The sequence below is a fragment of the Halocatena marina genome, from assembly GCF_023276375.1.
Taxonomy (GTDB): domain Archaea; phylum Halobacteriota; class Halobacteria; order Halobacteriales; family Haloarculaceae; genus Halocatena; species Halocatena marina.
Genome location: NZ_JALLPK010000001.1, coordinates 1,901,391 through 2,132,076 on the forward strand (window position 1 = coordinate 1,901,391; position 230,686 = coordinate 2,132,076).

The 230,686-nt window shown below is 54.7% G+C and carries 213 protein-coding genes, 1 tRNA gene and 1 pseudogene (1 of these 215 running past the window's edge); 90 read left to right on the top strand and 125 right to left on the bottom strand.

The features are described 5' to 3' along the window. On the top strand, positions 1-82 hold the 3' end of the coding sequence (locus tag MW898_RS08535) for a DUF7972 family membrane protein (protein ID WP_248906260.1). It extends 956 nt beyond the left edge of the window; the window shows 82 of its 1,038 coding nt (coding positions 957-1,038); its start codon lies beyond the left edge, outside the window; it ends in the stop codon at positions 80-82. A gap of 634 nt (positions 83-716) precedes the next feature. Here the strand turns inward: MW898_RS08535 and MW898_RS08540 are convergent. Both MW898_RS08540 and MW898_RS08545 read right to left on the bottom strand, forming a co-directional pair. After that, the gene (locus MW898_RS08540) at positions 717-1,862 is read right to left on the bottom strand and encodes an MFS transporter (RefSeq protein WP_248906263.1); all 1,146 of its coding nucleotides are present in this window, start codon (positions 1,860-1,862) and stop codon (positions 717-719) included. Between the two features lie 104 nt (positions 1,863-1,966). Continuing rightward, the gene (locus tag MW898_RS08545) at positions 1,967-3,034 is read right to left on the bottom strand and encodes a glucose 1-dehydrogenase (protein ID WP_248906266.1); all 1,068 of its coding nucleotides are present in this window, start codon (positions 3,032-3,034) and stop codon (positions 1,967-1,969) included. 260 nt (positions 3,035-3,294) lie between these two features. On the opposite strand from MW898_RS08545, the gene MW898_RS08550 reads away from it, so the two are divergent. The 4 genes from MW898_RS08550 (at position 3,295) to MW898_RS25995 (ending at position 7,645) form a co-directional block, all read left to right on the top strand. Further along, positions 3,295-4,509 (top strand): aminotransferase class V-fold PLP-dependent enzyme, encoded by a 1,215-nt coding sequence (locus MW898_RS08550; protein ID WP_248906267.1) that lies wholly within the window; start codon positions 3,295-3,297, stop codon positions 4,507-4,509. A 312-nt stretch (positions 4,510-4,821) separates the two neighbouring features. Beyond that, positions 4,822-5,589 carry a sugar phosphate isomerase/epimerase family protein gene (locus MW898_RS08555; RefSeq protein ID WP_248906268.1) on the top strand — a complete coding sequence of 256 codons (768 nt, stop codon included), beginning with the start codon at positions 4,822-4,824 and terminating at the stop codon, positions 5,587-5,589. Between the two features lie 113 nt (positions 5,590-5,702). Next, complete coding sequence (locus MW898_RS08560; RefSeq protein ID WP_248906270.1) at positions 5,703-6,662, top strand: Gfo/Idh/MocA family protein; 960 nt, start codon at positions 5,703-5,705, stop codon at positions 6,660-6,662. Continuing rightward, positions 6,659-7,645: a Gfo/Idh/MocA family protein gene (locus MW898_RS25995; RefSeq protein ID WP_248906272.1), complete on the top strand. Its 987-nt coding sequence runs from the start codon at positions 6,659-6,661 to the stop codon at positions 7,643-7,645. Before MW898_RS08560 ends, MW898_RS25995 begins: the two co-directional genes overlap by 4 nt. Before the next feature lie 53 nt (positions 7,646-7,698). Here the strand turns inward: MW898_RS25995 and MW898_RS26000 are convergent, their stop codons facing one another. The 5 genes from MW898_RS26000 to MW898_RS08590 all read right to left on the bottom strand — a co-directional run bounded on the left by MW898_RS26000 (position 7,699) and on the right by MW898_RS08590 (position 12,907). After that, a complete protein-coding gene (locus MW898_RS26000; protein WP_248906274.1) occupies positions 7,699-8,706 on the bottom strand; it encodes a Gfo/Idh/MocA family protein in 1,008 nt (335 codons plus the stop codon). Then, entirely contained in the window at positions 8,703-9,701 is a 999-nt protein-coding gene (locus MW898_RS08575) for a Gfo/Idh/MocA family protein (RefSeq protein ID WP_248906276.1), read from the bottom strand. The genes MW898_RS26000 and MW898_RS08575 overlap by 4 nt, the downstream gene beginning before the upstream one ends. Positions 9,702-9,756: 55 nt before the next feature. Then, complete coding sequence (locus MW898_RS08580; protein ID WP_248906278.1) at positions 9,757-11,034, bottom strand: Cdc6/Cdc18 family protein; 1,278 nt, start codon at positions 11,032-11,034, stop codon at positions 9,757-9,759. A gap of 246 nt (positions 11,035-11,280) precedes the next feature. After that, positions 11,281-11,982, bottom strand: a complete 702-nt coding sequence (locus MW898_RS08585; RefSeq protein ID WP_248906279.1) for a PIG-L deacetylase family protein — start codon at positions 11,980-11,982, stop codon at positions 11,281-11,283. Between the two features lie 100 nt (positions 11,983-12,082). Then, positions 12,083-12,907 carry a sugar phosphate isomerase/epimerase family protein gene (locus MW898_RS08590; RefSeq protein ID WP_248906281.1) on the bottom strand — a complete coding sequence of 275 codons (825 nt, stop codon included), beginning with the start codon at positions 12,905-12,907 and terminating at the stop codon, positions 12,083-12,085. A gap of 84 nt (positions 12,908-12,991) precedes the next feature. Between MW898_RS08590 and MW898_RS26005 the strand changes: the two genes are divergently transcribed. From MW898_RS26005 to MW898_RS08635, 9 genes are all read left to right on the top strand, one after another. Next, positions 12,992-14,002, top strand: a complete 1,011-nt coding sequence (locus MW898_RS26005) for a Gfo/Idh/MocA family protein (RefSeq protein ID WP_248906283.1) — start codon at positions 12,992-12,994, stop codon at positions 14,000-14,002. Between the two features lie 43 nt (positions 14,003-14,045). After that, positions 14,046-15,173: an ABC transporter ATP-binding protein gene (locus MW898_RS08600; protein WP_248906285.1), complete on the top strand. Its 1,128-nt coding sequence runs from the start codon at positions 14,046-14,048 to the stop codon at positions 15,171-15,173. Positions 15,174-15,296: 123 nt separating this feature from the next. After that, positions 15,297-16,589, top strand: a complete 1,293-nt coding sequence (locus MW898_RS08605; RefSeq protein ID WP_248906288.1) for an extracellular solute-binding protein — start codon at positions 15,297-15,299, stop codon at positions 16,587-16,589. A 1-nt stretch (position 16,590) separates the two neighbouring features. After that, the gene (locus MW898_RS08610; RefSeq protein WP_248906290.1) at positions 16,591-17,526 is read left to right on the top strand and encodes a carbohydrate ABC transporter permease; all 936 of its coding nucleotides are present in this window, start codon (positions 16,591-16,593) and stop codon (positions 17,524-17,526) included. Next, positions 17,510-18,439, top strand: coding sequence for a carbohydrate ABC transporter permease (locus MW898_RS08615; RefSeq protein WP_248906292.1), 930 nt, complete (start codon positions 17,510-17,512; stop codon positions 18,437-18,439). The genes MW898_RS08610 and MW898_RS08615 overlap by 17 nt, the downstream gene beginning before the upstream one ends. Further along, positions 18,439-18,663 (top strand): hypothetical protein, encoded by a 225-nt coding sequence (locus tag MW898_RS08620; RefSeq protein ID WP_248906294.1) that lies wholly within the window; start codon positions 18,439-18,441, stop codon positions 18,661-18,663. The genes MW898_RS08615 and MW898_RS08620 overlap by 1 nt, the downstream gene beginning before the upstream one ends. Positions 18,664-19,239: 576 nt before the next feature. Next, positions 19,240-20,127 (top strand): Gfo/Idh/MocA family oxidoreductase, encoded by an 888-nt coding sequence (locus MW898_RS08625; protein WP_248906295.1) that lies wholly within the window; start codon positions 19,240-19,242, stop codon positions 20,125-20,127. Between the two features lie 945 nt (positions 20,128-21,072). Further along, positions 21,073-22,257, top strand: a complete 1,185-nt coding sequence (locus tag MW898_RS08630) for a thiolase family protein (RefSeq protein ID WP_248906297.1) — start codon at positions 21,073-21,075, stop codon at positions 22,255-22,257. Further along, entirely contained in the window at positions 22,250-22,651 is a 402-nt protein-coding gene (locus MW898_RS08635) for a Zn-ribbon domain-containing OB-fold protein (RefSeq protein ID WP_248906299.1), read from the top strand. The genes MW898_RS08630 and MW898_RS08635 overlap by 8 nt, the downstream gene beginning before the upstream one ends. 121 nt (positions 22,652-22,772) lie before the next feature. Here MW898_RS08635 and MW898_RS08640 read toward each other — a convergent pair whose 3' ends face one another. Further along, a complete protein-coding gene (locus MW898_RS08640; RefSeq protein ID WP_248906302.1) occupies positions 22,773-23,708 on the bottom strand; it encodes an ArsA family ATPase in 936 nt (311 codons plus the stop codon). A 266-nt stretch (positions 23,709-23,974) separates the two neighbouring features. Between MW898_RS08640 and MW898_RS08645 the strand changes: the two genes are divergently transcribed. The 4 genes from MW898_RS08645 (at position 23,975) to MW898_RS08660 (ending at position 28,728) form a co-directional block, all read left to right on the top strand. After that, positions 23,975-25,906: an ABC transporter ATP-binding protein gene (locus MW898_RS08645; RefSeq protein WP_248906304.1), complete on the top strand. Its 1,932-nt coding sequence runs from the start codon at positions 23,975-23,977 to the stop codon at positions 25,904-25,906. 193 nt (positions 25,907-26,099) lie between these two features. After that, a complete protein-coding gene (locus MW898_RS08650; RefSeq protein WP_248909729.1) occupies positions 26,100-27,062 on the top strand; it encodes an ABC transporter ATP-binding protein in 963 nt (320 codons plus the stop codon). Continuing rightward, positions 27,059-27,898 carry a DUF2705 family protein gene (locus tag MW898_RS08655; RefSeq protein ID WP_248906305.1) on the top strand — a complete coding sequence of 280 codons (840 nt, stop codon included), beginning with the start codon at positions 27,059-27,061 and terminating at the stop codon, positions 27,896-27,898. Before MW898_RS08650 ends, MW898_RS08655 begins: the two co-directional genes overlap by 4 nt. A 77-nt stretch (positions 27,899-27,975) precedes the next feature. Beyond that, entirely contained in the window at positions 27,976-28,728 is a 753-nt protein-coding gene (locus MW898_RS08660) for a crotonase/enoyl-CoA hydratase family protein (RefSeq protein ID WP_248906307.1), read from the top strand. A gap of 37 nt (positions 28,729-28,765) precedes the next feature. On the opposite strand, the gene MW898_RS08665 is transcribed toward MW898_RS08660, so the two are convergent. Together MW898_RS08665 and MW898_RS08670 are read right to left on the bottom strand one after the other, a co-directional pair. Next, positions 28,766-29,284 carry a winged helix-turn-helix domain-containing protein gene (locus MW898_RS08665; protein WP_248906309.1) on the bottom strand — a complete coding sequence of 173 codons (519 nt, stop codon included), beginning with the start codon at positions 29,282-29,284 and terminating at the stop codon, positions 28,766-28,768. Positions 29,285-29,353: 69 nt separating this feature from the next. Continuing rightward, positions 29,354-30,262 (bottom strand): helix-turn-helix transcriptional regulator, encoded by a 909-nt coding sequence (locus tag MW898_RS08670; RefSeq protein WP_248906311.1) that lies wholly within the window; start codon positions 30,260-30,262, stop codon positions 29,354-29,356. A 234-nt stretch (positions 30,263-30,496) separates the two neighbouring features. On the opposite strand from MW898_RS08670, the gene MW898_RS08675 reads away from it, so the two are divergent. Beyond that, complete coding sequence (locus tag MW898_RS08675; RefSeq protein WP_248906313.1) at positions 30,497-31,183, top strand: HAD family hydrolase; 687 nt, start codon at positions 30,497-30,499, stop codon at positions 31,181-31,183. Between the two features lie 80 nt (positions 31,184-31,263). On the opposite strand, the gene MW898_RS08680 is transcribed toward MW898_RS08675, so the two are convergent. Next, complete coding sequence (locus MW898_RS08680) at positions 31,264-32,325, bottom strand: extracellular catalytic domain type 1 short-chain-length polyhydroxyalkanoate depolymerase (protein WP_248906315.1); 1,062 nt, start codon at positions 32,323-32,325, stop codon at positions 31,264-31,266. 204 nt (positions 32,326-32,529) lie between these two features. Here MW898_RS08680 and MW898_RS08685 point away from each other — a divergent pair, with 204 nt between their 5' ends. The 7 genes from MW898_RS08685 (at position 32,530) to MW898_RS08715 (ending at position 39,909) form a co-directional block, all read left to right on the top strand. Continuing rightward, positions 32,530-33,246, top strand: coding sequence for a helix-turn-helix domain-containing protein (locus MW898_RS08685; RefSeq protein WP_248909730.1), 717 nt, complete (start codon positions 32,530-32,532; stop codon positions 33,244-33,246). Between the two features lie 109 nt (positions 33,247-33,355). Further along, complete coding sequence (locus MW898_RS08690) at positions 33,356-34,696, top strand: ABC transporter substrate-binding protein (protein WP_248906318.1); 1,341 nt, start codon at positions 33,356-33,358, stop codon at positions 34,694-34,696. Between the two features lie 3 nt (positions 34,697-34,699). Further along, on the top strand, positions 34,700-35,500 hold the full coding sequence (locus MW898_RS08695) for an ABC transporter ATP-binding protein (RefSeq protein ID WP_248906319.1): 801 nt from the start codon (positions 34,700-34,702) through the stop codon (positions 35,498-35,500). 65 nt (positions 35,501-35,565) lie between these two features. Continuing rightward, positions 35,566-36,240, top strand: a complete 675-nt coding sequence (locus tag MW898_RS08700) for an ABC transporter ATP-binding protein (protein WP_248909731.1) — start codon at positions 35,566-35,568, stop codon at positions 36,238-36,240. After that, complete coding sequence (locus MW898_RS08705) at positions 36,237-37,277, top strand: branched-chain amino acid ABC transporter permease (protein WP_248906321.1); 1,041 nt, start codon at positions 36,237-36,239, stop codon at positions 37,275-37,277. The genes MW898_RS08700 and MW898_RS08705 overlap by 4 nt, the downstream gene beginning before the upstream one ends. Before the next feature lie 73 nt (positions 37,278-37,350). After that, positions 37,351-38,553 carry a branched-chain amino acid ABC transporter permease gene (locus MW898_RS08710; protein ID WP_248909732.1) on the top strand — a complete coding sequence of 401 codons (1,203 nt, stop codon included), beginning with the start codon at positions 37,351-37,353 and terminating at the stop codon, positions 38,551-38,553. A 123-nt stretch (positions 38,554-38,676) separates the two neighbouring features. Continuing rightward, positions 38,677-39,909 carry an MFS transporter gene (locus MW898_RS08715; protein WP_248906323.1) on the top strand — a complete coding sequence of 411 codons (1,233 nt, stop codon included), beginning with the start codon at positions 38,677-38,679 and terminating at the stop codon, positions 39,907-39,909. Positions 39,910-39,917: 8 nt separating this feature from the next. On the opposite strand, the gene MW898_RS08720 is transcribed toward MW898_RS08715, so the two are convergent. Both MW898_RS08720 and MW898_RS08725 read right to left on the bottom strand, forming a co-directional pair. Continuing rightward, entirely contained in the window at positions 39,918-40,898 is a 981-nt protein-coding gene (locus MW898_RS08720) for a Gfo/Idh/MocA family protein (RefSeq protein ID WP_248906325.1), read from the bottom strand. A 267-nt stretch (positions 40,899-41,165) separates the two neighbouring features. Continuing rightward, positions 41,166-41,582, bottom strand: a complete 417-nt coding sequence (locus MW898_RS08725) for a hypothetical protein (RefSeq protein ID WP_248906327.1) — start codon at positions 41,580-41,582, stop codon at positions 41,166-41,168. Between the two features lie 155 nt (positions 41,583-41,737). Between MW898_RS08725 and MW898_RS08730 the strand changes: the two genes are divergently transcribed. Together MW898_RS08730 and MW898_RS08735 are read left to right on the top strand one after the other, a co-directional pair. After that, the gene (locus MW898_RS08730; protein WP_248906329.1) at positions 41,738-42,499 is read left to right on the top strand and encodes an HpcH/HpaI aldolase family protein; all 762 of its coding nucleotides are present in this window, start codon (positions 41,738-41,740) and stop codon (positions 42,497-42,499) included. A gap of 101 nt (positions 42,500-42,600) precedes the next feature. Then, positions 42,601-43,371, top strand: coding sequence for an enoyl-CoA hydratase/isomerase family protein (locus MW898_RS08735; protein WP_248906331.1), 771 nt, complete (start codon positions 42,601-42,603; stop codon positions 43,369-43,371). Positions 43,372-43,555: 184 nt separating this feature from the next. Here MW898_RS08735 and MW898_RS08740 read toward each other — a convergent pair whose 3' ends face one another. Continuing rightward, the gene (locus tag MW898_RS08740; RefSeq protein ID WP_248906333.1) at positions 43,556-43,834 is read right to left on the bottom strand and encodes an amphi-Trp domain-containing protein; all 279 of its coding nucleotides are present in this window, start codon (positions 43,832-43,834) and stop codon (positions 43,556-43,558) included. A gap of 449 nt (positions 43,835-44,283) precedes the next feature. Here MW898_RS08740 and MW898_RS08745 point away from each other — a divergent pair, with 449 nt between their 5' ends. The 5 genes from MW898_RS08745 to MW898_RS08765 all read left to right on the top strand — a co-directional run bounded on the left by MW898_RS08745 (position 44,284) and on the right by MW898_RS08765 (position 49,736). Next, complete coding sequence (locus MW898_RS08745; protein ID WP_248906335.1) at positions 44,284-45,513, top strand: molybdopterin molybdotransferase MoeA; 1,230 nt, start codon at positions 44,284-44,286, stop codon at positions 45,511-45,513. Beyond that, positions 45,510-46,154 carry a nucleotidyltransferase family protein gene (locus tag MW898_RS08750; protein ID WP_248906337.1) on the top strand — a complete coding sequence of 215 codons (645 nt, stop codon included), beginning with the start codon at positions 45,510-45,512 and terminating at the stop codon, positions 46,152-46,154. The genes MW898_RS08745 and MW898_RS08750 overlap by 4 nt, the downstream gene beginning before the upstream one ends. Before the next feature lie 542 nt (positions 46,155-46,696). Next, positions 46,697-47,815, top strand: coding sequence for a Gfo/Idh/MocA family protein (locus tag MW898_RS08755; protein ID WP_248906339.1), 1,119 nt, complete (start codon positions 46,697-46,699; stop codon positions 47,813-47,815). A 143-nt stretch (positions 47,816-47,958) separates the two neighbouring features. Beyond that, complete coding sequence (locus MW898_RS08760; RefSeq protein ID WP_248906341.1) at positions 47,959-48,219, top strand: DUF1450 domain-containing protein; 261 nt, start codon at positions 47,959-47,961, stop codon at positions 48,217-48,219. Then, positions 48,216-49,736, top strand: coding sequence for a sulfatase family protein (locus MW898_RS08765; protein WP_248906344.1), 1,521 nt, complete (start codon positions 48,216-48,218; stop codon positions 49,734-49,736). The genes MW898_RS08760 and MW898_RS08765 overlap by 4 nt, the downstream gene beginning before the upstream one ends. A gap of 343 nt (positions 49,737-50,079) precedes the next feature. Here the strand turns inward: MW898_RS08765 and MW898_RS08770 are convergent, their stop codons facing one another. After that, entirely contained in the window at positions 50,080-51,135 is a 1,056-nt protein-coding gene (locus tag MW898_RS08770) for an isocitrate/isopropylmalate dehydrogenase family protein (protein WP_248906346.1), read from the bottom strand. A gap of 769 nt (positions 51,136-51,904) precedes the next feature. Here MW898_RS08770 and MW898_RS08775 point away from each other — a divergent pair. Next, positions 51,905-53,089, top strand: coding sequence for an inorganic phosphate transporter (locus MW898_RS08775; protein WP_248906348.1), 1,185 nt, complete (start codon positions 51,905-51,907; stop codon positions 53,087-53,089). A gap of 350 nt (positions 53,090-53,439) precedes the next feature. Here MW898_RS08775 and MW898_RS08780 read toward each other — a convergent pair whose 3' ends face one another. After that, a complete protein-coding gene (locus MW898_RS08780; RefSeq protein WP_248906350.1) occupies positions 53,440-53,814 on the bottom strand; it encodes a DUF7344 domain-containing protein in 375 nt (124 codons plus the stop codon). A gap of 476 nt (positions 53,815-54,290) precedes the next feature. Further along, positions 54,291-54,542 (bottom strand): DdfA family disk-determining factor, encoded by a 252-nt coding sequence (gene ddfA, locus MW898_RS08785; protein ID WP_248906352.1) that lies wholly within the window; start codon positions 54,540-54,542, stop codon positions 54,291-54,293. Positions 54,543-55,123: 581 nt separating this feature from the next. Between ddfA and MW898_RS08790 the strand changes: the two genes are divergently transcribed. After that, entirely contained in the window at positions 55,124-55,519 is a 396-nt protein-coding gene (locus tag MW898_RS08790) for a hypothetical protein (RefSeq protein ID WP_248906354.1), read from the top strand. Positions 55,520-56,333: 814 nt separating this feature from the next. Here the strand turns inward: MW898_RS08790 and MW898_RS08795 are convergent. The 11 genes from MW898_RS08795 to MW898_RS08845 all read right to left on the bottom strand — a co-directional run bounded on the left by MW898_RS08795 (position 56,334) and on the right by MW898_RS08845 (position 69,448). Next, positions 56,334-57,476, bottom strand: a complete 1,143-nt coding sequence (locus MW898_RS08795; protein ID WP_248906356.1) for an ABC transporter permease — start codon at positions 57,474-57,476, stop codon at positions 56,334-56,336. Beyond that, positions 57,476-58,264 carry an ABC transporter ATP-binding protein gene (locus tag MW898_RS08800; protein ID WP_248906358.1) on the bottom strand — a complete coding sequence of 263 codons (789 nt, stop codon included), beginning with the start codon at positions 58,262-58,264 and terminating at the stop codon, positions 57,476-57,478. The genes MW898_RS08795 and MW898_RS08800 overlap by 1 nt, the downstream gene beginning before the upstream one ends. Before the next feature lie 240 nt (positions 58,265-58,504). Further along, the gene (locus MW898_RS08805) at positions 58,505-59,662 is read right to left on the bottom strand and encodes a glutathione-independent formaldehyde dehydrogenase (protein ID WP_248909733.1); all 1,158 of its coding nucleotides are present in this window, start codon (positions 59,660-59,662) and stop codon (positions 58,505-58,507) included. A 157-nt stretch (positions 59,663-59,819) separates the two neighbouring features. Further along, complete coding sequence (locus MW898_RS08810; protein ID WP_248906360.1) at positions 59,820-61,490, bottom strand: molybdopterin oxidoreductase family protein; 1,671 nt, start codon at positions 61,488-61,490, stop codon at positions 59,820-59,822. A gap of 361 nt (positions 61,491-61,851) precedes the next feature. Beyond that, the gene (locus MW898_RS08815) at positions 61,852-62,142 is read right to left on the bottom strand and encodes a MarR family transcriptional regulator (RefSeq protein WP_248906362.1); all 291 of its coding nucleotides are present in this window, start codon (positions 62,140-62,142) and stop codon (positions 61,852-61,854) included. Between the two features lie 424 nt (positions 62,143-62,566). After that, on the bottom strand, positions 62,567-63,259 hold the full coding sequence (locus tag MW898_RS08820) for a thioredoxin domain-containing protein (protein ID WP_248906365.1): 693 nt from the start codon (positions 63,257-63,259) through the stop codon (positions 62,567-62,569). 367 nt (positions 63,260-63,626) lie between these two features. Continuing rightward, the gene (locus tag MW898_RS08825) at positions 63,627-65,069 is read right to left on the bottom strand and encodes an RtcB family protein (protein WP_248906368.1); all 1,443 of its coding nucleotides are present in this window, start codon (positions 65,067-65,069) and stop codon (positions 63,627-63,629) included. A gap of 144 nt (positions 65,070-65,213) precedes the next feature. Further along, positions 65,214-65,720, bottom strand: a complete 507-nt coding sequence (locus MW898_RS08830; RefSeq protein ID WP_248906370.1) for a DUF8162 family protein — start codon at positions 65,718-65,720, stop codon at positions 65,214-65,216. 259 nt (positions 65,721-65,979) lie between these two features. Further along, complete coding sequence (locus tag MW898_RS08835; protein WP_248906372.1) at positions 65,980-66,900, bottom strand: hypothetical protein; 921 nt, start codon at positions 66,898-66,900, stop codon at positions 65,980-65,982. A 156-nt stretch (positions 66,901-67,056) separates the two neighbouring features. Beyond that, positions 67,057-68,244, bottom strand: coding sequence for a hypothetical protein (locus MW898_RS08840; protein ID WP_248906374.1), 1,188 nt, complete (start codon positions 68,242-68,244; stop codon positions 67,057-67,059). Between the two features lie 310 nt (positions 68,245-68,554). Beyond that, positions 68,555-69,448 (bottom strand): bifunctional methylenetetrahydrofolate dehydrogenase/methenyltetrahydrofolate cyclohydrolase, encoded by an 894-nt coding sequence (locus MW898_RS08845; protein ID WP_248906375.1) that lies wholly within the window; start codon positions 69,446-69,448, stop codon positions 68,555-68,557. Between the two features lie 510 nt (positions 69,449-69,958). On the opposite strand from MW898_RS08845, the gene MW898_RS08850 reads away from it, so the two are divergent. After that, positions 69,959-70,108: a hypothetical protein gene (locus MW898_RS08850; RefSeq protein ID WP_248906378.1), complete on the top strand. Its 150-nt coding sequence runs from the start codon at positions 69,959-69,961 to the stop codon at positions 70,106-70,108. 3 nt (positions 70,109-70,111) lie between these two features. Beyond that, on the top strand, positions 70,112-70,966 hold the full coding sequence (locus MW898_RS08855) for a methylenetetrahydrofolate reductase (RefSeq protein WP_248906380.1): 855 nt from the start codon (positions 70,112-70,114) through the stop codon (positions 70,964-70,966). A 45-nt stretch (positions 70,967-71,011) separates the two neighbouring features. Here MW898_RS08855 and MW898_RS26500 read toward each other — a convergent pair whose 3' ends face one another. The 3 genes from MW898_RS26500 to MW898_RS08865 form a co-directional block, all read right to left on the bottom strand. Next, on the bottom strand, positions 71,012-71,158 hold the full coding sequence (locus MW898_RS26500; protein ID WP_438268692.1) for a DUF7577 domain-containing protein: 147 nt from the start codon (positions 71,156-71,158) through the stop codon (positions 71,012-71,014). 168 nt (positions 71,159-71,326) lie between these two features. Further along, complete coding sequence (locus MW898_RS08860; protein ID WP_248906382.1) at positions 71,327-72,670, bottom strand: glycine cleavage T C-terminal barrel domain-containing protein; 1,344 nt, start codon at positions 72,668-72,670, stop codon at positions 71,327-71,329. A gap of 213 nt (positions 72,671-72,883) precedes the next feature. Continuing rightward, complete coding sequence (locus tag MW898_RS08865; protein ID WP_248906384.1) at positions 72,884-73,273, bottom strand: cupin domain-containing protein; 390 nt, start codon at positions 73,271-73,273, stop codon at positions 72,884-72,886. A gap of 276 nt (positions 73,274-73,549) precedes the next feature. On the opposite strand from MW898_RS08865, the gene MW898_RS08870 reads away from it, so the two are divergent. Further along, positions 73,550-74,410, top strand: a complete 861-nt coding sequence (locus tag MW898_RS08870; protein WP_248909734.1) for a bifunctional 5,10-methylenetetrahydrofolate dehydrogenase/5,10-methenyltetrahydrofolate cyclohydrolase — start codon at positions 73,550-73,552, stop codon at positions 74,408-74,410. On the opposite strand, the gene MW898_RS08875 is transcribed toward MW898_RS08870, so the two are convergent. Beyond that, positions 74,361-74,981 carry an anthranilate synthase component II gene (locus MW898_RS08875; RefSeq protein ID WP_248909735.1) on the bottom strand — a complete coding sequence of 207 codons (621 nt, stop codon included), beginning with the start codon at positions 74,979-74,981 and terminating at the stop codon, positions 74,361-74,363. The two genes, MW898_RS08870 and MW898_RS08875, sit on opposite strands and share 50 nt — an antisense overlap. 23 nt (positions 74,982-75,004) lie before the next feature. Further along, positions 75,005-76,537: an aminodeoxychorismate synthase, component I gene (pabB, locus tag MW898_RS08880; RefSeq protein WP_248909736.1), complete on the bottom strand. Its 1,533-nt coding sequence runs from the start codon at positions 76,535-76,537 to the stop codon at positions 75,005-75,007. 216 nt (positions 76,538-76,753) lie between these two features. Between pabB and MW898_RS08885 the strand changes: the two genes are divergently transcribed. Continuing rightward, positions 76,754-77,755 (top strand): DUF8073 domain-containing protein, encoded by a 1,002-nt coding sequence (locus MW898_RS08885; protein ID WP_248906386.1) that lies wholly within the window; start codon positions 76,754-76,756, stop codon positions 77,753-77,755. A 14-nt stretch (positions 77,756-77,769) separates the two neighbouring features. Here the strand turns inward: MW898_RS08885 and MW898_RS08890 are convergent, their stop codons facing one another. Continuing rightward, positions 77,770-78,414 carry a helix-turn-helix domain-containing protein gene (locus MW898_RS08890; protein ID WP_248906388.1) on the bottom strand — a complete coding sequence of 215 codons (645 nt, stop codon included), beginning with the start codon at positions 78,412-78,414 and terminating at the stop codon, positions 77,770-77,772. 292 nt (positions 78,415-78,706) lie between these two features. Here MW898_RS08890 and MW898_RS08895 point away from each other — a divergent pair, with 292 nt between their 5' ends. Then, the gene (locus tag MW898_RS08895; protein ID WP_248906389.1) at positions 78,707-79,171 is read left to right on the top strand and encodes a cupin domain-containing protein; all 465 of its coding nucleotides are present in this window, start codon (positions 78,707-78,709) and stop codon (positions 79,169-79,171) included. A gap of 144 nt (positions 79,172-79,315) precedes the next feature. Here the strand turns inward: MW898_RS08895 and MW898_RS08900 are convergent, their stop codons facing one another. The 7 genes from MW898_RS08900 to MW898_RS08930 all read right to left on the bottom strand — a co-directional run bounded on the left by MW898_RS08900 (position 79,316) and on the right by MW898_RS08930 (position 90,007). Further along, positions 79,316-80,029, bottom strand: coding sequence for a helical membrane plugin domain-containing protein (locus MW898_RS08900; protein WP_248906391.1), 714 nt, complete (start codon positions 80,027-80,029; stop codon positions 79,316-79,318). 2 nt (positions 80,030-80,031) lie between these two features. Then, entirely contained in the window at positions 80,032-82,326 is a 2,295-nt protein-coding gene (gene fdhF, locus MW898_RS08905) for a formate dehydrogenase subunit alpha (RefSeq protein ID WP_248906393.1), read from the bottom strand. Then, entirely contained in the window at positions 82,323-83,264 is a 942-nt protein-coding gene (locus tag MW898_RS08910) for a 2Fe-2S iron-sulfur cluster-binding protein (RefSeq protein WP_248906395.1), read from the bottom strand. The genes fdhF and MW898_RS08910 overlap by 4 nt, the downstream gene beginning before the upstream one ends. Further along, complete coding sequence (locus tag MW898_RS08915; RefSeq protein WP_248906397.1) at positions 83,261-84,733, bottom strand: NADH-ubiquinone oxidoreductase-F iron-sulfur binding region domain-containing protein; 1,473 nt, start codon at positions 84,731-84,733, stop codon at positions 83,261-83,263. The genes MW898_RS08910 and MW898_RS08915 overlap by 4 nt, the downstream gene beginning before the upstream one ends. A 384-nt stretch (positions 84,734-85,117) precedes the next feature. After that, positions 85,118-86,341, bottom strand: a complete 1,224-nt coding sequence (locus tag MW898_RS08920) for an NAD-binding protein (protein WP_248906399.1) — start codon at positions 86,339-86,341, stop codon at positions 85,118-85,120. A gap of 298 nt (positions 86,342-86,639) precedes the next feature. Continuing rightward, positions 86,640-88,358 (bottom strand): formate--tetrahydrofolate ligase, encoded by a 1,719-nt coding sequence (locus tag MW898_RS08925; protein ID WP_248906401.1) that lies wholly within the window; start codon positions 88,356-88,358, stop codon positions 86,640-86,642. 215 nt (positions 88,359-88,573) lie between these two features. Further along, positions 88,574-90,007, bottom strand: a complete 1,434-nt coding sequence (locus MW898_RS08930) for a trimethylamine methyltransferase family protein (RefSeq protein ID WP_248906403.1) — start codon at positions 90,005-90,007, stop codon at positions 88,574-88,576. Positions 90,008-90,207: 200 nt separating this feature from the next. Between MW898_RS08930 and folP the strand changes: the two genes are divergently transcribed. The 6 genes from folP to MW898_RS08960 all read left to right on the top strand — a co-directional run bounded on the left by folP (position 90,208) and on the right by MW898_RS08960 (position 100,784). Then, positions 90,208-92,694: a dihydropteroate synthase gene (gene folP / locus MW898_RS08935; RefSeq protein ID WP_248906405.1), complete on the top strand. Its 2,487-nt coding sequence runs from the start codon at positions 90,208-90,210 to the stop codon at positions 92,692-92,694. A gap of 358 nt (positions 92,695-93,052) precedes the next feature. Continuing rightward, a complete protein-coding gene (locus tag MW898_RS08940; RefSeq protein ID WP_248906407.1) occupies positions 93,053-95,590 on the top strand; it encodes a GcvT family protein in 2,538 nt (845 codons plus the stop codon). Positions 95,591-95,663: 73 nt separating this feature from the next. Next, positions 95,664-96,425 (top strand): electron transfer flavoprotein subunit beta/FixA family protein, encoded by a 762-nt coding sequence (locus MW898_RS08945; protein WP_248906408.1) that lies wholly within the window; start codon positions 95,664-95,666, stop codon positions 96,423-96,425. A gap of 2 nt (positions 96,426-96,427) precedes the next feature. Continuing rightward, a complete protein-coding gene (locus tag MW898_RS08950) occupies positions 96,428-97,393 on the top strand; it encodes an electron transfer flavoprotein subunit alpha/FixB family protein (protein WP_248906410.1) in 966 nt (321 codons plus the stop codon). Positions 97,394-97,668: 275 nt separating this feature from the next. Then, positions 97,669-100,536, top strand: coding sequence for a bacterio-opsin activator domain-containing protein (locus MW898_RS08955; protein ID WP_248906412.1), 2,868 nt, complete (start codon positions 97,669-97,671; stop codon positions 100,534-100,536). 104 nt (positions 100,537-100,640) lie between these two features. Beyond that, positions 100,641-100,784: a rubrerythrin-like domain-containing protein gene (locus MW898_RS08960; protein WP_248906414.1), complete on the top strand. Its 144-nt coding sequence runs from the start codon at positions 100,641-100,643 to the stop codon at positions 100,782-100,784. A 146-nt stretch (positions 100,785-100,930) separates the two neighbouring features. Here MW898_RS08960 and MW898_RS08965 read toward each other — a convergent pair whose 3' ends face one another. The 9 genes from MW898_RS08965 to MW898_RS09005 form a co-directional block, all read right to left on the bottom strand. After that, on the bottom strand, positions 100,931-101,695 hold the full coding sequence (locus MW898_RS08965) for a cation diffusion facilitator family transporter (RefSeq protein ID WP_277999775.1): 765 nt from the start codon (positions 101,693-101,695) through the stop codon (positions 100,931-100,933). 154 nt (positions 101,696-101,849) lie between these two features. After that, on the bottom strand, positions 101,850-104,474 hold the full coding sequence (locus MW898_RS08970; RefSeq protein ID WP_277999776.1) for a heavy metal translocating P-type ATPase: 2,625 nt from the start codon (positions 104,472-104,474) through the stop codon (positions 101,850-101,852). Positions 104,475-104,653: 179 nt separating this feature from the next. After that, the gene (locus tag MW898_RS08975; RefSeq protein WP_248906418.1) at positions 104,654-105,781 is read right to left on the bottom strand and encodes a hypothetical protein; all 1,128 of its coding nucleotides are present in this window, start codon (positions 105,779-105,781) and stop codon (positions 104,654-104,656) included. Between the two features lie 165 nt (positions 105,782-105,946). Next, on the bottom strand, positions 105,947-106,453 hold the full coding sequence (locus MW898_RS08980; RefSeq protein WP_248906419.1) for a hypothetical protein: 507 nt from the start codon (positions 106,451-106,453) through the stop codon (positions 105,947-105,949). Between the two features lie 112 nt (positions 106,454-106,565). Beyond that, on the bottom strand, positions 106,566-107,879 hold the full coding sequence (locus MW898_RS08985; RefSeq protein WP_248906422.1) for a hydroxyacid-oxoacid transhydrogenase: 1,314 nt from the start codon (positions 107,877-107,879) through the stop codon (positions 106,566-106,568). Continuing rightward, the gene (locus MW898_RS08990; protein WP_248906424.1) at positions 107,876-108,679 is read right to left on the bottom strand and encodes an N-acyl homoserine lactonase family protein; all 804 of its coding nucleotides are present in this window, start codon (positions 108,677-108,679) and stop codon (positions 107,876-107,878) included. Before MW898_RS08990 ends, MW898_RS08985 begins: the two co-directional genes overlap by 4 nt. Before the next feature lie 728 nt (positions 108,680-109,407). Continuing rightward, positions 109,408-111,060, bottom strand: coding sequence for a long-chain fatty acid--CoA ligase (locus tag MW898_RS08995; RefSeq protein ID WP_248906426.1), 1,653 nt, complete (start codon positions 111,058-111,060; stop codon positions 109,408-109,410). 103 nt (positions 111,061-111,163) lie between these two features. Then, entirely contained in the window at positions 111,164-112,897 is a 1,734-nt protein-coding gene (locus MW898_RS09000) for a GMC family oxidoreductase N-terminal domain-containing protein (protein ID WP_248906428.1), read from the bottom strand. Beyond that, positions 112,897-114,036, bottom strand: coding sequence for a hypothetical protein (locus tag MW898_RS09005; protein ID WP_248906430.1), 1,140 nt, complete (start codon positions 114,034-114,036; stop codon positions 112,897-112,899). The genes MW898_RS09000 and MW898_RS09005 overlap by 1 nt, the downstream gene beginning before the upstream one ends. A gap of 316 nt (positions 114,037-114,352) precedes the next feature. On the opposite strand from MW898_RS09005, the gene MW898_RS09010 reads away from it, so the two are divergent. Together MW898_RS09010 and MW898_RS09015 are read left to right on the top strand one after the other, a co-directional pair. Beyond that, the gene (locus tag MW898_RS09010; protein WP_248906432.1) at positions 114,353-115,129 is read left to right on the top strand and encodes an IclR family transcriptional regulator; all 777 of its coding nucleotides are present in this window, start codon (positions 114,353-114,355) and stop codon (positions 115,127-115,129) included. Positions 115,130-115,339: 210 nt separating this feature from the next. Beyond that, positions 115,340-116,848, top strand: coding sequence for a class I adenylate-forming enzyme family protein (locus MW898_RS09015; protein ID WP_248906433.1), 1,509 nt, complete (start codon positions 115,340-115,342; stop codon positions 116,846-116,848). A gap of 1,000 nt (positions 116,849-117,848) precedes the next feature. Here the strand turns inward: MW898_RS09015 and MW898_RS09020 are convergent. Next, positions 117,849-118,940, bottom strand: a complete 1,092-nt coding sequence (locus tag MW898_RS09020; RefSeq protein WP_248906435.1) for a Gfo/Idh/MocA family protein — start codon at positions 118,938-118,940, stop codon at positions 117,849-117,851. Between the two features lie 1,121 nt (positions 118,941-120,061). Beyond that, the gene (locus MW898_RS09025; protein ID WP_248906437.1) at positions 120,062-120,856 is read right to left on the bottom strand and encodes a glucosaminidase domain-containing protein; all 795 of its coding nucleotides are present in this window, start codon (positions 120,854-120,856) and stop codon (positions 120,062-120,064) included. Between the two features lie 772 nt (positions 120,857-121,628). Between MW898_RS09025 and MW898_RS09030 the strand changes: the two genes are divergently transcribed. Together MW898_RS09030 and MW898_RS09035 are read left to right on the top strand one after the other, a co-directional pair. Beyond that, positions 121,629-122,390, top strand: coding sequence for an IclR family transcriptional regulator (locus tag MW898_RS09030; RefSeq protein ID WP_248906439.1), 762 nt, complete (start codon positions 121,629-121,631; stop codon positions 122,388-122,390). A 112-nt stretch (positions 122,391-122,502) separates the two neighbouring features. Beyond that, a complete protein-coding gene (locus MW898_RS09035) occupies positions 122,503-123,315 on the top strand; it encodes a creatininase family protein (protein ID WP_248906442.1) in 813 nt (270 codons plus the stop codon). Positions 123,316-123,321: 6 nt separating this feature from the next. On the opposite strand, the gene nagZ is transcribed toward MW898_RS09035, so the two are convergent. From nagZ to MW898_RS09055, 4 genes are all read right to left on the bottom strand, one after another. Further along, positions 123,322-124,983 (bottom strand): beta-N-acetylhexosaminidase, encoded by a 1,662-nt coding sequence (gene nagZ, locus MW898_RS09040; protein ID WP_248906444.1) that lies wholly within the window; start codon positions 124,981-124,983, stop codon positions 123,322-123,324. A 34-nt stretch (positions 124,984-125,017) separates the two neighbouring features. Then, positions 125,018-126,178, bottom strand: a complete 1,161-nt coding sequence (locus MW898_RS09045) for an exo-beta-N-acetylmuramidase NamZ family protein (protein ID WP_248906446.1) — start codon at positions 126,176-126,178, stop codon at positions 125,018-125,020. A gap of 131 nt (positions 126,179-126,309) precedes the next feature. After that, positions 126,310-127,479, bottom strand: a complete 1,170-nt coding sequence (locus tag MW898_RS09050; protein WP_248906448.1) for a hypothetical protein — start codon at positions 127,477-127,479, stop codon at positions 126,310-126,312. A 75-nt stretch (positions 127,480-127,554) separates the two neighbouring features. Next, positions 127,555-128,583: a serine hydrolase domain-containing protein gene (locus MW898_RS09055; protein ID WP_248906450.1), complete on the bottom strand. Its 1,029-nt coding sequence runs from the start codon at positions 128,581-128,583 to the stop codon at positions 127,555-127,557. Between the two features lie 94 nt (positions 128,584-128,677). On the opposite strand from MW898_RS09055, the gene MW898_RS09060 reads away from it, so the two are divergent. Then, the gene (locus tag MW898_RS09060) at positions 128,678-129,358 is read left to right on the top strand and encodes an HAD family hydrolase (RefSeq protein ID WP_248906452.1); all 681 of its coding nucleotides are present in this window, start codon (positions 128,678-128,680) and stop codon (positions 129,356-129,358) included. Between the two features lie 539 nt (positions 129,359-129,897). Here MW898_RS09060 and MW898_RS09065 read toward each other — a convergent pair. Then, positions 129,898-131,058 (bottom strand): anhydro-N-acetylmuramic acid kinase, encoded by a 1,161-nt coding sequence (locus MW898_RS09065; protein WP_248906454.1) that lies wholly within the window; start codon positions 131,056-131,058, stop codon positions 129,898-129,900. Further along, positions 131,055-131,885, bottom strand: coding sequence for an SDR family NAD(P)-dependent oxidoreductase (locus MW898_RS09070; protein ID WP_248906456.1), 831 nt, complete (start codon positions 131,883-131,885; stop codon positions 131,055-131,057). Before MW898_RS09070 ends, MW898_RS09065 begins: the two co-directional genes overlap by 4 nt. Before the next feature lie 95 nt (positions 131,886-131,980). On the opposite strand from MW898_RS09070, the gene MW898_RS09075 reads away from it, so the two are divergent. After that, positions 131,981-133,945, top strand: coding sequence for an ABC transporter substrate-binding protein (locus MW898_RS09075; protein WP_248906458.1), 1,965 nt, complete (start codon positions 131,981-131,983; stop codon positions 133,943-133,945). Positions 133,946-133,957: 12 nt separating this feature from the next. On the opposite strand, the gene MW898_RS09080 is transcribed toward MW898_RS09075, so the two are convergent. Then, positions 133,958-134,182, bottom strand: coding sequence for a hypothetical protein (locus tag MW898_RS09080; protein ID WP_248906460.1), 225 nt, complete (start codon positions 134,180-134,182; stop codon positions 133,958-133,960). A 60-nt stretch (positions 134,183-134,242) separates the two neighbouring features. Continuing rightward, positions 134,243-134,407: a hypothetical protein gene (locus MW898_RS09085; protein ID WP_248906462.1), complete on the bottom strand. Its 165-nt coding sequence runs from the start codon at positions 134,405-134,407 to the stop codon at positions 134,243-134,245. A gap of 146 nt (positions 134,408-134,553) precedes the next feature. Here MW898_RS09085 and MW898_RS09090 point away from each other — a divergent pair, with 146 nt between their 5' ends. The 5 genes from MW898_RS09090 (at position 134,554) to MW898_RS09110 (ending at position 139,315) form a co-directional block, all read left to right on the top strand. Further along, entirely contained in the window at positions 134,554-135,579 is a 1,026-nt protein-coding gene (locus MW898_RS09090; protein ID WP_248906464.1) for an ABC transporter permease, read from the top strand. Between the two features lie 64 nt (positions 135,580-135,643). Next, complete coding sequence (locus MW898_RS26010) at positions 135,644-136,621, top strand: ABC transporter permease (protein ID WP_373689881.1); 978 nt, start codon at positions 135,644-135,646, stop codon at positions 136,619-136,621. Further along, on the top strand, positions 136,618-136,875 hold the full coding sequence (locus tag MW898_RS09100; protein ID WP_248906468.1) for a hypothetical protein: 258 nt from the start codon (positions 136,618-136,620) through the stop codon (positions 136,873-136,875). The genes MW898_RS26010 and MW898_RS09100 overlap by 4 nt, the downstream gene beginning before the upstream one ends. Before the next feature lie 60 nt (positions 136,876-136,935). After that, positions 136,936-138,198, top strand: coding sequence for an ABC transporter ATP-binding protein (locus MW898_RS09105; protein WP_368411597.1), 1,263 nt, complete (start codon positions 136,936-136,938; stop codon positions 138,196-138,198). After that, on the top strand, positions 138,191-139,315 hold the full coding sequence (locus tag MW898_RS09110; protein ID WP_248906470.1) for an ABC transporter ATP-binding protein: 1,125 nt from the start codon (positions 138,191-138,193) through the stop codon (positions 139,313-139,315). Before MW898_RS09105 ends, MW898_RS09110 begins: the two co-directional genes overlap by 8 nt. A 35-nt stretch (positions 139,316-139,350) precedes the next feature. Here the strand turns inward: MW898_RS09110 and MW898_RS09115 are convergent, their stop codons facing one another. Together MW898_RS09115 and MW898_RS09120 are read right to left on the bottom strand one after the other, a co-directional pair. Continuing rightward, positions 139,351-140,472: a mandelate racemase/muconate lactonizing enzyme family protein gene (locus tag MW898_RS09115; RefSeq protein ID WP_248906472.1), complete on the bottom strand. Its 1,122-nt coding sequence runs from the start codon at positions 140,470-140,472 to the stop codon at positions 139,351-139,353. A gap of 280 nt (positions 140,473-140,752) precedes the next feature. Then, complete coding sequence (locus MW898_RS09120) at positions 140,753-140,935, bottom strand: hypothetical protein (RefSeq protein ID WP_248906474.1); 183 nt, start codon at positions 140,933-140,935, stop codon at positions 140,753-140,755. A 115-nt stretch (positions 140,936-141,050) separates the two neighbouring features. On the opposite strand from MW898_RS09120, the gene MW898_RS09125 reads away from it, so the two are divergent. From MW898_RS09125 to MW898_RS09140, 4 genes are all read left to right on the top strand, one after another. After that, on the top strand, positions 141,051-141,875 hold the full coding sequence (locus tag MW898_RS09125) for a helix-turn-helix transcriptional regulator (protein ID WP_248906476.1): 825 nt from the start codon (positions 141,051-141,053) through the stop codon (positions 141,873-141,875). Between the two features lie 290 nt (positions 141,876-142,165). Beyond that, entirely contained in the window at positions 142,166-143,101 is a 936-nt protein-coding gene (gene lipP1, locus MW898_RS09130; RefSeq protein WP_248906478.1) for a LipP1 family hormone-sensitive lipase, read from the top strand. Positions 143,102-144,009: 908 nt separating this feature from the next. Beyond that, a complete protein-coding gene (locus MW898_RS09135) occupies positions 144,010-144,438 on the top strand; it encodes a CopG family ribbon-helix-helix protein (protein ID WP_248906480.1) in 429 nt (142 codons plus the stop codon). Positions 144,439-144,630: 192 nt separating this feature from the next. Next, a complete protein-coding gene (locus MW898_RS09140; RefSeq protein ID WP_248906482.1) occupies positions 144,631-145,251 on the top strand; it encodes a TetR/AcrR family transcriptional regulator in 621 nt (206 codons plus the stop codon). A gap of 57 nt (positions 145,252-145,308) precedes the next feature. Here the strand turns inward: MW898_RS09140 and MW898_RS09145 are convergent, their stop codons facing one another. Further along, complete coding sequence (locus MW898_RS09145; RefSeq protein ID WP_248906483.1) at positions 145,309-145,626, bottom strand: hypothetical protein; 318 nt, start codon at positions 145,624-145,626, stop codon at positions 145,309-145,311. A 258-nt stretch (positions 145,627-145,884) separates the two neighbouring features. Here MW898_RS09145 and MW898_RS09150 point away from each other — a divergent pair, with 258 nt between their 5' ends. From MW898_RS09150 to MW898_RS09190, 9 genes are all read left to right on the top strand, one after another. Continuing rightward, the gene (locus MW898_RS09150; RefSeq protein ID WP_248906485.1) at positions 145,885-146,514 is read left to right on the top strand and encodes a TMEM175 family protein; all 630 of its coding nucleotides are present in this window, start codon (positions 145,885-145,887) and stop codon (positions 146,512-146,514) included. A 152-nt stretch (positions 146,515-146,666) separates the two neighbouring features. Next, positions 146,667-147,896, top strand: coding sequence for a PQQ-binding-like beta-propeller repeat protein (locus MW898_RS09155; protein ID WP_248906488.1), 1,230 nt, complete (start codon positions 146,667-146,669; stop codon positions 147,894-147,896). After that, positions 147,893-148,666 (top strand): hypothetical protein, encoded by a 774-nt coding sequence (locus tag MW898_RS09160; protein ID WP_248906490.1) that lies wholly within the window; start codon positions 147,893-147,895, stop codon positions 148,664-148,666. The genes MW898_RS09155 and MW898_RS09160 overlap by 4 nt, the downstream gene beginning before the upstream one ends. Before the next feature lie 299 nt (positions 148,667-148,965). Further along, positions 148,966-149,670: an SDR family oxidoreductase gene (locus MW898_RS09165; RefSeq protein WP_248906491.1), complete on the top strand. Its 705-nt coding sequence runs from the start codon at positions 148,966-148,968 to the stop codon at positions 149,668-149,670. A gap of 266 nt (positions 149,671-149,936) precedes the next feature. Further along, on the top strand, positions 149,937-151,526 hold the full coding sequence (locus MW898_RS09170) for a formate/nitrite transporter family protein (protein ID WP_248906493.1): 1,590 nt from the start codon (positions 149,937-149,939) through the stop codon (positions 151,524-151,526). Positions 151,527-151,621: 95 nt separating this feature from the next. Next, entirely contained in the window at positions 151,622-152,164 is a 543-nt protein-coding gene (locus MW898_RS09175; protein ID WP_248906495.1) for a redoxin domain-containing protein, read from the top strand. Positions 152,165-152,340: 176 nt separating this feature from the next. Further along, on the top strand, positions 152,341-153,174 hold the full coding sequence (locus MW898_RS09180; protein WP_248906497.1) for a phosphoenolpyruvate hydrolase family protein: 834 nt from the start codon (positions 152,341-152,343) through the stop codon (positions 153,172-153,174). A 1-nt stretch (position 153,175) separates the two neighbouring features. Beyond that, positions 153,176-153,604, top strand: coding sequence for a cupin domain-containing protein (locus MW898_RS09185; protein ID WP_248906499.1), 429 nt, complete (start codon positions 153,176-153,178; stop codon positions 153,602-153,604). Beyond that, positions 153,601-154,818, top strand: a complete 1,218-nt coding sequence (locus MW898_RS09190) for a Tm-1-like ATP-binding domain-containing protein (RefSeq protein ID WP_248906501.1) — start codon at positions 153,601-153,603, stop codon at positions 154,816-154,818. Before MW898_RS09185 ends, MW898_RS09190 begins: the two co-directional genes overlap by 4 nt. Positions 154,819-154,862: 44 nt before the next feature. Here MW898_RS09190 and MW898_RS09195 read toward each other — a convergent pair whose 3' ends face one another. Continuing rightward, positions 154,863-155,627 (bottom strand): superoxide dismutase, encoded by a 765-nt coding sequence (locus MW898_RS09195; RefSeq protein WP_368409070.1) that lies wholly within the window; start codon positions 155,625-155,627, stop codon positions 154,863-154,865. Positions 155,628-157,332: 1,705 nt separating this feature from the next. On the opposite strand from MW898_RS09195, the gene MW898_RS09200 reads away from it, so the two are divergent. Continuing rightward, positions 157,333-158,052 carry a DUF7504 family protein gene (locus tag MW898_RS09200; RefSeq protein ID WP_248906502.1) on the top strand — a complete coding sequence of 240 codons (720 nt, stop codon included), beginning with the start codon at positions 157,333-157,335 and terminating at the stop codon, positions 158,050-158,052. 125 nt (positions 158,053-158,177) lie between these two features. Here MW898_RS09200 and MW898_RS09205 read toward each other — a convergent pair whose 3' ends face one another. Beyond that, positions 158,178-159,137 carry a hypothetical protein gene (locus tag MW898_RS09205; protein WP_248906504.1) on the bottom strand — a complete coding sequence of 320 codons (960 nt, stop codon included), beginning with the start codon at positions 159,135-159,137 and terminating at the stop codon, positions 158,178-158,180. A 66-nt stretch (positions 159,138-159,203) separates the two neighbouring features. Further along, positions 159,204-160,352, bottom strand: a complete 1,149-nt coding sequence (locus MW898_RS09210) for a hypothetical protein (RefSeq protein ID WP_248906507.1) — start codon at positions 160,350-160,352, stop codon at positions 159,204-159,206. Between the two features lie 533 nt (positions 160,353-160,885). Here MW898_RS09210 and MW898_RS09215 point away from each other — a divergent pair. From MW898_RS09215 to MW898_RS09225, 3 genes are all read left to right on the top strand, one after another. Beyond that, on the top strand, positions 160,886-161,356 hold the full coding sequence (locus MW898_RS09215) for a hypothetical protein (RefSeq protein ID WP_248906509.1): 471 nt from the start codon (positions 160,886-160,888) through the stop codon (positions 161,354-161,356). Between the two features lie 509 nt (positions 161,357-161,865). Continuing rightward, positions 161,866-162,984, top strand: coding sequence for a TrbL/VirB6 family protein (locus tag MW898_RS09220; protein WP_248906511.1), 1,119 nt, complete (start codon positions 161,866-161,868; stop codon positions 162,982-162,984). A gap of 138 nt (positions 162,985-163,122) precedes the next feature. Continuing rightward, positions 163,123-166,389, top strand: coding sequence for a VirB4 family type IV secretion system protein (locus MW898_RS09225; protein ID WP_248906513.1), 3,267 nt, complete (start codon positions 163,123-163,125; stop codon positions 166,387-166,389). A 163-nt stretch (positions 166,390-166,552) separates the two neighbouring features. Here the strand turns inward: MW898_RS09225 and MW898_RS09230 are convergent, their stop codons facing one another. The 26 genes and pseudogenes from MW898_RS09230 to MW898_RS09355 all read right to left on the bottom strand — a co-directional run bounded on the left by MW898_RS09230 (position 166,553) and on the right by MW898_RS09355 (position 183,314). Then, the gene (locus tag MW898_RS09230) at positions 166,553-168,130 is read right to left on the bottom strand and encodes an acetolactate synthase large subunit (protein ID WP_248906515.1); all 1,578 of its coding nucleotides are present in this window, start codon (positions 168,128-168,130) and stop codon (positions 166,553-166,555) included. Positions 168,131-168,585: 455 nt separating this feature from the next. Then, entirely contained in the window at positions 168,586-170,040 is a 1,455-nt protein-coding gene (secY, locus tag MW898_RS09235; RefSeq protein ID WP_248906517.1) for a preprotein translocase subunit SecY, read from the bottom strand. A gap of 210 nt (positions 170,041-170,250) precedes the next feature. After that, a complete protein-coding gene (locus tag MW898_RS09240) occupies positions 170,251-170,739 on the bottom strand; it encodes an uL15m family ribosomal protein (protein WP_248906519.1) in 489 nt (162 codons plus the stop codon). Beyond that, the gene (gene rpmD / locus MW898_RS09245; RefSeq protein ID WP_248906522.1) at positions 170,736-171,218 is read right to left on the bottom strand and encodes a 50S ribosomal protein L30; all 483 of its coding nucleotides are present in this window, start codon (positions 171,216-171,218) and stop codon (positions 170,736-170,738) included. The genes MW898_RS09240 and rpmD overlap by 4 nt, the downstream gene beginning before the upstream one ends. Continuing rightward, on the bottom strand, positions 171,218-171,844 hold the full coding sequence (locus tag MW898_RS09250) for a 30S ribosomal protein S5 (protein WP_248906524.1): 627 nt from the start codon (positions 171,842-171,844) through the stop codon (positions 171,218-171,220). The genes rpmD and MW898_RS09250 overlap by 1 nt, the downstream gene beginning before the upstream one ends. After that, positions 171,841-172,395 (bottom strand): 50S ribosomal protein L18, encoded by a 555-nt coding sequence (locus MW898_RS09255; protein WP_248906526.1) that lies wholly within the window; start codon positions 172,393-172,395, stop codon positions 171,841-171,843. The genes MW898_RS09250 and MW898_RS09255 overlap by 4 nt, the downstream gene beginning before the upstream one ends. An 18-nt stretch (positions 172,396-172,413) precedes the next feature. Continuing rightward, positions 172,414-172,857: a 50S ribosomal protein L19e gene (locus MW898_RS09260; RefSeq protein WP_248906528.1), complete on the bottom strand. Its 444-nt coding sequence runs from the start codon at positions 172,855-172,857 to the stop codon at positions 172,414-172,416. Further along, complete coding sequence (locus MW898_RS09265) at positions 172,850-173,593, bottom strand: 50S ribosomal protein L32e (protein ID WP_248906530.1); 744 nt, start codon at positions 173,591-173,593, stop codon at positions 172,850-172,852. Before MW898_RS09265 ends, MW898_RS09260 begins: the two co-directional genes overlap by 8 nt. Beyond that, on the bottom strand, positions 173,593-174,147 hold the full coding sequence (locus MW898_RS09270; protein ID WP_248906533.1) for a 50S ribosomal protein L6: 555 nt from the start codon (positions 174,145-174,147) through the stop codon (positions 173,593-173,595). The genes MW898_RS09265 and MW898_RS09270 overlap by 1 nt, the downstream gene beginning before the upstream one ends. Beyond that, entirely contained in the window at positions 174,147-174,539 is a 393-nt protein-coding gene (locus MW898_RS09275; protein WP_248906534.1) for a 30S ribosomal protein S8, read from the bottom strand. The genes MW898_RS09270 and MW898_RS09275 overlap by 1 nt, the downstream gene beginning before the upstream one ends. 2 nt (positions 174,540-174,541) lie before the next feature. Beyond that, the gene (locus MW898_RS09280; RefSeq protein ID WP_248906536.1) at positions 174,542-174,715 is read right to left on the bottom strand and encodes a 30S ribosomal protein S14; all 174 of its coding nucleotides are present in this window, start codon (positions 174,713-174,715) and stop codon (positions 174,542-174,544) included. A 4-nt stretch (positions 174,716-174,719) separates the two neighbouring features. Next, the gene (locus MW898_RS09285; RefSeq protein ID WP_248906538.1) at positions 174,720-175,253 is read right to left on the bottom strand and encodes a 50S ribosomal protein L5; all 534 of its coding nucleotides are present in this window, start codon (positions 175,251-175,253) and stop codon (positions 174,720-174,722) included. Then, a complete protein-coding gene (locus tag MW898_RS09290; RefSeq protein ID WP_248906540.1) occupies positions 175,250-176,005 on the bottom strand; it encodes a 30S ribosomal protein S4e in 756 nt (251 codons plus the stop codon). Before MW898_RS09290 ends, MW898_RS09285 begins: the two co-directional genes overlap by 4 nt. After that, positions 176,002-176,358, bottom strand: coding sequence for a 50S ribosomal protein L24 (rplX, locus tag MW898_RS09295; protein ID WP_248906542.1), 357 nt, complete (start codon positions 176,356-176,358; stop codon positions 176,002-176,004). Before rplX ends, MW898_RS09290 begins: the two co-directional genes overlap by 4 nt. Positions 176,359-176,416: 58 nt before the next feature. Next, a complete protein-coding gene (locus MW898_RS09300; protein ID WP_248906544.1) occupies positions 176,417-176,815 on the bottom strand; it encodes a 50S ribosomal protein L14 in 399 nt (132 codons plus the stop codon). Between the two features lie 23 nt (positions 176,816-176,838). Next, positions 176,839-177,177, bottom strand: a pseudogene (locus MW898_RS09305) (30S ribosomal protein S17); the annotation flags it as partial. Beyond that, a complete protein-coding gene (locus MW898_RS09310) occupies positions 177,168-177,452 on the bottom strand; it encodes a ribonuclease P protein component 1 (RefSeq protein ID WP_248906549.1) in 285 nt (94 codons plus the stop codon). The pseudogene MW898_RS09305 and the gene MW898_RS09310, both read right to left, overlap by 10 nt. A 6-nt stretch (positions 177,453-177,458) precedes the next feature. Next, positions 177,459-177,671, bottom strand: coding sequence for a 50S ribosomal protein L29 (gene rpmC, locus MW898_RS09315; protein ID WP_248906551.1), 213 nt, complete (start codon positions 177,669-177,671; stop codon positions 177,459-177,461). Further along, complete coding sequence (locus tag MW898_RS09320; protein ID WP_248906553.1) at positions 177,672-178,676, bottom strand: 30S ribosomal protein S3; 1,005 nt, start codon at positions 178,674-178,676, stop codon at positions 177,672-177,674. Further along, on the bottom strand, positions 178,677-179,153 hold the full coding sequence (locus MW898_RS09325) for a 50S ribosomal protein L22 (RefSeq protein WP_248906556.1): 477 nt from the start codon (positions 179,151-179,153) through the stop codon (positions 178,677-178,679). 1 nt (position 179,154) lies between these two features. Further along, a complete protein-coding gene (locus tag MW898_RS09330) occupies positions 179,155-179,589 on the bottom strand; it encodes a 30S ribosomal protein S19 (protein WP_248906558.1) in 435 nt (144 codons plus the stop codon). A gap of 31 nt (positions 179,590-179,620) precedes the next feature. After that, complete coding sequence (locus MW898_RS09335; protein ID WP_248906559.1) at positions 179,621-180,349, bottom strand: 50S ribosomal protein L2; 729 nt, start codon at positions 180,347-180,349, stop codon at positions 179,621-179,623. A 2-nt stretch (positions 180,350-180,351) separates the two neighbouring features. Then, positions 180,352-180,615 (bottom strand): 50S ribosomal protein L23, encoded by a 264-nt coding sequence (locus MW898_RS09340; RefSeq protein ID WP_248906561.1) that lies wholly within the window; start codon positions 180,613-180,615, stop codon positions 180,352-180,354. Beyond that, positions 180,612-181,358, bottom strand: coding sequence for a 50S ribosomal protein L4 (rpl4p, locus tag MW898_RS09345; RefSeq protein ID WP_248906563.1), 747 nt, complete (start codon positions 181,356-181,358; stop codon positions 180,612-180,614). The genes MW898_RS09340 and rpl4p overlap by 4 nt, the downstream gene beginning before the upstream one ends. After that, positions 181,355-182,371, bottom strand: coding sequence for a 50S ribosomal protein L3 (locus tag MW898_RS09350; protein WP_248906565.1), 1,017 nt, complete (start codon positions 182,369-182,371; stop codon positions 181,355-181,357). Before MW898_RS09350 ends, rpl4p begins: the two co-directional genes overlap by 4 nt. A gap of 13 nt (positions 182,372-182,384) precedes the next feature. Next, entirely contained in the window at positions 182,385-183,314 is a 930-nt protein-coding gene (locus tag MW898_RS09355) for a putative RNA uridine N3 methyltransferase (RefSeq protein ID WP_248906567.1), read from the bottom strand. Between the two features lie 196 nt (positions 183,315-183,510). Between MW898_RS09355 and MW898_RS09360 the strand changes: the two genes are divergently transcribed. Continuing rightward, positions 183,511-183,581: transfer RNA gene (locus MW898_RS09360), tRNA-Gly, on the top strand. 768 nt (positions 183,582-184,349) lie between these two features. Here the strand turns inward: MW898_RS09360 and MW898_RS09365 are convergent. After that, positions 184,350-185,219: a DUF4349 domain-containing protein gene (locus MW898_RS09365; RefSeq protein WP_248906569.1), complete on the bottom strand. Its 870-nt coding sequence runs from the start codon at positions 185,217-185,219 to the stop codon at positions 184,350-184,352. Positions 185,220-185,421: 202 nt separating this feature from the next. Between MW898_RS09365 and MW898_RS09370 the strand changes: the two genes are divergently transcribed. Genes MW898_RS09370 through MW898_RS09380 form a run of 3 tightly spaced genes read left to right on the top strand, consistent with a single transcriptional unit; the run spans position 185,422 to position 187,274 of the window. Continuing rightward, a complete protein-coding gene (locus MW898_RS09370) occupies positions 185,422-185,736 on the top strand; it encodes an MTH1187 family thiamine-binding protein (RefSeq protein WP_248906571.1) in 315 nt (104 codons plus the stop codon). Between the two features lie 60 nt (positions 185,737-185,796). Next, positions 185,797-186,789, top strand: coding sequence for a methenyltetrahydromethanopterin cyclohydrolase (gene mch / locus MW898_RS09375; RefSeq protein WP_248906573.1), 993 nt, complete (start codon positions 185,797-185,799; stop codon positions 186,787-186,789). Beyond that, positions 186,786-187,274, top strand: a complete 489-nt coding sequence (locus MW898_RS09380; RefSeq protein ID WP_248906575.1) for a double winged helix-containing putative transcriptional regulator — start codon at positions 186,786-186,788, stop codon at positions 187,272-187,274. The genes mch and MW898_RS09380 overlap by 4 nt, the downstream gene beginning before the upstream one ends. A gap of 136 nt (positions 187,275-187,410) precedes the next feature. On the opposite strand, the gene MW898_RS09385 is transcribed toward MW898_RS09380, so the two are convergent. From MW898_RS09385 to MW898_RS09405, 5 genes are all read right to left on the bottom strand, one after another. Then, positions 187,411-189,426, bottom strand: a complete 2,016-nt coding sequence (locus MW898_RS09385; protein ID WP_248906577.1) for an AMP-dependent synthetase/ligase — start codon at positions 189,424-189,426, stop codon at positions 187,411-187,413. A 146-nt stretch (positions 189,427-189,572) separates the two neighbouring features. Then, on the bottom strand, positions 189,573-190,391 hold the full coding sequence (locus tag MW898_RS09390; RefSeq protein WP_248906579.1) for a helix-turn-helix domain-containing protein: 819 nt from the start codon (positions 190,389-190,391) through the stop codon (positions 189,573-189,575). A 281-nt stretch (positions 190,392-190,672) separates the two neighbouring features. Beyond that, complete coding sequence (locus tag MW898_RS09395) at positions 190,673-192,274, bottom strand: GTPBP1 family GTP-binding protein (RefSeq protein ID WP_248906581.1); 1,602 nt, start codon at positions 192,272-192,274, stop codon at positions 190,673-190,675. 74 nt (positions 192,275-192,348) lie between these two features. Continuing rightward, the gene (locus tag MW898_RS09400; RefSeq protein ID WP_248906583.1) at positions 192,349-193,026 is read right to left on the bottom strand and encodes a phosphoglycolate phosphatase; all 678 of its coding nucleotides are present in this window, start codon (positions 193,024-193,026) and stop codon (positions 192,349-192,351) included. A 55-nt stretch (positions 193,027-193,081) separates the two neighbouring features. Then, complete coding sequence (locus MW898_RS09405) at positions 193,082-193,660, bottom strand: J domain-containing protein (RefSeq protein WP_248906585.1); 579 nt, start codon at positions 193,658-193,660, stop codon at positions 193,082-193,084. 183 nt (positions 193,661-193,843) lie between these two features. Here MW898_RS09405 and MW898_RS09410 point away from each other — a divergent pair, with 183 nt between their 5' ends. Beyond that, positions 193,844-194,047 carry a hypothetical protein gene (locus MW898_RS09410; protein WP_248906587.1) on the top strand — a complete coding sequence of 68 codons (204 nt, stop codon included), beginning with the start codon at positions 193,844-193,846 and terminating at the stop codon, positions 194,045-194,047. 168 nt (positions 194,048-194,215) lie between these two features. Here the strand turns inward: MW898_RS09410 and pyrF are convergent, their stop codons facing one another. From pyrF to MW898_RS09430, 4 genes are all read right to left on the bottom strand, one after another. Continuing rightward, positions 194,216-195,007, bottom strand: a complete 792-nt coding sequence (pyrF, locus tag MW898_RS09415; RefSeq protein WP_248906589.1) for an orotidine-5'-phosphate decarboxylase — start codon at positions 195,005-195,007, stop codon at positions 194,216-194,218. Between the two features lie 23 nt (positions 195,008-195,030). Continuing rightward, positions 195,031-195,309 carry a hypothetical protein gene (locus tag MW898_RS09420; protein WP_248906591.1) on the bottom strand — a complete coding sequence of 93 codons (279 nt, stop codon included), beginning with the start codon at positions 195,307-195,309 and terminating at the stop codon, positions 195,031-195,033. Positions 195,310-195,520: 211 nt separating this feature from the next. Next, on the bottom strand, positions 195,521-195,919 hold the full coding sequence (locus MW898_RS09425) for a DUF7993 family protein (RefSeq protein ID WP_248906593.1): 399 nt from the start codon (positions 195,917-195,919) through the stop codon (positions 195,521-195,523). Positions 195,920-195,965: 46 nt separating this feature from the next. Beyond that, a complete protein-coding gene (locus tag MW898_RS09430) occupies positions 195,966-196,415 on the bottom strand; it encodes a DUF2240 family protein (protein ID WP_248906596.1) in 450 nt (149 codons plus the stop codon). Positions 196,416-196,498: 83 nt separating this feature from the next. Between MW898_RS09430 and MW898_RS09435 the strand changes: the two genes are divergently transcribed. Next, positions 196,499-196,876 carry a 30S ribosomal protein S8e gene (locus MW898_RS09435; protein ID WP_248906598.1) on the top strand — a complete coding sequence of 126 codons (378 nt, stop codon included), beginning with the start codon at positions 196,499-196,501 and terminating at the stop codon, positions 196,874-196,876. Positions 196,877-196,891: 15 nt separating this feature from the next. Here the strand turns inward: MW898_RS09435 and MW898_RS09440 are convergent, their stop codons facing one another. Continuing rightward, positions 196,892-197,887, bottom strand: a complete 996-nt coding sequence (locus MW898_RS09440; RefSeq protein WP_248906600.1) for a phosphate signaling complex PhoU family protein — start codon at positions 197,885-197,887, stop codon at positions 196,892-196,894. A 304-nt stretch (positions 197,888-198,191) separates the two neighbouring features. Here MW898_RS09440 and phoU point away from each other — a divergent pair, with 304 nt between their 5' ends. Next, positions 198,192-198,872, top strand: coding sequence for a phosphate signaling complex protein PhoU (gene phoU / locus MW898_RS09445; protein WP_248906601.1), 681 nt, complete (start codon positions 198,192-198,194; stop codon positions 198,870-198,872). 291 nt (positions 198,873-199,163) lie between these two features. Here phoU and MW898_RS09450 read toward each other — a convergent pair whose 3' ends face one another. Further along, positions 199,164-201,386 (bottom strand): CDC48 family AAA ATPase, encoded by a 2,223-nt coding sequence (locus MW898_RS09450; protein ID WP_248906603.1) that lies wholly within the window; start codon positions 201,384-201,386, stop codon positions 199,164-199,166. A 428-nt stretch (positions 201,387-201,814) separates the two neighbouring features. Here MW898_RS09450 and larC point away from each other — a divergent pair, with 428 nt between their 5' ends. After that, complete coding sequence (larC, locus tag MW898_RS09455; RefSeq protein WP_248906605.1) at positions 201,815-203,152, top strand: nickel pincer cofactor biosynthesis protein LarC; 1,338 nt, start codon at positions 201,815-201,817, stop codon at positions 203,150-203,152. 19 nt (positions 203,153-203,171) lie between these two features. Here the strand turns inward: larC and MW898_RS09460 are convergent, their stop codons facing one another. Beyond that, complete coding sequence (locus MW898_RS09460) at positions 203,172-203,666, bottom strand: VOC family protein (protein WP_248906607.1); 495 nt, start codon at positions 203,664-203,666, stop codon at positions 203,172-203,174. A gap of 137 nt (positions 203,667-203,803) precedes the next feature. Next, the gene (locus tag MW898_RS09465) at positions 203,804-204,532 is read right to left on the bottom strand and encodes a RuvC family protein (protein WP_248906609.1); all 729 of its coding nucleotides are present in this window, start codon (positions 204,530-204,532) and stop codon (positions 203,804-203,806) included. A gap of 215 nt (positions 204,533-204,747) precedes the next feature. On the opposite strand from MW898_RS09465, the gene MW898_RS09470 reads away from it, so the two are divergent. Beyond that, on the top strand, positions 204,748-204,993 hold the full coding sequence (locus MW898_RS09470; RefSeq protein WP_248906611.1) for a hypothetical protein: 246 nt from the start codon (positions 204,748-204,750) through the stop codon (positions 204,991-204,993). Between the two features lie 124 nt (positions 204,994-205,117). On the opposite strand, the gene radB is transcribed toward MW898_RS09470, so the two are convergent. Beyond that, positions 205,118-205,861: a DNA repair and recombination protein RadB gene (radB, locus tag MW898_RS09475; RefSeq protein ID WP_248906613.1), complete on the bottom strand. Its 744-nt coding sequence runs from the start codon at positions 205,859-205,861 to the stop codon at positions 205,118-205,120. A 125-nt stretch (positions 205,862-205,986) separates the two neighbouring features. On the opposite strand from radB, the gene MW898_RS09480 reads away from it, so the two are divergent. Then, positions 205,987-206,691 (top strand): helix-turn-helix domain-containing protein, encoded by a 705-nt coding sequence (locus tag MW898_RS09480; RefSeq protein WP_248906615.1) that lies wholly within the window; start codon positions 205,987-205,989, stop codon positions 206,689-206,691. A gap of 156 nt (positions 206,692-206,847) precedes the next feature. Next, positions 206,848-207,588, top strand: a complete 741-nt coding sequence (locus MW898_RS09485; protein ID WP_248906617.1) for an HFX_2341 family transcriptional regulator domain-containing protein — start codon at positions 206,848-206,850, stop codon at positions 207,586-207,588. A gap of 951 nt (positions 207,589-208,539) precedes the next feature. On the opposite strand, the gene MW898_RS09490 is transcribed toward MW898_RS09485, so the two are convergent. From MW898_RS09490 to MW898_RS09500, 3 genes are read right to left on the bottom strand one after another with little or no spacing between them, the layout of a single operon-like run. Beyond that, the gene (locus MW898_RS09490; RefSeq protein WP_248906619.1) at positions 208,540-209,208 is read right to left on the bottom strand and encodes a cytochrome c biogenesis CcdA family protein; all 669 of its coding nucleotides are present in this window, start codon (positions 209,206-209,208) and stop codon (positions 208,540-208,542) included. Between the two features lie 9 nt (positions 209,209-209,217). Further along, positions 209,218-209,742: a TlpA family protein disulfide reductase gene (locus MW898_RS09495; protein ID WP_248906622.1), complete on the bottom strand. Its 525-nt coding sequence runs from the start codon at positions 209,740-209,742 to the stop codon at positions 209,218-209,220. Beyond that, the gene (locus MW898_RS09500; protein ID WP_248906625.1) at positions 209,739-210,401 is read right to left on the bottom strand and encodes an SCO family protein; all 663 of its coding nucleotides are present in this window, start codon (positions 210,399-210,401) and stop codon (positions 209,739-209,741) included. The genes MW898_RS09495 and MW898_RS09500 overlap by 4 nt, the downstream gene beginning before the upstream one ends. 157 nt (positions 210,402-210,558) lie before the next feature. Here MW898_RS09500 and MW898_RS09505 point away from each other — a divergent pair, with 157 nt between their 5' ends. Then, positions 210,559-211,038 (top strand): hypothetical protein, encoded by a 480-nt coding sequence (locus MW898_RS09505; protein ID WP_248909740.1) that lies wholly within the window; start codon positions 210,559-210,561, stop codon positions 211,036-211,038. Positions 211,039-211,154: 116 nt separating this feature from the next. On the opposite strand, the gene MW898_RS09510 is transcribed toward MW898_RS09505, so the two are convergent. The 7 genes from MW898_RS09510 to MW898_RS09540 all read right to left on the bottom strand — a co-directional run bounded on the left by MW898_RS09510 (position 211,155) and on the right by MW898_RS09540 (position 218,331). Continuing rightward, the gene (locus tag MW898_RS09510) at positions 211,155-211,502 is read right to left on the bottom strand and encodes a helix-turn-helix transcriptional regulator (protein ID WP_248906627.1); all 348 of its coding nucleotides are present in this window, start codon (positions 211,500-211,502) and stop codon (positions 211,155-211,157) included. 24 nt (positions 211,503-211,526) lie between these two features. Further along, a complete protein-coding gene (locus MW898_RS09515) occupies positions 211,527-212,270 on the bottom strand; it encodes an NRDE family protein (protein ID WP_248909741.1) in 744 nt (247 codons plus the stop codon). A 25-nt stretch (positions 212,271-212,295) separates the two neighbouring features. Beyond that, a complete protein-coding gene (locus MW898_RS09520; RefSeq protein WP_248906630.1) occupies positions 212,296-213,813 on the bottom strand; it encodes a class I adenylate-forming enzyme family protein in 1,518 nt (505 codons plus the stop codon). Next, complete coding sequence (locus tag MW898_RS09525) at positions 213,806-214,888, bottom strand: mandelate racemase/muconate lactonizing enzyme family protein (protein WP_373689882.1); 1,083 nt, start codon at positions 214,886-214,888, stop codon at positions 213,806-213,808. The genes MW898_RS09520 and MW898_RS09525 overlap by 8 nt, the downstream gene beginning before the upstream one ends. A gap of 397 nt (positions 214,889-215,285) precedes the next feature. Continuing rightward, positions 215,286-216,302, bottom strand: coding sequence for a CAP domain-containing protein (locus MW898_RS09530; RefSeq protein WP_248906652.1), 1,017 nt, complete (start codon positions 216,300-216,302; stop codon positions 215,286-215,288). Positions 216,303-216,517: 215 nt separating this feature from the next. Then, complete coding sequence (locus tag MW898_RS09535; protein ID WP_248906653.1) at positions 216,518-217,447, bottom strand: 1,4-dihydroxy-2-naphthoate polyprenyltransferase; 930 nt, start codon at positions 217,445-217,447, stop codon at positions 216,518-216,520. A gap of 2 nt (positions 217,448-217,449) precedes the next feature. Beyond that, positions 217,450-218,331, bottom strand: a complete 882-nt coding sequence (locus MW898_RS09540; RefSeq protein ID WP_248906655.1) for a 1,4-dihydroxy-2-naphthoyl-CoA synthase — start codon at positions 218,329-218,331, stop codon at positions 217,450-217,452. Positions 218,332-218,543: 212 nt separating this feature from the next. Between MW898_RS09540 and MW898_RS09545 the strand changes: the two genes are divergently transcribed. Further along, positions 218,544-219,377: a class I SAM-dependent methyltransferase gene (locus MW898_RS09545; protein ID WP_248906657.1), complete on the top strand. Its 834-nt coding sequence runs from the start codon at positions 218,544-218,546 to the stop codon at positions 219,375-219,377. An 82-nt stretch (positions 219,378-219,459) separates the two neighbouring features. Continuing rightward, a complete protein-coding gene (locus MW898_RS09550) occupies positions 219,460-219,648 on the top strand; it encodes a DUF8066 domain-containing protein (RefSeq protein WP_248906658.1) in 189 nt (62 codons plus the stop codon). Positions 219,649-219,654: 6 nt separating this feature from the next. On the opposite strand, the gene MW898_RS09555 is transcribed toward MW898_RS09550, so the two are convergent. The 4 genes from MW898_RS09555 to MW898_RS09570 form a co-directional block, all read right to left on the bottom strand. Further along, positions 219,655-219,912, bottom strand: coding sequence for a hypothetical protein (locus MW898_RS09555; RefSeq protein ID WP_248906660.1), 258 nt, complete (start codon positions 219,910-219,912; stop codon positions 219,655-219,657). A gap of 69 nt (positions 219,913-219,981) precedes the next feature. Then, positions 219,982-221,730: a 2-succinyl-5-enolpyruvyl-6-hydroxy-3-cyclohexene-1-carboxylic-acid synthase gene (menD, locus tag MW898_RS09560; protein ID WP_248906661.1), complete on the bottom strand. Its 1,749-nt coding sequence runs from the start codon at positions 221,728-221,730 to the stop codon at positions 219,982-219,984. A 137-nt stretch (positions 221,731-221,867) separates the two neighbouring features. Then, a complete protein-coding gene (locus MW898_RS09565; RefSeq protein ID WP_248906663.1) occupies positions 221,868-223,220 on the bottom strand; it encodes an isochorismate synthase in 1,353 nt (450 codons plus the stop codon). A gap of 880 nt (positions 223,221-224,100) precedes the next feature. After that, a complete protein-coding gene (locus MW898_RS09570; RefSeq protein ID WP_248906665.1) occupies positions 224,101-224,697 on the bottom strand; it encodes a sulfite oxidase-like oxidoreductase in 597 nt (198 codons plus the stop codon). A 200-nt stretch (positions 224,698-224,897) separates the two neighbouring features. On the opposite strand from MW898_RS09570, the gene MW898_RS09575 reads away from it, so the two are divergent. Together MW898_RS09575 and MW898_RS09580 are read left to right on the top strand one after the other, a co-directional pair. Then, positions 224,898-225,110, top strand: coding sequence for a ribbon-helix-helix domain-containing protein (locus MW898_RS09575; protein WP_248906667.1), 213 nt, complete (start codon positions 224,898-224,900; stop codon positions 225,108-225,110). Positions 225,111-225,155: 45 nt separating this feature from the next. Continuing rightward, entirely contained in the window at positions 225,156-225,434 is a 279-nt protein-coding gene (locus tag MW898_RS09580) for a UPF0058 family protein (protein WP_248906670.1), read from the top strand. 522 nt (positions 225,435-225,956) lie between these two features. Here MW898_RS09580 and MW898_RS09585 read toward each other — a convergent pair. The 4 genes from MW898_RS09585 to MW898_RS09600 form a co-directional block, all read right to left on the bottom strand. Beyond that, a complete protein-coding gene (locus MW898_RS09585; protein WP_248906672.1) occupies positions 225,957-227,825 on the bottom strand; it encodes a hypothetical protein in 1,869 nt (622 codons plus the stop codon). Between the two features lie 230 nt (positions 227,826-228,055). Continuing rightward, a complete protein-coding gene (gene hisD, locus MW898_RS09590) occupies positions 228,056-229,330 on the bottom strand; it encodes a histidinol dehydrogenase (protein ID WP_248906674.1) in 1,275 nt (424 codons plus the stop codon). Between the two features lie 34 nt (positions 229,331-229,364). Then, complete coding sequence (locus tag MW898_RS09595; RefSeq protein WP_248906676.1) at positions 229,365-229,946, bottom strand: ArsR/SmtB family transcription factor; 582 nt, start codon at positions 229,944-229,946, stop codon at positions 229,365-229,367. A 194-nt stretch (positions 229,947-230,140) separates the two neighbouring features. After that, positions 230,141-230,446 (bottom strand): hypothetical protein, encoded by a 306-nt coding sequence (locus MW898_RS09600; protein WP_248906678.1) that lies wholly within the window; start codon positions 230,444-230,446, stop codon positions 230,141-230,143. Positions 230,447-230,686 lie beyond the last annotated feature (240 nt).

The window sequence follows — 230,686 nt, forward strand, 5'->3', positions numbered from 1 at the left end:
CGCCAAGCGGACGCTTTCGATCGGTCCGTTCATTCTCCGAGAAACCGACCGGAGCGAAAGTATCGATTGGGATGAAGAATGAAATCGGTCTATTACTCAAAAATAAATGCCCGATCAATAGATAGATGGCTATCTTCGAGAGTCATCTATCAGAGCAATTCCAACGGGCACGCACAGCGACCGTCAAGTCTGCTATCGCGGTAATGAATTAACCCATCTGCACACCCGCTATATCGATAGTTTGAGTATATCGTCGCAAGTATTTGCCTATCGATCAGGACTCTCCAATATCATTTCTCTCGAAGATCAGCGGCAGAGATGGACGACGGTTTGATTGCCAGAACCGCGGGAGTCTATCTTCGATGATTTACTCGAACGACATAGAGCACTCGATCAGTACCATCCGAATCATCGAAGAAGAGACCGATGGTTATCGAGAGAGCCAGAAGCCACAAAGTCACCATACAATTAGCAAGAGTAAGCCGGTCGGACAGTTGATTACGTTCTAAGAACAAAGTAACGATCAGAATATCAACCACTCACAACACCGTTCCTCATCAAATTCGGGAATGTACTTCTAAAGAGTTTATATAATATGCATTAAATAGATAGATTATTAATATTTTGTGAGGGAGTGTGTGAACCACACTCGCCGTCGACAACCGAAACCGCGAGTAGAGTGAATAGCGATCAGGAGTGGAAGATGTTACAGTCGATCAGCTCTCTGTCGAGATCTGACGATCAGTACCGAGCCAGCCATCGAGTAGACCGCTCACAGCGATGACAACGAGGCCGACTGCGGCAATGTAAGCGTACGTCGATTGGATGCCAACGAGATCGAGTAACCGGCCAGTAACGAGTTCTCCGACACCTGATCCGGTGGCAAAACCGAATCCAGTAAGAAACGTTTGTGCGGTCGAACCGATCGATTCGGGCGCGAGTTCGTGTGCGAGATTCACCGCCGCGAGCATGAACGCAGCGTAGCCAACGCCGAGGAGGAGTTGCATGCTGACGACGATACTCGCCGCCGGTGCTGAGGCGTAGAGTGCGAACGTGATGACGTGACAGGCCGCGCCAGCGATCAGTAAACGACGATACGACGCCGTAAAGCGAGCAGCATAGAGAAAAACGACCGCTTCACCAAGTGTCTTCGCGGCGACCGAGAGTCCGGTGATCGCATCGCTTGCGCCGAGGCTCTTGACGTATACCGAGAGATACGCGCCTCCAGCAGGGAACATCGCACCCATCAAGAATGCGGCGACTAACAGCGCAGCGAAGTTCCGATCTCTGATGAGCGATGCCGCGCGCAGACCGACGCTTTCGGTCGGTGGTTTGCTCTCGACGGGGATTCGAATGAGGATGACCGCGAGCGCGGCCATGCCGGCAGCAAAACAGTAGAAAACGATAACCGATCCAACTTGCGAACTGACGAGACCGATTCCGAGTGCAGCGACGCCGAACGCGATACTGCCGTAGGCGCGGACGCTTCCGTACGGTAACCCCGCCGAGAGCAGCATTGAGTTGGCGACTGGACGGACCGGTGCACGGAACGCAGCGAGCGCGACCGTGACGAACACGAGCAGCGGGAAGGCCGACGCAAACTGTGGATAAGCGAGCACCAGCACGCCCGAAACGACGACGCTCCCAAACAGGATCCGCTTTTGTGCGCCGAAACGATCGCTCAGTACCCCCCACAGCGGAAGTGCGGCGATACCGGCCACCCGGAGCAAAAACCCAATCGTTCCCATCTGGACTCCGGTCATCCCAATGTCAGCGAAGTAGGCGTTTCGATACACAACAAAGCCGCTCAATGCGGCGAAGTACAGAAAATAAAACGACTCAAAGTAGCGACGCTCGTCCATCTGCTCGCAGTTCCCAACCGAGTGGCTTAGTCGCTCGCCTATCGGTGAACATTGTTAGTAACTCGTCACTAATTCGTACAAACGTGGAACGTCAGTTGGAGCTGTCAGCGCGTATCGAACGCGACGACCGTCTTGATACCATCAGTGTTCTTCTCGAATGCGGCGTCTGTCTCTTCAGGCGTGTAGACGCCAGTGATGATATCATCGACGAACCAGTCGGGAAACGCTGCCAATCGCTTCTTGGCCATCTCAAACTGCCTGACGTTGGAGTTGACACTTCCAAAGAGCATCTTATTCTGGAGCACCATCTCGCGGTGGAGTCGCCCGCCATCGATCTCGAACTCCCAGTCGCCCGGTATTCCGAGCAACGCCCCGACGCCGTTGGGCGCAAGCGCGTCAACGGTTTCGAATGCGTGTTTTGCGTAGCCGGTCGCCTCGTAGACGAAGTCGACCGCTTCGTGGGCGTCGGCCATCGCCTCGACAGACGTTTCTCGCGAATCGACGTACGTGCCGCCGAGTCGCTCGATGATGTCGATCGTCGGATCAGGTCGATCGCGTCGGCCGAGGCAGTAGGTTCGCTGGAATGGAGACGACGGCGTCTCTAACATGGCGAGCGTGAGAAGACCCAACGGTCCGTTGCCGAGTACGAGTGCACTCTCAGGCTCCCACTCGAACGCAGACCGAGCGGCGAGCGCGTGTTCCAACGCCTTCTCTGAGTTCGAGATTGGCTCGACGAGGAAGCCGTACTCCGCGAACGAGTCGGGAACTGAGACGAGGAATTCCGGTGAACTAGTGAAGAACTCGGACATGTAGCCGTGTGCTCCGACGATGCCGCGTTCGACGTACTGACCGTCAGGAGCCATATCCGGCTCACCACGCTCGAAGTACTTGTTCGTCTCCGGCGGTCGACGAACCGTCGGTACGACGAGTTCGCCCGCTTTGAGCGCAGTGCCGTTGGCGTCTTCGACGACGGCGACGGCCTCGTGGCCGAGAATCTGGTAGTCATCTCCTGACGGGAATCCACCGTGGTTGTTCTGTATCACTTCGTGGTCGGTTCCGTCGATACCGACACGGAGTGTCCGAAGCAGTGCTTCGCCCGCTTCGGGCGTCGGGCGAGGAACATTGGCGAGGGTTGGGCGCGATTCGCCACGCCTAATGACGACTGCTCTCATTCGACGATTCCTCCGCTCGACACTGGAATGAGTCGTGAATCTACGCGCGCTGAATAGGATTTGGCGGGTACTGACATGAAATGAGCTTCCGCGCAGACAGAGATAAACGCTCCGACGACAGTCGAATGTGAGACGAACTCACCGGCCGAACGCGCCGTCAGGGAGCGACAACCGACCATTACTCGCGTAGTGTCCGTTCGTCGGTTTCAGCAGTGTGTTTCTTATCAGATCAGCGCGGACCCTCTGTTGGAAGCTCCGTCATGGAATACGAAACCACAATCTACGAGGAATGGGATGTCCCGCGCGTCATCAACGCTGCGGGCACAAAAACACGAATTGGTGGGAGTCGCATCCGACCAGAGGCAGTTGAGGCGATGAGCCGGGCTTCGGAGTCGTTCGTCCGCCTTTCGGATCTACAAGTCCGTGCAGGTGAACTCATCTCCGAAGTGACCGGTGCGGAGAGCGGCTACGTTGCTAGCGGCGCGGCGGCCTGCATGACGCTCGCGGCAGCGGCTGCCATCGCTGGGGACGACCTCGGAACGATGGCCCGTCTTCCCGACACAGAGAACGTTCCGAACGAGATCGTAATGGCTCGGACACACCGAAATGGCTACGATCACGCGTTTCGCGCGGCAGGCGCGCGCATCGTCGATGTCGGGAATAACGACGTCTCGCTCGGCACGGGATCGAACAGCACCGAGCCGTGGGAGATCGCTGATGCCATCAACGAAAAAACTGTCGCGGTCGGCTATATGGAGAAAGTGTACAGCACGCCACCGCTAGAGACGGTCGTCGATATCGCTCACGAGCATGATGTTCCGGTCATCGTTGACGCTGCGGCCGAAGTACCCCCACGCGAGAATCTCTCGGCGTTCGTCGATGCGGGCGCGGACATGGTCGTCTTCAGCGGTGGAAAAGCCATCCGTGGACCGCAGACGACCGGCATTCTCGCAGCCAAACGCGAATACGTTCGATCGGCCGCGCTCCAACACCTCGACATGCACGTTGCCGAAGCGGTCTGGGAACCGCCGGAAGAACTGTTCAACAAAGAACAGCTCGCAGGTGTTCCACGACAGGGTATCGGTCGTCCGCTGAAAGTCGGGAAAGAAGAACTCGCTGGCCTCATTGCGGCGCTCGAATCGTTCGTGGCGGAAGATCAGCGCGCGTTGAACGCAGAATGGGAGGAACGCGTCGAGCTTGTTGCTGATGGTCTCTCGGGAGTTACTGGTGTGTCAACGACGAAACGAGCGGGTGGGAAGCTGATGGTCGCACCCGAACTCTTTATCGAAATTGATTCTGACAACGCTGCGCTCGATGCCATCGAGCTCGTTGGTTCGCTCCGAACAGAAACACCCCGCATTTTTGTCGGCTCAGACGATCTCCCAGACGCGTTCACGATCAATCCGATGTGTCTTACCGACGAAGAAGCAGCGTACGTGATCGAACGGCTCCAAAGCCATCTCACAGACAGCTGATAGCTATTGTTATTTGGAGCACTGCTGTATCAGTGCGGTTGATCGACAGGAAAAACAGATGGCTCCTCGGTAGCGTCGGACTGAGGAGAAACACTCGTGCAGTCGTACCAATGCACTGAGCGAGTTGCACAGATATTCGTCGCAGACATCATGAATTGACCATGTCCATCATCACTACCAGATCCGTGAACTTGATCGATGTGGCCCAAAATGTCCGAGAGGTTCACTTTCGGGAAAGAAATCAATGCTTCATAGCACGAGGCAAAGCCAGCTCAAAAACGGATTACAGCAGATCAGGGGCACAACGGCTATATGAGTGGATCGCATCTGCCCGGTGAGATGGTCCGACCGGCAATTCAGCTGCACACGCTTCGCACACTCGATGAACCGCTGACCCAAACGCTCCACCGCGTCGCTGATACGATATACGAAGGAGTAGAGTTCGCTGGACTCGGCGACGAATCGCCCTCGACCATTGCTACCACGCTTGAGAGCACTGGTCTCGACCCCGTCGGTGCGCACGTTGGACTCGACGCGCTGGAGACCGACTACGAGTCGACGATCGCTGCCTACGAGGCACTTGGGTGTGAACGGATTGTCGTCCCGTCGTACGGTGCAGACGAGTTCTCCTCTGACACAATCTCCGAGGCCGCGGATCGACTCTCGGTGCTCACTGACCGCCTCGCTGACGATGGATTCGAGACCTTGTATCACAACCACGCCTACGAGTTCAGTAGATACGACGATACCATCGCTTACGACGCGCTCGTTACTCAGACAGATGACCGACTCGGACTGGAGTTCGATACCGGACTCGCGCGCTACGGCGGTGTCGATCCGAGCACGTATCTCGAACGCTACGCCGACCGTTGTTCGCTCGTTCACCTGACAGACACAATTCCTGAGAGCGATGCCACGCTTCACGTGGATCTCGGCGAGGGAGTCGTCGCCCTCGATGCATGCGTTGATGCAGCAGCCGACGCCGACTGGCTCATACACGAAAACGGACTGACGTCGAATCCATCGGCAACACTCGAATCGAGCGCAACCTGCATCGAGACGTTGCTCAACACCGTCTGAATCATTTTCGAACTCGAACTGCGGTAGAATGATACGTAAGATAATAGATGGCGATGACGTGGGTATAGTGTTCGGAGGCAAATACTTATCAGAGAGGCAGCAAACATAGCCGTATGCGACGCATCGTCATCGTAGGGCGGAAGACGGCGGTGCAAGCCCACGCGGAACGGTACGCCTGTTTCGACGACGCGACCATCACTGGCGTCGTAGAACACGATGATGAAGTCGATATCGACGCGCCGAGCTATGATTCGCTGGCAACTGCGCTTGATGCTCACGAAGTCGATGCGGTAGATATCTGTGGACCGGGAGCTGCCTCCACCGATGCTCTTGACACCGCACTCGCGGCAGGAATACCAGTTCGTTGCGATCCACCGTTCGCACTCGATGAGCAGAGATTCGACCGACTCGTCTCGCGGGCGTCGAATACGAGCGGATGGTTGATGGCCCACTCTCCGCACCGATTCTCTCGGCTCTATGAACGGCTCCGATCGAGCGTCGAGACGGGCGGCATCGGAGCGATTGGTGTTGCACGGATCAAACGAACCGCACCGTTCGACGGTCCTGGGTGGAACGTCTCGTACACCGGGATCGACACCACCCACGAGAACACGCTCTGTGCGATTCTCGCCCACGATTTCGATGTTCTCGACTGGACGTTCGGCACCGTCGATCGCGTTTTCGTCCGGAAGCGTTCTGCCGGGCGATACGATCACGTACACGCACTTCTCTCGTTTCGCAATGGAGGACGGGCAACCGTCGAGACAACGTGGGATAGCGACGTTACGCCATCTCCCCGGGTCGAAGTCGAGTACAGCGGTAACCACGGACGTGTCGATTTCAGCGAGCGTGACGCATCAACTGCCCTCCGCGGTGAGGAGTGCTCGTTGACGGTCGATCCGCTCGAAGACGACTGTCGCGGTCGGCTCCTCCGGACATTTATCGACCGGCTTCGGGGGGTTGAACGTCCACCATCGGATGTGGCACCCGAGAACGCCTCGCAGATCGCCATCGCTGCTCGCCGTTCCATCGATAAGAGCATTCCAGTTTCCCTTACGGAGGGAGAAACGTGACCGTTCGCATCGGTATCTGCTCAACTGCCCACGTTAACGCTGAGGTGTACGCAGCACTCGTATCACAGCTCCCGGGAGCCGATCTCGTCGGACTCTCAGACGATAAGCCAGAACGTGCACGGCGGCAGGCGAACGCAGTCGGCGTGTCGGTGCTGTCACACCGCGAGCTACTACGTCGGGTCGACGGTGTGGTTATCTGTTCACCGACAGCCGTTCACGACGAGTTGATCACCCTCGCTCTTGACCACGACGTCGCTATCCTCTGTGAAAAGCCGCTTGCAACTGCACTCTCGGAGGCGAAAACGATCCGTGAGCGGTGCGTACGCAGTGACCTCGTTACCGGAATGGCGATGCCGATCCGCTGTAGTCGACCGATGCGACGCCTCAAGGAACGCTACGAATCGGGGGATCTCGGCGATCTCGTCGCCGTTTCAGGGATCAATCGGGGCCGAATGCCCGGCGGCTGGTTCGTTGATCCCGATCTGGCAGGTGGAGGAGCCGTAGCCGACCACACCGATCATATTGTTGATGTGGTCCGCTGGCTCACTGGCGAAGAAATCCGTGAAGTGTACGCCGAAACGGCCACCCAGTTTTACGATATCCCGGTCGAGGACGTGAACCTGCTGTCGATGGAACTGACCGGTGGCGCATCCTTCCTCCTCGACGGCTCGTGGAGCACTCCACAAGCAAATCCGTTTTGGGGAGACGCAGCGGTCGAACTCATCGGAACGGAAAAGACGCTATCAGCTGATTGCTTCGGCCATCAGTTCAGACATACTCGAGACACGGGACACGGTAAGCCCGTTGAATCTGTTTACTGGGGTGCTGACCCGAACAACGCGCTGTTGCGCGACTTTGTCGAGTCGATACTGACCGGCCGCGAGCCAGTGACACCAGTCGAAGATGCCGTCCGAACCGTCGCCGTGATAGCAGCTGCGTACGAATCAGTCGAACGAGGCGAACCCGTCGAAGTTACGTACTGACCGCCGATTCGGCTGCCGTCGTGTCCACTCTGTCTTTTTTTGAGGAATCAGCCTCAGCTCGTCCGAGCGGTCGTTCCGTCCAGTTCGACTGGCTCGCCCCGTTTCGCGGATTCGAAGGCCGCTTCGACCACGGCAATGTCGTTGACGGCGTCGGATCCCGTCTTCAGCGGCTGGCGATTTTGTACAACGGCTTCGATGAAATCCTCGATAAGACCTTCATCCGGGTTCGACCCCCAGTACAGCGACCGGATGCCCGGTTCGTTGGTATCTCGCGTCTGCTTTATTTTCTGGTCGAAGCAGTCGATGGAGATCACACCCTCGGTACCAACGAGGCGGAGCGTCGCATCGCCCCAAAAGTCCCACTCCTCAGGCCTGCTCCACGAGCCATCGAGAACGAACTCCGTTCCGTCGGTCAGTTCCATCGACAGCAGGTTCACGTCCTCGACCGGGATGTCGTGGAATCGTGTATCAGTTTCGGCGTACACCTCGCGGATTTCTTCGCCAGTGAGCCAGCGAACCACGTCGACAATGTGTACCGAATGATCCGTGACTGCACCACCGCCCGCGAGGTCGGGGTCGACAAACCAGCCACCGGGCATCTTCCCACGGTTCGTCCCGCTGAGGAAGTGGAGTTCGCCGAGCGCACCATTCTCTACCGCTGTCCTTGCGTTCCGGACCGGTTGGGTGAACCGAAGGGGCATCGCCACACCGAGGTGGATATCTGCTTTACTGGCACTGTCAACCATTTTCTGTGCCTGAGCGACGGTCGGAGCCAGCGGCTTCTCACAGAGGACATCGACACCAGCGGCCGCTGCACGATCGACCCACGCGGCGTGAGCAGCGTTCTCCGAACAGACGATGACTGCATCAACCGCGGCGAGGAGTTCGTCCGGCGCACGAAAGTCGACGCCGTATTCGTCAGCTTTCGCGCGGGCGTCGTCGATCCGGTCGCCGGTCTCCGTGACGCCGACAAACTCGACAGCAGTGAGCTCAGTTAGGCAGGCGGCATACGAGTTCGCGTGGAGATGCGCGGTCGAACAAATACCGATGCGGACCGTCACGCGCCCACCTCCGTCGGAGAGACGGGCTCTCCGCGCTCGCTGGACTCGATGGCCGCGAGCGCGATTCTGACTGCCTGACGGGCATCGTCGGGCGTAATATCGGGGTCATGTCCGGTCTCCGCACACTCGATGAAGTGTTCGAGCTCCGTCGTGTAGGGGCTTTTCACGAGCGGGCTGGTGGGAGCGTTCGTTCCTTCAGCACCACCAGAGACGCGGACAGCAGATTCGTCTCGTGAATCGAACTCCAGCATTCCTTCGTCGCCAGCGAATTCGTAACTGGTCGTGAACGGCGTCCCCTCCGGGTATCCCCACGACGCCTCGACGTGACCGACGGTTCCGTCTGCAAACCGCAGTACGACCGAGGAGTGCTGGTTGAGGTGACCATCGTCCCACTCAGCCGTGCGGGCGAATACGTGGTCAACCTCGCCAACGAGCCAGCGGAGATAATCGAAATCGTGAATTGCCATGTCGAGCAGCACGCCTCCGCTCTGTTCTTTGTCACTGAACCATGAATTGCTGGCATATCGCGGCGGAGCGGAGAACCGTTCGGTGCGAACTGTTCCGAGGGAGCCAATCTCACCAGCATTGATTCGTCGCCTCGCCTCGACGTATTCGGGGAAATATCGCACCACGTGACCGGTCATGAAGGTGATTCCGGCGTCGTTCACCGCATCGACGATGGCGTCGGTTCCCTCGGCAGTCCGTGAGAGTGGTTTCTCACAAAACGCGTCAAGACCACGTTCTGCGGCCGCTACGACGAGCGGTCGGTGTGTCGGTGTCGGCGTACAGATATCGACGGCCGTCACGTCGGCCTCGTCCATCATTGTCTTTGCATCGTCATAGAGATCGGCATGCGGTGCATGCGCTTTGGCAAACGACGATCGGTCGTCCCCGAACGACGCGACCGCCACCACCTCGGCGTCAGCGATCTGCTGGTAGCTGGTAGCATGCGTCGTGGCCATGAAGCCACTCCCCACTAATCCAATTCGTTGCATCACCACCACGTTGTGGAACTGGTACTATTAAACCTTCTGCAGTGATGGGTCGTTCTTAAATATTCGACCACGTGGTGCGAGTGGTTCCAGCAGCGACGCCAACACCAGCAAAGCGGTCGCTTTCGTCGAACACCGAGAGGATAACCGACGGATCTTCGAGTAAACGGTGACGGAGGTGACTCCCGCGAGCGCGCCCGCCACCGGTCCGAGTGATATCGAGTACTTCGAGGAACTCCCACTCGCGCAGGAGATCGTGGACACGACGCTTCGAGAGCGCTTCCAAGCCAGTGTCAGCGCAGACATCTTCGTAGGCAGCGTACACGTCGGGCGTTTTGAACGTCCGCGTCTTCTCGACAAGTGCTAACGAGACGACCGCAAGTAGCGTCGCTTTCTGCTGTATCGTCGCGCCCGCAAATAGCGCCCGGAACCGATCTCGTTCGGCAAGCGTGGTTGCGTCTCGAACGTGCTCAACGGTAAGCGCATCCGATCCGTCACTCGAAGCGAGTTCCCCAGCGTGTCGCAGCAGATTGATCGCCTTTCGTGCGTCGCCGTGTTCCTCTGCTGCGAGTGATGCACACTCAGACACCACGTCCTCAGAGAGCACATCAGCACCGAATGCAGCCGTGCGGTTGTTGAGGATCGCGTGAAGATCCTCACGGTTATACGGCGTAAAGACGATTTCACGCTCTTGAAGGCTGCTCTTGACGCGTTCTCGAAGCTGACTCCTGTATTTGATCTTGTTGCTAATACCGACGAGACCGACAGAACAGCGATCAATTTTCCCAGCCTCCGTTGCGCGTGATAATTGCAATAGGATGTCGTCGTCTTCGAGACAGTCGACCTCATCCAAGACGGTGAGCACAACGTCGAACCGTGTATCGAGAACGTCCCAGAGTTGTTCGTAATACTGAGAACGCCCGACACCAGTTTCAGGCACGACGAGTCCGGTTTTCTCAGAATCATTCAATCTCCGGACCATCGCTCTGATTGCGCGTGTTTCCGTGTTCTCTTGTGAACAGTCGACAACCACACGACCAACCGAGACGCCGTTTTCGGACGCGGTATCGACGATTTGGTTCGTCGCGTATCCTGCACAGAGCGATTTTCCGGATCCTGTTTTCCCGTACAGAAAGACGTTACTCGGCGTCTCTCCTGTCACAGCGGGATTCAGCGCGCTGGCGAGACGGCGAATTTCCTCATTACGGGCGGCGATGTGCTCTGGCTCTGGAACGTGACCGACATCAAGCAAGAGCTTTTCTGAAAAGATGCTGTCCCGTGCGCTGAACACGTCGTCAAGGGCGTTTGCGTTTTCCCGTCCGTCGTCCCGTGTCATTCGATGACACTATAGCGACGATCCTGATAAACTCGTCGGGCGGCCCACCGAACCGAATTGGTCCGTCACACGGGTCGGTAAGTATTCTAATGCACCGCTCTCCACTCCCCCTCCCCTCGTTTCACCTGTATCTCGTTACAAGCCTACGTCTGTAACGATGGGAGACGCTGTTGAACGGACACGTATCAAAAGCTGTTCGATGTGTGGTGATCACAGACGGTAGAATCAGGACGTACTGAAAAATCGTCAGTCGAGATACGCGGTCGTGTGTTTGTGCAGTGGGACGAATCCTTCAGCGAACTCCACACCGCGTGTCCGACCGAGCGTCCGGGCTTGGGCACGAACACCTTCGATGAGATCGTCGAACTCCGCATCGATGCCGCCGTGTTCTTGGAGCCACTCGACTTGCGATTCGTGGTCACGGATTGCATCCTCCTTTTTCGACTGGTACTCACTAATGTCGACGTACACGTCGGGATCGAACGAGGAAGTCGGCTTGCCGACGTAGTAGATGTTCTGTGGTTCCCACGGTTCGTTCACTGTCTCCACCAGCGGAAGCGAAGACATGTAGTACGCGTCAGTCACCAACCGCGACGTGGTTCGGTGGTCAGGATGCATGTCGTCCCGAAAATGCGTGAGAACGATGTCTGGTCGGTGTTCACGGAGCGTATCGACGATCTGGAGTCGGTTTTCCAACGAATACGTTATGCGACCATCCTCGTAATCGAGAAATGCTGTCTCGACGCCGAGTGTTTCAGCGGCGGTGTTGGCTTCTTGTTCTCGTGTGGCGGCGATCTCTGCCTCAGTGGTGTCTGATCCACCCCCGTACTCGCCGCGAGTCATGTAGACGACTGTCACCTTATCGCCACGGTCGGCATGCTTTGCGAGCGTGCCGCCACAGAAGATTTCAGCGTCGTCTGGATGCGCGACTATGGCTGCGAGATGCATATATGTGTGTCATCCGAGGTGATATTAAGCGTTGTGCTGTCGTACCCAGTGGCATCACAGTGGTGGCGTCTCACTCGAATCCAAAGCAGAACGTGCAGTCTCAGCGATCGGTGTACTCGGTCGCCGAGAAGAGGTGCACAAGATCGCCGAGTAAGCGGGGTGGCAGCCGTTCGGGAGCCGTCCGGTACGGCGGCACCTCGGCCGTCACCCACCCATCGTAGCCGATCTCGTCCAGCGTGTCAACAACCGCAGTCCAGTCGATGTCTCCCTCCAACGGATACGTAAAGCCGTCTATTGTGTCGATATCCGTCCGGTAATCTTTCACGTGAACGCGCTCGATGCGCTCTCCGAGGAGGCGAATCCACTGCTCGGGATGGCCGAACCGTCTGACGTTTCCCACATCGAAGTACGCGCCAACTGGTCCAGCATCTCCCGCTCTGTCGATGAATTCGGCGAACTCAAGCGGTGAGAGCAGAAAGTCGTTCCAGACGTTCTCGATACAGATGGTCACTCCGTACTCGTCACCCGTTCGAGCCAACGTCTGAACCGCACTGAGCGCGCGGTCGTAGGCCTCGTCATATGACGTCTCCTGGTCGACGACGGCCGGAACGATGAGCACTGCACCGGCACCGAGCGCATCCGCGACTTCGATCATTCGTTCTGCTGCTTCGATGCCAGCCGAGCGCGTCTCCTTGTCCGCGCTCGACAGCTGACGGTCCCAGTGGAGTGTCGTCGAAACCGCTGGAACCGAGAGATCGAGGTCGTTGGTTTGCTGAGAGAACGCATCGACCGCCTCGTCGTCCCACAGTGGTCCGTCGGCGGTCAGATTCGGTTCAATGCCGTCGTAGCCAACGTCTGCGAGGAGCGTTGCATTCTCCGCAAGTTCAGCTCTCGGAAAGCCCATCTGATTCAGTGCAAACTTCATGCGCTCATCACTCCCGTCTCAACCGAGTTATAGATATGGCCGTTCTCCAGATAGCTTTAACACCTTCGGCGAGAGAGCGAGTGCGTGACAGTTTCAGTCGGATTTATCGGCGCAGGAGGCATCGCTTCGATCCATCTGGAAACATTCGACGCTGTGGTGGATGGATACGACATTGAACTCGCGGCGGTCGCTGACGTGGACGAAGAACGCGCACGGACCGCAGCGGATTCCCGTGACGGTACAGCATACACCGACGGCGAGGAACTGATCGAGTCGGAACCGCTCGACGCGCTCGTGGTCGCGGTCCCCCCGTTCGCCCACGGTAGTTACGAACGGATGGCGGCCGCACGCGACATCGATCTGTTCATCGAGAAACCGGTTGGCCTCTCACTAGACAGGGCACGAGAGACGGCCCAACACGTTGAAGAAGCTGGTATCCTCGCACAAGTTGGCTACGTCTGTCGGTACGGGCGAATAACAGAGCGAGCGCTGGAACTTCTCAACGGCCGTCGCGTCGGTCATATCGATAGCACCTACTGGGTATCACCTCCTGAGACGCCGTGGTGGTGCGAACGGACTCGTTCGGGAGGACAGATCGTCGAACAGTCGACCCACGTGTACGATCTCCACCGGTATCTTGCGGGAGAAGTGACGGCAGCTACCGGGAGTGGAACCGACCGAGTGCTCGTCGACAGCGTCGACTTTCAGGACGCGACATCGGTAACGCTTGAGCACGAATCAGGGGCTGTGTCGCACGTCTCGTCCACCTGCGCGTCTCCAGTCTCTCGCTTTGAGGTGCGCATTACAGCCGAGAACGCGTCTCTCGAACTCGACTACTTCGAACACTCGCTCTCTGGTAGTGTGGATGGTGAACCGGTTCAGTTCGAGGGAGCCGGTGACTGGTACCAAAGAGAGTTCGAGGCGTTTCTCCGCGCGATTTCTTCGGAGAGCACCGACGTGCGCTCTGAGTACGACGACGCCGTTAGAACGCTCGAACTAACACTCACAGCCCGTGCAGCCGCAGAAGCTGGCAATCGAACCGAATCCAGCAGCAACATGTCGAGTGATATCTCGGATCGTGAGATTAACCTATGAATTTATTATGGTTGATTACAACTTCGCCACGTAGTGAGTTCCCATGGGCAAACTAGACATTCGTAGTCTTCGAAAGGAGTTCGCGGACGGAGACCAGTCAATCGTCGCGGTCGACGATCTGAACATCGACATCAATGACGGAGAGTTCCTCATCTTCGTCGGCCCGTCGGGCTGTGGGAAATCGACCACCCTCCGCTGTATCGCTGGACTCGAATCAGTTACCGACGGCGAGATTCTGCTGAACGGAGACCCGATCACGAATCAGCCTCCCACCGAGCGCGATATTGCAATGGTGTTCCAGAACTACGCGCTGTATCCTCACTTATCAGCCGAGGATAACATCGGCTTCGGGCTCAAGATGTCGACAGACATGTCTGCTGGCGAAATTAAGCGACGCGTTGACAGCGTCGCCCAGATGATGGGCATCGAGGAGCTGCTCGATAAGAAGCCTGGTGAACTGTCCGGCGGGCAACAGCAACGGGTAGCGCTCGGTCGGGCGATCGTTCGTGAGCCAGAGGTGTTCCTGATGGACGAGCCGCTTTCGAACCTCGACGCCAAGCTTCGGACAACGATGCGAACGGAGCTACAGAACCTCCAGCAAGATCTCGATATCACGACGATCTACGTCACCCACGACCAGACAGAAGCAATGACGATGGGTGACCGCATCGCTATTCTGAACGATGGAACGCTCCAACAGATCGGGACGCCACTTGAATGTTACTACGAGCCGAACAATCGATTTGTCGCCGGATTCATTGGCTCTCCGTCGATGAACTTCTTCGAAGTCGAGTACACCGACAGCGCGCTCGTCCACGAGGCGTTTCGGTGCGACCTCTCCGAGGCGACGCGCGAGGAACTCCGCGGACACGAAGGAGCACTAACGCTTGGCATCCGTCCCGAGAGCATCGAACTCGCTCCGGGCGAGTCAACTGCGATCTCAGCTCCTGTCTCTGTGACCGAGCCAATGGGAGAGAGCACCTACGTCTACGTCGATATCGGCGATCAGACCTGTACGGTAACGCTTGACGGCGAGCGAGTGGTCGAACCGGGATCAACGCTCGATATCACCATTCCCGAAGCGAAGATGCATCTGTTCGGCCCGACTGGCGAGACGATTAAATCACGAACCGTCTCTTCCGCGACCGACGCAGACGCAGTCCGCGCCTGAACATCACTCGAAGACTGAATTCCATCGTTCACATCCGTTTTACACGACTGTCCAAGAGTTGTACGATAATGGGACAATACCAAATGTTTATTACAAACCGACTATTTGTTCTCCGAAGGTAGTATGAGCAACAGACGTCTCACTCGCCGAGAAGTTATCGCACTGGCCAGTTCGGTTGGTGCAGTGGGTTTCGCCGGATGTACGGGCGGAAACAGTGGTAACAGTGGAACCAACACAGGAAACGGAAACGGATCGGGGAACGGCGGATCGTCGATGACGTTGTGGGCGTGGAACGATCCCGGCCTCTCGCCCATCCGGAAGGAGCAAAAAAAGCAACTCGCCAAACAGAGTGACGCTATCTCCAACATCAGCTGGGAGTATTATCCATTCGAGAACTACTTGGCGAAAGCGACCACGGCCATCCCGGCGGGAAACGCCCCGGATAGTCTCGCTCTGTCCGTGCTCTGGGTCCCGCGGTTTGCGGACAAGGGCGTTGCGCTCGACCTCGAAAAGGAGGGATTTGACCCCAGTAACTACGTTTCGGCGGCGCGCAGCAACGCTAGCTACGATGACACACTCTGGTCGGTCCCGTGGTATGCTGACTGTCGCCTAATCGCCATCAACAAGAAAATGTTCAAGGAGGCAGGGCTGAAGGTCCCGAAGCCGACACACCGTCCAAGCTGGGACGAGTTCGGCTCGTGGGTTGACGCCTTGGGTAAAAAACACGGGACGGCATTCTCCATGTCGGCAGGAGAAGGATTCGACTGCTTCGCGCTCTCGAACGGCAGTGGGTACCTCAACGAGGACGGAACGAAGGCAATAATCAACAACAACGCGGCGCTTGAGGCGGCGAACTTCCTGCAGCCGAAGATCGTCGAAGACAAATCGATCATTGCGCGAAATCCGGGCGGAACGCTCGCCGTCGAGGACTTCCTCGCCGGGGAATCGGCGATGTGTTTCGCCGGATCGTGGAACTACCCTCGACTGCGCGACAGCGATCTCGACTGGCAGTTTAATCCCTATCCAGGTGGTCCGAAGGTCGATAAGAGCCACACATGGAGCGCGGGCGTCTTCTATTCGGTCCCATCGCGTGGCGGCGCAGACAAGAAACTCGGGCTCGAATGGTTAAACTACATCAACTCCATGGAGGTCCAGAAAAACGTGACGAAGGCGATGGGTGGATTCCCCGGTCGGAAGGATGCCTACGAGACAAAGGCGTTCAAACAGTTCATCGAGGATAATCCGAAGCTCAAGCCGGTCGCACAGGAGATGGAAAACACCGTTTCCTTCCCGAGTCATCCGGACGTATCGAAAATGTGGGATGCTGTCCACACGCAGGCACAAGCGATGTGGCAGGGGAAAAAGCCCAAGCAAGCGCTCGATACGGCAGCGCAAGAAATAGACTCACTACTCTAACATGGCGCAGTCACACGGATTAGAGCGCGTTCGCCAGCGTCTCGGTGGCTATCTGCCCAGCGCCAGCGTCGGCAGCGACACAAATCTGTCGTGGTACGCTATCGTCCTGCCGAAAGTGATCCTGTTCGCGGTCATCCTTCTCATCCCGTTCATCGGAGCGTTTTACATCAGCCTCCACAAGTGGGCACCGCTTGCACAGTCGCATCCGTTCGTTGGTCTCGACAACTACGTCCGGCTGTTCAACGATCCTGTGTTCTGGGATGCGATCATCAACACTGCCGGATACAGTATGGCGCTGCTCGTCTTCGATGTCCCCATCGCGCTGGGACTCGCGCTGCTGTTGAACATGAATCTCCGCGGAACGAAGTTCTACTCGGCAGCGATTTTCCTGCCAGTCGTGACATCGTGGGTCGTTGTTTCGCTCATCTGGTCGTGGCTCTACAACCCGGAGTACGGGCTGATAAACGCTGCACTGGGAACTATCGGACTGCCCCAGTTGTCGTGGCTCCAGAGTTCGAGCACGGCGTTGGCGTCAATTGCTCTCATGAGCATCTGGAAGCACGTCGGGTTCAACATGGTCATCTTCCTCGCTGGATTGAAAGGGATCCCAGACGATCTCTACGAGGCAGCCATCGTCGACGGGGCGAGCCGCTGGCAGCGGTTCCGATACGTCACGTTGCCGCTCCTGAAGCCGACATCGTTCTTCGTAATCGTCGTGACGCTTATCTTCTCATTCCGTGTCTACACGCAAGTGTACGTGATGACACAGGGAGGGCCAGTCCGTTCGACGTACACCATCGTCTACTACTTCTGGCAGACCGGCTTCCAGCAGTTCGAGATGGGATACGCAAGCGCCATTGCAGTCGTGTTGTTCCTCATCGTCTTTGGACTGAGCATCTTCCAACAGCGCACGTGGGGTGATGACGTTGGGTACTAACGAAACCGAACCTGAACCTAAACCTGAATCTGAACCTGATCACAAACTCGAGTTCGACGACGGTCGGCCGAACATCGAGCAGGAGCGGTCGTGGTACGATACGCTTGCGAAGGGCGTCGCTCACGTCATCCTGATCGCCGCGAGTGCGATCATGACCATTCCATTCATTTGGGCGTTTCTCACGTCTCTCAAGCCCGAAAACAAGATTTTCACGACAATCAAGCAGATCATTCCGGCGAATCCGACGTTTGCGAACTACGTCAACGTCTGGCTTCAGAACCCGCTTGATCGGTGGGTGCTCAACAGTCTCGTGTTGGCAGTCGGTGTCGTGTTCTTCACGCTGGTGTTAGATACGCTTGCGGGCTATGCGCTCGCAAAAGGCGACTTCAGAGGGAAATCGATCGTCTATACGCTGGTCATCGGGACACTCGTCATCCCGCCACAGGTGGTGCTCGTTCCGCTCTACTTGGAGATGAATGCGGTGAACTGGTCGAACACCTATTGGGCGATTATGGTGTTGTACATCGCCAACCCGTTCGGGACGTTCATGATGCGTCAATTTTTCCTTGGCATTCCTGATTCACTCATTGAGGCGGCACGGATGGACGGCTGTAGCATATTCCAAATTTACACGCGCATCATGCTGCCGTTGGCAAAGCCTGCGCTCGCGTCGTTGGGTGTGTTCACGTTTATCTTCGTCTGGGGAGCGTTCCTCTGGCCGCTGGTCATCCTCAACGATTCGGCAATGTATCCCTTGCAAGTCGGTATCGGCCTGCTCACTGGGCGGTACAGTTCACAATGGGGACAGCTCCTCGCGGCGGTCATCCTCGCTGCGCTGCCCGTCATCTCGGCGTATCTGCTCGCACAACGCACCTTCATGGAAGGAATTGCCCTCACAGGAGGGAAAGGATAATGCTCTCTCTTCCTTCGATTGTGTTGCGACTCGGCTACTCCGGGCAGAATGAGCCGATCGTTGGCGGAGCACTCGTTTTCTTCGTTGCCGCTATTGGCGTCCTCTACATGTCGTTCGTTCGTGACGAGATGGATGCGGGACCGGTGATGAAAATAGGCGGATTCGTGCTACTTGGCTTGGCGCTTCTCGCGTTCTTCTGGCCGATGCGACCGTGGCCGCACTGAATTCTGAACGGTCATCTATTGGACTCAGAAATTATTCTGGCCATCGCACGAGGAGTCACAATCACACAATCAATGATGTAAATTCAAAGATATTATCCAAAACAGTTCGATTATACTAATAATAGTATATTTGATATGGGTGGTGGAATATCTGTGACGACAACTGCAGATAGTCAGTATAGTAACCTATCTGATTATCCTCTGATTTAGCATCACAACACGATGGTTGATTGGGACGAAATGCCGTCTTCTGTATCATATCGCAGAATTCGACGTGAAATTTCGAGCAAACACACCGTTTCCAACCCACACAGCCATATGAATAATTTGATTATTGAATGACGTACTATTGATACTATTTGATATTTGTCGATGGATGTATTCAGTATTTCGAATATGACACCCGATATCCAAAATATAATACTTCTTTTATAATTTCAATCTTGATAGATGATTTGAATGGACACATATCTTTACTATCGAATCGCACGTCGGTTACGTAACTGTGTACGGAGTTGTGCGGTGATCACGACAGATGAGTTATTATCAGTAGCGCTATTAAAGAGGAGTACGCCCATGTTAGACATCGGTATCGTCGGTCTCGACACGAGCCACGCGGAATCATTCGCCAGTGTCATCGACGAGACCAGCGATATGACGGTTGCGGGTGTCTGGGACGGTGCTGTTGTTCGTGATCAGGAGTACAGAACAACGTTCTGCGAGGAACACGATACAGAGCAGTGTAGCCTCTCGACGTTAGTCGATCGAGTCGACGCAGCGATGGTACTGACCGTCAACTGGGAGACCCACCAGCCACTCGCAACGCGCTTTTTGAACGCAGGGATACCGACGTTCATCGACAAACCACTCGCCGGCTGTCAATCCGATATCGACGCTATCGCAGCCGCTACCAAAACGACACCACTGTCTGGTGGTTCAGCGCTTCCGTTTCACCCGGACATCGCCGCGCTTCCATGCGACGACCCCAACCGAACGGTGTTTGCCGCGGGTTACAACGATTTCTTCTATTATCGAGTACATCTCGTCGACACGGTTCGACACCTTGCGGATGCCGACTGGGTATCAGTCCGCCTGTCCGATGGACCCGGTACGACCGTCGATATCAGCTTCGAGAACGGTACACACGCGACAATCCGATTCGACGGTAGTCCCGACAGCGGGACGTTCAGTGTGCTGGATGTCGGAACGAGGACGCGGACCGTCGAGCTCGGGAGCAACAGCCAGACGTTAGCTGAAATGTACCGACCTCTCGTAGAGTCGTTCCGAATGGTCGTTCGAGGCAGCCACGACGACACTGCACAACGACTCGACGCCGGGACGCTTCTGCTCGCGGTTGAGGCGGCTATCGATGAAGATCGAACGATCACGCCCGAAAGCGAATCGATAGACACCGTAGCCGCAGACGGAGAACGGTTCCTTGCCCAGTATGAACCGTACTACTGAGATCACGTAACCAGAAAATGAGCGATGCCGTAGCCGAAGGGTTCACGAACATTCTGTCGCCGCGAACGGCACAACGATAGCGCCGGTCCGTTTTACGACACCGAACGTTCATTTTACGGTTAGCTTACGATCTTACACCTGTAACGCTCGTTTCGCACACGATTCGTCGGTTATGACTGCGAGAGAGTGATATTATTCCTCGATCATTAGTCCAAAAATGTGTAGTAGCGAATACGAATTGGAGTGAACAAGTGCATGTGTCAACTCTGAATGATGTCTCCATCCTCAAATCGAGGACCAACGATCGTGGAACCTTTTCGGAAAAATGTGAGTTTTCCGTGAGAAGGACAGAACGATGCTGTATGCGCTACTGAGGGTGAATTCACTATGGATGAGTGTGCATTCATTAGACGATTGGTGCATCACGAAACGGCCACTCACAAGTCCGAAGATGATGAGTTGCACCCAAGATCTGAATTGCTCGTAAAAATAAAGACACAGATCAAGATTGGAGTTAGAGACGATTGGATGGTTAGGTGCTTCACGGTGACAACAGAGCCGCCAAACTGGCTGAGAGTAGTCTTCGAACAGGGGTCCACATAACGGCACTCATATTCTGCGATCGTAGAGAAATCCTACGATTGTGCGGTAGTATCGAAAGATATCACAGTTGGACCGAGAAGTGTTCACCACAAGAAGAGAAGATGATCGAACCTTCGAGCTCGTTTATATAACGTTAGCTGGCCATCGATTGAAATTCATCACGTAATCGCCCTACAGCAGGTGCGAAGATAATTTTAATTCATTTTCCCTCAGACCACCGATCCGAAATTGCGATGTAATCTGATTCGCAGAGATCCAACGGGTCGTGTCGTTTCAAGATGACAGTGACGGCACACCCACGCCACGTTTCTTTACTATCGATGCCGTCTGTAATAGACACAGATGGGTGCAGTACTGATCGGTTACGGCGAAACGAGTGTCGGAGAGGCAGTCGGCTGCGGATACGAAGCTCTGAATATGTGGGCGACCCGCGAAGCGTTGAGTGATACCGGGCTTGAGCCGGACGATATTGATGGACTCATCGCCAGTGCGCCGTTTCGATCGGAGCGTTTTCCGCTTCCTCGCCTGATCGAACACCTCGGATTGGCTCCGTTACAGTTTGCAGAACTAACTGGCCTTGGTGGTGCATCCCACGTGAACTCGATTAAACGAGCGACAGCGGCAGTCGAAACCGGTCGGGCAGAAACCGTGCTCGTCGTTGCCGCGGATGCGCTCTCCTCAGAGGTAGGACCGTCGACAGTCATCGAATCGTTGGCCGAAAGCGTTGGTACGTTCGAGGATCCCGCAAACATCGTCCCATCGCTCTATGCACATGTTGCAAACTGGCACATCGATACGTTCGGAACGACACGAAAACAGCTCGCCGAGGTAGCGTCTATCGCGTACGAGCACGCATCGATGCAGCGACCGGATCGGGTACACGAGACTGAGACGAAATCGGCAGATGAGATCCTCGACTCACCCATGATCTCAACACCGCTGACAGCGGATCAATGCGCTCTCATCTCCGATGGAGGCGCGGCATTCATCGTGACGACCGAAGCAAACGCAGAGCGCCTCGATAGGGAAAGCCGAGGTAACAGCGAGCGCCCTCCAGTTCGGCTAGTAGGGTTCGGAGCGCAACACACGCACGATCACCTCACACAAATGCCGACGTTCGGTGAAACAGGCGCTGTAAAAGCAGGTCAGCAGGCGATGACCGAAGCGGATGTCACCCACGACGAGATCGACCTCCTCGAAATCTACGACTGTTTTACGATCACCGTTCTTCGGATCGTCGAAGATCTCGGGTTTTGCGAGCTCGGCGACGGCGGTTCCCTCATCGAAAGTGGCGACCTCCGGCTCTCTGGAAAATGGCCGCTCAACACCCACGGTGGGGCGCTCGCACAAGCACATCCCGGAATGCCGAGCGGAATATTCCACATCACTGAAACAATCCGCCAACTCCAAGGACGGGCCGAGGCGACACAGGTAGAAGACGCGTCGACAGCGCTTGTGCACGGAAACGGTGGGGTTTTCTCGACACAGGCGGTTGCGGTACTCGAACGGGGTGATACCCGTGACTAACCGACCGATGCCGTCGGCGACAACCGATCACGAACGGCAGTACTGGCAACGGGTGGCAGACGGAGATGTCTGCATCGTGCGCTGTCACGCTTGTGGCAGTGCGAGTCATCCTCCACGACGATACTGTCCGGTCTGCTACTCCGATGATTGGACGTTCGAATCGATCACGGGAACTGGTACCGTCTACGGCCATACCTGCATTCACCGACCTACACGGACGTTCGAGGCGGATGCACCCCTCGTTTCGGCCATCGTTACGTTAGACGAAGGGCCACGGCTCATGGGACAGGTTGATTGTGATCCAGCGGCGATCGAGGTGGGACGTCGCGTCTGCCTCGACACATCGACGCTTTCGTCGGACGATGTCCGTCTCGTCTTTGAACTGCAAGAGTGAACGGTCTTCTAGCCGTGTGAATCCGATTTAGCACCGTTCACAACGGCATCTGTGCCCAGCGCTCGACGATCGAATCCACTAATCAGAGAAACACTGGTTCAATGGAGCACCTGAACTGTGATTAGATAGCAATTTCGTCGGCGAGTTGTTCGAGCGCGGGCCGACCGTACGCTTCCCCATCGAGTTCGGGCACCACCTGAATCGAGAAGTCCGGAAACTCCGACTCGATGCGATTAATATTCTGTTCGTGTCGTGCTTGCCGTGCTCGACACCGGCCACAGTCCGTAGCGACCTCTTCGACAACGCGATTGACGACGAGCGTTTCGACGGAAATGTCGAACGAACGCAGCCGTTCGACGAGCTGTCTCGTTTCTTCGATCGCAAGCGTTTCGGGGATGAGGACAACCCTGAAATCGGTGCGTTCGGAGTCACGAACGAGCGCAGCGACACGCTCCATCCTGTTTCGGAGTGTCTCGATCTCGTCCGCATCGCGGTCGCTTCGGAAAAAGGCTGCTGGGCCGAACACCATACTCCTCGCAGAGTCGACCATCTGATGGACCTGTCCTTGGAGCTTCGCGGCTGTCGATAGTGATTCGCTCAGCACGTCAGGCAGACCCAACAAACGGAGTGTGTGGCCAGTCGGAGCGGTGTCGAATACGACGCGGTCCCACTCGTCCTCACGCCCGTACTCATCGAAGAACTGCAGTGCAGCCAGTTCATCGCTCCCAGGGACGAATCCAGCGGTGAACAAACGCTCGACATCTTCGTCGGTGAGACGGATACCAGCCTCACGAAGATCGGCCGCAATCGCCTCAACGACAGCCCGATAGATGTCTTGACCCGATGTGGCGTCTGCCTCGACACCCCAAAGCTCCGATTCGATCTCTGTCGGACTGCCGCCGAGATCGACCCCAAGGCTCTCACCGAGTGAGTGTGCGGGATCAGTCGACACGACGAGCGTCCGCTCGCCGCGATTGGCGAGTGCGATTGCCGTCGCAGCGGCACACGTCGTTTTCCCGACACCACCTTTCCCCCCGTAGAGTATGTATTTGGACATGTGATGTGCTTCGTGCTGTGTCCGCAAAATCGTGTGTCCTGATTCGCCAATAGTAACACTCTGAGACAATATATTTCACCTTTAGAGGTGTGGATTTCAATCTCGTCTATCCTATATCTCGTTAGATGAGCTGCATCGTGAACACGACTTTCTCATGATGAAATATAGATAGGTCATATTTCAAATAATTCAGTAGCGGTCAGGCGTGCAGGTATCCGAATGTGTTTATCCATGCCTGAGGAAGCGCTGGGAACGCCAACCACCCAATGAGTTCGGAGAGACAACTCGATTCAAAGGCCATCAAGGAGCACCGCGAAACGATCGAACACCCGTTAATTCGTCTGTTTATGGAATACGGAGAGGGGAACCGGCGATGGTTCATCGTCGGCGTTCTCACGAGCACGGCCGCTCGGTTCCTCTCGCTGTTGCCACCCGTCATTCTTGGCGTGGCGATCGACGCCCTGTTCAATAAGACTAAGCCATTCACACTCCCGTTTGTGCCACAGGCGTGGCTGCCCGAGACCACGTCCGGGCAGTTCTGGTTTTCGGTTGGTGTGATGGCAGTCGCAATGGTTGGGTCTGCGTTTCTCAACTTTGCTCGGCAATCATCGTTGAACTTGTTCTCCCACCGAGTCAAACACGAAGTGCGGACGGCGACCTACCAGCAGATGCAACGGCTCGACATCGACTTTTTCACCGAAATGCAGACGGGCGAACTCATGTCGATTCTTTCTAACGATACCAATCGATTGGAGCAGTTCCTCGATTCGATGATGGGTGAGGCAATTCAACTCGGTGTCCTCATTCTCGGAACAGCCGCATTCCTTTTTTCGATTAACCGACATCTCGCTGTTGTGACGCTGTCGGTCATCCCTGTTGCTGCTGTGTTCACCTACTGGTTCATGCGTATCGCCGAGGAGCGCTACACCGACGTCCGCGAGTCGGTTGGCGATCTCAACAGCCGACTGGAAAACAACCTGAACGGGATTCAGGTGATCAAAGCTAACAACACAGAAGAGTACGAGGACGAGCGGGTTCGCGATCACTCCTACGCATACTTTCGATTGGATTGGCTGGCGCTTCGTCTCAACTTCATCTACCGGCCGGGATTGCAAGCACTGACCTCCATTTCATTTATTCTCACGTTCACGGTCGGCGGTCTCTGGCTCATAGAGGGCAGTGCTCCCGGTCCGCTCGCTGGTGATCTTGCCGTAGGCAACCTCGTCACGTTCCTGATCCTCACCCAGCGGTTGGTCGGCCCACTGGCACAAATGGGAAATATCGTCGATCGCTACGAAGACGCCCGGGCCTCGACGAAACGGATCCTTGGGCTGATGAGTCTCCCCGTGAACATTCAGAACGCACCGGATGCGATCGACCTCCAAGATACCGATGGACGAATCGAATACGACGACGTCTCCTTTGCCTACGACGACGAGTACGTCCTCGAAAACGTGTCATTCGTAGCAGAACCGGGTGAAACGGTCGGACTCGTTGGACCCACCGGGGCGGGGAAGACGACGATTCTCAAGTTACTACTGCGACTCCACGATGTCGATGAAGGAGCTGTTCGACTCGATGACAACGACATTCGAACCCTCACGCTGGAGAGCCTCCGTCAGTCGATGGGGTACGTCGGTCAAGAGAATTTCCTGTTCGACGGAACGATAACTGAAAACATCAAGTACGGTCAGTTCGAGGCGACCGACGAGGAGGTCATCAAGGCCGCAAAGCGCGCGGAGGCCCACGAGTTCATCGCCAATCTTCCGAACGGCTATGACACAGATATCGGTGAGCGGGGGGTCAAGCTGTCGGGCGGACAGCGACAGCGCGTCGCCATCGCTCGAACGATTCTCCAGCACCCGGAAATCCTCATCTTCGACGAGGCGACGAGTGCGGTTGATACGGAGACTGAGATGCTCATCCAGCGATCCATCGACGAACTGGCTGCCGATCGAACGACGTTCGTCATTGCTCACCGCCTCTCGACAGTCAGAGATGCCGATACGATACTCGTCATCGAAGACGGCCAGATTGTCGAACAGGGCCCCCACGACGCCTTGATCGCTGAGGATGGCCTGTACGCTAACCTCTGGCGTGTTCAAGCGGGTGAGATCGATGATCTCCCCGACGAATTCGTCGAACAAGCGAGCGAACGTGTCGCTCAAGAGACCGCAAACAGAACGAACACGGACTGATCCATCGTTATTGGCCTGTTATTTTACAACAGTATATCAAATCATTCAGAGATGACACGCTCATATCACAAGAGAGTGGGATTTGAATCTACCATTTGGACCCACGATGCAGTACATTCGTGTGTTCTACAGTCTCACGATGAGCGACACATCTGTTCCATTTATTATCGATGCGATATATCCCAGCAGTAGAATGGTCGCTATCGAAACGACTGCCCTCACGAAGCGTTTTGGCGAGGTCCTCGCTGTTAACGATTTGAACCTCCGCATCGAAGATGGAGAGATATTCGGATTTTTGGGTCCGAACGGAGCTGGAAAATCCACGACGATCAATATGCTCTTGGATTTCCACCGGCCGACAGCCGGGGCAGCTACTGTCCTCGGCTACGATTCACAGACAGAAACGGACGCAATTCGCAAGCGAGTCGGCGTCCTCCCAGAAGGGTTGGAGCTATACGAGCGCCTCACCGCGCGTGAGCATCTTGAGCTCTGTGTTCAGATGAAAAACGCTGACGACACGCCCGAGTCCGTCTTAGCGCGCGTCGGATTGAGCGATGACGGAGATCGAAAAACAGGAGGTTTCTCGAAAGGAATGCGACAGCGTCTCTCCCTCGGGATGGCGTTGATCGGTGATCCCGAACTCATCATCCTTGATGAACCCACTTCCGGATTGGACCCGAACGGTATCCAGCATTTTCGAGAGCTTCTTCGAGAAGAAGCTGAATCCGGCACAACCGTCTTCTTTTCGAGCCATATCCTCTCGGAAGTTGAGGCAGTCTGTGACCGCGTTGGCATCATGAACAACGGCGAGCTTGTTGCCCTCGACAGCATCGATACTCTCCGCGAGCACACTGGCACAGGTGGTGAGGTCGAAATCACTGTCGAAGCAGTTCCGGACGACCTCCAACTACAATCGTTAGACGGGGTGAGCAACACAACGGTTGAGGGCAACGAGATCCACACCCACTGTTCGTCCACTGATGCGAAGATGAGCGTGATACGCCACATCGACACCAACGCGACGATCACCGGAATCGTCGTCGGAGAAGCGTCGCTCGAAGAGCTGTTCAATGAGTACACAGACAGCAGAGATGGTGATCGTGATGTTGACGACGATGAAACAAAGGAAAAGGACAAACAGGAGGTGATTGCGTGAGCATCGCTGGCGTCGTCCGCAAGGACCTCCTCGACGTTCGTCGATCTAATCTCGTCCGGGGAGTCGGACTGTTGTATCTCGCGTTTACTGTGCTGTTTTTCTGGGGAACCGGCACCACCGGAGCGACGGATATGTACATGTCACTCTGGATGATGATCGCCATCGCCATCCTCATTATCCCGCTCATCGCGCTCGTTGCTGCGTATCTCTCGGTGGCCGGAGAACGGCAGAGCGGAAACCTCAAGTTTCTATTATCGTATCCGAACAACCGCCGCGATGTCGTCATCGGGAAGCTCGTTGCCCGATCGACGGTAGTGGCAGTGGCAATCGCGTTCGCCTACGCGGTCGGTCTCGCAGTGGCGATGTACTATTATCCTGAAGTTTTCATCGGCGATTTCGTCGCGTTCGTCGGACTGACGCTGCTGTATGCGCTCGTCTATGTGAGCATCGCGGTTGCGATTTCGGCTGCGACCAGTACTCGATCGCGGGCAATGGGCGCGTCTATCGCCGTCTGGTTCGTGTTGAACGTGTTCTGGAACTTCCTGCCGATCCAACCGAGGACAGTCGTCTCATTCGTCGCGGACAAGCTCGGGACGACGGTATCGACGAACATCAAGGACCTCGTTTGGGCGCTCAGTCCGACAGGGGCGTACATGAACTCAATGCAGCTCGTGTTCCCAGACTCGTACATCCGCCAGATCGGGCAACGACAGTGGCTTGACCCCAACACACCCTTCTACCTCGACGGCTGGTTCATGCTGGTCATTCTCGCTGTCTGGCTCGTCGTGCCGCTACTGCTTGGATACTGGCGCTTTGAGCGTGCAGATCTCGGCTGAACTGTTGGCCTACCATCTGAGCACGTGAGACGACACTCACGCAACGCTATTTGTTGATCGAGAGTTTGACAGTACGTATGGTCGACTACACGCTGGATGGATCGATCGCTGTCATCACCATTGACCGTCCGGAGGCCAAAAACGCGATCGACAACGAGACTGCATTGGCACTCCGTGATGCATGGCAGCGATTCGACGACGATGACGACGCATTCGTGGGCATTCTGACCGGATCAGGAGGGACATTCTCGGCGGGAGCCGATCTGAAAGCGATGGATCTCGAAGATCGTCCCGAAGGATGGCTTGGTTTTTCACGAATGCACGTGGAAAAGCCCACGATCGCAGCGATCGAAGGACACTGTGTCGCGGGCGGACTAGAGCTGGCTCTCTGGTGTGATCTTCGTGTTGCCGGAGAGAGCGCGACGTTCGGCTGCTTTGAGCGGCGGTTCGGTGTGCCGCTAGTGGATGGCGGTACCCAACGACTCCCGCACATCGTCGGACTCGGACGAGCGCTCGATATGATTCTCACAGGTCGTGCCGTCAACGCTCGTGAGGCCAAAGAATGGGGATTACTCACTCGCATCGCGGACGATGGCGCGGCGCTTGCGGTGGCACAGGAGATGGCTGCCACAATCGCTGAATACCCACAACAGACGGTCCGAACCGACCGTGCGGCGGTCTACGATGGGCTTGGCGAGGAACTGGCACAAGGACTCCGCATCGAAGCGTGGCACGGCCAACGAGCGCTCGAAACCGCACACGAAGGTGCAGAACGCTTCGAGTCGGGGGAAGGACGCCACGGTGAGAATATCGAGCGTCGAGAAGAATAAACACGTACCACCTGTCTTGTTTCAATTTGTTCTGACCCTAAATCATCCAGCCTTTCTGAAATTCTTCCTCGAATCCGTCGTGTCCTCGTCCGTCGGCGTTCTGATGATCCTGTCGGGCAGTCGTATACGATAAACCGGCTTCGCTCATGAGTGCGCGGACCCGTCGGAGGCAATAATCGACACCAAACGTCGACTCAATATACTCCTGTGCGAGCGCTGCTGTCCACACTGGCGCATCATATCCAACCGCAGTTGGAGAATGATGAAGCGTCTGTTCGAACTGCTCGCGTTCGTCATTGGAGAGCTTTGCTGGACGTCCTGGTCGATCGTCGTCGTAGACGACCGCTTCAAACGGCTCATCAGCGAGTCGGTCGAGACGACACAACCAGTTGTAGATTGTTTTTTCTGTGACCCCATACATCTCTGCTAACTTCGCTTGCGAGATTCCCTCTTTGTAGGTAAGACCCACCATGACCCGTTGTGTCGCTTGTTTTCCCTCGACCGCCGCCAGCACGCTTCGGAGATCATCAGCTGTGACACGCTCTAAATGAGCCATAAACAGCCATAGGGCGAGATCACGTAAAGACATTCTGCCAGTAGTATCGTTCGACGACAGCAGGATAGATTAGTGAAGTGAATCGATCTGTTCGACGATCGGTTCAGAATCCGCTCTCACAGACGCATAGACTCGCTCGGCCCATTCTCGTGCGACAGGTGATTCAGTATCGACGAACACCTGCATCTGTCCCGTCGATTCATCGTAGCCGCCGATCCCGACGTGATCATCAAAGAGTGCAAGCCCGTACGGTAACTCATCGCGCGTTCGGAGAGTCAGGTGTCCGCTCTCGATTGCCTCGCTTGCGTGCTCTGGATACGCCTCGAAGAGCTTCTCGGCGACGTGCGGGAGATACACCATTTCGGTTTCGGTCTCATCGAAGATCTGCCGATGAAATTCGCCGAGGACGATCGGCGCCATGTGAGTCGTGTTGAATCCACGGAAGGAGTCTGAGTTTTCCACGAGAGAAATAAACCGTTCGATGGGCCGATATGGCTCCTCAGGCGCTGCAACGGTAACTGTCGCGTCGACGAACGATTCGATAACGAACTCGCGAAGATCCTCACAGATGCAGTCTAGCAGTGGTGACAGTCGGTTGGCTGTTTGTACATTCGTCTCGAAGCGAAGCACCTCTTCGGCGACAGTCTCACCCAACCCAGTCAACTGAAACCTACTGTTGATTTTTGTAATGAAACCAAGTTCGTCGAGTCGTTGCGTAAAGCGGTGGCTTGTCGCCCGTGAGACGCCGAGTCGCTCCTCGATTTCTCGGTGATCGAGCGGCTGCTCAAGTAATGTTTCGAGGAGTGGCCCGTGCCGGACGATGTCGAGGAGTACATCAGTATCGAGCCGCGTATCAACCGCTGCCAACCGCTGACCGAGGTGGCGGCGGTTTCTCGCGTTCTCAAGGATCGACTCCAAAATTGGAGATCCTCGCTTCGGACGCGAGTCGTCATCTCGGTTGTTTTCGGTGGTCCTCATAGTACTCCTCTCAAGAGGACTTGGATCGCACGGATAGTAACTCTGTTCACGAATAGCAGATGTCTGCGCTTTGATTACAGAAACCAGCATTCGTATTCGTTATAAAACAATTCATGAAGATGGAATGTACTTGCTATGTGTTCTACGATGCTGTCGGATAACAATCGTACAATATCTGTTATTATACTTACTGATCAATGAAAGAATTATTACCCGTCAATATAACAATGGGATATGGGAGAAAAGATACGCGATCTCACAGGAGAGATTGATTGCGTGTTCTTTGATTTCGATGGTGTACTCATCGACTTTTGTGACACAGGGATACCAAACTGGCTCATTCAGATGGTACAAAAAGAAGCCAGAGCTATGGGTGTCGATGATATCAGTCCTGGAAACGTCGTTTCATTGTTCGGACGACCAGGAGCCGATCATTTCAGGCAGACGTGTACCGAGCTTGGGATCGATCGACCGTCAGACTTCTGGGATGCTGTTCATCATCGCGGAACCAAAGAAAAGGTTCATCGATTCGAGGCTGGCGAAATAACTGCTTACGATGATATCTCGGTCATTCAAGCACTGTCCGCGTCGTTCAAGATTGCGATCGTTAGCAATCAACCGCAAGCATCTGTTGAACAACTGCTTCACAAACTACCCGTTCACGATCACGTTGATGGGGTCGTCGGACTCGAAGGGCTCGAAACAAACGATCACCGAAAGCCAAACCCGGACTTCATTCTCGACGCAAAGAGGCGTCTCGGTGTCGAATCACCAGCCTACGTCGGGGACAGTGCGGTCGATGTGGAGGCTGCACGGACTGCTGATGCGGTTCCCGTGTATATTAATCGTGACGGCTCATTTCCAAACCATCAGGCGTATAACATTCAGACACTCGGATCGCTTCGAGCGCTTCTAGAGTAATTTCCATGGCTCTCGGCACTGATCGAATCGCCGGTGTCGCACATTCCACAGTCCGGCTTGAGTGTGGCAGACACCCGCCGTCAGTCAGAGGAACGTAAGCTGCTCCCGGTGTTCGTCCACTTTGAAAAGAAGTTCCAGATGATTTGGGAGGCATCCGGTCCTCCGGGGTCCGTGTAGGAACCGTCAGTGGCACCACCGGACCATGCGTGACCCATACCATCAACAATGTACTTTTCGACGATAGCTCGACCGTGTGGGTCGTGGTATTCGTACTCGGTGTAGCTGCGGCTAGATCCCGAGCCGCTGTTCGTCACGTCGGCAGTGTAGTCAACACCGCCGTCGTCGCTTCCATCGAGCGCGAGATCGTTGGTGACGGTCGCCTGTTCTGCGGCTTCGTGGCCATTGCACGGATAGACCGTAGTGTCGTTCGTCCCATGGAAGACGATGGTTGGGACCGGTTGTGTAATTCCGAACTGCTCCATGCGGTCGTACGCGTGTTGCCCCTCTACGACCGGATCTGTCGACGAACCAGCGCTACAGTTGAAGAGAACGGTGTTTCCTTCGATTTGGGACTCAGCAACGTCGTACATTGTTCCCGAATGAACCGCACCGGCCGCGAAGACGTCGGCGTACTCTACGATCGCGTTCGGGACGAAGGCTGCACCGGCTGAGAACCCAGCGATGTACACCCGTTGGGTATCAATGTTCTCGCGGTTTTTCTCCTGATCGACAATCCCGACCATCTCCGTGAGTTCACCCCTGTTGCGTGTGGTGTTCGCGTCGTTGAACCACTGCCAACAGTCGTACAATCCCGTCGTCTGCTCGGGATAGACGACAATGAAGCCATTCTCCTCAGAAATCTGATTCATCTGAGTCGCGTCCTTGAACCCATCGGGACTCTGAGTACAGCCGTGCATCATTAATAGAAGGGGCACTGCCTCACTCCCGTCGTTCGTGCTCGGCACGTATTTCGTGTACCGTCGTCCGTTGTAACTCTCGTCAGTGTAACTGCCAGCAGCCGCGCTAACCGTCGATACGCTTCCCATCGCCACACCAGTGACCACACCGCCAATGCTCTTCAACATTGTTCGCCGATCAATCCGTGTGCCACGAAGGGACGATCGGTCTGAGTCGTATGACATATACGACACAATAGACGATCCAAGATGATGTATTCTTTCATTAATATATGAACAAGATTATATCTTGATTGATTTCCAATCAAATCTCGGCAGACGCGAACCTCGTGACGAAACACGACAGCGCGAAGACTAACCACCGATAATCATTTGCAGCGAAAGAGTTTTATAGAATAATGAAAATTCATGAGTAATAAATCCGAGATCATGATCGAACTCGTTCTTGACGTGGAGCAGTACGATTGTCCGTACATTGCGGCGACCGACGAACACGACGTGGCGTTTTCGACACTCAATTGGGAGTTCGATCGTACAGCCGAGACGCTCGAAACCCGAATGGTGGTCGACGGTAGTGATCGTGCGACTCTCGATGCGGGACTCGGGACGCTCCCCGAACACGACCAGATTCTCGAATACGAACTCGTTGCCAAACGAGAGGGAGTTGCCCGGATCCGGTCAGTTATTCCGATGACGGACGCGATGGACGTTATCCAAACTCACAACGGCTACATTTCGGGACCGTTCCACATCGAATCAGGAAGCGAACGCTGGCAGGTGAGCTTCGATAGCGAGAAGCACGCTGAAGGTGCTCTTTCTGCGCTTGCTGCTGATAACGAGTTCACCGTCGAAGCGCGCGAAGAGTTGCGCCTTGGCGAGATGCAGGGCTACGCCCAGTCCGTTGGCGCAGCGATGACGCTCGTAGACGGCTGCCGTGATCTTTCAAAGACCGAGCGGCGTACGCTCGAAGCCGCAGTTGATGGTGGCTACTTCAACCGTCCGCGCGATACCGACCTCGGTAGACTTGCTTCGGAGTTCGGTGTCTCAAAGCCTGCGGTCTCGAACAATCTGCGACGCGGTCAGGAACGCGTCCTCTCACGAGTGGTCGATGTTCTCGATGATATCGACGATGAAAACCAGAAGTAGTGAAATCATCGTGTGGGGATCTATTTTAGCTGTCTCAAATGTATCCTATAATGTATTAACATATTAACCCAGTGATTGATACTACGATAGGCACACTGTGACGTATGTCATGGAAACGAATGACATCACACGTCGTCGGGTCATTACCGCTCTTGGAGGGATGGGTGCGGCTGGTCTCGCAGGCTGTACCAATGGGACGACCAATAGCGGAGCATCGGAAACCGTGAAAATCGGAGTTCTTCAGCCGCTCACCGGCGACTTGAAATACTACGGACAGCAGTCGCTGTGGGGATTCTACGAGGGACTCAATCACAAGAGCGATGATCGATTCACCGCAGAGGCGAAGACGGGAGAAAAAACAGTCACAATCGGCGGGACTGACTACGTCTTGCTGGTCAGAGACACCCAGCTCGATGCCAATCGTGCTCAATCGCTGGCGACTGACCTCGTTCAGGACGACGACGTCGATCTCCTGTTCGGGTGTGCGTCCTCCTCGTCGGCGACACAGGTCGCCACGACGGTGACCAAACAGGCACAGGTCCCGACAATGGTTGGTCCCGCGGCCTCGGCGTCTCTCACAGCAAACAGCGAGACGTGCAGCCAGTATCTCTTCCGGGCGAGCGAGAACACCGCGATGGACGCTCGTTCGGGAGGAGCGTACATCGCAAAGAACAGCGAAGTCTCGAAAGTGTACTTGTTTGGTGCAGACTACAGCTTTGGGCGGGCCGTCGTCGAAAACTACCGAACCGTTTTGGAGAACAACGGTGTCGAGATCGTCGGCGAGAAGTTCGTCCCACAGGGCTACTCCGAATGGCAGGGCCTGCTCGACAACGCAGAGAAGGCGAGAGCAGACGGTATCGTCGCTGGGTTCACCGTGGCGACGCTACCACAACTGTTCACCACATTTCTCAATGGTGAGTACTCTTACCGAGTGTTCGGAGGCTTTGCCACCAAGATCACGGTCTCGATCATCGGCAAGACCCTGCAGAAGGTACTCGGCAAACCACTCACGGAGAAGAAGTTGAAGGGAACCGGACTTGGCCCGTTCACGACGCGGTATCACTGGAACCAGTACGACAACGAGATCAACAGTTCGTTTGTCGACAGCTATACGACGGCCTACGGCGTTGTTCCCGATCTGTTCTCCTCGGGAACGTTCACTGCCGCTTCAGCGATCGTCCAAGCAGTCGAAGAAAGCGGATCGACGGCGAGCGACGACGTGGTGTCGGCGCTTCGTGAGATGACCGTCACGGCATCGCCCAAGGGCAAGAATGCCTACACCTTCGAGAAACACAATCAGGCTCGCTCTGCGATGACGCTCGCAAACAGCGTTCCGAGTTCACAGAAAAATTGGGAAGCACCGATCAAACCGAGCGAACCGCTCGCTCGTGTTTCGGCGGATCGGACAACCATTCCGACCGACAACTCCGAGATGAACTGCCAACTGTAAGCCATGCTCAGGACTCAGAAACTGACGAAACGATTCGGCGGGCTGACGGCTGTCGACGAGGTCGACTTCGAACTCGAAGACGAACTCTGTTCGCTCATCGGACCGAACGGGGCGGGAAAGACCACGTTCTTCGATCTCCTGACCGGCACATTACGACCGAGTAGCGGAACCATCGAACTCAAGACGGAACGAGGTTGGCGCGATATGACGGAAGCAGGCACGGATGAGACAGCCTCACTCGGACTTCACCGATCGTACCAGATAACGAATATTTTTTCAGGGAGTACAGTAGCGGAGAACGTACGGATCGCGGCGCAAGCACACGGCAACGATTCATTCACGCTGTGGCGAAACACAAAGGCGTTTGATGGGTATATCGAGGAAGCACACTCCATCTTGGAACGTGTTGGTCTTGCAAGCGAGGCCGAGACGACCGCATCGAATTTGAGCCACGGCGAAAAGCGCAAGCTCGAAGTGGCAATCGCGTTGGCGGGTGATCCGGACGTGTTGCTCTTAGACGAACCGAACGCTGGCGTTTCGAGCGAGAGCGTCGAGGAAATCATCGCGCTCATCCACGACGTGGCTGACGACCACGCGGTGCTGTTAGTCGAGCACAACATGGACATTGTGATGAACGTCTCTGATCGGATCGTCGTTCTCCATCAGGGAGCAGTGATCGCAGACGGCGATCCCGAAACAATTCAGAACGATCCGGCTGTACAGGAGGCGTACTTCGGTAGCTACGCGGACGACTGGAAAGATGCGAGCGGTACGAAAAGAGGAACGGAGGGGACAACGGCGTGAGCGCAGACAGGCACACAGCGGAGGAGACGGGCGCTGCCAGCGGCGATCCTCCTGAGTCGAAGCCGCTGCTCGTCGCCGAAGGGCTTCAGACCTACTACGGCGAGAGTCACATTCTCGAAGGCGTTTCGTTCGATATACGTGAGGGGGAGGTGGTCGCGCTCGTTGGCCGCAACGGGGTGGGTAAGACCACAACGCTCCGTTCGATTCTCCAGCTCACACCGCCGCGAGCGGGATCGATTCGCTACCAGGGAGAGGAGCTGATCGGACAGCGACCCCACGAAGTAACCGAACGCGGTATCGGCTGGATCCCGGAAGAACGACGGATCTTTTCGGATCTCACGGTCGAAGAAAACCTCCGTATCGCGTCCGTCGACACCGAGCACGCCCTACATACAGCGTACGAGACGTTTCCGGATCTCGAACGATTCGCCCAGCGTAAGGCTGGTACGCTCTCGGGCGGGCAACAGCAGATGCTCGCTATTGCCCGCGCGCTCGTCGGCGACAATGATCTGTTGCTCGTCGACGAACCGAGCGAGGGACTCGCACCACAAATCGTCGCCGCGGTCGCAGAGAGCATCGCGGCAACCGAGCAGACGGTGCTGCTCGTCGAACAGAACTTGCCGCTCGCGTTCGATCTCGCCGATCGATTCTACGCGCTCGATAATGGACAGATTGTCGAGAGTGGTACAACCGACGACAACAGCGCCGATGACGCGCTCCGGGGGTATCTCTCTTCATGAGTGGTGTGATCGCTTGGCTGTCTCACTGTTCGGTTGCGGGGGTTCCGCTCACAGCCGATGTGCTCGGACAGTTCTTCCAGTTCGAGACGCTCGTATCCGTGTTTCTCAACGGGCTGGCGAAAGCGTCGTTGTACATCATGATTGCGACGGGGCTCACGCTCATTTTTGGATTGATGGGTGTTCTCAACTTTGCGCACGGCTCGTTGACGATGATCGGTGCCTATCTCGGTGGTACGGTGCTCACCGCTCTCGTCGCCAGTACGACGGGCGATCCTGCTCGTTTCGTGCTGTTTTTCGGAGCGGTTGTCGTCGTGTTCGGGACATTAACCGTCTTTGGCGGCCTCCTCGAAGTAACACTCATTCGGCCGTTGTACGACCGACCCCCGATCTACCAGATACTCCTCACCTTCGGGGTGACGCTTGTGCTCGATGAACTCGCGCGCATTGTCGTTACGTTCTACGGACTTCAACCCATCAGCGACTGGCAAGCCGCGCTGGGGACAAAACCCGATATTCTCACGCGCTCGGTTACCGTTGGCTCGGTGAGTGTCCCTGGATTAGCGTTGTTCGAGATCGTCTTCGGTGTCGTGACCGTACTTGCGATTCATGCCTTTCTCACCCGCACCCGATACGGACTCATCGTGCGGGCGGGCAGTGACGATTCAGAGATGGTTTCGGCGCTCGGTATCGACGTTCGACGCGTATTCACGGTGGTGTTCGCACTCGGTGTTGGCGTGGCGGGCGTCGCTGGTACACTCCTGTTGTGGGATCCGAACTGGGGTGCAAGCGTGCCGCTTGCGACGGAAACCCTTCTCCCGGCGTTCGTCGTAGTCATCGTTGGTGGACTGGGAACGTTCCGTGGGACCGTCGCCGCTGGGGTACTTGTCGGACTGGTCGACAGCACGATGACGTGGTGGTTCCAGAACGCGATTCAGTTCACCGGACTCCCCGAGATGATGGTCTTTCTCGTCTTGATTGTGACGCTGATCGTACGTCCACAGGGGCTGTTCGGTCTTGCGGAGGTGGGCGGTCATTAGCACCTCAACGCCGAACGAGCCGACCGAAACGAACGAAGACCACTGGCTCTCTCAGTACATCCACGAGCACACCATTCACCTCGGAGTGATCGCGTTTCTTTCGCTGTATCCCGCGCTCCACGCGGTGCTCACGAGTTCGGTGCTTGGTGCAGAAGCAGTAGCTGTGCTTCCGGATATCGAGACGATGACCGCAGTGCTCTACTTTGGGCTGTTCGCTATGAGCTTTGATTTTATCAGCGGCTACACCGGCTATCTCTCGTTCGGGCACGCCGCGTTCTACGGCACGGGCGCGTACTTCGTCGTGCTCGCGGCAAATGGCACCATTCCATTCGTGCCATCGGGAACACCGTTCATGGTTCTCCTGATACTCGCTGGGATGTGTGCGCTCGTGCTTGCTCTGCTCATCGGCGGCGTGTCGTTTCGGCTCAGCGGTGTCTACTTCGCCATGATCACTCTCGGATTCTCACAGGTGCTGTACGTGTTCGTGCGTGGCTGGCGATACGTCGGCTCGAATCCGCGCGACGGAGTGTTTGTCACAGGTCGCTCCGATGGCTTCGAGATCGGCGTCCCGTTCATCGATCAGCTAACGGTCGCCATCGGACAGCTCACTGGTGATGAAGTCAATGGATTCCTGGGGATCATCTCGCTTTCCGCCACTGAGGTTACCTACTACGCTATTGGATTCGTCGTACTGCTCTGTTATTTCTCGATGCAGCGAATTCTCAACTCGCCGTTCGGCCGGATCATGGTTGCCATTCGTGAAAACGAAGCGCGCACTCGCGCAATCGGATACGACACGTTTCGGTACAAACTGGCAGCGTTTGCGATCAGTGGATTTTTCGCTGGCATTGCCGGTGCGCTCTTCGCTGGGGTCCGGCGGTCGGTTTCGCCCGACAACTCGCTGTTTTTCCTCGTGACCGGCGACGCGCTGCTTGCCTCGATACTGGGCGGCTTCGGAACACTCGCTGGACCGCTCTACGGCCGACTGTTCGATGAGTCTGTCCGGGAGTTCCTCTCGACCGGTGGCACAGGAGGTGGTCTGCTCCCCTATCTCCGTGGGCACCTCCCGACGAGTGTACTCGATGCCGATCTCTTCGGTGTCACGGTTCGGGCAGCGGTCGAAACGTTTCTGAACGGCCACGCGAGCCTCTATCTTGGCCTTCTCTTCGTGCTCTTCGTGCTCTACGTGCCAAACGGGCTGTTGGGAACAATCCAGAAACGTTCCGAGGGAACAGTGACTTCGTGGCTGATGGGATGGGTCGAACGACGCCGATAGTCCCCTCAGTAAAGAACCGAAGAACAGAGAAACCAGCACAGACACCCACTCTGGTAACACTACGATGATGCTATCGCTCTCGAACGATGACTATAATCAGCACGAGGGAGTACACACGGCCGAATGGTTACTGATGCGAATCGACGCGAAGGGATTCCGTTCGGAACGGTGGTTCAACGCGATCGTGCCACCTTGGCGCTCGTGATTTTTGTCGTTCTGTTCGCGCAGGTGTTGTTGTATCCAGGCGTCACCGATTTGGTCACGGCCCTTGGTGCAACAACAGATCTCGACGCCAGCACGTGGTTTCTTGGTGCCGAGTTCGCCGCATTCGTCCTCTTTTCAGGCTTTTGGGGTGCGCTGAGTGATCGCACCAGCCGTCGTATCCCGTTTATTGTCGTTGGTGGACTCGGTGGGGCTGCGGGTTATGCCATCCTCGCGTTCCTTGGGCAGGGATACGGTGTCCGCTTCGAAACAGTCCTCGTATTACGTTTCTTCCAAGGAGCACTCACGATTGCCGCGTTCTCACTGGCGATGACCATGCTCATGGATCTTGAGGGAGGACACGGACAGAACATGGGGGCAGCTGGCATCGCGATCGGCTTAGGAACAGCACTCGGTGCACCGATCGGTGGCCAGCTGTACGAACAAGGCGCATTCGTTCCGCTCTGGATTGCGAGTGTTGCGCTTCTACTCGCTGCAGGGTTGGCCACTCGGGTCACCGACCGCTCTCCATCGGGACAGCGAATGGGACTGCGCGATGTTGGCCGTCGTCTCCGGGGAACCCCTGCATTGGGTTTCCCGTACGCATTCGGGTTCATGGACCGTCTTACAGCCGGATTTTTCGCACTGATCGGCACGATCTACTTTCGGGAGACGTTCGCTCTTGATGCAGGCGGGGCTGGTCTCATGCTAGGACTGTTCTTTGTTCCCTTCGCACTCCTACAGTATCCATTGGGAGTCGTTTCGGATCGCATTGGACGAAAGCTTCCAGTTGCGATCGGCTCACTTCTCTACGGAGGCACTGTTATCGCAGTGTATCTGGCACCGACACTGTGGCTCGCTGGGTGTACGATGGTTCTGTTGGGAGTCTTTGGTGCGCTCGTCTCACCAGCGACGATGGCGTTGGTTTCCGATCTCGCAACAGACACTGATCGAGGCGTCGCAATGGGTGGGTTCAACATTTTCGGCAATCTTGGTTTTCTCGCCGGATTCGTCGTTGGAAGTGTCATTACCGACTCTTTCGATTATGGTGCTGCGTTCCTTGCCGCTGGACTCCTTGAGGCAGGTATCGTCGTCGTTGCGCTTCCATCGTTCCTCCGACTCGATTTGTCACAGACGCCGACATTTAGTGAATAAAACCGACTTCAGTCAATCTGCACGCTCGATCCTGAAACTGCACTTTCTTGTATCGCATCGAGAATCACTGCGTTCTGTGCTGCTTGGGCTGCATTCGTTCGTGGTGAGAGATGGTCCTCGATGCATTCGGCGAAGTGTTCGATTTCGAGCTGATACGGATCGACCGGCGGGAACGTTTCAGTTGTTCGTCGATTCCCGATCTCGTATTGGATCGATGTGTTTACATCTGGAGAAGAGAACGCCGGCTCGGCGGTTAGCCACCCTTCAGTGCCGATTACGTGATAGTACTGTGATTCGGCAGTATCGAACGACGCAGAGACGGTTGCAGTTGCGTTCTGATCGTATTTAAAGAGTGCTGTCATTTGTGTATCGACGCCGCTATCGTGCATATCGAAGGAATACGCGTGGACACGATCCGGTATTCCGAGAAACATTCGGACAGCATCGACAGTATAAACCCCGACATCGAGTGAGCTTCCACCACCGAGCGCCGGATCGAACCGAATCCCGGTTGGCAATCCCCGCAGTTCTGAATGGAACGTTGCTGTCGCAGATCGGATCTCGCCGAGTTCCTCACTGACGAGTTCTATGACACGTTCTGTGCGCGGTACATACCGGTACATGAGTCCTTCCATGAGCGTAACCCCGCGATCTTCACAGTAGGCATCGACCGCACGCGTTTCGTCTGCAGTCACGCCGAGTGGTTTTTCACATAGAATATGGTGGCCGTGATCGGCCGATTTGCGTATCCACTCGGCGTGTTTGCTGTTCGGGAGTGGGATGTACACTGCATCGATCTCCGCGTGTTCGAGGAGGTCGTCGTATGTCTCGTACACGTGAGGGATGTCGTGGGTCGTGGCCACTGCTTGTGCTTTTTCCTCCGTACGAGAAGCGATCGCGCGAATCGTGTGATCAGTTTTTTCGATGGCTGGTATGAACCGTTGTTGTGCGATCGTTGCCGTACCAATCACACCGAAGTGGATCGCCATAAGTGAAAATAGGTAAGAACGGATGAAGATCTTTTGCCAATTTCGATTGAATGTTCACAAATGTGTGGTATCTAGTAGAGTAAGTGACCGATCCGATTCTGACTCACGAAGTACGGGGCACAATCTCGGATCTGGGTGTCAAACACATAGAGTATTGTTCAGCTCTAGTTCATGGTTTGTTGTGACAAAATGTCCGTATACCGTCGGGCGTGAGCGACGGTTGGGGCCGTCGCTGCGACTGTGTCAATCGCCCAAGGATCTCCTCAGTCATCCATCAGAATCCGTGTCACCATCCGATCCATCAGAATCCGTGTCACCATCCGATCCATCAGAATCCGTGTCACCATCCGATCCATCAGAATCCGTGTCACCATCCGATCCATCAGAATCCGTGTCACCGTCGCTCACTGCTCTTTTCGAGTCAGTGTCTACTGTCTGTTCGTTCTCCGTTTGTATTCGGGCACGCTCAGCCTCATCAGTCGTGAGGTAGAGATAGAGCGGAGGGAACACGTACGCGGCAATCGCCAGAAGCACGAACCCCTGATGGAAGTAAGCCAACAAGCCAAACGCGGTTAAAGCTGCAGTGGCCGCCGCATGTACACCGGTTCGCGTGCGAGTGTAGAACCAGTAGTAGTCCCACACACCACGAAGCCACCCGTCGGAAGCAGAGACTGACACGGGCATACGTAAAACTAGCCCGCTCATCACAATCAGCGTTTCTACGAAAGGTGTCTAATTTCGTATTGACCGAGACACGATAAGCTACTGGAGTCTATCAATATCAAATGGCTACATTTGTCAAAACCTCCACTTATATCAGAGTGGCCGAATATACATCCATGTCTCTCGTGAACCAAACCCTCAAAAAGCTCGAATACGGCGGTGTAGTTGCTGGTGCATGGCTCCTGTCGGGGAGTGTACGGGCTGCAGAAGTACTCTCACGGACAGCAATCGATTGGATTGGAATTGATACCGAACACGCTCCTCATTCGCCCGAACGTGTTGAAGCACTAATTCGAGCAGTTGAACCAAACGCTACGCCGCTCGTGCGGCTTGCATCCGTTGAAACAGCCGTTTCAGACGGAGCAAAACACGCGCTCGACGCTGGTGCGCACGGAATTATCGTACCAGGCGTCGAAACCCCTGCGGACGCCGAAAACGTTGTCCGAGCAGCACAGTTTCCGCCAGCAGGCGAGCGTGGCGTCGCAGGCACTACCCGAGCAAATGCATACGGGAGTAATTTCGATGAATACGTCGATACTGCGAACGATGAGGTGCTCATTACCCTCCAAATCGAGACGCCGCCGGCAGTCACTGCTATCGATGAGATTCTCTCGGTCGATGGGGTCGATGTGGCGTTCGTTGGAGAAAACGACCTCTCGTCTGCACTTGGGTATCCCGGCAAAACGGAGCATCCAACGGTACAGAATGCTGTCAAACGAGTGCGAGAGGCAGCGCTGGATAACGATATTCATCCGGGGATTGCTGGCCGAACACCAGGAATCAAAACCGAGCGAGCAAATCGTGGATTTCAATTCTTTCTTCTCGGTGCCGATTTGAGCTTCATGCGCACCGGCATCGAAGCCTTCGTGACAGAGTAGACACAAACAAAAAGCAGATCAGCTCTGTATCACCGGAAACTGTCGGTACGAACGCGAAAGATAAACAACGGGTTTAGGAACATCCTCGAATAGGTTAGTTTGTGACACAGATTGACGTCAGCCACGAAGAAAATGTAGCGACCGTTACGATATCGAACCCTGAGCGAAAGAACGCACTTTCTGGCCCAGCGTGCGAGACGATGGCTGAATCCCTCCGCACGCTTGCACACGATTCGTCAGTTCGCTGTGTAGTCGTCACTGGCGAAGGTGACGCATTCTGTTCAGGGATCGATCTCGCTGGTGAGATCGGTGCGGGTGGTCCAGCGGCAGAGCTCGAAGGCGGGTTGAACGCTATCGCCACCAGCCTCTTACGGATGGAAAAACCCGTTGTTGCATCGGTTTCGGGACCAGCAGTCGGGGCGGGAGCGTCTATTGCTACGGCCTGTGATTTCGTCTATGCCGCCAACTCCGCTGAGTTTGGGTGGGGTTTTACCGACATCGGTCTCGCTCCCGACACTGGCGCAACCTACGTTCTCCCACGACTCGTCGGGATGCGGACAGCGATGGAGTTGCTCACGACTGGACGGCGAGTCAGTGCCGCCGAAGCCGTCGATCTCGGTATTGCGACAGAGGCAATCCCAGACGCTGAGCTGGACGATGTTGTCACCGAGCGTGTCGAGATGCTGTGCTCGCGGCCCACACGAGCGGTCGGCGAAGCAAAGCGCCTTCTCTTACGGAACGCTCACCGCTCGGTAGAAGAAGCCCTCGCTGCTGAGGCACGCGCACAAGAGCGAATTGTCCAAACAGAGGACTTCTCTGAGGGCATTTGTGCGTTCGTCGAAAACCGAGAGCCCGAATTCACCGGTCGATAATCGTCGGATACGAGTACAACGATACAAAAATAATTAGAGAGACAAAGTAATCCAGAACGTGATAGAAGTGACACCTGACATAGCTGTCGGGCATGGATTCTCGATCTCATCGATTAGCTGATGGCCAATCACGCTTGTAACGCTCCTGTTCCTCTCACGGTCCACCACAGTGGGATCGGACCGTCTACTCGATCGTCAGATCGCTGCTCTCTCCGCTCTCTTCGTTCTCCTTCCATTCAAGTTCGAATTCGATACTCAGTTCGGTGTTCGGATCGGTTCCTTCGCGCTCGGCCTTTACTTCGAACGTCGGTTGGGGAGGCACCTCCAAGCTAACCGAGTCGCTGGCTGCACGCAGGGTGATTGTTTCGCCTGCTTCTAGTTTTTTGGCGACTGTTCGGAGGTATTCAGCGATATCTTCACGCGATTGCCGGCGTTCACTCTCGAACAGAACTTCTTCTGGCATACCTCTCTGCAGGTCATCCGTTCGTATAAGCTTGCTCACTACTGAGTATCGAGATCGTTCGTCGAACACATGAGTTGCCCTACGAGCGACCGACCTTACGTACGGTTTGTTCGGCTGCTACTGGTTCATATACGAGCACCAATCGAATCTACGAAACGAATAGTCGATTTTCCTTCACCAATAAGATACAAACACATATATTCATAATTGTCCAATATATAGAGTCAGATAGTTGATAGCATCTCCGAACGTTACAATCAGTTATGTCTCATCTTTCGCGGTACACAGAGAACAAATAATACTCAATGTGTTAGGAATCTCTGGTGCAGTTACAAGAGTACGTCTGTAATCGATCGAGTACCGCATGAGTCGGATACAGGGTCACTCGATAAATCACATCCGGCGCTGGATTCGAAGAACTATCCATCCGAAATGATTTATGCACAGATATGCGACCAGTAGATATGGGAGAAGAGCACGATACCATGCTCTGGCGGACGGAAGCAGTCGGGCGCATGCTCGATGCCCGGCAGAGCGCACTCGCTCGCCAGTCAGTGGAGACGATTGCGCTCGGCGAGGGGATCGGTGGGCGTGTGCTCGCAGAGGAGATCGTTGCCGAGGAAAACGTTCCAGCGTTCGATCATGCGACAATGGATGGGTACGCGTTTGACACGGCTGATGAGTATCCGCTCGAACTCATCGACAGCGAAGTATTTCCGGAAGATGAGCCACCGACACTCGAATCGGGGGAGGCAGTCCGTATCGCTACCGGTGCGCCGCTGCCGGAACGAGCGACAGCCGTACTCAAAGAGGAAGTGGCGACGGTCAGAGATAGGCAACTCAACGGTCCCGATCTCGAATCGGGGACGTACACGTATGGGCGCGCGAGCAACGTCACCGCTGGTGAAACGCTCTTCGAAGCAGGTGAACGCCTCTCGGCGAAAGATGCGATCCTGTTACAAGATCTTGGATACGAGACTGTCGATGTCCGAGAGGTCTTTTCAGTTGCCCTGCTTGCGACTGGATCGGAGATCCACGAGGGCAAAACCTCCGATCTCGATTCGTGGATGCTCGCCGAACTCCTCAGGTCGTGGGGACACAAGGCGACATACGAGGGAACAGTTCCAGACGAATACGAGCGAGTCGAGGATCGTATCGGCGACCTCGCTCAGGAGTACGACGTGGTGCTGACGACCGGTGGGACCAGCGTCGGTAAGAAAGATCACGTCATTCAAGCGCTTGGAGCGTTGGGACAGATCGACTTTCATCGAGTACGTATTCGGCCGGGAAAACCCATTGCACTCGCTGAACTACCAGAGACAACAGTTGTTGCTGTTCCGGGAAAGCCAGTTGGTGCGCATACGATAGTGACTCTCATTGCACGCCCGCTCTTCCTCGGCGGAAATACGGCCCTTCCGACAATAAACGCATCAGTGACTCAGCGTGTCGATATCGGTCCGGACGGCTTCGAGTACGCTGTTCCCGTGCAGTTCGAAGACGGAGCTGCTATCCCGTTTGGCCACGTCTCCTCGTCGCTTCGTGTGTACGAAGAGACGTTTGATCCAAGCGTGCTTTCGTCATCGACGCGAGCGACGCGTGCAGACGGATTCTTTATTACTGACCACGCCGTAAAACAAGATGAAACAGTCGAAGTCGTACCGTATGAGGTGCTCGAATGAGCAATCAGGACCAAATCCCAGTTCTCGACCCGCATGATTTCGATACGGTCGAACGCACTGGAAAGACGGTCGGATGTGTCGTTCTCGCTGCCGGGATGGGAACGCGTTACGCAGATGGAAACAAGCTCTTGAACAACATCGACGGTGAGCCAATTGTCCGTCGGGCGGTTCGAACGTTTCTCGCGTCTCTCGACGATGTCGTTGTCGTAATCGGCCACGACACCGCTGCCGTTCGAAAAGCGCTCGACGGTCTCGATGTATCACTTGTCGTGAACAGAGACTACGATCAGGGACAGAGCACGTCGCTCCACTGCGGCGTTGTCGTCGGGCGTAATCGTGGGTGGGACGCGATCGTATTCGGACTGGGCGACATGCCGTTCGTTCGGTCCGAAACCATCGATTTGTTGGTACGAACCGACGTCGCTACCGATTACACTATCCTCGCGGCCGCCTACGATCGTAAGCGAGGAAACCCAACGCTGTTTGATGCCATCCATTACGACGCTCTCACCGAAATTGAAGGCGATCGCGGTGGACGACAACTCATCGTCCAATCAGACGAGACAGCTCTTGTCGAGACGTCCGATCCTGGGGTTACCCGTGACATCGACACCATTGCGGACTACAATTACTATCGCTGACACCATCGTGCGGACGCAGCAGGAGTTCACAATGGATATAGAGACAATATCACGTTTTCGAGTACATCACGAAATAGATAGAATGAATTGTAGTAGAAGCTTATAAACAAAAGTAATAAGATAGATGGTGCCGCTCTTCACCGATACGTGATGGCAGCGACTTCACGTAGATCGATACCATAACGAGAGGTATACGATCAGCAACCAACGCTCATATCGATACGGTGAACATCATACAATACAGTACTCAATCTGATAACAAGCCGTACCATCGGTTGTGCCTACTTTAGCGATTACGTATCTAAAGCACCACCAATAAAACGTCAAATCATAGCATAAAATACACCTAATTGTGTCTGTCTCAAATTATAATTCGTGAAATTCTATCGAAAATACTGATATCGATATCGACATTGGTCGTGATAGTCGACGATACGGACCATCAACAGGAATGAGATCGTGTCAGGTTGTGACACGCCAATCATGCAATCATAATGCATACATACGAGCAGTGCTTTCCGGTGATATCGGATATGGGAGGTATGATAAAACAAGCACGGGTTGGCATCGTCGGTCTCGGATCGATGGGGCAGCGGCATGCTGACCTGATCAGAAACACTGGGCACGGAGTCGTAATTGCGGGTGCCGACATAGCCCAGACCGCCCGCGAAGAGTTCGAGCAACGGTATGGTATCACAGCGTATTCCTCTCATGACGAACTGTACGAGAAGGAATCTCTCGATGCCGTCATCGTTACGACCCCGAACAAGTCCCACGAGACAGCGGTGGTTGCTGCCTTCGAGCAAAATATCAATGTCTTGGTCGAAAAACCACTCGCACACACGCTTGACAGCGCACGACAGATCGCGAAGGCAGCAGAGGCATCCGATGCATTCGGAACCGTGGGATTTCATAGTCGGTTCATGCCAAGTGCCACAGCCCTGCGAGCGTACGTCGAACGTGGTGACTTAGGTAATATAACTCACACTGAGACGAATTACGTCCGTCGGCGTGGGGTTCCTGGTCGTGGTACGTGGTTTACATCGAAAGAGATGGCCGGCGGCGGTGCGCTCATTGATATCGGCGTTCACGTAATCGACCTAACACTGTATCTTCTCGGCTATCCAGACATAACGCACGTCTCAGGGACAACTCGTCAGGAGTTTGGTAATCGTGAAGAGTACAACTACCTCCACATGTGGGGTGAGGATACGAGCGACGGTTCAGACTTTGATGTCGAAGATTCAGTCACGGCTACGTTGCAGACCGCACAGAATCAGACCATCTCGCTCGATATTGCGTGGGCAAATAACGGAAGGTACAAACGAGATATTTCTCTCCGAGGGACTGATGCGGGTGCCACATTCGATACGAAAAATGGAGATCTGACACTCCACGAATCCAGACACGTTGGTGTCGATCATCACGTTGACCTCGAAATCACTACAGACAGCCCAGACAGTAAACAAGAGCAGACCGATCGATTCTTGTCAGCTGTTCAAACGGGCGAGCCCTTAGAAATCAATACAATCGACGAGGCGCTCACCGTCCAGCGCGTCGTTGAAGCTATCTATCAGTCGAGTGAACACAACGGCCACCCAATTTGCCTCAAAGAAGGCACGGAGATAAACGCCATCGAAGAACCCATCATGCTTGGATGATGTACCCGACAGCAAGAACCAACTGAACCACGCTCGTCGTTTTTGGCTGCTCATTTCGAGGCCACGAACGACTGGTTCGAATCAATCCAATATAGGATCACTCCAGCCCGAGGAATTATGCACTCTTTCGTGGTAGTATGTGTATGACACGCTGTATCGAATACTGCCGAACCAATGTCGACGCTGCCACGCGAGAGTTGTTTGTGACACTCGACGCGACCGTCGTCGAAAAGCCGTGTCTCCGGCGCTGTGGCACCTGTTACTCGAAGCCGTTCGTGCTCCTCGATGGTGAGAGTCTCTGTGCCGAGAGTCACGCTGATCTCGAAGCGAAGGTCCAAATGCGAATGCGAACGGGAACAGGAACGGGAACCAAGCGTGAACGCCCAGAGGGGTCAGACGGATGAACGTTCTGTTCGTTTCGATCGATAGTCTGCGTCGTGATTTTCTTGATACGTATCAGGATGATCCGTGGTGTATTGAGTATGAGGTGGACACGACGAACCTCGATCGTTTCGCAGAGCGGGCTACCGTGTTCAACACACACTACGCAGGAAGTCTCCCTTGCATGCCCGCTCGTCGGGAGTGGTTGACCGGTACGCAAGAGTTCCTCTGGCGTCCGTGGGGACCCATCGAACCATTCGATACGACGTTGCCAGAGGCGCTGCGCCATGCAGACGTGATGACGAAGCTCATCACCGATCACTTCCACTACTTCCAACACGGGAGTGGAGGGTACTTCGAGGATTTCAACGGCTTCGAGTTTATCCGCGGACACGAGAACGATACGTGGAAAACAGCACCGAGATCCCTAGACACATCGAAGCTGGGATTTACGACTCCGGACGATCCTGAAGGCTTCGGCTACAACAATCCTATCCAGTATCCGCGAAACACCGCGGAGTTCGATACAGAATCAGATTTTTTCGCTCCACAGGTGTTCTCGACGGTGGCCGACTGGCTCCGATCGAATCAGGAGTGGGACGAATGGTTCTGTTACGTCGATAGCTTCGATGTACACGAACCGTTCCACATCCCTGAGCCGTACGCATCGATGTATACAGACGAGGACCCAGATGACCCAGATCTCACGTACTGGCCGGCGTATGGTCGAACTGATCGTGGACAGGGCGAACTCTCGGACCGCGAGCTCGATTTCGTCCGCTCGCAGTTCGCAGGGAAGGTAACGATGGTTGATCGCTGGTTCGGGCGTGTCCTAGAAACGATCGATGACGAACAGCTCTGGGACGATACGATGATCATCGTCACATCGGATCACGGCTTTTTCCTCGGTGAACACGGTTGGGTTGGCAAACCGTACAAGGCCCCTCTGTACAACGTACTCGCCCACACACCGCTCATGATATGGCATCCAGAGTATCAGATGGAGGAGCACACTGCGCTGACCGCAGCTGTCGATATCTACTCGACCGTTCTCGATGCATTCGACGTTGCGGACGTTGATCGGCGACACAGCAAGAGTCTCTTGTCACTACTCAGTGGCAGTGATGACAAGATTCGTGAGTGGGTGCTTTACGGCTACTGGGGATCGAGCGTCAACCTCACAGACGGACGGTACACGTATCTTCACCCGTGTGATCCCGAGGTCGATAGCGACTGCTACTCGACGCAGATGGTGAATCCGCACTCGTGGTTTACGCCCCCAGATTCACAACCCGCTGCGGAGTCCGGGCAGTATCTCCCGTACGCTGATTGCCCGGTATGGCGATATTCCGCACCGTCATACGTTCGCAACGATCAGCCAATGCTCTTTGATGTGAAGACTGATCCCGAACAGCTGAACGATCGCTCGGAAGACGATCAATCGATCAAAGAGCGGATGCAACGGCTACTACAAGAGGCGTTGTCTGAAAAAGATGCCCCCGAAAACCAGTACGATCGGTTGGATCTCGATCCAGTTTGAGACTACGTGAACCCGTTGACGCGTTGATGGCGCTCTCGGTACCGACACGAGGATCCCTCATCACGATAGCATATCCTTGTCATTACGGATGTAACTTTGTAACACCAAAGTCGTACAATTCCAGAATGAAGCGATACTTGCCTGATCAGTTTCATTCAGTCAGGGAGAACTATCCACGCTTGGTGTGTCCATTCTTGTTAGATGGGCGACCGAAGTGGTTTCATTGTCGCAGTGATACCCACCAATGACACGAAAGAAAACGTACGGCTGGCGACGATTGCTTCGCTACGGCTCGAGATAGACACAACGAATGTGCAATAAGAGATACGATGCCCTCTCCGCCTCAGAGCCTATCTTCGAGATCGGCGGTGACAGCAGCCGTCGTCGCTGATCCACCGAGATCAGGTGTTCGAGGCGCAGATTCGTCCGCCAACTGGCTTTCGACGGCTGTCGAGAGAGCTGCTGCTGCTTCGTTCTCTCCGAGATGCTCGAACAGCATCGCTCCCGTCAGCACAGCGGCAAGCGGATTTGCGATTCCTTGTCCGGCGATATCAGGGGCACTCCCGTGCACCGGTTCGAACATCGACGGATAGGCACCGCTGGGATTAATGTTACCTGACGGCGCGAGACCGAGACTGCCAGTAACGGTGGCGGCGATGTCAGTCAGAACGTCGCCGAAAAGATTCGAAGCGACCACGACATCAAACGTCTCCGGACGGCGGATGAAGTCCATACTCGCACGATCGACGAGGAGTTCCTCAACAGTCACATCTGGAAACTCCTCGCTCACCTCTTGGACGATATCATCCCAAAAGACCATGCTGTGGGCCTGAGCATTCGATTTGGTCACGCTGGTGAGTCTTCCGTCTCGGTGTGTTGCAGCCTCGAATGCCTGCTGGACAACGCGCTGGGTCCCTTCACGAGTGAACACCGCACTCTGAACGGCGATTTCGTGATCGAATCCACGGTGCTCCCGTCCGCCGATGTTGGCGTACTCACCCTCGGTGTTCTCCCGATAGACTACGAAGTCGATATCGCCGGCCGCGTATCCACGAAGTGGACTCTCGATACCGTCGTACAGGATGGACGGGCGCTTGCAGATGTACTGATCGAATCCTTTTCGTATCGGTAATAGGAGTCCGTTGAGCGTGACGTGGTCCGGGATGTTCGGATGACCGACGGCTCCGAGAAAGATAGCGTCCGAATGTTCGAGGCGTGCAAGTCCATCCTCTGGCATCATTGCTCCGTCCTGAAGGTACCGTTCACTCCCCCACTCGTACCAGGTTGTCTCGAAATCGAAACCGTGGTGTTCGCTTCCCCGTTCAAGCAGTGGAAGCACAGCATCCGTTATTTCAGTACCAATACCGTCGCCCGGAATAACCGCAATATTGTAGGCCATACCGTACTACACAGGGGCGCTGCTTATATTCGGTTTGATTCGAGCTAATAACCACATATTCCGATGTCATCGACTGTTGCCATTGAGACTGTTTCGAGATGCAATCTAAAATAATACTATCTACATCAGGGATACTCCCCCAACGTAGTCCACCACACACATCGAGAGATAACCTCGGTGCATCCCACACATCTATGCTCGGGGGAGCTGCTTTGAAAGCGACTTTTCGATGCTCCGTGACGTTTGTGGTCGTCTCATAGTATGGAACAATCATCGACTATTCAATATCTGGGCAGTGGACGCCTCGTGCCACCGATAGCGGATTTCAGTAGCTCCCGCGATTTTACTCACTAGCAACTAGATTGTATTAATTGTATTCTTAACACACCATCATTATCTCAAATATACTGAAAGACAAGGATACTGAATGTAGCGAACAGCACGCTGTACATACGATCGCCGGGGATTCACTGTTCGACGACCGTAATACACTGAAATCACCGAGCACGAAAAACCGCAGTCCGCTACGTATCATCGCGGCGGGCTCCAGATTGATGTTTCGAACGTTCGGATGACACCCATCCGGGAAAACAACACAGAATTTCTCACAGAGAATCATCTACGATAAGCGGGCGTGTAGCGTGTGCAAACTCACAGATATCCTTTCAAAATTTTAATCTTTCATATCGTGGGGTCTTGTGACCCATAACCATACATTCACGCAGAGAAATAGGATATGTTTAAGTTATCTCACTACTTATTGTTGGATATGATCGATGGTTTGCTTCTTGTCGGAGCTGCGGTCGCCGCCTTCGTTGGTTTCAATATTGGTGGTTCTTCAACCGGTGTCGCGTTCGGTCCCGCAGTCGGAAGTCGGACAATTTCTAAACTCGGTGCAGCTGCGTTGTTTACCGGGTTTGCGTTTCTCGGTGGTTGGACCGTCGGTCGAAACGTCATTCAGACAATGGGAGGGGAGATCGTCCCTGCGAGCTACTTTACGCCGGGAGCGAGTATCGGTGTGCTCTTTTTCGTGGGGTTAGCGCTACTGATTTCGAATCTCTTCGGTGTTCCAGCCTCGACATCGATGACTGCCGTCGGTTCAATAGCCGGTCTGGGAATTGCTTCTGAAAGCCTCAACTGGCCAGTAATGGGACGAATTGTCTCGTGGTGGTTACTCGCACCAATTATCGCCTTTTGGCTCTGTGGCGTCATTGGCCGGTATCTCTATCCGCATCTCGAAGCCTGGTTTGCTGTTGATGCTTCAGTCGGTGCGGTGTTCACGATCGATCAATCCGGTCTGCTACCGCGACCACGTGCGGCTCCCGGGACAAGCCGCCGCGAAGCCGTAGGCGGCGTACTTGTCATCGTTATTGGTTGTTATATGGCGTTCAGCGCGGGCGCGAGCAACGCCGCAAACGCCGTTGCGCCACTCGTCGGCAGCGGCCAGCTCTCGATCAGTATCGGCATCATTCTCGCTGCGGCGGCGATCGGCATCGGTTCGTTCACGATCGCCCGGCGCACACTCGATACTGTTGGAAACGATCTGACAGACCTTCCGCTACTCGCAGCGCTTATTGTTGAAGTCGTGAGTGCGAGTCTCATCACATTCCTCTCATCGATTGGTATCCCGGCGAGTCTCGCGGTGAGTGCCACTATGTGTATCGTTGGCCTTGGTTGGGGACGCGCGAGTCGAACAGTGCGACTGTCGGACATGGCTACGGCGGCTATCGACGGAGAGACCAGCCCGAACACGTCGATGAATGCACTCGCTAGTAACGGTGGTCAATCTGATGGTTCACAGTCGGTCGCCAATATCGGTGAGGAGGAGCCCGGTGAACTCATGGCCAGCGATCTCTTCAATCCGAAAGCCACTGCACGAGTGATCACACTCTGGATCCTTACCCCGACGATCTCTGCAATCGCCTCGTATCTCCTCTTTCGGTTCGTTGTTTAGTCCGGCTTGTTTTGACACCTCTAACCCGACCGCCGCGATGGTCACACCAGACGCTAGATCAAGTCATTGGATATTTCAGATAACACATAGGTTATACTAGTCACATCAAAAAGTATATTCCGTATAAATTATAGAATGGGTGGGATACTGGCACTTATTTATCATATTCTACAGCCTTGGCGAACACACAATGACTACTGTTTAGTTGTACTGTCTGGCAGTTTCAGTTCTTCGTTCGGTTGGAAAATCTCGAAGTGACGGTGTTATCTACACATTGTACACTCGCCAGAGATGCACACCACCGATACAAACAGCTTCGAGGAGTCGTGAGTTATCCCGCACAGATAGATTCACTGAATTTTCTCGTCAACCGTAGCCAGCATCTCGGCGTATTCTTCGAATCGTTCCCCCCGACCGATTGACTCTGAGTCACTGGTATCGAGGATTTCGATGAGTGAAAGACGAGTCAGATCTCGTTGACGTAGTCCCTGTACAGCTCGTCGGAAATCCGACCGAGACAGTGATTGAATTGGCTCGTCCTGTTCGACGGCCGCACATACACGGGCAAGTTCAGTAGTGCTGACAGAATCCGTGGAGGGGAGTTGGGACATATATCGAATGATAGTACGACGACGAAGGGTACTGAGTGGGTCGAGGGTTTCCTCCTCGTCGGATAGTTCACGCAGTTCGTCGACGTGCGATGTTGGATCACGACGTGAGGTCATTGTTTAATTGATAGCAGAGATAGTTTCGAATCCACTACGGGAATCGTTGCATTCGTTTCGTACTTTTCAACGCGCTTTCTGGGCTCAGGATTGAAACAACTACGCGACACACCAGCGCGCGCTCGACTGAGTTCTCGTAATCGAGGCACATACACCGACGCTACCGTATCCTTTCCCACACGGCCAGCAGTTCTGTCGATCAATTCCATACGATCTTTCATAGAATTCGACCATGTGCGCACCAATAAAAAACTTGTGAATGTAATATACATTTCAACAACATCAAAGCTATGTACATGATTACCACCAATTGAATCTTATACACGACCGTATTACTCATCGAGACAAGATTAATCCAATCAAAATGTAGGAGTAACAAGGATATCACTATCATTGAAATAGCATCACGCTAGCGCTCCATGGACCACCGATTGGTTTCACATCGCTCGATCGGACTGCTCGTCAGCTGATGAGAATTACTCCGAACACATGATGCGGATATCTTCAGAGTTGTGAATTACCACGGTACAGCCGGCATATTCGAATGTTACAGTCATGGAGCCGGTACGGTGTACTCCAGTTGGTTTGGGTGCATACAGCGCATCAAGTGCGTCCGGATCGACAGCGTCGTCTAGCGATGGGAGCTCGAGTGTGTCGATCTGCTTCTTCTCCGCGACGCGTTCCAGCACAGTCATACTGAGTGGAAGATCCGGTTCGTCAGGTGTCATGACATGGGTGGGGTACGGTTCAGATTTCACAGCTGAGTGATGACGACAATCTTGGTGTCGAAGCATCCAGCACTAGATAATAAAGACCTGCACGTACAAAACCCCGTTGATGGCGAGAACCCCCGTCTCATCCACAGTGAATCGACATTGACTCATAGCGGCGAGGAAAGTGTCACCCCGGGATGTTGTTTTGATGGTAGGGCAGTACTACCCATTTCTGCAAGATTTCCGTTTCGTTTCACCATCATAAACAACATCATATTTTACATATCTTAGATTTGATCATGGGCAGATAATTAAATTATAATTGAGGTATCCCCTACCTGCCAATATATCAATGAGAGGTCGGTAGACAGACTCACTCACCGAGCGCTGAGTACTGTCTGTATACGAAGCGTAGCATCAACACGTGCTAAGGCCTATACAGATAAAACTCTCTATTCGTCAGCTGAATCAAGACTGAATACCGATCGATAGTCACGTCGTCATCGGTTTGAATTGATATGATCTGTATACGCTGAGCGGATAGACTGTATCCACTGAATAACTATCGTCTACACATTTGAGAGTATTGGTATCTCATGTCATCAATCGATCCCACGCTCAAGCAGATACAGACCGTGGATCTCCGTCAACCATCCTTGGATAACGCTTCTTTCGTCGTGTCGATTACAGATGCTATTCGTGCGACCGGGTTAGGTGCTGGCGCGACGTTCTACTTCGATCCAACGTCGGTCGAAATACTTGGTGTCCTCCTCGCATTCGGAGAGCCAGGCCTTGGGAGACAGAGTCGAGCACGATTCACACGAGCTGTTCGTCGACTCTCAACTGATCCAGAAACGCTCGAACTCGAAATACCGGAAGAAGGTCTGCAAGCACTGGACACCGTTTCTCACGTGTTCGAAAACGAGATGTCTCCGCCTAAACTGACAGTCTGGGCAGGATCACAACTGCTCGGATTCGGAGCCAGTGGGTAACCCAACATTACTCTGAATCGACTCGAACTGATGAATGTTTGCCAAAGCCGCCATTGTGCGCGCTGTTGAACAGCAGTGACAATTTGGAAGTACTGTTTACAATAGCGGCAAGATCAGACGCGTCAATCAGGAATTGCAACAAACCGGCCACCAGTGAGTGTCTCCCCCGACTGATATATTTCGAAGTATCCGATTGGTGTTAGCGGTTCCTTCTGTGTTGATACAGCCTTTCGATGGAGCGTGGTGATAAAAGAGTAGCACTGGCTAAAGAATTACAACGGTACAGCCGTCATGGGTATACGTACAGACTGCACGATGCTCTGAACTCAGTCGCGGTGACTGACAAGAAACACCGAATCTCCACGAAAGGATTGTATTTGAATACACGACAATCTCGCCGATAGCCCAAAATTCGATATACAGAGAAAGCAAAAGTAATATCCCATTATCGAACTATTTATATCGAATGATTATGGCATACGGATGTGGCTAACTGTGTCGTCTCACCCAGTAGAACGGCAATCCCGTATAGAAATGAGGAGATTGTCACATCGCTCGCACACATTTGATTTTTGATGGCCCAATTAACGTTCGAGTACCGGAATGAGGGCATGATTTCGGGCTTTCACTCAGCGACTAGCAGGTATTCGCTCAGTGACCACGCTGTCTCAGCGTTTTTTAACCGTCTCTCTCAGAAAGCCACACGAGATGGTGCCAATTAAGTAGATACTTCTGAAGACAATATCAGTACTACCAGAAGACTGTAGACAGCGAGAATCATAGCAGTTCATCCGTTCGAGAAAATGATGGAGAACTACTGATAACGAAGGGCCTCTATCGGGTCAGTACGAGCAGCGCGCCAAGCGGGATAAACACCAGCAACGATACCGACAGCAATGCCGCTAAGAACAGCAAACACCGCCCACTGTAAACGAAAGACTAGTGGCAAGCTGAGCAGATCAGTTGCAATCACACCACCAAAAATCCCGACAACAGTTCCGATCGCCGCACCAATGACACCAAGTGTGATTGCCTCAACGAGGAAGAGCTGAAGAATGTCCCGGTTCTGGGCCCCCACGGCTTTCATAATCCCGATTGACCGAGTCCGTTCTGTAACACTCATCAACATGATGTTGATAATACCAATCGAGCCGACGAGCCACGAAAGGAGCGCGACACCGATGATGTACGTTGTGATTGTCCCAACAATGTTGTTGATTTCAGTGACCAACTGTTCGTTCGACATGAGCAGGAATTTAGAACTATCCGGCTTGTTGATGTGGGCATCTGATTTGGTTCGGAGATAGCTGTTCACACGCTGGCGGACCGTCGGGAGTTCCCGATAGTTAGTCGCCTTGACAGTGAGACGTGAATAACGATTGTTCGTATTGGCCCCGGATTGTTCGGGACTCACACGAGCGACGACAGTGGTGTTGACTCGTCCATCAACCGACTCCGTACCGACGTGTCCAGAGACCGTCGCCGGGACCGATGCGCCGGGAGAAAGCGAGACCATTACTGGCCGAGGACCAAACGGTGCAGATCGACCGGTTGATAGGGGAACCAGTGGTGCCACATTGGGCGGAGCTTCTCCGGAGTAAACGATCGTTTGTGAGGAGGATCGTTCATTCGAGACCGTTGTTTGTTCGTGCCCATAGACCTCCTCGACTCCGGGCATGCGTCGAAGATGCTTGACATCGTGTTCGGTGAACACGGGAGATCTCCCCTGCGCGGCGGCCAACATTCCCCCATCTTTAGGAACGACTGCCACCGTGAGTTCTGGTTTCTGATCGCCTGCAACTTCCTGAACAATTGCAGCCTGTAGACTGGCACCGAGGGTTACGAACAAGATCACGGCTGCCACACCGATTACGATTCCGAGCGTCGTGAGCACCGATCGAAGGCGATACCCCTGAACCGCACGCCACGCGAGACGGAGGCTTTCGATGAGGTCCATTAGTTAGTCTCCTCTCCGATAGAAGAGCGCCGTGACCGATCGTCCGGAATCCCAATCGTCTGTGGGGGAACCTCGCTTGGCTGTTCTGTTCCAGTAACCATCCCGTCCCGAAGATGAATAACCCGCTCAGCACACTCGGCGACGCGCTGTTTGTGGGTGACTACGAGAATCGTGTTCCCTTCCTCATTGAGCTCTTTGAAGAGCCGTAGGATTCGATTTCCTGTCTCGGTGTCCAAATTCCCAGTCGGTTCATCTGCGAGTAGCAGTGTTGGACTGTTGATGAGCGCGCGGGCAATGGCTACTCGACGTCGCTGGCCACCGGATAACTCTGCAGGATAGTGTTCAGTTCGATCACCGAGACCGACGCGAGCAAGGAGTTCGTCTGCACGCTTGGTACGAGTCTCTCGGTCGACTCCTTGAAATACCAACGGCAATGCGACGTTCTCGAGGGCAGTGAGTCGGGGCAGCAGCTGGAAAATCTGGAAAATGAATCCAATCGTGGTGGCACGCACACGCGTCCGTTCGGGCGACGATAAGGTTGTCACGTCGCGCCCATCGATAGTTATTGTCCCCTCGGTTGGCGTGTCGAGACAACCGATAATGTGCATCAGCGTACTTTTTCCGGCACCGCTTGGTCCCATTATTGCGGTGAATGATCCGTGCGGTAATGTAAACGACAACCCGGCCAATGCCTGCACCGGTGCTCTTTCGCTATGAAATGTTTTTCCAACGCTATCTAAGGTTACCGCTGCGTCGGACGCAGTTGTCGTCTGTTGCTCGGGAGCCATCGATCCTCCTAACGGCTACAGGGTACTCAACGGAGGCCCGGCTAATGCCTGCAACAAATTTAGCTGTGTAAGCCATAACATAGCATACCCCCCGATAATATCACCATAGTAATAATAGAAATATTTTATATCTGAGACGTACGTACCGCACTTTATCTGAAGAATATGAGGTAATCAAATGGTGAGGCCGGATGACTTCCGAGATGGAGCCCTCAAAAAATCGTTCTGTTAGGCCCGTAGCTACGGTTCCAGCAGGACCTTCGTGACGCCTTCCTCACGGTTATCAAACTGTTCGTACATTTCGGGGGCCTCGTCGAGACCAACTCGGTGGGAGACGAGGAAGGTCGGGTCAGCGCGGCCTTCGATAATCATATCGCGTAGCCGGCGGTTGTACTGCTTGACGTTGCACTGTCCCGTTCCGAACCGCTGTCCCTTCTCGAAGAGCTTCCCAAAGTCGATACCCAATCGTCCCTCAGCGGACATGTCGTCTGGTGCACCGGGGTCTTCTGGGACGTAGAGACCAATAACGCCTATTTTACCGGTCGCACGCACCGTTTTGATGAGGTTATTGAGCACGATTGCCGGATTCTCCCTGGCTGGATCGTACTCATCTTCGGCGTCAATCTCCGGATCGACTGCTTGGTAACCAACCGCGTCAACGCCTTTGTCCGTCCCGCCGCCAGTCATTTCGACGATCCGCTCGACTGGGTCTTCCTCCTCGAAATTGATCGTCGTCGCATCGCAGTATTCCTCTGCAAGTTCGAGTCGATCGGGTGCCCGGTCGACGACGTAGATCGATGCTGCGCCTTGTAATTTCGCGCTGTAGGCAGACATCAATCCGACGGGACCGGCTCCGTAGATCACGATTGACTCACCAGGTCGGAGATCTGCAAGCCGCGTACCGTGCCACCCGGTTGGGAAAATGTCCGCGAGCAACGCGAATGCGTCCTCGTGCTCGTTGCCCTTCGGTAATTTTAGCGCGTTGAAATCGGCGTACGGTACGCGTAGTTTCTCTGCCTGACCACCTTGATACGGTCCCATTTGAACGTATCCGTAAGCACCCCCATCGAACCCCGGATTCACGTTCGAACAGAAGCCGGTATAGCCGTTCTCACAGTTCTCACAGAATCCGCAGGCAACGTTGAACGGCAGAACGATCCGGTCACCTTCCGTGAGTGTTCCAACACCGTCACCAACCTCCTCTACGATCCCCATGTTCTCGTGTCCGAACACGATACCAGGATCCGCACCGGTTCGCCCCTCGTACATGTGTAGATCCGACCCACAGATGGCTGCGGTCGTGATATCGATGACAACGTCGCTTGGGTGTTCGATCTCGGGCTCGTCAACCTCTTCGACGGCAACGTCGTGTGCTCCTTGGTATACAACAGCTTTCATGGACATTGTTGACTCCCCTCACTACTATTGAGGCAGCGAACAACATCAGTGCTAGTTAATGATTATTGATGATATTGGTGGAAATTCTATAGGAACTCATGGCTGTAAGATCGAAGAAAAATAGACGGAGCATCCGGAATCTTCGGATTGTGCCGAGCTACGGTGGGGATGGGTCGATCGAGATCGGCTCGAATCGGACGCGCTGTTTACCGTTCATAAAGCGCTCTTCGTGGAGTATTTGTGTCCCTTCGTCTGCAGCCTCTCGAAACGGCCATCGTTGGCCACCGTGTTCGATGCCAGAGTACGACATGCCGGCGTACAGAGGGTTGACTTGGCACATCTCCTCGAAGACGTCTTCCGGTCCGTCGTATGCGAAGGACGAGTCGGTGAGTCGAGCACCAAGTTCACAGAGGATTTCAAGATCCAGCTTGGTTTCCTCAGGAGGTATCGTCAGTTGCCGTACGCGCTGGACGTGACGGTCGAGATTTGTTACGGTCCCTGATTTCTCCGACCACGCACTCGCAGGGAGGATAACATCCGCGTGTGCAGCCGTTTCCGTCAGAAACGGATCTTGGACAACGAGGAAAACTCGATCGAGGTTCTGTGCGATGCGTTGGGTATCCATCTTCGTCATCGCGGGGTTCTCCCCGAAGACAAACGCACCCTCTATCGAGTCACCGAACGAGCGAACGAGATCGAGCTCCGAGCGTCCCGGCGTTGCCGGCGGCTCGATCTCCCATTGTTTGGTTGCGCGTGCTCGTGCTGTCGGATTGGTTACGTCCTGATAGCCGGGGAGTGTGTGCGGACGTGCGCCCATGTCATTCGCACCTTGTTCGTTGTTCATTCCCCGAAAGAGGTTCATTCCCGTGCCCGGGTCCCCGAAATTTCCGGTGAGCAAGAGGAGATCGATTAGGGCATCTGTCGTTTCCGTTCCTCCATACTCACACTCCCCGATGCCGGTCGCAGTAATGATTGTAGCCCGTTCTGCCCGCCCAAACACGTGAGCGATTTTACGGACTTCACTCAGATTAACGCCAGCCGTCGCTGCGCACGCCTCTTGATCGATGTCGTCTACCGCTGCAACGAATTGATCGAACCCTTCGGTTCGTTCGCTGATGAACTGTTCATCACAGAGTTCGGCATTGAGAATATACAGATTGAGCAACGCTATGACGAACACATCGGTATCTGGACGAGGTGAGAGGGAGAGATCCGCGGCTTGCGTTGTTCGGTTCTCGCTTGGATCGACCTGTATTAGGGTCGCGCCGTTCTCGATAGCAGGACGGATGTACGAATCGAACGCGATTGGTTGTCGACCGGCAGGATTCGCTCCGATTACGAGGAATGCATCTGCTTCTCGTAGATCTTCGAGACTGTTCGACATCGCACTCGATCCGAGCCGTTCGTTCATGGCTGCCTCGACCGAATTGTGACAGAGCCGTGCTCTGTTGTCGATATTGTTCGTTCCGAGCGCGCGTGCGAGCTTCTGGAAGAGATAGTTCTCCTCGTTCGTTGCGTGGGGAGAACCAAGAAATGCCAGCGCGTCGGGATCACGGTTCTGAATCCGTGTCAACTCGGATTCGATTCGGTCGTACGCTGTTTCCCACGAGACGGGAATGTATTCTCCGTCGCGTTTAATCAACGGACGATCAATCCGATCATCGGTTTCGAGCGGATCGAACGCACTGATTCCTTCTGGGCAAAGTTGGCCATTACAATTAACGACGGCATCGTTGGGCGCGGTCGCTTGATCGGTTTCAGTATCGTATCGAAGACTACAGCCAACCGCACATGACGGGCAGATACTCGTTTTTCGTTCGTCCTTCATTTGCATAGCGATCCGAGGCGTTCTCTCAGCTCGTGTGGACAACGAATACTGTATCCTTTGCCAGTGGTATCGATATCCGAGCCGATCGGTGAGTCGATGTCGTCCGTCGCTTTGATTATTTGCTCTGTGGTGGTTTTCCGGATCAGATCAGTGCTCATAGCGTGATTACTTAATGGGTTGTTCCGCTCCTCTACAACCGTCGTATCTATGCTGTATGATAGCTCGCCATTCAGTTAAGTCCATGGAACCCAAGAACTGCTTTGGCCACCCAGCCATCTCGTTAGCCAGTCAGCAATCTACAGGACCGGTATCAGCCAGTTATAAAACAGAACCATCCCGCTCGGAATGAGGAAGAAAAAGGCTACTGCGTGTGGTCAATTACAACGGCCTGATACCGGTACTGACGAGGATCATCCGAGCAAACAGTTCGATAGACGAGATCTGTCTCCCGGAGTCGACGAAGCGCATACCGGGTTGTACGCGGCGCAAGTAGTGTTCGCTCGCTCAGAATCTGTGTCGTAAGCGGGGATTCACTCTCGTTGAGCACGCGATAGACCAACTTCGCGCTTGGAGATTGTGCACGGAGACGTTCAAAACGGTGGTGGGCTGTACCCTTCAAAGTGCTACCAGTCGACGTGTCTGGTTGTGACATATCCGACGAAGACACCTATCACGAGTAGAGACATACTCGTTCCCATTTGACAGCCGAAGCTGTCAGACCGAGGGAGGCAAGGAGAAATCTACCAGTGTAGTAATCGAACCAAAATTAATAGTGATCGTAGAAGGATAGTCACAGCCCACGGTATACGTGAGAGTAGTATACAGTAACCACTCTGAAGAAAATTTTACGACAAAAAGCACGAGACAAGTCACTACCCACCCCCTCATAACGGATAGATGGGCATGTAAAGCCCATCAGTGTCCTTCTATGGTCCGGTAGTTGTCGTCGTTCGATCCATTTTACAGCGCCCGATGCGCCACATATAACCAATTGCTACACCAGTAAAAATATTTTTGAAGCTATATTTTATTAATAGTATATAATTATGCCCTCGATATTTATTCGACAGGTACAGTTAGCCTTTTGCATTCGTAATTGCATCTACGAGTTCATTCGCTGAAGGGGCTTCGAGTTTCTGCTCATTCACGAACACAGTCGGTGTGCCCTCGACACCACGGTTTGCACCGCGTTCGCGCTCACGCTTGAGTAGCCGGCAGTAGGGAAGTTGTTCGCCAGCGCGGCGAACAGCCTGTGGATCACCCTTTACCTTCCGAGTGATCTGTTCCAGTACGTCGAATGAATACTCGTTTTGGTTTTGGTAGGCCAGTTTGGCGAACGTCCAGAACGCACGGTCCGATTGTGCTCGTTGGATCTCACGAGCAGCGCTCGCAACCGGGTATGACCACTTGGAGACTGGCAGTAAGAAATCGTGGTAAACGAAGTGCGCTGTCTCTTGTGGTATGCGTTTGCGGACAGCTGGATATACATCGAGGAAAAAATCCCGACAGTGAGGACAGGCAAAATCCGTGTAGATTCCGACCGAAACCGGTGCATTTGCAGGTCCCGAGCGGGGTGCTGAAAGATCGGTGATCTGCTGACCAGAGCACTCTGGTGACGATGGACCAAGAAACGGGACATTACAGCCAGCGAGCGCACCGATCGCCCCGGTTGCTACTGTCAGTAAAGCTCGTCGGGACATCGATTGGCTCGTGCGTGCCTGTGTTGATTCAGATTGACCGACTGCTCGCTCCGACTGGTTTGTTGGCACAGTACGACGCGTCGTCTCCGTATTGCAGCTGATCTTCGAGCGGCTACCAGCAGTAAATTGATTTTTTCTCGTCATGTGTCGGCACGTGAGGCGGAAACTTCGCAGTGCATTCTGGCATTCTGCTCTCGAACTGAGAGAGCTGAGAGAGCTGAGAGAACTGAACGAACAGAAACAGGAACAGAAGAACCAGTGGGAGGACAAGATCTACTACGCCTTCTGACTCTGTCGTAAAGCGGGCGTCCAATCGACATTGATATCAGACGAGTATGTTCCAGATAGTATAGGCCTTCTCACTCTGTCAACGGGTGCACGTATGACAGTAGGACTAAAGCCGCATCATCCCGCATACGATTGATATATTCCCAAGTCACTCTTTGGCCTTGAGATTGTGGACGACATCGAGCCAATCGATGAGCTCTGCGGTTGGTTCGATCGCATCAACGATCGCGTCCGCTGGTTTATACGCCATCGGAGCCTCGTCGAGAACCGATTCGACGACCGATTCCGAATAGATGCCATCCATTGCTTCGGTGAACGCCTCTAGCGATCCAGCCTCTTCTGCCTCTCGTCGGCTCATTGCTCGACCCGCGCCGTGAGGAGCGGTTTGATGATAGGTCTCGTTCCCACGACCACGGGCAAGAACCGATCCGTCTGCCATGTTGAATGGGATGATGAGTCGTTGGTCTGCACGAGCAGGAGTGGCTCCCTTCCGAACGGTCAAATCGTGAAAGTCAATGTAGTTGTGGATGCTCGATATCCGATCGACCGGTTCGATGTCGAGCATAGCACAGATTGCGTCACTCATCAACGTTCGATTCCAGCGAGCGTACTGCTGTGCGAACAACATGTCGACGTAGTATCCGTCGGCTTCGCGTCCTTCGAGCCAGTCGAGTTCTGTATTCCGAGTATCAGAATTTGGGCGAAGTGACGTCAGTTGTTGAAACACCGCGTCGCTGTCCTCGCACTCCGAACGGATACGCTCTGTTCTGAGGTGTGACTCGCCCATTCCACCGGTCACCCACGCGTGGAGATCGCTATTGTCGACCGTTTCTGGATCAAATTTCACGTAGTCGTAGTAGCGCTCTGGAATGGACGCACGGATTGATTCGGCGTTTCGCTGTTCGGTCGCCCGCGATTGCCAGAATTCGGCGACGGCCTTCCCGAGATACCGAGAGCCACTGTGAATGACAAGCCAGTACGTTCCAGAATCGCGTGCACGTGCGAACTCGACGAAGTGATTGCCACCTCCGAGCGTTCCGGCGCTTTTGATGACGTGGCCCATCCCTTGACGCTGGCTGCGCAGCACGCGTCGGCAGAGTGATTTGAAATACGCGCCGTCGTACCCCGTGAAGTCGAACTCGACGGGATCGATTTCCCGCCCGAACTGCTCGCAGTAGGCAGCGTCAAATTGATCGAACACGCTGTTCGCTCGATCGAATGGGAAGCTGTTGATCAAATGAGGAGCGTCGTCGTACGCGTGGACAGACCGTCCCATCGGAACTGCTTCCCGAACGCGACGTTCGCGCTCGGCATCCGCAAGCGGGAGATCGGAACCAAGATTTGTCGCGGTCATACCACAGCCCACGTCAACGCCTACGATGTTCGGAACGATTCGATCCGACAACGGCATAGTAAAACCGATCGGTGCACCGGCTCCGGGATGGCTGTCCGGCTGCATGACGATCGGTTCGGTGAACGCTGGATGATCGGTCAATTCACGAACTTGATCGACAACAGCCTGTTCAAGTAAATTGTCATTGTCGATCATAAATCGGGCGTTGGTGTGTTCCCCAGAGATGTTTACAACCATATCGTTAGTACCCAATTGCTATCAGTTGATGATTTCGGTTCTGTGACAACATCACTCACGAAGGGATGATCCCGGGTTGGAGATCAATTCATCAGTCGCAAAACCGTTGTTCGATGTTATCTTGATTTAGGGTCTCTCGTCGTATTAGAGTAGTGGAGAAGGGATCCAATCGAAGGTATAGGGTGACAGGAAAATCGTTCCGGCGTGATACCAGAGGACAGCACCACAGACGAGGCCGACAGTTCGTGCGTCGTAACCGTTTTTATCCCAGTCGATACCGAGTCGGGGAAAGACGACGAGCGGTAGAAGACTCAATACGAGAATACAACCTAGAAGGAGCGCGACACTCGCTGATAGAATGAGTTGTTCGACAGTCGCTGGATTCGCGTATTCGATTGCGATTAGTTCCACCGTGAGCGCAAAGAGAGCAATTTCTCCGCCACCAACGATTGTCATAACAATAGGATAGTTTCCCATCCAGTGATCAGTTGGTCCAACAGTCGCAAAAAGAGACCGTAGTCGACCATTCAATAGGAACGGTACTAGTACAAGCGACGCTAACAACCCGAGACCGAGACTGATCACACCGATCTGGAGCGCACCACCAATGAACTCCAATGAAACGAATGCAAGCACGTCGGGAACAACCATACAAATCCCGATCAAGCGAACACAATAAAGCTTGATAGGATATCCAGCTCAGCGATGATTAACCACTGGATCGAGAACACTACAACCCAGTTCGATCCAGTTCGAAGCAAACCGATCTGAACACCCCGAATCAGATATCCAACTCTATGCGATAGTTCGCACTCACGATCGTTTTCGGAAATAACACCCTCATCAAAGAAAACGAGATTACAGCCGCCTACGAGTGAAATTGCCGACAGGGGCTACTTGCTACCGTCGGTTACTGAAGAGATGAGGTAGCAGTCGGCGTTGCTGTCGCGGTTGGTGTTGGTGTTGGCGTTGGCGTCGCGGTTGGCGTTGGTGTTGGCGTCGCGGTTGGCGTTGGCGTCGCGGTTGGCGTTGGTGTTGGTGTTGGCGTTGGCGTTGCTGTCGGTGTTGCAGTCGGCGTCGCGGTTGGCGTTGCTGTCGGTGTTGCAGTCGGCGTCGCGGTTGGCGTTGCTGTCGGTGTTGCAGTCGGCGTCGCGGTTGGCGTTGCTGTCGGTGTTGCAGTCGGCGTCGCGGTTGGCGTTGCTGTCGGTGTTGCAGTCGGCGTCGCGGTTGGCGTTGCTGTCGGTGTTGCAGTCGGCGTCGCGGTTGGCGTTGCTGTCGGTGTTGCAGTCGGCGTCGCGGTTGGCGTTGCTGTCGGTGTTGCAGTCGGCGTCGCGGTTGGCGTCGCGGTCGGTGTTGCAGTCGGCGTCGCGGTTGGCGTCGCGGTCGGTGTTGACGTTGCATTTGGCGTCAATGTTGCGGTCGGCGTCGACGTTGGTGTTGCAGTTGGCGTTGACGTTGTGGTTGATGTTGTTGTCGGCGTTGGTGTTACGGTCGACGTTGCAGTTGGCGTCGACGTTGCAGTTGGCGTCGACGTTGCGGTTGGCGTTGATGCAGCCGTTGTCTGCGCTGTTGTTGGAGTGGGTACCGTCGTCGATAGCGAAGTGTCAGTTGGCGTAGCAGCACTTGGATTTGGACCTGAGCTTGGAGAGCTGAGTGCTGCTGTCGTATTTGTCATCCGGGTCGAATTGGAGGAAGAGATCAGCATACCGAACGGATTGAACCCGCTGGTGATCACGATACCAATTACTATGAAGCCGATTCCGATTCCAAAAAGTGCTAACTGCGCGGTATGCACTCCCGTTTCAATGCCGCTCTCCCTCTCCCCACTCATACCAATGATCTATTTCTGCGCAGTAAATACACAACGATCGGCCTTTGCATCTTGGATAATCGTGTCCAGATACATTCCAGTTTAAAATTTGTGGCTCTTTCTCTGACCGACACGACTATCAAATCATTCTACAGTCTACGTCTGTTTCTCGCGAGTTCACACCTCACGCTCTGTCTCAATATCAGTGGGTTCGGTTCCTGCGGCGAGTGTCTCGTCTGGCTCAGTGAGATCATCGATGAGATACCCGAAAACGACACCCAGGAGGACCCCGTGGATGCCGGTGCTCCAAAACGAGTAGCTCTCGAAAAAGATGTTCACACCCAACGCGACGATGAGTGCCAAAAGGAGACGATCGACAGTGTGCTCCCGGAGAGCGCGTGCGATTGGCCCTCCGATGAGGACGAGATACAGAGCGAATGCTGCGATACCAGCCCGAGAAAACACGAGGAGAAATGAGTTGTGAGCACCGACGGCTCGACCGTCCAGTGTATACTGAGAGAAGAATTCGGCAGTTTGGAATCCAGCACCCCATAGCAGATGCGAATCGCGGATTGCGCCAAATGCCCCGCGCCACGCGATGTATCGCATGTGAGCTGTGAGTCCTGGTACGGTTTCGACTGCTGTGGGAATCTCTCTAATGAGTGATAACGGAAGCGCGAGAGCGATAGAGACCAACAGGATAGAGAAGACGAATCCACAGCCCACGATTCCAGAGACGAATCGACGATCCATAACGAGATCAAGAACGTAGACAACAGTACCGACAGCGAGAATCAGAACAACACCGGGACTGGTAATGATAACGGCGAAGATCAGATTACCGATGAGTGGGAGAATCCAAGAGAACGACCGACGCGTCACAACTTCATCAAGCGAACTGATCGCACCGACGACAGCAACAATACCGACGACGTTCGAGACGAACCGATCGATGACACCAAACCCATCGTCAGCGAGCAATGGAATGGTCGTATCATAACCAGTGATAACGGCTCCGAGAAATAGCACACCCAGAACCGCTCCAAAGAGAGCTATCTGCTGGAAGACGGTCCGACGATCAACGAGTCGCGGAACGAGAAAGAGATTAACAAAAGCAACGCCGGTCGTGTATATCGGAAACAGCGCAAGAGAGGGACGGGCGTATTTTCCGAGCGCTACTTGCAACAAGAACAGTACGACGATGCCACCAAAAGCGATACCCGCTGACTGGGGGATCGATATATCGAAACCGTACCGGGACCAGTATGCGAGAGACAACAGTCCGTATACGAGAACAATGAAAACGGTGTCCCATGGATCGGAGACAATGGCTGTATACTGGGCAAATACCGTACCGAGTACCACCCAAACTGCAACTCCCGAAAACAGACGGCCTGCACCACGTGATCCCGCGTATGACCCCAAATTATTGATGGACATCTATCGTATTTTATACCTAATTATGTTCCAGATCATATCGTCTTCGATACGTATTGTGTCGTACCATCGACAGTGATGAGACTAGTATTTATAATCCATTCGAGAATCAGAACGAGACACGCCGTCAGAAGCTCATTTGATGGGTCTTCCATCTATCTTCACCAACAAATATCGTCAATCACACTACAAATATTTGATTCTCCACAGCGGGAGAATCGACAAAGAGTTCACCTGTTCAGGGAAGGTCCACAGCAACGTCCTCTTGGATACTAGCAGCTTTCACCGTGTTGTACAGCAGCATCGTGATGGTCATTGGTCCAACACCACCCGGAACTGGTGTGATGACTCCAGCCTTCTCTTTGGCGCTCTCGAATTCGACATCGCCAACGAGCTCATAACCTTTCTCAGTATCTGCATCGACCCGGTTGACGCCGACATCAATGACGGTCGTGCCTTCCGTTATCATCGAACCATCGATGAGTTCAGGAGAGCCCGCAGCAGCGATGAGGATGTCGGCCTGTCGCGTCTTCTCACTGAGATTTTTCGTCCGTGAGTGACAGACCGTCGTGGTCGCGTTTCCACCTGGCTCCTTCTGGATGAGGAGATTGACCATGGGCTTCCCGACGATGTCAGACCGACCAACGATAACAGCATCAGCCCCTTCAGTCTCTACGCCAGCGTCCGCGAGGAGCATCTGAATACCGTGTGGGGTACAAGGTTTGAATCGCGCATCACCTGCAACCAGTCGACCAACGTTTTCGGGATGAAAGCCATCGACATCCTTGACTGGATCGACACTCCGCAGAACTTCGCGTTTGTCCACGTGATCTGGGACAGGCATCTGTACGAGGATCCCGTGCACTTCCGATGCGTTGTTCAACGTCTCCACAGTGTCGAACAGTTCGTCCGCAGGCGCATCGGCATCCAACTCGTGGTGAATACTCTCGATACCGAGGTTATCACACGCCCGTTGTTTCATCGAGACGTACGTCTCGCTCGCCGGATCATCGCTCATCAGTACGGTGGCAAGCCCCGGCTTCACGCCTGCGCTGTCGAGATCAGCAATACTGTCCCGGAGATCGTCCCGTATCCTCTTGCCGACAGCGTTTCCGTCTAAGACGTGCGTCACGGACCCACATCACCCGTTCTATCGAAAACCGTGTAGTACGTGTGTACCATCATATTCGATCTTTCGTGACCCATCCAGCGTTGGCTTGCACTGCTCACGCAACAGCGACCAGAGACACGCCCGCTAGACGGCATATGTAAACCAGCGTGAGGTAGCGTTATCAATTCATGGGATCGCCAATCCATTAGAAAAATTGACGACTTCGATTTTCGAAACCACAACACGACAAAATAATGTTGATTATCCCGTATAATGACAGTTTATTGATAGTACACACTATCGGAGATTCTAAGTGATGTGGCGGATCGTGCAATTGTTCAGAAGACACAACGTTTCACCCATAATAGCATTTTAGTGAATGGGTCAAATTACCGGTGCAGTGTATACACGACATCAGAGAGTCGATTTCTATCGCTTTAGGACAGCAATGAAACCAGATATATCATATATTTGTTTTTATTTTAATCGTCGGGACAAGACCTAAGTCCGTGGTCCTGTTGGAGTCACGCGATGTTCACATTCGAGACCGAACAGGATATCCACGACGACCGTCGCTCGCTCACATACTCAACACGAGAAACACAGCATTTCCGAGGAACGGTCGAGTGCATCGGTCCATTTGGCGGAGGAGAGTGGGTGATTCACCACGTGGGGGACTGAATCATGACACTCGGAAGCCGATCAAGTACGACAGTTACCGGTGTAACGGACCTGCTCTCTGATCCGCGGTTCGAATTGATGCCGTTCGAGAGCTTCGAGGAGCAGATAGAGCACCTTCCAGAGGGAGCACAAATCGCCATCACAGCCTCTCCCACGAAAGGACTCGAAGCGACGATCGTCTGGGCAGAGAAAGCTGCCAAGCAAGGATACGAGGTCATTCCGCATATCGCAGCACGCTACGTACGCGACAAAGCACATCTCGAAGAGATCGCACAGCGACTCACCGCAGTCGGAATTACCGACATCTTCGTGCCCGGCGGTGATCGCGAAGAACCCGTCGGCGAGTTCGATTCAGCGTACGCGCTCCTCTCGGCACTCGATGAATCGGAGTATTCGTTCGAGGAGGTGGGCATCACTGGTTATCCAGAAGGTCACGCCTTCCTCGACAAACAGACATTGGCGGAAACGATGGAGATGAAAGAACCATACGCCACGTACATCGTCACGCAGCTCTGTTACGATCCAGAAGCCGTTCTCAGGTGGATCGAAACCATTCGGGAGCGTGGAGTCGAACTTCCAGTGGAAGTCGGCATCCCGGGCGTTATGAAGTATCAACGGTTGTTGAACATCTCCCAGAAGGTTGGTGTGGGAGATTCGGTACGCTTTCTCCGGAAAACGACCGGCGTCGTTGGCTTCGTCCGCCAACTCGTCGGATCACGCGGTAAATACGCACCAGACACACTCGTCGATGGACTCGCACCGCAGGCCGCCGACTACGGGATTCGAGGGATACACATCTACACGTTCAATCAGGTGCCAGATATCGAGTCGTGGCGCGACGAACGGCTGCTGGAGTAGCGCTCGTAGCGAAGTCGACCGACAACAATCAGCGTCTTATTCTGCTTACGTCTCAGAGAGCATTTGGACGCAGCTCCGGCAGTACGTGAACAATGGGTCGTTTTCGGTCTCACACCGTGGGCACCGTCCTGTATCAGCGGTTCCCATGGGATGTAAATTAACAGAAAAGATGTGGTTGACGTGGCGAGACATATGTACGGCTCAGAGATGCATCCGTTTGAATTTTTTTTGAGACGTGTTCTCACAGCACCAATTACTCGACTACTTTCGCAAATCGAAAACGGACAAATGTCATCTGTTCTGTCCCTCAACATTCGGCTCGAACAGTCCCTCGCTGTAATGTGAGTAGCGGCTCCCGACTCAGTTGGTTGCGTCCTCTTCGGCGTTCATTTTGGCCTGCTCGCGGGCGCTCGGATTCACCGATTTCTGGAACGGCACCTCGGCTACTTCGGCAGGAACTGGCTCTCCCGGCTCATTGGCGTACTCGTCCGGCAGGTGGACTTCGTACTCTGTGCCGATATCAGTCTTTTCTGCTGGCACGTGGGCAAGCGCGATGTTGGTTTGAAGTTTCGGCGAGTACCACGGAGACGTGACGTAGCCGACCTTCGTGCCACTGTCCGACTCAGAAACGTGCCAGAAGTCGGGCGCGTAGTCCGAGATCGGTTCGCCGCCAAGCTTCAGTCCGACCATCTTCATGTTGAATGGGTAATCACCCGCTTCAATATCCTCGCGCTGACGCTCGAGCGTTTCTTTCCCGATGTAGTCCGCTTCTTTATCATCCGGTACCTGATACGCGAGGTTGACTTGGAATGGGGAGGTTTCGTGATCCATATCCTGTCCCCACGAGAGGATCCCCGCTGCAATCCGGCGGTGATGTGCAGGAGCGACCTGCATTCCGCCGTGGTCCTTAACGGAAGCTAAGACGGGATCCCACACGGCCTCTGCGTTTTTCATCGCATCACGCACGTAGATCTCGAAGCCTTTCTCGCCGGAGAATCCAGTCTGACTCACGAGCACCGAGCAGCCATTGATCTCGGCGTCCATCAGACCGTAGTACGGAATCTCACTCACTTCCTCGCCTACCAGATCGACCAACACGTCCTCAGATAGTGGTCCCTGTATCTGCATCGGTGCAACATCGATTTCGTCGATGTCGACGTCGTAGTCGTGACCGACGTTGACGCCCTGTAGCCATTGCATCAGCGTTGAATCTGAGATCGAGAACCAGAACTCATCCTCGGCTGGGCGCAACAACACAGGATCGTTCAGGATGCCGCCGTTCTCATTGCAGAGAATGACGTACTTTCCGTGCATTGGCTCGATCTCCGTCGCATCACGGGTGATGACGTAGTTGACGAAGTCTTCTGCGTCCGATCCCTTCACGCGGATCTGGCGCTCGACTGCGACGTCCCACAGCGTCACCCGGTTGACGAGCGCATCGTACTCCTTCATCATCCCGCCGTCTTCTGGTTCGACCATACCACGCGGGTGATAAATACGGTTGTAGACCGTTGCTCGCCACGCACCCTCCTCATTGAAGGATTTGTGGAAAAACGGCGACTTGCGCACACGAGTGGATACCAACATCTCTATTCCTGGATCCCCGGACTGGCGCAGGTTTCTCGGAACCATACGGTCCGACTGATCGACGCTTGGAACGTTCGGGTGCGACGGGGTCTCCGTCTTCGGCGAATCGTCTGACATCGTCAGTCACTGACACACTCGATTCGCATAAACGCTCATGTGAGGTATGTGTCCCATTTATACCCGATCAGCTGTCTTGAGCGTGCAGTAATCTTGCACGCTCCCGGAGGTGGCTGTCGGTCTGTGTCGCCGCGACCATGATGACTCGAAGATGATCCGATCCAACCCTGCACACGCAAGCTCGCTTTCTGTACAGCATCCGCTGTCAACGAATTACTCCCGGTCAGGGATAACGTACGCACCGAAGTCTTCGATCGTTCCGACTGGCGGCGCACCGAAAGCGAGCCAGACGTGTGTTGTGTCGTCGGTTTTATTGAGGAAGTTTCTGCTCGCTTCTGGTGCGACTCGGACAATCCCACCTGCGGGAACGTCGTGCACCTCGTCTTCGATAGCGATCTGTCCGTCAGTCAGCGCGACGAATACCTCTTCTTGTCCCTCGTGGGCGTGCGGCGTGGTGATCTCTCCTGGTTCGACAATGACCTGATTGACTCGCATTTCGGTGCAGCCGAGCGTCTCCGTCAACTTGCGATGAGAAACATCGCACGTATTGAACGACTCTGTTGGAACATCATGCGGGTCGACGATGCTGAATTCGGTGTTCATATGCTACTGCTCGGAGGGAACGCCGATAGCTGTTCTGACGTCATCGAAACGAGGACGTGATCAAAATCACTTCGAGGATAGTTGTGGATCTGGCCGGAAGAGTAAATCCGTTGATAACAGCCGCTTCGTACTGGCTCTCGCTATCCATTGATGAAAACCACCGAAAGTGTCGTCACTTCGATATTTGAGCTGTGATACCTCGTGTGCCATCACTCATTTCCTGCGAAGCTACAAGTCGTGTCTGTCCAAGAGTTGGGTGTGACCTCGATCAAACTGATGCGTGGCGAGCCGATTGCAGCCGAAATCCGCGAGGAGATCCGTGAACGGGTACACGAACTCAGAGAGCAAGGGATCGTTCCAACGCTTGGGACTCTCCTGATGAGCAACGATCCGTCGGACGAGCGGTTCATGGATCTAAAACACGCTGCCTGCGAAGATCTTGGCATCGAAGGTCAAGATGTCCGGCTCGATCCCACAGCGTCTGCCGAGGATCTCTATCGAGCAGTAGACGATCTGTGCGCCGATCCAGACGTTCACGCGGTGTTCGTTCAGGCCCCTCTTCCGGAACATGTCGAGTCGATCAACGTGCGACAGCGGCTCGACCCACAGAAAGACGTAGACTGCTTTCACCCAGAAAACCTCGGTCGTCTCGTGAGCGGCGACCCACGATTCGTACCAGCAACGCCTGCCGCAGTGCTTCGTCTGATCGCGGCGTACGACGTTTCGATCGAGGGACGGGATGTCGTACTCGTCGGCCGGTCGAACGTCATCGGCAAGCCGCTTGCGAATCATCTCCTCCAGAAGCGTTCGAATGGCAACGCGACAGTGACGGTTAGTCACTCTCACACCCGAAATCTCGCGGAGAAGACGCGCCGGGCAGATGTCGTCGTAACTGCGTGCGGCGTGCCAGAACTCGTTGACGGGTCGATGCTTTCTACAGATGTTGTCTGCATCGATGTGAGCGCCAACCGGCGATCGACGGACAGCGAACGTCCTGTAGTCGTTGGTGACATCGACGCTGAGAGCGCCCAAGAGAAGGCGAGTGCAATCACACCAGTTCCGGGCGGTGTTGGTCCAGTGACGCTCGCTATGCTTCTCCAAAATGTCGTTCGCGCGGCCGAACGACAACGTCAATGAAATTTTCGATCATCTGTAGTCCGATCCCAGTCAGGATGCTCTCGGGATGGAACTGTACGCCGTAGTGAGGGTGCTCGCGGTGGCGAACTCCCATCACCACCGCACGTTCGTCATCGGTACTCGCCGTCTCGATTAAGCAGTCGGGGAGTTTCCCCCGTTCGACCGCCAGAGAGTGGTATCGTCCGGCCTCAAAAGCGTCGGGGAATTCTTCAAAGATAGCACGGCCATCGTGACGGACTGTCGAGGATTTGCCGTGGACAACATCGGGCGCGTGGACAACAGGCGCACCGTGTGCTGCACAGAGTGCTTGATGGCCGAGACAGACACCGAGCGTCGGATAGCGCAACTCTCGAAACACCGGGACAGAGACGCCAGCTTCGGCTGGTGTGCCAGGCCCTGGAGAGACGATGATACCGTCTGGATCCAGCGAGCGAATGCCATCCACGTCAATCTCGTCGTTTCGCCGGACGATCACCGCCCCGTCATCGGGAGCACCAACGGCCGCACCGACGTACTGGACGAGATTGTACGCAAACGAGTCGTAGTTGTCAACGACGAGGATTTGAGTCATGGATTTGTTCGGGGGTTGGTTACTCACTGTTCCTCCACGGCGAGATCAGCCCGTTCACCCAGCGCCTCATCGAGTGCTCTAACGAGTGCGCGTCCCTTATCGAGAGTTTCCTCGTATTCGTGATCGGGGTTCGAGTCATGAACGATGCCAGCGCCGACGCGTAAAAAGTACTCATCACCACGGCGCACGAGCGTTCGGATGACGATGTTGAGTGTGGCGCGTCCATCGAAACCGAATACGCCGATCGACCCGGTGTAGGGACCTCGACGGGTGGTTTCGACCTCATCGATGATCTCCATTGTCCGAGGCTTTGGGGCCCCAGTGATCGTCCCTCCCGGAAAGACCGCGGCGACAGCGTCACTCAGGGTACGATCCGTTCGCAGAGATCCCTCGACGAGTGAAACAAGATGCATCACCTCCGAATAGCGGTCAACGCGCCGGTACTCGGTCACTTCGACGCTCCCGTACGCGCTGACCTTCCCGAGATCGTTGCGTTCGAGATCCACCAACATCGCGTGCTCTGCGCGTTCTTTCTCGTTTTCTAATAGATCTTGTTCGAATTCGGCGTCAGATTCGGGAGTGTCGCCGCGAGGACGCGTTCCGGCGATCGGTTCGGTAAGAAGACGGTCTCCCTCGACATCGAGCAAGAGTTCGGGCGATGCGCTCACCAGATCGACGCCCGGAAACTCGATGAATGCCGAATACGGCGCAGGATTCACCCGTCGGAGGGCGTCGAACGCCGCCACCGGATGAACAGCCGCTGGTGCACGAAGACGCTGGGAGATATTCGCCTGAAACGTATCCCCGTCTCGGATATACTCTTTCACCCGCTGGACTCTCTCGGCGAACGCATCTGGCGGACAGTCGCTCTCGAAACGAGCGGTTGATCGCCGGACTGGCGGTGGATCTGTCGTTGGGTCGCCGTCGACAGCGGCCCTCGCAAGAGCGAGGGCGCGGTCGCGGCCCTGTTCGTAAGCCGCCACCGGATCTGAACCAACTGACGGACAGGCCGTCACACGCAGAATCGTTTCGTCCCCGGAGCGCGGTTCCTCCCACGCCACAACACGATCGAATACGCCCAACTGCAGCCGAGGAAGTCCCCGGTCGTCCGCCGTTGTGTCCGGAAGCGTCTCAAGCTCACGCGCGACGTCGTATGAGAGCCAGCCGAACACGCCACACGGGTAGGGGACGTCACAGTCTCCACGCATCAACGTCTCATCTTCAAGCAAGCCCGCAAGCTCTGTGAGTGATGGCGACAGAGTGTCGTCGATCGAGACGTGATCGGCCCCTACCTGTAGGCGTGTTATCGGGTCGACAGCGAAATATCCCCATCCGGACTGCCCCCCTGTCGTCTCTAGGTAGACGCCATCGCCTTTGGACGCGACGGCATCCGAGTTCTTCTCAATCACTCCACCACGAACCCGTCGGTAGGCGAGAAATGGATCACTGACCGATACGTGAACTTCAACCGGCACCCGTGCCGCCCGCGGAGCGCATCGAGCGGTCTCAACGAACGAAGCCTCAGTCGTGACGACACGTAGATCTCCTTGTAGCATGGCTCTATCGCGCCCCAGCCAGTAACGACGAACCGACTGGTCGATGGCGAGTCTTGAATCGATGCCGACTAAACGTTTTCGTGGGCCGTCCACGGGCCTCTCTCGGCACCATCAAGCATCAACAATGGGCGCGCGACAACCGACAACATATAAACATAGCCATAATTCGCCACGCCATTTTATGATGAATACGATCCATTCATGGTAACAACCACCATGGACGTTAGTAGCGCCTTTCGAAAATTGGCGCGTTTCCTCGATGAGTGCGAGGAGGAACGAGTGAGTAGTGTCGAACTCATCAAGGATACGCCCGAATCCGATGGAGCACTAACTGCCGAGATCGAAGTATCGATCTCTGCGTGCCCGTCGAAGGAAGCGGAGGGCCGGGCAGCAATCTCTCCTTGTGCCATGAGCGTCGACGGAGACGGGAGACTCCGATTCGAGGTCGAATCCTCGCAGGCCATTGTCCCCACGAACCGCGATGTCTCGGTCGAACCGACTGACGCATCGTTTGGTTCCGACGGCACAATCACGCTGACACTCTCGGCGTCTGTTCCGACTGGAGACGTCGTGACATCGAAAAAAAGCAACGAGAACCCACAGGAGACCCACTCTCACAACGAGAGCAACGAACGCAGCGAATCCGTTGACTCCCATCAGAACAGAGATCTCCCACCGTTCAGAGATCCCGAGCTCCTCGCTGAGGTGTACGAATCGTGTGATACATTCACCGAGATGCCTGACGAACTCGGGATGGACGTGACCGCTGAGACTGTTCGTCGGTATATGATCGACTACGGCATCCACGAACCGAACTCCTACAACACTGCTACCACAGACGATAGCGACGACACTCTCCCTGAACCAGACACTGACGCTGACGTCGACTCCAAACCAGACACTACTACTGAAACTGACCAAGACACACCAGCGCCAGCAACGGCGAGCGATGAGGGTGATCTACAGACGCCCGTTGTCGTCGCTGACGGGATTGGTCTCCCAGATGACGTAACGGTGGAGACGATTATCGAGACGGTACGTGAGTCAAACACCATCTATGAGGTCAAGCGCGACATCGGCATTGAGCGCGAGAACACGCTCGACATGTTACGAGAGCTCAATCTGCTCGATCTCGTCGTTGGACGACTCGCCACAGAAACAGAGCGTGAGATTAGTCGAGAGGAGGTCATCGAACGCCTCCGGCATAGCGCGGTGTAGTACGCTGTCGGACGTCAGTCCCGAATGAGTGCTGTTTCGATGAGTTTGGCCGTACCGCGGCGGATGCGTCCACCAATAGCGGTCGGCGACAGGCCGAGAGATTGTGCAATATCCGAGAGATGGGCTTCGCGGGGCTCCTCGAAGTAGCCGCGTTCGTAGGCCGTTACCAACGCAACTCGCTGTGGTTCGGTGAGTCCCGTCGGTTCCGAACCAGTCCACTCATCCTGTCGAAACATCTGGGTTAGATCGAACGAGATATCTCGGGCTTCACAGTAGTCCGACAATGTAGCGAGCGCCGCTCGATCGGGGAACTGAAGACGGACAGTCCATCCCCGTGCGTTGCTCGTTGCCTCGCGCATCAGCCCACTAAGTTCGCTCGTTTTTGGCGAGATGAGCTTCGTCTCCTCGGGATGTCGGATCCGATAGGCGCGGGTCGTATCGGAATCGGTCACCAACTCCCACTCGGCGACTGTGTGGTCTTCATCGAGAACGGTTTCGAGCGTCTCATCGGCGTTCTCGACAGTGAAGAAAAACATACCAGTCTTGGAATCAGTCGCAGACTGAGGAACGACCTGTATCGTCACATCAGAACACGCGTGAATCGTCGGCGTGAGTGCGAGATCTGGATGGGCGATGTCTACGACAGCGATCAGATTCACGAGCAACAACCCCGTCTCAATCCGAGATGCGGTACGCTTTGGTGTCGGTACGCCAAGGTATTCCGAATGACCGTCTGATACTCCTCCTGCGTCGGGCGATTGTCTATCGTGCTCATGACTTTGAAAGTACGTTGGAAACCTTCATTGTAAAACATTACGAGCAGTCTCACCGGCACATATTTAGACGTTGTGAGGTAATTCACATGTAGTATTGAAAATGTCTCGGGACAATGAAGAACATCGGGGTCTGACCCCAGAGAGGCTGTCTCACGCCCATCTACCCGAACAGAAGATGTACAAAGTCCGTGCCGAGGAGGCAAGCAGTGTAGAGCAGGTCGAAGGGCAGGTGCGGGCCTATCCGTTGTTCACCACGAATGATCTAGTGCTTCTCTATTTTGAGATGGGGCCCTCGGGAATGATCGACTGGCATACTCACGTCCCCAACATGGATGAGGTTTCGATGTGCCTCGAAGGACGGGCCAGATACACCCTCGAACGTGAAGACGGGAGCCATCAGACCATAGAGGTTGGGCCGATGGAGTTCGTCTATCTACCGGGAGGTGCCAGAAACAAGATCGAGACTGTTGGAGAACAGGTTCACAAGGGAATGGTTATTCACAGACCGGTGTCGGTCGCTCGACTCGAAAATCTCGAAGATTTCACACCCTCCGACGGAGACGACTGGCCGATGGCTCTCTGGATCGATCGCAAGCGCGATGAAGTCCTCGAAAAGGACGAAGACGCCGTCTCGACCTAACAGGCTCTGCATCGACGTTTCCAGAACAGACTGACCCGTCGATCATTGACGAATGGAAGTTGCTAGGACGGAATGAGATCGGGCGCGATGAAACAAGGCGGGAGCAACGAGAAGAGTGAGAATTCAGAACCGAAACATCTGCTCTTATCTAACTCTCCTCCCGAGCGCAGCCAAGAACGAAGCGAGGTAGCCGAGACCAGCACGGACATCGCGCTGTTTGAATGATCCAAGAAGTCCTAGAAAACCGGTAGGTTGTGATTCGTTCTGGGCCGCACCGACCGCGCCAAGGATCGTGTTCAGTCCGTCCACAGTTTCCGGTTCGACTTCGAGAGCAGAGAGCGGTTTCACGATATCGATGAGATCTTCGAGGTGACCCCCTCGTTGGAGATCGAGGAGGAGGTCGAGTGTCTCGGCGAGGTCGGTTCCTCCCGCTTCCACTGTGTCCGCAAGTTCCGCGACCTCGGAAGGAGAGAGCGCATCCGTGAACGCCGTTGTGATGGTCACCAGATCGTCGAGATGACCTTCGCGTTCGAGCTGAAGGACCGTCTCGAGTACTGTCGAGAGCTCTGCCGCATTCGCACCGACATTCTCTGCAAGCTCGGCTGTTTCAGCCGTCGTCAGGCCGTCAGCTGCCTCGATGAGTGTTGCGGTCGATTCCGTGATGTGATCGAGGTCCGACTCATCAGCACTCGCAGCGATCAGCACGACCGTCGTGAGGAGGTTGTTCACTTCGTCTGTCGAAAGGATCGATGCGAGATCGTTGTCGTGATCTGCCAGTACCGCGTGGAGCGTGTCTCCCTCTGGCTCCCGTGCCCCGTTGGTGGCCGTCTCCGGATACGATTTCTGTGGCTTCGCCATGATTAATCGTCCCCCGTCAGTTCAATATCACTGGACTGCACTGGCTTCGAATCACCCTCATGCGGATTAATCCGCACGGCTGAGACCTTGTACTCGGGAGTTGCCGCGGCAGGATCGAGGCGTTCCTCGTCGGTCAGTTGGTTGACGGCGCTTTCGGCGAAGTGAATGGGAGCGAAGACGGTGTCGCGTCCAACACGGTCTGTCACCTGCGCTGGTACGGTGATCGCTCCGCGTCGTGATTCGACTTGAACCTGATCTCCATCCTCGATACCGTAGTTCACGGCTACATCGGGATGGATTTCGACGAAGTCACTAGGAGTGTATTCCATAATCCCCTCCTCGCGGTGGGTCATCGTTCCAGTGTGGTACTGATAGAGGACGCGTCCAGTCGTCAGCGTGAACGGATACTCGTCGTCGGGCCGCTCTGCGGGCTCGCTGTAGCCGATTCCTTGGAGATGAGCTAGCCCATCCTCGGTGTTGAATGCATCTTCATAGAGGCGTTTGGTTCCGGGATGGTCCTCGTCCCAGCAGGGCCATTGGAGACCACCGTCGCTCTCAACGCGGTCGTGGGTCACACCACCGTAGAGTGGGGTGAGCGAGTTCACCTCGTCCATGATCTCGGCCGTCGAGTCGTAGTCCCAGTCGCGGCCCATCCGGTGAGCGAGGTCTTGGAGGATCTTCCAGTCCGGTCGGGACGCACCTTTCGGTTCCATCACTTGCTTGACCATCTGGACAGTTCGGTCGGTATTGGTGAACGTTCCCGTCTTTTCGACAAACGAACAGGCTGGCAGTACCACGTCGGCGTACTCGGCCGTTTCGTTGACGAAGAGATCCTGAACGACGAGGAAATCGAGAGACTCCAACACGTTGCCAGCGTGGTTGATACCCGGCTCGGAGAGGGCCGCGTTCTCACCGATGATGTACATTCCCCGAACATCGTCGTCATCAGCCGCGAGGAACATCTGGGTCGTGTAGTAGCCGTACTCTGGTGAAATCTCACACTCCCATGCGTCTTCGAATTTCGCGCGGATCTCGTCGTCAGCGATGTCCTGATAGCCCGGGAAGTTGTCTGGGAGCGGTCCCATGTCACCGCCACCGCCTTGGACGTTGTTTTGGCCTCGGAACGGAGAGACGCCGGTTCCAGGCTTGCCGAGATTACCCGTGATCGCCGCGAGGTTCGCCATCGCGATCACATTCTCAGTCCCGTGTGAGTGCTCGGTGAGACCGAGTGTCCAGCCAAAGACACAGGTATCCGCTTTTGCGATGGTCTCTGCAGCAGTTTTGATCTCTTCATGTGGGACGCCCGTGACCGCCTCAACTCGATCGGGCGTGAACTCCACGACTGCTTCTTTCACATCTTCGAAACCCGTTGTTCGCTCCGCAACGAACGTCTCGTCGTACAGATCGTTTTCGATGAGATACCGAGTAATGCCGTTGATCCAGACCGCATCATAGCCGGGTTGGACCCTGCTGTACTGTGTTGCGTACTCAGCAATTTGTACCTCGCGCGGATCGAACACGAGAAGATCAGCACCGTCACGGACGTTTTGCTTGATTCTGGTCCCGATGACAGGGTGTGCTTCGGTCGTATTCGATCCCGTAATGAGATAACAGTCGGTCGTTTCGAGATCCTCGATGCTCACCGACGCGGCACCGTAACCGTACGTCTGTGCGAGCCCAGCGACCGTTGATGAGTGACAGAGCCGATTGCAGTTATCGACGCTATTGGTGTTGAGTACCTGACGGGCGAACTTCCCCATCAGGTAGTTTTCCTCGTTGGTCGCCTTCGAAGAGGCGATGACCGACAACGCCTGCCCACCGTGTTCGGCTTTGATTTCGCCCAATCCCTCGGCCACACGCGCGAGCGCTTCATCCCACGTGGCTTCTCTGAATTCGCCGTTTTCATCGCGGACCAGCGGAGTCGTTAGGCGGTCGTCGGAGTTTACGAAGTTGTAACCGAACTTCCCTTTCACACACGTAGAGATACCGTTGACCGGAGCGTCCTCCTCAGCTGTTGGGCGGGCAGCGAGGATCTCCTCACCGTCTGAGTAGAGATCGAACCGACATCCAACAGCGCAGTACCCACACGTCGTGTCCGCAACCGTTAGCTCCTCAAGTCGCGCATCGCCGATGGACTGGGCAATCTCGAACAGTTTCCCTTCCGAAAGCGTCTCAGCAGCAACACCCTCGGCGACGTGTTCGACGTTTTGTAGCGCCTGCTGCTTCGCTCGCTGCATGTATCCCGCAACACCACTCGCAGTTTCGGAATCGGAATCGGAATCGGGATTTTCGCTCATGGCCAACTCCCTCCGTCGTCGTTTTCGCCGTCTGTTCTATGGGAGGATGACCTCTCACTGTCGTTGTGCTCGTTTGTTGCTTCCGCTCGTTTTTTCGGTGTCATTGGCCCATCTGTCTGTTCCGACTGCTCGTAGGCCTCACCGATGCTGTTTTTCTGTGTGAAGCCGGGAAGCGGGATCGTCGTCGCGTCTTCGATCCCCTTCTCGACTAGTGCACCTGTCGGGCAGACGGTCACGCAGTGTCCACAGGAGACACACGTCGAGTCCGCCATCGTCTCTGCTTCGCTCTGGAAGCCGATACGGGTGTCCTGTCCCTGTCCTTCCATCCGCAGCACGCCTTCGACTTGCACGTCATTGCACGCCTCGACGCACCGATTACAAAGAATGCATTTGTTGCGGTCGATCTGAATGAACGACGAGGAGTCGTCCATTGGTTCGTAGGCATCACGGTCGTCGAGAACACCGTATCGCGGTTCCTCAACTTCGTTCTCGATCGCGGCATCCTGCAGTTCACAGCGACCGTTCTTCCCGCAGGTCGTACAGCGAAGATTGTGATCCGAGAGAACAAGATCGAGATTGACGTCCCGTGCGAGCGCAGCGTCATCTGCTGCGGTTTCGACTTCGAGACCGTCCGTCGCAGGAAAACTACACGCGGGAACGACGCCGTGCTCGTCTGTTTCGACCATACACGTTCGACACTCGCTCCGTGGCCCGATATCCTGACGGTCGTAGTGACAGAGCGCAGGAACAGTGTCCTCCGTCTCGACGGCCTCGATGGCGTCGATGAGGGTTGCGCTTGCGCTGACTGTCACCGTTGTCCCGTCGACAGTAAGTGTCGACGGTTCGTCGCTCCCGATAGGAGGGTCGGTCGCCGTTCCCGGCGCGATGCTCTCTGTTAGCGGCGGTACATCCGTGTTTTCGTGACGTTGTGAGCTCATGATACTGCGAAATTCCGATCAAAACAGCTTCCAGCGGGACACCGGCCGTCGGCGTGGGCCGCAAACTCCGATTCGAATGCGGCCATTGCCGTCCGTGTCGGTCGGCCCGCCTGTTTTCCGAACGCACAAATGCTCGATAGATCCATGACACGAACCAGCTCCTCGATTCCATCGCTGTCGTAGTCGCCGTCGTATATTGCTCGGAGTTGATTTGCGAGCTGGGTCGTTCCCTCGCGGCACGGAACACATCGACCACAGTTCTCGTCGGCCGCAAACTGCGTCTTGTTCCCGATGAACGCTACGACACACTGATCCTCCGTGATGATCCGAACCGTTCCCTCTGTACCGAGGTCAGCGTTGGCCAGTGTATCGGGGGCGACATCGATATCGAGTTCGGTTGTAATACCCCCAAATCGTCCACCGACACAGGCTGCTTTGAACTCGCCATCGATGTCAACCGCATCGAGTGCCGTTTCGATGGTGTCGCTCTCCGGAACTTCGACTGTCGCGGGCACAGCAACGTCGCCTGTCACCGTCACCAGACGGCTTTCTGCAAATCCATCTCGGACCGCAACCGCGAGCTGTGCGAACGTTCTTGCCGTGTGAACGAGCGTCGGGTCCCCGTGAAGGCCCGACACCTCGGGACCCGGTGGGCGCAGGCGCGCCTCAATTCGGTGATTCCCTTCGATCGCTTCGAGCGCCATCGTCGGCTCGGCTGCTCGGTACTCCGAGGGACCACCGACCACGTCGACCGAAGCGCACGGATTGGGATAGTTTTCGGCCGCCTCGTTAACGGTGAGTGCAGCGTCGTTGTCCGCCGTATAGACGACGATTCGGTCGGCGCCGACGGCACGAGCAGCCGCGTTCGCTCCTTCGAGCACCTCGAACGGTACACTGGAAAGCAAGAGCGTATCGGCGGTGGTCCCGTGAGCGTTCACCACGACTGCTGCGCTGTCTGCCTCCATAGCAGGCCGCCACGCATCGATCAATCGCTGGTCATGGCGCCAGTCGCCCCATCCACGACCGCGGAGTTGCCGAGCGAGCGAGGCCACTGCTTCTGATGCAACTGAGGCGAAGCCGCCAGCGGCTTCGTGATCGTCTGGGTGTGTGGGACGACGCCAGCCACAGCCACCGAGAACCCGGCGTACGCCAGTATCGAGGCCGAACAGTTCCGGTGCTGGGAAGGTCGTCGTTTCTGGGTCGTGCTCAACAACGGCTGCAGTGTCCGCACGAGACGAATCGTCCGCGAGTGCTACGAACTCCTGTATCTCCTCGGGTGAGCACTGGGCGTGAAAGGTGGTCCGTTCACCGCGAGTCACCGAAACGAGCGGTTCGACCGCTGGAAATCCTGTCGAACCGACCTCCACGACCGTACAATCGGCTCCAGCAACCCCATCCAACAACTCTCGGCTCGGATTGCGATCCGATATTCGTACTAATACGTCTTCATCAGATGTTGGAAATATCATCTGCTACTGTATCTACTAGTTCCCGTAATAGACGATGATAAATACACATGATCAAGCATCCGATAATACGATGAACGAACAAGAGAACACAATTGGTAGGAATTCTAAGAGACAACGTTTCAGTGGAATGGTGTGTCGCTCAGAAGACTTGGTGGATTACTCGATACTAAAAACGGTTGGTTGCGATCATTGCTCCAGCTACTCTGTCCGTCGCACAAGGACGCTGTTCGTCAGAGACAGTGCTTGCGCACGGATCCATTCTCGTACGGATCGATGCGTAACGTCCGCCGCCCGTAACGTCCGCCGCTAAATGTGGGACAAGCACTTCTCTGGAAACGGTCATCGACGACACGTTTATCGGTAGGCCGGCGACCATATCCTGTACTATTCGTCTGGCACGTCGTCGAGGTCAACGAGTGGTGTATCACCAAGGACTGATCGTCCGAGCAGACGGCCACCAATTACTGTCGGGCTAATGACTTCATCGGCACCAATCCCTTCGAGCTTATCGACGTGTCGCTGTTCGTTGGCCGCTGTGACGATGCAAACATCCGGATTTACTTGTCGGGCAGCGATGACTGCCAGCGTGTTTTGTCCGTCGTCGCCGGTCGTCGCAACGATACCGCTGGCCACGTCAGCTCTGGCATCTCGAAGCGCTTCGGTGTCTGTCGGATCCGCAGTCAACACGTTGATATCACGATTTTTCAGGGTCGTGGCAGTCTCCGTATCAGAGGTTATCACAACCACGTCGGTCGCTTCCGTGAGTTCGTTGAGGAGCGGTTCCGTCAGGTTACTGTAGCCAAGGATCAGAACGTGGTCTTTGAGTTGTGAGTGTTGCGGAGTAGTCATTTTTCCAACCGCGGTAGTTATCCGTGATTCGAGAGCCGGGACAAGGAATGACCCGAACGCAGCACCGAACGCCGTGGTACCGATAACGAGTACCGAGATCGTAAACAGTTTTGCCTGTCCAGTGGTGGGCCGTATGTCGCCGTATCCGACAGTTGTTCCAGTGACGATCATGTAGTAGAACGCATCAGTCCACGTTTCGACTCCGATGTACTCATCTCTCAGGACGTATACCCCGATCGTGCCGTACACTTGTACTGCTAAGAACGAACCCAGCGCGGCAATCTGAAACGGTGTGAGTTTGATCGGTTGATCAAACTGATCACGGTTTCGGATCAGCAGTGGCAGAATGACGAACGAGAATAACAATAGCAGAAGATCGGTTGCCTGTGCAGTTACAAGCGCTAGTAACGACGCCAGCGGGAGCACGATTACCGCGCCGTACCACATGAGGCGCTTGCGCCGTTGCAATCCAACCGTGGTGGCTGTGAGGAGGAAAGCGAGGAGAAGACTCACGAATCGGATGACGTTGTCCCCGCCCGTGGGAAGGAACGTGGCGAGTGGGCCGTTCAACGCAACTCTCTCCTGTCTGAGGTGTGATAATCCAATAATGAACGCAAGTGCGGCGACGATTCCAACCAGAAGCACTGCTATATTCGGACCCGAGAACGCCCGCCAGTAGGCGAATAGAAGCCGCTTTGCGTGGGAGAACTGTTTACGGAGAGCAGAATCGGTCGGCTTCTCTGACCCATCACTCGCCATCGTGCTGGTGTTTAGCATGGAATGAATAAAAACTCGTGTCCCCAGCGTCGGTGTCGAGAGTAGCAAAAGAGGAAGCTGCGATCGCTTAGTCAGTGCTACTAGTCTTTTTCGTCAATCACTGCGTTCATCGTTACGTCTGTGGATCCGTCACGCTGGGCATCGTTAGTGACCAAGCGCGAACTCGCATCAGTGACAGGCTTCGCTGGACGAAGACACCACGTTCCACGAACTGTCCGATATCCGGGAGGAGGAATGTAAGAGACTGTTGAGGTGATGGACGAAACAGCAGTCGAACGGGTTAGAACAATCCGGAGACGGTTCCGTCGGGATCGATGTCCATCTCCGCGGCAGCGGGCTCTCCGGGGAGACCGGGAAGTGTAAGGACATCGCCAGTGAGAACGACGAGAAAGCCTGCGCCTGCGGAGGGGTAGACCTCCTTGACTTCGAGGGTCCAGTCATCGGGCACTCCTTTCAGACTCGGGTCGTCACTGAGAGAGTGGAACGTCTTTGACATACAGACAGGAACGTCATCGAGACCGAGTTCCGTGAGCTGTTGGATGTCGGCTTCGGCGTCGCCGTGGTACTCGACGCCGTCGGAGCCGTATATCTCGGTTGCGACGGTCTCGATCTTCTCCTTGATCGAAGCATCGACCGAATAGAGTGGTTCGAACTGTGACTCAGATTCGGCAGCGCTCGTCAGCTTCTCTGCGAGATCGATTCCTCCCTCACCGCCGTCGCTGAAGACGTTGGATTCGGCGGCATCGATGCCTAGCTCAGATTCGCAGTGTTCGATGACGGTCTCGACCTCTCTGTCGGTGTCTCCCGGGAAGCGGTTGACGGCAACAACGACTGGGACACCGAACTTCTGGAGGTTTTCGACGTGCTTATCGAGATTTTCGAAGCCTCGTTGGACGGCTCCGATATCCTCGTCTTCGAGCGCATCAAGCTCCGGCGGCCACATGTCCAGACCGTGGTATTTGAGCGCTCGCACAGAGGCGACGAGTGTGACCGCGTCGGGCTCCATATCGCCGAACCGACAGACGATGTCCATGAACTTCTCTGCCCCGAGATCTGAGCCAAAGCCTGCCTCAGTGATGAGATACTCAGAGAGATGTGAAGCGACCTCATCAGCCATCAACGAATTGGTGCCGTGGGCAATGTTGGCGAACGGACCGCCGTGGACGAACGCGGGTGTTCCCTCGATGGTTTGGACGACGTTCGGCTTGAGAGCCTCCTTCAACAGGATAGCAACGGAGCCTGTCGCGTCGATATCGTCGACGGTGACTGGGGCACCGTCCTCGTCATACGCGACGATAATGCGCGAGACACGTTCTTTGATATCCTCGATGCTGTCAGCGAGACACAACACCGCCATCAGTTCCGAGGCAGCCGTCAGAATGAATCCGCCTTCGCGGGGGCGACCACCTGTTTTTCCACCAAGACCGATCACCGTCTCTCGGAGGACCCGGTCGTTCATGTCGATCGCGCGTTTCCAGCGTACCTCGTTGACGTCGATGTTCAGATCGTTCCCTTGTGTGAAGTGGTTATCGAGCATCGTCGAAATGAGGTTGTGCGCCGCGGTCAGTGCGTGGATATCGCCGGTGAAGTGGAGGTTGATATCCTCCATCGGCAGTACCTGTGACCAGCCGCCGCCAGCGGCTCCACCTTTGACACCGAAAACAGGCCCGAGCGACGGCTCTCGGATAGCAATGAGCGCGTCCTTACCGATCTGATTGAACGCTTGTCCGAGCCCGACTGTCGTTACCGTCTTGCCTTCACCCATCGGCGTCGGCGTCATTCCAGTTACGAGAATGAGCTTGCCGTCGGCCGTCCGCTCCGTAAGAATACGCTCGATCGCGTCTAACTTCACCTTCGCCTTGTACTCGCCGTACTGCTCCAGATCATCAGGGGAGAGACCGAAGGATTCGACAATGTCCGTGATCGGCTGTTTCTTGACAGACTGTGCGATTTCGTAATCGGTTGGCATTGATTCCGGACTCTCGTCTGAAGATGACATCTTACGAAGGCGTATCCACGATGCGGACATCAATGTTTGTGTATCTATAGTTCGACGAATACAATGTGTTTGACGGGAGAAATTCGCGCTCATCACGCTGTAACACGTCTGATCGAGGACTCATAGCATCATATATTCGATACCATGTGCTTCGATTTTAAGACACATTGCTTTGGAGCGTACGAGAGCACCGGGCGGGGTTAATGAAGCAGCTATCAGTGCGCAGCTTTTCGGTCCTCAACGTATTCAGTGAGATCCCGCTCGATATCCGCATCGAGGTGTGGTTTCTGGTAGGCTTCGAGTTGTCGTTGAACACGGTCGTGTGCTCGCTCGACAGCCGACGTACTGTCTGTGTCCCAATCGCTGTATGAACGTTTATCGGCGATATCTGGACGGTAGAACACTTTCTCCAATTGATCGTTGGATGGATCGAGGAAATGTCCAGCGGGTTCGACCGCAGACATACGATCGAGCGCACACGTGTCGGGAGAAATGGTAATACCTCGCTTAAATCGATCGATGTATTGGAGTGTTTCGCAGTCGAGTACGAACTTCTCTGGCGAGATAGCCGAGTAGGATTCGAGAATCCCCGCAGAGTGAAGCACGAAATCGATCCCACTGAGCGCCGTAATCGTTTGCAACAGCATCGATTCGAAACCAGCTTGGAAGTCGACAGATTTCGAGTCCGAAAGCCCGCCACCGCCACGCGATGGGATATCATAGTAGCGACCCATCTGCCCACAGAACGAAACGAACAGTGCCGATTCGGGGCTTCCAATCGATAATGAACCGTATCGGGCGTCGATGTTCGAGGCGGGGACTCCGTAGACCACCGGGGTACCGGGATTGAGTAGCTGAGCGAGCGTGATAGCGAGGAGATTTTCTGCGTTGGCCTGCGCCATCGACCCTGCAAGCGTTTCCGGTCCCGATGCACCAGCCATCGTGAACGAGGATATGATCACGGGCTGGCCGTTCTCGGCGTATGTCATCAGACCACCGAGCGTCTTTGTGTCGAGACTCCGGGGCGGTACGGTGTTGATTAGCCCCGCTGTGTAGGGCTTTCGCAGATCGGGATCGTCCATAACGATCCCGAGCATGTCGAGACATTCCTGCGCACGATCCTCGCCGTAAGCCGATCCCATGACTGGTTGATCTGTGTAGATGAGAGACCGCTCGACCATATCGAGGTGTTTGGTTGCCTGATCGGTGTCGTTGGGTTCACAGACGTTGTAGCCCGTGCAGTTGATGACAGATTCCATCTGTGAGAGCTTCACGAAATCAGTGTAATCGGACAACGTCGAGCGGCGCCGTCCATCCTCGACAGTGTGGATGTTCGAGGGGCCATATCCTGGTGCTCGGACACTCTCGTTGCCACCGACTGTGACGTCATTCCCAGTGTTGCGCGCGTACAGTGTGAACTGTGCTGGTGCTTTCTCGACACACGCCGCGACGATGTCCCGAGGGAGCGTCACGACGTTGTTCTCGTGGATCTCACCGCCGTTGCGCTCGAACACCATCCGAGCGCGCTCGTGGTTGATCTGGATGCCGATGTCCTCGATGATGTGCATCGACGCCTCGTGGATGGCTGCCCTGCTCTCTCTGGTTACCCCGAGCGACGCAGCCGTTGTTCCCGCGTCGTACTCCGGCATGTACGTTCGGTTGTCATAGAATTCGTATAAGTGCTTACGCTATCAGTCTCAATCACCCCGGAGAGGCAATCTGTGCTGGATGTAGCTGCTCGTCGCTGATTGAAAAATAAATTATTGACGAGCTGATACGTTGTGCTTCGATAACCGTCTGTCGGGACTCGGAGACATCTTTATTCACAGCGATACGAACAGGTGGGGATATGGAGTACCACGAGACGGTGAATACACTGGAGCGATTGCGGAGGCTTCGGCCAAAGCTTGGGACCAGAACGACCGCTTCGCTGTTAGAGCATCTGGGCAACCCTCACGAAGGGATGGCTGCCATTCAGATCGCTGGCTCGAACGGGAAAGGGAGCACGGCCCGCGTCCTCGATCGCATCCTCCGAGAGGCAGGACTTAGTGTCGGTCTCTACACCTCACCGGATCTGAACGATTTCCGCGAACGAGTCCGCGTTCGTGGTCGGAACATTCCAAAAAGAGAGGTCGTACGGTTCGTCGAGGAGGCGTGGCCGTATATCGTTGATCGGGCTGTCGAGGGAGACGGCCCGACGTTTTTCGAAGTGTGTACTGCGCTTGCACTCTGGCATTTTGACCGCGAAAACGTGGATTGTGCGGTTCTTGAGGTCGGGATCGGTGGCAGGTACGACGCGACGAGCGTCGTTGATCCCGTAGCGGCAGCGGTCACGAGTGTCAGCCTCGAACACACCGACATTCTCGGCTCGACCGTTGAGGAAATCGCCCGAGACAAGGCACAAGTCGCACCCACTGATGCGCCGCTCGTGACCGGTGCAACGGGGCGAGCGCTCGAAACGATTCGGGAGGAGGCCGACGTGCTGACGGTCGGCTCGACGCGTGTGGACAGCTCTGTAGCGGATCGTGAAACGGTCCACGATCCGGAGTCAGGCCCCGACATCGGCGTCACCGAGGGTGAGATGGTGTCGTCGTCGATGGCGGCGGTTTCGGTTGATGGACCTGACTGGAGAGTCGAGAGTCGGACACCGCTGCTCGGTCAATATCAAGCGGTCAACATCGGCATTGCCGGCACGCTCGCCAGACAAGTTGCTGATGTGACCGAGCACGATATCGCGGCGGGCATCCGGAACGTTCACTGGCCGGGACGGTTCGAGGTGATGGACGACACGCCGCTCACGGTGCTCGATGGCGCGCACAACCCCGATGCGTGCGCAAAGCTCTCGACGGTGCTCAAACGCTTCGACTACGACGATCTGTCCCTCGTGTTCGGCGCGATGCGCGATAAGGACCATCAGGCGATGTGTCGCTCGCTCCCGTCTGCCGATCGGGTGTTCCTCGCCGAACCCGCCGTGAATCGCGCGGAGGATACTGCTGTCCTCTCGACAGTCTTTGAAAGAGAGACTGACGGAACGGTTGAACAGTGTGGATCCGTCCTCGGTGCAGTCGATCGGGCACTCCAGCAAGCTAATGTGGCGGATTGCGTCGTGATAGCGGGATCGTTGTACACCGTCGCAGAGGCGCGAGATCGCTGGACTCGGGCACCGATTCCCACACAGACCGACACGACAGCGCGCGCTCGATCCGTCGTGCGAGCTGCCGACGTGCCTGCAGCGGAGCGTCCAGCGCCCGACCAGATGGTTCACCGGACGATCCGGTTTCATGCTCGGCGTGAACAGGCCACGTTGTTGCGGACAACGATGCTCTCGCTGGGCGGTACCTGTTCTGTCTCCGAGATCGCCGCAGACGAGCACATTGACGTCGTCATGACGGGAACGCTGGCGCAGTTCAGAGACCTCATTCGCCAACTGCGCGGCCAGAGCGAATTCAATCACATTGCCTCGCAGTTGAACCACGCGCTCGGGATCGAAACGAACGGAAAGGACGAATCGTCCTGTGACTACCCATGGGAGAACGGCACGGCGGTGATGGGCATTTTGAACGTCACACCAGACAGCTTCCACGACAGCAGCGAGTCAGTTGAAGCCGCCTGTGCCCGCGCTGAAGAGATGGTTGCTGCAGGCGCTGACATACTGGATATCGGTGCTGAATCGACGAGGCCAGGAGCAGATCCAGTCACAGCCGAGGAGGAACGCGAGCGACTGCTTCCGGTCCTTGATCGGCTCACCGACAGCACTGCGATGATTTCCGTCGATACGCGCAAGCCTGCGGTTGCCGAAGCCGCGCTTGAGGCTGGTGTCGAGATGATCAACGACGTCTCCGGCCTTGCTGACGCAGCAATGCGCAGCGTTGTTGCGGAGTGGGACGTACCGGTGGTCGTGATGCACAGTCTCTCGACGCCAGTCGATCCAAAGCAACAGTACTCATACGGCGATGTCGTTGACGACGTGCTTTCGGAACTCACCGAACGCGTCTTACTCGCCGAGCGAGCGGGCATCGACCGTTCTCGTGTCGTCGTGGATCCCGGACTTGGGTTCGGTAAGCGCGCCACAGAGAGCTTCGAGTTGCTCGACCGACTTGACGAATTCAGCGCCCTCGGAACGCCGATCATGGTTGGTCATTCGCACAAATCGATGTTCGAACACGCCGGCTGTGGTCCTGACGAACGACTCGCGCCGACGATTGCTGCGACGACGCTGGCCACAGAACGCGGTGCGGACATCGTCCGCGTCCACGATGTTGCGCCGAACGCTGCTGCTGTTGCTACCGCCGAACGGACCACGCGTACTGATCACTCATCTGACCCCAGTTTGTGATCGACTGCCAAAGAAACACAACATGAATTCTATAATACATTATGTGGGAGAATTCGACGAAGATATACTACTTCAAAGACATGTTTCGAGGAGCACGGCAGTCGATATCCACTGATTCACAAGCAGGTGTATACGGGATTCACGACGTGCTGTTTGGCCAATGTTGCTTGACGCATAGCATTCGATCGATCCGTCCTATCGCTCATTTTCTAACAGAGTTGTCAGTTATGGATCCCTTTATTACTCGGCGCGTTCCTCAACAGTAGACAAGCATGAAATTGACAGACATAGCCGTGAGAGCGAGCGTGAATCGGTCCAAGAGATGGCATCAGTTCAGTACCTGCGTGGGTGATCATTGATGGCATCGGATTCCAGTGACAGCGGTGTCCCATCGCACGCGAAAACGGTCATTCTCGGGGCCGGAATCGTCGGAAACAGCCTCGCCTATCACCTCGCAGAACAGGGCCGGAAGGATATCCTCCTCGTCGATAAGGGACCACTGCCGGACCCGGGTGGCTCGACGGGCCACGCATCGAACTTCCTCATGCCCGTCGAACATTCGAAAGAGATGACCCACCTTACTCAGGAGTCCATCGAGCAGTACAGAGAGATGGACACGTTCAACGAGAGCGGGGGTATCGAGGTCGCACGCACAGAAGAACGGATGGCCGAAAATCGACGTCGTCTGCAGTCGGCTAAGGCGTGGGGCGAACCAGCAGAGTTGTTGTCGCCCGAAGACGTCGAGGAGTTGGTTCCCTACATCAACACCGACCTCATCAAAGGTGGTTTCTACACAGAGGGGGCTGGTGTCTGTGACCCACTCCGTGCCGGTGAGGTGATGCGGGCTCGGGCCAAGGACAAAGATGCACTCACCGTTTCGCCGAACACTACTGTCCTCGACATCCACGTCGAGCACGGCGAGATTCAGTCGGTCGAAACCGATCGTGGGACGGTCACTGCCGACGAGGTCGTCATCGCATCCGGACTCTGGAGTCCGAAGCTCGCGGAGATGGCTGGCGTCGAAATTCCGCTCACGCCAGCAGTACACCAGATGATTAGTGTGGGTCCCATCTCGTTGCTCGAAGAAGACGAGGGCGAGATCAACTATCCAGTCGTTCGTGACATGGACACTCAGATGTACGAACGCCCGAGCGGCAACGATCTCGAGGTCGGTTCCTACCAACACCGACCGATCCTCTGGGATGTCGATGACATTCCATCGATCGAGGAGGCACCGCTGTCGCCAACCCAGCCGCCGCTCACTGATGACGCCTTCGAGAAATCGATGGCGGACGCACTTGAGTTGATGCCAGAGGTCCTCGATGATCCTGAAGCAGGTATTCGCCACGAGATTGACGGCCTATTGTCGGTGACACCGGACGGTATGCCACTCCTCGGACCGATGCAAGCGGTCGATGGCCTGTGGTCCTGTGCGGCGATCTGGATCAAAGAAGCGCCTGCAATCGGCGAAGAGGTGGCAAAGTGGATGACGCGGGGCTATCCCGATATCGACCTCCACAGCTCGAACATCAACCGCTTTTTCGAGTACGGAACGTCGCGGACGTTCGTCAAAGAGCGAGCGCACGAGGGATTCCAGAAGATCTACGGCATCGTTCACCCGGTCGAGCAGTGGCAGTCCTCGCGTCCCCTTCGGACGAGTGCCTTCTACACCAGACAAGACGAACTGGACGCGCGCTTTTTCGAAGCCGCTGGGTGGGAGCGCCCACAGTGGTTCGAGTCCAACGAGGACCTCGTCGATCAGTACGCAGACGAGATAGCAGATCTGCGCCGGTCCAACGAGTGGGATTCTCGTTGGTGGTCTCCGATCATCCTCGGCGAACACCTTCACATGCGCGAGAACGTCGGCATGATCGGCGATATGGGCTTTACCATCTTCGATCTCGTGGGACCGGGTGCGACGGAGTACGCCGAGAAGATGGCAGTCGGCCGCATGGATGTCGATGTCGGAAAGTCGGTGTACACACCCATTCTCGATGAGAACGGTGGCTTCCGCTCGGATCTCTCGGTCGTTCGCGTTGAGGAGGATCGCTACCGTGTCATCACTGGGGGGGGCATGGGTGGAGCGGACAAGCAGTGGTTCAGCCAACACCTTCCGGAGGATGGCTCAGTGCATATCGACGACCAGACCTCTGCACTCTGTACGCTGGGTGTCTGGGGACCAGATGCACGAGACGTCCTCGATTCGGTGGCTGAAGAGGATGTGTCCCACGAAGCATTCCCACCGTACACGGCCCAGGAAATTACTATCGGCGAGGTAGACACGTGGGCGCTGCGGATCTCCTACGTCGGAGAGCGCGGGTGGGAGCTGTACGCACCGATGGAACAGGGCCAGCGTCTCTGGGACATCATCTGGGAGGCTGGTCAGGAGTACGACGTTCGTCCCGTCGGCATGGGCGTCTACGGCACGACCGGACGGATGGAGAAGGGCTATCGCCTCTATGGTCACGAACTCGAACTCGAATACAATCCGGCAGAGGCCGGTCTCACCTTCCACGGCGTCAAAGACGCAGACTTCATCGGCAAGGAAGCCTACGCAACGGCCATCGAATCGGAGAACACTGCTACGCTCTGTACGCTCTCGGTTGATGACCACGCGCCCAACGGGGGTGAGCGGCGCTTCATGCTGGGTGGCGAGCCCATTCTCGCAGACGGCGACGTGATCGTCGACGAAGAGGGGCGACGATCGTACGTCACGAGCGCTGGCACCGGACCGAGCGTCGGCAAACACCTGCTGATGAGCTATCTTCCGCCCGAATACGCAACCGAGGGTCAGCAGCTGTCGGTCGAGTACTTCGGCCAGCAGTACCCGGTTACCGTCGAAGTCGCCGGAAGCCGGCCACTGTTCGACCCGAACAACGAGCGCATCCGCAGCTAAGAGAAGCATCCACAACCACTGGGATCGACTCGAACGTGATCAGATCCTTTACACCAACCTATACGAGAACACCATGGAAGTGCTAGCCTGCATCAAGCGGGTACCGGATACCGGATCGAGAATTGTACTGACAGAAGACAAACAAGATATCGACACCAGCAATCTCGGGTTCACGATGAGCCCGCACGAAGAATGTGCGGTTGAGGCTGCTATCGAGTTGACCCAGAGCCACGGTGGGACGGCAACAGCGTTGACACTCGGCCCAGACGAGGCGACCGAGCAAGTCCGAACCGCATTGGCAATGCAAGCCGACGAGGCAGTGCTGCTGGAAACTGATGGAAGCGAGTGGGGCGCTATCGATACTGCCCAAGCCATCGCCGAGCACGTCCGCAATCGAGACGAAGAACTCGATCTGCTCCTGTTCGGTAATGAGTCCGCAGACGCAGGGAACTACCAGGTCGGTGTCCGCGTTGCTCACGAACTCGATCTCCCTTGCGTGACCGGCATCAAATCCCTCACAGTTGAAGACGGAACGGCCATCGCAAAACGAGAAGTATCCGGGGGCTCAGAGGTGTACGAGGTGGAGCTTCCGGCAGTGATATCCGTGAAAGAAGGATTGAACGAGCCTCGCTATCCGTCGATACGCTCAAAGATGGCGGCACAACGTCACGACGTCGAGCGGAGCGAACCGGAGCGGACTGCTGCTGTCGGTCTCGAAAAGATTCGTCTCGAAACGCCAGAGCAATCAGAAGGCTCCGCCGAGATACTCGGAGAAGGACCCGAGGCAGTGGACAACGTCATGGAAGTACTATCCAACGATTTGGAGGTGCTCTGACCGTGATCCTCAGCTTAATCGAACACGAAGACGGCACGCCGAGCGACGTGTCGCTCCAGATGCTCACGTTGGCTCGTGACATCGCCGAACAAACAGATTCGTCGCTAGCTGCCATCGTGTTTGATGATGGAGACGCTGTGACCGACGCGGTAGCCACACAGGGCGTCGAAGATGTCTACAGCGTCACCCACGACCGCCTCGACGTGTATGCGCCAGAGGCGTGGGCCGAAAGCGTCGACCAGCTCGTCGAAGAACTCGACCCGGAGGCTGTTCTGGCTGCTGGTACCGATCGTGGTCACGAGGTTTTGGCACACGTCGTCGCCAGACGTGATCTACCGATGGCCGCAAACTGCACCGAAGTGGACGCTGGCGATGCCTACGAAGTGACGCGACAACGCTGGGGTGGCAGCCTCATCGAACACGCTCGATTCGATAGCGGGATGCCGGTGCTCACGACCGCAGCACACGAGATAGCCGCAGAACCAGCCACCGAGGCAGCCGACGTGACGACCCACGATTTCACACCGACACTCGATGACGACGACTTCCGTGTCCGCGTCTCACGACGGGAAGAGTCCGATGCAGAGGGCATTCCGTTAGGAGAGGCCCGCATCGTCGTCGGTGGAGGCCGTGGCGTCGGAAGTAGCGAAGACTTTGATCAGTTAGAAGAGCTTGCAGAACTGCTCGGTGGGACGGTTGGCTCCTCGCGTGCCGCTGTCAACGAGGGATGGCGTCCCCACGACGACCAGATCGGCCTGACCGGTGCCAAGATCGCACCGAAGCTCTATGTCGCCTGTGGGATCAGCGGTGCGGTCCAGCATATGGTTGGCTGTAAGGGAGCGGACAACATTCTCGCAATCAACACAGATCCCGAAACGTCCATCATCCAAAAAGGAGAGTACGCCGTCATCGGTGACCTCCACGAGGTCGTCCCAGCACTGAATGAGGCGATTCGGAATGGACAATGAGAGCGAACGCTTGAAAGGACCTGAAGATTCATTCGGTGGACTGTGACATATTTCGAGTAATCTCATCTCCGTCTATCTCAGCGGATGTCATCTCATTCTGATCGTTCGATCTTATTCCGGTTCGTTGCCCTCGATTCGTATTCGTTGTCGATATCGATCTCGCTGTTTCAAGAATGTGAGCCACGGGCCATCATTCCGTCACTCTTCTTCGCGTCGGTGAGAGTGGACCGTTCCATCGCCAAGATTGAACGTTCTGGGATTTGTACAGACAGGTAATGTCGTCTCTATCCAGCGCGTTGGACTCGGCTTGCGTGCTTCTCGTTGGTACGACCGATTGGGTCGGAACACTCGCGCAGACGCTGGAAACTGACACCGGGGCAACTGTTCGGGTGGTTGCAACCGCTGATGAAGCGCTCACCGTCTATCACGAGGAGTCGGTTCACTGCCTCATCAGTGAATATGCCCTTGCTGAATCGACCGGTCTCCAACTACTCCGAACAATTCGTTCGGAAACGACGACGACGCCCGTTATTCTGTGTACTGCAGCAGGAAACGAATCGATCGCTAGTGAAGCCGTTTCTGCGGGAGTCACCGACTACATCGCTCTGACTGGCGACGAAGCGTGGATCGAGGACAGTCTGGAGCGTATCGAACGAGCCATTCGAACCGCTCGACGAACAGAGACCCTGCGAGATCGAGCACGACAGTTCGATGCGATATTTCACGACTCACGGTCCGCGACGTGGGTGCTCGATCCTGATGGTCATCTCGTACGAGTCAACCAGACTGCCCGTGAGATGATCGAACATGATACCGAAAGCGTCGTCGAACAACCATTCTGGACGCTTCCATGGTGGCCAAGATCGAATGGGATTCAATCAGACGTTCGTCAAATAGTCGAGAAAGCCCTCGATGGCACGTTTAGCACCGCGGTGATTACCCGAACAGAAGCAGACGACAGTCCACAGGTGAGCGAGCTGTCTGCTCGTCCTGTTCGGGACGAACGTGGATCCATCGTCTCCATCATCGTCGAAGAAGTCGATATCACCGAACGGGTTGATCTCGAACGTGAACTCCGACAGTCCGAGGAGCTTCACCGCGTCACGCTCAACAACATGACTGATACGGTCCTGATTACCGATGATTCGGGGGCCTACACCTACGTCTGTCCTAACGTTCACTTCATATTCGGATACACCGCAAACGAAATTCGTGAACTCGGTACGATCGATGCCCTTCTCGGCGATGATCTCTTCGATCGGGACGAACTCACGGACAATGGTGTACTGAAGAACATCGAGTGTACGGCGACGGACAAAGCGGGACGTGAGCATACACTGTTAGTAAATGTCAGGGAGGTATCTATTCAGGATGGGACGCTGCTGTATAGCTGTCGAGATATCACAAAGCGAAAGCAGCGCGAAGAAGCGTTGGCTACGCTTCAGGAAACGACGCGTGATTTCCTCTATGCAGAAACCAGAGCGGAGATCGCCCAACGCACCGTCGAAGACGTTTCGAGCGTCCTCGGCCTCGATGCGAGCGCGGTCTATCTCTTCGATGTTGACGGAAATAATCTGCAGCCGACTGCGTATTCAACCTCGATGGAGCGGTTGAACGGCCCTCCCCTGACCACGCATACCGATCCCGACAGTCTCACTGGCTACAGCTTCGTCGAGGACGAATCCTTGTTTTTCGACGATGTCCATAGCTCCGATCGGCTCGAAAATCGAGCGACTGACCTCCGAAGTGCTGCGTACATCCCGTTGGGCGAGCACGGAGTCTTTATCGCTGGTGCAGCTGATGTCGGACTGTTCGATGACGTCACACGAGAGCTCGCCGATCTGCTCGCTGCAACGGCTGAAGCCGCTCTCGATCGTGTCAAGCGTGAGAGCCGCTTGCGCGAACAAGATCGTGAGCTGCAACACCAGAACAGCCAGCTCACCGCACTGAACCGCATCAACGAGATCATTCGTGACATCGATCAAGCGCTCGTACAGGCAGAAACACGCGAGGAAATCGATCGTGCTGTCTGTGATCGCTTGACGGCTGATGATCGATTCGCGTTCGCCTGGATCGGTGTGATCGACCCGGTTGAAGGCTCGTTACAGCCACGAGCGTGGGCTGGTGCGGAACGGGGCTACCTCGATAGCCTCGCTGTTTCTGTGGACGAATCCGAATCGGAGCCATCGAAACAAACTGCGGCCACCCGAGAAGTAACGATGGTCACGAACGTCGCTAATCGCCTTCGACAGGAGTCATGGCGAAAGGAAGCACTCTCTCGCGGATTCCACTCGGTGCTCAGTGTTCTGCTCGCGTATGATGAGTTCACGTACGGCGTTCTGACTGTGTATGCAGAATCCCAAAACGCATTCGACGAGACCTCCCGTGCAGTACTGGCCGAGCTCGGCGAGACGATCGCTTCGGCGACGAGTGCAGTCGAGCGAAAAAACGCACTTGTTACAACTTCGATGACGCGTCTCGAATTCAAGATCGAGGACCCAGCGTTCGTGCTTTCTCGGCTTGCACAGGAGGCAGACTGCACGCTCTCCTATCACGGCGGGGTGCAACAGACCACAGACGGCGTCTACGTCTTCGTGACTGTTGAGGGTGCAGTTGTCGATGCGGCTGAACGGGTCGCGACGGAGTTGGTCGCAGTCGAAGAGGTTCATCGAATCAGCGCCGATGGTACCGAAGGTGTGCTCAGGCTCAAACTCGCTCAGCCGTTTCTCGCACTCGAATTAGCTGACCACGGGGCAGTTCTCCACAGTGCCTCGGTTGATGCGTCATCCGCAAATCTCGTTATCGACGTTCCAGATAGCGTCGATGTGCGCCATATCACGCAGCTCGTGACTGAGCCGTTCGACAATGTCGAATTCCAATCAAAACAGACGCTCGATCGAACGTCCAGCCAGAGTCTTTACTCACAGTTCCTCGATCAGCTAACCGACAGACAGCTCGAAGTGGTTCAGATGGCGTATTACAGCGGGTTTTTCGAATCACCGCGTGAAAACACAGGCGAAGAGATCGCTGACGTACTTGATATCTCGCCGACTGCCTTCTATCGGCACGCCCGGACAGTCCAACGAAAGCTATTCTCGACGTTGTTCGACGACGTTGGTATTCCTACCTCATCCATGGATTAGCCGGCGTGGACGTTGGGGGGTTGAATAACAAACCACCAATCTGAATTATTGTTTGTTATTCAACGATCACTGTCATTCATGAGTGTTTCGTAGTGGGAACAACGATGAGAGATGTCAGCTACGACCCTAATTCGAAGTCGGCATACGAGTGTTTCAACTGCGGTACGATCGTGAGAGCAGAGTCGAATCCGGGAACGTGTGATAATTGTGGGAGCGCGATGCGAAATAGGCTGATACCGCTCGAGTGAGCACATTGTCGAGGGATATCGCTGCGATTCTCGAATGTAGTCGCTGGGGGCAGTAGATACTGTGTCGTTACACTCGAAAATCGAATCTCGCAGTTGCTTCGAATCAATTTATCATTGATCGCTAATCGACTGCGGCGTTCGATCATCTAATCGCTCGTTCGACGATGAGAATCTGTCCGCTGATTTTCGAGGGACGTCGCCGGACCGACGAGATGGACAGTCGCCACAGTGAGTTGGCTACACACTTGCCAAACGTGGATATCATCGACGCGTTCGACATCGCCCAATGCAGTGATGTCAGTTCGAAGATCGTCTTGTGAACTCGGACTTCGTTCGAGGAGGATCGACGAACTCTCCCGAAGAACCGTCCCAGCCGACCAGAGAACCAGGAATCCGATCAGCGTGGCAGCGACCGGGTCGGCGATCGGGAGATCTGCTACGGCGACGGCCACCGTTGCAACGATCACTGCGATCGAGCCGCCCGCATCGCCAAGCAGGTGGTAGAACGCGCTGCGTTCGTTGAGGCTCATTTCACCGCTCTGAAGGACGTATACCGATCCGACGTTGACGAGTAAGCCACCAGTGGCAACGATAAGCGTCAGTTCCGGGTCGATGGTGACGGGATCGAGAAATCTCTGATAGGACTCCCAGAGGATGTAGCCAACCATTGGGATAAACAGGACACCATTCAGGAAGGCAGCGACTGGCTCCAGACGATGAAGGCCGTATGACCACGTTTCACCGCCTTCAAAGCGGTCTACGGTGTAACTCGCACCGAACGCCATCGAGTATGCGAGCATGTCGAACAGCATGTGGAGTGCGTCACTGAGCAGTGCAACCGAACCAAACAGGAGACCGCCAGCCAACTCGACGATGAAACCAACGAGGTTGCTCACAGCAACAAGCGTCAACCGCTCGGTGCTCGTCCGATCTGCTCCTTGCTGACCGACACAGATACCAAAGACGTGGTCGTGACCGTGATCATGATCGTGGTCTGACCGTGACTATGGTCGTGGTCGCTGTCGTCGATATCCATCGTGTGGGATGAATACGGGTTCGACTATCTCAGGGCTTTTCAGTGGGTGAATCATCTGGGCGGATCCGTGAGAGGCGCATCGCGTTGCCGGTAACGCCGACGGTCATTCCGGCATCGCCAATCAGCACCGCGTGTGCAACGCCGACGTATCCGAAGGGGACGCCGACAGCGAGGAGCGCTTTCACAGCGAGACTCGCCCAGATGTTCTGCCGGATAACGCCGTTTGCGTCGTGAGCGAGTTCGTACACGTACGGGAGCCGCGAGAGATCATCGCCCATGAGCGCGATGTCTGCTGTTTCGAGGGCTGTATCCGTGCCTGCTGCACCCATTGCGATTCCCACTGTCGCCGTGGCGAGTGCCGGTGCGTCATTGATTCCGTCGCCAACCATCGCAACACCGTCGTGCTCAGTCATGAGCGCTTCGACGGCTGTGACTTTGTCCTCTGGGAGGAGTTCGGCACGGTAGTCATCGACACCTACCTCGTCAGCGATCGCACGAGCTGTCCCTTCGTTGTCGCCAGTGAGCATCACCACCCGCACGCCTAACTCGTGAAGGCGCTCGACTGTCTCTTGGGCCGCGGGACGAACCGCATCGGCGACAGCGATGATTCCTTCGAGTTCATCCTCTCGACCAACAAGAATGACCGTCTTCCCGTCGGACTGCAAGCGAGGAATGGTGTCCGTGACGAGATTGAGACAGCCTTGTTGATCACAGAGATTGCGCATCTCGGTCGAGAGATCTGTGTTGCCGTCGTTGACGACGTGGGCGTGGCCGAGATCAAAGCCGAGGTCGTCGAACAGCTCGGGCTTACCAGCGTAGTGGCGTGTTCCATCGAGATCCGCGCGAACGCCTCTTCCGGTGAGACTCTCGAAGTCGGATATCTCTCTGGCGACGGTCGTTCCGTCGGTGTGAGCGACAATCGCCTCTCCGATTGGATGTTCGGAGCGTGTTTCGAGTCCACGCGCACACCGGAGAACGTCCTCATCGGTGTGCTCGCCGAGTGGAACGACGTCCGTGACGACGAGCTCTCCTTTTGTGAGGGTGCCAGTCTTATCGACAGCGACTGTCTCTACGGCACCCATCGCTTCGAGGTGGTTGCCTCCCTTGATGAGAACGCCGTTCTTCGCCGCACTGGTGATCCCTGAAACGACCGAGACGGGCGTCGAAATGACGAACGCACAGGGACAAGCGAGGACGAGCATCGTGATACCAGCAACGAGCCACTCAACCCACGATGCACTGAATAGGAGTGGCGGAACAGCCGCAACCAGCACCGCTACACCGACCATAACCGGTGTGTAGTAGTTCGCAAACCGCTCGACAAACTGCTCGCGTTCGGTCTTATTCGACTGTGCGTTCTCGATGAGATCGACGATTCGTGAGATCGTGTTGTCACTGACAGCGGATGTGACTTCGACTTCGAGATATCCTTCTTCGTTGATCGTCCCCGCGTATACAGCATCTCCGAGGGTCTTATCGACCGGGACGGACTCTCCGGTGATTGGCGCTTGGTTGACGGCGCTTTCGCCCTCACGAACCGTTCCGTCCATCGGAATTTTTTCGCCCGGCCGAACCACGACGCGGTCACCGATCTGAACAGCATCAACGGGAATCGTCATCGTCTCACCGTCGCGGCGGACAGTCGCCTCGTCTGGCGAGAGATCCATCAGTTCCCGCAGTGAACTGCGCGTCCGATCCATCGAATGCCGTTCAAGGAGTTCGGAGGTGCTGAAGAGAAATGCGAGCGTCGCAGCCTCGAAATACAAACTTTTAGAAGCGATAAGACTGGCGACGACTGCACTCACGATGGCCGCTGACATCAGGAAGTCGATGTCGAGATTCAGATTGCGCGCAGAGTAGTAGCCGTTCCGAAGGATCGCCTGACCGCCCAGAACGATTCCAGCGAGAAAGAAGACCTCAGCCGTGGTAAATCCGACACTGAGCACTGATACGACCTCGGTATTCAGACCGGTGAGTGCCCATTCAACGAGTAATCCTAGCCCGAGTAAGACGCCACTGAGAGCGGTTTTCGTTGCCCGACGGCTCTGCCAGACGCTCGTCTCATCTGAAGAAGCCGTCTCGAGAGTGCTGTTGTTCTCACTGTCCTCGGTAGAGGCTGCTTCGACAGGGTAGCCCGCGTTCTCGATGGCCTGCTCGATTGCTCCGGGAGTGACAGCCCTGTCATCGTAGGTGACAGTTACCTGCCCGATGGTTGGCCGTGTCTCGTATGATTCTACGCCATCAAGTTTCTGAACGCTGTTTTCTACCTTCCCTGCACAAGACGGACAGTCCATATCCGGAACCGCAAACGTCGCTGTCCGGGACTGATTGTGCGCTTGGACCGAGTATCCGGCCGCCTCAACCCGCTGGACGACGTCGTCTGCAGACACTCGACCACTATCGTACGTCACCGATAACACACCAGTCGTTACCTGCGGTTCGAGATCTTCGATTCCGTCGAGCTTCCGGAGGCTGTTTTCTACCTTTCCCGCGCAGGACGGACAGTCCATATCCGGAACATCGAGAGAGATGGTTGTCTCCGTGCTGTCCGTGGAAGACGAAGCGTTGACATCGTCGTGGGGGTGCTCATGGCAGTGGTCGTGATCCTGACCACAGTGTGGCAAGTCAGCTCCGTCGTCTGCGGACTCTGTCATTGTCTCTGAGTAGCTGCCCAGTTCTTATTAATCCCGCTGTTTAAAAATGGGGGTAAAATAATCAAATCTAGTATTTTCTTCGATCTCAGTTAACAACAAATTTCTTATATATTCAGTCAATACTGTACTATCCCGAGAGACGCGATGCCATCACAGCGCTAGATGCAGGGGTACGTGATTTAATTGGAAGTCGAACCGAGAACAGTCGCGTTCTCTGTGGCTGACCCTGTCGATGTGAGGAAGCTCCCGAGCAACAAGAGTACGCTCCCCGCAAAAAACATGCCGCCAACTGGAGATGAGGGGACCATAAATGACCAGTAGACGGGCGTTACAGCACTCCCAAAGAGAACGCTGAGCACTCCGTAAAATGCCGGGGCACAACAACAGCACGCTGTCGCACCAGAGGCAGCAAGCGACCCGGTGAAGAGCTGTTTTCCCGCGAACGATCCGACAGCTGACCACTGTTGTGTTACGACAGCGACGTTCAATCCGACAAGACCGCCTAGTATACCCATCAACAGGAGCGTCCCGATCGAAATGTATCCACTCAACGGAACCATGGGGACGTAGAATTCGATAGCCGGCCACATGACCAGTGGACTGGCGACAGTGAACGGAGTGATGAATGTTTCCGTCGGTGCGTTGACACCGTAATCAGGATTTATACTCATCGTTCCTGCCGAAAAAGCGAAGAAAACGCTGGTCAATAAACCAGCACTGATGCCAGTGACCTTGGGCATGGTTTGGAGACGGAGGCTCTGGAGAATCGCCCGTCCATCGGTCCAAATAATGAACACAAGCACCAGCGGGAGGCTCAGCGCAATGAGATAGCCCAGCGGATTGTGGTAGCCTTGGTTTTGGAGCGCCGATGGGTATACGATCCATGCGCTGAGTAGAAGACAGAGGATTGCATATTGGGGTTTCTGGGGCCATCTGAGCCGGACAATAAGAAAGCCACCAACGGAAAGCAGTCCCCCGACGATGAATCCGAAGACCGGATACAGTTCGGTGAGCTGTGGCGGGGAATTGGCCACGACTTGAATTTCGACGAGACCGATTCCACCGAAAACCGCTGAGAGCGCCCCACCGACGATAAACGGTGCTGCAAAGGAGAGCCTCACGAGATCACGTCGCGCTGCGGTGACTGTGAGAACAATTACACCGATGCCACCGAGACAGAGGACGAATAGAAGCCAGTGTGGAGTTCCTGCATGAGTCGTCCCGGAGTGTGCTGCAGCGGGGGAAACGACAGCTCTTCCCCCGATGGTAAAGGCGAAAATCCAAGCGAGTAACCGTCGATACGTCATTGATATTGTGGGCGATAGCGATACTGTTTCGACTCATTCGCGTCGAGAACTATTCGAGAAATCATATATCGGGCGTTCGTGACTGTTAGCAAAACGTGTTGTGGTGTTCGGCCTACGAGAGAATTGGGGGCAGACTGACGCATTCAAAGAGAGAGCGTCGTCTTCTCAGGGAAACAGACAAGAGACGACATCAATACCGACCACGTTCAGGAAGACGGGGACAAAGAGAGGAAGCAGGGCTGCACCCAATGAGTAGAGACTGTCACGAGTTTGAAGTTTTCCGTATCTTCGTTTTTTCCTCCGATCGACCACCGGATCTCGGGTAGCAATCACTTCCCCACGCTTATCGAGACCCGTCATTGCCCTGAGGAAGAATTTCAATATGAAATACATTGACATGAGACCCAACCCGAGCGTGACTAGCTGAGCGAGATTGATCCCCTCGGCGCACAGTACTTGTTCTGCTCCAGAGACACCGACCTGTGCCGCAACTGGAGTCGGCCACAGCATGAACATTCCACACGTCAAGAGGACCGAGAGAACCGGATCGTGGCGGCCGGGACGCATCAGCATCCAGTCAATCATCTGCCACCAACGCTTGAGTCGAATCACTGTTTCCCAACACACGCGGACGATGGAGGAGCGGGGCATGCGATTCCGGTCGTTCGACATATGGAAAAATCCATCGTCTTTGTGTTAAAAATGATCGATTGCTGTCGGTCGATTTCGGTTCGAGAATTGGGACTGTGGCCGTGTCTCAGATGTGGTGTGGAGACTTGTGTACCTACCCCCAGTTGTGCAGTGCATCTTCGAAAATCGCGTGCACGTCTTCAGTTGTGACCGGGCGCGGATTACACCGAAGCAGCCGTTGTTGGGTCTTTGTGGTTTGGTTTGCGAGCCACTCAAGATCGTCTTCTGTGATATCCGCGAGTTCAGAGAGACCACTCGGAAGAACGTTTAGATCGCGTTGGAGACGGATATACTCCGATTTCGCCTCGTTTGCTGCGGCACGAGTGCTCATTCCGGTGGTATCGACACCGAGCATTTTGGCGATTCGTGCGAACCGCTCGGGATCGCTCGCAGCGTTGTAGCCGAGCGTGCTCGCCGGTGTGAGAACCGCAATGGTTTCGCCGTGGTAGGTGTGGTATCGATTTCCGACAGGGTAGGCCATCGCGTGACAGAGGCTCGCACCAGCGGTGAGTCCCGCGATGGCACCGAACAACGCGCCTTGGAGCATCGCCGAGCGAGCAGCAATGTCATCACCGTTGTTCACTACACAACGGACATTACCAGCTAAGAGGTCGATAGCCTTCTCGCTGAAAGCTTCGGTCACGGGTGTCCGTCCGGCGTACGTCGGCCGTGATGCTGGATCGCTCGCCCGAAGCAAGGAGTCGTACTCGTGGGTCGTGTACCCCTCGATGGCGTGGCCGAGCGCATCCATCGCTGTCTTTGCGGTCATGGCTGGCGGGAGCGTCGTCGTAAACGTCGGATCGAGCACTGCAGCGTCAGCGCGAACGTGATTGCTCGAAATTCCCTCTTTGATACTTTTTTCCTCAACCGAGAGGATCGTCACCGGAGAGATTTCGGCACCCGTTCCCGCAGTAGTTGGCATGAGGACGAGCGGAATGGCCGATTCGGTGAGTGTCTCACCATTCCCAGTGGGTTCGGCGATGTAATCGATGAGTTCCCCGCCGTTTTCGATCACTGCTCGTGTCGCTTTCGCGGTGTCCATGCAGCTTCCACCACCGAAACCAACGTAGAAGTCGTATCCTTCCGATCCCTGCTCGTCGCGGACGAACGAGAGACACTCTCCAACAGCCGCCAGAGACGGCTCGCGCTCGCAGTCGTCGTACACATCGACTGCAAACCCAGCATCAGTGAGTGCTCGGTCGACGCGATCGACGTGGCCGAGTTCAACCAGTCGTTCGTCGGTGATGATCAGGCCGTGGGCATCCGCTTCGACGCCGAGATCGTGGAGCTGGAATCCGAGTTCCTCGACAGCATTCCGACCGAATCGGATCTCGGGAAGTTGGAGGTGCCAGACTGTCTCGGGGGAAAGCTCGTGCTCCGGTGCGGAGACAGAACGCTCGTAGCTCATCGTCTCCACCCGTCTTTGATTTCCGCGAACTGTTCTGGGTCGTGACCGTAGACGATTTCAGCGTCGTGTCGGCGTTCGAGTTCTTTGAGCAGATTTAGACTCTGGAACCAGTGACGGTGGCTCCAGAGCAGTCCGGCACCCAATGGCGTCTCATCCACGTAATTTTCGGTTTGATAGAGTTCGTCGCCAGCGAAGACCACTGACTCATCCGGAAGGTGCACCATCGTTCCTGTCAGCCCCGGCGTGTGTCCGGGCAAGCGAATGAACTCCACTCCTTCGAAGTGAGTCTCTCGATCACGGTGAAGCACTGTCCAATTGAGATCGTGGTCGAAATCATCGAGAACGTAGGCCGCCGATCCCTCGTCTGATTTCGTACTGTAGTAGGCGAATTTGAGTTCCTCCTCGTGGACGAAGATTGGTGTGTCTGTTCCGTCGAAGAACTCCAAGCCACCGGCGTGATCAAGATGCAGGTGACTCTGGAAAACGTAGTCAATTTCCTCGATGGAATAACCAGCCTCCTCTAAATCGTCGTCAAGACGGTGTTCGTGGGCATCGTACGGATAGAACGCTTGCACGAGTCCCTCAGGCCAGTGGCCGTTGGCAGCGTCGTGATGAGACCCAGTGTCCCAAAGAATGATTCCCTCTGGATGGTTGATCACGAAATTCGGAACGGGAATTTTGACGTACTCCGTGTCGGGGTTTGGAGTGTCGTGGGAGCCAAGCGTGTTTCCCTCGATCAGATAATTCAAATCACACTCTAATCCACCACGATCGATAACATCAATGGTAGCATCTACCATGATAATAAATCGGCTAAATTGTACATCATTTTTTGGGTCCCATCTATCTCACAGGCATGAGGTTATTGTAAATATCAAATGAAGTGCTCTGTACGCCCGATCGTGTTCATATACTGTTAATTCTGTGGATTCTAATACGACAATCAGGGGATTTAATCACTGTGATAAAACAATATACTTCTGTGTTTTATCTACATTCAATATTTGTTTCTCATTCAGTTCGAGATGAGCTACTATCTTCATTGAAGCGCTGTGCTATACCGTCAATCCTACAGTGAGCAGATTAGTATCGAGACTGCACTACATCTTGTGTTTGCGATATCGAATGATGCCCGCACAGTCGATCAAAAATGGATCATCAGTAGCTTCCGTCAGTCCACTCAATTGGAGGATGCCGACGGTTTCGGACGTTGAATTTCGGATACTCATTCATGAACAGCCAATCCTCTCGCCGATAATGAAAACGAAATGAATGTATCCTGCCCGTTCTTCGAGAGTAATATTGAGTGTTTAATTTTGATTCAGTTTTTGCCTATAATTTGGTAGTTCTGCCAGCGATAAATATCAAATATCTGTCTACAGTTCGTGGCTGATCTAAGATCGAAGCATCATGAATGTGATAGACCATTTCTCGGAATTGTCGGGCCGTATCAGACGCGAATGTTTCTCACTTCCGTCGACGGGTCAATCACGCCGGATGACGACGCACTCACTCAGGGCAGAACATCCTATTCGCTTTCACGAGCTGACTCTTCAGGAGCTTTCCCTTCGACGAGAGAGCTGTCGTTGTACTCTTCGCGGAGGTCCTTTTTCGAGAACTTTCCGGTGGCGGTTTTCGGAACCTCATCGATGAAGAGGATCTCATCCGGGAGCCACCACTTCGGATAATCCTCACCGAGTAGTTCTAGCAGTTCTTCGGTGATCGACTCTTCATCAGTGTTGTCCGTTGGAACGACGAACGCAACCGGACGCTCTTGCCAGCGATCGTGGGGAACGCCGATTACCGTAGCCTCGGCAACACCGGTGTGAGCCATCAGTGCGTTCTCAAGTTCGACGCTCGAAATCCACTCGCCGCCCGATTTGATCACGTCTTTCGTCCGATCGACGATTGTGATGTAGCCGTCGGAATCGACCGAGACAACATCACCAGTTTTCAGCCAGCCGTCTTCGAAGTCCTCCTCGTTTGCCTCTGGACGCTCGAAGTACTCGGTCGTGATCCACGGTCCACGAACCCACAGTTCACCGAAGTCGTCGCCGTTCCACGGCACCTCTTCTCCGTTCTCATCGATTACGCGGAATTCGACACCGGGAACCATCAATCCCTGCTTGCCCTGTTTTTCGTGCTGCCGGTCGGGGCTCCAATCCTCCATCTCTGGTTTGAGTCGCGCCACCGATCCGATGGGGGACATCTCGGTCATTCCCCACGCGTGGAGAACGTCGACGCCGAGATCATCAAACTTCTTGATAACCGATTTTGGTGCGGCACTTCCACCGATGACGATCTCTTCGAGTGATGAGAGATCGACCGTATTGTCCTCCATGTATTCGAGCAGTCCAAGCCAGACGGTGGGGACGCCCGCCGTAATCGTGACACGCTCTTCTTCGATGAGCTGAGCGATATCCTCCGGGGTGGGCGACGGTCCTGGGTAGACGTGCTTTGCCCCGGCAGCAGTCGCCGAAAAGGGCATTCCCCACGCGTTGACGTGGAACATCGGCACGACGGGCATCACGACATCACTGTCGTCGATACCGAGACCTTGGGGTGTCAGCGTCGCCATCGTGTGTGTCCAGAGCATTTGCTGGGTGTACTCGACACCTTTTGGCTTTCCGGTCGTTCCAGAGGTGTAACACAATCCCGCAGATTTCTCTTCTGAGAGTGATGGCCAGTCGTATTCGGTCGCATGCCCCTCAATGAATGACTCGTAGTCGACGGCGTTGAGGGTAGTTTCGGGGACAGCATCCCCCATTACGACGAACTGTTCGACTGAGGAAAACGCGTCCGCATCGTGCGAACTCTCGAGTTTCCCGAGAAGGGACGGATCGACGAACAACAGTTCGTCGACTGCGTTCTCGACGATGTACTGAATGTGCTCATCGGGCAACAAGGGGTTGATAGTGTGGAGTTGCCTGCCAGAACTGGGAATACTGAAGTATGTCTCGAAGTGACGCGCATGATTCCAGCAGAACGTCCCGACGCGAGCATCCGATGTGATATCGGCATCTTCGAGCGCGTTCGCTAGTTGTGCGACTCGCTTTCCGTAGTCAGTATAGTCGTAGCGTTTGATACCATCAGCCGTTCGCGAGACGATCTCAGTGTCTGGGTATAATCGTTCTGTGCGCCAGAGAAACGGCCGAAGCGTCTGATCAGTACCTCCCGGCATATTCATTCGGTGTTGCTAATCGGTAATGACTCTTTTCGTTGAATCTGATTGAATTGGAGACATGATTCCATCGATACCCTGTCTCAAAACCGCTGTAGGGAGATTAGAAGTAGAGTTCGCTGATTCGATCTGCTGTCCGGAGTGCAAGCGCCTGCCCGCTGTTCGTGGGGTTCGGCCCACCGAGTCCGTTTGCCAAGGCCGAGTGATCCGCGATGAATAGCCGATCGACGTTGTAGGCTTCGGCGTTCTCGTCGAGAACGCGGCCCATTCCCATCGATGACTGCATGTGTAACAAGAGCGGCGGCCAATCACATCGGTGGACGTACTCCGCGCCCGCTTCCTTGTGAATGCGTGCGGCGATACGCGAGAGTTCATCACGTTTCGCGTCGTCGTCAGGATGCGGTGTCCACTTGACTTTGGGAACTGGACCATGCTCGTCGCTGAACGTGTCGTCGAGTTCGACCCCGTTGTTCTGTCGTGGCAGATCGTCCGTGAGTATCAAGATGGACTTCGTCCGGCGGTAGTCCGCCATTTTCCGTTTGAGCTCTTTTCCGACAACGTAGCCACGGCCGTCCCACGGCTCGTCCGGATCAACCTCGGTATCGAAGCTATAACCGGCCTGACTGAACAGGAAATTACCGAACGAGACCAGCCCGGGTGACATACCAATGTCTTCCATCCCCCCGATACCGGGCTTGTCGAACCGAGCAGCAGAGTTCTGTCCGACGAACGGGTCGATCGTCGACACTCCTGTGATCTCTTCGAGCGTCTCTTCTGGATACACACCGACGATCCAGTCGAACCAGTGTGTTGTGAGTCCTTTACCGACCCACCCGTCGTTAGGCAGATCAGAGTTGAGCCAGAGTCTGGGCGATTCAATACAGCCGGCGGCGAGGACGACGACATCAGCAGAGATGGTTCCGGTCTTTCCGGCCCACGTATCGCGGAACTCGACGCCGGTTGCTTCCATCGCGCCCCACCCTTCGGTCGCGTTGATGTTCGTAACGAATGTGTTCGGTCGGATGGCGACGTTTCCGAGGTTGGGATCGTTGTTGACATCGAGCGCTCGAGGAACCCAACTCACGTTGCTCGATTTGCGTGCCTTCTCGCGGACCGGAGCGTCCTTCGGTGTTGGACCTCCTTGGAAGTGATTACCGACGAGTGAGTCTCCTCGGAATCCGTCGTCGTAGCTGAACGATCCGTCGTAGTCAGCATCGAGATACTCTGGTGGACACGCAATGGCGTTGGGCTGGGGTCGATAGCCCGTCTCGGTGACGTTGAGATTATCGAGCAGATCGTAGCCAGCGCGCTTTGCCCCCTCAAAGAACAACTGCTCTTTGGCTGTCGCAGGAGCCTGTTGGACGTGCGTAACCTGCTCGTTGAGCTTGTAGTACGGAACGAGATCTTCGTAGTCGATGGGCCAGTGGGGCTGTTCATCGACAGCGTACGGATAGGCACGGGGGTGGTTGGCGAAGTAGTGAATCGAGGTACCACCGACGGCCGAGATCTGCCAAAGGAATGCGTTTTGATGGAGGTCACGGAACCACGGTGCCCGTGAGTGATCGGCTGGACCGACACGGAGGTATCCGGCTGTTGGGTCGTTGGCATCTGCCTCGCGTGCTGAGTACTGTTCGTCGAGCAGTTTTCCATCGAGATCATCCGGATCCGAGCTCTCTGAACCTCCTACCTCGACGTGCGGGTTGGGCCACTCTTTGTTGCCGTGCCACGGACCAGCCTCAAGGATGAGGACGTCGAGACCGTGTTTACGAGCGAGTCGTGACGCACAGGCCGGACCATCAGCACCAGCGCCGATAATAACGACATCTGGATCAGTCATCATGCGCCACCACCCCCACTTTCAACGACATCATCACCCATCAGATTGTTCGGGAGATTTAGGTTCCCTACCGTGGGGTCTTTGAATCCGTTCGGAAGTACGTGCTCCCAGTCGGCTGCGTACCCGGACGCTGGACCTGGGTATCCTGTCTGCTTGCGGCTCTGAACCTCACCAGCAGGCGTGATCAATTCTCGCTCGCTTGGTGTCTCCGTCTTCGTCTCACCATATCCCGACCATTCGGTGTAATATCCGAATCCGTGGAGTCCGTTGACTGCCATCACGACGTATTTCAAGATTCCAACCACAGGGAGGAGCGGGGACAAGAGCACGTCAAGCCGATCGATGGTCCCCTGCTGGACGATCGTCCAGAGACACCGTAGCCGATCTTCTCTGGAGAGTCGAACGAATGTTCCGCCGCCAGCGAACTGCTCGTCGATGGGCGAAAGCGGATCGTGATTCTTCCCGAGAGCAATGAACTCGGCTGCCACGATATCGAATGTGAGTGCAAACACCGATGCGTACGGATAGTTTTTAAGGACCTTGTGCGACGTTTCGTTCCCCGTCTCGATAAGGAGGTCGAACGTTGCCGGGCCAGACGCGTTCGAGGGCACGTCGTCAGCAAGCGTAATATCGAGTTTGTCGACGGCACCGAAGTCAAGGAGTTCCTCAATAACTCCGAGATCAGAGAGGGAGTTGAACAAATTAATATCGAGGAGTTGGTTCAACGCATCCAGATCAGACACCGCTCCAACCGTATCAAGGCCAATCTCGAACAGGTCCAAAGACATCGCTTCGTTCGACGATGAGAGCAAACCACCTGTGAGTGGCGTTTTGAGTGTCTCTAACCGAATTTCCTGAAAGTGGTTGAAGTCCCAGATAATGAATTTCTCAAGTTCGATATCGAGACCACCAGGAACATGCTCCGGACCGAGTTCGTCTTCGAGCTCTGGTGTGCGAGGAACTACTGCATCGACAATTGCACGATACGTATCACGGGTATGGGGATCAGTTGGGAGCGGATTCTCTAATACTTCTTCTGCCCGCGCTACCGTCGCGTTCGACATCGATAAGGCAGTAAGGCCACCGATTCCTTTCATGACGCCTCTTCGAGAGACGGGCGAATCTGTTGGGTTTTTCATGATGCTTCAAATAGATCGTACTCCCCCTCCCAGAGATTCGAGAATAAGTCTACTGCAGGGAATACGTAGTAGTTTATATAATAACAAATATAAACAGCCACACATGTTTGATAAAACATAACATATAGTTAGACCACATATATTTCTGATCTGAAGAGGTATTGAGATCAGTTGTCCTATATCGGTTTCTAGATAGTATTGATAGACATACAGCTTTCCGTGCTCAATGTGAGCCATTCCTAGTAACTATTCGATACATCAGTTTGCATCCCACATTATCGAACGACCTAAATGTCTCATCGTGGAACGCGTAGATATGAGTGATCCCGATGTCCCAATAAATTCAGTGAAGCGTTCGTACGACGTTATCGATGAGATTCGTGAACGAGAGCAAGTTGGCGTCACAGAGCTAGCTGAGGCATTGGAGATACCAAAAAGCACGCTCCACAATCATCTCCAGACGCTTGAGCAGTTGGGCTACCTCGTTCAACAAGAGGAGAAGTACCGACTCAGCACCAAATTTCTTCACCTCGGCCGCGAGGCACGCAACAGCCACGAGGTATTTCTCTACGGGCGAGAGAAGGTCAAGCGCCTCGGTGAGCAATCAGATGCCTACTGCCAGTTGGTCTGTGAGGAGAATGGAAGAGGAACGATTCTTTTAGCGACACGGTGGCAGTACGAGGACCTTCCCCCAACTGCAAAGCACGTCTACCCGATGCACGAATATCTCCATACAAATGCTCCAGGGAAGGCAATTCTCGCACAGTTTCCTGAGAAACGAATTGAAGAAATCATCAATCGTCACGGCCTGCCAGAAAACACAGATCAAACGATAACAGGCAAAGACGAGCTTTACAGGGCGCTAAGATCGGTTCGAGAACAGGGGTATGCAATCGACCGAGGGGAAATGATCGATGGGGTGGCTGGTGTCGGAGCCTCCATCGCGACGACAGACACCGTGTATGGAGCAATAGCCGCTTATGGTCCAATCAACGAGATACAACCGAACATCGAGAGCGAAATACTGCCAACTCTCGTTAAAGAGCAGGCACAAGCCGTTCGTGACGACATCGTGTTCGACAGTCTCGGTTGAATACGTTGATCACGAAACAGGCACGCGCTGTGTTCGATACTGTGGGACAAAGCGGTGATTGTGTTCGTATTCAGATCGCTCTCACCGTCGTCTCAGTGCTACCAGAACGAAATAGAATGGAGGGCGACACACCAGAGATAGCTTTTTTTGAGGAACTACATATCACCTAGATTGGGAAAGTAGGATAGTGTGAGGGAAAGACCGTTTCGCATGAACTTTGCAAACTTCGTCGATTTCGCTGCGAGGGAGGTGCCAGTCAGTCCGGCACTAAGCGACGCGACGGAGCTCATTTCCTACTCTAAACTCTCCGAAATGACTGATGCCGCTGCGAACGCACTCTGTTCACTCGGCGTCGGGCCAAACGATCGTGTTGCGATTTGTCTTCAAAACCGTCTCGAATTCCTGAGTATTCATCTGGGGGCGATGAAGCGTGGCGCCGTTCCAGTTCCGATCAACACGCAGTTCAATGATGAACAGATTCGACATGTTCTCACAACTAGTGATATATTGGTAATCGTGACGAATAGACGATTCGAGGCTGTTGCAACATCCGTCGAAACAGCAATTACGACCGATGGAAGCGTCGGTCACGACTATCACACTCTTCTGGCAGAAGCAATGAACGAGTACGAAGTGTATCCTCGTCAAAACGATGATATCGCAGCAGTGATGTACACCAGTGGCACAACCGGCCAACCGAAAGGCGTCCGTCACACTCATGGAAACCTCGTGGCAAACGCGACGGCGCTGATCAAGTGCGTGGGGTTGACGCGGAAGACGGTCGGACTGACGGTCTGTCAGTGTTTCCACGTCGTCGGTCTCAACGTAACGACCACGCCGCTTATCCGAGTGATGGCGGAGAACAGATTGCTCCCCGAATGGGATCCAGAGACAGTTCTCACAACCATCGAAAATCACAGTGTTACGTACACGTTTTTCACACCAAGCATGATTATCGATCTGCTTGATTACGACAACGTCGATCGGTACGACCTCTCGTCGCTTTCGGTCGTCGGAGTTGGTGGGGCACCGATGCCGAAGCGACGATTCGACGATGCCGAACGAGTGCTTGGGTGTCCAGTACTCGAAGGGTACGGAATGACTGAAACCACGCCGTTGGCAGCATTCAATCAGTTACGTTCCGATACTCGCAAGCGAGGCAGCGTCGGCCCTCCTGCAAAGGAAGTTATCGACCTTCGCATTGAGGATCCCGAGACGGGAGCACTCGTTGATCAGGGAGAAAAAGGAGAACTCCTCTGGCACGGAGATACAGTCACGCCTGGATATGAACGACAACGGAACAACACAGACGCGTTCGTCGAACGAGCTGGTGTCAGATGGTTGCGCTCTGGCGATATCGGATGGAGAGACGATGACGGAAATCTGTACATCGTTGACCGGCGTGAAGACATGTTTACGACCGGCTGTGCAAACGTATATCCACGAGTGATTGAAGACGTTCTCTACGAACTCGATCACGTTTCCGAGGCTGCAATTATCGACGCCAGAGACGATCTACGAGGAGCCATCGTCACGGCAATAATCATGCGATCTCGGGAGACACTCACCGGAGAACAGGTACGAGCGGTCTGTGAAGAATATCTCGAACCACACGAAATCCCACAGCGTGTCGAGTTCGTAGACAAGATTCCAAAAACAGCAACTGGAAAGACCGATCGAATCGCCCTTCGGGAGGCGTTTGGAACGACCAACTCGTGACCACGCTGGATATTGTGCGATTGCTGCGCTTTGGTTATGCTTGATCTCGCTCGCACTCGGAGACACGAACGGCGATTATGTACACTCGACACTCCAGCCATTCGAAACCCGATACCGAGAGTGGTTTAGACGCGACAACAATGAACCATATTACAAGAGTATGAGTGTAATGGGCCACCTCATAGAATTCGCCAGCCGCCCCGAAATTATCAGGTATCAGTTATCTACTGTAGAATCCAGAACAATCACTATAACAAACATCACACAGAACAGAGGTAAAGTCTTCATTACTCGCTGATCTAATTCAATATTACTTATATATTTGTTGGTGTAATGATAGTAAGAGGTGGTTACTAATCGACCCATCAAAATAATAGTTTTTAAATAATTACCGTCTCAGTAGCATAGTGTGACTACTTGGTAGAGTTTGTATTTAATCGATGTTAGCCGAGTAGACAGCAGAGAGAAGAACAGTGGCAGTGGATCAAAGAATGCTGCTGAAGTTACTGCTTCGATCACTCATCAGCTGAAATGGTCTGTCAGGTGCACAATATTCGTACTTGTACACTATGCTTCCTTGATGGAACCCACGATTAACGAAGACACCGCATTTCGGGAGAGCAGATGGATTTTCGTAGAATATCGACCAAAAGTAATTGGGACGAAGCTACGCTGGCAACGGAGGGCTTCACCTTACACCACAGCTTCGAGAATTCTGCTATCGCTACGAAAATGTCTCTATCAAGGGTAGATCCATGTCTTAAAACTGTAATTACACATTCTAATGTCGAATATTCCCGTTGTTGACGAGTCACAGTGATCGGCGCCACTCAAAGCATAGCCAGCGATTCAACTGGAGACTGAACCATCATACAAGAAAGAGTGCGAACAGGCTCGAAGAATCCTGAAGAGCAGGGACAGAGCGTGAAGCACTCGACCACAAATGCTCAGGTAAGTGTGTACGAACGAGGTATTCACGAACAGTGAATAGACTTCGATTCTAATCGACCGTCAGAACCGGTCGTTCATCGAGTTCGACCCCGACACCACTGTCACTTGATCGGTAGATCGCATCCATTACCCGCTGAACGACGAGTGCCTGTTCAACCGTATTGACCGTTAGTGGATCGTCCGACGTGATGATTTCGGCGAAGTGTCGTTGCTCGTTCCGATGTGCATTATCGTCTCTCGTCGTGATCTCACTATCAGAGAAATGCGGTGCCCCAGCCGCCCCAGTCTCGAAGATTGTTAGATCCCCGTCGACGAGATCGAGGCGCGCACCAGCCTTCTCGCCGCGAATCACGAATTCGGTCTTCGAGGGTCGGTTGGACGCCCACGCTACGTCGAGTGTAACGGTCGTGTCGTTGCCACAACGCAAGAATGCAGTCGCAGAGTCATCCACATCGAACTCACCGTCACCTGGTTCACCATGCATATCGAGGTACGTGTAGTCCGACCGTCCACCGAACAACGAGCGTGTCACGCCCGAGACGTCGTGCACCTCCGGGAATCCGAGAATGTACAGCGCGAGATCGATCGCGTGTGCTCCGATATCGATGAGGGCGCCGCCACCGGCCGCGTCTTGACGGGTAAACCACGAACCTCGGCCAGGAACGCCACGACGGCGCACGTAATCCGCTTCAATATGGTAAATATCGCCAAATCGGCCCTCTCGAAGATACTCCATGAGAACCTCGACGGGTCGTGCAAATCGGTTGTGGAACCCAACCATACAATTACCATCAGCGTTCTGTGCAGCCGTTGCAATCCGCTCTGCGCTTTCGAGGGTGTGAGCGATCGGCTTCTCGATGAGTACGTCAAGTCCGGCCGAGAGTGCATCAACCGCATACTCCTCGTGGAACCGGTTTGGTGTTGTGATGATCGCTGCATCGACCTGTTCGTACAGTTCTCTGTGAGTCTCATAGGTCGGAGCCCCGAATGTGTCCTCGAATCGCTCGCGCGCTGAAGCAGCAATATCCATACCGCCTGCGAGCGAGATATCGCACTGTGGCGCGAGCGCGCCGAGGTGTTCGGCGTGATATCGACCGATAGACCCAAGACCAACTATTCCGATAAGTGGTGTCCCAACCATGCCAACTGTTGACTGTTGTGACGCCTTAGGTAATGAATATTACTATATCGTCGTTTATCATAATTATTTCATAGCTATAATAGACTTGTGTTGCAGACTATTGGATACATTTATATCTTTATTGAAACTCATATATGATTGATGAGATTCGGATGGTGAACACTATGAGTAACTGCTGGAGAAGTCCGAACGAGAAGGCACGGCAGTCCGACTATCCAATATTTTTCTAATGAATATGGTGAGTATATTCATGCGCACGTTTCCATTCACCAACCTTCCTGTTCGATCGATCATAGAGATGTTCTGAACAAAAATTGTTGTATGTACTTTCGTCAGAGTTCAATATCAAATGTTTCTGTCACTATAACATTGTGATCGGAGTGAACGTCTTGTGATGACGTCGGTTTCGCTTGATCTGTCGACTGTACGGTCGAAGACAGTCTTGGTCAGGGTTCTCCTCCTGTCTCGGAGGTAGCGAGCAGCGCTCTACATCAGCGATATAATTGGGCTGGATACAGCCAGCGAATTTCGCTTGTCCAGAGATAGCAATCCCATTCCATATAGCAGGCTGAGAGACGCCACAATGCGTCCAAAGAGCCGCTGTACGAACAGTCGGTCTACTGAAAAGAGAACAATACCCATGCTTTTCGTTGGTGAAAAGTTCGCATACATCTCGACCGGTATAACGATACGACCGACAGGCGTTAAACCGACAATCCTCTAGTAATAGTTACCCGATTTTGATATGCCTACAACTACTTATATCCATATAGTTCAAGATTGGCTGGAGAAGAGAGTTTATTAACACCGGTCGACAGCGTGTTGTTCTAATAACGTGTCACGGGCCGATTGCTTGTTTTGATGAGAAAATCTACGGCAACACGTGCTGGCCTCAGACAACAGCAACCAGGTACAGACGGTATGAGCAGCGTATATCGATATGATTCGTTGTGAGCGGATGATAGAAGGTGTGGCGATGAACAGCGATACGACGGCACGTGCTCTCGTGGATACGTTCGAGAACTGGCACACTGGTCACTGTTCGATCATCCGAAACAACGAGGGACACAATCGTTCGATGCTGTAAAACCAGAGAGGAGGGTTGAGCCGTCGTGCTAACGTTACGCGTCAGTGAGGTACTGACCGGCCGACCAGCCCCAGATGTCATCGTCCAGCCAGTGGACGCCCCACCACGTGTAGCCGTCCGCGTCTGTAGGGCCGTTCATGATCTCACCGACGGTCCCTGGACTCATCGTACCGAGGATCTCCGATTCAGTTCCCGGTCGGTGACGAGTGTTCAACGAGGTGGTTGGAGTAACACGGTCACCATCGCTGAACCCACCACCGCCACCACCTCCTCCGTTGGGTAGTTCAGCATCGAGATCGTTCATGATGCTAGCAATCTTCTCAGCCCATTGGGGATCGGTTGCGTAGTGGACATTCATGCCACGCAGGGTCGCACCTTCGTAGTACGTTCCCCCAGGCGTGAGATACTCCTGATCGACGTATTCCATCACCTGTCGAGTACACTGTTCGAACGACGCGTACTCGTCGGCACATTCTGAGGGACAGATATCTCGCGCGTCGAAGCCATAGATGTTGTTTTTCTCCTGTGCAATATCACTTCGTCCCCACGCCGATTCGAGTGCAGCGTGCGCAGCCATATAGAGCGCGTTGATGCTTCGGTTGCCTTGAACGTCGACCCACGTATCGCCGAGTCCGACGAGCGGGCTCCCCGGAGAAACGGCGTTGACTGCCGTATCGATCTGACCACCGGTGACATCAGCTGTCTGTCTAAGATCGCTGTCGATGGTGTACGCCGCGGCGGTTCCTGTTGTTGCGAGACCGCCGACCATGGCGAGACTCGTACTTCCTACTGCCTTCAAAACCGTACGTCGCGTTAGGTTGTCTGTCATAGATTGAAGTCTGGATCGTCTGCTCGGGATCGTTCACTTGGGAAGAGACAGAATTTCTCCCCACACTGAAACGGGGTTCGCAGTCGCTTAACGGTCGACAGCGGAGATCGGGGCGTGATCGATGGTGCGTACGTCAGCGTCTCCGTCGTGCATATCGACGTCCTGAACCCTGCTGTCGAACTGTGTTGGAGGCGACTATTCGATGCTGCCGTCGGCTGTACGCCGAGAGCGTGCAGTCGAGTCGTTCGTCGTCGAATCGAGTCGACGTGCGAATTCCGTTTCACGACAAGTTTCTCTACAAAGGGATTCTTTTTTATGCTACCTCCTTGCATCGGTGACACGCGGCGTCACAGCAATCACGTATTCGTCACGTCCCAACCTCGTTCGATGGATGCCACCGACGGTTTCAACAGTATAGCCGACACTCCAGACGAGTATACACAGTTATTTTTCAGCACAGAACAGTACAAGATGTCACGCAGTCACTATTCGGTCTATAATCCCACCAGACACACGACAAACGGCCATCACCATCGCTCTGCAGCAAATCGTGGTATCATCTTCAGACAACGCTAGTCAGATGGGGTGACAGAGAGGCGATCACCCATGTGAGTTCGACTGCATCAATTCGATGATCATATACAGAGACACACTTCCCGACTGACAACGACTATGATACGACCAAATAGTCACATCATGAGCGTTATTAGAAAATGAGTGGTGAAATGGAGGAAGGTATAATAACTAATCGTACACAAAAATGGATGGATGCATGACTCGTGAGCCGAATACCGCGGTCCGGACGACCGCTCGCTCTTTGGACATCATCGAAACGCTTCGAAAGCTCGATGGTGCTCGTCTGACGGAGGTGGCTAGTCATCTCGATCTTCCGGATAGTACGGTCCATAACCACCTCACAACGCTCGTCCAACGTGGATACGTCGTGCGGAATGCCAACACGTACAGTGTGAGTCTTCGTTTTCTTGACGTTGGTGAGTACGCCCGCTCACGGCGCAAGATCTACCAAGTTGGTCGGTCAGAAATCGACGAACTGGCAGACAAAACCGAGAAAGCAGCAAATCTCCTGGTCGAAGAAGACGGCAGCGGCGTGTTTCTCTACAACGCGCGGGCAACTGATGGCGTTCCACTCGATATTCACCCCGGAAAGCACGTTGGACTTCATGTAACTGCTCCCGGAAAAGCAATACTTGCACACCTCCCCGAACGCCGCATCGAATCGATTCTGGACCAGCACGGGCTCTCGTCCCGAACACCAGAGACAATCACGACCACTGACGAGCTCTTCGAAGAATTAAACGAGATCAGGGAGGTAGGATATGCTATCAGTGATGAAGAACGAATTCGTGGGGTACGAAGTATAGCAGTGGCGATCAAAAACGAGAACGGACAAGTGATTGGAGCAATCGGTGTGGCAGGGCCAGCGAGTCAAATCTCAGAGTCTCCAGCAGAGCTACTCCTCGAAGATATATCTCGTACAAAAAATATTATCGAGCTCAAGCTCGCTCATTCGTAACACACGATGCTATATGACTGATAGACTATTAAGATGAGAGAGTTACATATCCATCCTACGTGAACCGCTCAGTCCCGGAATCTTTATGCAGTTTGTTCGATCAGTAGACTTCATGTTACTAGATCCACAGTCCGTCACGTGGGCGGCTCAAACGAGAAATGAGATACTCGAGACTGGTTCGGCGACAGGATCCGTTGTCGTCGTTCCTGTGGGGAGCATCGAACAGCACGGTAACCATCTCCCAGTCGCTACTGATACGCTATTAGCCGATGCAGTGGCCACTCTCGGAGCCGAACGCGTCGATGCGCCGGTTCTCGTGACACCACCAGTGTGGTCGGGATACTCCCCCCACCACATTTCCCTCGGCGGAACGCTCACTCTCGATCTCGAAGAGCTCGTTGCTCTCCTCGAAGACGTGGCGAGTTCGGCACTCAAGAATGGGTTCGATGGCGTCTGTTTCGTCAATGGCCACGGTGGGAACGCGTCGATCGTCGATGCTGTCGTTAGCACTGTCGGCCAGTCTCATCCGGACCGAGAGATCACCGGGGTGACGTATTTCCAGCTCGCAAAATCGTTCATCGCCGAGATCAGGGAGAGCGATACTGGAGGAATGGCTCATGGCGGCGAATTCGAAACATCCCTCATGTTGCATCTCTATCCAGATCTCGTCCGAGAAGAGGATGCCGACGCCGAGTACCTCGATGAACCGTACGAACGCGGGAGACAGGATCTCCTTGTTGGTGGTCCACTATCGACGTATCGGCCGTTCGCCGAGTACTCCGACTCGGGAGCAATCGGCGATCCATCATTGGCAACCGCAGAGAAAGGCGCAGAGTTGTTCGATCGGTTGGGCGATGAACTGGCCGAGATTTTCCAGCACGTTTCGGATCAAGCCGCCCGGTCAGAGAAATCCGACAACGAGTAGTGGAGATTATTCACGCCCATCGTCCGGAATCGTGACTGGAAGTCTCCCGGTTGGCGATAGGTCTCCGATGAGCACCCGCGCGCCAGCAGCGAGTGATGCTGGCGTGTCGTCGTAGGTCGTCATCGTAACTCCATCCGGAACTGCCGCGAGATCGTACGGAGCCCTAACTGCGACGACAATCGGATGAACGTCTTGAATCGAATCCGAATCCGAATCTGAATCTGAATCTGGGTTTTTATTGTCATCTATCTCGGCAAATTTTCGAACGACGGCTGCTTGCACTGGATGAGCGCGCACGTCCGATATGCAGACGATCGTCGGCCCTTTTGTATCGGATCGTGAGGACGTAACCGAATCCAGTGCGTCTGAGGAGAGAGGGAAGGTCGAAGCGATCACATCGACACCTGCCGTCGAGAGTGCAGACGCGAAAGGCCCACAGGAGGAGTCAACGTCGGTTTCGGCGAGCGATCCCCGCTTGTTCTCGAACTCGTAGACAGCAACTGGTTCGTCGGTTGAAATGGGGATGCGTCCCGTGTCAGCACGAACGAGCGTGACGCTGCGCTCGGCGATTGTTTGAGCGACGGTACGACACTCTCTCGCAGCACTCAGCCAGTCGGTGCTACCGTTCATCCCCATCGTATACGCCCGCTTCACCCGGAGGATTCGACGCACTGAGGCATCAATTCGGTCTTCAGAGAGACGACCAGATTCGACAGCGTCGATAACAGCATCGATGGCTGCGTGCTGCAGATCGAGGCTGTGCGAGATGGTAATCAGATCACAACCAGCCTCGATTGCCTGCACGCTTCCTTCGACCGTTCCAACGGTATCAGCAATCGCGTCCATTTCCATGCAGTCGGTGATAACGAGGCCCTCGTATCCGAGTTCATCCCGTAAGAGACCAGTCACGACGGACTGCGAAACGGTTGCTGGCCGCGTCGTCCCGAGAGCGGGATACGCGACGTGGGCCGTCATTAGCATGTCGATGCCCGCATTGAGAGCAGCACGGAACGGACGAAGATCGACGCAATTGAGGTGATCACGGGTGTGGTCGACGCATGGAAGATCGAGGTGAGAATCGACCGTCGTGTCGCCGTGGCCCGGGAAGTGTTTGCCGCAGGCAACGACGGTCGATTCTCGAAGGCCCGCGGCGAACGCGGTTCCCAATTCGGCAACAGACGCTGGTCGATCACCAAACGAGCGGGCACCGATGACGGGGTTATCGGCCCGGTTTACATCGAGCACCGGCGCGAGATTGACGGAGATTCCTAATCGCCGGAGTTCGCGCCCAACGGCTTCACCGGCAGCCTCAGCGATCGAAGCGTCGTTTGCTGCACCGATCGCCATCGCACTCGGAAGTTGCGTCTCCCACGGGAGTCGTGTGACTCGCCCACCCTCCTGATCGATGGCCACGAGCAACGGTGGGACGTTCGCCGGGACAGATCCCTGAAGAGAATCCGACAGCTGCCGTAGCTGAGCGGGAGTTTCGATATTTCTGGCGAAGTAAATGATTCCGCCAAGCTGGCGCTCGGTGATGAGCGACTCGATACCGGGCGTCGGTCGTGTGCCGTCGAACCCCGCGACGAACAACTGGCCGATCTTTGCATCGAGCGATAACGACTGAAGCGACGCAGACACCGACGATGAGGATGGTTCTGTGACTGACATACGTGTCCCCTGACCGTGTTCCCGAGCCATCGGTTTAGTATCGAAGGTAGGGTGTTCGCGCGTTCTCGAACGCTTCGAGGTCATCCGTCCAGCAATCAGTGATGTCCTCTGCGATCTCTCGGGCGCTTGCGGCATCCGCAGTGTCGATCGCTTCGCGCAGATAGCTACCACCAGCGAGTTTATCGATGAAGAATGATCCATCGTACTCGATCCACTCACACCGGTCGGAGTCGGTGAACGCAGAGGCAAGAACCGTGAGACCAACCAACACCGGATCGACAGCGTCACGATCGAGGACGTGAATCTGGATGCCCATCACGTTCTCGCGTTCGTGTTTCGAGAACGTCGGCGAGAAGTACGCAGGACGGAACGCAACGCCGTCGAGAGCTTGATTGGAGAGCTCTGCTGCCCACTCGTCAGCATCGATCCACGGTGCGCCGACGAGTTCGAACGGCTTCGTGGTCCCCCGTCCTTCCGAGAGATTCGTTCCCTCGAAAAAGCAAGTGCCTGGATAGAGCACAGCCGTACCAGGTGTTGGCATGTTCGGCGATGGATAGACCCACGGCAGCCCAGTCTCTGGGAACCACGCGGTGCGCGACCAGTCGTCCAGTTCGACGACTTCCACAGCGGCACCGATATTGAACTCCTCATTGAAATAGGTCGCCAGCTCGCCGATCGTCATGCCGTGGACGATCGGGAGACCGTATCCGCCGACGAATGACGAGGCGACTTCATCGATCCGGTTCCCCGCGATGGATAGTGGGGCAATGGGGTTCGGGCGATCGAGGACGACAAGTCGCTTGTCTGCCTCAGCGACGCCCCAGAGCGCCGAGGCAAGCGTATAAATGAGCGTGTAAAAACGGCAACCGACATCCTGCATGTCGTAGACGACCGTATCGAGCGATTCGAGCATCTCCGGTTGCAGGCGGCGTTGCTCCCCGTAGAGACTCTTGACTGGCAGGCCCGTTCGTTCGTCGGTGCTGTCGTCGATTTTCACACCAGCCTGCGCGTCACCACGGAGCCCGTGTTCCGGACCGAACAGCTTCCGAAGATCGAACGCGTCGTGATCGTGGAGGAGATCGATCGTCGGAGTGAGACCGCTGTCGGTTCCTGATGGGTTGGTGATGAGTCCCAACTGGCCCTCGACAGCGTCGGTCCGCTCTGTCAGTAGTCGTTCTACGCCCAATCGCACCATGGTTCGAACAACACGGGGCACCCCTAAAAAACTCCGTATCCGTATCAATATCAGTATCTGTACCCGTATTCGGTCCGTTTCAACGACTCAATTTCTGGGTCGTCTTTCCTCGTTGCAGTTTCGTTCGTGTCTCATACGCTTCTTGTTGTGACTGTGTCGAGCCAGTCGAGGTGTGTCTCGCTCATGAGCGCGTGGTTGTACACGTGAATTCTGTCGCCGAAACCGGCCACGTCAGCAAGAAAGCCCCGCAGTTCGGATTCCGTCTCGAACAGATCTGGATCGAGCGTGATACCGATATCGACCGGTACGTCAACACGCTCTTTGTACTGTTGGACACGGCGGCGGGCAAGATCTGAGTCGGCCGTGTAGCAGAGGGCAACGATGCGGTCGATATGTTCGTGAAGCTGATCAAGTGTAACACCGGACGGCCATCCGTCGTCTGGATCTCGGCCGAGACCGTCCGATGCCGAGTACGTGAGTGCGATATCGCCGCTCGCTGCCGCTAGCCGTCCGAGCAACTCGTCGATGACAGACGATCGAAAGTCGAATAGTTTCTTCAGCTCCGGCTGCTGGGTTGCCAGCTCTTCAAGCGATGTTACAGACGCTGTTGGCTGCTGGAGCGCGGTCCGAGCGATGCGTTGTGTCACTTCGCGGGCCCGGTCGAAATCGATGGGATGGTTTTCAGCCCGAGAGCGACACGCCGAGCAAAAACACTGCGAGAGAAGCAGTTCCTCGGGGCGTCCCTGAACGACGTGGTTTTTCGCGTGACCGAATCGTGTGCCGTGACTGTGGAAGGCGTCGGGATAGCCAAGCGATTCGAGATTGATCGATTCAATGTCATACCCAGCGAGCGAACGGGCAATTCCCTCGAAGTACCGCTGAACCGCCGGGTGAGACGGACAAAACGCATGATCGTGGCGGTCACCGAAAACGCTCTGCGTGCGGTACTGTGGATACTCCGATCCGAGTTTCGAGTTGTGAAAGCAGACGAGCCACGCGTTCACGTCGATCGCATGGCGGTCCGCGCCGGCGACGATTGACTGAAACGGATCGGTGTGACCAGCGACCTCGTGTACTGGTGGATCAATAGGAGTATCCACGGTGGACAGATCGGGGTCAAAGTAACATCCTCCCGTGTACGATTTGAAGAGTGTACCGTTCGAGCGGGGTTCCAGCGTCCGAATCGAGTGATAGTGAGCAGCCGCCGTGACGGATGTCACGCCGTGCTCAGCGAGTTCTCGACACGTCGCGTCAATGTCATCTGAGAGTAGACTCCATGGATAACTCCAGACTGCGACCATACGGTTCAACCACCCGGTGTGATAATAAATATTGTCCGTCGGTGCTGCTGGTCTCTCTGTCTGCATCGGGATCAGCTAGTCGAATCGTCCTGCGGCAACCATCGCGTAAAATCGTTCGCGGAACCGAATGAGACCGGTCTCTTTTCCGTCGTACACTTGGTTTGTGAGCAGTATGGCAAAGCGGTCGCGCTCGTGGTCGAGCCACATTGATGTTCCTGTGTATCCAGTGTGACCAAGTCCGCTCAACGACCAGTTCGGCGATGGATACGTTCCGTCTCCGAGTCGCCACCCGAGGCTGTGTCGGTCATCGAGCTCGGGAAGCCAATCGTCCTGTAACCGACCGACGGTCGCAGGCGAGAGGAGTGCATCGCCGCTGAGGTACTGTTGTGCGAACGACGCGAGATCGTCGACGGTTGTAAACAGACCTGCGTTTCCGCTTTCCCCGCCCATCACCCACCCCAGTGGATCGTGAATCTCCCCACTGAGCACCCGATCGCGGTACGTATGGTCGTAGGTCGCGGCGACGTTCGAAGCATCCACGGGACCGAGATGGGACTCAGTCATATCCGCGGGCCCGAAGACGAAGTCGGCTGCGAGTTCGCCGAGTGACCGATCGGTCGCACGCCGAAGCATCTCAGCTGCGTACACGAAGTTCAGACAGCTGTATTCGTGCCGAGTCCCCGGTTGAGACGCGAGTATTCCGTCATCGAGTCCGGCGAACACGTCCGCTCGTGAGTCCCACGCTTCGGAGAAAGCGTACGGTTGCAGCCCTGAGCTGTGCGTCAGCAGTTCTACAAGACGAACGTTACCCACGCTTGGACCGACAGTGGGGACGTATCGACGTACTTCGTCCGAAAACGCCACACGGCCGCACTCCATCAGACCGAGCGCGACTGTTGCGGTTACGACTGGTTTCGTCAACGAAGCCACATCGAACAGCGTCGATCGCGTCATCTGATCTGTTTCATCGCGTTGTCCGACAGCGACAGCGCGGTCGATTCCAGACGATCGGCCGACAGCCGCCACAGCGCCCGGATACACCTCCTCACAGCCTTCGGTCAGGAAGACCGCGAGCGGATCGTCTGAACAACTCGAACTATCCATCTCGCGGACCGACGCTACCGAACACCGTAACTGCTTCGGCGCTATCGACAGCACGGCTAGCAATATATACATTCGCCACAAGAACAGATCGTCGATGACATACGACTCGATCCTGTTCGATCTCGATGGCGTGCTCTTGTGTCTCCATCCCGATCATCCGACGGTCTACCAGCAAGCGATCGAAGCAACGTTCGAGGAGTTCGACGTTACCCCCGTGGCCGCTGATCTCGATGCCTTTACCAGTGGAGCCACAGTCGAGGAGATGCGACGTGTCTGTGCCGGTTACAACATCGACTTCGAGACGTTCTGGGTGCGCCGAGAGACGAATGCATTCACGCTTCAGCGCGAGATGATGAAGCGCGGCGAACGAGTGCCGTACGACGACTGCGTGGTGCTCGAACAACTGGCAGAGCAACACACCTTGGGCCTTGTCAGTAGCAACCAGCACGCGACTGTCGAGGAGATGCTCACACAATTTGGACTGGCTGATCTCTTTGAGACAGTGTACGGCCGAACACCGACGGTCGAGGGCTTCGTCCGGACGAAACCGGAGACTCATTACGTCGAGCAGGCGATGGCCGACCTCGGCACGGTTGAGGGGGTGTACGTCGGAGACAGCGCTTGTGACGTTCAGGCTGCTCACGCTGCTGGTCTCGATGCAGTGTTCATCCGGCGCTCACACCGCGAGGATTACACGCTTCCCGAAGAGCCGGCACACGAGATCCACACACTGGCGTCTCTCCCCACCATTCCCGGTATTGCATCCTCGATGTGATTTTCGCTCCGCTCGTCCAATAGATGATTGTTAGAAGCGTTGAGTGTGTAGAATAAATACTTTCGACTCAGTCGAAATGGGGCATGATGGTGAGAGACACGCATAGGCGGGTTGTCGTGACGAAATACGACTCCAACAGGCAATCTATTACGTTAGAACCAGTCGAAAGCGGCGGTAGAGGCCTTACAATGTCAGTTTTATCGAGGTTCGCTCGTTCGAGAACCACGATCAATGCGTTACACTGGTACTGATGTAACGCCGATGCTGGCAAGAACGGACGGTCTACACCTATGTTGAGTCACATGTTGTCAATCTTCGTATCGAGTGTCGGAATTCGAATCGTTCGAAACCACCCATACGATGCGTGGTGCGGTTCAATCGTCGTCAGGACCGTTTTGGTAGTTTAAGCTCGGACGATCAGCGGCTCTCGATCGAAAACGGCAGAATGTGGACGTTTCATCCGGATGAAAACAACAACAGCGTGGAAGCAGCGATTTCAGTTGTTCTACAATCACGCTGTCAACACGATTCGATTGCTATCACGTTGGTGGAGCACGTGTCCCCATCACGACAGGGTGAGCCGCACCGGTTGCGCTTGGGACGTTGTTTGGGACACCATCGAGCGCAGCAGCAGCGAGCAGTGCGAAGGCAACGGCTTCCTTCTCGTCGATACCGATCCCATACTCGTCGATCGTGTACACGGGAGCATCGAGGTTCGATTTGAGCAGTTCGATCAGTCGGTCGTTGTACGCGCCACCGCCCGAAAGAATGATCTCGTCGGGCACAGGGAGAAACCGCTGGTAAGCATCCGTAATGGATCGAGCCGTCAACGCGGTCGCCGTCGCAACGGCGTCCTCGTCCGAGAGCGAACGCGCTCGACACGCATCGAGAAAGTCCTCGATATAGGAGCTACCGAATCGCTCGCGTCCCGTGGATTTTGGTGGATCAGCGCGAAAGTACGGATCGTCCAGCAGTTCGTCGAGGACAGCGTCGCTTGCAGTTCCACTGCGCGCAAGGCGGCCGTTCCGGTCGTAGGTTAGTTCATCGTTCGTTATGTGTTCGACGACACCGTCGATGATCACGTTCCCGGGTCCTGTATCGAAGGCGATCACGTCCGCTCGGTTCGCACAGGGAGGGAGTGCGGTGCAGTTCGCAATGCCGCCGATGTTCTGTGCGATTCGAAACTTCGTCTCGTGGGCAAGAAGCGCGAGATCAGCGAATGGCACGAGCGGCGCACCGTGGCCGCCAGCAGCGATGTCGGCAGTCCGAAAGTCTGCAACCGTCGTTAGACCCGTTTGTTCGGCGATGATGCTCGGATCGCCAATTTGCAGCGTCGAACGGAGACGCTCGTCACCGACAGGGAGAGCACGTGGTTCGGGGTGGTGTCTGACCGTCTGACCATGCGATCCAATAGCGTCAACGTCAGCGAGTGATCGATCGGCGGCGGCCACAGCTGCGATGGCTGCGTCCGCAAAGACCGCTCCAAGCGCCACGTTCAGATCGCACAGCTCGGCAACTGTCCCATCGTCCCCGCACACTCGCGCAATGCGCTCTCGGAGTTCAGAATCGTACGGGCGTGTGAGAGACGATTCGACGGTCACGTCGTATCCGTTCGTGTTAGAGCGGATCCGACAGCACGCTGCGTCGACGCCGTCGAGCGACGTTCCAGACATCAGTCCAACAATGCGACGGCCGCTCACGGTGACCCCTCCTGTGTGACCGGTTCGTCGATATCGTACATCAGCGTCTCCAAGCGTTGATCGAGTCCGGCAGTCAACCCACCGTCGATGACGAGCTCCGTCCCTGTAATGAACGAGGCCGCATCAGAGGTCAAAAAGAGCACAGCAGCGGCGACGTCCGCGGGCCGCCCGAACCGGCCGACTGGATACTGATTGAGCCACTCCTCACGAACTGTTCCCTCTGTTCTCAGTTTTTCGCTCGATGCGCCGGTGATAATGGTGCCCGGGCAGATAGCGTTCGATCGGATTCCGTGGCGGCCGTACTGTGTGGCGATGAGCCGCGAGAGCGCGAGAATGCCGTTCTTGGCCGCCGAGTAGGATGCGAGCCCGATTCCGAGACGTGCGTTCACCGAAGAGACGTGAAGCAGTGCGCCGCCGCCCGAGTCGATCATTGCAGGAAGCACCTCTCGTGCGCAGAGAAACTGGCCCTTGAGATTCACGTCGATGATGCGATCCCACGTTGACTGAGACACGCGATCAGGATTCCCGTCGTCGAACGATCCACCGGCGTTGTTCACGAGCACGTCGATTCCACCGTGCGTGTCCATCGTCGCCTCAATCAGACTTGCTACGTCGTCTGCGTCACTAACGTCGGTTGGAACGAAATCTGCTCGTCCACCGTCGCGTTCGATGGCACTAACAGTCTCCTCACCTCCCGCTGCATCGATGTCTGCAACGACGACTGTCGCGCCTGTAGCACCGAACTGTCGTGCAATCGCGCTACCGATGCCGTTGCTTGCGCCAGTGACAACGACTATATCATCTTCTCGATCGTAGATTGAAGCCATGGTTAGCGTTCATATTCAAACGTCAACTGTGTTACGCCTCACTCGAATCCGTAAATCACCCAAACTTTTAATATAATTACCAATATCCTTCGGGTATGGCTAACAGTACGCGTAGCGCTGATGGCGATAGCAATGAGTCCCCGTTGACGCGGCGTCGATGGCTCGCGCTCTGTTCGGGCGCAGCGATGGCTGGACTGGCTGGCTGTGGTGCGAATCCAGACGATCCAAACGCCACGTTGAGTTCGGAGTCGACAGGCTCAGAGGGTGGTTCGAACAGCAACGCAGTCACGACCGAGCTTCACATGCGTGCGCCGGTGAGCTGGACGCCGAGCGACTCGAACGTCAACCCCTTCTCGACGCAAGGTGACATCGAGTACTGGATGGAGTATATGTGGTGGGAGTCGCCGTCCTATCCGAACGCTGTCGGCGAGCCGATCTACTGGCTTGCCAAGGATATCAGCGTTCAGGGTGGTGGCTGTGAAGTCCTCATTACGCTCGATGAAAACCACACGTGGTGGGACGGCTCGCCGGTCACTGCCAAAGACTATCACACGACGCAGCTCATCACGGATTACAAGGAGTATGGTGGTCCGGACGAAACGGATGACGGCTGGGAAGTCGTTGACAAATACAAGATCAAGAACGTCCTGTCGGGACCAGCAAATCCAGCAGTGAAGAAAGTCGACTACTACACGCCGGTTGCCAAGCACGACTACTACAAGTCGTGGCTAGAAAAGTTCGAAGACGCAAGCGGCGAGCAGGCCATCAAAGGCGTTGCAAAGGAGCTGAACGACCACACGGTGACGCTGAAAGATCTCACGGATAAGGGACTCGGCTGCGGGCTATGGAAGCCTGCACAGCTCTCTCCGACCAACGCTGTCCACGAGAAATATCAGGATCATCCGCGCGCCGACTGGACGAATCTGGAAACGTTCAACTGGCACCTGCTCTCGGAGAAACAGAAGGCGATACAGGCGCTAAACACAGGAAAACTGGATTTCGGTGATAAGCTGACCGATCAGGCTCGCACGAACGATCAGACCGAAGTCTTCAGTCGGTTCGGGATGAGTGGTGTTCCGAAATTAACGATGAACTGGAACAACGAGCATCTCGCTCGTCGTCCGGTTCGGCGCGCGATTGCCTACCTCATCGACAGCGAAGAGGTCGTCAAGGTGATTAAGAGCGCGCACGGCATCAAGTACAACTCGCGCAAGACCGTCTTCGGGATGTCCTCGAGTCTCATTAGCGACTGGGTCAGCGACGGATTCGTCGACAAACTCATCGACTATGGCAGCACATCGAAACCCGAGAAAGCCGCATCTGTCCTGAAAAAGGCGGGCTATTCGAAAAATGGCGGCGTCTGGGTAGGACCGAATGGGAGCAAAGTTTCGGGACTGACGTACCTCACACCGCCGTGGAACATCTACAAGTCGGTCGGGAAGTACTTCAGTTCGAAGCTCGACGAATTCGGATTCAAAAACAACCTCGTCGTCCCGTCTGGAAGCGGATTTTACAAGCGCTGGGACGAGACCTACGACTTCGACCTCTGTAACTGGTTCACGACTGGATCACACCCCGCATACGCCTATTCGACAGTAGAAGTGAGTGGGCTGGGGAACTACGACGAAATTGCTGTTGCCACGGAGAAAACGGAGGGCTGTACGGTCAACCGCACGGAGCCGGAACTCGATCAGCCAACGAGTGAAAAACTGCAACACCCCATTCGGCCGAAATTCCCGAAGCAGATCGGCCAGAAGTCACTCAATTCAGAAGCGGGACAAACGCTGTATCCGCTCAAATGGCACAAGATCATGCTCCAAACACAAGACACACAGGAAGTCAAGCAACTCACCGAGAAGCTCGCGTGGTACGTGAACTGGCAGGTTCCACACGTCGGGTTCTACGACGAGGTGAAAGTCTACTGGGGCAACACTAACAAATTTGATTTCCCATCGTTGAAGGCCGACGACCACCCACATGCGGAGGAAACGAAGGCAGAACACCGCACGACTGCGATGGAGTTCTTAATGAAAGGACACATCAGCGCGAAGACGAAGTAGCGCTTGTTTGGCTCACCGTATCCGATAGCATTTGAGGAGGATCGCTGCCGTACCCGATCCGAGTACGCTGACGCCGACAAGGTTGAGAACGGCGATAGCGTGTGTGGCCGTTCCTGATGACGACCCGACGATAATGACGAGCGAGACGATGCCAGCGAGAGACTCGAGAGCGAGCAGTATCACAAACGCATCTGCACTCGAACAGACGTAATCGAAGAGCGTGAGATCGGTGGGCATCGTTTCGTCCGGTACGAATCGGTTTGGAAACGTAAACGTTCCGCCCGCTCGGCGTTTGTCTTACTCATCCGCATCCTCGCTGACGACGTATGGAACGCCACACTCTGGACAGTCGTGGTGCTGTCGTTCGAAGGTGGACCCACACCGGATGCACCGATAGGGATCGCTCGCGTCGTCGCTATCCGCCAACCCGAACCGTTCGAGGAGCCGTTGTACGAAGGACATACACATGGTTGAACGCGTCTATACAAGCGTTGTTCCGTTTCTGTCTCCGAACCACATGACAGTTAACAAGTGATTCGGCCTGAGAGGAGTTGTCACCTCTGTCCCATAGATTTATTGTAGCGGGAAAGAACAGGCAGGGTAGAACGATGTACTACGTGAAGCGCATCGGTCAGTCAATTCTGGTGTTTTTCATAGCGCTCACGGTGACGTTTGCGCTATACCGATTGTTGCCATTCGGACCGACGGACATGGTCAAAGTCCAGCTGATGAAAGAGTCGCTCAAACAGGGAGCGAGTCCCACGCCACAACAGATGGCGAGTATCAACGCGATGGTTGAGACGTACACGGGGATCGATCCGACTCAGCCGTGGTACATCTCGTACTACGAGTATCTGCGTGATATCGTGCTCTATCAGGATTTCGGTCGGTCTATCTTCAAGGGACGGCCCGTTTTTGATATCCTCTTTGAGGCGATGCCGTGGTCACTCTTTATCAGCATCTACGGTCTTGCACTCGGAACGACCGTCAGTCTGCTACTCGGTGCGCTTATGGCCTACAACGAGGGAAGTGCATTCGATACCGGGATGACCGTCGTTGCCCTCGTCAACAGTACGATTCCGTACTACATCGTCGCCATTCTCTCGCTCATCGTGTTCTCGTTCAACCTAGAATGGTTTCCGAGCGGTGGTCGGATGGACCCGAATACGACGGCCGGGCTCAACCTCCCGTTCATCGTCGGCGTCGTAGAGCACGCGGCGCTGCCGGTTCTTTCGGCGTTCATCGCAAGCTTCGGCGGTGCGCTGGCGTTCCGCGGCAACTGTATCCGAGAGATGGGAGAAGGATACATTCGCGTCGCCCGACTGCGTGGGATCAGTCAAGGACGGATCGCAATCCGGTACGTCGGACGGAACGCGCTGTTGCCAATCTACACGAACATTATGGTCGGAATCGCTAGCATCTTTGGGAGCAGCATCATCCTCGAAACCATCTTCAACTACCCGGCAATGGGCTTTGTGACATTCAACGCACTCATGAACCGTGACTACCCGCTCATAATGGGCGCGTTCATCATCTTTACAATCCTCACGCTGATCGGCATTCTCATCGCCGATCTGACGTACGGCGTCATCGATCCACGCGTCTCGAAAGGAGGTGACCGTGAAGCCTACTGACGGGGCGGACGGCGGCGAGCCACGTCCTGACGGCGGGACGAATAACCCAGATGGTCCCGGACCAATCGACGAAGCCACGCTCTTTACACAACTGTCCGATGTCCCTGAACCGACCGCTGCCGAGCGGCTTTCAGAGTGGTTCAATCGCCACGTCTACGCGCCCGGCGTGGTGTTCTTCTCCGACTGGCGGGCCGTCACCGGGGCAGTAATACTGACTGGCTTCCTCCTCATGGGAACCGTCGGTGTGTACGTGGTCCCTGAACCGAGAGTAATGGAGGGTCCGATTTTCGTGATGCCGTTCACCAACTGGGACTATCCACTCGGGACGGGTGTGATGGGCAAATCTATCCTCGGGCAAGTCGTTCACGCGACGCCAGCGATGTTGAAGATGATCGCGGCTGGCGCACTCCTTTCAGTGAGCCTTGGGACCGTAATCGGAACGGTCGCTGGCTATCGCGGCGGACTCAGCGATAGCATCCTGATGACCGTCACGGATGTCGTTCTCACGATTCCGGGGCTCGCGTTAGTTATCGTGCTCGCTAGCATCTACCAGCCCGAAGATCCGTTCATCGTGGGACTCATTCTCGGGATCGACAACTGGCCGCGCTTGGCGCGAACGATCCGCTCACAGGTTCTGAGCATCCGCGAAGAGGCGTTCACAGAATCATCGCGCATCATGGGGCTGTCGGAGCTGACCATTCTCCGAAAAGATCTCATTTCGAATCTTATGCCATACATCTCGGTGAACTTCGCAAACAGCTCTCGGAAGGTCATCTTCGAATCCGTTGGTCTCTACTTTCTCAGTATACTCCCGTTCACGACGCTGAACTGGGGGGTCATGATGAACGAGGCGTACAACGGCGCAAATCTGACGCGACCTGAAGAGCTCCACTGGCTGCTCATTCCCATGGTACTCATCATACTCGTCTCACTGGGCTTCATCCTGCTCGCGCAAGGACTCGACCGGGTGTTTAACGTCCGGCTTCGGGCCCGTCACGAGAACGCTTCCAGAAGCGAGACGGACGGGGGTGAAAGAGCGTGAGCGTCACAAACGAATTTATCCTATCAATTCGTCGATCGCTTCTCGCTTTCCTCCTACTGCTGCGGGGATCATTTCTCGTGTTTGTCGTAACGCTCGGGGTTCTGTTCCTCTGTCTCTCAATTCTCCTGTCAACGCACGCGCTCAAAAGCGTAACACACGGCGTGCTTGCAGGGATGTTCGCCATCTGGGGTGTGAGCGCACTCGTATACGGCGCTCTTGGCCACATTGGACTCCGACTGATTGGATACCACTGAAACAATGACTCGATTATCCACATTCGTACACGTATTGCTGCCCGCTCGAACCGCCACACAGTGGCCACCGACAGTTCGGCCAGCACTTGCAACCACACTGATCGGCCGACCACCAACTCGGTCCACAGTCCGACACAGAACGAGGCGGCTCAAACGCTCCGGTCACGCTGTCAGACACGCTCTAAGCGGATGTCGTCAGCGTTGGAAGCAGAGACAGGACGGGAGGTGTCGGTGAGAGCCATGGCGACTGAGTCACAATTTTCATCGACTGTTGGCCGCGACACTGTGATCGAAATCCGGAACGCGAGCGTCTCGTTTAGTATGGATCGCGGGGACTCACGCGTCCTCCGTGATGTGGATCTGTCGGTCCGTTCTGGCGAGGTGCTCGGCGTCGTTGGCGAGAGCGGAAGCGGAAAGTCAATGCTCGCCTCGGCGATGCTCGATGCGGTCGTCGCCCCCGGCGAAGTGAGCGGAGAAGTCATCTACCGACCGCCGGGTCGTGAACCAGTCGACATCATATCACTCTCCAGAGAGGAGATGATCGATATTCGATGGAACGAGGTGTCGTTCGTCATTCAGAGCGCTCAGAGCGCGTTCAACCCGACGATGACGATCGGCGCACATTTCGAAGAGACCCTTCGAGCGCACGATGAGGATGTCGATCGTGGGATGGACCGTGCCCGCGAGTTACTGACCGATCTTTATTTGCCCGCAGAGCAAGTGCTTCGGTCACACTCACACGAGTTGAGCGGCGGGATGAAGCAACGCGCGCTCATTGCACTCAGTCTCATTTTGGATCCCGAAGTATTGGTTATGGATGAACCCACCGCAGCGCTCGATCTCCTCATGCAGCGCTCGATTATCAGCATGCTTGACGATCTTCGGGAGAAGTATGACCTAACGATCGTGTTCGTTACGCACGATCTCCCATTGGTTGCGGAGTTTGCCGACCGTCTCGCCGTCATGTACGCGTTCGAAATCGTCGAGCGCGGCCCGGCAGACGATGTGCTCGACCACGCCACTCATCCATATACGCGCGCGCTGTTGAACGCTGTTCCGAACATCTCCGATCGCGCGATGAATCTCGAAGGGATCGACGGATCGAGCCCCGACCCTGTTTCGATTCCGACAGGCTGTTCGTTCCACACGCGCTGTCCACTCGCCGATGAGGACTGCCGAGCAAATAGTCCAGATCTCGACAGCGTCGGACAGGATCACGAGGCGGCTTGTTTTCACTGGGAGAAATCGAGAGAGGAGATTCCACTGCTGCTCGATGATCCAGGACGGACGATAGACGACGCAGGGGGTGAAACCAGTGAGTAACGCAGATGAGCCGCCGCTTCTGTCGATCGAGAACGTGAGCGTTCATTTCACCTCGAAACGACTGTTCGGTCTCGCAGGCTCCGAGACCGTCCACGCGGTCGACGGTGTCAGTCTCGATATCCACGAGAACGACGTTGTTGCACTCGTCGGAGAGAGTGGCTGTGGGAAGACGACACTCGGAAAGACCGCGATCGGCGTTCAGCGGCCAACTGCTGGGCGGGTCCGATACCGTGGTCAAAACATCTGGGAGTCGATGGAGAGAAATGGGCTCTTCGGGTCCACGACAGAGGAGCATTCCGAGACAGAGATCCGACGCGCGCTTCAGATGATTCATCAGGATCCCGGGAGCTCACTGAACGCCAACTACACCGTCGAATCCATTCTCGCAGACCCGTTGCGGCGCTGGCAATCCGAGATGACGTCTGCTGACCGGCGCGCCCGCATCTACGGGCTACTCGAATACGTCGGGATGACGCCAGCAGCGGATTACGCCGAACGCTATCCACACCAGCTTTCGGGTGGCGAACAGCAGCGTGTCGCACTCATTCGGGCGCTGTTGATGAATCCGGACGTGATCCTCGCAGACGAAGCCATTAGCGCACTCGACGTCTCGTTGCGCGTCGAGATGATGGAGTTAATGCTCGAACTCCAAGCACAGTTCGACACCTCGTATCTATTCATTTCACACAACCTCGCAAACGCAAAGCATCTCACACAACAGGCGGGCGGACGGATCGGTATCATGTATCTCGGAGAAATCGTTGAGATCGGGACGCCCGAGCAGATCATCCACGATCCACAACATCCGTACACGAAGGTTCTGTTGTGGGCCACATCGGATCTTCGGGACCGTTCGGGAGTTTCGGATCCGCCTGTCCGGTCGCTCGACGTTCCTGACCCTGCTGATCCGCCGAGTGGCTGCCGATTTCACACACGCTGTCCTGAGGCACGAGCAGCCTGTACGCGCGATAGCCCAGTTCTCGACGATCACGACGGCGATGGGCGGCGAACGGCCTGCTTCCGGCAAAAGAGCGATCACCCCTACTGGGAGAGCGAACCGCTGGATGACGACATAGCACTACAATCGAACGGAGCCACGTCGGCTGATACTGACTAATAGGTGCGATTGAATTTCGAGTAGATGTCGGTCAGTCAGTCGATACGGTACTGTTCAACCTTCGTTTCGTCGACTGTGATTCCGAGTCCCGGACCGTCTGGAACCGGGTATGATCCATCATCGATCTCGAACGGTTCCTTGATGATGTGGTCTGCCCACGCGTAGTAGACGCTGTCCGGCGGGAGGTTGATACCGGGGGTGCTTCCGACGACGTGGAGCATTGCCGCTGTCTTGATACCAAGATCGAAGCCGCAGTGATGAGAGACCGATACGCCAGCCTTGGCAGCGAGCGCGGCCTGCTCTTGAACAGCGATGATACCACCGGCGGGAACGAGATCAACCACGGCGACATCAATCGCGTCCGCTTGGAGCAGATACCGCAGATTGCGGGGGAAGTACGTGTCCTCATTGACCGCGATGGGCGTTCGGAGTCGCTCACGAAGCTTCGCGTATGTGCCGTACGCGTCGATCCGTACTGGCTGTTCGAGATACTGGAGGAGGACACCTTTGTCTTCGAGTTGGGCTGCAGCCCGGACCGTATCCTCTGCTGTCCAGCCTTGGTTTGGATCGAGGCGGAACTCCATCTCGCCATTGACGGCATCGTGCATCGCTCTCAGGCGCTCTGTGTCTGCTCGCCAGTCGGGACCGGCCTTGGTTTTCAACGTCGAGAAACCAGACCCCATGGCTCGTCTCGCGTGCTCACGTGCTTCTTCGACCGGAAGGATACCGAGACAGAACGCTACCGGAACACGCTCTCTGACCGCGCCACCGAGTAGCTGATGGACGGGAACACCGAGGTTGTTGCCCAGTGCATCCCAGAGGGCAGTTTCGACAGCACCGAGAAACGGACGAACTTTGACGTATGGGAAGTAGAACTCCTCGATGAATCCCCTGATCGAATCGAGTTCGCGGCCGATGAGTTTTGGAGCGATAACATCCTCGATAACAGCGCGGGTCACCGCAGCGGACTTCATCGCTACGAGCATCTCGCCCCATCCCACTTGTTTCTCGTCGGTCTCTACTCTGATGAGCATTCGAGTGATCGACTCAACGCTGGCATGGTTGCTCACGTACGGTGCGAGACCGAACTCCGATTCTGATTCGAGGGGCAGGACATCCATCTCTACCGGGATGGCTTCTACGTTCCTGATCAGCATGGTCACCAATCACTACCCCTGTACAAAAAACTCAGTATCGATCGACCTGTTCTTTAGGAAGTAAGAGATCGAGGATATGTGAATGTAACACTACTCGACAATCGGCACCAATAACATCTCAACCATTATTAAATAATATTATATACAATGGTGTTGAATATACATAGTGTGGTTGCGAATTGACCAGTTGCGACACGACGCCAATTGCGAGATCAACGTCGAATCCAATCTTCGGCAGACATCTCACCGTACTCCCACCAGCGCGGGTGCGTGCTGTAGGTCAGATTCGACATGATCCGATGAGTGCCGTGATGGAGGCATGCTCACATCGAGCATTTCCGAACGACACCACAATCAGCACCCAACCTCGGCGCTGCACTGACGAACGGGCGGTGAACCAACAACCGGTGAACAACGACTGAACGAGCAGCGACAACACGACCGGTGCGGAATCGTAGATCATGCTCCACTCACGCGCTGAAATCACGATTTGACGCGTCTCACCGGCGAACCCCCGCCGCTTTCAGTAACGTCCTCCTCACAGAGCAGTCAAGAACCCAAAGAAGAGAAACACGATAATGTTCGATAACACAGAGATCTCACACGACCACATTCGATTTCTTTCTGTCTCTCCAGCCCGAATCCGTCTTCTCAGCTGTCTCGATGAGGCCCCACGGTGTCCGTGTGACCTCACGAGTGTGCTCTCCTTGTCTCGGCGTGGAATTCAGCGCAATCTCTCGGAGTTGGTCGAACGAGGATGGGCTAAGAAGACAGAAGGCGAATATCACCTCACGACGAGAGGAACGTTCATCACAAGGCAGTACAGCGATTTTCTTACGACGCTCGATATTATCGACGAATACGAGCCCTTTTTCACGCATCTTCCGGATTACGCGCACATTCCCAGCCCTCAATGGCTTCACGACGCAGAGATTGTCACAGCAACTGCTGATCATCCGTATGCACCGCTTAATGAGTACGTAAACTGTCTTCACACACACACAGGTTCGATCGAAACCGTGCGCAGCACACTTCCTGTCCTGAGCCGGTTCTACACCGATCTTCACAGGGAACTCTCAGAACGTGGCGTCGATACCGAGATTCTTCTTGATCAGGGGATAACCGACGTGTACCGAAACGAGAATCCGGAAAGTTTAGAGAATATGCTCTCTCTCGATACACTCACGCTGTACGAACACGACGAAAACATCGATTTCGGACTCACGCTCACAGATCGTCGTGGATTCATGGGAGCATACGATAGCCATGGCCAGCTACGAGCGTCGATTAAATGCACGAATCCCGAGTTTCTCGACTGGGCGATGGAACTCTATCAGCGCTATCGGCACGCCTCACGAGAGATTGAGCTGACAGAGACCGTCTCTGTTCGAGACGAATCCTGAGCTGATCTTCGATACAGATCACCGACATGCGATACCAACCCGCCTGAAAGAGCAATAGTAGTCATCCTGACTCGACGAGCAATCACTCGAATGAAGCGGAAAACTACAATCCGCAGAAGACGACCGTACGAGCGGATTCTACTTATGCACCCGTGTATACGAGGAAGCGACTTCATGAGATCAGAAACGGTTGTGTTGCATATGGAACATAAGCCGGCAACAAAAGACGGTTCCGATCAACAGTGTGTGAAAACCGATGTGACCAGCATTCTCGTAGACGGTGAGTCCTCATGAGGAAAACACTCGATCCGCAGGCGGAGGTACTGCTCGAACTCTTGAATGACTACGACATTTCGTTATCGGGTGATAGTATTTCAGAATCTCGTCAGCAGCTCGAAACGATGGTTGGTCTTGCTGGTGAGGATCCTGTCTCAGTGGGTGAAGTTTCAGACTTCACAATCGATATCGAAAACAGAGAGGTACCAGCACGGGCGTATGTCCCTGAGGGTGAGGGACCATTTCCGACGGTGGCCTTTTTCCACGGAGGGGGGTTTGTGCTTGGAAGCATCGATACGCACGACAACCTCTGTCGACTTCTGGCAAAGCGTGCAGGCTGTCTCGTTGTTTCAGTCGGCTACCGACTCGCACCAGAACATCCGTGGCCAGCAGCGCTTATGGACTGTTACGACGCGACACTGTGGCTCTCGCGCAACGCTGATCGATTCTCGGGCAGCGATCGGGTGGCGGTCGCAGGCGACAGCGCAGGCGGGAACCTCGCGGCAACCGTCTCACTACTGGCCCGCGAACGTGGAATGCCCAATATCGACCGGCAGTTACTCCTCTATCCAGCAACCGCGTATCTCGAACCGATGACATCACGCGCTGAGAATGCATCAGGATATTTCCTCACTGCCGAAGACCTCATCTGGTTTATGAAACAGTACATCGAGGATACACTCGACGCACACAACCCGCTCGCATTCCCCCTTCAAGCTCGCAGTCTCTCAGAGCTTCCGCCAGCGTTCGTCTTGACGTGCGGCTTCGATCCACTCCGAGATGAGGGTACCGCGTATGCCGACCGTCTCCGCGAGCACGGGGTCAGCGTCGAACACACCAACTACGAATCAATGATCCACGGCTTTCTCAATATGGAGGCAATTATCGATCGTACCTACGATGGCGTCGACGAGATCGCTGCGTATCTCCAGCGTGAGCTCGTCCAGTAACGAGTCATATATCGACGTTATCGGTCCTGCTGGTCTGTCTATAACAGCTGTCATATTCAGTCAGAAACCGGTGTGAATAATGACGAACCGACATATCGGTGGGACGATAAAGCATCTGATCTTTGATTGTCGAATATTCTAGCAAATGTCTACGCTACAGCTTATAGAGGCGTGATTACATATAGACAACAATCCAAAATGAAGCAGACGGTTCTGATATCAATTCACTGACCAACATTCATCAATATTCGTACTGGAAGTAATACATAGTAGTTGTTATTAATTCATGGAATTGTTGGCCAGAATCAGAAACAAGCCCACGGCTCACTGACTCATCACCAACGATTACGGTTTTCAACATAATGAAGAACGATATGAATTTTGGCTATCATTGTTTGATTATCGATTGAAAATTTAATTTATTGTACTATCAGGACATTCGATCGAGACAGTGATATCGATCAAGATGTAGCACAAAGCGGGCATTCGATATCACCAAACCTCCAGTAATAGCGGTTATCGAAATCGATACATACGACTGTAGAGAAGTAGAACTGTTATATTTGATGGACAACGTACGAGTTTCTCTTGACTCAATAAGTGTATTTATTTCTGTACAAATCCAATATTGTATCGGCCGTTCTTCAGAACTATGGACTTCCCAATACATCATGGCCAGTACTATTCATACATATCGATTCTCGAAGTGGGTGCGAACGATCGCGTTGTTAGACCATCAAGCAAAATTTGTCTTCGAATGGAGACCAACGAGAGTGCAGCATTACTTACACAGATTTGGGTGATATTTACAGTAGCCCCGTGAGACAGCTACTCAGAGTAGTTATGCCATCCTGTCGGATGAAATAGAAATGCCAAAGCCTAATAGTTTAACGCACCCAAGTTAATATATGACTGTCGTGAGTGTTTCGATGCCAGATAGTCTCCTTGAGAGATTGGACCAATTCTCAGAAGAGCACGGATACACTGGTCGAAGTGAAGTTATCCGTGAAGCGAGTCGTAATCTTCTCGGCGAGTTTCAGGACAAAAAGCTCGAAGACCGAGAACTGATGGGAATCGTTACGGTCATGTTCAACTACGAGACGACCAACGTCGAAGAAAAGATGATGCGACTCCGTCACGAGCACGAAGGGATTGTCGCATCAAACTTCCATAGCCACGTTGGAAATCACTACTGCATGGAGCTATTCGTCCTCGAAGGCTCCCTCGATTCGATCTCTGCGTTCGTTGGAAAGATACGGGCAACGAAGGACACGCTCAACATCGATTACTCTGTTATGCCTGTTGATGACTTCGGCCCGTTGGCGGAAGTCAGCTGAGTCCCGAAGTAGCCCATCGTATTGAGCGCGAAACCAGTCGCCTCGATTCATGACGTGCGAAATGGGCTCCCGAAGGCATTTTTGGGATCGGAGTAGTGTCCGACAAAGGGGATAGGTTAGTTTAGCGGATCAACTCAGAGAGCCCCGCTACATCCGAATCCTTTTCAAGAACAATTAAATATTCATTCACTAATGGCTGATGAACGCTCGTTCCTCGACAGTCCAGAGGGCACACGAGAGGAGATCATGAACGCGACCTATCACGCGTTGTGTGAGCACGGGTACGCCGATCTCACGATTCAGCGAATCGGTGATCAATTCGAGAAGAGTAAGTCGTTGCTGTATCACCACTACGACGGCAAAGACGAACTCTTGTTCGATTTTCTCGATTTTATGCTCGAAGAGCTGGAAACATCTGTCCCAGAGACAATCGAAGAAGATGCCAAAACCCATCTCAATGTGATTTTCGATAAAGTATTTGCTTGTGAGAGAACAGAAGAAAAACGTGAATTCGAAGCGGCGATGGTCGAACTCCGCGCACAAGCCGCACACGACGACCGATACCGAGAGTACTTCACGCAACACGATCGATTCATCGAAAATCATCTCTCCCACGTTATCGAGGTTGGTATCGCGGACGGTGATTTCCGGGATGTTGACCCAGAGCGCGTTGCTCCGTTCATCCGAACGATTATTGACGGCGTTCGAATCAATCGCTCAACGTCTAACGTAGGAGTCACTCGTTCCGTTCGATCAGAACTCGATAGCTACATCGAATCTACGCTCTGTATCGACGACGAAAATAAGCAATAGCAGTAGGAACGACGACGGATAATCGTAACGGGACATCATCCTTCGTCGCCTGGAACCTCACGATCTGTGACACGAAAGTGTTCGACTTGCAAGCATCGAGTACGTCGTTTCATCGACCGTCGCCAGTTCGTTCACAGAGCGTCCGCTCACGGTCATCTCGTCCTTTTCAGCCGCCACGAACTGCTGTCGTTGCATCGGAGAGTGAAACACCCGATACAGATCCTTTCCTGTGTAGGTATTGTCACTGGCCGCCATTGCTAACAGCGTCGTTCGAGCGACGGCCTCCAGTTCAATACCCCAATCACCCTCGGAACGGAGTGCTATGATCCACGCATCGATTTCATCGGCATTGATCTCTCGGCTCCAAATCAACATCCACCGACCGTATAGGATATCGAACAATATATTTCTTTCTAGTATTTATTAATTGGAACGTATTGTATGCCACGTATCGAAGTGTGACATCCGTACTCTGGTAGACATTCGAACAAGGATGATCGAACGACGACGAACCGACTGAGGAGTTTTGTCTTGCACATATTACGATCGGACAATCGGTGTGAGTGTGAAACTGATGAAAAGCTCTCAATGACGAAGTACGCGTTATTTTCTCGGTTCGTATGAGGGCATACGATGGATCGTTTGAAAACAGAGCAGGGTGAAGATGTGAGTCGTATTACTGCCTTGAGTGATGGTCTGTTCGCCATTGTTCTCACACTTGTCATTCTTCAGTTTGAAGTTCCAAATATCCCGTCAAGTCAAGCGACTACCGAACTGCCTGCGTGGCTTTCCGGACTGTACGTGTTGTTTTTTAATTATATACTCAGTTTTGTCGTCGTCGAATTGTATTGGGTTGTACACCACACTCTCTTTCAACACATCGTCAAACACGACCGAGTCCGACTCTATTTGAATCTGCTATTCTTGCTCTCCGTATCTTTCCTTCCGTTCCCGACAGAGCTGTTAGGAACGTACGGAACGCGGCTCACGTGGGCACTCTATGCGCTCAATTTGACAATTGTCGGTCTTCTCATGACTTCCGTCTGGTGGTATGCCGCCACTCAAGATCTCATAACCGAAGAGATGCACAACCGAATAGCTAAACTCATCACTCTTCGTGGACTTATCGCTCCAGTAGTATTTCTTCTATCTATCGCTGTCAGTTCTGTGAGCCTCACACTGGCCTACTTCACCCCGCTGTTGATCGTTCCGCTCCAGATCATGTGGGTGTGGATACACCAACTGTCGAGTCGACCGTTCTAATTACAGAGAGAAAATAAATCATTATTCTCGTACCAGCCTTCAATAATTTAATATTTGATTCACACGACGACCCATCGTTCTCTTCAACCTCTATTCGATCGGCCTGACAATAGCACCAACAAATACTTACATCCAAATGAAAATCGTTCCATATGGTCCCCGACATATCTCGGCGGCGTGTTCTTACATCCACAGGAGCCGCCGCTGGCTTACTCCCCATCGGAACGTTGCTTTCTGACCGACGCTCAGAATCGGAGAGGCAACGTCAATCGAGTGATTGGCCGATGGAACGACACGATCCCGCCGGCACCGGTTACGCTCCCAACGCTAGCGGTCCAAAGCATGCTGTCAGTGTCCGGTGGAAGCAACGGATTGAGACAAGTCTTGGAGCTGGATATAAGCCAACACCCATCGTTGCGGATGGACTCGTCTATGGGGCCGGTCAACAGCTCATCTGCGCCGACACTGCGAGTGGAGAGACGGTGTTTCGGACAGATCGTAATTACAATAGTCCACCGACGATCGCGCGATCCCGGGCGTACCGATCACCGACACTTGCATTTTCGACCCCACGTGGGGCGGAGGGACTACACGCCCACGGTGATCAAGCACTCGCCGGCGTGCCCGTTGGAAGAACTCGGTGGTCAGTTGGAGACGAGAAAGAACATTCGTTGTTGTTCGGTGGACAACCATCGGTGTCAATCCCTGTTGCGTCCAACGGGATTGTGTTCGTCATCAGCAACGACACCCTTCATGCGATCGATGCGAGCAGCGGCCGTGTCCGATGGCAGAGGGAGGGTGATGGGCGTCGACCCGCGGTACGAAACGGGACGGTTTATGTCACAGATTACAGCAAGGGAGTATTTGGATACGATATTGAGACAGGCAAACAGACGTTTTCGGCGACGCCTTCGCACGGAGCGCTCTCTGTCACTGCTGCTCCCACCCTCCTGATAGCAGACATGGACAGCAGACTAATCGGCCTTGACTATGAGGGGACGACCGTTTGGCGATACAACCCAGCGGATCTTTCGCGCGATGGGGGTCCCATCGCTGTCGCAGACGGCGTCGCGTACGCTGGATTCAATGGAAACAGACGAAGTCCCCTCGTTGCGATCGATACTGTGGACGGAACCGAGCGGTGGCGCAGCGACGTCTCGATAGAATCGACCCCGCAGTTTGCTCCCCCAGCAATCGCCGATGGCGTTATCTACATACCTGTAGAAGATGAGGGACTCACGGCTATCGATACTAGAGACGGATCTGTCCTGTGGCAGTTTGTGCCATCCGATCGTGCGGGTCCGGGCTCGCCAGCGGCACTCGCTGACGGAACCCTGTACACGCTCGGTTCTGACCATCTCTACGCGCTCGAAGAAGCATGAGCGAGGAACGTCCCAGCGACCAAATCAACGGTCGTCCAGAACCAACTCCACGTTCGGCATTCATCCTCGTATCCGAGGCCGTTCGTCGTCTCCGAACAAATCCATCCGTTGTGTTCGCCATGCTCGCCGCAGGGGTAGTCGTTGCCGGTGTCGATTGGTTACGATTACACGATCCCGTTCCGACGACCGGATTCGTTGGCATACAGGACGGCCGCTTTGTCGTCTCGTTCGATGTCGTGATCACTGTTCTTTCGCAAACGACTGTCCCCCTATCTTCGCTCATAGAGCTGAAACTCCCGTGGCTCGTGTGGTCGGTCGGGATAGATCTGCTTGGACTTGCCGTCGTAGTCGGTGCCGGAGCGTACGCACTCGCACGGCTACTCGATGTTCCCCTCACAGCGTCAGCTACGCTCCAGTATGCGGTGGCCGTCTTCTTCTTAGAGGGTATCATCGGACAGTTCCAGTTCGAGAATGTTACGATTGTCGTCGCAATTCCACTGGTTGTCGTCGTCTTCTTCCTCGCGGTGCGTCTGTTTGCCGTCCCAGGTCTCCTGATTGCTGATTTTGGTAGCAGCGCATTTCGACAGAGCTGGGAACGTACTCGGGGTAACGGTTGGTCGCTGTTCTACCTTGTTCTCCTCATCGGTGGAGCGAATCATCTGCTTGCGAGCGTGCCGCTGTTCGGACCGATAGGCAGCGCGCTCGTGGGGGCACTCCATGCTGGTACTGTTGCCAGCTTCTTAGAACAACGCCGGATGATGAATCGATAGCCTCCTACCAACGTTCGCTGTAGACGCCTTTCTCAACACCGACGATCGTGGCTCAATGTCTATCGATACCGACATAGGTTCATCTATAAACCATAGTCAGTGTTTTCATTAAGGTGATTGCGCTCACGAATCCAATTTTCGTCCGCGAACCGTGGCCGTAGGATACTGAGGTCCATCTACACGGTGAAATTTCTCGAAGACAAACACATTCATTGGATGGTGCGATAGCGAGCAGCATTCTTTGCTCAGCGTGTGTTGTGACTCCAACGATTTATTCGGTCAGCTGTCGTTTCCCGAATATGGACTCGGAAAAAGTTGCTGTGGTAACTGCAGCAGGACGTGGCATCGGTAAAGCATGTGCTCAACGACTGGCAGCAGCGGGCTACATTCCTGTCTTATTATCGAAGTCGGGGACCGCAGTCGATGTTGCAGACGATCTCGGTGGGGTTGGATTCGAGGGATCTGTGACAGACACCGACGATCTGACGGCACTAATCGAAGCTGCGTACGAACGGTATGGGCGCATCGACGCACTGGTGAACAACACGGGACATCCAGCTACTGGTGACCTTCTCGAAATTTCCGATGAAGAGTGGCACGAAGGGCTGGATCTCGTCTTGCTGAACGCAGTCCGCACCGCACGGATGGTTACCCCAATTATGCAAGAGCAAGGCCACGGCTCTATCGTGAATATTTCCACATTCTCAGCGTACGAGCCGAGCATGGATTTCCCAGTTTCATCGGTCCTCCGCGCTGGTCTCGGGAGTTTTACGAAGCTGTTCGCTGACCACTACGCTGCAGACGGAATCCGAATGAATGCTGTGCTGCCAGGGTTTGTCGATAGCTACGATGTAGACGACGAGACGAAACAGAAAATTCCGATGAACCGACCAGCAAAGACGACGGAAATTGCTGATGCCGTCGCGTATCTCCTCTCCCCTACAGCGAGCTACATTACAGGTCAGAATATCCGTGTGGATGGTGGACTCACGAACTCCGTTTGACCCCAATCTATTCAAACGCAAAGTATACTGTAGAGACATCCTTAATTTATTGTCTATCATAAGTAGATTGCTGTCGACAGAGTTATTCGGCTACTTTGCGAATAAAGTCACGAGGAATTGTCTTCACTATCCCACTCTCGAAGGGCGTACTGCAAAACGAAGGAGACGCTAGATTCGGGAGCTGAATTCCCCCTAGTACTGTTTCCTTTGTGTTTGCGTCGTTCCGAACTGTCTCGCCGTTACCGGCGATGAGGTGAATCGATTACATGAGTCAGACCGAGACCGCCACGCTTACGCGCTCAGTCAGTGACCGCGACCATATTCGTGGATCAGATGACGCACCAGTAACACTCGTCCAGTACAGTGATTATGAATGTCCGTACTGTGGTGATATCTATCCCATTGTACGTCGTATTCAGAATCGGCTTGGTAACCGACTCCGGTACGTATTCCGGAATTTCCCTCTTACACAGCAACATCCGTACGCTCAGCAGGCAGCGGAAGCGGCCGAGGCTGCGAGCGCACAAGGCAAGTTCTGGGAGATGCATGACCTTCTCTATCAGAATCAAAACGCGCTCCGTCGATCGGACCTCATTCGCTATGCTTCGGAACTCGATTTAGATACTGATCGGTTCGTGGACGAACTTGATGCTGGAACGCACACACAACGTGTCAGAGACGACTTCCTGAGCGGTATTCACAGCGGCGTAAATGGTTCACCGACGTTCTATATCAACGGAGAGCGCTACGACGGTCCGCTTGAATTCGAGCCCCTACTCGCTGCACTCGCTGATGCGGGGAATCTCGTCGACATCCAGCGCTCGACCCAACAGGAAAATCAAGAACTTCGGGAAACCATCGATCGTTCTCGTCGAGGCGCGCCAGCCGCTGGAGAAGCCGTCCGGGATATGTTTTCCGCAGACGAGATCTTCCAACGGGTAACAGCAACCGCAGACGAAGAGGTCGAACGAAGTACGCGATTGCTGTTTTTCAGTGGACTCGCTGCTGGCCTCAGTGTCGGGGCCACGTTCCTCGCACGCTCGGCCCTGACCTCGGTCAATCCAGCGGATGCAACGGTGACTGGAAATCTGCTCTACCCGATCGGATTCATTATTATCGTTCTCGGGAGCTATCAACTGTTTACCGAAAATACTCTCACTCCCGTAACGCTCGTTTTGACGCGGCTTGCGAGCATTCCACAGCTACTCCGCCTCTGGACGATCGTTCTCGCTGCGAACGTTATCGGTGCGGGAATCGTAGCGTATCTCCTTGCGACGACAAGCACCCTCGATCCAGCTGCTGTCGAAGCGGCCAGCCAGTTCGGCGAACACGCGCTGAGCGTCTCGTGGATGGGGCTATTCTATAAGGGTGTGTTCGCCGGCGGGCTCGTCGCAACGATGGTGTGGCTGGGCCACGCAGCACGGGATACCCTCACCCGGTTCCTTGTCGTCTATATAATCATGTTCACAATCCCTGCTGCGGATCTCTTCCATTGTGTTGTCGGTGCCTGTGAAGTTCTCTTTCTCGTATTCGCCGGCGAAGCGAGCTTGCTGACAGCATTGTTCGGATTCTTCGTCCCAGTCGTTATCGGCAATACCGTCGGAGGTGTCGTATTCGTCGGGCTTGTCAACTTCAGTATGACCGAAAACCGGCGGTTCCCTGAACGAAATCGTCGCCGACTCGAACTATCGTGGGGCGAGTGGCTCTTTGGAACCCGTCTGTCGGAGCTATACAAATCGAAACGGCGGCGGAGATCTACGACAGCCTCATCAACGCCAGCCTCCCTGACCGGGACTACAACCACCGAGGAACGCGACAGCGACATCGACGAACGAACGAACGACACCACTGACTAATTACTGCCTTTCGAATTTCAAAACAGCAACGGTAGCTATTTCACAATAATTGATATACACAGTAATGTCGTACATCCTCTGGAAGATCACACACTATGCACGCAGATCCATATCAACGGAATTTCACCATCTGTGGTCCGGCTAAGGCTGACTGTGAAGGCACTCAGCATCCAGAGAACGCCCGTGCGGTTGGAGCGTCCGCACCAGGATTCACGCTGTATTCGAGCCCGAATCAGACGGTCTCGTTGAGCGATTATCGCGGTCAACCCGTGATTCTCGCGTTTTATCCCGCAGATTGGAGCCCAGTGTGTGGAAGCCAAATGGCACTGTACAACGAACTTCTTCCAGAGTTCCAGCGATACGATGCACAGCTCTTTGGGATTTCGGTAGACAGTGTTTGGTGTCATACTGCATTCGCTGACGATCACACGCTTCAATTCCCCTTGTTGGCTGATTTCGAACCCAAAGGCGAGGTAGCACGATCCTACGGCGTCTACCGTCCAGAAGACGGAACATCCGAGCGAGCCCTATTCGTGCTCGATACCGAGGGCATGATACAGTGGAATCACGTCGCACCCATCGATGTGAATCCAGGAGCAGATGGAGTCTTGAATGCGCTCGAAGAGATTGAAACATAATTAGTGAGCATGAACTATTCGAGTCGGTCGAGAAATTCGAAAGGACAACCAGCAAAGCGTACAAATGTGTCCGTGACAATGACTGTGAACTCACATTGTTTGGTGAAGGGCAGGGGAATCAGTCCGTGAACGCTGGAAAATACTAAGCTACTGGCAGTTGTTGGTTAGGCGTACCAATGCACTACAGCCGCGAGGAGTCACTGGCACGACTCACGGAGACAGTTGAACAAGGACAGCCAATCATCGGTGCCGGTGCAGGCACCGGAATCTCGGCGAAGTTCGCCGAGCGTGGGGGGATCGATCTGTTGATCATTTACAATTCAGGTCGCTACCGGATGGACGGGCGTGGGTCGCTGGCCGGTCTCCTCCCATATGGCGACGCCAACAAAATTGTCCTTGAGATGGGTCACGAGGTGCTTCCTGTCGTCGAGGACACTCCTGTTCTGGCTGGCGTCAATGGGACGGACCCGTTTCGAGAGATGAGCGTGTTCATCGAAGATCTCAAACGTCGGGGATTCTCGGGTGTGCAAAACTTTCCCACAGTAGGGTTGATCGACGAAGAGAGTCAGTTCCGTCAAAACCTCGAAGAGACCGGGATGGGCTACGCCAAGGAGATCGAGATGATTCGAGAGGCTGCAGATCAAGGAATGCTCACGTGTCCATACGTGTTCACCGAGGAACACGCCCGCGATATGGCCGAGGCGGGAGCCGACCTCATCGTCTCACATATGGGATTAACGACGTCGGGTGACATTGGTGCTGAGACGGCTCTAACCCTCGAAACGGCTGCAGAACGCGTCCAATCACATCATAATGCTGCCAAAGAGATCAACGAAGATGTCAAAGTGATCTGTCACGGTGGTCCGATCGCGTGGCCGGACGACGCCGAGTTTGTCCTCAATAACACAGAGGGTGTCGTCGGATTCTTCGGTGCCTCCAGCATCGAGCGACTCCCGACCGAGGAGGCGATCGAAAATCAAGCCCGCGATTTCAAACACATCGATATCTGACATGGTTGAAAATTTCATCGAGCCAGACGATGTCGAAAGCCAGCTGTTCGATTGGGGTGTTCTCAAGTGGATGAATACGCCCGAAATCACAGGGAGTGAGCGACTTAGCGCCGGTATCGTTAAACTCGAACCTGGCAAAGGTCACGAACGACACACCCACCCGGACAGTGATGAGATACTCTATGTCATCCGTGGCGAGGGCGAACAGGAAGTTGCGGATACGACCCGCGATATCGAGACGGGAGAGATGGTGTTCATTCCGGAAGGTGTCGAACACGGGACGCTCAATACTGGCTGGGAGCCGCTTATCCTCTTAGCCGTCTATGCACCTCCTGGTCCCGAAGCAGTCCTGCAGGATCTGCCCGAATGCGAAATCATTCCTCCCGGAGAGATACCGACAGCGGAGAACACGACGAGTGATGAGAAATGAGCATCGTCATTATCGGTACACTCGATACGAAAAGTGAAGAGATCGGATTCGCCCGTGATGTGATCGAAGCACAAGATGGTGAAGTTCACATCATCGATGCAGGTGTGTTGGGTGAACCTGAATTCGCTCCAGATACCACTGCCGACGAAGTTGCCGAAGCTGGCGGTACAAGCATTGAGTCCCTTCGCGAAGACGGCGCTCGTGGTGACGCGGTAGATGTAATGGGGCGTGGAGCTGCTGAGATCGCACAGCAACTTCACAAAGAAGGTGTCCTGTCGGGTGTTCTCGGGCTCGGTGGATCGGGAAACACCTCTATCGCCACGACTGCGATGAGAGCGCTTCCTGTTGGCATCCCAAAGCTGGTGGTTTCGACGATGGCGTCGGGTGATGTCGAACCCTATGTTGGTGTTAAAGATATCACGATGATGTACTCGGTCGCAGATATCGAAGGGCTCAATCGGCTCTCACGACGCATCATCGCGAATGCAGCGCTAGCAATGGTCGGTATGGTTGAGACGGATGTCGATATGGAGATTGACAAAAAACCGACCATTGCCATTACGATGTTCGGTGTCACGACACCTTGCGTTCGAAGAGCACGCGAATATCTCGAAGATCACGGCTATGAGACCATCGTCTTCCACGCAACCGGTACCGGAGGACAGGCCATGGAGGAATTGGTCCGAGAGGGTGTCATCGATGGCGTACTCGATGTGACGACGACCGAATGGGCTGACCAACACGTCGGCGGCATACTCAACGCCGGACCGGACCGATTGAGCGCTCCCGGTGAAGTTGGAATCCCTCACGTAGTCTCAACCGGTGCACTCGATATGGTGAACTTCGGACCGCCCGAGTCCGTTCCCGACGAATTTTCGGATCGGACGTTCTATCAACACAATCCGCAGGTGACGCTGATGCGGACAACGCCCGAAGAAACCGCTGCAATCGGGACGATCATCGCGGAGAAACTCAATGAAGCAACAGGGCCTACCGCAGTATATCTCCCCTTGAATGGTATCTCAATACTCGATATCGAGGGAGGGGAGTTCAACGATCCTGCTGCCGACGAAGCGCTGTTCGAGGCAATCAGAGAAACCCGCAACGATGATATCGAACTTGTCGAAATGGAAACCGACATCAACGACGACGCGTTCGCAGTAGCGCTTGCCAAAGCGGTGGACGAACTCGTCCGTGAATCAGACTCCACTTGAGTGATTTCTCGGTTCGTCCTAATCGGAATCTTCGTGGATGAAGATCAGCAATCGTATTGATCGAAAATTTCACACGATGTTATAGCTTCGTATCGGGACGCAACAGCGTCCCAGTCAACGACGTTCCAGAACGCATCGACGTAGTCACCACGGTTGTTCGTGTATTGGAGATAGTAGGCGTGTTCCCACACATCAAGAACGAGCAACGGTGTCGCACCTTGGACAGCAAGATCGTTGTGGTCCTCGGCTTGCGTTACGAGCAACTGGTCGGCTAGGTGGTCATACACGAGCATTCCCCAACCAGAGTCTTCCACATTTTTTGCAGCTGCGGAAAATTCTCCGATTGCACTATCCACGGAGCCGAAGTCGTGAGCGAGCGCCTCAGCGAATGCACCGGACGGCGTACCGCCACCTGTCGGCGACAGAGATTCCCAAAAGATCGAATGGAGAATATGACCCGAAAGGTTGAACGAGAGATCTCGTTTCACAGGCTTGATCTGGTCGAACGTTCCCTCTTTTCGCATCTCCACAAGCTGACTCAAAGCCGAGTTTGCTCCATCGACATAGCCCTGATGATGTTCGTCGTGGTGGAGCCGCATGATCTTCTCATCGATGTGTGGTTCAAGCGCATCGTATGCATATGGTAGCTCTGGAAGTGCGTATTTGTCATTCATATCTGATTTATTCGTACTCGCGGCGAATGCGTCCGACGTTCCAATGGTTGTAAGTCCTGCAGTGACCCCTAATAACTGCAGAACGGTTCGTCGAGTCGGTGCTACATCTTCTGTCAACACAGGATCATTGTTCATTTGGTGTACAGTGCCAGCATCAATCGGCAACGGTAAAAAAGATGTTATCAACCAACCGTATGTTACTAGAACGTAATACGCTACCGTTTCATTTTGCTTACATACTATATTTCACAAATGTTGAATAGTTGACTGAAAGAAGTAGTATCTTAGCTGAAAATATTCAAAATGATTTTCCCACAACTCCAGCAGCATAACAGAAACTTAACAAAAAATATTCTGACAGACTAAATGCAGCTATGATCGGGTATCCAGAAGTGTAGCTATTGTGAACTATAACACTATACGAGTGACGTACCACCGTCTGAAATATGGATTAAACCCGATCTATGCTACAATCGAATTATAAGACAATCAACAATAGCAGCTATATCGAGTTGATTTTATCGTATAATATTTTCCACTTCAAAACACGCTAGGATTGATAACTACATAGATAAACGCCATTCTTCAGCTTTGCCTGATCAACAAATGAGTCATTACTTCTCTCTGTTAAAATATGTTATGATATTATTTTTACTGATTTTTAATGATTTTTCTAGTCGGCAATGAGGGTGTTTCTCTTCCAATGAGTAATTACAGATTACAACAGTAATGATGTAATGTCCACCATTACCTGCTGAGGGGGATTAAGACAGGCTAGTAATTGAGAAAGCGATCAAATCCATCCATACAGCGATTTTTTCATAGACACGTTTCTCTAGAGAATCGTTATAATACATGATCCGACAGCAGTATGTTTTTCATCTACTTATTTGAGTCCTGTGTAGATAACGAGTGATTCAATGAGACACTGGTTTGTGAGGTTCCTGAAGGTATATCGATCTCCGAATGATACGAAAGTGTATAGCTTGATCTATTAATCAGAGTTTATTGCATTTTATTTTGTCACATACACTCCAACATATCTAGTGGTTAGAGACGATTGTTGATCTTCACTAATCCGTAGGTTCCCATATTACCAACTAACGTCTAGTTACGAATGCCAATCATCCAGTATGTCAACTATCACCACACAAATTCAATATTGAAATGAAACCTCCATCCTCGGACCTCAAACAAATGAAGTCAGATCACTGACCATTGGATCCGTCTGTAATTAGAATATTACAGATCTCAAATGTTCCGTAATTACCAGTACAGAGGTCGAATGAACTCCGTAGAAGACATTTTTTTAATATGTCAATATCTATACTATGCTAGGGTATTTCCAAATAAAATCCCTCACGAATATCCAGAGTTAGAAATTATTACCTACTCAACTCAAAGTCACTTATTGACACATAGTATGCGATATTCGATTGGTAGATGAGCACCAGTTACTTTCTCAATCAAAACCACCATCATTCCTACACCATCTCAGAATAGCTATGAGGCAGTACAACGAATGGCATCGTATTCATTCACTCTTAACCGTGTTGCAGCAGGAATCATAGTGATACATCGAAACTCTGAGTTTTGTATCAGTCGACAAATCCAACGTCGAAAATAGTTTTACTATTGTTTGTAGAGAGGCAGTATCGTTCAGGATCTAATGATAACCGTATCCAAGAGTACTGCGAAGAAATGATTGAATCGTTCTATTTTATTCTCGATATCGGGTGGTTTTTTCTGAGGCTTACTCTATCAGGTATAGTAGAGTTCGAAAATCATCAACCACAGTTCCACCGACATATTTAATACGGCCACAATCTATTAAAATATTATGGTTGATTCGGCCCATGATAGTGAACGAGACCCATCCTCCAGCGATTTGCAGCGCTTTACCGCTGCCTTAGATGAGCTCAAGCACGCTGGATGTATGGTGCTCGTCACCGGCACTGTCGATGAAACCGTTCGGGCCGCTACCTCCCGCCGGTTATTTGGCACACCCCAGCTTCCCCGCCAACGTGTCGTCGTTGTAACCGACGACGTCCCCCTCCAACCAACGTCGTACCTCCCAGACGGGATTAATCCAGACTGTACGGATGTCCACCTGTGTGGATGGGGAAAATTTCCTCGAAGAAGCGTTAGATTACAAGATAGCCGTCTTTCAGATAGTGGCCCTCCTGAACTCGCTGCGTATTCACGGCATCTTAACGAAGTACTTGCAGAGACAGAATCCTCATCGGTCAGGCCTCCGGGTGTATTTCGAGTCGGAATTCTCAGCCTATCGGATATCGTCGCACAGTATGGCCAGAAAGAGACAGTGGAATTCTTCGACCAGTTTAGCCAACAAGTCAGATCGTACTGTGGGTTGGGACACTGTCACTTACCACTGCCTTCAGATAGTACGGTAACGAACTCACTTGCGAACACCGTCGATATCCACGTTCACCTTCGAGACCGAGAAGGTCATCTCCCAGAACAGCACTGGCACCTCTGTGGATTTGATCACAGTTCTGGATGGATTCCAATCGAACCATCACAATCCACCGCGTACTGATCGCTCGCCACCCTCCACAAGCTGAAAGCAACAATCACACTGAAGGAGCGGCTCAAAACAACGGATACAGAATTTTCGTGTCCAGTCGTGATTCAAGGAGGACGAGGGTCAAAATATGGAAGTGATTACCACCGTCGCTCTCGTGGACTGAAAATCCAGAGTGTAGAAAACGCCACTACCATCAGAAGGAAAATCCCCCCTACAACACTGATGAACAGTTCGCTGTTTGATGAGTTGGTAGTGGTTGTCGATGTGGCATTTTCGCTCGTCGTGGTCGTCACTCGAGAATCAGTTCTCCGTTCCGACACTGTCGTCGAAGTGGCCGGTGGCTTGTTCTCCGTTACGGTCGGCGACGGGGTTGATGTCGCAGTCGGCGTAGCTGTTGGTTTGGAAACTGAGGCACGCTGACCGTTTATGAAAACGTGTGCCTGCCCATCAAACGATGACGAAGTAATATTACCACCAAAGTAAAACGAATCCGCACGATCGGTGAGTTGTCCTCGAATTGTTGTGCTATTCGTCTTCGCGTTTTTCTTTGTGGCGTTCGTCGTATCTTTTTTCTCCGCTTTTTCGCCCCCAATAGCGTCGCCTGTCACTGTTATTTGGTATTGGACAGGCTGTTTGTTTGTCCCGTTAGCATTCGGATTCCGTATCTCAATGTAGTTGTCGTCAAGCACAGACGGCTGTACTCGTTGACCGTTGAGGAGCACCTGAGCATCGCCACCTTGAATCTGAAATGACTGTATATAACCGATGTAATTGATGACATCCTTGGTATCATTACTCTTATTCTGCCATGGATAGGGGCCAACACGACCAGAGAGGCTTGTCCCTTGGATAGTATCGCTTTCGGCAGTCTCACCCGTGATGCCTTTTGAAGCGGTGACGGCGTATCTGACGGGTTTCCCCGTCGTCTTCTTGATGACGAGGGTGTGTGTTTTTTCTGATTGTGCTGACGACGTGTTTGCTTGATTTGCAGGGGGTACTGCGCTGCCGGCAGCTACGACCGAAAGCCCAAGCACAGCAAGGGTGAGTAAAGCAAGGGGGATGATCCGATTCGATCGGGGCTTGTCTGTGGACGACATATGATTTCGATCAGAATTGTGGGTAGCGTAGTAATTGTAGTTGTGGATTTGTTCGTATTTGATCCCTTATTGGTCAGCGGACGCAGGAATGGTCGATGGTTTAGTCAAATCATCAGTCTTGTTGTCTGTCGAGTTGGTTGTATTAGCTACGTTTAAAATCTGATTGAGATTCATCGGTGACAGAGTTGCCTTTGGTGGTGAGACGGACGAAGTGTCGGAACGGTTCATCATCTTGTTCCGTAGTTTTTGTAGCCACTGCCGTCCGGGCTTGACCGCCTGTGGTCCGTACTTGTTATCTTTCACGCGCACGTCGGCATCACTGAGAGAGAAAACAACACCCTCTGGATCTCCAGATTTAGCACCTCCTTTTTGTTCGGCACACCAGTTATTACAGAATCGCGCGTGTTGTTGAGGATATCCTTGAATTGAGAACGCAGAGTTCGATGTGAGTTCGAAGACGTTGTGATGGACGTTAACAAACGATCCAGCGACCATTCCCTGAGTCGATTGTCCAAGATAGTCGAGGTTTTCTCCCAAATAATGCATATCGAAGGCGTGCTGGACCGAATGTGGGCCTACAACGTTGAAGCGAGCTTCGTAGCCATTTGTTGGATAGCCAAAACCTGCGATAGAATGGCGATTTCGATCGAAATAGTTCCATTCGATCAGATGCCGTCCATTATAGAGCTCCATCGGATATCCGAGATGATTCATCTGATTACTGTGCATGAAGTTGTGGTGGATCCATCCTTGTGTTGCTCGCGTCTTTGATCCGAGGGCCACTCCTGCGAATGTCCAACCAGCAACCTCACAGTTATCGAGGATAGCAGTATGTCCTTGAAGCTTGAACCCCAGCGCTGAATAATCTTCCAAGCTCTCTCTATCAGAAGCTGGGTCGAAATAGTCCAATCGTGGTCCTTGCAGGCTGATTCCTGTGATACGACATCCACCCGAAGGATTGATGAAGATACCCTTATCATAGCCGTCGGTTTTGATTGTTCCCCCTGTGTCGTCGTTCAAGAGACGCCCACTAGCAATCGTTACATTGGGTGCGATAGGAACACCGATCGCACCCGTCATATCAATTGTGACATCATTAGGAATCCAGACCACAGCTTCGGGATGCTTGACGGCCTCAATGAGTGCAGATCGGTTACTCACGACGTATGTTGCCATCTCTTTCGTGATACGGTGTTGCTGAGTGGCAAACTGCATGGGAGGATATTTCAAATCCTCTGTGTTGTATTTCGCAGGATATAATTTTTCTAGACAACCGCCCAGCGAAGAGAAACTCACCACGCCAGCGGTCGCCACAACGCCCTGAAGAAGGCGTCGTCTAGACGCTCGGTCGGAAGTGTGCAATTCAGACATCACACTGGTTAGAATAACGAACAGAACTGAGGTTTGTTTCAACCCGTACTAAGTGAGAAACGGTATCAGTATCGATAGGATTTTCTTCCCCCGGTGTCAGACTGTCGTCTGTGCCCATCTCGTCTCACCTTCCAGATAACGCCCATTCAATGCAATCGGACGTATCTCGTATTCGCACCACCGGCGTCCGCGCAATCTGCGAACGACTATTTGCGACAAAGAACCCACACATGACATCCCTCAATAAATTATCCACATCTGTTATTTCTTCTATTAGCATCATTCAGGTTATGGATGTTCAGGGCTGAACAGTAAATAATCTTTGGGGGGACAAGGCGGTACTTTTTTATACCCACTTGCTAATATTAACGTAGACTATGATCAAAAAGACATCTCTCAATCGGGGAGTCGAAGCATCCAAAACAGCTGCCAAGCGGTGTTGGCACGAACTCAGATGGATCATCACCCAACCAGGCCGTCATGATTTGTACATGGCCATGTTCGTGACAGCTCTTTTCACCACTCCACTTTGGGCACAACCTGTTGCTGCTCAGGTTGGCGTCTCCGAAGCAGAACAAGTCTTGTGCAACGGAAGCACGGGATTCAATATCGCACAAATAATAACTGTCGGGTTGGGTATGATATCGATGTACTTCATTTTGAAGTTCCTCCTCCGGATGATGACTGGGCTCGATAAGGCAGGGAGCACGGATTCGAGTGCCCAGCAACAAGGTAAGCAAGAAGCAAAAGGTGGAGTTTATTCACTTCTTGCGGCTCTTCTCCCAGTTCTAGTTCCCGTCTTCTTGAATACAGCAGGGATCAACGTCGCATCGTGTTTGTTCCCGTAGAAAGGAGGTCCGCTGTGACTCGTGCTCGTAACCGCCATGTGATCGTATTGGTGTGTGTGTTGTGCCTGTGTAGTGGACTTGTGAGTCCAGCGTTAGCAGCTCAGAGCGTGGGAGACAGTGGCGGGGAGGCGATCCAAGTTGCTACCAAATCTCCGATCCAAACAGCACAGAACCAACCATCATCCAACACATCGAATACATCGAATACGTCGAATACGACAAATCAAAACCAATCATCGGCTAATACACCAAATTCATCAAACACGACAAATCAAAACCAAACCTCAGCCAATACATCTAATGCATCGAATGAAAGCGGGGTTGGTGTCGGAATTCATTCCCTCAACAAAAAAGAAGCAAATGATCTTCTGAAATCAAAGGGATCTCAATCATCTCAGAACACACAATCATCGATAAATGGACCTAGTGGTCAGACAAACGCCCAAGTGAATGAGGATAATAGTTCTGAGAATAAAAGTGCCAAAGAATATACTATAAGAGTTGGCCCCATGGAGGTCCCGATCGGCGAAGCAGTTGCTGAATCAATTCAGTTCATCGTCGATAAAACGAGTGCGGGAATTGCATCGTTGATCAACACATTTCACGAGTACATTCTTGGTCTCCCAGCACCAGGAGAGGCGACAGATATATCATCGTGGATGAATGCGGGAGGCTGGTGGACAGCAGTGTATGGGGTCTACGGTATCATGTCGGCGATAGCGATCGCACTGCTGACGCCCTCGTTCATGGTGGCAACAGATAAAGTCGATCGACAGGAACGACACGCATACTTCATTGAACTCAGTAAGGCCGCCTTTTTCATCTTACTGGGCATCCCAGTGATCGCGTTTTGTCTTCATCTCGGCAATTCGTTAACGCTAGCTGTTGCACCGAAAGGACTCGATTTCATAGCATCGTTAGCGGGTCTTAAGGAACTCGGGGTAGGGATTATATTCGGATTTATCCTCCTCATGTCAAAGGGATCGCTCGTCGCAATAGGAATAATTTGTACGATGTTAATCCATATTCTGGTCTATCTCGTTGTTGCATTCTGGCCGATCTTCTGGGCCTTTCGAGTGCAGCCGCAATCCACGATGAAAGGATTCGGTCACATGGGCATTGCACTGTTCCCACTGCTCATCCTCATGAAGTTCGTTCAGGCCGGAATTCTCCGATTTCTTTTCGAAATCCCGTACGGCGGCGGCGCAGGAGCGATATTCAAATTGGTGGCGACGACCGGCGGACTCACAATCGCACTGATCGCGTTGCCGTATGCCACCGTAACGAAGCTCGTTCCTGGATCAGCAATGCTGATGGAGAACATGAACCGCAAACAGAAAGTCATCCACGAGCACGAAGACGTTAATGTAAACGTCACACATACACAGCAAGTCAGTGACGAACACGTCGGACCGAAAAGCGAAAATCCCGACCAACCAACATCTTCCTGGGCAGCCGGGAAGAAACCGAATGGGTACCAGTCAACCACCGGACCGAGTAGCGAAAATCCAAATCCCAATTCGTTCAACAGAGGACCGAGCACGTACACAGGAGGTTCTAGTAGCGGACCAAACAGTGGTAGCGGTGGCAGAGACCAGAGCAGCGGCGGTGATAACGATGGTAAATAATGTGCTTTCAGTGGCGAGTCAGCAATCGAATATTAGACATGAGTACTATGATATATCAAGAGGCAATCAAAGAATGCCATGTATTATCGAACCGCAACGCAACAAATCAGTGATGCATTCACATATCATCGATAGACTATGAGCACGGATCCATCGAATACAGAGACCACATCCACGAGAACGAGCCTAGTATTACCGTACGTCGATACCGACGTGACGATTAAAGGTGTCATCACCTTTGATAACGTTCACACGTTTGCCGTCCCGTTCGCCGCGCTGGTTGTTGCTCTTCTCGCGTGGTCGGTTGAGGCCACTGCACTTGCTTTTGTTGCGTTTCTAGTTGGTCTCATTGGATTGCCAATTGTGCTGTATCTCACATACACCAATCCATACTATCTCTCATCCCGCGAACGTCTTGAACAGTTTATTGAGTCACGTCGCCTCCAGCAGAAATTCCCGTACGAGTACCACGAAGCGCTTGGTCGGCAGATACACGGTGTCGAGCGATTCTATCCAGACGGAACAGCGAAGATGAAAGATGGACGTCGTGTCGGTCTTATCCGAGTAACAGGAGTAAATGCCTGCCGAATAACCGATGATGAATCACAGTCCTACGTAGGTGCACTGACAAGCGGCATCGACGAACAAATAAAGGATGTGTCGTTTTCCATCTACGGCACATCAAGTGATTTCGAAACGGAGGAGCTAGTCAGGCACTACACTGATCGCGCGAACGGAACCGACAAATGGAAGGACAAACCCCTTGCACGAACTGATCGGGCGGCACAGTACGTTCGGGAACTGCTCGTCGATGTTGCCAACTGGTTCGTCGAAGCGGAAGCTCCAAAGTGGGATGCGAACAAGTGGGGATACTACGTTGTTGTTGATGTCTCTCCGAGCGGGTCAAACACTACTCAATCGACGAAGAGATCAAATCGTTCGTGGCGGTCACGTCTCCTCCCGATGGTGGGAGATGAAGAAACCGAAACGCAAGACCGAGAAACGGAGCTACGCGCAGAGCTCGATCAGCAGATGAGCACCGTCGAGGGAGCGCTCGCCTCCGTCGAGGGGCTCGACACCGAACGCGCAGGAGTTCTCGATCACTCAAGTGTGCTCTTGCAGTACTGGTCTGGAGAACCCGCAACGTCGCTCAGCACAGAAGTCAAGAAGGCGATGGCTGACGACGACAACCGTGTGAACGTCGGTGAAACGCCGACCGAGCGGATGCTCACTCCGAGTAAGTTCGATGCGAAAGATGGACGCATTGAAGTCGGGGACGAACTCTGCAAAACGTTCTGTGTCATGGACTGGCCGGTTGAGCCGCCACCGTTCTTTCTCGCCGACCTCTTCACTATGCGGAAGGCAAATATCGACGTTCGCATCCACGTCGAGCCTGAGCACAAACAGGCGGCGATCGATGAACTCGAGAAGACGTATGCAGACGTCGAATCGGAGGAGATGGAGCGAAATCGGAACATGGATGCGAGCAAGATCCAGATCCAAAACGACAAGGATGCGGTGAGGAAGATGTACCTCCTCCTCCGAAACACGACTGCACAACCGTGGAAAGTGAGTATGTACGTCACGGTTCGCGTTGGACCAACTGAGGCCTATGAGTACGCTCAGCAGACAGGGCGCGGAGGTGATGACCTCTATCTAGCGAAGATCCGAGCACTCGAAGCTGCGTGTCAGGACGTCCTCGAAGTGATGACGAGTGCTCCAGCAGGACTTGGTCCCCGTCAAGCGAGTACGAACGCCTCAGCACTCGATATGTTCGAATCCAGTTCTCCGACGGGGACCGACCTCTACCACGAGATGGGAGATAAGCCAAAACGAACACGGATGCTCGGTGGTTCGATCGGTGCGATGTTCCCGTGGTGTGGGGGTGTCATGCAAGAGCCAGGTGGACTCCGATTCGGACGAAACAAACAGAACGGATCGGCGATTTTTGCAGATCCGTTCGAGCGTGGTGCACCGCATCTCCTCACGTTAGGGCAGACTCGGTCTGGAAAGACGTATTCCGTCGAGACCGCGCTCGCAGAGTGGTTCTGTGCAGATCCGACCCGAACGCTCATCGTCTGCGATACCGAACAAGGCTTCGAAGGACTCACGCAACTCTGTGGTGGAAAACACGTCGTCGTTGACGGCAAGCAGACGATCAACCCATTCGACATTCAGCGGCCACCGAGGAGGATTCGTGAATCGAATATCGGAGCGTCGAATCATTTCCAGATGAAAATCGACGAAGTGACGAGTTTCTTCGCAGGAATTCTACGCGCACAGGGAATTGATCCGTCCCGGTATATTTCCACTATCGAAGACGCTGTGCAAGAAACGTACGAATCCATTGGAATCACGCGCGACCCAGAGACGCACAACAAAGAAAGCCCAACAATCTCCGACTTCGTTACTGTGCTGGAGGACATGCTGACCAATCCCGAAGAGTTTACGTTTACCGGTCACGAGCGTGAGGCCGAGCAGCGGGTTCGTGTTGTCTCTAACCTTCTCGATAAGCTCAGCGGATTCAAAGAGGGACGGAAGTATCACCACATGGTCGGTGAGACGGACGCCAGTCTCCTTGACCGTGAGATCGACATGGCATACATCGATCTCAGTCAGTTCAATGAGGCGTCCGAAGCGGAAAAGTCGGTCATGTTGCACCTGATCTTCGGACAGGTCTACCAGAAAGTGAAGCGCACTCGAGGCGAGATCATTTTCCTCATCGACGAGGCGCACTTCCTTCTCCACAGCGAGGAGATGATCGAGTATCTCCAAGACGCTGCACGGAGTTGGGCACGGTACGATGCAGCGCTGTGGTTCGTCACGCAATCACCGCGGGAGTTCATCGAACGCGCTCAATCAATTGGGGAAGGACAGGAGAACCAACGTCGGACCATCCTCGATCAGTGCTCGACGATTCAGACGTTCCGGACGCCACGAATCGAACCAGAACTGCTCATGGATGGGCTGGGGCAAAACCACAATCAAGCCGACTTCGTCCGGAATACAGCCGTCACAGGAAGCTCAGAAAGTCAGTATTCTGAGTGTCTTATCCACTTCCAAGATCGAGAAGGATGGTGGGAGAGCCGAATCGAGGCCAGCCCATTCGAAGATCTTGTTTGGAACTACGCGGGCCGAAAGCACGGTGATTTCCATCAGTATATCGTGGACAATTGGGACGGAATATCGGCCCGCCCTGACGAAATCAAGACTGCAGACGAGAGTGAAAACGGATACGGACACGATAGCAGGCGCGGGAATAACGGCCACGACCGAGATGAGATGTCCGATGGCGACACACCGGACCCAACATCTGAGTCACAGTCTCAGAACCCCGAACAGTCATCACACGAGGACACGACAGCTACCAACGGTAGCAAGTGGGACGACCACACGATCAAGTAGCCAAGTAATTAGCGTCTCCTCACGTGCTTCATTCACACTTTGTGGAACGGTCAGCCTGCCGTTGCTTCCAGCATTCGTCTGATTGATTTGGTGAATGCGATAACTGACCTAACCTCACTTGAAATCTCTCACTGATAGCACTCTGTCTCGAATCGATCGACACCTACTCGATTCGAATTTCTACGAGACTCAGTTCATCGCTCGGGATAGTGGCTTGGAGAACATCGTGAATCTCTGTCCACGAATCAGGTCGATAGGCATCGATACCAAAGCTCTCGGCATACGCGACGAAATCGGGATTCGTCAAACGCGTTCCAAACGACTCACCAGTGTGATCTCGCTGTTTCTCCGAAATGAGCCCATAATCATTGTCATTAAAGATGATCACGGTGAATCCAAGATCCAGCCGAGTCGCTGTTTCGAGTTCCGCGCTGTTCATCATGAATCCACCATCGCCGGTCACAGCGACAATCTGCTCATCAACAGCAAGGTCGGCAGCGATTGCACCAGGGACAGCGATTCCCATGCTCGCTAATCCGTTCGAGATAAGGCAGGTGTTCGGTTCGTACGTAGGGTAGCTCTGTGCAATGGCCATCTTGTGGCTGCCGACATCGGAGATGAGTACGTCCGTGTCGTCCATCACGTCCCTGAGATACGGGAGCGTATTCCGGACGGTTACCGGATCATCCTCCTCAGGTCGTTGCGTCACTTCCTCGATGATTGATTCTCGGAGCTTGTTGTACCAGTTCGTATCTGCGGTGGCGATGGCTTCAGAACTCAGTGCCCGGAGCCCGGCCGAGATATCACAGACGATCTCGACTTCCGGATTGTAGTGTTCGTACACTTCGGCAGGTTCGAAGTCGAGATGTACGATGCGCGTGTTTAGATCCGGATTCCACCGCTCGGGATCGTGCTCTGCGATGTCATAGCCAACTGCAAGCACTGTATCAGCACTCTCGATCACACGCTTTGTCTGATTGCGAGAACCCGAATCGAGCGTCATCAACGAGTGGTCGTCTGCATCGGAAACTGCACCCTTTCCCATGTACGTTGCAATAACTGGCATCTCTGTCTCGCCGATGAACGACCGCAACTGTTCTGCAGAACGTGTTCGGACGGCCCCATTTCCTGCAAGAATCACTGGTTTTTCTGCATCAGAGAGTATCGATCCAGCCATCTCGACTGCCGTTGCATCTGGACTCGGTCGACGAACTCTCTTCCGTGATTCGAGCGGCTGTGTCCCCGTCACACTCGCCGCAATATCCTCTGGAATCTCGATGTGGGTTGCGCCGGGCTTTTCGAATTCGGCGAGCTTAAACGCCTTTCTGACGGCTTCGTTGATGGTATCTGGATCGTCAATCTGTGTGTTCCACTTGGTAATCGGCTCGAAAATACTGACAATATCCAGCGATTGATGGCTCTCTTTATGCATCCGTTCGAGATTCCCCTGACCCGTGATAGCCACGACAGGAGATTTATCGAGATGTGCATCGGCGACTCCCGTGAGGAGGTTCGTCGCTCCGGGTCCAAGCGTGGAGAGACAGACGCCAGCCTCACCGGTGAGCCGGCCGTGGACATCGGCCATGAACGCTGCACCTTGCTCGTGACGAACGGGAATGAACTCAATCGAGGAATTCGACAACGAGAACAACACATCCTCCAGTTCCTCTCCCGGAAGTCCAAAAACGCGCTCGACGTCCTCGATTTTCAGACACTCGACGAGTAGATCCGATGCCTGCATGGTGTAGGTGTCTCGGGCAATGCACATCAATCAGGTGGGACAACAGTTCACGTACTATTTGTGCGTCGACGCACGCGTTGCTGGTCGGTCGAAGCGTACAGCGTGGCCTTCACTCGGCGGTATACGTATTGGTCATCCAGCTACGGGCATCGCTGGTCTGCATCGAGAGATGGTGTGCGGCCCGAGATCGTCTGTGAGCGTGATCACCGCATTCTGGCCATCATCTAGAAAAAACGCTCATCGAGATCCATCGTCCGAACATCGAACGCAGAATGCCGGTCGAGTACGGCTTGCGCTGCCATCTGGAAGCATCCGAATACGCTGCTGTCTCTCGGAGTTCATCGACCACCTACTCGGGAAGTACGACCGTGTGAACGTCGAGAAAATACACTCGGTCGTGGACAAACAGTTACCCTTTCTGGCTTCTGTCGTTGTTAGAATGGAGAATCAGCCCGTCAGCCGAACATGTCTCGCATGATGGGATGCATTTCCATGAGTTGCTCTTCGGCGATCTCTTCGTACAGCTTGTACGTGATTGAAACCGTCAGCAACAGCCCAGTTCCCGAGACCTGCCCGATGGTTCCCAGCATATTCGCACCGACGGCTAGCAGGCCGACGAGCGCGCCACCGATCACTGTGACCTGTGGAATGTAGCGTTCGAGCACCTTCTCCATCACACCCGGATTACGTCGGAAGCCAGGGATCTGCATCCCCGAATCCTGAATCTGTTTGGCGGTCTCTTTGGGACCCATCCCCGTGGTTTCTACCCAGAACATCGCAAAGATCGCCCCACCGATCACCATGAACGTGAGGTCAATCGCGATCCGAATCGTGACATCGAAAGGCTGGGTCGAAAGCTCCGACAGCCAATTGGTCGAGTTGATCGGCGCGAGATAGTAAAACAACCCGCTCGTTGGCTGTCCCCTGTTGTAAACGCCCAGCCACGCAGGCATCCCGCCACCCAGTTGGGAGTTAAGAATGCGGCCGAAGAACTGGATGTTGGCCTGCAGCGCCCGTACGAGAATCATTGGGAGAACACTCGCGTAGATGAGCTTCACCGGGAAGCGCCCGCGTGCGCCCTTGACCTTCGCGTGGCTCAGTGGAATCTCTACGCGGACGCTCTCCGCGTAGACAACGACTCCGAAGATCAACAGCGTCGTCAGCAGCGCTAGTATTTGGCCCTGTCCGAGGAAGATGGCCTGGAGGCCACTAGCAGACAACGGTGGGCCAATCGAGAGCTGTCCAGTGAGGATTTGTGCCCACGCGACGAAAAATCCAAGTTGACCACCATCGGAGAGTCCTCCCCACTGGATGAATCCGCCGATGAGCTGCTGGCTGACCCCCGCAACGATGAACAGGCCAATACCACTCCCGACGCCCCACTTACTGATGACCTCATCCATGAACAGCACGAGGATGCCGCCAACGAACAGCTGCGCGAAGATGATCCACTTCACACCAAGTAACCCCACGCCCAACTGCTGGGCAACTGCTTCGTTAGCCGGGAGCAACCCACCGACAAACACCATCGGCAGGCCAGTCAAGCAGATCATCACCACTACCAGTAGCTTCTGGAGACCCTGATAGAGCGCCTGATCGCGCGGGTTCGACGTATCGAGCCCAAGTAGATCTGCACCACCCAACAGCTGCAACACAATGCTCGCGGTGACGATCGGTCCAATGCCCAAGTGTAGCACTGATCCTTGTTGGCCCGCGAGGATCGAGCGGAACTGCCCGAACACATCGGTCCCTGGATCGGCACCGTACAGGAAAACGTTCGTAAGGAAAAAATACAGCACAAGTACGCCCGCGGTCCAGCCCAGCTTGCGTCGGAATGGGACGTGACCCTCCGGACGCGCGACCGTCGGCATCCGCGTGAGTACCGGCGCGGCGGTCTCCTTCCAAGTCATTCTATAGTGCCGTTAGCGTAGTTCGTTTGTAGTTCCTTCGATAGCGCATAGAAGAGCCTCGGTACTAGCCAGTCAACGAACAAGTTGATCCATAACACAACCCGCACATAACCAAATAACATGTTTAATATTAACTTCTATCTCAAGAATTAAATGACGAATATTGAATGTGTACGAGATGGCGAATACGCAGCCAACGTGTACGTGTTATTATTCGTCTTCGTCTTCTTCAGCCGTCTCGTCGGCTTCGCGTTCTTCCCCGAGTTCCGTAAGGATTGCACTGCCACCCTCGTTTTCGATCTGTTCGACCGCGCTCTCAGAGAAGGCATCAGCCGTCACATCGAGAGACGTGTGTAGCTGGCCGCCGCCGAGAACCTTCACGACATCAACGTCGTTGGACGCATCGACGACCTCGCGGGCATCGATCGCGTAGCCATCGTCGGTCTCCTCGGCTACTCCGTCTGCTGCATACAGGGCGATATCTTCATCAAGCGTTCTGAGGTCGATCGTTTCGACGTTCTCCTGTACTTTTGGCGGTCGCTTGAAACCGTGCTTTCCGAGCGGTCCGTAATTGTGGAATTCGTGTTTAGAGCGGCCTGCATTCCCCCGGCCACCGCGATGGCCGGCGCCACGGCGATTCTTGTGCGTTCCGCCGCCGTGCGTGCGAGAGCCGCGCTGTCGTCGCTTTTTACTCGTCATCGCATTGTGGTGAGGAGGCTATCGATCTCCTCGGTCGTGTGCTTTCCAAGCTGGCCACCTTCCTTCGTCGGGTGTTTGATGCCATCGTGACCACCGCGCGGCGGGTGAAGCCGCATCGTCGGTGACAACCCCTGCTCGCGCAGCGTTGTTTCCTCAGCCACGAGGGCACCAGCCAGTGAATCGACACTATCGTATTCTGTGTTCTGTTCGACCCACTCGTCGTCGATCGAGTTCGCTTGGTCGTCCTCAGTCTCAGTTGAGATGGGTTTCCCGCGCGTTTGCAACAACAGCGCAACGACCTCTTCACTCGGTTGACCGTGGGCGATCCAGTCGTTCACCTTCGTGACCATTCCACGGTAGGTGTCTGACTCTGGAACGAGCGTACAGTGATTGACACGCCCGAGGTTGAGCATCGACATGGTGTCACGGACGCCCTGACTCATGTCGACCTCTCCTCGAACCTGAACGAGAGCCCGCATCAATCTGCCACCTCTAGTTGCTCCGGACGTGGGCCACGTGCCTGTGCGGAGTTTCGAAGCGCGTTGTACGTCGCCTTCGAGAGATTGATCGTTGTTCGAGTGTTGCCAAAGCTCTTGGTCCATGCATCCTCGACACCTGCAAGTTCGAGGACACTGCGGACGGTCTCACTCGCTGCAAGACCCAGTCCGAGTGGTGCAGGCATGAGTTCGACAGTAACGCTGCCAGCCTTTCCTGCCGTCTTGCGTGCCAGTGAATGGGAGCCGCCCGCACGGTCTTCCCACGAGCCACTGCCGCGCTCAACGTTGATGATGTTCAGCTTCGCGATTTCGATCGCCTTCTGAATTGCACCACCAACCTGATCGTCTCGTCCTTCTGCGTAGCCGACGTATCCGTCTCGATTACCGACGACGACGGCACAGCGGAACTTGACTCGTCGACCCGAGTCAGTCATTCGCTGGACCATGTTAATGTCGAGAACGTCGTCTTCGAGATCGGGCAGTAGCTGGTCGACGATCTCCGGCTCCTTCAGCGGGAGACCCGACGCGAGAGCCTGCTCCATCGACGTGATGTCGCCCTCAACGACTTGCTTGCCCAGCCGGGTACGTGGTTCCCAGCCGTTACTCATAGCTCATCCTCCAGTCGTTCGCGTACGTCATCGAAGTGTTCTGGTAGTGTTGTTGCATCGAAGTCACCGCCGTAGAGCGGTTCATCGAGAGACTCGGCGTACTCTGCGATGTGTTCGCCACGGGTCCGTCCCCAATCAGCGAACACCGATTCGCTGTGCGGAATTTCGAGACCGGCGTCGATGGCCCCTTCCTGCAGCGCGAACACCTTGTTACCAGGTGTTGCAGTGTTGAGGCCGATATCGAGCACTGCTTCTTCGAGTCCCTCAGCAAGCGCACGCTTGCCGGCGAGAAAGCCGGTCAAGTACGCTGCCGGAAGGTTTGATGTTGGGGCCTCCCAGCCGAACTCACCGAGATCCGATGAGTGTGCGCTCGCTGCCGTGTGATCTCCACTTGCTCCTGTGCTCACCAGCTGCGCCCTGATGTGCTTGTTGCTCTTGCGAGCAACGAGGCGTGGCTTGCCGGATTTCAACAGGCGCAACCGCTGATGGTAGTTCGTTCGTACCTCGCGGCGACGCCGCATCGGTACTTTGTATCGTGGTCCGGTTGCCATGATTTGATGTGATTTGATTCAGTAGTTGTTCGTAATGTATCGTTCGAGGTCGCCCACGCTGTCGAACCCGCCACCGCTTGCTCTGTTGTACAACTCACGGTATGCAGAACGCGAGAGGTCTCCCTCATCGCGGAGTTCACGCAGCCGTTTGCGCTGTGCGCGGATGCGACTCTCCCATTCCTCCTTCGAATTCTGTCGTGCGCCCGCGGTTCCCCGCCGGGACCCGTGTCCCTTCAGGTGACCGTACGCACGCTTTTTGTTGCGTTCACGGGCGCGACCACGCGAATTCGAACGCTTCTCTCGTTTCGATTTGATGACACCGCGATCGATGAGATCGCGGATGTCTTCCCGAGTGATCGCATCAGCGATCTCGTCCTGTGCGCCAGGATCGAGCCAGACGCGGTTTTTCCCGACGTCGAGCTCGTCTGCAGCCAGTCGTTTCTGGTTTTTGAGATTACTCATTGTCTACAGACACCTCCACGTACGTCGGATTGAGGATGCGGATTCCAGCGTCTTCGGCGTCCTCCTCGATACGTTCGCGCTTTCGTGCGCCAACAGTCGAGGCAATACGAGCCGCTTGGGTATCGCCATCAATACCGTCGAGATCGTCCGTGTTGAAGACACGAACTTCCTCGAATCCGCTCGGGTGACGACCACGGACCGCTTTCGGCGTTCGGTAGCCAGCTTCGACTGTCTGACCTTTGCCTTTGATCCCTCGTCGCTGCTTCGAGAGGTTTCCACGTGGGCGTCGCCACGATTCTGGCGTCCGCTTTTTCTTGTGGTGATCTTGTCGCTTGAACGACGGTTTCCCTTCTCGTGTTCGTCGTCCGAGCAGCCGTTCAGTCGTCTCATCGAGATCAGGCGTCTTATCAGCGAGTCCACGCGGACGCAACACTGTCTCGGTTTCGTCCGTTGATGGCTCCTCTTCGGCGCCTTCTTCCTCAATTTCGGCTTGCGTTTCCTCCTCGATTTCGAGTTCACCGATATCGGCCTTGATACGCGCAGCGAGCGCGTTACCAATGCTCGGTACGTCAGCGAGATCAGACTGGCTTGCTGCGCGAATGTCGTCAATCGACTCGTATCCAGCCTCCCGCAACGATTCGGCCTTGACCTCGCCGATACCACTGATATCAGTGAGTGAAGCACTCACGTCCGATTCGGTCTGGTCTTCGATTTCTGTTTCTGATTCGTCTGCCATCAGGCTTCACCTCGGTTCGGTTTCTGCGTGATGTAGACGCCGTCTTGGAAGACACGAGGGTCTTTATCGGTCACGCGTGTCAGCTGCTCTATGTCAGCAGCGGTCTGTCCGACGGCTTCGATATCAGGACCCGAGAGAGTTAGCTCCTCACCGCTGACTTGTACCTCGGTGTCACCGTGGATCTCCGTTCGACGCGCGGATTTCTCGCCGAGGAAATTCGAGATGACAACTTCATCTCCCTCGACACTCACTTGCATCGGAAAGTGTGAGTAGAGAACTTCCATCTCGTATTCCCATCCTTCAGTCACGCCGTGAATCATATTCTTGACGTGGCTTTCGAACGTTCCCACGGTCGCGAGCGTCTTCGCGTCCGTGTTGTCGCTCTCGAATGTTACCACACCGCCATCGTCGTCACTGTCATCGACAGTGACGCTGATATCGGGATACCACAGCCGCCGCGTCACCGCGCCCGTTGGTCCCTCGATCGTGAGATCGAGATGATCAATCGACGCGTCGACATCGTCTGATAGTTTTATTTCTGTTTCGACAGTCATCAGTACACGTATGCGATTACTTGGCCACCGACACCCTGTTCGCGGGCTTCGTAGTGGCTCATGATGCCGCTGCTCGTCGTCACGATGAGCGTCCCGTAATCGCGCGCAGGGAGATACCGTTTCTCCCACGTCTCGAACTCGTCGACACTAGCCGAGTATCGCGGTGTTACAGGTCCGCACTCGTTGATGGCACCTTTTAGATCGACCTCGAACTCGCCGGCTTTGCCATCATCGACGTACTGGAAGCCGTCGATATACCCGAAGTCATAGAAGACTTCGAGGACGCTGCCAATGATGTTCGAGGCGGGCGATACCGTGTGGCTGAGATGCCCTACGCTCTCGGCGTTGTCGACTCCCGAAAGCGCATTGCTGAGTGGATCGTTGTCCGCCATAGTTAGCTGTACTTTTTGAATCCCATCTCGCGGGCGATTTCGCGGAAGCACTGCCGGCAGAGCCAGATGTCGTACTTACCGACTAACCCCTGCTTTCGTTCGCAGCGCTGACACTCCTGAACCTGCTCGGTTCGCTTCGAGGCGTGCTCGCCCGTCTGTGTTCTACTTTCACTCATTGTGTTACTGTACCGTTGTATCGAACTCCTGTTCGAGGAACGCGATTGCGTCCTCGATGGTGAGTCGATGGTTCGAGGGGATCTGTCGATGGACCTTGTCTCGCTTTCTGACGCGGTATCCCGGTCGAACGAGATTCACCGTCACATCGAGTCCGTAGATCCCAACGTTCGGATCGTACTCCTGTCCCTCGAAGTTGGTGTGCTCTTCGATACCGAAGCTGAAGTTCCCCGATTCGTCGAACTGCTTGTACTCGATTTCGACGAACGAAAGCGTCGTATTGAGGAACTCACGAGCATCATCGCCACGAAGAGTCACCTTCGCGCCGATTGGGTCACCCTCACGGATACCGAAGTCCGGAACGGTGCGTTCTGCAACCGTTCGAACCGGTTCCTGATCGGTGACTTCAGTGAGGATGTCTTCGGCATCTGCGAGCCGACGGCCACCCTCACCGATGCCCATGTGGACAACGACTTTCTCGATGACCGGTTCGCGCATCTCGTGGAACGGCTTGTCCTGAGATTCGCTCTCACTGCTCACGTGTCATCCACCTCTGCTTCGCCTTCGTTTTCGTTTTCGTCGGCAGCACTGTCTCCATCAAGGAAGTTCTCGTCGATGACGACGACGTACTCCTCGACGGTCTCGAAACCGCCATTGTCATCGTCTTCTTGTGAGACAGTGACGCCGTTTGGGGAGCTTCCGGAAGTGACCGTAATCTCCTCAATTCGTCCGATCTCTCCCGCATGACGTCCCTGAACAGCCGTGACGAGTTCACCCTCCTCGTAGGCGAAGTGGGCGAGAATCTCATCGTTCTCGGTAGCGACGACGATTGAGTCACCGCAGCTGACAGACTCATCGTCGGTCAGCAGCGTCTGTCCATCGTGAAGGCCAAGTTGGATCTGTCCGCCCTTGATGTGGCGTTTGTCCGTGACCTTTCCGAGTTTGCCGTCGGTGTCTTCGGCGTCGATTGGCGTCAGTGCGAGCCGTCCACCCTCATCAGGGAAGACACGGTAGTACTCATCGCGTTCGGCGAACGAGATGATATCGAACATCCCAACAGGACGACGAACGTCCGATGGTAGCTCACCGTTGACCAGCACACTCCCCTGTGAGAGGGCGTACTGTGCCTCTTTTTTCGAGTCGGCGTAGCCGAGCACGTCGCGGAGCAAGATGAGCAAGGGAACTCCTGACTCACCGTGCGGGCCTGCGCCCGCTTTGACAGTATAATGTTGCTCCTTGCGTGCAACCGGCCACGACTTCGGTACCGAAAGTCGCTTTTGATGTTTACTCATTCGTTCTCCTCCGTCAGGCGCGCCTCGCGTCGATCATCCGAAAGGTCGAGATCAGTCACGCGAACGTTGCTCGCATCGAGTGGCCGTGGCACTTCCTCGCCGTCGGCCTTCTCTAGCGTCACGTCCTCGACGTGAATGATCGCCTTCCGCAGATCCACGTTCACGACTTCAGCCTCTTCGCCCGCGAAATCGCCGCGAAGCACCTCGACGGTGTCACCGGCGTTGACGCGAACGGAGCGCTGGCCGTATTCCTCTCTCAGCTCCTCCGAGAGAGGTGAGCGGACCTGCTTGTGGCGCTCGTGCAGCGGTGCGCGCTGTTGATTGATCCGTTGTTTGCGTGGTTGTCGAGTCATACTCAGTTCGATTCAGTTCGATTCAGTTCGGTGATCACGTTTGTATACACACTCACGTTTAGACGATCATCGTCGCCGTGCTGGCGACACTTCCGAACCGTTCTGCGACCTCTCGTGCGATGGGGCCTTTGATCTCGGTTCCGCGGGGATCGTGATTTTCATCCACGATGACTGCCGCGTTATCTTCGAACTTTACGCGGGTCCCGCTTGGCCGTCTGATCGACTTACGTTGTCGAATGACGACTGCCTTGAGCACCTGGCGGCGCATTTCTGGCGTCCCTTTTGTAACCGAAACAGTGACGAGGTCACCGAGTCCGGCCTTCGGGTGACGGTTTTTCGTACCGCCATAGCCATCGACACTGATGACTTTCAGTTCGCGCGCGCCAGTGTTATCGGCGCAGGTGACGAGTGAGCCTTTTTCGAGGCCTTGCGTAACGTCAGCGTTGAGCGCCCGCATCACTCCTCACCCCCATTTTCACCAGCCGCCGAGGTAACCTCGACGACCACGTGTGATTTCGTCTTCGAGAGTGGTCGCGTCTCTGCTATTTTCACGACATCGTCGGTCGAGAGCGGCTCGAGCACGCCGGGCACGTGTGCCGGGATGCGCGAGCGTCGCTTCATATACCGGTCGTACTTCGGCACCTTCACCTCGTACTCCCGCTCGACGATGACGGTCCGTTCCATATCCGTCGAAACGACTCGCCCCTCGATCACCTGTCCGCGAACGGATAGGCGACCATAGAACGGGCACGTTTCGTAATCGTAGTCCTCCGGGCTTTCCGGCTCCGGTGGTTGCTCTACGTCGAGTCCTATTGCCATTGTGAACCTCTTGTGCGTTCGGTGCGTCGAGCCGGTCGTGCGATCAGTCGTTCGCCATCGACGGTGACATAGTCACCGTCTGGAAGCGCAAACTCGAACGTCACGACACCCTTCGGCACCTGTCGCGCCCGAGAACCCTCCGAGATGGTGAGGGTGTGCATCGTCTCCATGACGATGTCACCTTCACACCCGAGAAGTGTCGGGTCACACGACTCGACGACCTGCACTCGCAGGCCAATGAGTTCGTGTCGCGGAAGGGTTTCGGTAGTCAACATACTATTCTATTCGTCTTCGAAATCGCCCTCTTCGCGCTGGATCGTCTTGATCCGCGCAATCGCACGGCGAAGCTCTTTGATTTCGCCTGGATTATCTGGGGCGCCGCCAGTCGCTTGTACAGCGCGATCGTTGAGCAGTTCTGTCTCGAGATCGTCCAGCTCCGCTTGACGTTCAAGCGGCGACATGTCTCGAAGCTCTTCAGCACTGATGATCGACATTTACTCTTGCACCTCCGAATCAGCATTCGAGTCAGAGTCTGAATCCGAATCTGAGCTACCGTCATCGGCAGCTGCAGCCGTTTCGGCTTCTTCATCGTCAGCATCCTCGGTATCGGCTTCCATCTCATCGAGAAGATCTTCTGCTTCGGTTTCGACCTCCTCATCGAGTTCATCGAGTTCCGCTTCGATGTCGCCTTCTTCGGGAGGAGTAATTTGTGTGTCCTCATCGAGGACTTCTTCCTCGAAGACCTCCTCCTCTGCCGTCTCCGCGCTGGTTTCGTCCTGCGATTGCGTCTGGGTACTATCCTGATCGCTGGGTTCGGATTCTTCGTCGGTGTCGCCTTCTCCAGCGAGTAGTTCCTCGACGCCCTCTTTCTCTTCCGGTTCGATGATGTACTCGGAGATGTCGACGTCCTCCTGAACTTGGAAGTCGTCGGGCAGCTCGGCGTTTGGCGGAATGATTTTCACCGTCACACCGATTGTACCGAGCTTCATGACCGCGACGCTTTGGCCATCATCGACGATGGCGTCCGCGGGTTCACCGTTGTGCTTGATGTAGCCCCGGTTGAATTTCTCGACACGCGATCGTGCGCCCGTGACCTTCCCAGACAGGACGATCTCGGCACCCAGTGCACCCGAATCCATGATGCGATCAATGGTGGTGTGGCCAGCTTTTCGGAAGTACCAGCCACGTTCGAGCGCGTTTGCGAGCCGATCAGCGACGATCTGAGCGTTCAGATCCGGTTCGTCGACTTCTTGAACGTCGATTTGTGGATCGTCGAGATCGAACCGTTGTTCGAGTTCCGACGTGATCTTCCGGATGTTCTTCCCGCCTTTGCCGATCACCATTCCGGGCTTTTCGGCTTTTAGGACGATCTGTGTCCCCATCGGGGTTTTGGCAACATCCATGCCGCCGTAGCCCGCTCGATCGAGTTCTGTTTGGAAGAACTCGTTGATCTGTGTCCGCTGGATTCCATCGGCGATGAATTGGTGTTCGTCAGCCATCTATTCGCTCACCTCTGTGTCGGTGTCCTCGCTCAAGACGAGTTCGACGTCGACCTGTGGCGTGTTCCACGCGGTCGCACGACCCATCGCTCTCGGCTTTCGACCGGGACTTTCGCCGACCTTGTGTGCCGCGATATGCATGATCTCCATCGACGTGCCGTCGAATCCCTGATGGTCGGCGTTCGAGACGCCGTTTTCGAGCAGGTCGAGGAACGCATTGCTGACCTTTTCGGGATATCGACCGGCATCCCAGCCATCGATATCATTCCGGTGACCAACACCGCTGTTGTGGGACTTGAACGGCACTGACCGCTCGCCGTCGATAACGGCGTTGAGATACTCCATTGCCTCGTCGGCAGTCATCCCTTTGATGGTGCGGGCGATCTCCTTGCTGTGCTTGTGACTCATGTGACGCTCCCGGAGCATCGCTTTCGCCGTTGTGTCCGGGTCTGCGTCGACACTGTAGCTGATTCCCATATTATTTGAGTGGTACGAACTTCGAGGAGCGTGTCGCACCAATACCGGCCTGACCGTGCTCGACCGACCGTCGCGTGAGCACAAACTCACCGAGGTAGTGACCAAGCATCTCCGGTTGGACACGCACCCGCTCGAAGTTCTGTCCATCGTAGACCGCGAACGTCTTATCGACGAACTGCGGCAGGATGGGCATATCGCGCAGGTGTGTCCGAAGTGGCCGGTTTGCCGACTCCTCCGAGTCACGCGCATCTGCCTTCTCGAACAGCTTTTCCTGTTCGGTGGTCAGACCGCGATTGATACTTCGCCGCTTTCGTGCGGGGAGCAGTTCTGCGAACTCCGTTACCTCCATGTCACGGAGTTCTGGGAGCGTATAGCCACGATACGTGAACTCTTCGTCCGAGTCGCGGCCGATCTGGTAATCCGAATTTGAACTCATATGTCAGATCACTGTGATTGTTAGTTTCATCTCATCTCCCTTTGCCACCGCGGCCAGTCCGGCGGGATGCGATGTCACCGACCTTACGTCCCGGCGGCGCATCTCTCGATACACTTTTCGGTTGGCCTGGGTGTTGACGGCCACCACCACCGAACGGGTGATCGACCGCATTCATCGCAACTCCACGCACGCGTGGCCATTTTGTGCCACGAGCACGCATCTTGTGATATTTATTTCCGGCTTTCACGAACGGTTTCTCGGTTCGACCACCGCCAGCAACCACACCAATCGTGGCGCGACAGTCTGGCGAAAGTCGACGGACCTCACCACTCGGGAGTTGAACCACCGCAGCGTTGCGGTCGTGGGCGAGCAGCGTCGCACTCACGCCCGATGCGCGAGCGAACTTGCCACCGTCTCCGGCTTGCCGCTCGACGTTACACACTGGAACTCCTTCCGGGATCTCGCGGAGCGGAAGCGTGTTGCCCGGTGAGATCTCGGCGCTGATGCCGATCTGGATCTCATCGCCGACGGTGATGCCTTCGGGCGCAAGCACAAGTCGCTGGTCGCCGTCTTCGAATTCGACGGCCGCGATGGGTGCTGCGCGCGCTGGATCGTGTTCGATGTCGACAATCTCTCCACTGAGGACATCCGTTCCTTCCTCGTTCGTTCGGTGAGAGAGGTTGGCCTTGTATCGATTCGAGGGAGCACGGAACGTCGGTGTTCCGCGACCACGTCGCTGACCGAGGATGCGTCGTCCCACGATCAGAACACCCCAATCCGTGAGGCGACTTCCTGTGCGTCGTCGTCCTCGGATAGGCGCACGGTGGCCTTCTTCGTTCCCTGTGGCGTTACTTGCGTTGTGACGCTCTCGGCGGCGATGTCGAACAGCTCTGCGAGCGCCTCCTTAATCTCGGGTTTCGAGGCGTCGAGAGCGACGATGAACTCAAGTTTGTTATCGTAGTCCATCTTGTCCATCGCCTTCTCGGTCACGTTCGGATGACGGATTATGTCCGTACCATTGCTCATCTGTTGCTCACCTCCTCGATTGCGCTCTCGGTGAAGACGGTGAGCCGACCAGCGTGTGTACCTGGGGCGAGATCTTCCGCGTAGACCTCTTGTGCCGTCGCCACGTCAGCGCCAGCGAGATTCCGAGCAGCTTTCGATGGCTCTTCGCTCGTTACGAAGAGGATCGACTTTGGCTGCTTGTACTTTCGCCCGCGAGTCGTTCCGCGACCGGCACGAACCGTCTTGCCGTCGTCTGCGCGTTCGATATCCGCGTGGATGCCGAGTGCTTCGAGAACCTCGGTGACCGCTTGGGTCTTCACAAGATCCTCAAACTCGTCGCTCACGACCACCGGAAACTCGAGATCGTCGTCGAATTGGTGACCGCGCTCGCGCACGAGTTCGACATCAGCCGTCGCCGCAAGTGCGCTTTGCACTGCGAGTTGGCGTTCTTTCTTGTTGATCTTCTTCCCACGATCCGTCTCGGTCTTGGGCGGGTGTGCCCGGCGACCACCGACGGTTTGTGGAACGCGCCGACCGACGCTGTTCTGGCGTGGCACGTGGGCCATGCCGCGTCCGCTGCCGAACGATTCGGCGGGCGTACGCATTCCAGCGTACTCGTCAGCACCGTAGTCCTGTGCTCGATTGGCTTGGGCGGCGCGCACCGCACGCTCGACGAGGTCGGGGCGGTATGGTGTCTCGAACACCTCGGGGAGATCTATCTCTCCACTCTCGCTGCCGTCCAAACCGCGTACTGTTGCCTTCATCCTTGGTCACTCTTCGTAGAGACGTACCGGACCTCTGGATCGAGGCGCGGTTGGTCGTTCGGTCGGACGGCGGGGCGGAGTCGCACGAGGCGCTGTTTCGGTCCTGGCAACGAGCCTTTCACGAGAACGTAGCCACCGTTGACCTCACCGTAGTTGATGAAACCGCCATCAGGCGTCACGTCCTCGTCACCGATGGATATGATTCGCTTGTTCAACTCGGTCCGCTGGTGGTAGCCCATCTGTCCCTGTTGTGGGACGGTTGAGCGAACACGCGATGGGTTCCATGGGCCGAGGTTACCGATACGGCGTTTCCAGCCCTGTCGGTAGTGTTTGCCCTTTCGCTTTTGGACACCCCAGCGCTTGACGGGACCCTGTGTCCCTTTGCCTTTCGTGATACCCGCGACATCGGTGTACTCGCCCGCTCGGAAGACATCCGAAACGGTGTGTTCACCGCCGTCTGCGAGGAGATCCATGGCGAAGTCAACTCGCTCACCGAGCGTTCCTCCGCCCACGCGTGTCTCCATTACGTCCGGTTTTCGCTTCGGGACGCTCGGGAGTTCACCCGGGAGCGTGTGCGTGATAAGACGCACATCCCCGAGATCTCCCGTTTCGAGAGCGTCTCGAATGATCTGTTCTTGTCCCTGGTGATCACTGCGCTCGTCTGGAAGATCGACTGCACGTTCAAGGTCCTCGTGAACCTCGTCAGTCCAAACTTCCGTGAGCGGACGGTGACCGTATGGGGTCTTCTCGTAGGCCCGAAGGGCGACCGCGCGCACTGGCGGGGTCTCGATAACCGTGACAGGAACGGTCTCCTCCATCCCTTCGCGGGGAGAATCGGGCTCATCGTTGATCAAAACGACGTGGGACATCCCGGCCTTGTAGCCGGCGAACCCCTGAAGCCCAACCTGCCCGTCATCGTCGGGCCAGGTGCTGATTCGAGGCACCTCGCTCGACGCGCGAACGCGTGGGCCGAAGCCCATCGAGCCTTTTCGTGGTCTGCTTGGCGTTGGCATGGTTTTTCAATATTCACTCCAGATTGAGGCACGCAAGTGTTGCAAACATCGCTTCTTCAGTTCGCACGGTCTTGCTGCCTTGATTTGGAACCGTATTGAGCCAGAGGTCGAACCGGGACCTGTCCGGTTTCGGTCCGTCGTCCGACGTGTCATCTCGTGCGCCGACCGCATCTGGGTCGACGTCTAATATCTCTGGAAGGCCACGTTCCGGTGCACCGAACGCAACGGTGTACGCACTGTCACCTTTGCCTTCGGCTGCATCCGTGTCCGTATCCGTGCTCGTACTCGTGCTAGTGACTCCAGCTCCGTCGTCAGTCAGTTGTTGACGGAGAGTACGGAGCAGCGAGATAGAGAGTACCTCGCCGTAGCGCGACGACGCGATACGGAACCCCGCATCGGGTCGCTTGAGCACTGTATCTAACTCCGCGCGCTCAACGCTCATCCCTGGAAGGGGATTATTAACGATCCGCGCACGAAGTGGCCGTCGCGAAGAGATCCTGATGGTAACGCGCTCTCTCTCATCCACCGACATATTCGGTGGAACAACGAGAGAGAGTGGGTGTTGCAGGCCGCAATTGACCCGAACGCGCCCGTCAGATCCGACCTCGGTCACGATTCCCTGTCTTAACGACCCCGAATCGTTCGATCCGGAGCCGGTCTGTGCGACAGCGCGGAGTGGCGGCAAGACGCCCACGTACTCCAGTTCGTTCCGCCGTCCCCAGACTTCCTTTCGGAGGTACGGGGGTGTGGCCGCGTAGGCCAGGACGGTGCGAACGAACCCGCCATCGCGCCTGCGTTCCCCCTCCGAATCGGGGTACACGACAAGACGATCGACCCGAAACACCGTCGCCGCACGGGCGACGTAACCGAGTTTGCGGGTCGCCTCCCGCTTGTCTCGGGCTTCTCGGGTCAGCGATGACGGCACGAGTACGGTAACTGTCATGCCGATACACTTCCTCACTATCCACTAGACTGTGCTACTCCTTCCGGATACGCTCGTAAAAGGATAGCGCTTCAGTACGGGAATGGGACGGCTTCGCACGCTAATTCGGGTCACTATGCCATGCAAAAACAAGGACATGACGACCGCACTCCGGTACGCTTTTATGGTTGACCGCCGTCGGTCTGATTGCAGACAGGCGCTGGTAGTGTAGTGGTATCACGTGACCTTGCCATGGTCACAACCTGGGTTCAAATCCCGGCCAGCGCATTGCTGTTGTTCTTTCGTTTCAAGTTTTAAGTCTCCAGTTGCTAACAGAACTTCATAGTGGCCTGTCCCGATCACGTTCCACCGGACCACGTATTCACGCCACAGCCACGGTGGAACAGCACGGACGCACGCTGGCTGGAATCAATAACAAAACATATCTATTTTTCTGTACGCTTAAGTAAATATAGTTGACATAAGTAGATGGGAAACGATACAGATCATCTCAAATAATCTAGGAACGGTATGATCATCCAAACGATACAACAGCATAGCGTTACGGTCATCGACCACACTATGGAGATGTTATTTCACATGTATTTCCCACATCCATCTCATTTGTCCGATCTCACAGTACGAATGTAGGAGAGGGAGCCGTTGTTTTCTTTAATTCGCAATGCAAATAGTAATAGAACATAAGTGAAAATAGTATGTTCTAATTCGAAAATTATATTGACAATGGATACAACAGAACGAGTCAGCCAGTCGGTTGCCGTGCCCCAACACTCCAAGCTACCGGGATCGACTGGCTGTATTCCATGAACGATTACACTGGATGCTCCCGAACACTCGTTCTCCGCGCAATCACCCTGCGTGCGATTGGATCCGTCACGTCTCCGTACTGTGAGACCTATACGACAAATTACTGACTGAATAATAAAAACATTTTTGAAATTTTAACGAATTGGTTGTAGCTTCTCTCGTAGGTCATAGGATGAGACACAGCATATGGAGTCAGGAGGCACTTTTTCAGTCTGGTCTCTGATCCCGCTACCCCCTTCGTCGACGGAGCACGGTGATAATCCCGAGCAGTGGGAGTCCAAACACGATGAGATACGGGATCGCGTAGGTTCCACCGACGAAGAGTGCACGCACTGCGACGATGACACCGTTGACCGACGAAACAAATGCATCAAGAACACCCGTCTCGTACCATTGCTTCGGTTTCTCGCGTGTGGGTGATGGTTCGTTGAGTTCGACAGTGACTGTCGCGTAGGTGATCTGGTTTTCGAGCGCACGGCGCTGTGCTTTCAGCCGCTCGATTTGTCCCTGGACTGTCGAAAGTCGCTCTCCGACCGCGAGGACACTCTCTGTATCATTCGCCTGATCGTAGAGTTTCCGGAGACGGTCACGCTGAGCGCGGAGGTTTTTCAAGCGTGCTTCGAGATCGACGACACGATCGGTCACGTCTGTCGTATTTGTCTCTGCTCGTCGTACCTCACCCTCTTGCTTTACGCGTTCGAAGAACGTCGAGAAATTCTTCGCGGGAACACGGTAGACGACCCGACCGCTGGTCCACCTCCTGTCTTCCGAACCGCTTACACCCTCCGAAGAGTCGCTCACGAACCCACCATATGACTGGACGGCTTGGGTAAGATTCGTCCTGGCTGCATCGAAGTCCATCACCTGACTACGCACGAACCCGGTTCGAATCAGCGCCTGCTGAGCCTGTGCATTCGATTGGACATCTGACGTTTCTTGAGCAGCATCGCCACCAGTAGCAGATGGTTTGCTACCGCTATCACCACCAGTGTTGCTACTAATACTCTTCGTTCCTCCGAGATCGCTGGCCGAACAACCAGACAGCAAAATGAGAAAAACGAGAGCAAGAACGGTTACCGTTCGTTTAGTCGTCGCCATAACTACTGTTTGACACCTGATCACGTGCAACATCACAACAGAGAGATAAATATTTTATCTTGCAGATACGTGTACACCAGCGTTTCTCTGACGCTGATGGCGGATAGGTTAATGCCGAACAGAGCTCGATCTCGGAGCCATCTTTTGAGAGAGTTGTCGTTGCTGGCAGTACGCTTACGTTCGCTCCGAGAGTGGATCGCGTATGTCCGTTATCGCACTTTTGAGTGTTGCTCCGGTTCAGGAAGACAGTATGGGGGCTGAAGTAGCGAAAGCCGTCGATGCACTCGATGCGTTCGACGTGTCCTATGAGACCAATCCGATGGGAACCGTCATCGAGACAGACAGCATCGGCGAGCTTTTCAGAGCTGCCGAAGCTGCTCATACAGCCGTTGATGGAGATCGGGTGAGTACTGTCTTGAAGATCGATGATAAGCGGACGATCGATCAGTCCGCCAGCGAGAAGGTCGAGAGCGTAGAACACCACCTCGGACGGGCCGCAAAAAGCGACGATCGGTGATTCGAGCGACACGCTATCCGAACCGACAACCGATTTATTACTCGCGCCGGAGCCATTGATATGGAGAGTCTCAACCGGATGGCGACCGAACTCATCGATGAGGCACTTGAGTTCACCGATGAGCTCGCGATCGACGCCTACGAGCTCGAAAACGGAGCGACGGTACTTGATTTCGGAGTCGATGCAATTGGTGGTCTCGAAGCTGGACTATTATTGACCGAGATTCAGACCGCTGGTCTTGCAACTGTCGCGTCTTCACTCGACGAAATCGGAGGCGCTCCCCGACCATTCGTCGAACTCTCGACAGACCATCCCGCACGCGCGCTGCTTTGCTCACAAAAAGCAGGCTGGGAGCTATCTATCGAAGGAGAGAGCACGAGCGATAACGAGGCAGCTGACGATGGAAGCAGCAGTGAAAACGCGATGTACGAGGGGCTCGGGAGTGGTCCGGCCCGTGCACTCGTCGCTACCGAGGAGGAGTTTCGTCAGCTCGGATACGCTGATGCGTTCGATTTCGCGGTTCTTACCGTCGAATCCGACGAACATCCGACGGAGTCGGTCGCAGCCCACGTCGCGGACATGTGTGACGTTCAGCCAGGGAGTGTCTTTCTCCCAGTCTTCTCGACTGCGAGTATCCCAGGAAGTGTTACGATGGCAGCCCGTGCGGCCGAGCTGGTGGTGTTCCGGGCGTTCGAACTCGGATACGATCCGCTCGAACTTCTCTCCGTGTCAGCTCGCGCGCCTGTCGCGCCCGTTGCCAGCGATGAAGCGACTGCCATTGCCCGGACGAACGATGCACTCGCCTACGGTGGTCAGGTCCATCTCACGGTCGAGTCGGATGCCGAGCTCCTCTCAGAGCTTTCCTCAAGCGCGACGGACGAGTACGGTACGCCGTTCGCAGATATTTTCGAATCGGTCGATTGGGACCTATACGAGGTCCCAGAAGCAATCTTCGCGCCAGCACAGGTCACCGTCGATGTGGTAGGTGGTCCAACGAAAGCATACGGGCAAGTGAACGAAGAGCTCTTGCTAAACTCGTTCGGACTACGATGAAATTCAAAGTCATCCCGGAACCACGTTCACGCTCGTTCCTCCGGAAAGCACAGCAGACACTTCCACTTGTTCCCAGTAGTGAGGACGACTGTTGTACCCTTCTCATAGCAGACACCGAGATCGACAGCCGCGACACTGCTCGAGAATGGATCACGTTTCTCCGAGCGCTCGGACTGGTTGCTGAATCAGACGGCCGATACTATCAGCGTCGGAATCGATCAGCAAACGACACCGCAACAGCGTTTCGAGAGCGCGTCTACGCGGCCGAATCAGTGCTGCGGGCACTCGATGAAACAGATTCACTATCGGCTGACGAGATTTTCGAGCGAGTCCGTGTTCCACCGTGGGAGCAAAACCGCCGTCAGGACTGGGAATCCGTCTGGCACGAGCGCGTGCACCGACTACTGGAATGGGCCGTCGTGCTCGACCTCGCAGAACAGGAGGACGAAAACCACTACAGAGCAATCCGTTCAGCGGGAGAATAAACCGTCTTCTCCGGAGACCTCTTCGTAACCGTCGTGGACGCCTGTTACTCAGTCGTTAGCAGGTAACCGAATACCGGGGGTTACGACCCTACAGATCGCTGAATAGTGCTGAACAGTAGCTCGATCGACGAAACGATTAACCCACCATTTTGGGTTCTGTTTCGCTTTTCTCGCCCGAATAGATCCGCTCGATTTTCTCTTCGAATTCGTCGATGATATTTCGGCGTTTGAGTTTCATCGAGGAGGTGAGCATATCATTTTCGGGCGTCCACTCGGTGGCAACGAGTTCGAACGCCTTGATGCGCTCGTGTTTTGCAAAGTCCTCGTTTACGCGTTCGATCTCTTCACCGATCCACTCACGAACACGCTCGTCGGTTGCGATTGCTTCGGGATCGTTGGGGAGATTGACGTCGTTTGCGTCTGCCCATCGGGTGATGGCTTCGAAGTTTGGAACGATCAGTGCACTAATGAACTTCTGATCGTCGCCAAGAACCATTACCTGCTCAGTGCGGTCGCTGGTGGCAAACGAGTCTTCGATAGGACCAGGAGCGATATTCTTTCCGGTATCGAGGACGATCAACTGCTTCAACCGATCGTGGTAGATGAGATACCCGTCGTCGGTTTGTTCGACGATATCACCGGTTCGGAACCATTGTTCAGTTTCTCCATCGCCTCCACTCTCCACGGATGTGAACGCTTCGACGGTCGCTTCGGGGTTGTTCCAGTAGCCTTCAGTGACGTTCGGGCCTTTGACAAGCAGTTCACCGATGTCGCCGGTCGCCTTCTCTCGTTGATCGGGGCCAACTACCTCTTTATCGAGTTTCACGTCGACACCAACCAATGGCGGACCAAGCGTACCGGGACGCATGTCCTCAGTCGGGTTCACACAGACCACCGGAGCGGTTTCTGTGAGACCGTATCCCTCGACGATCGGAAAGCCCATTCCCTGAAACATCCGACAGAGCTCTTCAGAGAGGCTTCCTCCGCCGCTAATCAGCAGCTCTAGATTTCCGCCCATCTGTTCTTTCACGCTACTAAAGACCAACCGATCAGCGAGCGCACGTTTGGCACGGAGTCGCTTGCCGGGATCATCCGTGTTGGCATACTCGGTCGCAACATCGACAGCGAGGTCGAAAATACGCTTTTTCGCATCGGATTCCTGAGCTTGTTCGCGCATCTGATCGTAAATGCGCTCGTAGACCCGAGGAACGCTCGTTACTGCCGATGGTTTCACGGTCGAGATGTCCTCCGAGACGGTATCGGGTGACTCGGCGTAGGAGACGGTCGCACCGGCCGCGAACATCATGAAGTGGTTGGACGTTCGCTCAAATACGTGCGCGAGCGGAAGGAACGACAGCGAAGTGAGCGATGAATCGAGGGCTGGAGCGTCTTTACGATCCGGACGAGGACCGAATCGCTTTCGGATCTGATTGATGTTCGCACGGAAGTTTCGGTGGGTGAGTTTGACGCCCTTCGGTTTACTGGTCGTCCCAGATGTGTAGATGAGACTCGCCAGATCGTTCGGCTCGCGGCCGATGATCCAAGCCTCGTAGTCGCCCTCATTACCGTTCTTCGCGCCGCGTTCGTGAAGCGCGCCGAGCGTGATGATATCCTCACGGTCCTCGTAACCGTCCACTGCGTCGATGACGACAATGAATTCGAGATTGAGACTATCCTCAACTTCGAGCACTCGTTCGAGTAACTCCTCGTTTTCGACGACGACACCAGTTGCATTGGGATCAGAGAGTAGATACTCCACCTGATTCGGTGACGACTCCGTGTAGACCGTCGTTACGACGGCACCGGCTGCTAGCAACGCGAAGTCCGTGTGTGCCCACTCCATGCGTGTGCTCGCAAAGATGGCCACCCTGTCGTCCGGTTCGACGCCGATGTCTCGAAACCCTGCGGTGAGATTCATGACAATGGAATGCATCTCACGGTACGTCAGTTGGCCATACTCACCGGGTGGAGCGGAATCGACGATGCCTGCATCACACAGTGATCGGTCGTACACACCTCCCTTGTACTGCTGTGCAACGCTATCGGAATGGCGCGATGCACTCTCAGCGAAGAGTTGTGATATTGTGTTGTCACCAATAACCGAGTCGGAGTACTCCCGTTCTGCCGTCAGCCAGTCGGGCGTGGAAACCATATTCACCATCTCTGGCACCGATGGTATATACCCGGCTAAAACGAAATACGACGATATTCGAGTTTATCCAAGGGAAGGTTAATAAGATTCGAATATATGTAGACGAATATAATAACCTGTATCTCAGGTAACTAGAATACACTGCGTTACAGTGACGACAATCCTGTAATATTGGTGTTGGTATCGGTCGTCGAACCAGAATCGGAGCCAGTGTCAGAAGCACGACCGAAATCCGGATTTGATCCAAACCCGAGGCTCGGATCTTTGAACGTCTCTCTAATGAGAGCATCGTGCCCTCGACGGAGTCGTTCAGAGAGTGCTTGGTGTGAGATATCGAGGATGTCGGCGAGTTCGTCGAGCGTGATCTGTCTTGGAACGCTGAAGTAGCCGCGCTTGTGCGCTTCCGCGAGCGCTTCGTGCTGTTCGGCGGTTAGCCCAAGCGGTGTTGACTCCGAGGTATCGTCACCGAGTCCGCGGATGCGGTCGATTGTATACGTCAGATTGTACTGCTGGCAGCATTCGCAGGTACGTTGGAGAGCCTGACGCGAGGAGAATAGAAGTTCAAACGTCCATTGGTCGTCAGTGCCGTATCCGTCGAGGAGGATTACCTCCGAGTTTAGAATGATCTGACAGAGGAGATGGACTTCGTGTTGCCAGTGTATTCGGTAGAGTCGACGGTCGTCAGCGTGGATGATCTCTTCAGCAGCGTTCACACTCGGATCGGCCGCCATCGCACTCTCCAGTGCGGCATAATCGTCTGTTTGCGCCCACATCAGCGGCATAACAGCCTCGTTTCCTGTGGCCACGAGATCCGAACACTCGAATCTAAGCTCCGAGAGGGCTGTGAAGGTCTCGTGGAGGGCGAACTCTTCAGCGGGGATACGAGCAGTCACAAGAGTCGCGCTCTCGTGCTGTGGTGCTCCGGTCGATGCCGATGGTTCGTCCCGCTGTTGTTTCGGTTTCATAGGGAGTCACTGCTGTCCAAAGACGTGTCCGAACAGGGAGTTGCTGGTGCACACCAAGAGGACGGCGAATCCGACAGACCACAACTGGTGTGCCGTCCCGCCGGAATCGTGCTTTGTAGTTGTTTGTTTGGCTCCCGAGGGATAACCCTTCTCACCACTTTATAGAAATGCGTTGATAGAGTGATTTGAACCCGCTTTGGTGCTGTGGAATACGCTTGGCTCACCAGAGAAGAGTACTGAGTAACTGAATTATCTTTGTATCGACCGGTCAGATTATTCGCCTAGTTTTCTGACAGGTCGAGTATCGTTCCGACACCTTTGCTTTGTCCCTCCCGGAACACGAACCGCTGACCCTCCTCAACCACGTACGGGCGGAATTTGAATCGAACACGCGTTCGACCAGAATCACCAGGGAGCAGTTGTCGGCCCTCCGGATAGAAGGCAGCCGCCTCACACACTGTTTCAACGTGGACGACTGGTTCGTAGCCGTCGTTGATGCGCGTGGGATGGTTCAGCACCATCACTTCTGCTTCGAACTCCCGAACGGGCTTCGGGTCAGCATCGCGTGGAACGAGGATCATTCCGCGTTCGATGTCAACTTCGCGGATGCCTTTGAGCGCGATGCCGACGATGCGACCCGCCTTAGCTTCGTCGACGCGGTGATAGTGCATCTCGATAGAGCGAACCTCCACGTCTCTGAACGAGCCATCGGCCATCGGCCCGATTAGAAGTTCATCACCCGCCTCAACGGTTCCAGAGCGGACCGTTCCGGATGCGACGGCACCGACGCCGGTGATCTTGTACGTACGATCGATGTACATCGAGAACTCGCCTGTCCCATCGGCGGTCTTTGGAAGCTGTTCGAACAGCTCATCGAGCACTGGCAACCCAGCCATCGTCACCGCGCTTGTCGTAACGACCGGAACCACAGTTTCCGAAATCTCTTCGATAGCGGCCTCGACGCCGTGTCGCTGTATTCCCAGCGGCGAGCGATCGGCGTCTCGAAGTAAGCGTTCGACCTCGCGTTCGACCTCATGAACGCGCTTGTCGGTCACCATATCGGCTTTCGTGATGGCGACGATCGTCGGTAGTTCGGTGGCGAGCAGAATGCCGAGATGCTCACGGGTGGTCTTCGTCGGCCCGTCGTCCGCTGCGATCGTCAACAAACCGTAATCGAGTTTTTGTCCGACAAGTCCGCGGATCGTCGTTCGGAGCCACGGCTCGTGACCCACAGTATCGACGAACGAAACGAGTCGATCGGCCTCTTCGACGATTCGCGCGCGGTCTTGCTTCCGGTGAGGATTGTTCGTCCGGATCGGACCATCGTCGTCGAAACCGTAGACGCCATACGAAAGATCGGCCGAAAGCCCGCGTTCGACTTCGTGTGGTTGAACATCGAGAAAGCTGCGCGTGCTTCCTTCCCCGTTATCGGGCTGTCCCGTCACGAGCGAGCCAACAAGCGTGCTCTTTCCGTGATCGACGTGTCCTGCGGTACCGACAACGATGTGCCCATCATCAGTGTTGAGCATCGATCCTTCGCAGATGGTTGCGACACCGACCAATCCTTCGTCACCGACACCCCACGTCTGTACCTCCTCGATGTGCGATCCAGCTTCCTCTGAGAGCAACGAGAGAACATCCATCGACTCGGAAAACGTCTCCGCATCGATTCCGGCAAGGCCACCATCGTCAGTGACACCAACGACGTACGTCGCCTCGCCGTCACCGGAGAGCACCCGGTGGCGTAGTTGTGCTGCGAGGCTTTCGAGACGACCATCAGCGAGGTGGATTTCGCGTGTGAGTCGTTCTTTGAACTCAACATTACCGCCCTCCTGCTCACCGCGCTCGAGTGCTTGTTCGAGTACAGCCCGGTCCGGGCTCATTGATCGTTACTAGCGGTTGATCGAATAAAAGGTTTCGCGCCGGTCTACCGGACGGATGCACAGCTGAACAGACATCAACGATCGTTTCGAATCATTTCTAGTGCTTCGAGTAAACCGTCAACGAATGCGCCATCTGTAATGTGATCGGCGGCTGATTTCGCTCGGTCGTCAGCGTTTGCCACCGCGTAGGCTTCGCCAGCAATTTCGAACATTGCAGCGTCATTTTCGGAATCACCGACAACGGCGAACGATTCCGGATCGTTACCAAGACGAGACGTGATATTCGTGAGTCCAGTTCCCTTATCCACATCGTGTGCGGTTACGTGATACGCGTACCCGGTATCGAACACGCGCATCCCCTCGCGTTCGGCGATCTCACGGAGGGGTTCGAGCGGTTGATCACAGCTCACAGCAAGCTCTGTTTCCCGCCATCGATTTGCAAAGTCTACACCCTCCCACCCGAGCGAGTATCCTTCTTCGGAGTATTGTTCGATGACCCGATGGGCGGCCTCACGGTCACCGGTAAACACGATCTCATCATCATCAGCGAGGTAGACCGCTCCTCCGTTCTCCGCGATGATACGAACTGGAATGCCTAGAAATTCACAGAGTCCGACCGGATACGGGAGTGATTTCCCGGTTGCGATGACGACTGGTTCGGGCCATTCGCGGAGAGGTTCGAACACCCTCGGGTCGAGCGATTGGTCCGCGCGGGTCAGTGTTCCGTCAATGTCGACTGCCAATGCTCGCATACACGTGATCGTCTCCCTGCACTCAAGTATACATCCGTTGCTCAGACGCTTTGTCCTAACTACTTGTGAGTTGTTCGTATGCAGCGTTTACACGCTTGAACGCCTCTTTGCTCCCTGTTTCAGTGTCTGGATGGGCGTCCTTTACCTTCTCTCGGTAGGCGCGCTTGATCGCTGGTTTGTCCGCACCTGGATCGAGGTCGAGAATGTCGTACGCCTCCCTCCGCGTTGGCATCGTCGGGCTTGACGATGATGGCTGCCCAGTCTGTCGGGTCCGTCTACCTTCTCCGTGTTGACCGTTGTGCGTCTGGCGCTGGCGTTGCGTGCTGAAGCCGGCGCGTCGCGCCCATTCACTTCGTGGTTGCCAATCTTCGCGCGGACCAGCACCGAAGCCGCCGCGACTGCGTTCGTTCTGTCCATTGTTGGCTCGTCCAAGTTCTTCGACGCGCCGATAGACGCGTCGTGAGAGCCGTCCAGACGCCTGATACCACATGAGATAGGCAACGATTCCGAACAAAAACGCAACGAGGAAGACGAACGGCTCATATACGATACCAACGACAACCAAAAGCGCGGCTAATCCTGCAAAAACGGCGGCAATCGACAGTATGAGCCGATTTCTATCCACTATTCCCATTATTAGTCGAGGAACATTCTCGTTTTCGGTCGTAAACAGACATGACTGATGGATTATATTTGGAAACGATGCAATTCTCGTCTCTTTCCATCGAATCCTGATCTCCGTCGGTTGGTCCAATGACTACGACGAGCACCAATGATCGTCATAGGATTCTTGTCGTGACAGATGCTACCTTTCTGCATGAGTGTTTCCGGACTGTGTGAGTTCTGCATGCAAAACGAGGTCGTAGACGGATGTGACCGGTGTGGACGCCTCGTCTGTGAGCGCCACTACGATAAGAAGACAGGATTTTGCACGGACTGTCTCAAAGAGATGGGACAATCACCAGAAGAGAATGATACCCAGCATCGCAAGCCCGATGACGTCGATACGTACCGATTTTGATTGGAGGGTTGGGGTGGGTAATGAGCGAGTTGGCCGGCATATAACAGCAGTAACAGCGACATGACTGTTCGCTCACACCGAATCGTTTCGGCAGCTTCAGTGATACTCTCATCTGAGAAATAGACGGTCGACAAAACACACCATCGTTTTCCCTGCTCGAAATCGAATTTACGTTCGATATCGATTGAGTTGCCGTTTGAGGCGTTTTGCCGCCTCACCTGCGGCTCTTGCGAACTGCTCGCCCTCGCCAGCAAAGATAATTCCCCGCGAAGAGTTGATGAGCCCGACACCGTCCGCGAGTCCAAACTCGACGGCTGCTTCGGCATCACCACCCTGTGCCCCAACACCGGGAACGAGAAACGGGATATCGGGGACTTGTTCGCGCACGTCCTGTAGCTCTTCAGGAGCAGTTGCTCCGACTACCAGCCCGACGTTCCCGTGCTCGTTCCATCCGTCGGCGAGATCTGCGACTCGCTCATAGACCGCCTCACCGCTCTCGAGTTCGAGATTCTGAATGTCCGAGCCGCCTGGGTTCGAGGTGCGACAGAGGACGAAGATTCCCTTCTCTTCGCGCGAAAGGAACGGCTCCACTGAATCCCGTCCCAAGTAAGGGTTCACTGTGATGGCGTCAGCGTGATCCAGCAGCGCAGCATATCGGCGCGCGGTGTTGCCGATGTCAGCTCGCTTTGCATCGAGCAAGATGGGGACGCCTTTTCCCTCGGCGTACGCGATCGTTTCCCTGAGTGCCCGCCACCCGTCTGCGTCCTCGTAGAAGGCCGCATTGGGCTTGTAGGCGGCTGCGTGCTCGTGGGTAGCATCAATGATCCGGCGATTGAACGCCCAGCGTGGGAGATCATGCTCAGAGAGATGATCCGGAATCCGCCGCATATCGGGATCGAGACCAACACAGACGACGCTATCGATAGTGCTGATGCGTTCACGGAGGCGGTCAAAGAACATACCGCCCATTTTGTGGGAGGGGATTAGGCGCTTCCGTCTGTGTCATCGGGACTAGCATCCCTGCTTTCGTCGTCTGTTCGTGATGTACGATCGCATGCTCCCGTTCGTTGGAACGCACCGCGTCGTTCGAGATCAGATGGTGTTCGACACATCTCTGGTGCGCTCGTCGACTGCGGGACAACGCAGTTGTTACAGTTCTCACAGAGGACAGTCGCACGTCTATCTGTAAGCAATCGAGCGGCCAGACGCGGCTCCGCGTAGTTCGCTGATGACCGCCGTCCCCTGAAAGATGAGTCCAACACCGGACACAGCAACCGATTCGAGCTCTCTGATAAGTGTCTTGACCGTCTCGTCACCGGTACCAGCATATTCGAGCAACGGCGCACTTCGCCCGGTTCACCCGCTTATCGAGTGAGAAGAGCACACCCCGGAATCGTCGCTACCTTCTGAAGAGTGGAATCCCGTAGAGCAGGTGCAAAAACGAAAGCACGGCCCAAAATCAACAGCCTGCAATCACGACTCGTTATGCGTGGCCGCTATGGCTGTACGGATAACATCGAGGACGCGTTTTATCTCGCCTCCGTCTTCGAGAAAGACGAGCACGCGGGGAGGCGCAACGGCTTTCGGTCGCGCGCGCAAGTTCGCCTCTTCACTGACCGATGGGATTGCGTCGAGACCTGCCCGAAATTCGAGGCGAGCGCGGTCTGTGTGGATGTATACATCGGCAAGCTGAGTCACTTCATCGCCATCAGTTGTGATCGTGTACGCGAACGTCCCGCTGTCGCTCCCTTCGGCGTCTGGGTCAACATCGACTACATCGAGAGTGGAGAGCAGCCCATCGGCTCGGGCAGTCACTTCACTTGCGAGTAGTTCACCAATGCGTCGGCCGTCGGTTACGCGCTCGTTAGTCATGCTATACACCCCATATAATGTCGTAGACTCTGATATAACATATCAATCACGACTCGTGGAGATCAGACAGCGCGCGTTCGGCTACATTACTCACGTCGAGTCCCATACGATGGGCATACAACACTGCTGCAGCATCGATCGTCAATCCGAGCTCCGTCTGTAACCGATTGATTGCGGCGACGGATTCCTGTTTCGTCTCGCCCGCATCGACGAGTGCGCTGAGTACTCGCTCGAACGTCGTTCGGGTGCGGAGGATCGATTCATCCGGCGCAAAATCTTCTGGAACCGAGACCGATTCCGGAGCAAATTCAGCGACAAGCTCGCCGTCGTCGCGTCGGAGTATTCCTTCACCGACAGCGACATCGATGAGTCGCTTTGCCTGATTGGGGGAGAACCAATCGCGGTCGAGCGACAACGCGACGATGAATTCGCTTTCCTCAATGCGTGACTGACCCTTCGTGCGAAATGGTGCGCCGACGGCTACGCGGAGACTCATCGCTCATGCTCCCTTTCGCCCACGACCTAATACTGTCGTTCTGCATCGAGCATTTGAAGTACTTCTCTGGGCTGTGTAGCGGTATGAAGGATCAGGGACGTTCTCCCAAGAAACGAACTGGTGGCCGCCGTCGGCCGATTCGTAAAAAGCGCAAGCATCAACTCGGTCGTTCGCCGACGGAGACCCGTGTCGGCGATACGAAGCTCAAGACGATCGATGTCCAAGGTGGAGAGACGAAAGTCCGCGCCATCTCGGTGGACACCGCGAATGTAGCAACCGGAGACGGTGTCGTCAGCTCGACGATCGAAACCGTCGTCGAGAACGGCGCAAACCCCAACTACGTCCGACGTAACATCATCACGAAGGGCGCAATCATCGAAACTGACGATGGACGCGCGCGCGTCACGTCCCGCCCCGGACAGGTCGGACAAGTCAGCGCTGTTCTTCTCGACGAAGAGTAGCCGTTTTTTCAGACGTTACGGTTTCGGCGCAGCGTTCTGAAGCGCCGTTTCGGCGATGTTGCCTCCGTAGTCGGCGCTGCGCGAGAGCGAGTCGACGATGAGCCCAAGCGGCTGGGCCTGTTGTGGATCGAGTTCGCGGATGTCTCCGTCGACATCTCGTGCCAGTGAATCCATATCACGAACGTGCTCGCGGGCCTCATTCCCTAGTCTCGTCGCTTCTTCCGGATCGTCGTCAAGCACGGCCTCCATCGACATCTCGACGGCGTTGGAGGCCTCTGACCGGAGCTCTAGAAGTCCCTCCGCGACTTCGTCCGAGATCTCGCCGAGCTCGAGTGCGAGTTCTGCGATCTTCGTCGCGTGATCTGCGACACGCTCAAGCTGTCGCGCGCTCGAATGGTAATCGAAGCACGTCTCCCGTGGAAGCCCGACTTCGGTCGCAGCACTCGGATCTCGAAGCACTGACCGGAATACCCGCGAAACCATATACCAAAGTCGATCGACGTCGTCGTCGCGCTCGATAACATCCGCCGCCAGGTCGGTGTCGTTTTCGACGAGGGCCGTGACAGCGTCGGAAAGCATACTGAGCGAGACGAGACGCATCCGCGTGATGGCATTTACAATAGATAGTTCCGAAGAATCGAGAAGATCCTGAAGCGACACTTTCTCACTCGTTTCGCCGATCACTTCGAGACCAACGAGTCGCTGCGATGACTGTCTGATTGCTCGCCGCTGGGCAGCTGTGATCCGAGAGGATGTGAGTGTGATAACGTCGAACCCACTCACATACATTGTCACTACTGTCCGCATCAACTCCGATCCATCGAGGTCTGTAATATCGAGCTGTCCCTCTGTCCGTTCTCGATCGCCTCGCGGCATCAATAACAACGAGTCGTCTTCCGGGTAGAACTCGACAACGCTCCCTGCCTCGACACCGTTGTCTGTTGCCCACGATTTCGGAAGCGAAACGGTGTACGTCGACCCACCAGTTACCTGCACCTTTCGCGTTTCCATATATACCATGACGCATGCAGAACAATAAATCAATCTATCGCTATATACCTGCGAGCAATATACGGTGTCTTAAATACTCTCTCGTCAATAATGGGAATGAAATCCTGCAGAACTGTATTTGGTGTAGCGGATATAACCCTCTCAATTGATCGTGATTAATATCTCTCTGTACGCCTCACTCCCTCACAGTCAATAGAATATTGTTGTATACATTGTCAACTATACTCGTGAATTTATTTCTGAAGAGGCATATATTTGAATTCATATCCCAGAGATATATGGTTCCAGCGTTACGAGATCTCCCATGGCACGTGAGGGATATCAGGAGCAACTCGATCAGCTTCGAGAGGACGTGTTGTACATGAGTGAAGTGGTGACCGAGAGCCTCCGGCGCGGTCTCGACGCACTCGAACAGAAAGACGACGATCTCGCGTGGATGGTGATCGAGGGAGACGAGGAGATCAACGAGATGTATTTAGAGCTCGAACAGAGCTGTATCGATCTCTTTGCACTCCAGCAACCCGTGGCAGGTGATCTTCGATTTATCGCGTCCTCGTTCAAGATCATCACCGACCTCGAACGCATTGCCGATCTCGCAACCAATCTCGGTGATTACGCACTCAACGCTGAAAGCGACGTATATCCCGAGGTCGATATTCAAGCAATCGGTGATCTAACGCTCGTGATGGTCGATGAGGCCATGACGGCCTACGCGGCCGAAGACACATCAGCCTGTTATGAAATTGCTGACCGAGACGACGATCTCGACGATCTGTGCGAGCGCGCGAGTGGTACCGTTGTTCGGGACCTCATCGAAACCGAGTTCGATTCTCTCAATGACGACACGGATGTCGAGAATCTCATGCAGGATGTTTCGCGGCTTTTGCTCACAATTCGTGATTTAGAGCGGGTTGGCGACCACGCCGTAAATATCGCCGCGCGAACGCTGTACATGGTCGACAATAGCGACGAGCTGATTTACTGAAATCCACCTTTTTCTATTCAGGTGTGCTTTGAGCACAACTCGGCGAGACGGTCGCCGTCGCTGGGACGCCCCACACTCACTTGCTGCGCTTGAGTGAACGCGAAAAATCACCTGTGGAATCAGAGCGTGCTTTACTGCGTCCACGAGGTGTCCGTCGTTTGAAAGTGATTGAACAGCGATTAAATGAGAACTTCTGGAACGGCTGGCGATAATAGGTGTGCTAAATAAATCAGCAAGTGAATAAATAGAATCGCTCGACCTGTCGAGAGTGGGGGGCTCGCTCTCCGATTTCTACTGGAATCCGATGCGTCCGCCTTGTTGTTGCTCGACCATATCCCGGCCACCGCGGAAGCGGTCTTCGATCTGTTCGTAGTAGCTCCGAATTTCGTCGGTGATGGTCGGACGGACCGCTTCCATCGCTTGACGGAAGTGGCGCATCTCCACCTCTTCGTTCTCCGGATCGTCACGGAGTGCTTCGATGGCGGACTCCCGGCAGATGCTCTGGATATCACTCCCGACGTAGCCGTTCGTCAGCTCTGCGAGCTCACGAAGGCTCACATCGGGTGCGAGTGGCGTGTCCGCAGTGTGGATTTGGAAGATCTGTTTGCGGCCCTCAAGTTCGGGTTCGCCGATGTAGACGAGTCGATCGAACCGTCCAGAGCGGATGAGTGCGGGATCGATCATGTCCGGGCGGTTCGTTGCACCGATGACCATCACGTTCTCCATCTCCTCCAACCCATCCAGTTCGGTCAGTAGCTGATTGACCACGCGTTCGGAGACGTTGCTCCCCACGTCACCGCCCCGGTTGGGAGCGAGGCTGTCGAGCTCGTCGAAGAAGATGACCGTGGGAGAGACCTGCCGTCCCTTGCGGAACGTCTGCCGGATGGCTTTCTCGGATTCACCAACCCACTTCGAGAGCAGTTGTGGCCCGCGAACACTGATGAAGTTGGCGTTCGTCTCGTTGGCCACTGCCTTGGCCATGAGCGTCTTTCCGGTCCCCGGTGGACCATACAGAAGGACGCCCGAGGGAGGCGTGATTCCGAGACGTTCGAACCGTTCCGGGCTGTTCATCGGCCACTCAATTGACTCTTGGACTTGCCCTTTCGGCTCGTTCAAACCGCCTACGTCATCCCACGTAACTTTCGGAAGTTCGACGAGGACCTCGCGCATCGCGCTCGGGTCGACTTCGTTCAGCGCACCACGGAAGTCACCACGTTTGATGATCATCCGATCGATGAGGCTCGGCGGGATGTCTTCCTCATCGAGGTCGATCTCTGGTAGATACCGCCGGAGTGCCTTCATCGCTGCTTCTTTCGTCAGCGATTCGATGTCAGCACCGACGAATCCGTGGGTTTCGTCCGCGAGCCTCCCGAGATTCACGTCATCAGAGAGCGGCATCCCCCGCGTGTGGATCTGTAAGATCTCCTCGCGGCCCGTCTCGTCGGGAACGCCAATTTCGATTTCCCTGTCAAAGCGGCCGGGACGCCGCAGTGCAGGATCAACGCTGTCGACGCGGTTGGTCGCGCCGATGACGATGACTTGCCCACGCGATTCGAGGCCGTCCATCATCGTCAGCAACTGAGCGACGACGCGTCGTTCGACTTCGCCGGTTACGTCCTCTCGCTTCGGTGCGATGGAGTCGAGTTCATCAATGAAGATGATAGCCGGGGACTCCTCACTCGCATCCTCGAAGATTTCGCGCAGTTGTTGCTCGGATTCGCCGTAGTATTTCGAGATGATCTCCGGACCGGCAATGGAGAAGAAACTCGCGCTTGTCTCGTTTGCGACTGCCTTTGCAAGCAGCGTCTTTCCGGTACCTGGTGGTCCGTGCAAGAGAACACCCTGTGGCGGCTCGATACCGAGCTTCTTGAAGATCTGCGGGTGCTTCATTGGCAGCTCGACCATCTCACGGACGCGCTGAATTTCGTTTTTGAGGCCGCCAATGTCTTCGTAGGTGATGCCAGCGCCTCGGCTCTCGAATCCCGAGATCGGCTCTTCACGGAGTTCGACGTCCGTGTCCTCGGTGATGAGCACGACATCTTCCGGGTCAGTTTCGACCGCAATGAGCGGAATCGCCTGCCCTGGCGATCGCATGAATGGATGATTCGTGCTCGACATCACTGGGACGATGTCGCGCTGCGCGACCGGACGCTTCAGAATCTGCCGTTTCACCATCCCGGCTGCGTCACTGCCAAACTGTACACTCGCTTCCTCCGGTGGTGCAAGCACCAATTTCTCTGCTTTCTTTGCCTCCGCTTTCCTGATTTTGACGCGTTCACCGATGCCTACGTCCGCATTCTGACGAGTGAACCCATCGATACGTACTGTATCTGTGTTCCAATCCTGCCGGTCGGCACGCCATACCTTGGCCGCAGTCGTGTCACTGCCCTCTATTTCGATAATATCGCCCGGGCTGAGCTTCAAGTGAAGAAGCGTGTCCGGGTCGAGACGAGCGATCCCACGCCCCGAATCATTCGGGTACGCCTTTGCCACCTCCAATTGGACTTCATTCATGGTACTGCGTGGTTAGTAGAAATCGGCACCCCTGGGTGATAGCCCTTTTGCTCGCGTCAGACGATTTGATCGCGTCGAATTCATATGAATTCGAGTATGTCAGGATGACACACACCTGTGTTGATGTACATAATCTGATCTAACTCATCACACCCTGAGTCAACTCATCGTATCTTGATTCAGCCATCCACAGTCTGATCTGCCCATCTCTTTCTGACAGAACCGAAGATCACCATATGGAAATGGTAATGGTTTGATATAACCCAATCAGATACGGCTCTGCTCTACTCCATTCCCTTCGATTGTACTTTTTAAAGAGTGTTTAGTACCATCTATTATACAGTTGGAACGCGGCGGTACGGTTGGATACCAGCTATACACTGATCGATGGCGACACGGTTTTTCGCACCGCCACCCGATCTCCGAATATGAAGACGCTGGCGTTCGACGGACGAATGGGTGCGAGCGGAGATATGATTCTCGGGGCGTTACTCGCCGCCGGAGCCACAACCGATGCACTCGCTCCCGTGGTGGACACACTCGATGTCGACTACGATGTGGACACCGAGATGAAAAACGGTATCAGCGCAACCCGTGTCGTCGTCCGGCTCACCGACGTAAATAATTCAGATCATTCTCACGACCACAGCCACGACCACGATCATTCTCACGACCACAGCCACGACCACGATCATTCTCACGACCACAGTCACGACCACGACCATTCTCACGACCACAGTCACGACCACGACCATTCCCACGACCATGCCGAAGGGAGTGGACCGCTTCGATCGTACACCGAAGTTCTCGAGATAGTCGAATCGATGGAACTTCCAGCAGCCATCGAGCAGGATGCGAAGGCAGTTTTTCGTCTCCTGGGAGAGGCAGAGGCCTCAGTTCACGGCACTGCCCTCGATGAAACACATTTTCACGAGGTCGGGGCAGACGATGCCATTGCTGACGTTGTCGGTGCGTGTCTATTGTTCGATGATCTTGGGGTGGACCAGATCGTCACGACGCCGCTTGCGACGGGCGGAGGAGAGGCTTCGATGAGTCACGGAACGTATCCCGTTCCCACACCGGCGGTGACTAACATCGCTGCTGAGGCCGAGTGGGAAGTTCGAGGCGGTCCTGTTGGGGCCGAGCTACTTACGCCCACGGGCGCAGCCATTCTCGCTTACTTTGCGGACGGAAACGAAACGCTCCCAACACTCCGTATCGATCGATCGGGTTACGGTGCCGGAGGCTACGATTTCCCAGAGCATCCAAACGTCCTCCGGTCGATCGTCGGACAATCGCGCGGAGGATTGGTTCGAGACGACATTCAGGTGCTCGAAACAAATCTCGACGACGTCACGCCCGAAGTACTTGGTGGGCTTCACGACACCCTGACGGAGGCTGGTGCAAGAGATGTCTCGATCCTTCCAGTGACGATGAAAAAATCTCGACCCGGTCACCTCGTAAAGGTCATTGTCAAGCCTGAGGACGCACAACGGGTCGCTCAACGACTGGCCGAAGAGACGGGCACACTCGGCATTCGTAAAACGAGTGTCGAACACCGCTTTATCGCTCAGCGAGAGTTCGAGACGGTGTCGCTGAAAATCGATGGCGACTCGTATGATGTGCGGGTTAAGCTCGCGCGGGACACAGACGACAACGTGTACGATGTGAGTGCAGAGTACGACGATGCCGCGGTAGTAGCAGCCAAGACAGGACGACCGACACGAGAGATACTGCGCCGGGCAGAAAACGCAATCGACCAATAGACGTCGTCGCTGTCTTTTCTCAGCCGGTTGTGTCTATCTGGTATGTGTCCTTTATAGAACGTGTGTAGAGTTCGATGATGTTGTCTTCGGTGTCCTTGAAGTACAATGATCGGGAAGGGATATGTTCACGCTCACGTACTGTCGTCGAGAGACCCGACTGTTCGATTTGCTCGCGGGCGGTTTCGAAATCAGCGTCGTCCACATCAAGAGCGAAGTGCACGTGTTCGCCACCTTCGTCGTAGAGAGCAGTCGCTGGCCACGACGAGACGGGTTGTTCTTTCTGTTTCAGGTCGGATGTAGTGAAATCTCGGGGGAGCCAGAGTCCGAGTCGGGTGTTGCCACCAACGTATAGCCATGTCGCCCAGACGGTGCCCTCATCAGTCACATCGGCCTCTGGATCGTTCCACTGTTCGAGAATTGGAAATCCGAGTGTTTCTGACCAAAACTCGACCGCTCGGTCCATCTCTTCTACTTCGAGGACGAGTTCCGAAACGCCGTTAACGGGCAGATCCATAGATATTCATTCGAATTTGATCAAGTTAATGCTACGGCACTCGGCTTTGGATAATTACTTTCACGCACATAATTCTGTAAATATCGTTCGTTGGCTATGAGGATTGGTGTCGTCGAGACAAAATAGCAACAGCAAGATTATTTTCGGTGCTCTTCGAGTGCTTCTTCGACGCTTAGGTCGCCGAGTGCGACCCGTCGCGCGAGGTCTTCATCGATCGTGCGGTCACCACCGCTTTGCTTACGGGATCGTTCTTTGATCATCCGGATTTCGCCGGTCGTCGGTTCGATGTCTCGGCTTTCGATGTGTTCGCCTTCTATTCGAGCGATGTTGACAGCGGCGAGTACGTCGCCCATCCCGCGCGCGCCGGTTCCGAGATACGGTGTCGTTCCCGTTTCATCGACGAGTTCGACAGGGACGTCGGGAAGTTCGTCGATGATGCGCGCTCCCTTCAAGCGTGCACCGTCACCGATACGGACAATAGGATCAACCGCTCCTTCAATCTCGTCTCGGATCGTATCGGCAGCATCGGCAATGGGAACGTGAAATGCAGCCACGATCGTCTCTCCCGAGAAAACAGCAATCCCCGGTCGATCACCGGGATCAATTCCGATGACTGTTCTACCATCGCCACGAAGCAGTGCGAGGGCTCTCTCGACAGCCGATCGAGGATCGTCCGCGTCGATTTGAACAACCTCAATGCCAATCTGAGACGGAGAAATTTCGTCATCGGAACCAGTGATGAGCAACTCGGCTGTGTCTGGGATGGCTTCGTCGGGCTCGCGCGTGGTGAACTGCACCCCCCGATCTCGGAGCTCGTTCACCACGCCGTGATATATTTCGAAGTCCGTGGTGGCAACGACAATCACACTCTCCTACACCCGTCGTGTGGTTAAACAGTTACTGGCGGATGATAAATTTCATCGGTGTGTGGTTATCGGAATAGATGTAGATAGAGACACGAGAGTGAACACAGCCACGGATGAAGGCGTTCATTGATTATCGATTGAGCGACGTGAATTGTGAGATCAGGAACGCATTCGCAACTAGTTTTTCTTCGTCGATCGCATATGCAATGAGAAACATGACTGGCTCTCGAACGGCAATTGCGGTGGTCGGACTCATCGGAAGCCTTCTCATCAGTGTTCTTCTCTGGTGGTATTTCGACAGCTTCGTGTTTTTCCTGTTCGTGCCATTCGTCCCGTTTTTATTCCGAGGATCAAAGTCAGAAGAGCCGCTCTATTACTGTCCGTCCTGTGGATTTCAGACAAAAAATACCGCATACGGATACTGTCCGCGAGACGGAACGAAACTAGAAGCAGAAAAATAGCCGTGAGAATGTAGCCGTTTGCCCAGATTCAATAGCTACTGTGGAGTATGCGCTACCGGTCAGCCCCGAGTTGCAATAGATGAATATGGTATATCGACAGTAATGTGGAGACCAACAGTGATACTCACAGTTTCTCGACGGCAACCAGCCCCTCTTCAGTGATTCGGAATCGGGCGTTTTCACCAGTGGCTTTCGACCGATGCTTTTCGAGGGTTGCCCGCCGGTTTCCGGCACGGAACCGTTCGAGGCGGAGAACAGTGCCCGACCAGTGCATGAGAGTGTGACCACCGAGCGGGCGTGCCTGTTCCGTATCGGGATCGGTGAAGACCTGATTGGTAACGATCACTGCGAGTTCGTACCGGCGTGCGAGCGAAAGAAGATGCGTAACCTGACGGGTAACCGCCCGGAGCGCGTCGCCTTCATCACGCTCTGCACGCTCTAATCGGTAGAAACCAGTCGCGCTGTCGAGCACCACGAGATCGACCGTCGTGGCAACCTCCGATGCGTCTCTGACCGCTTCCTCCTGTTCTTGGAAATCGAGGGCTTCGCTAGTGATGACCCTCGAAGCGAGCTCGTCGAGATCTGCATCGGTTTCGTTCGGAGTGTCACCTTTGCTCCCACTTTCAGCATCTCTCTCGTCCGTGAGACGTGACTGTGCCATCTGTTCGAAACGATCGATTGACAGCCCCTCTGTATCGATATAGAGGACACTTCCACCTTCGGCGACCGTCTCGACGGTTGCCGCGAGCGCGAGGTTCGTCTTTCCCGAAGCCGGTGGACCGTACAGCTGTGTTACCGTGCCGCGGTCGAATCCACCGCCAAGCAGAGTGTCGATTGGTGGGCAACCGGTCGTGATAGGGACGCTCACAGACGAACTACGCACGTTTGGATGAAAACACCCCCGATCCCGCCTCAATCCAATCACATCGTTTTATTTCATTCTGTGCTCCGTCGGTCGTCACCCTTTTGCCCGGCTCGTTGCTCGGATTCACCATGCCGAATTCGCGCGAGGACCTAGCGCGGCGGATGTCCGGAGAGGTCGTGCTCAGCGATGATCCCGGAGCAACCCTCCGGAAGTGGCGCGACGATTTTGATATCTCTCAGACCACGCTCGCAGAGCAACTGGACGTGTCTCCGTCCGTCGTTTCAGATTACGAAAGTGGACGGCGACAAAGCCCCGGAATTGCCGTTGTCCGGCGTATTATCGAAGCATTACTCGATGTCGATGAGACACGCGGCGGTGAGCACGTTCGACAGTATACACGGGTGCTCTCTGCTGGATTCGAGAGCGATGTCGTGCACGACCTACAAGAGTATTCGACACCGGTCTCGATTGAACGGTTCCACAGTGCCATCAATGGACAGGAGATAGTGTCCGGAAGGCAGCATTCGATTGCCGGACACACGGTTATCAACTCTATCGAAGCAATTACTCGCCTCTCAAGCGAGGAGTTCTATCGACTCTATGGTCAGTCGACGAACCGAGCGCTCGTGTTTACCGACGTTACACGAGGAGAATCGCCGCTCGTCGCTCTTCGCGTCGTTACACCCACACCGACTGCCGTCGTTCTCCATGGACTGAACGGCGATGATCTCTGGGAACACGCATCCGCGCTTGCCAACGTAGACGGCTACTCACTGGCAACGACTGAACTCGAACTGGATAAAATGCTCGAAAAACTCAGAAGCATATCATGAAATAGAAAAAATAAAACAAGGCAGACAATATGCTGTAGCTTTGGATATTTACGGTGATAACAGATGAAGTGCAGTCGGATCGGATACGAACTCTCTCATCCATAGACAGAACGATAACAGGTAGGATTTAACATCTCGTGTGGTTTTACCCATATCATGAATCCTATCGATGAGGTACACATCGCGCCGTTGGGATACGAGTACGATCGTATTCTCGGGCCAGCGCGGCGGTACGATATCGACATCATCTATCTCCTCGAACACGACGAATCGTCCGAGACGAAGCCAGACTACCACGAAAAACTAAAAGGCGTACTCGCGGATGAAGGGATCGAGGTTCGTTCTCGAACAGTCAATCTACTCGACATCTACGACGTACTGGGGATCGTCACGACGGTTGTCTCAGAGCACAGCGATGACATCGTTCGCGTGAACGTCGCCAGTGGATCAAAGCTTTCGGCGGTCGGCGCAACCATCGCCTGTATGGCAACTGATGCGACCGCGTATTATGTTCATCCGGAAGGATACGCCCACGCAGATCGGAATGAGCGCCAAAGCTACGGTTACGTAGACGATGAAGTGCTCCCGTCCTATCCCATCGAATCACCAACTGCCGATCAGGTCGCAGCGATGGACTTCCTTGACTCCTCAACAACTGACATCTATACTCCAAAGAAAAAAGATATTATTGAGTACGCTGAAAACGAAGAGCTCTCGTTTATTTCGGATAATCAACCAGCAAACGACAAAGCGAAATTCGCGCTACTCAACGCGAATATCATCGACCCACTCGAAGAAAACGGGTATGTTGAAGTACAAAAAGTCGGTCGACAGAAACAGGTCACGCTCACACCAACCGGGCAAAATGCACTGCGTGCGTTCCGGCACAAACTATAATCTTACTTTAATTGATAAAATGACATCATTTATCCATAGACCACCATCTATCTGGTGAAATTGGGCAGTTTGGACAAACGGTCAATTATTGTATATTTTCTCTTCCGACCGCATTGAGCGCGACGGCACAACGTGTTCGTCGGTGATTGAGTTGGTCCGACCCCCAGAGAGCGTGAACGATATCGGAGAGACGAGCTGTCTCTACTTCATCTGAGTGAATTATCCCAGAGACAACCGAGTACCAATCAGTTGTTTCTGAGTAACAGACCCAAACCACACGATTTCCGAGCTACTTCCATCCGTTATAGTAGCTCCGATAGTATCTATTGTGTCCATACTATGAAAGATATCGATATAAAGCGTATAAAATTAGGTAGTGTGATAAAGTTGAATGTATAATCACGCATCTATTCAGTTGATGATGTCACAGTTGGTCATTGAATCGACAGGGACAGCAAACACCCCTCCGACACTGTCCGTCGATTCGTGGTCTACCGATTACCCGTGCGATTGGATCGATACTGGTCCCCGCATCTCCGCTTCGGCCCTCCATTCACATCGGCCATCGATCCCTCGTGGGGCTTGGTTGGCGGCATCATCGTGGCCCGTCGTTCACTGAAGAACAGACTCTCCGTCAGCGAGACGATTGGCCGAGAGGAACGGTCAATAGAACATATGCGTGTGAGCATACACGACTCGTGACCGGACAAGAGGCCGTCTTGGGACACTCATGGAAAATCGTGCGTGCGCCGCTCAGGAACGTATGAGTGCAAAGACGGTGAATCCGGAATCGGATCCCGGCAAGCAATTGAGGATCCCGCGAGTTGTCGTCTCGGACGTGACTCGGTGCGTTCTATCCTAACTGTTTGAGATTCGTTCGATACGCATGCTATCGCACATCGAAATTCGTCTCCTCAGCACAATGACGAACAGGTGTCACGTACAGCTCGTCTAAATATGTGCTACATCGAGAACGATCACCGAGAGATACAACTGTCCGATGCCAGCGAGGATCATAAGCACTGTTGCAATTGTCTGAAGGTGTTCGGTATAGCGACTGTAGTGCCACGCATCGTTGCCCACGGCGGCAAGCAGTGTCACTCCAACGAGCGGAAGCGATACAGCAAGCGCGTATCCACCGAAAATGAGTCCAGCCTGCACGGGTGGAAACGTTAGCGCTTGTGTGAGGACACCAAGAAGGATTGGTACGACACATCCGGCCGCAGCAGCAGCGTACCCCGCTCCGAACAGCCCGAACCCGACCACAGATCCAGAGCGTTCGGGAAGCGGGATCCGAAGATCAGGGGTACGATCCATAAGCATCAAAACACCGAATACGACAAGCGCAGCGCCAACAAGCGGCTCGAACAGCGGCAAGCGTTCGAGCACTGCTCGTCCTAGCGCAAATCCGACACTACCGACAACAACGAGAGTAACAAGGGCGCTCCCAGCAGCGAACAACGCAGGCAAGACGACGCCGGTTGACCGATCAGTATCGGTGTGGCTGAGAAAATACCCGACATATCCCGGCAGGAGAGGAAACGCACATGGAGCGAAGAACGTCGCAACACCGCCACTCACCGCGAATATGAACGCGCCAAAGAAGGTCACCGAACTCATGTTACGACGCTATGTTTCATTCAGGGCCGCCTCAATTTCGGCTCGGATTGTGTCGCTCCTCGCAACGCCTCTATGTCGCCACGTAATCGTTCCATCTGCGTCAGCAACGGCGATGTAGGGGAGCCCACCAGCTCCGAGCATCGCCATCAGCTCACTCTCGGGATCTAACCCAAGCGTCCAGTGACCATCGTTCTGGTGCCACCACATGCGGATGTCCGCACGGGACAGTGTTCCGCCGATCCGTTCGTTTGTCACAGAGATGAATGCGAGGTCATCACCATACGCGTCGTGGAGAGATGCGAGTCCGCCCATCTGTGCTTTACACGGAGAACACCACGTCGCAAACAGATCAATCACCGTCACGGTGTTTTCAATGGGAACGCTGATTGTTCCCCGATCCGATCCGTGGGCATTCATCGTCTCGATTTGCACTGGCAACGCAGTGCCTGCAGGAAGCTCCTGTGCTGCAACCCACGCGCTGCCACCGGTGAGCGACACACCAGCGATACCGGCTAACAGCTGTCGGCGGTTCATCGGAGTTTGGCCAAATCGTCGATAATCGTCTCTTGGTCCGGTGATTTTGTCTTGTAGGCTCGCTCGACATACCCATCAGCGTTAACGAGGAGCGTCAACGGTGTGTGCGTGAACATGTATCCTGACTGCTTTTTTGTGGGAGTTTTCTCGAACATAACGCCGAACTCCTTTTGGATAATCTGCGTTGCACTCTGCTCCGAGTCGGGTCGTAAGAAGTACCAGTTGCCCGCACCGTCGGCTATGTTCATCTCTTCTGCGTAGGCTTGCAACCGTTGGGCGTGATCGCGGGCCGGATCGAACGTAATCGGAAGAAACGTTACCTGATTCGCGTAGCCATTGTTCATCGCGTCTGTCTGAACATTTCTGAGTGCCGAAATGAGTACCGGACAGATGGTCATGCAGTGGCTGAAAAAGAACGTGATGACAGTCGGTGTATCGACAGTACGTAGAGACACTGATCGAGAATCGACCGGAGCCGGAATCGTGACGTCTGGGACGCGTTCACCCCACGCCTGATACGGCACATCGGAGCTGTCGAACTGGCGGTCTGGTTCACCGAGCGTGACGTTTGGATTTGGGTCGGCAAGACCGAGGCATCCACCAAGTGTTCCAACAGTCCCGATGGTGGCGAGCGATCCGAGAAATATCCGCCTCTTCATACATCACTGCAACAGTCACAAGAATAAGGGCTATTTGGTTCAATTCACGAATCACTGCGGTATTGCTTTCAACAGTTCGATTATTCGGCATCTCCGTTTCGATGATCGTGCCAGAACGATTAGGTCCAAACCACGAAATCATCAGATTGTGTCAGAAATGCCAAACGGAGCAACTCGACGAGACGTTCTCAAGACAGGCCTCGGTGCAGCGATGGGAACCATTGCACTCCCGTTGATCAGCCGTCGGGCGGCCGCACATTTCCCCGACGAACTCATGATCGACATCAAACCAGGCTGTGGCCGAAATCCAATCAATCCGAAGAGTCGGGGGGTCATCCCCGTGACGGTTGCTCGAACCGAATTCGAAAAAGACGGATCACGCGTCGTGTTCGACCCAGCAGAGCGAGCCGTCCGCTATCGGTTCGGCGCACCCGATGTCGTCGAACAGGGCGGTGGCGCGCGTCCAGTGCACGGCGGACACATCGTCGACGGCGACGATCACGAGATCCTTGTTCTTCACTTCCCGACACAGGATGCGGGTTTTGACGGTGATGAATCACTCGGGAAACTCCTCTGGGAACGCGACGAGAACGGAGAGCACGGCTACGCTGGTACAGACCACGTGATAGTTAGATAAGGTTTCATAGCCGCTCGATTACGATGTGACGTATTCTCCACTATTCACTGATGAAATAAATGAGCACGAATAACACAGCATAGCGGAGAAGCCGATTAGTTTGAGCGCAACTGCAGTTACTGATACGCCAGGGTCATGATCCACTGAGAGAATGCGTCACTGTTTGCTTCTACCTCCTCGTCAGCAACGAACGGGGAGAGCAGATCACCGGCCATGAGCAACGAGAAATCAAGGTCGCGCGTTGCGGGTGTGAGATGATACGTATTGTGTCCGTTGTAGATCGCTTCCTCACGCTGGATAAATCCCTGCTCGGCCAGTGATTCGACGATACGACTACCTTTGCGAGAGGAGACATCGAGCTCTTTCCAGAAGTCACTCTGATGAATACCACCCGTCTCGCGGATGAGCGCGAGGCCCGCGCGCTCGTCCTCCGAAAGATCGCTCTCGTCAGCTACGACGCTCATAGTTGGTATGAGTTGGTGAACGGTTTAAAGTTGCTTGTCCACTGTTTCATAACGATTCTTACATGGAGGACCATCGGCGAACTCGTACTGACCGCGTCCGCTACTATCGACGCGGATGAGCGACGACGAGCGGGTACCGTACCCGTCGCCGTGGATACAGACGCCGAATTCGTGGTTCCCGAGTGCGCCGCTGGCACGTTTGTGCCACGCGAGAGCAGTTTCCGACGATTGGGGCTGAAGGTGCTCAAAGAGTCTGCGCCCATTTTCGGCTTGCTGCTCGCTCACTTCAGGACGGAGCGATGGAATGGTGTACGTCGTGTCGTAGCCGACGTTCATAATCACATGAATACCAGGAGACAGCGTGCGAATAGTCGGACCACCGTCATATTCGATGAGGATAGCACTGTTCTCATCAGCGACGAGAAGGTTGAATCCCTCGTACTCATTCACATCGAGTGCCCGTTCAACGGTCCGGCAGGCATCAGTTGCAGTTTGTTGATCGAGTGCGTCACGGACAAGCAGACCTCTTGAACGCTCGCCAGCGAGATCGGCATCGACCCAGCGATTAGTGATTGCAGCAACAAGACCGTCCTCGTTGTAGCCGATCCACGTTCCACCGGCCTCCTCGTCGGTCGGTGCGACGATTCGGCGCTCGCTCTCGATGACCTGTGGTGGTCGAGTGGGTCGGTCAAACCGCTCGTCCCGATTCGCTGCAATGAGAACCGGATAATTTTCAAAAACCTGCCATGAAATGGTAAGAGTACACACGGGAAAACAGATGATCTCTTCAGAGTTAAGTCCGCGCCACGTCGAGGCGCGCACGGACCACCTCGCGGTCGATCGTGCCGGATTCTGTCCGCGGGATCGCCCCAAACGTGACGACTCGGGGTAGCTTATGCGACGCGAGACGCGCGCGACAGTAGGATTCGATGGTGGCAGCATCGACAGAACTGTCTTGGTCCGTCTGTTCGAGGAGTGCACCAACGCACTCACCCCATTCTGCGTCTGGAAGTCCGACAACCGCCGCGTCGGCGATCTCCGGATGATCGCAAAGGACGTTTGCGACTTCACTCGGATCAACGGTCTTGCCCCCAGTAACGATGCGATCGCCCGCTCGTCCATCGACCCACAGCCGATCATCCTCATCGAGATAGCCGATATCTCCCGTCCGGAATCCGTGTGCACAGAACGCGTCTCCTGTTGCTTTGGAATCACGGTAGTACTGTTTCATAATCGTCGGGCCAGAAACGACGATCTCTCCTCGCTCGTTCGGTGGAAGCGGATACCCGTCGTCGTCGATGATAGTGACGGTCGTCATGAAAAGCGGCCGTCCAACGGTTCCAGGGTTCGCAGTCGCCTCAGAAGGCCGAGCAGTAGCGATCTGGGAGGCCGCTTCTGTCATTCCGTAGGTTGGATGGAGGGGGACGCCGCGGTCGCCACAATGCTCAATGAGTTCATTCGATGCTGGTGCGCCGCCAAGGAGGACAACACGAAGTGAATCTGGGAGTGTGCCAACAGAAAGCAAGCGCTCGAGCAGGACAGGGACTATCGAAACACCGGTCGCCTCGTGCTGGGAAAGAGCATTGAGGAGTGGCTTCGGGTCAGTTGGCGCGAGAATGAGACCGGTTCCGTCGATGACCGCTCGATAGACGGGCGCGATCCCACCCATATGGTGTAATGCGAGCGGAGAACACCATCGATCGGTAGGGAGTACGCCGAGCCTGTCGGCCGACGCGACCGCACTGGTAAACACATTCCTAACAGTGAGGACAACGAGCTTTGGCTGGCCGGTCGTCCCCGACGTATAGAGCATCACGAGCGGATCGGTCGGCTTCCACTCGGGATCAGCAGCCGATTCGTCAGCTGTCGGTGAATCCATGAGTGAGACGTTACCGTCGTCGACAGAGGAGACAGGGACACTACAATCGACTGCAATCGGCTCTGTCTCGCGCTCACAGACGAGTAGATCGAGATCTGCGCGTTCGACCCGAGGCGCGAGCTCCGATAGCGTCTGTTCTGTCGAAAGTGGGACGACCACAGCCCCGAGGCGCATCGTCGCGTGGATGAGCCAGACGGCTTCCGGGCGGTTGCTCATGAGCAGTCCGACGTGGCTCCCGTGACCGACACCGAGCGTCGCCAATCGAGCAGCGACCTGATCGACGGTCTCATTGAGCGCCGAATACGTCACACTTGCGCGCGTGTTCGTAGTTTCCGTTTCTGCGCGCATGTCCGTGCTCGTGCTGGAGTCGGCTGTGATGAGTGCTGTCGCATCCGGCGAGACGACCGCTCGGTGGGATAGCCAATCACGCATCAGTTATACCTGAACGTCGAGAGATATTGCCGTTTCCTTGTGGAACGGCGATCCGTCCTCGCGTGGCTGGTAATCGGTGCGTGAGGAGATCCTCAGCCAGTCGGTCACCGGTTGCGAGCCCACAAGCAGAGATACCAGAGATGCTTGCAGCGACGTGAACAGCCCCCGAGCGCGCATACGCGCCGTCGATCGTCGTCGTCACGATGGGAATCACGTCCTCGGAGCTCGTGCTATCAGTTCCTTCGTGCGCCATTATGGCCGCATCACGCACACGATCGAGTCCTCCAAGCACCATTGGCTTCAAAATGAGGACATCTGCTGCGCCTGCCGAAAGTATCTCATCGACCGATATTTCAGCGAGCGTTTCGTCGAGCGCTACGCCCACATCACCTCCGCGTAGAGCGGTGTGTCCCTCAATATTGTCGGGAGAAAGGGGTTGTTCGATGTAGCTGATATTCACAGCGTCGAGCTCTTCGAACGCGCGATCGGCCTGCTCGCGGCTCCATGCGCCGTTGGCGTCTCCTCGTAGTTCAACGGCCGGCCCAACAGCATCGCGGACGGCACGCAGTCTCTCTACATCCGCTGTGACTGGTCGTGCTCCAACCTTGCACTTGAGACAGTCGTAGCCTCGGTCGACCGCGCGCGTGGCAGCTCGAACAGTCGCTTCGACCGAACCATCCCCGATCGTCGCGTTCACTGGAACCGACGTGACTCGTTCTGTGCCACCGAGATACCGATAGAGGGGCTGTCTCGCTTGCCGTGCGCGCAGATCCGAGAATGCAAGCGCGAGTCCGTGCCGTGCGGCCGGACAGGAAGCAGGAACCTCAGCGAGAATCGTCTCACGGTCGGTCGTGGAACGAGCGAGCGGTTCACGTTCACTGACGGACACCGCCCGTTCGAGCGCAGTGCGACATTCATCAATCGATTCGGTCCAGCCGGGAAGTGGTGTCGCCTCCCCGATGCCCTCGACGCCATCACGTTCGATGCGGACGAGAAATCCATCGCGGTGCGTGATCGTCCGATCCGCTGTGGAGAGCGGGCGGGCAAGATCGAGAGAAAACGGTTCAACTGTCAAAGTACGATCCATCTTTCTTCGAGAAGAGACGTCCATCCACTGTGGAGGTGTGTCTGGAGGAGGGTGGGGAAAGAATGCGAGACATTGCTGTCTACCACTTGTTCGATGTACGGTGATTCTACACTGCATCTATTCATTCGTCTTCTGTGTCTCGGGTCTCGACAGCCAAATGTATTGTCGGAGACAGTCCCTTAAGCAAACCACGTCGGGCGCTACCAACACGGTTGCTCCTACTAGGCAAAAGACAATTCGACGCGGCCGATAGCGGTTACGGTGCGGTTCACAGATCGAGGAATCTCTTCGTTGCGAGACAAAGGTGTTTGTGCGCATCGATCACGTCCGAACAGAGTCGAGACAGCCAGATCGTCACGATTCGGTTGTCTGCCAGCGCAAGCAGTCAGCATCCATTCCCGAATCCCTCTGTCGCGTACAAAACGTCGTCATCGGTAATTGCGATACCGATGCCTTCTGTCTTCCACGTTCCAAGGATGTTCCGACGGTGAGAATCGCTCGACCACCACTGCTCGACGATATTGGCGGCGATCTCCTCGGGAGAGGTGCCCTGAATGCTCCGATACAGAATATTCTCTCCCAACCCGTTGCAGCTGATGCCCTCGTCGTTGTAGTGATCCGCGAAGCTGTCATCCCCAGGTGCAACGTGGGAGAAGTAGTCACGGTCGATCATGTCCTGACTGTGCTTGCGAGCGACACTCGCCATTTGGGTGTCGTATGAGATGGGTGCTTTACCGTTGTTCTTGCGCTGCCGATTGACTTCCTGATGAACGTTGCGCTCAATCTGATGGATGGTGGACGATCCATCTTCATCCGATTCTGTTGACGATCCGTCTCCATCTGATTCACTGGATGACCCGTCCCCATCCGATTCAGCGGGCGATCCGTCATCTGATCCGGCGGATGATCCATCTCCACCCGATTCAGCGGACGATCGTTCGGTGACAGTCAGCGTGTAGCGTCCACTACCTTCGTGCGAGCTAACAAGAATTCGCAGGTCCGTCGAACTATCCGGATCGTCGAGAGTGATCGATCCTTTGCTGGCTTTCGACCACGACTGCTGATCAGAGTGAGACCCGATTGGACAGGAAGTGGTGCCTTCACTGATATAGAGGTCGAAATCCGCGCCATCCGGTCCAACAAGCTCGACGACAACCGTCCTCGGGCTGGAAAGCTCCCACTTGTATGACCAGTACTCGCTCTCCCAGGTTCTGGCGAGCGAACTATCGACACTCGCTGTGGCAGAATCCGAACCACTCCCCTGTCCCGCTCCACGATCAGAATCGGTAGTGGTAGCGGAAGCGGGAGTGGCCATACCACCGATGGTAGCCACCGCACCTCCTGTTCCAATCGCTTTCAACAGTGTTCTGCGTTCGAAGCCGTTCTCTATTTCATCCGACATTACTGTAGCCAGAACTGTATTAATCGTTAATTTATTAAAATCTATCCATATGTATTTCTCAATGACATCTACATGCCGATATTTGATTCATAAAAACAAACGTTATTACATAATTTATAATGCAGTTTGATAGACATTATACCATCGTTGTTGATGAGTAACACTCACTCCGTGGGAAATGCTACCGACCGAGTGCGTATAGTAGCCGAATACTCCTAAGCGAGAGCGAATCCCACAGCGAAGAGCACCGAGTGGGCTGCAAGCAACTTCCCAGTCGTTTCGAGCGCTGGGTTGAGGGCATCGCCGCTCGTTTTCGTGAGCACCGTCCGCGAGAGCGAAATCGCAAGCGGGAGTGTGAGCAACGGTAAGAGAACAGTGAGACTGTAGCCGATCAAGGCAAACGCGATCGGAACGACGTACGCCAACCCGATCAACGACAGGAATTCGATACGGCTCCATCGATAGCCTAACATCACTGCCAGCGTGCGCTTTCCGGTTTTCGCGTCGGTCTCTCGGTCGCGGATGTTGTTCACGACGAGAATTGTAGTCGAAAGTCCCGCTGCTGGAAGACTTGCGAGAACAACCACTGTGGGTACCGTTTCCGGAGGAATACCGATCGAAAGCGGCGCTGCGGTCATCGCTGTTGCTTGTACGTAGTACGTGCCGGTGACCGCGACCAGTCCGAAGAAGACGAACACAAAGAGGTCACCCAACCCCCGGTAGCCGTACGGGTACGGTCCACCAGTGTAGAGAAGTCCTGCCGCGACTGAGGACAGTCCGACGATCAGAATCGGGAGTCCACCAACGTAAACGAGATACACCCCTGTAAGGATGGCAACAGCGAAGGTGCCGTACATCGCGCGCTTGACCGCTGCTGGCCGGATAAGTCCCGACTGTGTGACGCGTGTGAATCCTTCGCGTTCATCGGTGTCTGCACCCTTTACGGCGTCGTAGTAGTCGTTTGCGAAGTTCGTTCCGATCTGGATGAGCAGCGCTCCGAGCAGCGCCGCAAGCGCCGGTATCGGGCTAAAGACTTCGGATTCAATCGCGAGACCGATCCCGACCACGACCGGAGACGCACCGGCTGGAAGCGTCTGCGGGCGAGCGGCCATCAGCCACGCTTTTTTTCGAGAAACCTCCGTCATACCTAGTAGTGCCACGGCACGCCAGAGAAGTCTGGCGCGCGCCCCTCGACGAAGGCGTCGCGTCCCTCTCGGGCTTCATCGGTCATGTACGCGAGCCGGGTCGCCTCACCCGCAAACACCTGCTGACCGACTAGCCCGTCGGTGTCAAGATTGAACGCGTATTTTAACATCCGAATCGCCGTTGGGGATTTCCCGTTGATCTCCTTTGCCCATTCGAGCGCGGTTTCTTCGAGGGAAGCGTGTGGAACCACGTCATTGACCATTCCCATCGTTGCCGCCTCCGCTGCGGAGTACGACTTCCCGAGGAAGAAAATCTCACGGGCTTTCTTTTGACCAACCTGCTGGGCGAGATACGCTGATCCGAAACCACCGTCGAAGCTCGCCACGTCGGGGTCAGTCTGTTTGAACTGTGCGTGTTCCTCGCTCGCCAGCGTCATATCACAGACGACATGGAGGCTGTGTCCGCCGCCAACCGCCCAGCCAGGAACGACCGCGATAACTGGCTTTGGCAGATGGCGAATGAGCCGCTGGACTTCGAGGATGTGGAGTCGTCCGGTCTCACTCCCCTCACCATCATCGTACTGATAGCCATCGGCTCCTCTGATGGCTTGATCACCGCCGGAACAGAACGCTCGGCCTCCGTCTTTTGATGATGGACCGTTGCCGGTGAGCAACACGCAGCCGACGTCGGTCTGTCGTTTCGCGTGATCAAGCGCGACGTAGAGTTCGTCGACCGTTCCAGGGCGAAACGCGTTGCGCACTTCGGGTCGATCGAACGCGATACGGACTGTTCCCTGCTCACGCGCGCGATGGTAGGTGATATCCCGGAAGTCGAATTCCGTGATTTCATCCCACTGCTCTGCATCGAAAAGTTCCGAAACCATGGCGGAACTTGGTCGGGCGCCGCAAAAAGATTCCTCGTCTGGTTCTGGTTTTGCATCACGCGGACGGTACGCGATAAGTCGAGTATGAAAAACGCTAAGTGATCAAATCGAGAAGGTGTGACGCTGTTCTCACGTCGACGGGTAGTAGCGATGCAACTGTCAACTGCGCGTGCTGAATTGATCGAAGATCACTCTGAGACGGAGGAATCGACGTGACTCCGCTTTCGCTCAATGACCTTCCGAGACACTCCGAGTGGGCCGCCTATCTGCTCGATGCGAGCAGCGATCCACCGACTGATCCGGAAATGTACACGAAATTAGAGACGTACGATGATATCTACGCCTATCTCCTCAAGCGATACCACGAGAATCCGATCGATTACGAGACGTTCATCGAGGAAACACGGTCGTTGGGGCGTAACGATCCAGACGTCATCTCGATCGACGAAGCGCTGTATTTTGCCAGCTCAGCTGAACTCCTCGCACAAGAGAGATCCGTCATCCGCGATGCGCTTCGACCAGCACTCGGTGGAGACGAAACCGTCGTTGATCTCGGCTGTGGGTGGGGTGCGACCCTCGGCGTCATTGCCGACACATTTCCGAACCGCGTGATTGGGGGCGAATACAGCGAACACGGCGTCGAATTGGCACGCGAGCTCTCCGCTGGAACGGACCGCATCTCGGTCGAACAGTTCGATTTCCACGGTGATTGGGATCTCCTTGATGGAAATAACAATATTATCTTCACTTGTGATTCGCTTACAGCGATAGCTTCTGTTGAAACAGTGGTTGATCGGCTCGCATCGTGTGTGGGAGACGGTGAGATCATCGGTGGCGTTCATCTTGAACCAGTCGGACCACATCCCGACACGATGCTCGGACTGCTCCGCCGACAGTACGCAAAAGTTCGGAACTACAATACGGACGTATTGTCCGCCATCGGCAAACATCAGAATCTCTCGGTGACCACTGTCGAATACGACAGTATCGGGGCAAATCCGCTCCATCCCCTCACGACAGTGAGGTGGCAGGCCAAACAGGAGTGAACAGTGGCTCAAATAAGCCACAACAAATCAGTAACTATTAGGGTAGGTACGGACACTCAAGAGACGATACATGACAACCATGATGGACAAGAAAAATGAATACGCTGTTATTGGCGTCGGTCTCATTGCAGTGCTTACGTTCCTGTACGCAGTCGTTCTCAGGCAGGCGCTCTTACAGTGGCTGTCGTTCATGCTGACGTTCGTCTTTCTGTATCTCGCGGTGCGGCTCGTTCGGGCGGTTGAACGGATCGCCGCCGCCGTTGAGGAGTAATCAGCTTCAGCTCCTCATCGATCGAAGCCGGCTGTACAGTCGGAATCGAACGCCGGCTGACCGGAATCCACCGTACAGCACGAACACCCCGAGCAATCCATTGAACAGGAATGTCTGTGACGTAATCGGGTGTTCGAGAGCGAAGAACACGATTTGAAGCCCGATATAGGTAAAAAGGAGACCGAACAGTCGGCAAACTGTTGTTATGGCGATGTAGCGACGTGATGGGGAAGTCGCATCGTCTGCGGGCGTATTGGAGGACATGATTGTATTTACAATTTAATTCAGTCGATAATAACAGTACGTCCGTTGATTGATCCAGAGCACACGACGTTACTGTTCAGTCATTTCACACACCTTTTCGTGAAGGGAATCCCTGTGTCTGTGGCTCTCCTGTCCGTCGACACAGACTTCGATGACTTGCGTTCCCTCTCCTTCGATTGATTTGCGGTAGGCCGCACGAAACGCTTCGCGCGATTCGCACCGCTCGAAGTCCAGACCGTATAAATCGCCGGTTGACTCGAAGTCCAGATTGTGTGGGGTGTTGAAGTACTCAGTGAACGGAGGATCGAACTCCTCGATCGGAAGGAGGTGGAAAATACCGCCACCGTCGTTGTTCACGAGAACAATTGTGACATCAACGTCACACCGACTGACAGCGAGGAGGCCGTTCATGTCGTGATAGTACGCGATGTCCCCGGTGACAAGCACGAGCGGTTCCTCGTCACTCGCGCTTTTGACTCCAAGGGCGGTGCTCGTGATGCCATCGATTCCGCTTGCGCCACGGTTTCCGAACGTTGTTATCGCTGCCGACCGTGGCGGACCGAATCTGTCGAGATCGCGGACGGGCATACTGTTCGAGACGAACAGCGTGCTCGGATCCGGTGTCAGCGTGGTCACATCGTACACGAGTCCGCCCTCGAAGAGAGTCGCGTCGCGTTCGATGAACGACCAGTAGTCCTGTTCGGCCTGTTCGAAGCGACTGTACCACTCCGTTCCTGCATGAGTAGTTTCGACGCGTTGTGCGAGCGCATCGGCGAGTCGCGTTGGATCCGCACTGACGAGATCGGTTGCGGTGAACGACGCCTCCCGCCAGCCACCGGCAGGATCGACGACGAACTGTCGGGCTCCAGAGTCGCGCAGATACTGTCGGAGCGTTTTCGAGGTGGGTGAGGCACCGAACCGGAGGACAACATCGGGGTCGTGATCGAATGCAGCGAGATACGAATCGTATCCGCCACAGACCAACACACGCTCGACGTGCGTGCCGAAGCGATGACCAGAAAGCGGATCAGCGAGAACCGGGAAATCCGTCGCATCCGCCAGTCGAGACAGCGCATTTGTGGTGAGATCACTTTCGGGTCCTGTAACGATGAGACCCCGGTGCGCAGTCTCGATCGATTTCATTAGCGCGCGCACGTCATTCGCATCAAAATCGAGAGCTGGCTCTCCACCGGTCACAGTTACGAACGGTCCATCGCGTCCGTAAACTGCACGAGGATACTCCTCCGCGAAATCCTCTGGAACGTCATCAGTGGGGACGGGTTCGAGTGGTTTTTCGAACGGGACGTTGAGGTGGACAGGTCCCGGCTCGACGCCCATTGTCGTCCCAACCGCTCGCGCGATGGCAGTCCGAAGTGATCGGAGTTTACGATCATCTGCGTCTGGTTCGGGAAGCGTCCGATATGCGCGCACCGCGTCGCCGTAGAGCTTCTCCTGATCGATCGTCTGATTTGCGCCGCTGTCCTGAAGCACCCGCGGCCGATCGGCCGTGAGCAAGAGCATCGGTACGCGCGATTGGTGGGACTCGATGACAGCAGGGTGGAAATTCGCTGCTGCGGTTCCTGACGTACAGACGAGCGGGGTCGGGATTCCTGTGCGCTTTGCGCGACCGAGCGCGAAAAACGCAGCCGAACGCTCATCGAGATGTGAATACGTCTCGATAGCGTCGTGATCGGCGAGCGCAACTGTGAGCGGAGTACATCGGCTGCCTGGAGCGAGACAAACAGCGTTCACGCCTGCCTTCGCAAGTTCATCAGCGATGACCGATCCCCAAAGCGTGTTCCGGTTTTGTAAGCTCATTCACGTACCCTCACTCCGAACCGCAGACGCCCGTCCTTCCTGACATCACCTGAGCAGCCGTCAGGCCACTCACAGTTCATACGCTGCACCTCACGAGCCTCGTTTTTCTGACTGCATTGCTCATATGAGATCTGAAATCATTCGAGTGCATCGAGAACTGGTCGGTATTTCAGTTGGACTTCGTCCCATTCACGGTCGGGGTCACTATCTGCAACGATGCCGACGCCAGCAAACAGCGTTACGACGTCTCGCGCCGTGACGGCAGAGCGGAGGGCAACCGCGAAGGTACCGTTGCCATCGGCATCGAACCAGCCGACAGGTGCGGCATACCAACCGCGTTCGAACGGTTCTGTCGTTCGGATGGTCGCAAGGGCACGATCCGGCGGGAGTCCACCGACTGCAGGCGTCGGATGGAGCGCTTCAACAAGTGAGAGAATGTGCTCGTCTCGCGTGAGTTCAGCCGAGAGTGGCGTTTCGAGGTGCTGAACCGTCGCCAGTCGCCGAATGCGGCGTTCGTCTGTCGTGATTGTCGTCGAAAGCGGTTCGAGTTGTTCTCGAATCGCCTCGACAACGAGATCGTGCTCGTGATTGTCCTTCTCGCTGGATAGCAGTTCACGGGCGAGCCATTCGTCCTCTTCGGGGGTATCGCCGCGTCCAGTCGTTCCCGCGAGTGCACCCGTTTCGACGGTTCGTCCACGAAGTGAGACGAGACGCTCGGGAGTTGCTCCGAGGAAGTGTGCACCGTCGAGGGCATCGATAAGAAACCCGAAGCAGTCAGGATAGGTTTCACGGAGGCGAGCGAGGGTATCAGGAACCGAAAGCTCATCTGCAAGCGTCGTCCGGAGTGCCTGTGCAAGAACAACTTTCCGGAGAGCACCAACACGAATCTGTTCAACCGACGCCTCGACAGCAGCGCGCCAATCGTCCCGATCCGTCGCTCGCTCGCGGTCAGCAATCCCAGGCGGGTCCGAATTTTCACCGGACGTAGAAAGTGAAGACAGCCACTGCGTGGCGTCTGTGAGATATTCTTCAATTCCTCGCTGAGACTCGCCAACTGTGTTGACAGTGAGCCACGCGCGATCGTCTTTCCACGTGATCTGAATGCGGGGAAGAACGAACTGTGCGCCAGGAAATCCGGACCATGGTGCACGGGAAGCGTGGTCGTCGTGGAACGCAAAGCCACCGAAGAGTCGCGGACGGGCTGCCTCAGCATCCGTATCGACATCGGAGTTGGTGAATAAATCGGTTGCTCGCTCACGGATTGTCATGAAACGATCCGATCCGTCCGCCCGTAGAACAGCAGCCGCTCCGTTTCCAACGACGGTCGTCCCTCCCGTTTCTGATGCCTGCTCCGGTGTCGACCACACTGTTCGTGGTGTGTCAGACGACCGAATCACAGACAGGAACGACGGTGGGTCGATCGGTAACGAACGGCTTATAAGCGATCCTTCGAACGAATACACCGACTCACCACCACGGAGTCGACTCATTACGTGAAATATTCTCTCCGGAACACTAACTGTACCGTTCTTCGCGCCACAGACGTTGTTTAGACATCACACATGAGATAGAATGCCATACATTCATCGGATCAGTGAAAATGATACCTATCGAAGTAAAAATTTCAGTTGAAACAAAGAGATTGTGGGAATATATGATAATCATAGAGGTAGTAATAAATCAGAGTATATAACCGAATGTGGCACAGTAGCAGAGAACACAGTCGACACGGGTCTGTGTGCTGTTATCTGAATCGACTGTCGGACAGCGGTCAGTTGACGATTCTTGGGCTTCGTCCACCATCGACGTAGACTCAGCAACTGAACTTTTGGGTGGTGCCAGTGGGACACACGTATGGTGAAATCAAAATCCTCCTGATCTCGCCGTTGGGTGTATTATCCAATCGATAGATGAATTTGTATCTGTTTATTTTTATAAACAGTTGAGTCAGTCATGCGCAGAATTAAATAATATACCACAGATTTATCCGTGGTTGTGTTGAACAATCAGATGGTCCTCAATGGGATAAGTTGGAGACCGAAACCGTGTTTCACACACGGTTTTCCCCAATGCTTCGAACCAATGTCTTGATATCCCGTGTTCGGTCTCCAGTTGCTTCTATCATGCTATAGTACTTAACCTTCATATATAGTTACCAAACCATAAAATTTGAAAGATACTTACCACGTGAATCAGGCGAGTTCTCCAATCGTTAGCAATAGTGCATCATCAGAGGAAGACAAGCGATTTTACCGAGATAGATATCAAACAGAGATTATTCTCATGTCTTCATCAGGATCGATAAGCTTAGATAACGATTCTAAGAGGTTATGGATAGCATGGATTATACAGCAATAGATCAATACAGAGCTAACTGTACCGTTCTTCGTGCCATGGATTAGCCGTTTGGGAGTAGCCACGTTTTTCCCAGTATCCACGCTTCTTTTCAGTCAAGAATTCGATACCTGTAATCCACTTAGGACCCTTGTACGCGTATTTGTGTGGAGTTACTACCCTGAGCGGTCCACCGTGCTCGCCCGTCAGTGGTTCACCGTCGAGTTCCCATGCGAACATGACCTCATCGCGGAGACAATCCGAGAGTGGAAGATCCGTCGTATATCCATCGAGTGCGTGGAACATGACGTGTACAGCATCATCGGAGACGCCCGCACGATTGGCGAGCGTCGGGAACGTAACTCCAGTGAACACACAATCGAGCCGGCTCCAGCCGGTCACGCAGTGGAAATCCTGTCGCTGGCTCTCGTGGGGGAGTTGCTGGAACGCATCGAACGTGTATGATAGCTCGTTCTCGATCGCCCCCCAGCAGCGAAACTCCCACGTCTCTGGGTCCCACGACGGAACGTCTCCCTTCGAGAGCACAGGGAATGCTGAGGTCTCACGCTGGCCAGGTGGTAACCGATCACCACCGAATTCTTCGTGAATTTCCGTCACGTCCTCGTATTCCATACCGATCCGTTCGAAAGGGCGACTGGTAGGTGTATCGAATGCATCCAAAGCACATATGAATTATGATGGTACTATTATTGTTTGATCAAAATCTGAGTAAATAATAGAAACGTATTTTTCCAAACCACTGGAGAGTCTTTGCGGAAGGGGGAAGATCCCCGTCAGAGTTATAAGGGCGACTATCAAACCGTCGCATATCTATGCCAAAGGTGGAGATCACGATACCGGAACACCTCGAAATGCAGATTATGCAGTTGGTCGATCAGGGCGAGTTCATTAACCGCGAGGAAGCAGTCGAGGACTTGATTGCGTCAGGAATTAGGGCATACAAAACAAGCGGACCAATGGACGAAGAAGAGCCAGGGTTCGAAGACGACGGAATGATGGGGCACGACGACGAGTACGTGTTCTGACCGTTGGCAGTAACCCTTAAACCTACGACGATAGTTATTTTGCCTATGCATAAGGACGAACTTCTTGAGTTACACAAGCAAATGGTAATGATTATGAACTACTTTCGAGAGCAAGAGGGTATTAACAGGAATCTATTCGATCCGTACGACCAGCTTGATGTCTCGCCTGACGACGTTCATAAATCGAAAAGCGAGCACAAACACGCTGTGTTCGTCCTCGGAAACGCGCTTGCGACTGCAATGAGCGAAGACGAGTTTTCGAACGCTGGCCGAATCGGAAAGCGGATGCAAGAGCTCGCTGACGACGCCGAGCAAAAGCTGTAATCAGATAGTAGTTCTTTTTGATTTACCAGAGTTGAAGTCGGAGACGAGTACGGCAAGCGGGGGCGTGAAGTGGGTAAGTGAGGGAAGACACCTCACGAAACAACACCTAAAATACATTGGGCAAACGATTGGTGGCCAGTTTGTGTCGATGTACAATCGAAAACGTTCGGCGAGCCATCAGACGATGTATCGATGGAAGAATGGTGTGGGATAGCGCGCACATCCTAATAAAACTGGACAGCGTTCGAGCCACGCACTCATTGGTGGCAGTGCGGGAGATGCACCGAAGATAGACGATCCGGATGAGGTCGTGGAAGTCGCTGTTCTGTGAACTACCACGCGCGCGACGGCGGAGTTATTGTCGAACGCGAGAACACCGCATCCACACTCACAGAGCGCTCACCAGTGCACAGACGCTTTCCGTTTCCTTCCGGGCAAAAACAGATAGCTACACGCGCTTGTTGTAGCACTCAGAGAATAGCCGAGCCACATTCATCAATCCGGTCAGGACAACACTTTGAATCACTCTCGCGAACGGTATCGCCACGCGCCAATTCCCAAACCAAGTAGTGCTGCGATAATACCGAATCCAGGGCCATCGGTCTCCGTTGTCGTGGATTCACTCGCTTTGGTGGTTGTCGCTGTCTCCGTCGTCTCTCGCGTCGATGTGGTTAGAGTCGACTGTTCTGTGGTCGTCGCGTTTGGAGTGGGCGTCTCCGTCGGAGTTGCTGTCGAGGTGCCTTTCAGAGAAACCTTTTCGCTGGTCGGTGCCGACCCGGTCGTCCAGGAGTGCGAGACCTTCATTGAGCTATTCAGCATGTGAGCAGTACTGACCTGCATCTTGTAGGTAATGGTCTCTAAGAACGTCGCGCCGGTGGAGCGCTTGAAGTAGGGTACAGCCTTGATGTAGTACGTACCGCTCTGATTGGCAATGAATGTGAGATTGTCACCCGAGTGACTACTCGCAATGGTACTCTTTCCGAATGAGTAGTCCTTGGAGACGTATGGCTGGTCCGCACCGTTGGGTCCAGCCACCCAAAGCGCTGGTTGGAATTTTCCAGAGCTGCTGTATCTAACAGTGATCGCATCACCTTGCTGGAGGTTGAGGGCATACACGTCGCGGTCGTACCCAGTCAGAACACCAGAAACCGTGTCATTATTAGCGAGTGAAGATGATGATGCTGGTCGTTCGTTCGGGTCGTTCCCATCCAACCCAACGGTGTTGACCGTCAGGGAGTAATCGGCACCGGAGCCTCCCGTAACTTCGACGTAGTACGTACCGGAACGTTCGACGACATCACCACCATAGGCAGTGGGAGCCGCGGGACTCGTATGATACGCACGGAGTGGTCGGTTGAACGGTGCTTCACCGATTTTGTTTCCATTCGGGTCGTACACCGTAAACGACAGCTTCTCGTTTGGATTCTTGCGATTCGTATGTTTGAGGGAGACATCGAATCCTTGGCCTTTCTTGAGCGTGACAGCGTACCGGTCGCTTTCGTGCTTCGAGCGGATCGTGTTGCTGACTGTTGTCCCCGGCTTGATGTGTCGAGCGTTGTCACCGCCAGCAGAGTGATTCGAGTTGGTAGTGACCGTCAGTGTGTAATCAAGCACGTCGTTAGCGTCGAGATCGGAGACGATCTGAATGGTGTATTTCCCTGCTTTCGTCACTGGGATCTTCTCAGTGCTATCGCCAGTCGATCTGTGGATCTGCTCGCCACTGGGTCCGTACACGTTCACCGCATCGACGGATCCCGAAGACGCCGAAGTCTCAATAGAGATATCATCTCCTTTTTTTGCTTTAATTGAAAAGAATTCTCTATCAGATTCAGTCATGACGCCCGAGATCGTTTCACCCGATTCGAGCGGAGCTGCCTTCGAGCGACGTTCGTTCGGATCGTATTTGTCGAGCGACCGCGATGAGACCGCCAACGAGTAGCTCGTCGGAGTTGTGCTCGTCTTGACAGCCTCCACCTTCACGTAGTACGTTCCCGACTGTTCGATAACGCCAGCAGTCACGTGCGCCGCTCCTTGCTGGCCAGCCCCGTCGGTCTGTGAACGTGCTCGGTTATCATGAGCCGAGATCCGTTTGCCGTCTGGGCTGTACAAGCTCACGCGAAGGTCTTCACCTCTTTGTGCTGTGCGCTTGAGGAGCGCTGAAAAATCACGACCCGCTTCGAGTTCAACGGCGTACCAATCAACGTCGTTCGGCATGATCGCTCCGTCGACCGAGCTACCAGCATCTATCGCTGCTGCGTTCTCGGGAGCATCGCCCGTATCGCTCCCAGCGGCCCGAGCAACGGGATCTGTCGTTACCATACCCCCGCCACCGACCGAAATCACGATCAGGAAGGCTATACCAATCCGTCCGAACGCCAGTTCACTCACCATGACATTCACTGCCTCCGAATATTACGTCGACCTGAGAACCGCTTTTTCTGAGAAACCGGGATATACCCTGAGTGAAAAAGCGATGGGATATATACGTTATCATTGGAAGTCGAAATGTAAGAGTACGCTATCACGAACAGACTTGGTATGCAACAATCATAAATTAGAATATGTTATGTGCGAATACTACTCGCGACGACGACGAGAGAATCGCATGCGCTGTGATGCGCTTATTCCTCTGAAAACCGCCGTTCGACGCTAACTGCGTGTGCCTCCAAACCTTCTGCTGTTGCGAGCGCCGTGATTGTATCTCTAATATTTGACAACGATTCTCGGTCGAGTCGCTGGACAGTCGATGAGCGCAGAAATGTCTCGACAGATAGTCCGCCTGTCACTCGTGCCCCGCCATTCGTCGGGAGGACGTGGTTCGTTCCGCTCGCATAATCACCTGCTGCGACCGGCGTGTACGGACCGAGGAAGACGCTACCCGCGCTGTCGATCCGTTCGAGCAGTGCTTCGTCGTCGTCTGCTTGAATGGAGAGATGTTCAGGGGCATACTCCTCGGCAAACAGTACCGCCTCGGAGATAGAGCGCGCGAGGAACACACCGCTCGCGTCGCTGGACAGCGTCTCACGAATGATGTCCTCACGCTCTCGACCGCTCGCCTGCGCATCGATCGACTCAGCGATTGACTCGGCCAGCGCCTCACTGTCGGTGACCGCAACGACCGAGGCATTCGGATCGTGTTCGGCTTGTGCGACCACATCAGCGGCAACGAATGCTGGATTGGCTGTTGAATCTGCTAGCACAAGAATTTCGCTCGGTCCAGCAAGAAAGTCGATGTCGACGTCTCCGCGTACGTCGGCCTTCGCTGCCGTGACAAAACGATTTCCGGGCCCAGTGATCTTCTCTACGCTCGAAACCGTCTCAGTCCCGTAGGCGAGTGCCGCGACGGCCTGTGCGCCACCGACCTGATACACCGCGTCTGCGCCAGCAATGTGGATAGCCGCGAGCGTCACAGGATCGAGCGTCTCTGCTGGCGGTGTCGCAACCGCGATGTGTTCGACGCCAGCCACCGCTGCGGGGATAATTCCCATCAGTGCGCTAGATGGGTACGACGCTGTCCCACCGGGTGCATACACACCGACACGTTTGATGGGACGAAAGCGCCGACCGAGTTCCCGTCCACCGAACGATTGTCGCCAATCATCAGGAACTTGTGCTTCGTGGAACGCACGGATATTCGCTGCCGCGGTTTCGATGTGCGCTCTGAGGTCTGCATCAAGTTCCTCGGACGCGCGTGCCGCGTCGGCAGTGATATCGATGTTGCCAACCTCACATCCATCGAACTCACGGGCATAGTCTCTGAGCGCAACGTCGCCTTCCTCACGCACCCGCCCGATAATTTCGCGAGCGGTGTCTTTCGCATCAGTAACGCCACCACTACGTTTGAAGAGTACTCGCCGCTCGTCGGGGGTGAGTTCAGAGATACACTGGACGTTCATACTCAGATGTTGACGTCCAACAAAAAAAGGCTCGCTATCGGTCGAAATACCAGAACAGGCCAATAACCGCGAGCGAAAAGACACCACCCAAGAGGAACATCAACACTGGATCGACTGCTGGCGCAGTAGGCGCTTCGAGTGCTGTTGGTCCTCCACCTGTCTGCTTTACGTCAAAGATACCGAACCGGCCGAAAGACAGTGCAAGAATGGCGCTGGCTCCTGCGAGCACAGTCGCTGCACCGAGTGCACGCCTGAGGAAATCACGCAGCCGAAGATGGTCAGACTCTCGACCCGCGAACAACACAACGGCCTCGTTCGCCGGAGCGTACACCGTCATCTCGGTTCCCTTTTCCGAATACCCAACCCCAGAGGGTTCAATGAGACCCGCATCCTCCAGCTTCCCGAGGTGGTAGTGAACGTTCTGAAGTGATGTGTCGATTTCGTCTCGTATTTCAGTGGGGGTCGATGGTCGATCGTAGATGATCGAAAGCACCGTCCGAGTCGTAGAGGCTGTCAACGTTTCGAACGCCTCATCGGCCGCATCGTTATCCAGACCGAGAACACGCGGCTCGTTCGGGGTCGATTGTGACTCCCCACGTAGCGGCAGCAAGCTCATCGGCTTAGCCTATAAGCTCATCTCGTATGGGCTTTCGGGTGCTTCAAACCATAATTTGATGCATTGCATTATCCAACAATTGGTAAAGAAACTTTTTGCCAAGCGTCGCAGAGCACGGCAAGGCGGCACAGCACAATTGATTCAGGACTTGTCCGACTGGACTGCCAGAGTGAGTTCGTCGCTGATCTACTCGTTCACGGCGGGGTGGGTGGCGTCATCGTGAGCCATCGACGAAGCACGGGGAACAGGAGGGCAATAGCACCAATCTGTAATCCAATAAGAGTGTACGTCGCAACAGTTGTTGTTGGGATGAAGTTGGTACCACTACCAACGAACAAGAGGCCACATACAACCGAGAGCACTAGTGATGTCCGAGCGTATCCATGAGCCGTTTCACGAGTACGGACCCACTCAAGCGCGAATCCGATCCAGAATGTGAATAGTCCGGCAGTCAGTAGTAGTGAATCAAGACCAAAGGTAACGGGCGGGGTAACTGACATGCGGGATAGAACTCACTGATGTGCAATACTTGTTCCGGATTGTTGCAGATATGATTTAGTCCGACATGAGCTATGCCTGCGGCCTGACCCCGACGCACTCGGGCTATTTTTACTGTAGACTGACGAAATATAGAGAGATATACAATCAGATGAACAGTGTGTAGAAACGGTACTGTCCCGGAACACCGCATAAAAGAATGTTTGCTAACACTAAACCATATCCATACAGACAATTCAAAC

Coding starts and splice junctions, on each gene's coding strand:
- MW898_RS09030 (WP_248906439.1), top strand. CDS start 121,629: ATGACTCGTGAGCCGAATACCGCGGTCCGGACGACCGCTCGCTCTTTG.
- MW898_RS09185 (WP_248906499.1), top strand. CDS start 153,176: ATGGTTGAAAATTTCATCGAGCCAGACGATGTCGAAAGCCAGCTGTTC.
- MW898_RS08550 (WP_248906267.1), top strand. CDS start 3,295: ATGGAATACGAAACCACAATCTACGAGGAATGGGATGTCCCGCGCGTC.
- MW898_RS08955 (WP_248906412.1), top strand. CDS start 97,669: ATGTCGTCTCTATCCAGCGCGTTGGACTCGGCTTGCGTGCTTCTCGTT.
- MW898_RS08555 (WP_248906268.1), top strand. CDS start 4,822: ATGAGTGGATCGCATCTGCCCGGTGAGATGGTCCGACCGGCAATTCAG.
- MW898_RS09410 (WP_248906587.1), top strand. CDS start 193,844: ATGAGTGTTTCCGGACTGTGTGAGTTCTGCATGCAAAACGAGGTCGTA.
- MW898_RS08675 (WP_248906313.1), top strand. CDS start 30,497: ATGGGAGAAAAGATACGCGATCTCACAGGAGAGATTGATTGCGTGTTC.
- MW898_RS08790 (WP_248906354.1), top strand. CDS start 55,124: ATGTCATCAATCGATCCCACGCTCAAGCAGATACAGACCGTGGATCTC.
- MW898_RS09085 (WP_248906462.1), bottom strand. CDS start 134,407: ATGTCCTTCGTACAACGGCTCCTCGAACGGTTCGGGTTGGCGGATAGC.
- MW898_RS09480 (WP_248906615.1), top strand. CDS start 205,987: ATGCCGAATTCGCGCGAGGACCTAGCGCGGCGGATGTCCGGAGAGGTC.
- MW898_RS09025 (WP_248906437.1), bottom strand. CDS start 120,856: ATGACAGACAACCTAACGCGACGTACGGTTTTGAAGGCAGTAGGAAGT.
- MW898_RS09035 (WP_248906442.1), top strand. CDS start 122,503: ATGTTACTAGATCCACAGTCCGTCACGTGGGCGGCTCAAACGAGAAAT.
- MW898_RS09215 (WP_248906509.1), top strand. CDS start 160,886: ATGATCAAAAAGACATCTCTCAATCGGGGAGTCGAAGCATCCAAAACA.
- MW898_RS09135 (WP_248906480.1), top strand. CDS start 144,010: ATGACTGTCGTGAGTGTTTCGATGCCAGATAGTCTCCTTGAGAGATTG.
- MW898_RS09140 (WP_248906482.1), top strand. CDS start 144,631: ATGGCTGATGAACGCTCGTTCCTCGACAGTCCAGAGGGCACACGAGAG.
- MW898_RS09175 (WP_248906495.1), top strand. CDS start 151,622: ATGCACGCAGATCCATATCAACGGAATTTCACCATCTGTGGTCCGGCT.
- folP (WP_248906405.1), top strand. CDS start 90,208: ATGGAGTACCACGAGACGGTGAATACACTGGAGCGATTGCGGAGGCTT.
- MW898_RS09300 (WP_248906544.1), bottom strand. CDS start 176,815: ATGCGGGCGCTCAACGCTGACGTTACGCAAGGCCTCGAAAAAGGCTCA.
- MW898_RS08575 (WP_248906276.1), bottom strand. CDS start 9,701: ATGCAACGAATTGGATTAGTGGGGAGTGGCTTCATGGCCACGACGCAT.
- MW898_RS08660 (WP_248906307.1), top strand. CDS start 27,976: ATGGTCGACTACACGCTGGATGGATCGATCGCTGTCATCACCATTGAC.
- MW898_RS08630 (WP_248906297.1), top strand. CDS start 21,073: ATGGGTGCAGTACTGATCGGTTACGGCGAAACGAGTGTCGGAGAGGCA.
- MW898_RS08545 (WP_248906266.1), bottom strand. CDS start 3,034: ATGAGAGCAGTCGTCATTAGGCGTGGCGAATCGCGCCCAACCCTCGCC.
- MW898_RS08830 (WP_248906370.1), bottom strand. CDS start 65,720: ATGGTTGTTCCCGACGTGCTTGCATTCGTTTCATTGGAGTTCATTGGT.
- MW898_RS08775 (WP_248906348.1), top strand. CDS start 51,905: ATGATCGATGGTTTGCTTCTTGTCGGAGCTGCGGTCGCCGCCTTCGTT.
- hisD (WP_248906674.1), bottom strand. CDS start 229,330: ATGAACGTCCAGTGTATCTCTGAACTCACCCCCGACGAGCGGCGAGTA.
- MW898_RS09575 (WP_248906667.1), top strand. CDS start 224,898: ATGCCAAAGGTGGAGATCACGATACCGGAACACCTCGAAATGCAGATT.
- MW898_RS09550 (WP_248906658.1), top strand. CDS start 219,460: ATGGACAAGAAAAATGAATACGCTGTTATTGGCGTCGGTCTCATTGCA.
- MW898_RS09390 (WP_248906579.1), bottom strand. CDS start 190,391: ATGAAACCGAAACAACAGCGGGACGAACCATCGGCATCGACCGGAGCA.
- MW898_RS08725 (WP_248906327.1), bottom strand. CDS start 41,582: ATGCCCGTGTCAGTCTCTGCTTCCGACGGGTGGCTTCGTGGTGTGTGG.
- MW898_RS08780 (WP_248906350.1), bottom strand. CDS start 53,814: ATGACCTCACGTCGTGATCCAACATCGCACGTCGACGAACTGCGTGAA.
- MW898_RS09395 (WP_248906581.1), bottom strand. CDS start 192,274: ATGAGCCCGGACCGGGCTGTACTCGAACAAGCACTCGAGCGCGGTGAG.
- MW898_RS09155 (WP_248906488.1), top strand. CDS start 146,667: ATGGTCCCCGACATATCTCGGCGGCGTGTTCTTACATCCACAGGAGCC.
- MW898_RS09585 (WP_248906672.1), bottom strand. CDS start 227,825: ATGGTGAGTGAACTGGCGTTCGGACGGATTGGTATAGCCTTCCTGATC.
- MW898_RS09045 (WP_248906446.1), bottom strand. CDS start 126,178: ATGGTGCGATTGGGCGTAGAACGACTACTGACAGAGCGGACCGACGCT.
- MW898_RS09055 (WP_248906450.1), bottom strand. CDS start 128,583: ATGGATAGTTCGAGTTGTTCAGACGATCCGCTCGCGGTCTTCCTGACC.
- MW898_RS09250 (WP_248906524.1), bottom strand. CDS start 171,844: ATGAGTAACGGCTGGGAACCACGTACCCGGCTGGGCAAGCAAGTCGTT.
- MW898_RS09400 (WP_248906583.1), bottom strand. CDS start 193,026: ATGCGAGCATTGGCAGTCGACATTGACGGAACACTGACCCGCGCGGAC.
- MW898_RS09225 (WP_248906513.1), top strand. CDS start 163,123: ATGAGCACGGATCCATCGAATACAGAGACCACATCCACGAGAACGAGC.
- rpl4p (WP_248906563.1), bottom strand. CDS start 181,358: ATGAAGGCAACAGTACGCGGTTTGGACGGCAGCGAGAGTGGAGAGATA.
- MW898_RS08750 (WP_248906337.1), top strand. CDS start 45,510: ATGAGCAATCAGGACCAAATCCCAGTTCTCGACCCGCATGATTTCGAT.
- MW898_RS09070 (WP_248906456.1), bottom strand. CDS start 131,885: ATGGCTTCAATCTACGATCGAGAAGATGATATAGTCGTTGTCACTGGC.
- MW898_RS08825 (WP_248906368.1), bottom strand. CDS start 65,069: ATGGTTGTAAACATCTCTGGGGAACACACCAACGCCCGATTTATGATC.
- MW898_RS08760 (WP_248906341.1), top strand. CDS start 47,959: ATGACACGCTGTATCGAATACTGCCGAACCAATGTCGACGCTGCCACG.
- MW898_RS09255 (WP_248906526.1), bottom strand. CDS start 172,395: ATGGCAACCGGACCACGATACAAAGTACCGATGCGGCGTCGCCGCGAG.
- MW898_RS08805 (WP_248909733.1), bottom strand. CDS start 59,662: ATGAAAGCTGTTGTATACCAAGGAGCACACGACGTTGCCGTCGAAGAG.
- MW898_RS08985 (WP_248906422.1), bottom strand. CDS start 107,879: ATGAGCTACGAGCGTTCTGTCTCCGCACCGGAGCACGAGCTTTCCCCC.
- MW898_RS08930 (WP_248906403.1), bottom strand. CDS start 90,007: ATGCCGGAGTACGACGCGGGAACAACGGCTGCGTCGCTCGGGGTAACC.
- MW898_RS09190 (WP_248906501.1), top strand. CDS start 153,601: ATGAGCATCGTCATTATCGGTACACTCGATACGAAAAGTGAAGAGATC.
- MW898_RS09010 (WP_248906432.1), top strand. CDS start 114,353: ATGAGTGATCCCGATGTCCCAATAAATTCAGTGAAGCGTTCGTACGAC.
- MW898_RS09180 (WP_248906497.1), top strand. CDS start 152,341: ATGCACTACAGCCGCGAGGAGTCACTGGCACGACTCACGGAGACAGTT.
- pabB (WP_248909736.1), bottom strand. CDS start 76,537: ATGCTACAAGGAGATCTACGTGTCGTCACGACTGAGGCTTCGTTCGTT.
- MW898_RS09075 (WP_248906458.1), top strand. CDS start 131,981: ATGGCTAACAGTACGCGTAGCGCTGATGGCGATAGCAATGAGTCCCCG.
- MW898_RS08995 (WP_248906426.1), bottom strand. CDS start 111,060: ATGCCGGGAGGTACTGATCAGACGCTTCGGCCGTTTCTCTGGCGCACA.
- MW898_RS08610 (WP_248906290.1), top strand. CDS start 16,591: ATGGCGCAGTCACACGGATTAGAGCGCGTTCGCCAGCGTCTCGGTGGC.
- MW898_RS09385 (WP_248906577.1), bottom strand. CDS start 189,426: ATGGTTTCCACGCCCGACTGGCTGACGGCAGAACGGGAGTACTCCGAC.
- MW898_RS08870 (WP_248909734.1), top strand. CDS start 73,550: ATGCGTGGCGAGCCGATTGCAGCCGAAATCCGCGAGGAGATCCGTGAA.
- MW898_RS09270 (WP_248906533.1), bottom strand. CDS start 174,147: ATGACTGTCGAAACAGAAATAAAACTATCAGACGATGTCGACGCGTCG.
- MW898_RS08850 (WP_248906378.1), top strand. CDS start 69,959: ATGTTCACATTCGAGACCGAACAGGATATCCACGACGACCGTCGCTCG.
- MW898_RS09540 (WP_248906655.1), bottom strand. CDS start 218,331: ATGGTTTCGGAACTTTTCGATGCAGAGCAGTGGGATGAAATCACGGAA.
- MW898_RS09555 (WP_248906660.1), bottom strand. CDS start 219,912: ATGTCCTCCAATACGCCCGCAGACGATGCGACTTCCCCATCACGTCGC.
- mch (WP_248906573.1), top strand. CDS start 185,797: ATGGAGAGTCTCAACCGGATGGCGACCGAACTCATCGATGAGGCACTT.
- MW898_RS08975 (WP_248906418.1), bottom strand. CDS start 105,781: ATGACGTATCGACGGTTACTCGCTTGGATTTTCGCCTTTACCATCGGG.
- MW898_RS09530 (WP_248906652.1), bottom strand. CDS start 216,302: ATGTCGGATGAAATAGAGAACGGCTTCGAACGCAGAACACTGTTGAAA.
- rpmC (WP_248906551.1), bottom strand. CDS start 177,671: ATGTCGATCATCAGTGCTGAAGAGCTTCGAGACATGTCGCCGCTTGAA.
- MW898_RS08540 (WP_248906263.1), bottom strand. CDS start 1,862: ATGGACGAGCGTCGCTACTTTGAGTCGTTTTATTTTCTGTACTTCGCC.
- MW898_RS08715 (WP_248906323.1), top strand. CDS start 38,677: ATGGTTACTGATGCGAATCGACGCGAAGGGATTCCGTTCGGAACGGTG.
- MW898_RS09000 (WP_248906428.1), bottom strand. CDS start 112,897: ATGACTGATCCAGATGTCGTTATTATCGGCGCTGGTGCTGATGGTCCG.
- MW898_RS08945 (WP_248906408.1), top strand. CDS start 95,664: ATGGAAGTGCTAGCCTGCATCAAGCGGGTACCGGATACCGGATCGAGA.
- MW898_RS09265 (WP_248906530.1), bottom strand. CDS start 173,593: ATGGCAGACGAATCAGAAACAGAAATCGAAGACCAGACCGAATCGGAC.
- pyrF (WP_248906589.1), bottom strand. CDS start 195,007: ATGTTCTTTGACCGCCTCCGTGAACGCATCAGCACTATCGATAGCGTC.
- MW898_RS09050 (WP_248906448.1), bottom strand. CDS start 127,479: ATGGTCGCAGTCTGGAGTTATCCATGGAGTCTACTCTCAGATGACATT.
- MW898_RS09260 (WP_248906528.1), bottom strand. CDS start 172,857: ATGAGTAATCTCAAAAACCAGAAACGACTGGCTGCAGACGAGCTCGAC.
- nagZ (WP_248906444.1), bottom strand. CDS start 124,983: ATGTCAGTCACAGAACCATCCTCATCGTCGGTGTCTGCGTCGCTTCAG.
- MW898_RS08640 (WP_248906302.1), bottom strand. CDS start 23,708: ATGTCCAAATACATACTCTACGGGGGGAAAGGTGGTGTCGGGAAAACG.
- MW898_RS08900 (WP_248906391.1), bottom strand. CDS start 80,029: ATGGCGAAGCCACAGAAATCGTATCCGGAGACGGCCACCAACGGGGCA.
- MW898_RS09435 (WP_248906598.1), top strand. CDS start 196,499: ATGAAGGATCAGGGACGTTCTCCCAAGAAACGAACTGGTGGCCGCCGT.
- rpmD (WP_248906522.1), bottom strand. CDS start 171,218: ATGCGGGCTCTCGTTCAGGTTCGAGGAGAGGTCGACATGAGTCAGGGC.
- MW898_RS09005 (WP_248906430.1), bottom strand. CDS start 114,036: ATGAAAAACCCAACAGATTCGCCCGTCTCTCGAAGAGGCGTCATGAAA.
- MW898_RS09430 (WP_248906596.1), bottom strand. CDS start 196,415: ATGAGTCTCCGCGTAGCCGTCGGCGCACCATTTCGCACGAAGGGTCAG.
- MW898_RS08990 (WP_248906424.1), bottom strand. CDS start 108,679: ATGGTAGATGCTACCATTGATGTTATCGATCGTGGTGGATTAGAGTGT.
- MW898_RS08685 (WP_248909730.1), top strand. CDS start 32,530: ATGATCGAACTCGTTCTTGACGTGGAGCAGTACGATTGTCCGTACATT.
- MW898_RS09195 (WP_368409070.1), bottom strand. CDS start 155,627: ATGAACAATGATCCTGTGTTGACAGAAGATGTAGCACCGACTCGACGA.
- MW898_RS09115 (WP_248906472.1), bottom strand. CDS start 140,472: ATGCTGATCAGGAACGTAGAAGCCATCCCGGTAGAGATGGATGTCCTG.
- MW898_RS08600 (WP_248906285.1), top strand. CDS start 14,046: ATGGGCAAACTAGACATTCGTAGTCTTCGAAAGGAGTTCGCGGACGGA.
- MW898_RS09510 (WP_248906627.1), bottom strand. CDS start 211,502: ATGAGCGTCGTAGCTGACGAGAGCGATCTTTCGGAGGACGAGCGCGCG.
- MW898_RS26500 (WP_438268692.1), bottom strand. CDS start 71,158: ATGTCTCGCCACGTCAACCACATCTTTTCTGTTAATTTACATCCCATG.
- MW898_RS09450 (WP_248906603.1), bottom strand. CDS start 201,386: ATGAATGAAGTCCAATTGGAGGTGGCAAAGGCGTACCCGAATGATTCG.
- MW898_RS08720 (WP_248906325.1), bottom strand. CDS start 40,898: ATGGCGATCCACTTCGGTGTGATTGGTACGGCAACGATCGCACAACAA.
- MW898_RS08730 (WP_248906329.1), top strand. CDS start 41,738: ATGTCTCTCGTGAACCAAACCCTCAAAAAGCTCGAATACGGCGGTGTA.
- MW898_RS08665 (WP_248906309.1), bottom strand. CDS start 29,284: ATGGCTCATTTAGAGCGTGTCACAGCTGATGATCTCCGAAGCGTGCTG.
- MW898_RS09365 (WP_248906569.1), bottom strand. CDS start 185,219: ATGGCGACGACTAAACGAACGGTAACCGTTCTTGCTCTCGTTTTTCTC.
- MW898_RS08960 (WP_248906414.1), top strand. CDS start 100,641: ATGAGAGATGTCAGCTACGACCCTAATTCGAAGTCGGCATACGAGTGT.
- MW898_RS09565 (WP_248906663.1), bottom strand. CDS start 223,220: ATGAGTCGACTCCGTGGTGGTGAGTCGGTGTATTCGTTCGAAGGATCG.
- MW898_RS08860 (WP_248906382.1), bottom strand. CDS start 72,670: ATGTCAGACGATTCGCCGAAGACGGAGACCCCGTCGCACCCGAACGTT.
- MW898_RS09340 (WP_248906561.1), bottom strand. CDS start 180,615: ATGAGCAATGGTACGGACATAATCCGTCATCCGAACGTGACCGAGAAG.
- MW898_RS08910 (WP_248906395.1), bottom strand. CDS start 83,264: ATGAGCTCACAACGTCACGAAAACACGGATGTACCGCCGCTAACAGAG.
- MW898_RS08925 (WP_248906401.1), bottom strand. CDS start 88,358: ATGTCATCTTCAGACGAGAGTCCGGAATCAATGCCAACCGATTACGAA.
- MW898_RS09580 (WP_248906670.1), top strand. CDS start 225,156: ATGCATAAGGACGAACTTCTTGAGTTACACAAGCAAATGGTAATGATT.
- MW898_RS09380 (WP_248906575.1), top strand. CDS start 186,786: ATGAAATTCAAAGTCATCCCGGAACCACGTTCACGCTCGTTCCTCCGG.
- MW898_RS08590 (WP_248906281.1), bottom strand. CDS start 12,907: ATGAAGTTTGCACTGAATCAGATGGGCTTTCCGAGAGCTGAACTTGCG.
- MW898_RS09290 (WP_248906540.1), bottom strand. CDS start 176,005: ATGAGTAAACATCAAAAGCGACTTTCGGTACCGAAGTCGTGGCCGGTT.
- MW898_RS08755 (WP_248906339.1), top strand. CDS start 46,697: ATGATAAAACAAGCACGGGTTGGCATCGTCGGTCTCGGATCGATGGGG.
- MW898_RS09330 (WP_248906558.1), bottom strand. CDS start 179,589: ATGAGTTCAAATTCGGATTACCAGATCGGCCGCGACTCGGACGAAGAG.
- MW898_RS08695 (WP_248906319.1), top strand. CDS start 34,700: ATGCTCAGGACTCAGAAACTGACGAAACGATTCGGCGGGCTGACGGCT.
- MW898_RS08560 (WP_248906270.1), top strand. CDS start 5,703: ATGCGACGCATCGTCATCGTAGGGCGGAAGACGGCGGTGCAAGCCCAC.
- MW898_RS08765 (WP_248906344.1), top strand. CDS start 48,216: ATGAACGTTCTGTTCGTTTCGATCGATAGTCTGCGTCGTGATTTTCTT.
- MW898_RS09320 (WP_248906553.1), bottom strand. CDS start 178,676: ATGGCTGACGAACACCAATTCATCGCCGATGGAATCCAGCGGACACAG.
- menD (WP_248906661.1), bottom strand. CDS start 221,730: ATGAGCTTACAAAACCGGAACACGCTTTGGGGATCGGTCATCGCTGAT.
- MW898_RS09080 (WP_248906460.1), bottom strand. CDS start 134,182: ATGCCCACCGATCTCACGCTCTTCGATTACGTCTGTTCGAGTGCAGAT.
- MW898_RS08770 (WP_248906346.1), bottom strand. CDS start 51,135: ATGGCCTACAATATTGCGGTTATTCCGGGCGACGGTATTGGTACTGAA.
- MW898_RS09500 (WP_248906625.1), bottom strand. CDS start 210,401: ATGAAGAGGCGGATATTTCTCGGATCGCTCGCCACCATCGGGACTGTT.
- MW898_RS08795 (WP_248906356.1), bottom strand. CDS start 57,476: ATGGACCTCATCGAAAGCCTCCGTCTCGCGTGGCGTGCGGTTCAGGGG.
- MW898_RS08920 (WP_248906399.1), bottom strand. CDS start 86,341: ATGGCGAGTGATGGGTCAGAGAAGCCGACCGATTCTGCTCTCCGTAAA.
- MW898_RS08875 (WP_248909735.1), bottom strand. CDS start 74,981: ATGACTCAAATCCTCGTCGTTGACAACTACGACTCGTTTGCGTACAAT.
- MW898_RS09570 (WP_248906665.1), bottom strand. CDS start 224,697: ATGGAATACGAGGACGTGACGGAAATTCACGAAGAATTCGGTGGTGAT.
- MW898_RS08650 (WP_248909729.1), top strand. CDS start 26,100: ATGGTCGCTATCGAAACGACTGCCCTCACGAAGCGTTTTGGCGAGGTC.
- MW898_RS08620 (WP_248906294.1), top strand. CDS start 18,439: ATGCTCTCTCTTCCTTCGATTGTGTTGCGACTCGGCTACTCCGGGCAG.
- phoU (WP_248906601.1), top strand. CDS start 198,192: ATGGCACGTGAGGGATATCAGGAGCAACTCGATCAGCTTCGAGAGGAC.
- MW898_RS09220 (WP_248906511.1), top strand. CDS start 161,866: ATGGAGGTCCCGATCGGCGAAGCAGTTGCTGAATCAATTCAGTTCATC.
- MW898_RS09470 (WP_248906611.1), top strand. CDS start 204,748: ATGACTGGCTCTCGAACGGCAATTGCGGTGGTCGGACTCATCGGAAGC.
- MW898_RS09170 (WP_248906493.1), top strand. CDS start 149,937: ATGAGTCAGACCGAGACCGCCACGCTTACGCGCTCAGTCAGTGACCGC.
- MW898_RS08625 (WP_248906295.1), top strand. CDS start 19,240: ATGTTAGACATCGGTATCGTCGGTCTCGACACGAGCCACGCGGAATCA.
- rplX (WP_248906542.1), bottom strand. CDS start 176,358: ATGACTCGACAACCACGCAAACAACGGATCAATCAACAGCGCGCACCG.
- MW898_RS08740 (WP_248906333.1), bottom strand. CDS start 43,834: ATGCCAGAAGAAGTTCTGTTCGAGAGTGAACGCCGGCAATCGCGTGAA.
- MW898_RS08865 (WP_248906384.1), bottom strand. CDS start 73,273: ATGAACACCGAATTCAGCATCGTCGACCCGCATGATGTTCCAACAGAG.
- MW898_RS08980 (WP_248906419.1), bottom strand. CDS start 106,453: ATGTCGAACGACCGGAATCGCATGCCCCGCTCCTCCATCGTCCGCGTG.
- MW898_RS09490 (WP_248906619.1), bottom strand. CDS start 209,208: ATGAGTTCGGTGACCTTCTTTGGCGCGTTCATATTCGCGGTGAGTGGC.
- MW898_RS09325 (WP_248906556.1), bottom strand. CDS start 179,153: ATGGGAATCAGCTACAGTGTCGACGCAGACCCGGACACAACGGCGAAA.
- secY (WP_248906517.1), bottom strand. CDS start 170,040: ATGACTTGGAAGGAGACCGCCGCGCCGGTACTCACGCGGATGCCGACG.
- MW898_RS09160 (WP_248906490.1), top strand. CDS start 147,893: ATGAGCGAGGAACGTCCCAGCGACCAAATCAACGGTCGTCCAGAACCA.
- MW898_RS09230 (WP_248906515.1), bottom strand. CDS start 168,130: ATGCAGGCATCGGATCTACTCGTCGAGTGTCTGAAAATCGAGGACGTC.
- MW898_RS09090 (WP_248906464.1), top strand. CDS start 134,554: ATGTACTACGTGAAGCGCATCGGTCAGTCAATTCTGGTGTTTTTCATA.
- MW898_RS09205 (WP_248906504.1), bottom strand. CDS start 159,137: ATGTCGTCCACAGACAAGCCCCGATCGAATCGGATCATCCCCCTTGCT.
- MW898_RS09600 (WP_248906678.1), bottom strand. CDS start 230,446: ATGTCAGTTACCCCGCCCGTTACCTTTGGTCTTGATTCACTACTACTG.
- MW898_RS09485 (WP_248906617.1), top strand. CDS start 206,848: ATGAATCCTATCGATGAGGTACACATCGCGCCGTTGGGATACGAGTAC.
- MW898_RS08690 (WP_248906318.1), top strand. CDS start 33,356: ATGGAAACGAATGACATCACACGTCGTCGGGTCATTACCGCTCTTGGA.
- MW898_RS09495 (WP_248906622.1), bottom strand. CDS start 209,742: ATGAACCGCCGACAGCTGTTAGCCGGTATCGCTGGTGTGTCGCTCACC.
- MW898_RS09120 (WP_248906474.1), bottom strand. CDS start 140,935: ATGATCTACGATTCCGCACCGGTCGTGTTGTCGCTGCTCGTTCAGTCG.
- MW898_RS09150 (WP_248906485.1), top strand. CDS start 145,885: ATGGATCGTTTGAAAACAGAGCAGGGTGAAGATGTGAGTCGTATTACT.
- MW898_RS09350 (WP_248906565.1), bottom strand. CDS start 182,371: ATGCCAACGCCAAGCAGACCACGAAAAGGCTCGATGGGCTTCGGCCCA.
- MW898_RS09535 (WP_248906653.1), bottom strand. CDS start 217,447: ATGACGGAGGTTTCTCGAAAAAAAGCGTGGCTGATGGCCGCTCGCCCG.
- MW898_RS09440 (WP_248906600.1), bottom strand. CDS start 197,887: ATGGAAACGCGAAAGGTGCAGGTAACTGGTGGGTCGACGTACACCGTT.
- MW898_RS08885 (WP_248906386.1), top strand. CDS start 76,754: ATGGACGTTAGTAGCGCCTTTCGAAAATTGGCGCGTTTCCTCGATGAG.
- lipP1 (WP_248906478.1), top strand. CDS start 142,166: ATGAGGAAAACACTCGATCCGCAGGCGGAGGTACTGCTCGAACTCTTG.
- MW898_RS08815 (WP_248906362.1), bottom strand. CDS start 62,142: ATGTCACAACCAGACACGTCGACTGGTAGCACTTTGAAGGGTACAGCC.
- fdhF (WP_248906393.1), bottom strand. CDS start 82,326: ATGAGCGAAAATCCCGATTCCGATTCCGATTCCGAAACTGCGAGTGGT.
- MW898_RS09125 (WP_248906476.1), top strand. CDS start 141,051: ATGTTCGATAACACAGAGATCTCACACGACCACATTCGATTTCTTTCT.
- MW898_RS08835 (WP_248906372.1), bottom strand. CDS start 66,900: ATGAGTGGGGAGAGGGAGAGCGGCATTGAAACGGGAGTGCATACCGCG.
- MW898_RS08940 (WP_248906407.1), top strand. CDS start 93,053: ATGGCATCGGATTCCAGTGACAGCGGTGTCCCATCGCACGCGAAAACG.
- MW898_RS08705 (WP_248906321.1), top strand. CDS start 36,237: ATGAGTGGTGTGATCGCTTGGCTGTCTCACTGTTCGGTTGCGGGGGTT.
- MW898_RS08970 (WP_277999776.1), bottom strand. CDS start 104,474: ATGACAGAGTCCGCAGACGACGGAGCTGACTTGCCACACTGTGGTCAG.
- MW898_RS09145 (WP_248906483.1), bottom strand. CDS start 145,626: ATGTTGATTTGGAGCCGAGAGATCAATGCCGATGAAATCGATGCGTGG.
- MW898_RS09210 (WP_248906507.1), bottom strand. CDS start 160,352: ATGCAGTTTGCCACTCAGCAACACCGTATCACGAAAGAGATGGCAACA.
- MW898_RS09200 (WP_248906502.1), top strand. CDS start 157,333: ATGGTTGATTCGGCCCATGATAGTGAACGAGACCCATCCTCCAGCGAT.
- MW898_RS09015 (WP_248906433.1), top strand. CDS start 115,340: ATGAACTTTGCAAACTTCGTCGATTTCGCTGCGAGGGAGGTGCCAGTC.
- MW898_RS08745 (WP_248906335.1), top strand. CDS start 44,284: ATGCGACCAGTAGATATGGGAGAAGAGCACGATACCATGCTCTGGCGG.
- MW898_RS08605 (WP_248906288.1), top strand. CDS start 15,297: ATGAGCAACAGACGTCTCACTCGCCGAGAAGTTATCGCACTGGCCAGT.
- MW898_RS09240 (WP_248906519.1), bottom strand. CDS start 170,739: ATGACGAGTAAAAAGCGACGACAGCGCGGCTCTCGCACGCACGGCGGC.
- MW898_RS08585 (WP_248906279.1), bottom strand. CDS start 11,982: ATGCATCTCGCAGCCATAGTCGCGCATCCAGACGACGCTGAAATCTTC.
- MW898_RS08615 (WP_248906292.1), top strand. CDS start 17,510: ATGACGTTGGGTACTAACGAAACCGAACCTGAACCTAAACCTGAATCT.
- MW898_RS09460 (WP_248906607.1), bottom strand. CDS start 203,666: ATGGATCTGCCCGTTAACGGCGTTTCGGAACTCGTCCTCGAAGTAGAA.
- MW898_RS08800 (WP_248906358.1), bottom strand. CDS start 58,264: ATGGCTCCCGAGCAACAGACGACAACTGCGTCCGACGCAGCGGTAACC.
- MW898_RS08810 (WP_248906360.1), bottom strand. CDS start 61,490: ATGAAGGACGAACGAAAAACGAGTATCTGCCCGTCATGTGCGGTTGGC.
- MW898_RS08915 (WP_248906397.1), bottom strand. CDS start 84,733: ATGATATTTCCAACATCTGATGAAGACGTATTAGTACGAATATCGGAT.
- MW898_RS09370 (WP_248906571.1), top strand. CDS start 185,422: ATGTCCGTTATCGCACTTTTGAGTGTTGCTCCGGTTCAGGAAGACAGT.
- MW898_RS09425 (WP_248906593.1), bottom strand. CDS start 195,919: ATGACTAACGAGCGCGTAACCGACGGCCGACGCATTGGTGAACTACTC.
- MW898_RS08645 (WP_248906304.1), top strand. CDS start 23,975: ATGAGTTCGGAGAGACAACTCGATTCAAAGGCCATCAAGGAGCACCGC.
- MW898_RS09405 (WP_248906585.1), bottom strand. CDS start 193,660: ATGGGAATAGTGGATAGAAATCGGCTCATACTGTCGATTGCCGCCGTT.
- MW898_RS09165 (WP_248906491.1), top strand. CDS start 148,966: ATGGACTCGGAAAAAGTTGCTGTGGTAACTGCAGCAGGACGTGGCATC.
- MW898_RS08895 (WP_248906389.1), top strand. CDS start 78,707: ATGTACAAAGTCCGTGCCGAGGAGGCAAGCAGTGTAGAGCAGGTCGAA.
- MW898_RS08580 (WP_248906278.1), bottom strand. CDS start 11,034: ATGACACGGGACGACGGACGGGAAAACGCAAACGCCCTTGACGACGTG.
- MW898_RS09355 (WP_248906567.1), bottom strand. CDS start 183,314: ATGACAGTTACCGTACTCGTGCCGTCATCGCTGACCCGAGAAGCCCGA.
- MW898_RS09275 (WP_248906534.1), bottom strand. CDS start 174,539: ATGGCGGACAACGATCCACTCAGCAATGCGCTTTCGGGAGTCGACAAC.
- MW898_RS08670 (WP_248906311.1), bottom strand. CDS start 30,262: ATGAGGACCACCGAAAACAACCGAGATGACGACTCGCGTCCGAAGCGA.
- MW898_RS09280 (WP_248906536.1), bottom strand. CDS start 174,715: ATGAGTGAAAGTAGAACACAGACGGGCGAGCACGCCTCGAAGCGAACC.
- MW898_RS09520 (WP_248906630.1), bottom strand. CDS start 213,813: ATGCGTGATTGGCTATCCCACCGAGCGGTCGTCTCGCCGGATGCGACA.
- larC (WP_248906605.1), top strand. CDS start 201,815: ATGAAGACGCTGGCGTTCGACGGACGAATGGGTGCGAGCGGAGATATG.
- MW898_RS08680 (WP_248906315.1), bottom strand. CDS start 32,325: ATGTCATACGACTCAGACCGATCGTCCCTTCGTGGCACACGGATTGAT.
- MW898_RS09505 (WP_248909740.1), top strand. CDS start 210,559: ATGCCAAACGGAGCAACTCGACGAGACGTTCTCAAGACAGGCCTCGGT.
- MW898_RS09595 (WP_248906676.1), bottom strand. CDS start 229,946: ATGAGCTTGCTGCCGCTACGTGGGGAGTCACAATCGACCCCGAACGAG.
- ddfA (WP_248906352.1), bottom strand. CDS start 54,542: ATGACACCTGACGAACCGGATCTTCCACTCAGTATGACTGTGCTGGAA.
- MW898_RS08855 (WP_248906380.1), top strand. CDS start 70,112: ATGACACTCGGAAGCCGATCAAGTACGACAGTTACCGGTGTAACGGAC.
- MW898_RS09310 (WP_248906549.1), bottom strand. CDS start 177,452: ATGTTGACTACCGAAACCCTTCCGCGACACGAACTCATTGGCCTGCGA.
- MW898_RS09020 (WP_248906435.1), bottom strand. CDS start 118,940: ATGGTTGGGACACCACTTATCGGAATAGTTGGTCTTGGGTCTATCGGT.
- MW898_RS09060 (WP_248906452.1), top strand. CDS start 128,678: ATGACATACGACTCGATCCTGTTCGATCTCGATGGCGTGCTCTTGTGT.